This is a genomic window from Demequina oxidasica, assembly GCF_000975115.1.
Taxonomy (GTDB): Bacteria; Actinomycetota; Actinomycetes; order Actinomycetales; family Demequinaceae; genus Demequina; species Demequina oxidasica.
The window spans coordinates 284876-514173 of the sequence record NZ_BBRE01000001.1 but is presented as its reverse complement, the minus strand read 5'-3'; the positions used below and the strand labels follow the sequence as shown (position 1 = coordinate 514173).

Here is a 229298-nt window from a genome sequence, read left to right as displayed (position 1 = left end):
CAACGCGCGTACCGTCTGCACTCGATTCCGTTCCGAATGACAGTCCCCGGCCTATGTCGTATAAGGTCCGAGCGCCGTTCGACCAGTAGTACTGCCTGTCCGGAACGCCCCAATTGAAGAAGAACACCCCGGTGGGAACGACTGTAACGCGGCCCGCTGAGTTGAGATTCCCCATGGATATGGTGGTGATCTGGTCCCCGGATGAAAGGTCGATGAAGCCGTCATACTCGTCATCGGCGGTCGGAATCGTGTAGGCCAAGGCCCAATCGTCGCCACAAGTGTCATAACTAGCGATATCAATACCAGCGTGTTTTAGCAGCAATTGGGCCTTAGAAACGTCGCCGGCGTCGTCCAGAGTCGTACTCCACAGTTCAGAGTCAGCGTTGGGCTCTCCAGTGCTCATGGGATCGATAGCGTAAGTGAGGGTAGGCGACGATGCGCCATCGCACGAATCAACCTTCACGAGCCTGCTGCCGGCAATTGACTCTGTCTGCGGAGAGTGTCCGTCGAGGGGTGCTGAATAGATACTCGATGTCCATCGCATATTAGTGTCCGCACCCGGTTCGCCATCGACCCACCAAGCACGCCTTGAGGCAATAGTTAGGTAGTTACCGTCCCCCGGAGCCGAATACATCTGTTCACCTTCAGGCGCCGAGGGGTCATCCACCGTGGATTCACCAATCTTGACGGGCTCGCCACCTCGCTGCATCGCGAAGACATCGTAACTATCAAATCGTAGATCCATAGTTTCATGTCTTGACTGCCACACGAGCGACGTTCCGTCGAACGCGACTTCCCCGTACGTGCCGTTCTCGCCGTCATTCGCAGCACGGCCAACCCAAGGCGAAGCGCCAAAATCAACCGCTTCAGATCCGTCAAGAGGTTGCACTTCGATACGATGCGAAGCGTCAGCATGTTTGTCGACAATGTTTCCGAATGGGTCGAGCCAATAGAATCTACCCACTGGAATTGGTGTGAGGTCAACGTCCATGCCTACGTCCACAAGTTCACCGCCAGCGGTCCGGTCAACCACCGCGTCACTACTATCTATCGAAATGTTGTCCGTGCCCGCAGGGCTGGGTTTGGCGCTGGGGGTGGGCGAATCATCGTCAACCGCGACTGGGGGTCTGACTGGCGCCGGGTCAGGTGAGGGACCCGTGCAAGCTACAAGGCAGATGACGATCAGTGTGACCGTCAACCCTGACTTCACCATATGGAGTTTCGGCCTTCCGCATGCTTATAGAACGATGAACTGGTCTGTTGAAAACTCTGCGCTGATCCGCCATAGCCCCCTGACAGTCCTGACGCGGGATCCTTGAACTTTAGTGTTGCGCCATTGGAGCTATAGCCGTATCCGACAAGCCAGTGACCGATTGTACGATTCGGGTGTGAGTTGTAGTGGGCGCCACCTTCGTACTCAATCGCAGAGACTGCGACGGACTCGTTTGCGTAGAGGGAGTATATAAATAGCGTCTGTAGTCCGGAATTCGAGTTGATAGCCTTGTTGGTGTAGTAGCCCGTACTGCTACCTGATCTCCACTTATTGAGCCCCTCCACCATGTAAAAGTGCCCTCCCGTGCTCCAGGTAGAAGTTTGACCGTTGGCGTCCGTCTTCATGTAACTACTGGAGGCTAACTTGGATTGAGTTAGAGAATCGGTCGATTTCGCTCGAGACTTTGTAATGCCCTTGTACTTCAACATCATGTATCCAGTCGCGGGCCCGCAGTAGTACCCCGTTTGCTGGCGAACCCATGAAACGCCTAGCGACTTGCTCACTGGTGGTGGGGACGAAGGTACTCCCGCGCTGAGGGTAGCCACGCCCCCTCTGGCACTGACCTTTTCCGCCGGTGGCACCGGCGCCGAAACTCCGAACTGCTCCTCATATTGCCTCGCAAGAGTGTCATATTCGGTGGCAACAGATTTGGTCGTCGTTCCTAGGGCGTTGCTGGAGATCACGGACAAGCCGTTTTGCTGCATCCAAGCCTCAGCTAAGCGATCTTTTGCCGCCGCTTGCGCGTCGTAGACTTCGCCGTTCGGGTTTTGCGGACCTCCGCCACCGAGGTCAGAAGGTGGTCGAACATCACTAGCCCAGGCGTTCGCCGAGGTGAGGGAGAGTAGCGACGTTGCGACAATCACTGCGCAGGTTCGCCTCAAACCTATTGCCATAGGATGCTGCCTAAAATGTTGGTCGAAAATGTAGGCAGTCGCCGACACTCATGCTGACGCTAAAGGGTGTCTACAGTTCTTGTCAAGAGATTTCTCTGCTTCTCCCAATGCGTTGTGGCTCGGATGTCTTCGCAGGTCTGCGTCGCTGCTACAGATGAAAGTAGCCCGACACTTCAAGATGGGGAGCGGCCATGGGGAATTATCGATGCGCGGCGAGAGTTTTCCCGGCCGCGGGCATACGCCTCCTCCGTTCGAGTCTGCTGAATAGTTTTGTGGCAACTTGACCTTCCCCATCATTCGTTTACCAGTGGCCGAGTGTTGTTTTGGCTCGAGTACAAGAATTCTGAACATGCCTATGGCTTATCCTGCTAAGTTCCTTTTCCGAACTGTCGCGTGGGTGCGCACCTGAGATACTGGGGTTGTCGTCGCTGTATGCCTGAGCGTCTGCGAGGCTGCAGCGTGTGGACGGATTCGGCGGTGGTTCGGGCAGGGTGCAGGTGCATGGTGCAGGGACTAACTCTCAGGCGCTAGGTGCTTCGTAACTGTGCACGCAAGAGGTTATCCACAACTCAAGATGCGAGTCCTTGGTACTACCTCTAGTGTCAGGTGTCATGACCGCCGAAGCTGCCGTGACCATCGAGGCGCAGGTGCGCGACCAAATCCGCGAGCGCGGCGTTGACCCGTTGCGAGAAGCAGCGAGGGTTCGTGACCTAGTGGAAGAGGCACTCGAGGCCTGGGACGAGCGGGCCTTGATCGGTGCGGTCGCTCCGGTGCATGACCGCGAGTCCACCGCGAAGTCGGTCATGGACAACGTAGCCGGGCTGGGGCCGTTGCAGCGCTACCTCGATGATCCGGAGATCGAAGAAATCTGGATTAATGAGCCAGGCTCGGTTGACTAGAGGTCTCTTGTGATTGAGGCGAAATTGTTGGTGTTCCCTCGTTGTATCGCAGCAACTCTAGTGGCGAGGCTTCTCACAAGAGTGACCCAAGCGTTTAGGGTCTGGTGTCTCCGAGCGCATCCTGGCAACGATGGTCGCCCGCACGGGCAAAGCCAAACCGGGGGCACGTCAAACTGTCACCGAATCATTCAGCAGTCACTCGCGAGCGATACTGCCCCTGGGGGTCTCAAGCGACGGTGAAGCGTTGCGGGCCGAAGGTTCGCAGGCCTATGACTCGGCTGAGTGGCGCGCTAGCACCGCTGGTGCGCTCGAGGACCGAGGTGTTCCACCCACGGATGCGTGCCGGCTTCAGCAGCGCTGAGCCGGCGCAACAAGCAACCAGTACGGTAGGACGAACGTCGACACTTTCACACGCGAAGGGGGTTGGCATCAAGACTCGTCACGCACAAATCGATCGCTAAACCCTGCCCCTGTACCTGCGGGCCACGCCCATGCCGCGACCCGCAGGTACAGGGCGAGCGGACCGGCAGGCACTCGCCGAGCTACGCCGTCTCTTACGATTTCTGGCCCGTAATCGAGGACCGCAATAGCGGTTGGAGCCTAGGGCCGGTCGTTCATGGGCGGCCGAGTCCTATCGAGGTAGAAGAGTATCTCGGTCACGCCAATCAGGAAGGTCCCACAAATTGTCAATGTAACGCCAGCCGAATTGGTTCCCACGAGTAGAAGTAGCAATCCGGCCGAGAGCAACGGGTAACTGAGCCCTATTAGCAGGAGAGAGCGCCCTACACGGCCTGCCGGCTCACTCATCTCCGACCTGGATTGTGTACTTGGTGTTTTTGTAAACAATTTCTCCAACGACCACTTCTCTGGCGGACACGATGGCACCAGTGAATGATATGCCTCGGTCCACAGTATTGATACAGGTCTTCTTGGCGGGATTCTTTTTGGTCATTTTGGTCGTGGCGGTCTTCGTGGTTGTGCTGCCGCTGACTGTTGCACCGCTGCCGCTGACAGATGCCGATAGAGCGACTCCAGTCGCCGTGTACCGGCTTGTGACTGTCACTGAACTCGGGCTACTGGGGAGAGAAAAGCAGACCTGTGATTCGCCATCGAACTGAACGCGGGTAGGCAGAGACGTTCGATTCAGCGTTACCCCGGTAGAAAAAGACACCCGAGCGTAGTTGCTTGACGTGGTGGGCATCCGCTGACTCCGAGAGCCGCTCAAAACTGTTCCAATTGCGGCCCGCGAGGTCGCTGCGGCGAAAGTGGTTGGGCCCGTCTGCTCAAAAGTGAGCACGTGGTTCTGAGCGTTTGTTGGGTTGAGCAGATTTGACTGCGCGCCATCTTCTGGTGCAACGACCTGTGTCCCGAAGTCTTCAACTTCATCCAAGAAGCTGGAGTCGATATAGCCAGGTGTGGTTTCTGTGACGGCGGTGGAGGGCTCATCAACGTAGACGGGCTCCTTAGCTGATGCGCTAAGAGCGGTAACAACTATAAAAGGTACGGTCGTCATCGCCGCTAGAACGGCCGTTCGTTTTTGGTGACTCATAGAGACAATCCTTGCTTTCTGTCCGGTTGGGGGCTTGTAGAGTGGCGCCAATTTGAGGACTCCGTACAGGTGCGAGCCCTCCATGAACGTACAGCGCTCTAGGGCACTGCGCAACTGGAATCGTCCAACGCGGTCGGCTCGATTGGTTTTTCTTGCCGTGGCGTTTCGCTTAAGAGTTTTCTAAGCGCTACGACACCGAACGCGTGCTATTCAAACATGCAATCGGTGGGGGTCTGCTGAACGGTTTGGTGGCAACTTGATCTGTCCCATCGTTTGGTTACCATTGGCAGAGTGTTGTTTTGGCTCAAGTACGAGGAGCCTGAACATGCCAAAGGCCTATCCTGCCCAGTTCCGTTACCGAGCTGTCGCGTTGGTGTGTCCCTGCAATCCTGGGATTGTTGTCGCTGGACGCCGGAGCGTTTGTGAGGCTGCAGCGAGTAAACGGATTCGGCGGTGGTTCGATCTAGGTGCGTGTGCAAGTTCATGGGCGTCGCCAAACTCGCCAGGCACTAACCGCTCCGCGACGGTGCACGGATGGGGTTATCCACAATTCAAGATGCGCGTCTCTGTGAGTGCCCCTAAGGTCAAATGTCATGACCGTCGACGTCGCTGCCCACATTGAGTCGCAAGTGCGCGACCAGATTCGGGACCGCGGCGTGGATCCGCTTCGTGAGTTCGCGGTGGTGCGTGGGCTGGTTGATGAGGCGCTCGAGGCTTGGGAGCAACGCGCATTGATCGGCGCGGTCCTGCCTTTGATGGACCGCGAGGGGACTGCTAAGTCAGTGATCGACAACGTGGCCGGGCTGGGCCCGCTGCAGCAGTACCTCGATGACCCCGAGATAGAAGAATTATGGATCAACGAACCCTCGCAGGTCTACGTCGCACGCCACGGCCAGGCGGAGCTAACTACCACCATGCTGACCGCCACCCAGGTACGCGACCTCGTGGAGCAGATGCTCAAGGTTTCTGGCCGCCGCCTCGACTTGTCGAGCCCGTTCGTGGATGCGACGTTGCCAGGTGGCGAGCGCCTGCACGCCGTCATCCCTGACGTGACTCGCGCCCATTGGGCCGTGAACATCCGCAAGTACATTGCTCGTGCGCGTCACGTGCAGGATCTCGTGGACCTGGGATCGATGACGCAGCAGGCCGCGGACTTCCTGGCCGCATCAGTCGCCGCGGGGCTCAACATCGTGGTGTCGGGTGCGACGCAAGCGCGTGTCATCCAGCACGTTGCGCTGTACCCTGGTGCCGCTGGCAAGGGGCCAGCACGCGCCCAGGAGGGTCCCCATGCGTTGCGTCATCTACGCGCGGCTGTCCGTCAGCAACGAACAGTCCGTCAGCATCTCGCGTCAGATCGAGTCGTGTCAGAAGTACGCGGAGGCGCGCGGCTGGGAGGTCGTGGCGGAGCCCTTCGTAGACGACGGCGTGAGCGCTTCCAAGAACAAGCCCGCGGAGCGCGCCGGATGGAAGGCGCTGCTCGCCAGCGCTGAGCCCTACGACTTGGTCCTCGTCTGGAAGGTCGACCGCCTGGCCCGGCGCATCACGGACTTCTGGAAAGCGTACGAAGTACTCGACGCTCGAGGTCGCTCGCTGGCGTCGGTGGCGGACAACCTGGACATGAGTACGACCATCGGCCAGATCGTCGCGGGAGTGCTCGCAGGCTTCGCACAGATGGAGGCGGAGGCGATCAGCGCCCGCGTGGCGGCGGCCCGGACACACCTGCTCCTGAATGGGCGCTCCGTCGGGGGTGGCGTGCCCTTTGGCTGGCGCAACGTCCCCAACCCCGACGGGCCGGGCATGGTGATCGCCAAGGACCCTGAGCGCATCGGCTACGTCGAGGAGATGGTGGCCCGCACGTTGGCCGGTCGCAGCATCTACAGCACCGCGAGGTGGCTCTCAGACGCGTCGGTACCGACCCCCTCTGGTGCCGGGACGGCCTGGGGCCACGCGACCGTTGAGCGTCTGCTCCGGCATCCGCTCGTGGCTGGCATGGTGCCGTTCAACCCAGGCCGTGACTCCAAGCGCCGGGGTGACGGAGTGCTCCTAGGCGAGAACGACCTCCCCGTGGTCCGCGACGATCTGGCCGTCATGCCCGTGGCGCGCTGGCGGGCAATGCTGGCCGCGCTCGATGCGCCGCAGGAGGGCAAGAACCTCCCCAGGGCGCTCGCGGCCAAGTCCTCCGGCGTGCTGTCCGGGCTGGTGCTCTGCGGCGAGCACGAAGAGCCGGTGCGGATGTACCGGGGCGTCCGGAACGGGAACACGATGTACTCGTGCCCCGAGTGCCACCAAGCCATGATCAACTTCGAGCACATCGTGGTGGAGGACTTCCTCGCGCGGGCCAGCGGCCAGGCGCGCTGGCGTCCGATGGAGAAGGTCTTCGATGGGCCGGGCGCTATGCTCCCCGAGATCGAGGTGCGCCTGACCGAACTCGGGCGGCAGATCGCCAGCGCGAGCGACCGTGAGCGGCGGCTAGACCTGCTCGACCAAATCGACGCGCTGCAAGAGCTGAAGGCCACCGCGGAGGCCGCGCCCGGTCAGGTCCGGTACGAGTCGGAGCCGGTGGGCTTCTTCGAGGATGACTGGGCGGCGGCCACCGACGACGCCGAGCGCCGCGCAATCATCGGTGACGCCCTGGTGTCGGTGACGGTCCGCCGAGGCTCCCGGGGCCGCACGACCGACGACAAGCGCCGCGAGCGGCTGGAGTACGCCTGGGCACCGGGGCTGGTGCAGTACCCGCACGACCCCGCGAGCGCCGCCTGAGAAGACCCCTCGGAGCCGTACGGCGGTGGGCCGGTGCGGTTGGGCCTGCCGCGCGCCTCGGAGCCGCTCGTGGACGTTTACGAGTCCGCGAACAAGGCGGCCTCGTTGGGGAGGTCGTAATACCAGATCTCGCTCACGCCCTTCTCGGAGTAGAGGAGGTGCCCGAGGTAGCGACGATGCCGCTCGGCTGCGTCCAGGTCGCCCGACAGGTGGCCGCAGGCGTCGCAGCGGAAGCGTGGCGGAACCCCGGCTCCGTGCCCGCTGGCTTCCCGGTGAAGCGCCATGCCGTTGGGCGCGAAGACCACCCCGCAGACCTCGCACGCTTCCTTCTTGTGCGGGCGTCCGTGCGCTTTCCAGAGGTGCCAGGCGTGGCTCTTTGATGCCAGGTGTGCGTCCATCTGATGAATGGCGACCGTGATGGCACACGTCCGACACTCGAAGCAACCGGGCTTCATCGTCCGCGCACTCCGTAGGTCGCCGCCACCCTCATGTTCTGATGTGCCGTCGCGCGGTTGATCTGCCGGACGGTGCCGTTCTCGAAGCCTCGGACCATGTCGTCCACGCTCTTGTCGTAGCCGTTGACGATGCCCTCCACGATCACGCGCGCGAACTCCTTCAGGTCCTCCCGCGTGATGCCGCCGCCGAGGTCGTACTTGTCCAGCGGGATGACGGCCTCGCGCCCGCCAGGGTTGTCACCGATCATCGCCAGCGTCGGGCCGGACGTGATGCCGCCGTTCGCCAGGTACGGGATATTCGGTGTGTTGATCGTGAAGCCCTTGCCGCCGATCCCGATGGCGTTTGTGAGCGCGTTGCTCGGGACGGTGAGGCTGACGGAGAAGTTGTTCCACCAGCCGATGACCTTGTTGATCGTCCCCTTGAACGCGTCCCCAACCCCGTCCCACATGCCGCTCGCCGCGCTGGCGATCTTGCTCGGAGCCTTCTTGAACCAGTCGATGACGCTCTGGAACTTGTCCGTGACCCAGTCCTTGGCGGCGACCGCCTTGTCCTTGACAGCCGAGAACAGGTCACCGACCGCACGAGCGATCCGGCCGGGCAGGGACACGTACCACGTCACCAGCGCGAGGAACTTCTCCACGACCCAGTCCTTGGCCGCGACCGCCTTGTCCTTGATGGTGCCGAATAGGTCGCCAACGGCGGTCACGATCCGTCCGGGCAGCCCCTTCAGCCAGTCCACCGCTGCGGTGAACTTCGTGACGATCCAGTCCTTGACCTCGGTGGCCTTGTCACTGACCTTCTGGAAGGCGGTCGGGATGGTCTCGGTGAAGAACGTCTTGATCTTGTCCACCGCCGTGCCGAGGAAGTCGGTGAACGCCTGCCAAATCTTCTGACCAGCCTCCGTCTTCGTGAAGAACAGGACGAGGCCAGCGACGAGCGCCGCCACGGCCAGCACGATGAGCGCGATGGGGTTGGCGGCCATGACGGCGTTGAATGCCGCCTGGACGCCGGTCGCCACCTTCGTCGCGAGGGACTGAGCCTTCTGCACGATCTCGAAGTTCTTGAACGTCTCGACCACGCCGTTGACGAGGTCGCCGGAGTCGGCCAGGAACTGGATGCCAGCCCCCACGCCGACCATGCTGGCACCCATCGTCTTCAGCGCGGGGTTCGTGGAGTTGCTCAGCACGTCACCGATGCCGCTGAGCGCGCCGCCGATCTGCGAACCCTTGGAGGCGACCGTGTCGGCGTTCTCCGCGACGCTGTCGCCGATGCCGTCGATCTTCCTGGACGCCTTGTCGGCCTCAGTGCCCAGGTTCCCGAGGTCGCCCTTCGCGCCGCCGACCGCCTTGGAGAAGTCCTTGGCGTCGGCGGTGATCGCGAAGTTCAGTGTGCGCCCTGCCATCATCGCCTCCTACGTCGTGCGGCTACGTCCTGAATCTGCTCCCGCTCGAGGTAGGTCAGCGCCTCGAACTCGCTTGGCTGGAGTCCGTAGTACACGAGCCACTCCGCCTTCTGTCGCGCCCTCAGCTCGCGGGCGCGGCGGCTTTTCCCTGGTCCGTCACCGGCTCCTCGGGGAAGACCTCCGCCTCCACGTCAGCGAACCAGCCGTCCACCGCGCCGATGCCCAAGCCCATGACCTCGGTGTAGGCATCGGCGTCCTTCTTGCCGTCGCGTCGCAGGTCCACGAACACCAGCGCCCGGAGGAACCGGAACTGGTCGTTGCGGAGGTCCACGAACGACGCGCCGAACGCCTTCTGGATCGCGATCTCATCGAAGCCGGTGATGGACTTGAAGAAGTCCTCGGCGGTCATTTCCGTGTTGCTCATTTCAGTCTCCAGTCTCGAATCTCTTGATGAGCCCCTCGATGCCGTCGAGGAGCATGTCCTCCGCCTTCTCCTCCATCACGGCGTCGGTGCGAGCCGTGAAGTTGGCGGGGCGGATGTTGCGCTTGGGCCAGCCGTAGTTGATCGGTCCGGCGTAGGGGACCCTCGCCTTGCCGATGCGGACCACGGCCTTGTTCTTGGCCCGGTTGCCACGGATCGACGCGCGGAGCGCGCCGGACTTGCTCGGGGCGAGCCCCTCCATGACGCGCGCCGCCTCGGTGGCGATGCCGGAGAAGACGTCCTTCATGTCTTCCACGTCGACGCCGAGTTTCTCCATCTCGCGGAGGGCCTTGCGCATCCCCTCGACCTCAACAGGCATGGCTACTCCTCCCCGATCTGCGGGCGTCCCGTGAAGGGCCACTCCAGGTCGAACGTGAACCGACCCGAGGCGCTGGGGTTGGCGTCACCGCCGAAGGCGTCACCGACCACGGGCTTGATGAACACCTCGCCCTCGATGCGGACGCCGCTGTCGCCGTAGGGGTAGATGACGACGGCGGCACGTTCGCCGCCGCGCTCCCATGCCGCGCGCCAGAGGCTCGTCGGGTCGGCCACGTCCTGCACCGCCGTAGCGGCGAGGGCGTAGTCGCTCTCGTCGTAGGGGCCAGCCACGAGGGGCAGGTCGCCCGACTCCGCCGTCACGATGCGGAGGCCGGAGACCTCGCCCGCGTACTCGTACCCGCCCACAGTGAGTGTGAGCGACCGAGCGTTCAGCGGAGTCGTGCCCACGTCAGGCCCCTGTGATGAGGTCCGGCTTGGCCTTGAAGGTCCACTCGATGTCGAACGTGAACTTGGCCGTGGTCGAGGCGTTGGCCTCGCCGCCGAGCAGGTCGCCGTCCGGCTCCGAGATGACCACGGTGCCCTCGATGATCGGGTTGGTCGGGCTGGGCTCGCCGCCGCCGTAGGGGTCGAGCGTGACCTCGGCGTCCTCGCCAGCCTGAGTCCAGACCATGTTCCAGATGGAGTCCGGGTCGGCGGGGTCCTGCGTCGCGGTGCAGACGAGGCGGTACTCGCGGGCACCGCCCGCCGCCGCGTCCGCGAACGAGACGAAGTCGCTGTCGGACTCCTGCGAGGTGATGCGGACGTTGCTGACATCGGTGTTGAATTCGGTGTCGCCGATCTGCAACTTCAGCGACCGTGTACCGAGGGGAGAGGCGCTCATGGGGGTTCCTTCCTAGATGGCCACTGAGCAGGCGATGATCACGCCGCTGACGACCGCAGAGGCCGACAGAGCGAGTTCGGAGGGGGTAGCACTCGTCACGATTGCGACGGTGCTGGCGGCGTTGCAGAGCGAGGAGAGGTTGGCTTCGAGCCACCTCTCCGCGTCGGCTTCCGCCTGGGGCAAGGCGATCCAGGCCTCGTAGGTGTCGATCCACCCGAAGCCGTTGTCCGGGCGGTTCCTGACTGCCAGGCGCATGAAACCGTCTCCGGTCTTCAGGCTCTGGCGGTAGTAGTCGGTGACGTTCACGCCCTCGACGCTGCTGAGCGCGGCGGCGATGTCAGCGCGGGCCGTCATCGGACGACCCTCCGCTTCCGGTAGGGCGCTTCCAGCCGCTTGATCTCGGAGTCGTTGGCCGAGATGAAAGACGCGTCCCCCTCCACGCCGAACACGTACCCGAGCGGGTTGGCCTTCATGTTCAGGGCTCGCACGGTGCGTCGGCAGAGGGCGGTGGTGAGGTCATCCGGGTAGTCGGCGTCCGCAGGGACGTTGACGACGTGGGCCTGGGCGACCATCTCGGATGCCAGCGCGTTCTCGATCTCGTCGTCGGTCCAGGAGTGGTCTTCGCCCAGGTACGCCTTGACGTCGTCCAGGTTGGGTGCCGTGGGCATCGGTAGTCACTCCTTTCCGAGTGGTGCAGCGGGGGCCAGGGACTGGAAACCTGACCCCCGCTGGTTCAGGGGGCTCAGGCGTGCGCGATCCAGGTGATCTTCCGGATCTTGCTGGTGTCGAGCGCCGCCGTGGCCTGGTAGCCCCAGATGCCGAACCGCAGACCGAGCGCGACCGTCTCCGGCAGCGCGATGCGGGTCGCTCCGGAGTGCCAGATGCCGCCGAAGGCCGGGTCGAACACGTACGACTTCTTGGCCGTCGTGCCGAGCGAGCCAGCCGGGATGAGGTCGTAGCCTCCGACGTTGACGCGGCGGTACTTGTCGGCCGTGGTGCCGTTGGCGTTGGTCGGGGCGATCTGGGGGTACAGGCGGCGACCCGTCGAGTCCGTGACCGTGGTCAGGTCCCCGTAGAGGCCCGACGAGGCCAGCGCCCGCGTGAAGTACTCGCCGCCGTCGACGAAGACGAGCCCGGCGAGCGCCGCCTCGACCTTCGCGGCCACACCCGAGAGGGTGTCCCCGGCGACCACGGCGGTCCCGAGTTCCGTGAGCGTCAGGCCGTTGAGGAAGGCCGCAGCCTTCATCTCGATCGCGTTGGCGTAGGCACGGGTCATCTGCGTCCAGAGGAGCGCGGACACCTGCGGGTTGCCGCCCGCGTCCACGACCTCACGGGTGACCTCGGCAAGACCCGACACGGCAGTCGGGGTGACCGTCTGGCTCGTGGCGGTGAACGCCGCGCCGCTGGGCTCGGTGCCTTCGGTGTGGTCGGCGACCTCACCGGACGAGGACGAGAACTTTGGAACGACGAACGGGGTCGCGTCGGTGAGGCCGCCCATCGAGATGGCGTCGGTGACCGGGGTCGCCTTCACCGCCTGATCGACGTAGAGGTCGGGGCGGTAGCGGCTCGGGTTGAGGCCGGTGACGTCGCCCGAGTCCACGGCGGCGAAGTTGACGTCGTTGAGGAACTTCTGGAGGCGCTCGGCGGCCTCGCCATTCCGGTGGATCGTCGCGGCGAACAGGTCGGTCGAGAACTCGTGCTCGCCCGCCTGGCCGTCGAAGCGGTAGGGCAGGGGCTCGGTCACGGAGAACGTGTGACCAGCCGGGACCTCCTCCCGTGGCGGGAGAGTGATCTCCGCGAACTTGGTCGCGAGGTCATCGACCTTCGCGCCCAGCGCGGTGAAGTCGAGAGCATCCGGAGCCTCGACCTCAGTGGGGGTGTCGCCCATGTCGGGCTCCTTTCCTTCTGTGGCGGCGGACGCCGCCACACTTGTGACCCGCGCGTCGTCGAACGCCGGGATGGGGGTGAGGGCAGCGCCCTTGATGACCGCGCGCGTGCCGTACATGACGCCGTTGCGGTTGGTGAACTTGGAGTCGCCCGAGAGTTCGGCGGACAGGCCGTCGTAGACACCGTCCTCCGCGAGCGACAGCGCCCGGTCGCCCTCGGGACCACGGGCGACCTTGAACTTGGCCCGGAGGCCCTGGTCCGTCGCGGACAGTTCCAGCGCGTGCGCCACGTAGGTCGAGCCGTGGTCCAGATTCAACTTGAAGCGGCTCACGTCCTTGGGGAGCACGGCCTCGGTCTTCGCGTCGAACAGGAACTTCCCTTGGCCGTTCGCGCCAACGACGCCGAACGGGAGGAGTAGGCCCTCGATGGTCCGCTGCTCCACGTCCACGGAGAACAGGACGGATGCGGTCGTCAGGTAGTCGCTCACTTTGCCTCCTGGGCTGGAGTTGTGTTGCCTGCCGGGTCGGGCGTGCCGTCCGGGGCAGGGGCGGTCAGCGGCTCCAAGGAGGTCGCCGTCGGGTCGAAGTAGCGGCGGGCCTCGTCCGGGCTGAGGACCTTCGAGTACATGCCCTGCGACGCGACCGTCATGCGGGTCTGGTCGTCCGAGCGGAGCAGGTCCCCGAGGTTGAGGCGGACGCGGTAGCCGCGCGGCGTTACGTCGTTCATGGACAGCCGGTCCTCGAACGCCACGATGAACGCGCGGAGCGTGTTCTGGAGCCGGTGCTGCTTCCGGTCGAAGGCGTTGAAGTAGGTGTTCGTCGGCACCGGGATGCCGAGGTCCTCAGGGCCGAGGCCCATCGCGCGGGCGAGTTCCAGCGCGGCGTGTTGGCGGGCCTCCGCGAGCTGAAGTTGCTGGGGGTTCCAGCCCGCCGTTTTGTAGTCCACCCACGACGGGACGTAGCCCGTGGCGTGCTGCGACCGGGCAGCGTCCCAGTCGCCCATGAACTCGTCCAGGTCGTCCTGCTCCGGGTCGTACCCGTCCTTCGGTGTGAAGTAGTCGAGGGGCTGGTTCCCGTCCGCGTACTTCGATGCGGAGGAGTCCAGCCGCAGAGCCGTGCGGATCGCTCGCGCACCGGCCACCAGGACGCCGTCGTTTGGGCCGTCGAAGCGGATCAGGTCCGCGTCGGGGACCCAGTCCCAAGAGACGCCGGAGTTGCCCGCGCCCGTCGTGTAGACCTTGCCGTCCTGCTTGACCGTGACGGTCGTCGGGTCGAGCCGCTTCACGCGCGTCGGGTAGCCGTGCCAGCCGTACTCGGTGACCTGCCACCAGGCGACGCCCTCGAACCACATGTCCTCGAACGTGCGGATGAGCGTCACAGAGCGTGGGATGCCGGCCTCGGGCTGCTCCAGCAGAGTCGTCTGAACGACCTGGTTCTCCGCGTTCAGGAGATCGACGGGGAGTGTGCCCAGCACGCCAGGGACCATGTCGCGCCCGCGCTTTACGGCGGGGACCTGGATCGCGGAGCGGCGGCCCACCTTGCAGGCGGGGGCGACCGGGTCGTCGTAGGTCGCGAGCCCGAAGAAGGAGGGCGGAATGTCGTCGCCACTAATCGCGTCAAACTTGACGACGGGTTCGGGAGCCTTAGCGAAGAGCCAATCAGCGAACCTGCCCATACGTTCCATTTTACCGGAACTTGACTAGGTGATTAGAATACGTTGACTGCCGCGTGCTCGGGCGCTGTGCCCATTCACATCATCAGGGCGCGCGAGGCCGTCTCTGAGCGGTCGCAGGGCGGCGGGCCGGGGTAGTTGCCTGCCCCGGCCCGCTACGGCTCCTCAGGAGGTGCGCCGGAACCGGCTCGGCCCCACGTAGCGCGTGACCTTCACCGACGCCTCCTGCGCCGCCCACATCGCGGCCTTCACCGCGTCGAGCCGTCCGGTGCTGCGGATGCGCGGGCCGTCGACGCCCCGGCTGGTACGGATGGCGAGCACTTGCTCTGTCAGGAGTGGCGTGCGGTCGTGCCGGAGTGTGTCCGCCTGAAGTGCCCGCATGAGTTCCCCGACGCTGGTGCGGCTGGCCGTGCCTACGCCACTCACGCGGACCTTGGCCCGCTTCCATGCGGCGTTGTCGGCCAGCGTCTGCCCGACCAGGACGGGCTTCCGGTGGCCTAGCGTGGCGACGTAATCGGCGGCGGCTTCCAGGTCGGGGCTGTCGTGGACTGACACGACGACCTTCCCGTTGCCGAGGTTCCAGGCGCGGGCGACGGCGACGCCGTCGGAGAACCACGCCTCCACCGCGACCGAGTCGGCGGGCCGAGCCGGGGTATCGACCCCGAGCGCTGCCCACGGGTCCGCGTCGATGACCGGGTTCCCGATCAGGCGTGGCTCCGCGATGGACCAGACGTTGAGGTACTGCGCCTGGAAGCCGCGCATCGGGTCCGGGTCGTCAAACTCCGGGTCCTCCTCGCCGGCGAGCGCGGCCTCGTACTTCGCCGCGATCATCTGGCGGCGCTCCTCCGTCCAGTGAGGACTCGCGCGCCGCCAGATGTCAGGGTCGCCAGGGTCGTCGTCTTTCGACGCTCCCCAGAGGAGCAGGAGCGTGCGGGCGTCGTGCATCCCCAGCGCGGATGTCAGCTCGGCTCGCATCAGACTGGTCGCGCGGCGGTGCGCCGTGCTGGTGAGGATCATCTGCGGGTTCCGGCGCTCGAGCATCGAGGGCTCGAGACCTTCGTTGATCGTGTCGGGCTTGACGTTCCAGCACTCGTCACCGAGGCCCAGCGTGACGTCGTATCCGTAGACGGCTTCCTGCGACCGGACCAGCCAACGGTCGCCACCGGGCGTCTCGATCATCTCGGTGCCCATGCCCTTCGCCACGGTCCACCCCTGGCCGCCTGCCCACGGGCGGGCCGCCCGCTGGATCTCCCGGCAGATAGCCATGTCCGAGCCGGTGTGGATCACGGTCTGGACCTCACCGAACAGCGCCTCGCCGTGCTCCATCCTCCAGAGCGCGCACGTCCGCAGGCCGACCGACTTCCCGGCGCGACGCGGACCTGACTCGACCTTCTTGCGGAAGCAGAGGCTCCCGTCCGCGCGGTGCTCCAACTGACGCCGGAGGGACAGGTCCTGCCACCAGCGGAGCGCGACGTCCATGCGGTCGCGCGCCCACGGGGTCAGCGGGAGTCCGCCCGGAGGCATGTGCTCGCAGCCCTCCCAGCCGTAGGAGCAGACGGCGTCGTGCGGGACCGGCGTCATGTACCTCGGCGGGCTCGCGTTCTCGGGGACCACGGCCAGGTCCTGGAGCCAGGCGTAGGCCGACAGGTCGTGACTGTCCCAGAGGAGGGCGACGTTGGCTTCGTCTGGGGACGGCTCGTCGTATGTATGCAAAAGCAGGGGCGGCGCCTGCCGGGAGCCTTCTGACGAGGGAAATTCCTCACGCTCGGATGTCTTCGCGTGAGTAGCGCGTCCATTTGTCGTCGTCGTTGTCACTGTCGGACGAGACGACGGACGAGAGGACGTCTGCGCGTGAGCCTGCCGCGCTCCCGCGATCTTCGCCTTCTCGATCACAACCGACTGACCCGTCCGGTCGCTGCACTTGCGATGCTCGATCCGCCAGTTCGCCGCGTCCCACGTCAGTTGCGGGTGAGTCGCCCGCGCCTTGATGTGGCCGACGACCCAGTCTTGGTCCAGGGACACCCCCCGCCCACACTGGCCGCAGGGGGTAGGCCAGGAGGTGCCCCCCTTCATGTACGCCCTGGCCTTCGCCACGGCGGCCCCCCTCCACGCGATGGTGGAGCCCTTGGCGGGGAGCGATGCTGCTCTGCCCTTCGGCATCTGCTTCTCCTTACGAACGTGATGTTGGTGTGCCGAGTCCCCTGTCCCCAGTCCCCCTAAGGGGGCGGGGGACTGTGGGGACTGGGTGTGGGTGCTGGTGTGGGGACTGTGGGGAACTGTGGGGATACGTCATCTGACCTGGGCTTTTACCCTGATGAGTCCCCACACCCGAGTCCCCACACCTAGCCCAGCGGCCCGAAGTCGTACGACGGCCCGCCACGGTGAATGAACTTCGCGTTGCGGGCACCGGCCTGGACGGCCAGGAGTCCGCGCTGCTCGCCCAGCGCGAGGGCCTTCTTGAGCCCGCCCTTGGGCACTCGGAGGCCCGCCGTGTCGCGCACGGCCTGCTCCATGTCCCCGACCTTGACGGGCTCGTAGTCCTCCAGGTTGACCAGGTCCACCACGGCGGCGAGCAGGTCCTCGTCACCACCGCTCGGGGTGACCTGGCCGCCCAGCGAGAGGGTCCGGGTGTCGGTGTCGTAGATCAGCTCTGACGGCTCCATCTCGACGTCGCGCCCGTCAGCCGATACCTGCCGGACGTCGTTGCGCCCACGGGTGAGTGTGATGATCGAGTCCGGCCAGTCCTCCAGCGCCGACGCACCACGGGACCGGCCCGAGTCCTTCCAGCCCGCGTGGACAACCAGCACGAGGTCCAGCGCGCCGACCATCTCCCGAGCGAACCGGTCCAGTTCCTGTAGCCACCGCCCGACCTCGGAGTTGCTGTTCTGGTCGGTGCCCGCGAACGCCCGGCCGAACGGGTCCACGAGGAGCGTCTCCACCTCGTGCTTCCGCAGCGCAGCGGCCAGTGACTCCAGGTGGTCGGGATGGGTGAACGGGTTGGCCCGGCCTCGCAGGTTGGCGACGACCATGCGGTCGTGCTGCACGCCTACGTCACCAGCCCACTGACCGAACTGAGCGCCGCTGACCTCGAAGTTGAGGACGCCGACGTTGCCGTCGATCTTGCGGACGTCCCGGTCGAGGAACCGGTCGCCCGTGATGAGCGACCGCGCCAAGTTGAGCGTGAACGTCGTCTTTCCCGTCTTGCGTTGGGCGACGATGGACGTTCCCGCCTCCCACGGGATGAGACCGGCGATCCGGTCCTTCGGAGGCGCGGGGCGGGCGAGCAGGTCCTCCAGCGTGCCGAGGTCGAACGGCTCCATGGGCGGCTTGACGGCCTCCGCGTAGCGCCGCTTCGCCTCCTCACGGATCTGGATCTGGACCAGGGCCTCGCGGACCAAGTGGTCCGGGGCGGCGGTCGGGATCACCTCCGCGGCGAGTGCCGAGAGCCGCGCGTCGGAACTGGCCCGCGTCTCGTCCAGGAGCAGCCGGGCTTCGGCGATCACGCGCGCGCTGACGGTGCCGTTTTCGCGGGCCTCCCTGATTCGCTCCCACAAGGACGGTTCAGATGAGGTCATCGAGCGCCTCCTGCGTCTCCTTCGCGAGCGCGTACTCGATGTCCTCAGTGCGGTGCCAGACCTCGGCGTCGTACCAGGACGAGCAGTCGTCGCAAACGACGTTCGCCAGCACGAGGTCGAGCGCGTTCTCATTGCCCGAGACCCAGGGGAGCGCGGCCAGGTTCTCGACGTCGGTCGCGCTGATCACGACGAGCGCGTGGCAGCGGGCGCAGGTGTTGGTCGCGGCGGTGCTCATCGCGACACCGCCCAGGCGGACATCCAGAAGATCCAGGTGACGGTAGCGAGTACGAGGTCGGTGCTCATTCGGTCACCGCCGAGGCCAGGAGTGTCATGAGGGCGGGGAGGTCGGCGGCGGCGAGGCCACCCCTGTCGATCCGGTACAGGATCTCCTTGGTGAGTACCTGCGCGTTGATCTCGTGGCGGAGCGCGACGACGTGCTCCTCGGCAGCGGCGACGGCGGGGCCATCGCCATGCCTCTCGGCAGTAGCCAACTTCGCTGAGGCTTGGGCGAGGGCCAGGACCGTCGCGCGGGCCTTGTCGGCAGTGGCAGTCATCGGGTCACCGCCATGTCGATCAGCGACTTCAGCGCGATGGCAGCGGCGGCAGTGATGCCGCCCTTCTGCGTCCGGTCGGTGATGTGGCTCGCGATTACGGCGGCGTTCAGGTCGCAGCGGGCGCGGCGCACCTGTTCGGACGTGCTCTCCTTGCGCCGGGTGACGACGCCGAGCATCGACCTCGCGCTGAGGACGTCCGGGATGGGCTTGTTCACGTTGTGCTCCAGTCATGTGTAGCGACTGAGGCCCAGCCCTGGCGGGCTCCCTCTGCTCCCTTCGGGCGTCTGTGCCCCGGAGCGGTCAACGTGTTCTCGGCTCTTGCCCGACCGTGCCACTGGCCGAGCTGGTACCCAACCTAAACCCAAAGTGCTCGCTCCGAACAGTCGAATGAGTCAAGCGGCGGCAAGTGACGGACTACCAGACGGTTTGTGATGCGGATCACCATTCAGGCATGGTTTTGCCTACCCGCAGGGGTAAGGCACCCCCGCACTGAGGTCGAGGAGACCGCAATGAGCACCACCATCACCACCACCCCCGTGAAGTCCAAGAAGGTCGAGCGCGGCATGGCCGACGTGAAGAAGGTCGCCCGCCTGCTCGGCATCAAGACGGACGTGACCGAGTTCCCCGGCCTGGGCAAGGCCGTCAAGACGGACACCGGCGCGATCTACGTCAACGGCGGCTACGCCGACGTCCGTGGCTCCAAGGAGCAGGTGGCCGCATGGGTCAAGGCGGGCAACGGCGTCGAACGCTCCGCCACTTACGTGCGTGTCGCGCTGTGATCGACGAGCGCCTGTCACAGTTGTCTCACTGTCGGATTACGAAGGGGTAGCAATGTCAAAAGACGTCGCAAATCAACGGGACGCGCGCACCCCGATTGTGCGCCTGCGCGACCGGTACAAGTCCACGTTCCAGATCGGCATCGGGTCGTTCGTACTCGCGGTCATCGGGTTCTTGATCGACGCGAACTCGTCTTCGTACGTGATCGGCGACCCCGGCGGCAACGCGGCAGCATTCGGATTCGCTGTGTTCGCGGGGTGGGTCGCCGGTCTGCTCCTCCTCATCGGCGGGGCAGGTTGGATGGTCGCTTCGTTGCTGATCGCAGCCGCCGAGTCCCGCCGCATCGAGAAGGCGAGCGACTCCGAGAGGTAGCAGTCAGCAGGCTGGCGGGGCCAGCGAGCGGCTGAGCCGGGCACCCTGGGGATGGGGTGCCCGGCTCTTTCCATGCCGCACGTCGTGTCGGTGCTGGTTAGTAGTCTCTGAGTATGGCAACGAGCACAGACTGTGGATGGTGTGGGCGGCTCGTCCACTTGGAAGCGGTGTCGCCGCTCTTGACGGTTCCCTCTCCGGAGGGACCGAAGGTGACCCAGGCTGCGTACAAGTGCCCGAACTGCGAGCGCATGGTCGTCGTCTGGGAGTACGCCGGGCAGTACACAGGAGTAGCCGACAAGGACACGGCGCAGTCCCGGAACTGGGGCAACCCGACGTTCATCCCTGACCATCGGGACTCGGAGGCGTACCCCGACGTGCCGGAGCACATCGGGCTGGCCGCGACCGAGGCGACCCTCTGCTTCAGTGCTGGTGCCTACCGCGCGGTCGGCGCGCTCGCCCGCGCCGTCATCGAGGCAACAGCGAAGGATAAGGGCGCGGAGGGCAAGGACCTCTACAAGCGCATCGAGGCCCTGGCCGACGCGGAGCACATCCGGAAGCACACCAAGGATCAGGCGCACGAGGTCCGGCACTTCGGCAACGGCATGGCCCACGGCGACTTCACGAAGCCCGTGAGCAAGGAAGACGCCGAGGAAATCATCGCGCTCATGTCCGAGGTTCTGGACGAGGTCTACCAGTCGCCCGCTCGGCTGGAGCGCGTGAAGCAGGCTCGCGAAGCGAAAAAGACCGGGGTCACCAGCGCTCCGGACGGGTCCGAGGCGATGCCTCTTTAACGCTCTGGATGCCGCGCGGCTGGCCTAGTCACGACGGGCGCTCAATCCTGGCAAGATGTCGCTCGTGGCGATCAACGAGTGGTGGGTGGCGGACCCGGATCAGCGTTTCTGGATGGAGATCACCGACCGCGAAGATCTTGGTGCCGATCTCTTCGCTCCGACGACAGACGGCAGTAGACGTTCGTACTGGGGGTACGAGCTGGTCACTTACGTCCAGCCGGGCGATGTCGTATTCCACTGGCACAAGACGCTCGCTGGCGAGCCCGGCATCGTCGGGTGGTCCCGGGCGACAGGCGCGTACGAGGACACAGACATTTCTTGGCAGGCGCACGGCACGGTCGGCCGCGCTCGCGGAACACTTGCGCAACGTCCGGCGTGGCGGATGCCGCTGCTCAACTACACGCCGCTGGTGAACCCGGTGTTGATCACGCAGGTCCGGGCGCTTGAGGGACCGCTTCGCGCGGCTCAGGCGGAGCTGGAGGAGCTGTACCCCGACGGCAGGCTATATGCCCCCTTCCAGTTCAGCGACAAGCGGGAGCTTCGGGCTCAGCAGACGTACTTCGTCAAGTTCCCACGGGAGATGGTGGCCCTTCTCTCGCTCGACGAACCCGGCGGGGCGACCGGCCCGACGGCCGCGCCGCCCAAGGGCAAAGCCGCGAAGCGAGGCGGCAGCGGCTATATCGCCGACTCGGCAGTCCGGAGCGCGATCGAGTGGCGGGCAGTAAACCTCGCGGTCGAGGCGTACAAAGCCGAGGGGTACGAGGTTGAGTACACCGGCTCCTCGCAGCCGTACGACCTGGTCGCCACGAAACGGGGCGAGGAACGCCGGGTCGAGGTCAAGGGCTCGTCCGGTGCTGCCGTGCACGTGGAACTCACCATCGGGGAGGTCCGCAACTCCCGCAAGTGGAGCCCGACCGACCTCTACGTCGTGGACGGCATCCAGTGGTGGCGTGAGCCAGACGGTGCCGTGAAGGCGGGCGGCGGTGACGTGCGGTGGTGGAGGGACTGGGCGGCGGAGGAAGGCGGGCTCGACGCCATTCGCTACCGCTACACGCTTCCCCCATTGTGACGCGCGTGGGCCGTGCGCCTACGCAGTGAAGCAGGGAGGCAACCGGCGCAACGTACTGGTTTCCGTGCGGCTGTACTCAGGCTGGCAAGACCACGATGCTGAACGCGCTGGCGGGATGCATTCCACCTCGCGAACGGGTCGTCACGTGCGAGGAGGTTTTCGAACTCAAGATTGCGCAACGTGACGTGGTGGGCCTCCAGTGCCGCCAGCCGTCCCTCGAAGGAACAGGGGAGATTCCCTTGCGCCGGCTCGTCAAGGAGGCGCTGCGCATGCGCCCCAGCCGCATCATCATTGGCGAGGTCCGCGAGGCCGAATGTCTCGACATGCTTGTCGCGCTCAATGCCGGCATTCCAGGGATGGCAACCATCCACGCGAACTCGGCGCGAGACGCCGTCGTGAAACTCTGTACCCTCCCACTCTTGGCGGGAGAGAACGTGTCCGACCGCTTCGTGGTGCCCACCGTCGCATCGGCGATCGACCTAGTGATTCACCTTGACCTCGACCATCGCGGTAAGCGCCACGTGCGCGAGATCATTGGGCTATCAGGTCGCGTCGAGGACGGCGTGGTTGAGGTGGCGGACATCTTCAAGGCTGAGAACGGCGGCTTGGTTCGCGGCACCGGGTTCCCGCCGCATGAGGAAAGGTTTGCTCACCGCGGCCTCGACCTGATGCAACTGTTGGGCGGTGCTGCATCGTGACCACTGTGTGGGGGCTGTGCCTTGGTGCAGGACTATTCCTGGTCTGGCGGTCGATGTGGGCCGGCGAGCGGGCCGCGCATCCGCGTTTCTCGCGTTGGCGGGCCAACGTCGCCGACTCCCTTGTCCAGGCCGGGATGCCGAATGTCACGCCGGGCGCACTCGTCGCAGCCTCGGTCATTGCGGGTGGCCTCGTCGCGCTCACTGTGGGTGGCCTGGCTACATCTCTTCCGATCGGCCTGTGCTTCGGCATCCTTGCGGGCCGCGCACCGAGCGCCCTTGTGGCGATGCGTGCCCGTGGGCGACGCGAATCGATGCGTACGGTCTGGCCCGACGTGGTGGACAACCTCGCGTCGGGGATTCGGGCGGGGCTTCCGCTTGCTGAGGCCCTCTCCCGGGTAGGAGAGACTGGCCCCGAGCAAGTGCGTCCAGCCTTCGAGGAATTCGCCCAGGACTACCGTGCCACCGGCCGATTCGCGGACAGCCTGGATGCCCTTAAGGCCCGCGTCGCAGATCCAGTGGCCGACCGCATCGTTGAAGCGATCCGCATCACCCGCGACGTGGGTGGCTCCGACGTGGGGCATGTGTTGCGCACCCTCGCCGAGTTTCTTAGGGACGACGCTCGGGCGAGGGGAGAGATTGAAGCGCGCCAGAGCTGGACGGTCAACGCAGCACGGCTCGCAGTCGCGGCTCCGTGGGTGGTGCTCGCACTGCTCAGTAGCCAGCCAAGCAACACGGCCGCATTCAATAGCCCTGCGGGCCTCATGGTGCTCGCGGTAGGCGGAGCGGTGACAGTGGTGGCGTACCGGCTCATGGTGCGAATTGGCCGACTACCGGAGGAAGTGCGGGTGCTCCGATGACGCCTGCCGCGATTGTATGGGGATTGACGCTGGGGCTGGGCCTGGTATTGGTCGCGTCGTGGTTAGGCGCGCGCCGAGCGACCCTTGAGCAACGAGTGGCGCCTCAGTTGCGCGAACACGGTCCAGTCGCCCGCGGAGGCAGGGTGTCCAAGCGCTCGGTCGTCGAGCGGCTTCTCGCGCCGGCACTACGGGACGGGGTTGGCGTGGTCGCTAAATGGGGTGCGCCTACCAAGGAACTTGAAGTACGTCTGCGCAGGGCGGGGTCAAACCTGAGTGTCGACCAGTTCCGCGCGGAGCAGGTGGTGTGGGCCATCGCCGGTCTGGTGGCGGGTCTGGTGTTGTCGGGCATTCTGGCGTCCACTCGCGCCTCGTCGCCACTTGTGTTGCTGGTGCTGACGGTGGTACTGGGCGGGGTCGCATTCGCAGCCAGGGACTACATGCTGACCCGTGACGTCGCCCGCCGCGAATCCGCGATGGCCGCGGAGTTGCCGACCATCGCCGAGCTCCTCGCGCTCTCGGTAGGCGCGGGCGAGGGAGCCCTCGGGGCGCTGGAGCGGGTGGTCGCCACTACGTCGGGCGAGCTCGCGCGTGAGCTGTCGCAGACCCTCGCGGAGGTGCGCGGCGGTTCGCCGCTCAGTGAGGAAATACGTGGGCTGGCTCAGCGCACTGGCGCAAGCGGAGTGAGGCGTTTTGCCGATGCGACGGCCACCGCGATCGACCGCGGCACCCCACTCGCCGCAGTGTTGCGGGCGCAGGCCCAGGACGCGCGTTCGGCGGGTCGGCGCGACCTCATGGAACAGGGAGGCAAGAAGGAGATCGCGATGATGGTCCCGGTTGTGTTTCTCATCTTGCCCATCACCATCGTCTTCGCAGTCTTTCCAGGACTCATTGCCATCGACCTGGGCGGCTAGGCCCCGTGTCAACCAATCAGGAGGAGATCACATGACCACATTTCAGAGGTATCTGCGCCAACTGCGCGACGAGAGTGGCCCGTCAGACCGTGGAGACGTTCCTGGCTGGGTGCTCATCACGCTCATGACCGCCGGTCTGGTTGCCTTAATTTGGGGTATCGCCGGACCCCGACTCGCCGACGTGTTTACCTCGGCCATTGACTCCGTCACCGGGGGCTAGGCGAGTCCGCGACGTCGGCAGCGCGACGGTTGAATTTTTACTCGTCTCCGTCCTGGTGGTGGCAGTCGCGCTCGGGGTCATCCAGCTGGCGATAGCACTCCACGTGCGCAACATCCTGATCTCCAGCGCGCACGAGGGCGCCCAGTATGCGGCGCTCGCGGACAAATCTCTCGACGACGGCGAGGCCCGTGCCGAGGTCCTTCTGCACGGCTCCTTGGGTGGAGTCCCCGCAAACTTTGCCGCGCAGCAGACCGTCATTGACGGCATGCCGGCTGTTGAAATGACGGTGTCGGCTCGAGTCCCCCTCATCGGCATGTGGGGCGCCGGCGAGCAGCACATCACCGCCCACGCGCTCGCGGAGGTGCCTCGTGGGTAGGCTGCGCCCCGCACGTCTGCGCACGTTGAGCGACGAGGGCAGCGCGAGCCTCGAATTCATCGCGCTCACCCTGCTGCTGCTCGTGCCCTTGGTCTATCTAGTCATCGCGCTGGGTCAAGTCCAGGCGGGTACTTTCGCAGCCGAAGCGAGCGCGCGAGACGCGGCTCGAGGTGCCGTCGTCGCCGGAGTCGCCGCACTGGAGGATGGAAGGACGGAAGCGGATGCGCTCGCGATCGCCGACGGCTACGCCCACGCAGCAAGCGCCGTCGCGATCACGGACTTTGGCCTGGGTGAAGCTGCGACCCACTCGATCGAATTGGGCTGCACTGAGAATCCTTGCTTCACCCCTGGAAGCGAAGTCACTTCACGCGTGAGTGTGACAGTGCCACTTCCTGGCGTGCCAGCATTTCTGCGTAACGCAGTTCCGTTGGCAGTGACGGTGAGCGCGGACGCTGCCTCGCCGGTTGACGGCATTGGCGGGGAACAGTGGCTCGCGGTGGGCGCGCCATGACACGTCGGGCCATGAGAAGGCTCGCCAAACGGCTGGCAGCCGATGCATCGGGTCCGCGCAGTGACGAAGGCACCATAGGGCTGCTCACCTTGGGCATGACAGTGCTCGCCTTGGCCTTGATCCTGGTGGTCTCTGCGGCGACGACGGTGCATACCCAGCACCTGCGCCTCGCCGCCATCGCCGACGAGTTGGCCCTCGATGCTGCCGACGCCGCGGACCTCGACGCCTACTTCACGGGGGAAGCTGAGGAGATCTTGGCTGGTGAATACGGCGTAGTGCTGTCGAGTGAGGCGATGCAGCGCGCAGTTGCTGATCGCGTCGCCGCCTCCGGCCCTAGGCTGGCGGGCGTTCGGGTGATCTCAGTGGCGACACCGGACGGCCAGAGCGCCGTAGTAACGGTGGGTCTCACCGTGCACCCGATGCTCGGGGCTGAAGGCCTCTTGCCTTTTCTCAGCGGTGTGAACCTCACCGCGACTGGTACCGCAAGGGCGTCCTAGCCGCAATCCCTGAACCCCATGCGTTGCGACCCGCGATGAGGGCCCTTGGTCCCGGTTCATGGCGATTGGCCAGACGTAGCGTTGAACCATCGCGTTGGCCCAACCCGGACCCGGCGCACAGGGAGCTCGCCATCATCCTTACGGCGAGCAAGAGGAGCACACCACCATGAGCATCGACACCCCCGCCGCACCGGCCGCCGCAAACAACGACACCGCCGGCGCCAGCAACTCCACCGCCGCGAACGAGCAGCCCACCCAGTGGGCCACGTTCACCCCCGGCCCGTGGTGTGACGCGATCGACGTGCGCGACTTCATTCAGCGCAACTACACCCCGTACGAGGGCAACGCTGACTTCCTCGCCGGTGCCACCAAGCGCACCACTCACGTGTGGGAGGAGATCACCAAGCTCTTCCCTGAGGAGCGCGAGAAGGGCGTCTACGACGTCGACGCCACCACGCCATCGTCTATTGCCGCGCACAAGCCCGGCTACATCGACCGCAACGCGGAGGTCATCGTTGGCCTCCAGACCGATGCCCCGCTCAAGCGCGCCATCATGCCTTTCGGTGGCTGGCGCATGGTCGCCAAGGCGCTGGAGACCTATGGGTACGCGGTGGATCCCGAGCTCGAGAACATTTTCAGCAACTACCGCAAGACCCACAACGACGGCGTGTTCGACGCCTACCCGCCGGACGTGCGCGCTGCGCGCTCCAGCCACATCGTCACCGGGCTGCCCGACGCGTACGGCCGCGGCCGCATCATTGGTGACTATCGCCGCGTGGCGCTCTACGGGGTTGACGCGCTCATCGCAGCCAAGAAGCTTGAGCGAGTGGGCCTGGACATGGAGCGTTCCACCGAGGACATCATCCGCGACCGCGAGGAAAACTCCGAGCAGGTCAAGGCGCTCAAGGAACTGAAGACGATGGCTGCCAGCTACGGCTTCGACATCTCCAACCCCGCCAGCAACGCCAAGGAGGCCGTTCAGTGGCTGTACTTCGCGTACCTCGCGGCCGTCAAGGAGCAGAACGGCGCGGCGATGTCGCTGGGACGTACCTCCACCTTCCTGGACATCTTCATTCAGCGTGACCTCGACGGCGAAGTACTCACCGAGGGTGAGGCTCAGGAGATCATTGACGACTTCGTGATCAAGCTGCGCATCGTCCGCTTCCTGCGCACCCCCGAGTACGACAACCTCTTCTCAGGTGACCCGACGTGGGTGACCGAGTCCATTGGTGGCATCGGAAACGACGGCCGCCCGCTGGTCAGCAAGAACTCGTTCCGCTTCCTCCAGACGCTGTACAACTTGGGCCCCGCGCCCGAGCCGAACCTCACGGTGTTCTGGTCCGAAAAGCTCCCTCAGGGATTCAAGGACTTCTGCGCCCAGGTGTCGATCGACACGTCCGCGATTCAGTACGAGTCCGACGAGCTAATCCGCTCTCAGTGCGGCGACGACGCGGCCATCGCGTGCTGCGTGTCCGCCATGGAGGTGGGCAAGCAGATGCAGTTCTTCGGAGCTCGCGTCAACCTCGCCAAGGCCCTCCTGTACGCGATCAACGGCGGCCGCGACGAGGTCTCCGGCAAGCAGGTATCGCCGGTCTCCGCACCTCTCGCCGATGAGGTCCTGGACTACGACGAGGTCCTCGCGGCCTTCGACGCCCAGCTGGACTGGCTCGCCCAGACCTACGTGGACGCGCTCAACTGCATCCACTACATGCACGACAAGTACGCCTACGAGCGCATCGAGATGGCGCTTCACGATGGCAACGTCCTGCGCACTATGGCCTGCGGAATCGCCGGCCTGTCGGTGGCAGCTGACTCGCTGTCCGCCATCAAGTACGCGACCGTACGCCCCGTGCGTGACGAGACAGGCCTGGTCGTCGACTACAACGTCAACGGCGAGTACCCCACCTTCGGTAATGACGACGACCGCGTCGATGACATCGCGGTGGACCTGGTCCACCGCTTCATGGCCAAGATTCGCCAGCAGCCCACGTACCGCGATGCGAAGCACACGCAGTCCGTGCTGACCATCACGTCCAACGTGGTTTACGGCACGGCCACGGGCAACACCCCGGACGGCCGCCGCGCCGGCGAGCCCTTCGCCCCCGGCGCCAACCCCATGAACGGACGCGACAACCACGGAGTCATCGCGTCGGCTTTGTCAGTAGCCAAACTGCCATACGCCGATGCTCAGGATGGCATTTCTTTAACCACCACTGTGGTCCCCACGGGCCTTGGGCGCGACAAGGCCGAGCAGGTCAAGAACCTGGTCGGAATCCTGGACGCGTACAACATCTCGGACGGCTTCCACCTGAACATCAACGTTCTGAACCGAGCAACCCTCGAGGACGCAATGGAGCACCCTGAGAACTACCCGCAGCTCACCATCCGCGTCTCCGGATACGCCGTCAACTTTGTGCGCCTGACTCGCGAGCAGCAGCTCGACGTCCTCTCCCGCACCTTCCACGCAGGACTCTAGGAGCACATCATGAGCATCGCCGCGGATCTCATCAAGTCACCGTCAATCTCAGTCGCCGACGAGGACCTTCGTCACTCGCTCCGCAACCCTGGCGAGGCAGGCTCCATCCACTCGTGGGAGATAGTCACCTCGGTTGACGGTCCAGGTAGTCGACTGACTATCTTCCTGGCCGGCTGCCCGCTGCGCTGCCTGTACTGCCACAATCCCGACACTTGGCAGATGCGCCGCGGTGAGCGTCACACGCTCGACGATGTCATGGCCAAGGTACGCCGTTACGCGCCGGTCCTCAAGGCAACTGGCGGGGGAGTCACCCTGTCAGGTGGCGAGCCGCTGCTGCAGGCCCAGTTCGTGGAGAGCATCTTTGCGGAGTGCAAGAAGCTCGGCCTCCACACGGCCCTGGACACCTCGGGGTTCCTGGGCGGCCGTGCGTCCAATCGACTGCTCAACGACACCGACCTGGTGCTGCTGGACGTGAAGTCCGGTCTGCCGGACGTCTACCGCAAGGCCACAGGCCGCCCGCTTCAGCCGACGCTCGACTTCGGTCGCCGCCTGGCTGCGCAGAACAAGAAGATCTGGGCCCGCTTTGTACTGGTGCCCGGCTTGACCGATGGCGAAGACAACGTCGAGGCGGTTGCGGAGTACATCGCTAGCCTCGACACTGTCGAGCGCGTGGAGGTGCTGCCCTTCCACCAGATGGGTAAGGACAAGTGGGCCGAGCTCGACGAGGCCTACGCGCTGGCGGACACCGAGCCGCCATCGGACGAACTCCTAGCGCGCGTGCGCGCTCAGTTCTCTCGCCGCGGACTCACCGTTTTTTAGGACCTCAGACTTCTAGGCGAGTCGACTCGCTCACCTAGGAATACACAAAATCGACCGGCCCACGGGACATGGTGCCGGTCGATTTTGCTGTCCCCAGCATCGGCCGATGCTGGTGCCGGCTTTTCCAGGCGGCCGCCAAGACCGCCGACAAGTCGGGACCAAGGGCCCGAGGAAACCGCCAAGGGCGGGCATAGCGTGGAAGTAGTTCATCGACCCGAATCCCGAGCCGAGTTCCCTCTTGAGGAGAAGTCCGGAAATGACCACCACGAACCCCGACGTGACTACCACCAGTTCGAAGGAAGGCGCCGTCGTTGACGTTGCTGCCGCCATCGACACCCTCGTTGAAAAGGCGCAGACCGCACTCGTGGAATACGACGCCTTCGACCAGGAACAGATCAACCACATCGTCAAGAAGGCCTCGGTCGCTGCGCTCAATCACCACGGCGAGCTCGCAGTTCACGCGGTCAAGGAGACCGGTCGTGGCGTATTCGAGGACAAGGCCGTGAAGAACATCTTCGCCTGCGAACACGTGACTCACTCGATGGGCCCCATGAAGACAGTGGGCGTCATCAACGAGGACCCGATCCTGGGTATCACGGAGATCGCCGAGCCCGTGGGCGTCATATGTGGCGTCACCCCGGTGACCAATCCCACCTCGACCGCAATCTTCAAGTCGCTCATCGCGATCAAGACTCGCAACCCCATCGTGTTCGCGTTCCACCCGAACGCTCAGCAGTCCTCCGTGGCCGCAGCCCGCATCGTCCGCGATGCCGCCGTCGCCGCCGGCGCGCCTGAGAACTGCGTGCAGTGGGTCGAGACCCCCTCACTCGACGCGACCGGACTGCTCATGAACCACCCCGGCGTCGCGCTGATCCTCGCCACCGGCGGCAATGCCATGGTGAAGGCCGCGTATTCGTGCGGCAAGCCCGCGCTCGGAGTGGGCGCCGGCAACGTGCCCGCGTACATTCACACATCCGCCAAGGTGGGTCGCGCTGTCAACGACATCGTGATCTCTAAGGCCTTCGACAACGGCATGGTGTGCGCCTCGGAGCAGGCGGTGATCCTGGACGACGCGATCTACGACGAGGCGCTCGGCCTGTTCGACCGCCTCCACGCGTACCGTGTCACCCCCGCAGAGAAGACCAAGCTCGAAGAGTTCATCTTTGGAGTCGCGGCCGACGGCTCAAACTGCGCCGGCGCCAAGCTCAATCCCGCTGTGGTGGGCAAGTCGCCGCAGTGGATCGCCGAGCAGGCCGGATTCTCCGTGCCCGACGAGACGTCCATCATTCTGGCCGAGGTCGCCGAGGTAGGGGAGGGCGAGCCACTCACCCGTGAGAAGCTGTGTCCCGTTCTCGCCGTACTGCGCGCCACGAGCACCGAGCAGGGCCTGACCTACGCCGAGCAGATGGTGGAGTTCAACGGACTCGGCCACTCCGCTGCCATCCACGCGACGGACGATGCGCTGATTCAGGAATTCGGGCGTCGCGTCAAGGCGGTTCGCATCATCTGCAATTCGCCCTCAAGCCACGGAGGAATCGGCGACATCTACAACGCTTTCCTGCCCTCACTGACGCTGGGCTGCGGCTCTTACGGCCACAACTCAGTCTCCAATAACGTGACTGCAGTGAATCTCATCAACGTCAAGCGAATCGGACGCAGGAACAACAACATGCAGTGGTTCAAGGTGCCCAGCAAGGTCTACTTCGAACCGAACGCGATCCAGTACCTGCGCGACATGCCAGACGTCGACCGCGTGACCATCGTCACCGACGCCACCATGACCCGCATCGGGGTCGTGGACACCGTCATCGACGTCCTGCGCCGCCGCAACAACAACGTGGCGCTGCAGATCATCGACAACGTCGAGCCCGAGCCCTCGATCGCCACAGTCAAGGCCGGCGCCGAGACGCTCCGCGCCTTCAAGCCCGACACGATCATCGCCGTGGGCGGTGGCTCGCCGATGGACGCCTCCAAGGTGATGTGGCTGCTCTACGAACACCCCGAGGTCGACTTCTCCGACCTCAAGGAAAAGTTCTTCGACGTTCGCAAGCGAGCCTTCACTTTCCCCAAGCTGGGCGAACTAGCCAAGCTGGTCTGCATTCCCACGACGTCGGGCACCGGCGCGGAAGTAACTCCGTTCGCGGTCATCACGGACACGGAGACGGGCCGCAAGTACCCGCTCGCCGACTACGCGTTGACCCCCACGGTCGCGATCATCGACCCCGTGCTGACGGCCAACCTGCCGTCCCGCGTGGCCGCGGACTCCGGCTTCGACGCCCTGACTCACGCCACCGAGGCGTACGTCTCTGTCTACGCCAACGACTTCACCGATGGCATGGCCCTGCAGGCCATCCGCCTGGTCTTCGAGAACATCGAAGAGTCTGTCACCGTTGGTGGCACCGCGGTCAAGGCTCGCGAGAAGATGCATAACGCGGCGACCATTGCCGGGATGGCCTTCGGTAACGCGTTCCTTGGACTGGTTCACGCCATGTCGCACGTGACCGGCTCGATGTTCCACGTCGCCCACGGCCGCACCAACGCGATCTACCTCCCGCACGTGATCCGCTACAACGGCAAGGTGCCCACCAAGCCCACGTCGTGGCCTAAGCAGGAGACCTACGTCGCCCCTGAGCGCTTCCAGGAGATTGCCAAGATGCTGGGCCTGGCCCACGAGACACCGGAGATCGCTGTCGAGGCTTACGCCACGGCGGTAGAGGAGTTGCGGGTCAAGGTCGGCATCGAGGGCTCCTTCCAGGAGGTGGGAGTGGACGAGGTGGCGTTCATGTCTAGCCTCGACACCTTGGCCATGAACGCCTACGAGGACCAGTGCGCACCGGCGAACCCCCGCCTGCCCATGCTGGACGACATGAAGATCATGATGGAGTCCGCGTACTACGGGGCGCGGTATGAGGAGGTCCGCGGCCGCGTGGTCACCGAGTCGGCCCCCAGCGCAAAGAAGGGCGACCGCAAGGCTAAGGCCTGACAACCCCTAGATCTCCGTCGGAACGGGGACACTCCGGCGGACCACCACGCCCCGGCCTCTGCAAAGAGGTCGGGGCGTCTTGGTGCCACACCGCCTGGCGATTCGCCTCATGCGCGCTACGTCCGCACCCCTAGTCGCCCGCTCCGTGAAACGCTCGTGCACAAATGTGTGCCCTAGGCCCAGATTTAGGGTGCGGGCGTTATTAGTGCCCGCCTACCAGGGGAGACAGCGCCCGTGCGATCATTGATGGGCGGCGGGTGAGGTGCTCCTCAGCGTCGGCGACGCTCATTGCGGCCAGCCCCGCGTTGGCGCCGATCCAGCGCAGGGGCTCCATCTCCCAGCGCCGGGACTGGTGCCCCACCCAGGGCAAGCGAGTCAAGGCGGTATCCTCGCCCAGGATCAAGTCGCGCAAGGTGCGGCCCGCGAGGTTGGTCGTGGTCACGCCGTCCCCCACATAGCCGCCTGCCCAGCCGAGGCCCGTGTGGGAGTCAAGCCCCACAGAGGCGTGCCAGTCTCGAGCTATCCCGAGCGCACCGCCCCAGCGGTGGGTGATAGCAACGTTGGCGAGCGTGGGGAACATCTCCGCCAGGCTGGCGTGCAACTTGGTGAACACCTTGGCGTGGGTATCGAACTCGGGCCGGGTCGCAGATCCAAAGTGATACGGCGCACCCCGCCCGCCGAAGATCATTCGACCGTCCGCCGTGCGCTGCCCGTACACGATGAGGTGGCGATAGTCGCTGAATGTCTCGCGTTGAGCGAGGCCGATTTCCTGCCACTGGGCATCGCTCAGCGGCGCCGTTGCGATCATGAGTGAGTAGACCGGCGCGACGGCGCGCTTGTAGCCCGGCAGCCCGGCCGTGTAGCCCTCGGTGGCGCGGATGACGTGCGTGGCAGTGATTTCACCGCCGGGTGTAATCACCTTGTGCGGGCTGATGGCCGTCGCGGGCGTGCCCTCGTACAGATCCACGCCCAGGCCGGACACGGCCGCCGCCAGTGCCCGCACCAGACGTGCTGGTTGAATGACAGCACAGTCCGGGGTGAAGGTGCCGCCCAGTGTTCCGGTGGCATTGAGTCGTTTTGCAGCGGCGTCACGGTCTAGGAGTTGAAGGTGATCGCCGAGCCCGAACTCGTTCGCCTCGCGCACCTCCGCCCTCGCGCGCTCCCATTGAAGGGCGGTGCGCGCCACGACTACCGTGCCGCCCTTGGCGATGTGGGCGTCCGTGCCGATGTCGCGTGCTGCGGTGATGAGTTCGTCCACCGAGGCCCGCATCGCGGCATCGAACGCGAGGGCCGAGTCGCGGCCGTGCTCCCTCGCGAGGGTGGCGAGTGAAGTGGGTAGGAGGGCCGATGCCCACCCGCCATTGCGCCCCGAGGCGCCAAATCCCGCGAATTCCTTTTCGACGATGGCGATGCGCGCTTCGGGCCGCGCGCGCCTGAGGTAGTACGCGGTCCACAGTCCGGTGAAGCCGGCCCCCACGATCGCGACGTCAACGTCGATGTCGCGCGCGAGGGGGCGGGTGGGAGTAATGGGAGAGTCGAGTCCGTCCAGCCACAGTGAGGGTGGAGGTGCGGTCACTTCACCCCCCATGAATAGGTTTGTTTGCGCAGTTCGAGATAGACGAAGGTTTCCGTGGTGACCACGCCAGGAATGGACCTGATCTGCCTACTGATCAGCGAATACAGGTGTGCGTCGGACTCGCACACCACTTCGACAAGAAGATCGAAGGACCCAGCGGTGATGACAACGTAGTCCACCTCGTCAATCGATTCCAGCGCATCGGCGACGGGTTCTGGCGGCCCGGATACCTTGATGCCCACCATGGCTTGGCGCGCAAATCCCATCTCGACGGGGTTGGTGACAGCGATGATCTGCATCACGCCGGTGTCGATGAGTCGCTGGACCCGACTGCGCACGGCGGCCTCGGACAGCCCCACCACCTTGCTGATAGCCGCGTAGGACAGTCGACCGTCGTGCTGCAACTGCTCGATGATGACCTTATTCACGGGGTCGAGCGGGCTGGTGTTCTTTGCGGAATCGGCATTGTTCATGGTTAGCAGTGTGGTCGCACCCGAGGGTCCGGTCAACCCGCCAGGCGGTTCAGTCCTACGGTTTCATTACAATCTTGTAAATACTTACGCTGGATTCGTGGCGAAAGTCCCCTTTTTCCAAGTAAATGCTCGCCAGGAGGGAATTTTCGTGCCAGTATCAATTTCAGAATCCCGCTGACGCAGGATCCGTGCACACATCGGAGTGAGGCGGACCTCTAGGTTCGCCTTCGTTGGAATTGACCATCAGGAGGTTGACGTGTCTGAAGTCTCGCCGGAGGAAAGCAGCAAGAAAGGCGTCTCGCGAAGAGGTGTGCTGATCGGAGGCGCGGCGGGTGTGGCCGGTATCGCGGCCTTCGCGTTCCTGAGTAGTCGCGGCAGTGGTGGCGTCAGTACCACCGCAGACTGCATCACGACCGACATGTCGGCCTCGGAGCCCACGCTCGCAGTGTCGAACTGGCCTGAGTACATCGATGTCGATGACGGCGACTATGTGTCCACGTTGACCCAGTTCCAGGAGGACTCCGGACTTCAGGTGACGTACACCCCAGACGTAAACGACAACCTCGAGTTCTTCGCGAAGGTGCGCAACCAGCTGGGCGCCTGCCAGCCGACGGGTCGGGACCTGTTCGTACTGACGGATTGGATGGCCGCGCGTATGGTGCAGGCGGGCTGGATGCAGAAGCTCGACAAGGCCAACGTGCCGAACCTCGACAAGAATCTCATCTCCTCCCTGCGCGGGCCCACCTGGGATCCCAACCGCGACTACTCCGCACCGTGGCAGGCGGGCTTCACTGGTATCGCATACAACAGGGCGCTCGTGCCAGAGGTGCGCACCATGGACGAGCTGCTGACGCGTGCCGACCTCAAGGGCAAGGTCACCTTGCTGACGGAGATGGAAGACACGATGGGCCTGCTGATGCTCTCGGACGGAGCGGATCCGGAGAACTTCACTGACGCCCAGTATTCGGCGGCCCTCGATAAGTTGTCGAAGGCGCGTGCAGAAGGCCAGATTCGCGCCTTCACCGGTAACGAATACATCAACGACCTGGCCGCAGGCAACATCGCGGCGTGCGTGGCGTGGTCCGGCGACGTGGCCGCCGCCGACAACGAGGATCTAGTCTTCCTGCCGCCGGAGGAAGGCATGATGATCTGGTCCGACAACATGCTGGTGCCAGTTCAGGGCTTGCACAAGGCGAACGCGGAGAAGTGGATCAATAACTACTACGATCCCAAGGTCGCCGCCAAACTGGCCGCCTATGTCTGGTACGTCTGCCCGGTTGAGGGTGCCAGGGAGGAGATGGAGTCGATCGACCCATCGCTCGTGGACAACCCGTTGATCTTCCCCACGGCCGAGTACTTGTCAAAGACTCACGGCTTCAAGGCGATCACGGATGCGGAGCGGGCAGTACTCGAGAAGGAATACACGAGTGTCATCGGATAGCGAGCCACGGCGCGACCTGCGCCTGAGCGGTTTACACAAGCGCTACTCCAACGGCTTCACCGCGGTGAAGTCGCTGGATCTCGTGATCCCCCAGGGTTCGTTCTTTGCCCTGTTGGGTCCGTCCGGTTGCGGCAAGACCACCACGTTGCGCATGGTGGCGGGCCTCGAAGAGGTGACCGCGGGAACCATAAAAATTGGCGACCAGGACATCACAGGCGAGAAGCCGTTCCGAAGGCCCGTCAATACGGTTTTCCAGAACTACGCGCTGTTCCCACACCTCACGATCGCGGAGAACATCGAGTTCGGGCCCAAACGTCGCGGAGTTAAGGAGTCTGCGTCGCAGGTGAAAGAGATACTTGAACTGACCGAGTTGACCGAGCAGGCGGGTAAAAAGCCGGCGCAGTTGTCGGGAGGCCAGCAGCAGCGAGTGGCGCTCGCGCGGGCGCTGATCAACCGCCCCGAGGTGCTGCTACTCGACGAGCCCCTTGGTGCGCTGGACCTGAAGCTGCGTCGTTCGATGCAGGGCGAGCTCAAGCGTATCCAGGAAGAGGTGGGGCTGACGTTCGTCCACGTGACGCACGACCAGGAGGAGGCCATGACCATGGCAGACACCGTCGCGGTCATGAACCAGGGTGAGATCGAGCAGTTGGGTTCACCGTATGAGCTCTATACCAACCCGCAGACCACCTTCGTCGCGAACTTCTTGGGCCGCTCGAACCTCATTAAGGGCACCGTAGTCGGGCGCGAAGGCTCTGGCGCCGATGCCGTGGTCAAGGTCGACATGTACGGAACGGTGGTCTCGATCAAGCAGGGCCGGGTGCACACGGACTCCACGGAGGGATGGATCGGCATTCGCCCCGAGAAGCTGCTGATCCAGCCAGAGGGTACGTCGCTCGCCGACCCGGGTAACCACTTCTCGAGCGCCGTCGTCATCGGGGCAAGTTATCTTGGTGTCTCTACGGAGTACGTGCTCAAGATGCCGTGGGGACAAGAACTCATGTGCTTTGAGCAGAACCGTGGAGTCCGCGGTGGTCTTGTTGAGCTCGGCACCAAGGTTGACGTGTCCTGGCGTCAGGAATACGTCTTCCTCCTCGACTCTTCGCAAGACGCCCAGGCCGGGCGCGAGGAGGAGTAGCGTGACTTCGCTGCAGCGAGTGTTCGGCAAGAACGTTGGCTACTGGCTGATAGCCCCCGCTGCTCTGTGGCTCGGACTGTTCTTCCTAGTGCCGCTGCTGTCCCTGTTCACGACCTCACTGTCGGATCCGTCGGGCAATCCCATCGCGGGCTACCGCTTCGCCGGACGGTTCGCTAACTACGTCGACGTGATCGCGGATTACTGGCCCTACTTTGTGCGCTCGCTGGTGTACGCGGGTATAGCGACGGTGCTCTGTCTTGTGTTGGGGTATGTACTCGCCTACGCGATCGCATTCAAGGCAGGGCGATGGAAGACCGTCATGTTGGTGCTGGTAATTGCGCCCTTCTTCACATCCTTCCTGGTGCGCACGCTGTCATGGAAACTCATCCTCGCGGACAACGGCTTCGTGGTGGAGTCCTTGCAGTGGCTGCATGTGTTGGGCGAGGACGGCCGACTCCTCGCGACGCCCTTTGCGGTGATTGCGGGTCTGACCTACAACTTCCTGCCTTTCATGATCCTCCCTCTCTATGCGAGCCTGGAGAAGATTGACCCTCAACTGCTCGAGGCCTCTCAGGATCTCTACGCGAGTCCATGGAAGGGGTTCTGGAGCGTGACGTGGAAACTGTCGATCCCCGGCGTGGTGGGCGGCACGCTGCTGACCTTCATCCCCGCATCCGGGGACTACATCAATGCGTCCCTGCTCGGAAATCCGAACACTCAAATGGTGGGTAACAAGATTCAGGCCCTGTTCACGACGGCAGGCGACTACCCACACGCGTCTGCGCTATCGGTGATCCTGATGGTGCTGATCCTGGTGATGGTCCTGGTTTATGTTCGCCGCGCCGGAACGGAGGAACTACTGTGATGCACCGCGCTGGCAACTGGATCGGCAAGCACCTGATGATCACGCTCGGCATCCTGGTGCTGATCTACATGTACATCCCCAACTTTGTCGTGGCATTGATGTCGTTCAATGACTCGTCAGGCTCCAGGAATCTCTACCAGTTCCAGGCCTTTACCTGGGACAATTGGCTTAATCCATGTGAGCCGAACGGCATGTGTGAGTCGCTTAGGGTCAGTGTGGAGATTGCACTGGTAGCCACGATCGTCGCGACGATCCTGGGCACTCTCGCGTCGTTCGCGCTGGTTCGCCACCGCTTTGAGGGGCGCTCCACGATGAACCTCCTCATTTTCCTGCCGATGGCAACCCCTGAGATCGTGATGGGTTCCTCGCTCTTGGCCCTCTTTGTCGCCGCGGGCATGGGGGGCAGCCTGGGGTTCGTGACCATCCTGATCGCTCACATTCTGTTCTGCCTGTCATTCGTGGTGGTCACCGTCAGGACGCGCCTCGCTGGTCTCGACTCGAACCTCGAGAAGGCCGCGATGGATCTCTATGCGAATGAATGGCAGACGTTCTGGCGCATCACATTCCCGCTCGTGTTCCCCGGAATCCTCGCGGCCGCCCTCTTAGCGTTTTCGCTGTCGTTCGACGACTTCATCATCACCAACCTCAACTCTGGCACGACCGTCACATTCCCCATGTTCGTGTGGGGCTCCGCTCAGCGTGGGATCCCGATGCAGGTGAACGTGATCGGCACCGCGATGTTCCTCATCTCTCTCGTCATCGTTGCGGCCGGTGAGATCGGCGCTCGTCGCCGGGCGAAGATGCTCGCCCAGCGGTAGCAACTAGTCACAAACGAGTGAGACCCCAGCCGCACCGTGCGGCTGGGGTCTCACTCGTTCCGCAAGTACTACAGACGCGCGTACGCCTCGGTGAGTACTTCCCTCAGAATGCTGCCAATCTCGTCGAATTCGGCCTGGCCGATGATGAGTGGCGGGGACAGCTGGATGACGGGGTCGCCGCGGTCGTCGGCGCGGCAGTAGAGCCCGGCCTCGTACAGCGCGCCCGAGAGGTAGCCGTGGAGGATGCGCTCGCACTCGTCGTCGCTGAACGTCTCCCGGGTGTCCTTATCTTTGACCAACTCGATGCCGTAAAAGTAGCCGTCGCCGCGCACGTCGCCAACGATGGGCAGATCGCGCAATGACTCGAGCACCGCGCGGAACGCATTCTTGTTGTCGTTGACATGCTCAAAAATTTGTTCGTCGGCGAAGATGTCCAGGTTTTTCAGCGCCACAGCCGTCGAGACCGGGTGTCCTCCAAACGTGTAGCCGTGGGCGAAGGCGACCCTCTGCTCGAGGAAGGGCTCCATGAGCCTGTCCGCAATCATGACCGCGCCCAGAGGCGAATACCCCGAGGTAAGGCCCTTGGCGGTGGTGATCATGTCGGGAACGTAGTCGAATCGCTGCGCGCCAAACATGGTGCCTAGGCGTCCGTACGCGCAAATAACCTCGTCGGAGACCAGGAGGACGTCGTACTTGTCGCAGATCTCGCGCACCCGCTGGAAGTATCCGGGAGGCGGAGGGAAGCAGCCCCCCGCATTCTGCACGGGCTCGAGGAAGACAGCCGCCACGGTGTCGGGGCCCTCGTTCTCGATGGCGATCGCGATCTGGTCCGCGGCCCACCGGCCAAAGGCCTCAGGGTCCGAGCCGTCGAGAAGCCCGCCGGTGACCTCACCCGCACGGTAGATGTTCGTGTTCGGCACGCGGAACGTGGCCGGCACGAGGGGCTCGAACTGTTGCTTGAGCTCGGGGATGCCCGTGATGGACAGCGCACCCTGCGTGGTGCCGTGGTAAGCAACGGCGCGCGAGATGACCTTGGTCTTCATTGGCTTGCCGGTGAGCTTGAAGAAGTTCTTGGCGAGCTTCCACGCCGTCTCGACGGCCTCACCCCCACCTGTGGTGAAGAAGACGCGGTTGAGTTCACCGGGAGCGGCCTCGGCGAGTCGCTGCGCTAGCTCGATCGCGCCCGGGTGCGCGTACGACCACAGTGGGTGGAATGCGAGCTGCTTCGCCTGATCGGCGGCAGCCTGGGCGAGTTCCTCGCGACCGTGACCCAACTGATTGACAAAGAGTCCGGCCAGGCCGTCGAGATAGCGCTTGCCGTTGACGTCCCAGATGTAAGCGCCCTCGCCTCGAACGATGATGGGTACGTCAGCATCGGCGTAGCGGTGGTGCTGGGTGAAATGCATCCACAGGTTGTCCTTGGCGGCAGTCTGCATCTGGTTGTAGTCCATTTCGCTAGTATCGCGCCTCGGCGTCGCAAAAGCAACAGATTCTTCGCTAGTATTGGCCTACAACAAAGAAATACGCGGTTCAGAAGATACTTGACTGCGGATTTCGCATGTTCCGAGCAACACGGCCGAAGGGGGCGAACGGGTGGTTTTGACCGTTTTTGAGCGAAGCGTTCCTGACTCTTCCGTCGTGTCCGCTGCATTGGAGGGCAGCAAACTCGGATCCTTCTGGATCGACTCGGTGGCGCGGCCCCGCTACACACCGCTTGCAGCCGATGCTCAGGCCGACTTGGCGATCGTGGGCGGCGGATATAGCGGACTCTGGACTGCGATTCTCGCCAAGGAGCGCGACCCCAAGAGGGATGTGGTGGTGCTCGAGGGTGGACGCGTCGGAGGGGCAGCCTCAGGGCGTAATGGCGGATTCTGTGAGCCCAGCCTGACCCATGGCCGCGCTAACGGCGAGAGTCGCTGGCCCCACGAGATTGACCAACTTGACGCGCTTGGCTCACAGAACCTTGACGAGATTGAGGCAACGGTCGCCCGTTACGACATGGATGCCGAATTCGAGCGCACCGGCGGCCTCACCGTGGCAGTAGAGCCGCACCAGCTCGAATGGCTGGAAGAGGGCGCGCTGGACGGTGCCGGTGTGCGATCGCTCGTCAACTCACCTACCTACCTAGGAGGGGAGTTCGACGGTGAGGGTGCGCTGGTTCACCCGTACAAGCTCGCGACTGAGCTCGCGCGCGTGGCCACCGAACTTGGAGTGCGCATCCACGAACGCACCCCGGTGCAAACGATGAACGGCACCAACCTCGTGACCAAGGTCGGCACGGTGCGCGCACGTCAGGTGGCCCTTGGCACCAACGCCTTCCGGCCGCTGCTCAAGCGCAACAGGCTTATGACAGTGGCAGTTTACGACTACGTCCTGGTCACCGAGCCGCTCAGCGACGCACAAATGGCGAGCATCGGCTGGGAAGGCCGACAGGGCATCGGCGACATGGGAAACCAGTTCCACTACTACCGCCTGACGGCGGACAATCGCATCCTGTTTGGCGGCTACGACGCCATCTATCACTCCGGTGGACGCGTGCGTCGCGAGTACGAGGACCGGCGTAAAACCTACGAGATGCTGGCAAGTCACTTCCTGACCACCTTCCCGCAACTGAGCGGCGTGAAGTTCACACACCGGTGGGCCGGCGCCATCGACACGTGCAGCAGGTTCAGCCCGTTCTTCGGGACCGCCCGCGGCGGTCAGGTGGCGTACTCGCTCGGTTTCACCGGACTTGGTGTCGGTGCAACCCGCTTTGGCGCCAACGTCATGCTCGACCTGCTGGACGGGAAGCCCACGGAGCGTACCGAAACCGACATGGTGCGCAGCCGCCCCCGACCGTTCCCACCGGAACCCATCGCATCGGTCGGAATCAACCTGACCCGCCGCTCACTGAATAAGGCCGATCACCGCGAGGGTAGGCGCGACGCCCTCCTGCGCACGTTGGATGCCATCGGAATGGGGTTCGACTCATGACGGATGTGCTCGTCAGCGGGGCAGTCGTGTCGGCTTCCGCCGTCGTGATCCCGCTCGAATCCGTTTCCGCAGACGCGCCTGAGCCGCACGCGGGACTTGTGTCCCTCGCGACGCTCGGGGGCAGCGAGGTAGGGGTGTGGGAGCACAGTGTCGGCACCAGCATGGACGTCGAGGAGGACGAGATTTTTGTGGTGGTCTCCGGCAGCGCCACCCTCGAGTTCGACGACGGTGAACAACTTCAGGTCACCGCGGGTGACGTGGTGCGACTGTCCGCAGGAACGCGCACCACCTGGATCGTTCACGAAACGCTTCGCAAGATCTATGTGTGCCAAGCCGCGGACCTCGCGGCGCCGAGTGCTTGAGGAAGGAACCCAATGAATAACATTCAACATCACGTGGGCGGTGTCCCTTACGGTGAAATAGCCCGGTCTGGGGCGGTCTTCAACCCCGCAACAGGTGAGCAAACCGCGACGGTAGCGTTCGCATCGGCCGCTGACGTCGCCCACGTGGTGAAGGTTGCCGCGGCGGCGCAGGGCGCGTGGCAGAAGATGGGACTCGTCAAGCGCGCGGGCGTGTTCTTCCGAATGCGTCAACTACTGATCGAGCACACCGACCAGATCGCGGCCGCCATCACGGCCGAGCACGGCAAGGTGCTCTCGGACGCCGCAGGTGAGATCTCGCGTGGCATTGAGAACGTCGAGTTCGCCGCCGGACTTGTCAACCTCCTCAAGGGCGAGTACTCCACGGGAGTTGCCACGGGTGTCGACGTGCACACCCTCAAGCAGCCCATCGGCGTGGTCGCGTGCATCACGCCCTTCAACTTCCCCGCGATGGTGCCGCTGTGGATGAGTGCCTCCGCGCTCGCGACCGGCAACGCCGTCATCCTCAAGCCCAGCGAGAAGGACCCGACCACGGCGATGATCCTCGCGCGGCTGTGGGAGGAGGCGGGAGTGCCTCCCGGAGTCTTCAACGTGGTGCATGGCGACAAGGAGGCCGTAGACGCGCTGCTCGACTCGCCCGGCATCGGTGCAGTGAGCTTTGTGGGCTCCACCCCTATTGCGCGTGGCATCTATTCGCGTGCCGCTGCCAACGGAAAGCGGGTGCAGGCTCTTGGTGGCGCCAAGAACCACATGATCGTGATGCCCGACGCTGATCTGGACTCCGCGGCGGACGCGGCCGTCAACGCCGCCTACGGCTCCGCCGGCGAGCGCTGCATGGCTATTTCCGTCTTGGTGGCGGTGGGAGACGCGACGGCCGATGCCGTGGTGGCCAAAATTCGCGAGCGCGCCGAGTCCCTCACCATCGGCGCCGGCACGGATCCGGACTCGCAGATGGGGCCGCTCATCACTCGTGAGCACCGCGACAAGGTGGCGTCCTACATCGCCAACGCCCCCTCGCAGGGCGCGGAGGTCGTGCTCGACGGCCGGTCCGCGGAGTTCGACTCTGACGGCTTCTTCCTGGGCGTCAGCCTAGTGGACCGCGTGACGCCGCAAATGAGCGTCTACACCGACGAGATTTTTGGCCCCGTGCTCGCGGTCGTCCGGGTCGACGACTACGACCAGGCGGTCGACCTGATCAATGCGAACTCGTTCGCCAATGGCACCGCGATCTTCACCCGCGACGGAGCCACTGCGCGCCGCTTCACGGAGGACATCGAGGTGGGAATGGTCGGCATCAACGTGCCGCTGCCCGTCCCGATTGGTGCGTACTCGTTCGGCGGATGGAAGGACTCACTCTTTGGTGACTCCCACATTTATGGACCCGAGTCCATCCACTTCTACACGCGTTCCAAGGTGGTGACCACGCGCTGGCCCGACCCCAGCGAGTCGCAGCTCGACCTGGGCTTTCCGAGCAACCACTGATCCGGCATTGACGAGGAGAATCATGACCGCACACGAAGCCACCTCCGACGCCGAGGCCCGAGTCAGGGCGGACGACCGCGCCCACGTGTTCCACTCGTGGAGTGCCCAGGCCCACATTGACCCACTGCCCGTCGCAGGTGGGCTGGGCGCTGAGTTCTGGGACTACCAGGGCAACCGGTACCTCGACTTCTCCTCTCAACTGGTTAACCTCAACCTAGGCCATCAGCAACCCGACCTCGTGGCAGCGATTCAGGAGCAGGCGGGCAAGCTCGCCACGATCCAGCCTTCCGTGGCGAACGACGTGCGCGGCGAGCTCGCTCGGCTCATTGTGGGTGTCGCTGGGGAGCCGTTCACCAAGGTGTTCTTCACCAACGGTGGGGCCGACGCGAATGAGAATGCGGTGCGGATGGCGCGTCTTGCGACCGGCAAGCGCAAGGTTCTTGCGGCGTACCGGAGCTACCACGGCAACACGACCACTGCGATGTCGATGACGGGTGACCCGCGCCGCTGGGCGAACGAGCCCGGGGACCCCTCGGTCGTGCACTTCTTTGGGCCCTACGCGTATCGATCTGCGTTCCACGCAAGTGATGAGGCAGAGGAGGGCGCTCGCGCGCTGGAGCACCTCGAGCAGACCATCATCCTGGAGGGTGCGTCCACCATTGGCGCGATCGTGCTGGAGACGATAGTGGGCACCAATGGCGTGCTCATCCCGCCGCCCGGCTACCTCGCCGGCGTCCGCGCGCTGTGCGACAAATACAACATTGTCTTCATCGCGGACGAGGTCATGGTGGGCTTTGGTCGCGTGGGCGAGTGGTTCGCGTTCCAGGCACACGAGGTAGTGCCGGACTTGATTACGTTCGCCAAGGGCATCAACTCCGGGTACGTCCCGCTGGGTGGGGTGGTCATCAGCGACCGGATCGCGAGTACCTTCGACGACCGCGCCTTCCCCGGTGGATTGACCTATTCGGGTCACCCGTTGGCCTGTGCGGCGGGCGTGGCGACCTTCGAGGTCTTCGAGCGCGACGGCATCCTGGCTCACGTGAGGGACCTGGGGGAGCGGGTCGTGCGGCCGGTACTCGAGGGGTGGCTCGAGACCCACCCGTCCGTGGGCGAGATCCGAGGCACGGGGCTGTTCTGGGCTGTGGAGCTGGTGCGTGATCGCACCACCCGCGAGCCGCTGGTTCCGTACAACGCCTCGGGCGCCGATGCGGCACCCATGACTGCTTTAGCTGCGGCAGCAAAGAGGGGCGGAGTCTGGCCGTTTATCCACTTCAACAGGATGCACGTGGCGCCGCCGCTGGTGATCACCGAGGACGAGCTTCGCGGGGGCCTGGACGCGCTGGACACGGCGCTCGAGGTCGCAGACCATGCGGCGCTCGCGAACCCTGGTCTAAGGTCGAAATCATGACCGACACAATGACGTCTGATCAGGTCCTAGGTGGACCAGGGCTCCCGCAGGAGCGGAGGATGGTGACCGCCATTCCGGGTCCCAAGTCCTTAGCACTTCTGGCACGCAAGGCCGAGGCGGTGGCCTCGGGCGTCGCGCACACCGTGCCGATCGCCGCCGTGGCCGCCGGGGGAGGCGTCATTGTCGACGCCGACGGAAACTCACTCATTGACCTGGGCTCCGGCATCGCCGTGACGGGCGTCGGCAACTCCCACCCGCGCGTCGTCGAGGCCGTGACGCGGCAGGTCGCCGCGTTCACCCACACGTGCTTCATGATCTCGCCGTACGAGGGCTACGTCGCTGTCGCGGAGGCGCTCAACAGGCTCACTCCCGGGGACCACGCCAAGAAGTCGGCGCTGTTCAATTCGGGCGCGGAGGCAGTAGAGAACGCGGTCAAGATCGCCCGCAAGTTCACCGGTCGCCAGGCGGTCGTCGCCTTCGACCACGCTTATCACGGCCGCACAAATTTGACGATGGCGCTGACCGCCAAGTCCATGCCCTACAAGAGCGGCTTCGGGCCGTTTGCCGGCGAGGTGTACCGGGCGCCCGTGAGCTATCCGTTTCACGACGGGCTGGGCGGCGCGGAGGCTGCGGCTCGGTCGATCTCCGTCATCGAGAAGCAAGTGGGCGCTGGCAACCTCGCCGCGGTCATCATCGAGCCGATCCTGGGCGAGGGCGGTTTCATCGTCCCGGCCGATGGCTTCCTTGAAGCGATCAGCGAGTGGTGCACCGCAAACGGGGTGGTTTTCATTGCCGACGAGGTGCAGACGGGATTCGCCCGCACCGGAGCGATGTTTGCGTCCGAACTGTTTGGCGTGGTGCCGGATCTCATCGCCACTGCCAAGGGGATCGCGGGTGGGCTGCCCCTCGCAGCAGTCACTGGTCGTGCCGAGATCATGGACGCACCCCACGTGGGTGGCCTGGGTGGCACGTACGGCGGCAACCCCATCGCGTGCGCAGCCGCGCTCGCGTCCATCGAGGCCTTCGAGCACGACGGGTTGGTGGAGCGCGCGAGCGAGATCGGCGTCAGGCTCGTAGACAGGCTCCTACAGATCCAAGCAGCCGATGCTCGCATCGGCGACGTGCGCGGGCGCGGCGCGATGGTGGCGGCCGAGTTCGTCAAGCCCGGCACCACGGAGCCCGATGCTGCCCTCGCCATTGGCGTGGCCAAGGCGGCCATCGCGCAGGGCGTGGTGCTGCTGACCTGTGGAACGTATGGCAACGTGGTCCGCTTCTTGCCGCCGCTGTCGATCAGCGACGAACTACTCGACGAGGGCCTCGACGTGGTCGCCGCGGCCTTGAAGGGGATCTCATGATTTCTGAAGCGGACCTGTTGGCATCAGTCCCGAACCAGCTGTTCATTGGCGGACAGTGGAGGGACGGCGAAAGCGGCGAGACACTCGATGTGAGCGACCCCGCGACTGGCAAGACTCTCCGGACCATCGCATCGGCGAGGGTAGGGGACGGACTGCGAGCCCTCGACGCCGCAGCATCGGCCGCCGACGAGTGGGCCGCGGCGGCGCCGCGCGTGCGTGCGGAACTGTTGCGTTCCGCCTTTGAGTTGGTACGCGAACGTACGGACGAATTCGCTCTCCTCATGACGCTAGAGATGGGCAAGCCCCTCGCGGAGGCGCGCGGCGAGGTGGCCTACGGCAACGAGTTTCTGCGCTGGTTCTCCGAGGAGGCCGTGCGGGTGACCGGCCGCTATGGGCTCAACCCCGAAGGCACCGGCCGCATGGTGGTCTCACAACGGCCCGTGGGGCCGTGCTTCCTCATCACGCCGTGGAACTTCCCGCTCGCGATGGCGACCCGCAAGATTGCCCCCGCGCTGGCCGCCGGATGCACCGTGGTGGTCAAGCCGGCGGAACTGACCCCCTTGACGACACTCTACTTCGCCAAGGTGCTGCAGGAGGTGGGGGTTCCTGACGGCGTCGTCAACGTCATCACCACCCACCATTCGCGCGAGGTTTCCGGCCCCATCATTGCGGACCCGCGGCTGCGCAAGCTGAGCTTCACCGGGTCCACCGAGGTGGGCCGCACGCTCATCTCGCAGGCGTCGGAGCGCGTGCTGCGCGTGTCGATGGAGCTCGGCGGTAACGCGCCGTTCGTGGTGTTCGAAGACGCGGACCTCGATGCCGCTGTCGAAGGCGCCATGGCCGCGAAGTTCCGCAACATCGGTCAGGCTTGTACGGCAGCCAACCGCTTCATCGTTCACGAGTCCGTCGCGGAGGAATTCACCAAGCGTGTCACTGAGCGCGTCACCGCCATGAAGGTGGGACGGGGCACCGAGGACGGCGTGAACATCGGGCCGCTGATCAATGACTCAGCCGTAGAGACCTCAGCCAACCTGGTGGCGGACGCGGTGGCCAAGGGCGCGCAGATCATGACCGGCGGCGAGGCCATCGACGGGCCGGGCACCTTCTATGAGCCCACCGTGGTGGCGAACGTGCAACCCGGTAGCGATATCCTCACCGCCGAGATCTTTGGTCCAGTGCTGGCTATCGCGACCTTCTCTGACGAGGCGGAGGCCGTCGCGCTCGCGAACGACACCGAGTACGGTCTCGTTTCTTACGTCTATACCAGGGACCTTGCTCGCGGGCACCGCATGATCGATCTCATGGAGACGGGCATGATGGGGCTCAACGTGGGCGTGGTCTCGAACGCCGCTGCGCCGTTCGGCGGCGTCAAGTTGTCAGGACTTGGCCGCGAGGGCGGCCTCGAAGGAATTCACGAGTATCTGTCCACCAAGTACACGCTGATCCCCGCCGACTAGCGCGGAATAGAGGAGAGTCATGAGCAGCTACGCAGTCACTAACCCGTCGACGGGCGAGGTCCATGCCGAATACCCCGTGGCGACCGATGCTGAGATCGCCGCCGCCATCGCCGCAGCTGATTCCGCACACCGCACGTGGGCGCGTCAGACCACCCCCGAGGAGCGGGCCGCGATGGTGCGCAAGGTGGCCGAGCTGCACCGCGAACGCATGGACGACCTCGCGGCGATCATCGTGCGTGAGATGGGCAAGCCGCTGTCACACGCGACCGGCGAGGTGGAGTTCGCCGCAGACATCACCGAGTTCTACGCCGACAACTGGGACAAGTTCACGGGCGCCACTCCGCTGGAGATTCTGGGAGCGGGCTCCGCGGTCATCCAGCGCTCTTCGATCGGCCCTCTGCTGGGGATCATGCCCTGGAACTTCCCGTACTACCAGGTGGCACGCTTCGCCGCCCCCAACGTAGTGTTGGGCAACACCATCATCCTCAAGCACGCTCCGCAGTGCCCGGAGTCCTCCGCGGCCATCGCGCAGATGTACGCGGATGCCGGCTTCCCCGAAGGTGTCTACGTCAACGTGTACGCCAGCAATGACCAGGCGGCCACCATCATCGCCGACCCTCGTGTCCAGGGAGTGTCGGTGACGGGCTCCGAGCGTGCCGGCTCCGCCGTCGCGGCCCTCGCCGGGGCAAACCTCAAGAAGGTCGCGCTCGAGTTGGGCGGCTCCGATCCGTTTATCGTGTTGTCGACCGAGGACCTAGGCTCGGTGGTTGACCAGGCCGTTGAGGCGCGTCTGGATAACTCCGGCCAGTCGTGCAATGCGCCCAAGCGGTTCATCGTCCTCGAGGACCTGTACGACGAGTTTGTGGAGAAGTTCACGACCGCGATGAGCGACGCCACCATGGGCGACGGCTTTGACGACTGCACCATTGGCCCGCTCTCGTCATTGCTCGCGGCGGAACGGCTTGAGGAGCAGGTGAACAACGCCGTGGCGCAGGGGGCGACGTTAGCGCTAGGAGGTACCCGCGAGGGGGCCTTCTATGCGCCCACAGTGCTGACCGATGTCACTCCTGAAATGGACGTCTACCGGCAGGAGCTGTTCGGTCCTGCCTCGACCATCTACAAGGTGACGAGCGAACAGGAGGCCGTGGATCTCGCCAACGCGACGGACTACGGGCTGGGCAGCTACGTCTACACCACGGACCCCGAGCAGGCCTCGCGGATCGCAGAGTCCATCGACGCGGGCATGGTCTACATCAACTGCGTGCTCGCCGACAGCCCCGAGCTCCCCTTTGGTGGCGTGAAGCGGTCCGGCACCTCACGGGAGATGGGCCTGCTGGCCGCGGACGAGTTCGTGAACAAGAAGCTCATCCGCACCGCCGCGTAGCGCGCGGAGTCTGGCCGGCGGTGGCGGCTAAAGGAGCGGGTCGGCCTTCTCGGCCTCCAGCTCCTCTGGCTCGTGAACGATCATCTCCGGGGCGGATGTGACCAGTAGCCACACTGGCAAGACGACGATGCACAGCACGGACATGATGGACACGTCGCCGGCGAGGGCGGTCGCGAGGAACAGGGCGAGCCACCCGTCGCGCCCGACCGCGAGCACCATGCCTAGGACGCCGCACGCCAATGCCAAGGCGAGCGGGATGTCGGGGAATAGCGAGTTGGCAGTGAGGCCAATCGCGACGCCAATGAATAGCGAGGGGAAGATGCGGCCGCCTCGGAATCCCGCGGCGGCGGCGACCACGAGCGCGGCGACCTTGATGACCGCCACCGCAATGAGCGCCCATGCGCTCATTGAGTCGGCCCGACCTATCAGCTCCGCGGTCTGGTCACTGCCCTTGAACAGCGTGATGGGCCCGCCAATCGCTCCCAGTATTCCCAGGACGGCGCCGCCCGCGGTCACGTACAACAGCGGATTCTTTAAGCTACGGAACAGGTGCCACAGGCGAGGCATCGCCCACGCGGCGGCAATGCCGACGAGTGCCGCGACCAGTGCGATGGGGATGGCGACCAGCACGTGCCACAGTTCCGGGCCGCCGTAGTCGGGGATCAGCCCCTGGCCCGCCATGGAGATGCCGAGCGCATCAGCGACGAGGGCAGCCGTGCCGGCGGCGGCGACGGGGCCAAACAACCGGTCCCACAGCAGGCCGCCCTTCTTGGCGGCGGCAACGGTCTCGGTGAGCAGCAGGGCGGCCGCCACGGGGGTGCCGAACATCGCGCCCAGCATTCCGGCGGCGGCCATCATGAGGACATAGGCAGGGGGAACGCGCGGCGCGAACTTGCGGCATAACGACACTGCCAGGGCGACCGCGATGGCGATGATGGGGCTCTCGGGGCCCAGGCTGACGCCGCCAGCGAGGCCCAGGATTAGCGCAGCGGCAACGCCCGGAAGCGCGCTTAACTTCAGAACCGGGGCAATGAGTTCGGTAGTGGCGGAGTCGTGCCCGCCGTGGCCGGGCGCGTACTTGATGATGGCACCGACCGCGACTCCCGTCACGGTGAGAACTCCGATGATCCACCATGCCGCGTCGGGAGCGGCGCCCAGTGCGGCGGGCAGCGAGCCCCAGATTGCGTGCTCAATAACCTCGGCGACGCTGTCGATTGCCCACAGGAGTCCCGCGGACAGGACGCCTATCACGACGGCCGGGATGGCCAGCCGCATGAGCTGACGGTGCATACGCTTCTCGGCCACTTCGCTGCTCATGCGTCGAGCATACGGGCACTACTGCGCGCGCCGACTAGACTGGCTCGTTGTGGCTGCCATCGACTTTCCTGCTGAAATCTCCGCGCTGCGCTCGACCTTCGCGCAGATCGAGGCCGTCTCCAACCCTGATGCCTTGCGCGAGAAGGTCGCCGACCTCTCGCAGCAGGCCACCGCGCCGGACCTGTGGGACGACCAGGACAACGCCCAGGCCGTGACCAGCGCCCTCAGTAACGCGCAGGGAGAGCTGGACCGGCTCGCATCCTTTACGCAGCGTATCGACGACCTTGAGGTGCTGGTGGAGATGGGTACCGAGGGCGACGACGCTGCCACCCTCACCGAGGCGGAGGGCGAGCTCGCCACGCTCAAGAAGGACCTGACCGCGATGGAGGTGCGCACCCTGATGACGGGGGAGTGGGACGAGCGCAACGCGGTCGTCACCATTCGCTCGGGCGCCGGTGGCGTGGACGCCGCCGACTTTGCCGCGATGCTGCTGCGCATGTACCTGCGCTGGGCAGAGCGCCACGAGTTCCCCACCAAGGTCATGGACACGTCCTACGCGGAAGAGGCCGGCCTCAAGTCCGCCACCTTCGAGGTGAGCGCCCCCTACGCCTTTGGCAACCTGTCCGTCGAGGCCGGCACGCACCGCCTGGTCCGGATTAGCCCGTTCGACAATCAGGGCCGCCGCCAGACCTCCTTTGCCGCCGTCGAGGTCATCCCGCTGATTGAGGGCACCGACCACATCGAGATTCCCGATGCGGACATCAAGGTGGACGTTTTCCGCTCCTCGGGTCCCGGTGGCCAGTCCGTCAACACCACGGACTCCGCCGTGCGTATCACCCACCTGCCCACCGGCACCGTGGTATCCATGCAGGACGAGAAGAGCCAGATCCAGAACCGCGCCGCCGCCATGCGTGTGCTGCAGTCCCGCCTGCTGCTGCTGAAGAAGCAGGAGGAGGCCGCGCAGAAGAAGGAGCTCGCAGGCGACATCAAGGCGTCCTGGGGTGACCAGATGCGCTCCTACGTCCTGCACCCGTACCAAATGGTCAAGGACCTGCGCACGGAGCACGAGTCGGGTAACACCACGGGAGTGTTCGACGGCGATATCGACGCGTTCATCGATGCTGGCATCCGCTGGCGCCGCGGCCAGGACTCCTAACTTCTAGCTTCTCGCCCTCTTGGCGGAGTGGTACGTCAGCGCTGCGCGCACGTGCTCGCGCAATTCCGCCTCGGGTAGAGGTGCGTCACTGGCGAAGACGATGGCGCGTTTTCCGTCGTAACGGAACCGGTCTCCATGCTCGGCGCGAAAGTCGTCGACCAGCGGCGTTTGACAGTGAGTGAACACGGCCACGTCATCGGAGCCTTTCGCACGGTCAATGCGCACGGTGGTCCCGCTACCGGTCTGGCGGGTGAGGAAGCTGGGCTGGCCCCACTTCAATTCCTCGGAAAGCTCGCCCACTCCACTGGTCGCCGATGCCACCTCCAGTACGAGTATTCGCAGGGCCAATATCTGGTTCCTTACGGCGTCCGGGTAGTCGGCGAGCACGGCGGCAAACTCTTGCGGTAGCGATTCGGCATCGTCCATGCCTTTAACGGTACCCAGAAGCCACCGGCACCGCTCCTGCCAGGATCAACGGGCGACGTCTGCCTGAATGCGTGACTGAACGGGAGGCGAGCGTGTGACGACCCCCACACGACACGCATCGGCGCGCCTTCCCGAGTGCCCCAAGCGGCTTGCTTACGATGCCGGTGGCACGAGTCCTTCCCCTCGCGCCCGGAAACATGATTCGACTAGATAACGTAAGCAAGGTTTACACCCGTGGTGCACGTCCTGCCCTCGATGGCGTGGACGTCGAAATCGAGCGCGGAGACTTTGTATTCCTGGTGGGTTCGTCCGGCTCCGGCAAGTCGACCTTCCTCAAGTTGGTGCTGCGCGAAGAGCGCCCTACGTCCGGCAACGTGTACGTCGCGGGACGCCACCTGAACAAGTTGTCGAGCTGGCGCGTGCCTCACCTGCGCCGCGAAATTGGCGCCGTGTTCCAGGACTTCCGCCTGCTGCCCAACAAGACCGTGTTTCAAAACGTGGCGTTCGCGCTACAGGTGATCGGCAAGAACCGCGCCACCATCAACTCCTCTGTCCCGGAGATGCTCGAACTGGTGGGCCTGGCCGGCAAGGAGAAGCGCCTGCCCCACGAGCTCTCCGGTGGTGAACAGCAGCGCGTCGCGATCGCGCGCGCGTTCGTCAACCACCCGCCCATCCTGTTGTGCGACGAGCCCACGGGAAACCTGGACCCCGGCACGTCAGTGGGCATCATGCGCCTGCTGGACCGCATCAACCGCACCGGTACCACCGTCCTGATGGCGACCCACGATGACGAGATCGTGGACCAGATGCGCAAGCGCGTGATCGAGCTCAAGGGCGGACACGTGGTACGTGACCAGGACCGCGGTGTGTACGGATTGGAGCGCGCGTGAGGCTCCGATTTATCTTTGGTGAGGTCTGGAATGGACTGCGCCGCAACTCCACGATGGCGCTGTCCGTCATCCTGGTCACCTTTGTGTCGCTCACCTTTGTGGGCTCCGCCGCGCTCATCCAGGTGCAGCTGGGCCAGCTGCAGGACGACTGGTACGGCAAGGTCGAGGTGTCGATCTTCCTGTGTCCGGAGAACGCGCGCACCGAGCAGTGCGCCGCCGGTCCCGTCACCACCGTGCAGGAGGACTCCATCAAGGAAGTGCTCGACAACGGCGCCGTGGGCGACCTGGTGCAGAGCGTCTACTACGAGTCGCGCGAAGAGGCCTACGAGAAGTTCATTGCGCAAGACTCCGACGGCGTCTTCTCCTCGCTCACCGCGGACCAGATGCAGCCCATTTTCCGCGTCAAGCTCGCGGACCCCGAACAGTTCCAGGTAGTAGCCGATGCCACGGCCGGGTTGCCAGGCGTGGAGACCGTGCAGGACCAACGGGAAATCTTCTCCGATCTTTTCCGCTTCATGGACGCCGCGACGCTCGTGACGGCCGGGCTCGCCATCGTGATGCTGGTGGCCGCCATTCTGCTGATCACGACCACCGTCAGGCTGAGCGCGTTGAGCCGGCGCAAGGAGACCAACATCATGCGGATGGTAGGTTCCTCGCGCTCGCTCATCCAGTTGCCGTTCATGCTCGAGGGCGCGGTGGCCGCGACTGCCGGTGCCGTGCTCGCCGTCGTCACCCTTTGGTTTGGCGTGCGGTATCTGGTCGAGGACTGGCTCAAGCAGTCGGTTGACTGGGTCCAATACGTGGGCGGCGATGACGTCCTGAACGTCGCGCCATGGTTGCTGGTAATCGCCATCGGCCTTGCGGCCGTCGCCTCCTTCATCACGCTCGGAAAGTACACGCGCGCATGATCATCTCCCGCAGAATTCTTGCCCTGGCCGCAGCCATCGTGCTGGTATTACTGGTGTCCGGCTACGCGTTCTCCACCGCAATAGCGTCACCCAACGACGTCCGAACGGAGACCGATTGGGACAAGGAGATTGAGAAGAAGAACGACGAGGCTGCGGCTGCTAAGGAGCGCCAAGAAGAACTCGCCTCAGAGTTGGAAGGCACTGATGCCAGCATCATCGAGGCGAACGAGAAGCTAAACGATCTCAACGACCAGTTGCCCCCGCTGCAGAAGGACCTCAAGGACGCGCAAGACCGGCTGGACTCGGCAATCGTCCAGCAGGGCATCGTCGCGGACAAGCTTGATGCTGCCAAGGCCCAGGACGAGGCACTGACCAAGGAGATCGACAGCGACAACGAAAAGGTCTCCGCGCTCCAGGACACCGTCGCCGCGCTCGCCCGCGAGTCTTACAAAGGCGCGGGACAGGAAGACAGCCTGTCGGTGGTGTTCGGCGCCAAGACATCCTCAGAGTTCGTGAATGACTTCACGGTGCAGCACTCGCTGTCGCGAGTCGAGTCCAATGCTCTGGGCGAAGTCGAGGAGATTGCGGCAGTGAACCGCAACCGCGGCACGCGCCAGGTGGCCGTGCGCGACTACATCAGTGACCTCAAGATTCAGGCCGACGAGCTCGTCGTGATCGCCGACGCCGCTCGCGATGAAGCCAAGCGCAAAAAGGAGGCGGTCGACGAGCTGCTCGCCAAGGTGAAGGAGCAGAAGGAGGTCCTCGAGGCGCAACGCCAGAAGTACCTCAACGACCAGCGAGAGCAGGAGGCCCTCGAGGCTGCACTCCTCGCGGATGTGAAGGATCTATCCGCCAAGAAGGTCGCAGCGGAGAAGAAGGCCCGGGAGGAAGCCGCTCGCAAGGCCGCCCTCGCCGCCCAGAAGAGCAAGGAAGAGGCGGAGGCTGCTGCGGAGGAAGCCGGAAAGCAGGGAGCTGTGGGCTCCGGGTGGATGAACTACCCCACCAAGGTGCCTTACATCACGTCCGAATACGGGATGCGTTTCCACCCGATCTTCCACTACAACAGACTGCACGCTGGAACTGACTTCCGCGCCTATTGCGGCACCCCTATATATGCGGCTGCCAGTGGCACGGTGGCATGGGCCACCTACCGAGCGGGATTCGGAAACCAGGTCTTAGTTGACCACGGCATCATCAACGGCAATGCGGTGATGTCGAGCTACAACCACTTCTCACAGTTTGCTGTGTCAGCGGGGCAACACGTGGCGAAGGGGCAGCTAGTGGGTTACTCGGGCAATACCGGTAGTTCCACCGCGTGCCACTTGCACTTTGAGGTCTACGTCAACGGCGCAACCGTAAATCCCATGTCGATCCTGAATTAGAGGCGGACTGTCAGGCCGCCGATTCCGCCCCCGTCATCCTGAGGGCATACACTCGTAGGTCGCACCGCAAGCCATGCGTCGTCACGAGTCGAGGAGGTGAGTCATGGCCGAGGAAAAGATCAACGTCGTCGCGACTAACCGCGTCGCGCGACACGATTACTTCATTGACCAGACCTTCGAGGCCGGGCTGATGTTGACGGGCACCGAGGTGAAGTCGCTGCGCGCGGGCCGCGCCACCATCGGCGATGGCTATGTCGCGATCGACAATGGCGAGGCATGGCTCGAGAATGTCTATATTTCTGAGTACGCGCAGGGCACGTGGACTAATCACGCCGCCAAGCGCCGCCGCAAATTGCTGTTGCACGGCTCGCAGATTCACGAACTGACGATCAAGACCCGCGAGAAGGGTTTTTCCATCGTCCCGTTGAAGCTCTACTTTGTGAAGGGCCGCGCAAAAATTGAAATCGGCATCGGTCGCGGTAAGAAGCTGCACGACAAGCGCCAGACACTGCGCGAGCAACAGGACAACCGTGAGGCCCAGCGGGCGATGAGCCTGCGCAAGCAAGGCCAGTAGGCACGGCATGATGGGGCCATGCGTATTCTTGGCTCCCTTGTACTCGCCGCGGTAGCGGCGCTGGTTCCCGTCGTGGCGCACGCCGCCGTGACAGATGCTCCCGATGACTTTCCCGGTCGCCAGGTGACTCGTTGGGATGCCACGTACGACCTGACCGCTGACGGTCCGATTCACGTGACGACCGAGATCGACTTCAACTTTGGCGACGACCCGGGCCACGGAGTCATCTGGACCTTTCCCACTCGGGTGGCGTACGACGACGACCACGACCGCATCTATTCGATCGACGATGTGGCGGTCACATCCCCATCGGGGGCGCCCGACGACCTCAGCGTGAGCTATGGCGAGAATTGGGCGGAAGTGCGCGTGGGCTCCGAGTACGTGGACGACGTCTCAGGTACTCAGACGTACCAGCTGACCTACACGGTGGACGGCATTCTGAACACGTCCAGCCTTGGCGACGAGTTCTATCTCAACGTGGTGGGAGACTCGTGGGGGACTCCCATCTCGAACATGACAGTCACCGTGAACTCCCCGGTGGAAGCGACTGCCGCGCAGTGCTTCACGGGTGCCGTGGGCGGCGACAGTCCCTGCGACGCTGTCACCGAGAACGGTACGACGACGGTTTTTCGCCAGGCGACGGTCAACGCCTACACGCCCTTCACCATTGACACGCTCTACCCGGTGGGCACGTTTGACACGACACCCATCCTCCAGGAGCACGAGGATTTCGCTGACTACGTCGCGATCACGCCGCTAACAGTGGGAGGCAGCCTGGCTATCCTCGTCGGTGGGTTGTTGCTTCTGATCCCGTCGCTACGGCGCAAGGCGACCGACGACCAGTTCGCGGACCTTACGCCTGGGCTGCGCCCCGGACTGGGGGACGATGCGGTGGTCACTCGGCGCGACAAGAAGGCTCCCGTGGCGGTCGAGTTTCAGCCGCCGCCCGGCCTACACCCCGGACAGCTGGGGACGCTGATCGATGAGAAGGCGGATCCTCGTGACGTCACCGCGACCATCGTTGACCTGGCAGTTCGAGGCTTCCTGCGCATCGATCCTGTGACGGACCCCTCGCACCCCGAGGCCGAGCCGTCCGACTACACGCTCGTCAAGCTGCTTCCCACTGACGGGCGCATGGTCGCGTATGAGCGCAGCCTGTTTGATGCGATCTTCGAGGGTCGCGAGAGCGTGACGCTCTCGGCGCTGAAGACCACCTTTGCGGCGGACATGGGTGTGGTGCAGTCCCAGCTGTACGCCAATGTGACAGATCTGGGATGGTTCCGCGGTAATCCCGCGAGTGCGCGCATGGCGTGGGGCGTGAAGGGCACGTTCATGCTGCTCTTTGGCCTGGGAGCCGTCTTTGTCCTGTTCGCCGCAACCACGTACGCACTGCTTGCTGTTCCCTTCGTCATCTTTGGCATCGTCATTTTGGCCACCATCAAGGCTGCGCCGGCGCGCACCGCCGAAGGCACCCGGGTTCTCTCGCAAACGCGAGGCTTCGAGCTGTACCTCGAGACGGCCGATGCTGAGCAGTTGCGTTTTGAAGAGGGCAAGGACATCTTCAGCCGCTACCTGCCGTATGCGATCGCCTTCGGAATCGCGGACAAGTGGTCCAAGAAGTTTGAGGCGCTCGCCGCTCAGGGGTACTCGATGCCCGAGCCGGCTTGGTACGGCGGCTATGCGATTGGCGGATTCTGGCTCGCCTCCCAGGGCTTTGGACGCCAGATGGACAGCTTCGCGACGCAGGTCGACTCCGCTATCAGCGCACCCACCCCCAGCACCAGTGGAAGTTCCGGCTTCAGCGGTGGTGGCGGGTTCTCGGGTGGCGGCTCCTTTGGCGGCGGTGGCGGCGGCTGGTAGACCGCACGCTATTACTGCAAGGCTTCAAGGGCAGGTAGGGCAGTCCCGTCGACTCCGGCAGCCGTGTCGCAACTGCAAGGCGGCGCTCGAGGTGGCCGCGAGGAACAACAGGGCGAGACCGCAGAGGGGGTCGGCGGATCCCCTCAGACAAACGTCCTCTCTGACATGGGGGACGTCGGTCGGAGAGAGGTAAGTACTGCGGTGAGAGCCGGCCAAAAGCACTCAGAATCCCCGGCGCCATCGGATCCCGCGCCAAGATATGATTCCCAACATACAAAAGATGGTTGGGAGATTACTAAAGATTACGAAGTCGATACGCAAGTACCGAACTTTCGCCGAGTCACCGTTATCTATCGTTATCAAAGTCGCCAGTTCTTGAGTGCACTCATACTCAAAAGTCGGCGCTTCTATGTTGAAATGCCCACAAAACTTGATCTTATGATCCTTTGTCGAAGAAAGTACATAAGTGGTCGTTTCTGAGGCAAAAGTTGTGTAGCGTGGCGAAGTGATGTGCTGAACAAAGTGGCAATGATGCCTCATTCTTCAGTTTCCCTACGACAAGGAGCAACGATGCCCCTCTTACATCGAGCGCCAGACCGGCGCACCAACTACCACGGTGTGAAGCCCCGATCGATCGGTGTGGGCGCGCTGTGCGCGAGCCTGCTCGTCGCTGGGTTGAGCACTCCCGCCGCGGCGGACGCCGAGCACGAACCTGGCGCAACTATGCGCACGTATCACATGCCGCCCGGCATGACCGAGCTATGCACGCTGAAGTCAGGCCAAACACCTAACGTTGACCGGCTCATCTCCGAGATCGATCTCGAGGCCGACGAGGACTTTGGCGGCACGGATCACTTTGTCACCCACGTCTCGGCGACCCTCACGGTCCCCACGGATGGCTCTTACGACTTCCGCCTCACCAGCGACGACGGCTCGGCGCTGCACATAGACGGCGAGCAGATCATCAGCAATGACGGCCTCCACGGTGCCGTAACGGTCGATGGCAGCGTCTCGCTGACAGCAGGAGCGCACGACATGTTCGTCGAACACTTTGAGGACCGGTACGGCCAGGTTCTCACCCTCGAATGGAGCCCGCCCGGCGCGAGCGAGTACGAAGTGGTGCCCGATAGCGTGCTCAGTACCGAGGCTGGCGTGGTTCGCGTGACCGCACCGGGGTTCAAGTACTGCGAGGGCGCTCAGGACACCGCGGGCGACGGGCTCCGTCTCGACACCGTGAACCCCAACTACGACTTGGTGGACATCCGTCCCGACGGCTTCGAGCCTAAGGTGACCGGCATGGCATTCAACGACGACGGCGAGTTGCTCGTCAGCACCTCCGGCTCGGTGAGCTCGGGTGGATGGGTGCCCAACGCAGAGCCCGGCGAGGTCTTCCTTGTCGAGGGCGCGGGCGAGGCAAGCGGCCCAGAGGATGTCACCGCAACCAAGGTCGCCACCGACCTACTCAACCCGATGGGCGTCGATGTGATCGGAGACTCGATATTCGTCTCGGAGCGCCACCAACTCACCGAGCTGACCGACCCCGACGGCGATGGCTTCTACGACGTGCACACCACGCTCGCGGAATGGCCTGACGGCGGTAACTTCCACGAGTTCGCGTTCGGCTTGATCCACGACGAGGACAGCTTCTACGTCAACCTGTCAGTCGCGATCAACAACGGTGGCGCAACCACCAACCCGCAGCCTGCGGAGAATCGCGGCACCACGATCGCGATCGATCGTGAGACTGGAGAGCTGTCGTATGTCGCGGGTGGACTGCGCACGCCCAACGGCATCGGCTTTGGACCGGACGGCGAGATCTTCGCCATGGACAACCAGGGCGGGTGGCTACCGAGTTCGAAACTCGTGCACGTCGAGCAGGACCGGTTCTTCAACCACTACACAAACCCGGCGGGACCGTTCGACTCCAATCCGGTGACGCCGCCTGTGGTGTGGCTGCCCCAGAATGAGATCGGCAACTCGCCAAGCACCCCCGTGCTCGTGGAGGAGGGTGACTTCTCCGGTCAAATGCTGTTCGGCGACGTGACCTACGGAGGCGTGCAGCGCGCGTTTATCGAAGAGGTCGACGGCGAGTACCAGGGTGCGGCTTTCCGCCACACCGCAGGCCTCGAGGTCGGCGTTAACCGCGTCATCTATGGTCCCGACGGTTCGCTGTACATCGGCGGCACGGGTGAGGGCGGCAACTGGGGAGAGTCAGGCAAGCTGCGCTTCGGCCTGCAGAAACTCTCTCCCGTCAGCGAGGACTCCTTCGATATGAAGGAGATGCGCGTCGTCGAGGGTGGCTTCGAGATTGAGTACACGGAGCCTATCTCAGAGGAGACGGCCTCGAACATCGCGGATTCCTACTCCGTAAAGCAGTGGAGCTACACGCCTACGGCTCAGTACGGCGGCCCCAAGATTGGCGAGGAGACGCTGTTCGTCACCGACGCCACCGTGTCTGAGGACCGAGCCACGGTTACCTTGGCCGTCGACGGCCTCCAGCCTGGACATGTGGTTTACCTGCGGTCTCCGCGACCGTTTGAATCCGCGACCGAGAAGGAGCTGTGGAGCACCGAGGCTTGGTACACCCTCAACTCGCTACCAGGGTACGAGGCGCCGGCCGACACTGGTTGGTACGAGGCTGAGGAGTCGGCTCTAGTCGGCACCGCACAGGTGGATAGCGAGCACAACGGCTACTCGGGCACCGGGTTCGTCGACAATATCCGGGACGTCGGCGCTGGCGTATCGTTCCCCGTGACCGTGGATGAGGCGGGTACTCACCCGATTCACCTGCGCTACGCAAGCGGCCCTAACCCGGCTCCGGGCGACAAAGACCTCTCCCTGTACGTCAATGGAGAGAAGGTTGGACCGTGGACACTGCCAGGCCTGCCTGACTGGAAGACCTGGACGACGGTCTCTCGGGACGTCGAGCTCAACGCGGGCGTCAACACCGTCGCCCTTCGATACGACCAGGATGACGACGGCAACGTCAACATCGACGCCCTGTCGGTGGGAGACACGCTCGACATCTGCACCCCGGTGGACCCCGAAGAGGGCTACACGTCGCTGTTCGACGGCACATTGGCGAGCTTCGAGGAGTGGAGGCACGCAGGAAATGGCTCCTTCGGACGTCAGTCGGACTGCACCCTCTTGACCTCGGGCGGCTTGGGCCTCCTGTGGTACCAGGATCAGGAGTTCGAGTCCTACAGCCTCAAGCTCGACTGGAAGCTCGTGGCCGACCACAACGCCGGCGTGTTCGTCGGTTTCCCGAACCCCGGGACTGACACGGGCGTTGCAATCAACCAGGGATACGAGATTCAGATCGACGCGACGGACGCCGCAGATCGCACCACCGGTGCCATCTACACGTTCCAGGGCGCCGATGCGGACGCCGTCGAGGCATCGCTGAACCCCGTGGGTCAGTGGAACGCGTACGACATCGAGGTGACCGGGCAAAAAATCAAGGTCTACCTCAATGGGACGCTCGTGAACGACTTCACGAGCACCGATCCTGCCCGTGATCTCACCCAAGGATTCGTGGGCATCCAGAACCACGGTGCCAACGAGACGGTGTCGTTCCGCGACATCCAGATCAAGGAGATCGAGGTCCCCGACTTCGTCGTGGAGTCGATCGAGGTGACTCAGCTCCCGAACGCCACGGAGTACGTGGTGGGTGACGAGCTCAACCTCGGCGGTCTGCAGGTCACGGCGAACGGACCCGATTCGGCCAGCGAGGTGCTGACTGATGAAGAGTTCACGGTGGCTGGCTTCGATTCATCGGCGGCGGGGGACGTGACGCTCACGGTGACGTACGTCGCGGACGAGTCGATCACCACGACGTTCGACGTCTCGGTTTACGAAGAGGGCGACTGGTACGAGGCGGAGGAGGGCACGCTGGCATCTGGCGCGTTCATCGACACCGAGCACAGTGGCTACTCGGGAGCCGGCTATGTGGGCGGCACCTGGAACGAGGGCTCGTCCGCCACGATCACGGTCAATGTCGACGAGGCGGGCACCTATCCGGTGAACGTCCGCTACGCGAACGGGCCCAACCCGTTCGATGGCGACAAGACAGTGAGTCTGTTCGTCAATGGCGAGGACACCGGGGACTGGGTGTTCCCGCGGACCGGGGCTTGGAACAAGTGGGCGACCGTCACCCGTGACGTGGAACTCGACGCTGGTGCCAATGCCGTCAAGCTGAGCTTCGAGTCGGGCGATGACGGCAACGTCAACTTCGACGTGCTGTCGCTCGGCGAGCGCCAGGACATCGAGGAGCCTGCCACGGTGGAGTCGATCGAGGTGACACAGTTGCCGACCAAGACCGGTTACACGGTGGGTGATGAGCTGGACCTCGATGGCTTGGAGGTGACGTCTACGTGGAGCGACTCGGCCACCGACGTTCTGACCGACGGCGAGTTCACCGTGACCGGCTTCGATTCGTCGACTGCTGGTGACGTGACGCTCACGGTGACCTACGACCAGGACACGTCCATCAAGACGTCGTTCAATGTGACGGTCTCCAAAAAGTCGACTCCTGATCCGGAACCCACTCCTGTGAAGTTCCTCGATGTCACTGCATCGACCAAGTTCTTCAAGGAGATTTCATGGTTGAGTGCCGAGGGTATTTCCACTGGTTGGTCGACTCCGAAGGGTAAGGAGTTCCGTCCATTCGGCACGATCGACCGCAATGCGATGGCGGCGTTCTTGTACCGTCAGGCCGGTTCACCCGCGGTGGAGCTGCCTGCCCGGTCGCCGTTTGCTGACATCACTCCTCAGACTAAGTTCTATAAGGAGATGGTGTGGTTGAACCAGGAGGATATTTCCACTGGTTGGTCGACACCGAAGGGTAAGGAGTTCCGTCCGTACGAGCCGATTACTCGTGAAGCGATCGCTGCATTCTTGTATCGTTCCACGGGAAGTCCCTCGTGGACCGCTCCCAAGAATTCGCCGTTCAAGGATCTCAAGGTTGGCGGCAACTTCTACAAGGAGATCACGTGGCTTGCTGACACGGGCATCACTACAGGTTGGCAGGTGGGTAGCTCTAAGGAGTTCCGTCCCACCGCGCTCACCACACGTGACGCCATGGCTGCGTTCCTCTACAGGTACGACCAGCACGTTAACTAGCATCACAAGTGGCAGGGCCCCGGCATCGCTTCGATGCCGGGGCCCTCGCTCTTCTAGTGAGTGGAGCGGAGAGGTTTGGTTTCATGCTTGAGAGACTCGGCAAGTCAGTGGCGCGTCGCCCATATGTCGTTATCGGGGCGTGGGCGGTCATAGCCCTCGTTGGTGGAATTTTCGGTGGTGCCGTCTTTGACAAGACGGTCGATATTGACGCGGCGCCTCCGGGTGTTGAGTCAATGCAGGTCGACGCGCACTTGGATGAGCTCAATCCCGAGGGCCCGGCGGTTCTAGGAGTGATCTCTGGCGAGGACTTCTATTCGCCAGCTTTGGTCGCGGCGGCGCCCGTTGTCATGGAACGTATCCGTGAAATGCCGGGCGTCGTTGAAGTGATCGATGCTTACACTGCCGGTGGCCTCATCGGCGACGACGGTCGAAGCTCGCTGGTGAGCGTCGAACTCGCTGGTGACTTGGAAAATGAGGAAGCGCTCGAGGTTGCAGATCAGGTAGCGGAAATCCTCCGAACCATGCCCGCCCCGCTGGTCCAAGTAGGTGGAGAGCTACTTGGCGAACAGGAGTTCGTCGACCGAGCTGTGCGTGAGGCGTCGATCGGTGAGGCGGGCGCAATCTTAGTTTTAATTATTTTGCTGACTGTCGTGCTCGGGCGTTTCCGAGTGGGAGGGGTGCCGATTCTTGCGGCGCTTGTAGCGATTGCGAGTGCTTTGCTCTTGATGCGAGTGGCTGTCACTGTGGTTTCGGTCAGCGAATTTGCCATCAACATCATGACGATCCTGGGCCTGGGCTTGGCTGTCGATTACAGTCTCCTGGTGATAGCCCGCTTTCAGGAAGAACGCGAGCTTGACCCGCAAGCAAACCCAGTTTCGCTTCTGGGTCGTACGATGGCGCAAGCAGGCAGGGCGGTGCTGGTCTCTGGCATCGCCGTCTGCATTGCCCTCGGCGGGATGCTGGTTTTGGGCGATCCGATGCTCAGCGGTATGGCCATTGGCGGCTCGGTGGCCGTGATCGGTGCGACCGCTGTGGGGCTGACTTTCGTTCCCGCGATGATCGCCGTGATTCACGCTCGAATTCCAGCAAAAGGGGAGCGACGGTGGGGTCGCCGACGTGACCTGGCAACGCAGCGCGGGCGGGGTCTATTGGGGCGGCTCACCTCCTTTGCTCAACGGCGCCCCATCTACGTTTCCGCCATTGTCACCGGCGCCCTGCTGATCATGGCTGCACCCTTGGCTGTTCTCACCCTGGGCAGTTCCGACATTCACTCACTTCCGGCAAAGACTGAGGAGAGAGGGGCATACGAGTCGATCACCAATGGATTCCAGGATCTTGGAGTTGAACCTGTGATCGTGGTCGTCGAGGCCTCCGTCTCGGAACCCGAGGTCCGCGCTCTTCTCGATGAGGCTGCGTCATTCGGGACAGTTGATGAGGCGCGGCAGGTTCCCGATCTTCCAAGCTCGGTGACGGTAGTGGAGTTCACTCCTCTGGGGACGTCAACGGGCGTTGACGCTCAGACGCTGGTGCGCGACATTCGCCAGATCGACTCTCCATTGTCCTTTGCAGTAGGCGGGCCTGCCGCCGAGGTTGTGGACTCGATTGACCATCTCACGCAGCGGTTACCGCTCGCGCTGCTCTTTATTGTTGTGTCGACGTTCGCCTTGCTATTTGTTCTGACCAAATCGGTCGTCGTTCCCCTCAAGGCACTGTTGCTCAATGCACTGACGATCACGGCTACGTTGGGCGTTCTCGTCGCGGTATTTCAATGGGGCTGGGCGAGCGACTTGCTGGGCTTTGACCCCTGGGGAGCGTTGGACGTCACGACGCCGCTATTCATTGGAATGCTCGCCTTTGGGTTGTCGATGGACTATCAGGTGTTCCTGCTCGCACGCATCAACGAGGAGTGGAGGAGGAGGGATCGGACCTTGGCTCCGCGTGAAGCCAATCGGATCGCTGTCCTGGATGGAATCTCAAAGACTGGTCCCGTCGTGACGCTCGCCGCTGTCGCGATGGGGATCGTATTCCTCGCCTTCGCGCTGGGCTCGCTGACCGCGATGAAGGAGGTCGGCATCGGGATGGTGGTCGCAATCTTGATTGATGTGACCTTGATTCGTGGCTTGCTGTTGCCTGCGACCATGACTTTGTTAGGTCAGTGGAATTGGTGGCGCCCGGGCAAGGCGTCGGCTCTGCGTCCAGGACAACCCAAAATGGAAGCGACGAGGTGAGTTCGCGTCATATCACCCTTGAGCTGCCGAGCCTCGGCCGTTGCTTGAGGTCCACTTAGATGAGTAGGGGTGTTGCGTGTCGGGCGTCCCAGTTAGACTGGAGTCATAACTGCACAGGGGATGATCGGTTTCGACGTGTGTTTACTTCCCAGGGGAAGCGGGCCGAGGATGTTGGGTTATCTCGTTAACGCTCCCAGCAAACTAATAGGTGCCGATTCCAAGCGCACCGACTTCGCCCTCGCTGCTTAAGCGAGCGCAATGAAGTCCGTCAGCCCAGGGTAGTTCCCGACCTGGTTCCTGGCGTCATCTAGGGAACTTGCTGGATCTCTCCGTCATCGGGAGGTTCGGGACTTTTAGATGACTGGGCCCATCTCATCGGCTTGCCTGATGTTGGTGAGGGGCCGAGAAATATTCTTCAGGCTGCGCCCGGAGAAGACCTGGCTATGAACATGCGGACCCGGGTTCGATTCCCGGCATCTCCACGATAGAGCCCCTGGTGCCTTCGGGTACCAGGGGCTTTCCCCTGTTACCAGCACATTCACTTGTTGGTGCAAGTCGCACTAGTACGCACAGTACCGCATGTCAGTGCAATTGACTAGACTTGCGTTAGACCGGCGAGTTGGGGAGATTGTCATGGCGAAGCCCGCGAGCATGCCTCGAGGCATAAACGTGTCCGCAGAGGGCATGTTCCGAGTGCGCTTGTACTGGCGTGGTAAGCAGCACTCGATTGGCAACTATTACACGCTGGGCGACGCTAAGGCGGCGATGGCGATCGCACGGTCAGAAATGGCGCGAGGGATATTCATCCCCCCGTCAGCGATGCGCCAAAATCGTGCGTCCCAAGACGTTCTGGAGCTTGTGGAGGCGACCACGGTCGCACAGTGGGGCTATGACTGGATCGAACGCCTTGAGGGTGCAGGGCGTACCCCCGCTACCATTCGCTCCTATCGCTCGACCTTGAAAGCGCACATCGTCCCCTCCATCGGCCACATGCGGCTCATGGACGTTGCAAGCGCCGACATTGACACAATGCTCGGCAAGCTCAAGGCAACGCCCGGCGCGTGGACAAACGTCGCGCGCGTGACCCGCTCCATGTTCCTCGCCGCCATATCCGCGGGCGCTGGCGGCATCACCGCGTCACCATTCGCCGCGCATATCGAATCCACCCGAAAGCGACGCGACCGAGGGCTAGCCCGTTCCGACCTCGCGACCCCCGCAGAGGTTGAGGCGCTGGCGACCGCCGTGCCGGAATCGTTGCGCGTATCCGTGATGCTTGGAGCATGGTGCGCGATGCGCCAGGGCGAGGTGCTCGGCTTGCAGCGCCGCGACTTCCGTCACCTCGAGGACGCTCCGCGGGCGACGGTGAACATTGCGCGACAGTGGAACGCGAAGGCCACGCCGCCGACTTATACGACGCCCAAGGCCGGATCTGCGCGCGAGTTATCCATCCCCAATGAGCTGGTTCCGATGATTCGCGACCACCTCGAGCGCTTCACGCCCGCGCCGGATGACGCACCCGTGCTCCCACGCAAAGGCAAACCCACGGTGCCGGTTTCGCAGTCCTCATTTGACCTCGCATGGCGTACCGCCCGCGAGGCCGTGCGCCCCGGCTTTCGATTCCATTCGCTAAGGCATACCGGTCTCACCGAGTACGCGCGCACAGGCGCAACGCTTGCCGAGCTCATGTATCGCGGCGGTCACACAAGTGCAGAGGTCGCGATGCGCTACCAGCACGCAAGTCTCGACCGGGATCGCAGCAACACATCGCGCATGAGCGTATTTGGATTAGGGGAGCAGTCATGAGTGCCTCAAACGAACCGAACTTCATAAGGCAACTCGCCGAGGCGGCGCAGGCTGAGCAAATGAACGCCGATTCGCTCTACATCGCATTGCGCGACGGGGGATACCTCAACAAAGCAACCCTGCAGCGCTATCGGTGCAAGCGTGGATGCGCACTCGCAGTTATCTACAGCGTGGCCGACACGGTTTATTGTGCGACCGAGGACTACAAGTATTCGCCGGGACTCAACGCGGCACGATCCGTAGAGACTGCGCGCGTTAAGAACACTCTGGATGGGAATCGGCACTGGCCCGGCCATGTGTTTGAAGTAGCTAGTCTGGCCGAATGGGGTAGCGAGGCGGGAATGGACGTCGCATGCCGCCACGTTTTCTCGACGCTCAACGCCCAAACCGTTCTCGACGAAGTTGCCGGAATCACTCCTGGGCACCCCAAAGCGCCCGTGCTCATGTAATTTCACATCTAATCGGCTACACTGAAAATAGTTGCTCGCCTGTGGAGGCAGCCGGAATCGTGCAGAGCGCCGGAACCGCGAGGTTTCGCCATGTCCACAGAGCTCCCAGAGCAAGACACATTCTCAATTAATAAGGCATCGCACTTCCTGGAATGCCACCCCGACACCATTCGGCGCATGATCGCCGACGGTGACTTGCGTGCCTATCGCATCGGGAAGCGTCTAATACGCATCCGCAAACGCGACCTCGAGCGAGCAATGCGCCCAGTAACTCGCATTGACCTCGTTTCAGCGGGTGATCGCGCGTGAGCATCGGCACCCCCACTTACTGCACAGTTCACAACTACGGGCGCATGTTTTGCGGTTGTCCGTACTCACCAGAGGTGCCGCCGCCCAGTACGGCGACATTCACCGCGTGTATCGATACATCGCGTACGGATGTTGCCATGCAACTACGGGCGGCCGAGGAGCTGCCTCCGTCCATCCCCATCCAAGTAATTGCGCTCAATTCGAGGCCGTCCAAAGTAATCGCGGTGGATCGCGACGCATGGGTGCGATTGATCGCTACACGATCAGTCGAGATTAAGGCCACACCGCGGCGTATGCGTGACTGGTGGATCAAGATCGGCGAACTTGGCGGCGTCGCATGAGCAAACTCAGCGCAACCGAAAACGACCTGCTCGCGAATATTCGTACCGGCGACCAATTGGATGCCATGCGGTTCGATCCGCTCGTGTGGGCCGTCCACGGCATCCTTCCAGAGGGCTTCGGGATCTTCACCGGAGCACCCAAAACCGGCAAGTCCTGGGCCGCCTACGGAATCGCTCTCGCGGTCGCCGGAGGACTCCCAGCGCTCGGCAAGGTTGCCACCGGGCACCCCCGCCCGGTGCTTATGCTCGCGCTCGAGGATGGCGAGAAGCGGCTGCAGTCCCGCGCCCGTCACCTCCTTGGCGAGGGCGAGTCAATACCCGCGAATCTGCATTACCTGACTATCGCTAAGCCAGGAATGGTCACACCGACAATCGCTGCATGGCTCGAGGTTTACGGCACCGAGAACCCGCTCGTGGTGCTCGACACCTTGGGCAAGGTCATGCCGCCCGCCTTGCCGGGCGAGGGCGCATACAACCGTGACTATCGGATCGGCTCGCAACTGAAAGAACTCGCGGACAATGCGCCGGGCACTTGCCTGATTGTCGTCCACCACACCAACAAGCGGGCTGCCGGTGAGGACTGGATGGATTCGACCAGTGGCACCAATGGCCTCAACGGTGCGGCAGACTTCACGGTCACCCTGGCGCGCACTCGAGGCGGCAATGCGGGCACGCTCAAAGTCACTGGACGCGACGTGCCAGAGTCTGAATATGCCGTCACTACTGATGATGGCAGATGGACGCTCGACGGCAACAGCCTGGCCGATGCGGCACGTATGGCGCAGCAACTCAAGCCGATCGAGGGTCTAGGAGATAGATCCACGGAAATAGTCGAGTACGTGACGGCACGGGCCGAGCCAGTTACTCCTAAGCAAGTCGAGGAAGCGCTCAAGGTCCCCGACGCTCGCCGCTACCTCGCGCGGCTTGCAGAGGCGGGGCGCATCACAAAGTCCGGACGGGGCCTGTATGCATGTGTCCCCACTGTCCCAAGTGTCCCAATGGATTCACTACTAGATCCCGAATGGGACAACGGGACAGATGGGACACACATAGAGGGGTCGCGAGATGGGAGTGCGGAATGGTAGACCGCATCACTTGCCCAGATTGTGGGGCATCCGCTCCGATTCCTAAGGTCCGGCCCGGCTATTTCGTGGTAACCATCGCCCACGAATCGACGTGCCCCTATTACAGGGGTGACTCGTGACCTACATGCCCAAACCAATGCCCCCGGCACTCGTGGCCGATTGGCGCAGTCTGAACGCCCTCATTGAGTCCACACATGAACGTCAGCCGGTGCCGTGCCGTAGTGGCGATGTCTTGCCTCCATCGTTCTGGACATCGGACGATCCAGCCGAGGCCACACTCGCCGCCGAAGAGTGTGCGCGGTGCCCGGTCAAGGAGCCGTGCCAACGGTACGGAATTGCCCACCCGAAAGAGGTCGGAATCTACGGAGGCCTCAATGAGGCACAGCGTCGGCAAGTCTCGCGTGAGACGAGCACGGAGGCGATCGCATCATGACTCACCCAACGTCGCAGTTCACCATGTTAGGCGGCTGCGATCACTGCAAAGCAACGCAGCTAATCATGGCGACGGCCAAGGGTGGCACGAGAGTCATTGTGAAACACGAATCGTCGTGCCCTGCGAATCAGGGTGCGAAGGCGAGCAGGCCATGACCGGCGAACGATTTACACAACCATCCACAACACACCAGGAGAAGAATCACATGAGCATCACTTCCAGCAACTCTTACGCAGTAAACGCGAACATCACCGTGGTCGAGAGCTACGTGAGCCGCGTCGGACTCAAGATGTCCAGCGCCTACCTCGAGGCGACCGAGCGGGCCGACAAGCTCACCGCCATGGCGACACCGCCAACCCGTGCGGAGGTAGCCCGAGCAGTCTCCGACGCGATGGCAGCAGGCAAGGACCCCGCGAAATCCGCAACGGTAAAAGATCTACTGACGCGCATCGACCTCGCACAGCCCGACATCGCCACGCACCTCGCAACCGAGGCAGTCGGCATCCGGCTCGAGGCGCTCACCAACAGCGCCGATGAGATCGTGGCAAGCATGGCGACAATCGTGGATGAATGCGACGCGCGGATCCAGGAGGCAAGCGCGCTGGGCATCAAGGACTTCGCCAACGACCACTCCACTCGACTGGGAGACATTCAGGCCCAGACGGAAGCAAGGGAAGCTCTCGTCACGCTGGGGGACGTCGTGACGGCCTGGAAGCACCTAGCCCTCGCGACCGGTCTCGCGCGGCTAAGCCCAGAATATGACGCATTGATCCTCGCCGGCCCGCACGAGGACGAGGCACACCCCGGCAAGTGGGACGCGCTGATCCCCGCCCAGCACGCGCGACCCTTGTCCCTCGCGACGTTCACCGAGTACGCCGAGCGACGCAAGGAACGCCAGGAGCTGCGGGTCACGCTCACCAACCGCCACGCCGCGGAACAAGAGCGCGTCAACCGACAGGCCTATGCCTCCGCACCAGGACTACTGAGCCAAGGCTAGTCAGTGTGGGCGTGTTGGTGTTGAGCAGGCACCGGCACGCCCACCACGGTCGCTTATGACCCCCTGGGCACCCTCCCCGCACGCTCTCTGCCACGCGCTCACCCCTGGCACTGAGACTTTCACACACGGAGATGTCAGATTGAAATGAGCATTCGTCTCACACCAGGGGGTAGGTACCCCACCCAGGGGGCACGCGCTCACCCCTAGGCACTAAGCAATCTCTCTCCACCAAGAAAAAAACAGCAACGCAGTGCCCGACGATGCCGTAACCACTACGTTCCCCCATGAGGGCACGGCGTTCGGTAAGCCCCCACCGCAATGGGTGCAGTCCGCGAGAGCCCGTTCTAGGGGGTCGAAGAAGTTAGCTCGCAGACTGCGACCTCGCGCGCGACAACCTCGCGGCACGAATCGCCCTGATTCAATCTGAAGGATGAAATGCAACTACCCGCAGAGGCCTTGGCCTTGAAAGTGAGAAAGATGGTTGCTCCGGCGCGTCATCAAGGCTGTAGATCGGGGCCCCAATGTCAGTGCACTGTGATTCGGTGAGCATGCATCAAGTTGGCAGGTGCTATGTTGACATTGTTCTAGGAGGTGGACGTATGGCGAGACTCATTAAGGAAGTTGCGAGAGAAGCAGCTGACCTGGTGTTGGACGACTTCTGGGACGGCGAGTTTCCCGTGGACCCCATGCGAATTGCTGAGGCGCTTCAGATCGAGGTGTGGACTGCGAACCTCGGGCCGGATGTCTCGGGCAAGATTGTCAAAGAAGCGAACGCGAATGCCCGTATTTACTTGAATCGCGATGAGATCGAGACTAGACAAAATTTCACTTGCGCTCATGAACTCGGGCACTGGTGGGAACGTAGGGAGCGCGGCGACACTGAGTTCTCCTTCGTCGAGCACCGCGGCCAACTCCGCAACGCGCACGAATGGTACGCAGAGCACTTCGCGGCAAATCTCCTCATGCCCGCAACAGAATTTACAGCTGAGTGTGAAGATGGAGCGCGAGTGCGGGACCTTATGCGTATCTTCGGCGTCAGTCGCGCCGCAGCGCTCCAGCGTTGCAGGTCACTGGGCTTAGAAATTGGTTAGTGCGGGTGGCGACGAGTACTCAGTTGACGATCTTAGCGGGGACATAGAACTCGACGAGTCCCTGGTGGGTCAAGCCACGGATAAAACCAGGGTCGAAAAGACTCCCGCCGAAAAGATCAAGGAGGAGCGTGCGAAGCAGGAGAAGCAGAACACGCTCTGGCGCCGCATCGTTTTCTGGAGCACCATTCCTGTTGTTGTAGCCACGATCGTTGCTAGTTTCATTGTTTTGAGCAATTACTTAGGGACGATGGGCGCTAACGCAAGTCCGACGGTGATTAGTGCATGGTTTGCGGCCAGCGTTGTTCAAGTGATTGGCATCCTCGTGATCATCACCCGACATCTCTTTCCCGATACTCGTGACGATTAGAGGATCACACCTTAGACCCGCCCCCTGTGAACTACTGGATGCACAACGCCCCGCCCGTAGCCGTTGAGGCCACGAGCGGGGCGTTTTTGCGTGTCAGGACGAGAATCGCGCGGGGAGCATTTCGCTCGGGTCTACGCCGAATATGTGACAGATGATCGCGACTTCTGTGACATTGAGTTCCTTTGACATGTCGAGCCATGCCTCGACGCGCTCCGCGTTGATCTCCATTCTGTCCGCGAGGCCGGCGACGTCCACGCCGCGCTGGTCCATTAATCGTGCGAGGTTGCCTGCCATTTCGCGGCGCATCTCGGCGTTGCGAATCTTGTCCCACTCGTCTGCTGCGTTGAGCAAGTGCGCGGCGAGCTTGCGAAGTTCGCTGGGGTCGGCCCACGACTCGCCCGTGGGGCCATCGACTACGAACGGCCTACCGTTCTCGAGAACCAATTGCGCGCTACCCCCGACGGCTCCATCTATCGTCGTCATGTCAACGTGCCTTGTCAGGTCGCGCACGAACCAACCCGCGCTGTCGTCGTCGTTCATTTCGTAACGTGTAGCCCATTCCGGGGCACCCTTCATCTGCTCTGCTGAAATACTCATGATTCCTCCATGTGTTGTTGACGCCGAGGCCACCCCGACGTGGTTCTTCTGGTCTATTGCTGAGGACTGACAAAAGGCTCGGAGTGCTTGCGCACCTGAATCTCCCGGAGAGTCCCCTTCCCCAAAGATTGCCCCGGCATCCATTCGCATAGCCGATCTGCCCCACGACAATTAGCGCCTTCACTGAGTGAACGCGTTTTTAGTGGAACCCGGGCGACGTCCTGCAGGAACGATCACAACGCCGAGGCGGGAGGCCGGTCACGCTCCATTTACCGGGCGTCTCGTTTGGCGGCTGAGACGTAGAGAAAGCGCCGAGGACTAGAAGCCCTGCACCGCCACCTGACAGAGCGCCAGGGAGCGATACAGAGTCGCTAGGCGGCGAGGCGGTAGGGCGTGGCGACCGCGTTCGCAATCCACGCCATGCCCTGGTGGTGTTCGGCGTCGCGGTCGTAGTCAAGGCCCTCGCAGTAGCGGCCCAGGTCTAGCAAAGTGGCCGCAGTGTCGCGGGCGTCCATCGCAGCGGCGACGTGGCCGTCAATCAACCATGCGGCGACTTCATCGGCGCGGCTGGTCGTGGGGGCGGAGGTCGAGGTAGATTTGTTCACGGCGGGCTCCTATTAGCTCGTCAGCCCGTCCGATGCGCAAACATCGAGGCGGGCGCTTTAGTCCGTGAGTGGACTGGCGAACCCGAAAAAACTAAAAGCCCCTGGTAAAACTGTGTTCGCGGGAGATTCCCGGCATCTCCACCACTCTGTCGTTTTATAGCGACAGGTCATCCCTGTTGTTACGCGAAAGTGGCCGCCACCCCGGTTGGGGTGGCGGCCACTTTCGCGTGGGGGACGAGCGGCTACTACGCCAGTCCCGGTCCACTACTGCGTCCGGCGAAGCCGGGCTTACGTGAGCGTCCAAGGAACACCAGGTAGAGACCGAGCGCGATCGACATCGCCGCGGCATTACCGAGCATCATTGCCTCGCTTGGGCCGGTCTGGGCGAGCTCAGGTGCCGCGGCCGTAGTGACCGCGGCCGGAACGGCCGCTACAGTCACGGGGAACTGCACTTCCTCGCCGGCTACCGAGAACACCAGCGTGTGTTGCCCGGGTGGGAAGTCCGCAGGAAGCGTGAACGTGAAGGTGGCCTTGCCGGTCGCGTCTAACGTCGAACTTGCGAGGTACATGGGTTCAGACCGAATGGAGACGCATACGCCTCGGTAGGCCCAGTAGGCGCCAAGGTGGGCTATGGGTTCGCAATCCTGATAAGTGTCAGTCATGGGACCGGCGACCACAGTTGCCTCGTCGATGGCGTCGAGGCAACCTTGAGGGAGTTGGCTGAGATCGACTGCCTCACCTTCCTTAGGAGGGACAAACTCCCGAGGCAGCTGAGCGCAACCACCTACTTCAAGAGGCTGCCGACTTCTCCCAAATAGCCACACGTTCGACACCTTCCCCCCGTTAGTCTGCGCGGGTTCGATGTCGCCGCCAAGGTCGAGTGTGCCCTTGTCGCTGAAATCGAACGGCACATCGATTGTCAACGTGGTCTGGACCATGGGGATGAGGTCCTGCGATTCCTGACTTATTAGATTCACATCAGGAATGGTGATGGTCTTAGGGGCGACGATGAATGGTGGCACAGGTTTAGTGGCTACCGGCGGCTTCCAATGAGCGGTCAACGTGGTGTCCGCTGTGATCGCAGAGGTGAAATCCCACAGGTCGCCAGCGCCACTGAACCAGCCCAGGAAAGTCGACTCGCCGTTGTCTCCAGACGCGGGCGCTGCCAGCTCATCCACGGGCTTGCCATTTTTGACTGTTGTCCAGGACGTGCCTGCGCCGTTCGCGGGATCAAACGTGACGATCCATTCTTGGTCGGCCGTTGGTGGGGCAGTGGAGCCATCGCCGTATTGCGCGGTGAGGGTGATGTCACTCGTGACGGGAGTGGTGGGATCCCAGTCGGCTCCGGCAGCGGTCTTCCAACCGGTAAGCGGGTGGTCCGGGTCCATCGCTACGTCGAACAGTATGTCGAACTTCTTCCCGGTGAGGAGGGGGCCGGTGACTTCGGTGCCGTCTAGACGCGTGTTCTCAGGGACGCGGTAGCTGTTGGTGGGATTTCCGTCCGCGTAGTCGAGGGTGACCAGGTAGTTCGGGGTGTAGACCGCCGTGAACGTGTCGCCCGCCTGGTACGACTGCGGAATGTCCGGCAAGAGTCCACCCGCGCTGTCGAGCCAACCGGTCACTTCACCGTTGGAATTCTGCTGGTCGGCAAAGGCGCCCGCGTAGACGGTCAGATTGGTGGTGCGGGCAAGGAAGGTGACGCTCGTGAGTTCGTTCAATGCGAAGGCTTCGCCACCGATGAACGTCACGCTTGCGGGGATTGCTACTGAGTTCAGTTCGATCTGCTTGAGGGCGTTCTGGTCGATGGACACGACGTCACACGTCGCCGCCGCAGCAGTCTCGAGCGTGTTTGGGATGGTGATGTCCAGGTCTGTGCCGACGTAGCCAGTGATATTGGCGTCGCCCGACGAGTCGCAGGTGAACTCGAACCCTCCGTCCGTCTCGACGGGCGCGGCGCTAACTGGCGCCGTGACAACGGCCCCGGTGATGGCAGCAAGGCAGGCGGCCACGGTAAGTCTCTTGAGCATCGGCATTGGTCCCCCAGGTGAGTGTGCTTCAAACACTAGTGGACTTTTTAGTCCGGTGCAATGATATCGACCATTTGGTCCTTTTTTAGGGTGGGTCGCGTGCCTGGAGGCCGACGCGGTTGAGGTAGTCGAGGACGATGCCGTAGGACTGGAATAGCCCGGTCTCGGTCTACTCCGCGTCGTGCGTCTCGCAGTGAATTATTGTCAGCTCGTGGGGCATCACCAGGTGCGGGCGCGGCGCGTGGTGGAACAAGTGGTGCTCGATCTGGAAGTCCAGGCCGTGCACTGGTAGGTCACGGCCAGCGCCCTCCCGACCGCGAACACGAAAACGGCCGCCAGCGTGAGCTGGCGGCCGTTCTTGGTGCAGCGCAGATGCGCGCGAAAAACTAGCTACGCCACTTGTTGACCATGGGGCAGTCGAACGGGTCGCGTGCCTGGAGGCCGACGCGGTTGAGGTAGTCGATGACGATGCCGTAGGACTGGAATAGCCCGGTCTCGGTGTACTTCACGTCGTGCGTCTCGCAGTGAATCATTGTCAGCTCGCGGGTCTTGGCCAGGTGCGGGCGTGCCATGTTCGGGAACAGGTGGTGCTCGATCTGGTAGTTCAGGCCGCCCATGAGGATGGTCATGAACCAGCCGCCTCGAATGTTGCGCGACGTCAAAACCTGCTTGGAGAAGAAGTCAACCTTGGCATCGGCCGGAATGATCGCCATGCCCTTGTGGTTCGGCGCGAACGAAGCGCCCATGTAGACGCCGAATACGGCCATCTGAACAGCCACGAATGCGAACGCCATGCCCAGCGGCAGGAACAGGAAGACGGGCACCAGGTAGATCACGAAGTGCGCGACGATCAGCGACAACTCGGTCCACTTCTGCTTAGTAGTTCCGTTCGCGAACAGCGACGCGACGGAACGGTAGTGAAGGTTGTAACCCTCGAAGGTGAGTAGCGGGAAAAACAGGTAACCCTGCTTGCGCGTGATCGCGGCGAGCAGACCGGTGGCCTTCTGAGCATCCTCATCAACGAACGAGATGGTGTCCATCTCGATGTCGGGGTCCTTGCCCTTGGTATTGGGGCTCTGGTGGTGACGCGAGTGCTTGTTCATCCACCACTGGTAACTGATGCCCACGGCCAGCGTCGAGATCCAGCGGCCCAGGCGGTCATTCTTTGGGCCCGAGTCGAGGATGACGCGGTGCGAGGCCTCGTGGCCGAGGAATGCGGCCTGCGTGAGCCAGAGGCCCAGCGCGCCGGCCATCAAGAGCTGGAACCACGAGTCGCCTAACAGGATGAAACCGGTGATGATCCCGCCTAGCGCTAGCGTGAGCACGGCCGCGGAGCCAATGTAGAACGCATAGTGACGGCGGAGGAGTCCGAGGTCGCGGACGGTGCTGGCGAGTTCGGTGAACGTCGACGTGATCGAGTTCACGGGGAACGGCCACGACGTCACGGTCGCGGTCGGAGCAAACCCTGCTTCGGGTGCGGCTTGATTCGGCATGTCTCTCCTGAGATATCGGACAACGACTTCTCAGTCGAGGACTGGGTGGAACACCCTTGGTTCAGTTCCCCTAATCCTACGGTGCCGTAGGTTAGATGGCTAGTGCGGAACGCCTGGTTTGGAAAAGTCACGCAATTACGTGGGCAAAAGCGACACGAACTAACTCAAACCACGACACTCCGACGGCCGATGCCTGGTGTCGTTACGCTTCTGCCATGACCTTTGCAATTCTCGCCACCATCGGCGGCCTGGCCATTCTCGCCTGGAGCGCCGACAAGTTCGTACTCGGCGCCGCAAGTGTGGCTCGCTACCTTGGTATGGCCCCGCTGCTCATCGGAATGCTGGTGATCGGGTTTGGCACCTCCGCCCCGGAGATGGTCGTCTCCACGTTTGCGGCCGTTGACGGCAATCCCGAGCTAGCCATTGGTAACGCCCTGGGGTCAAACATCGCGAACATCGGACTGATCCTGGGTGTCACTGCGATTGTCCTGCCGATCATGGTTCACCGGGGAATTCTGCGTAAGGAACTGCCCGTCCTCATTGCCGCCACCGCCGTCGCATGGCTGTTGATGCTGGACGGCACGATCTCGACCGCCGACGCATCGATCCTGCTAGTGCTGCTGCTGGTGCTTATCACCTGGTCTGTAATGTCCGCGCGAGCGCACCGCAGTGACAACTTGGCTAAAGAGGCTGAAGTCGAGACCCACCCGACCAAACTCAGCAAGAAGGCAGCGTGGACCTGGCTGGTAGTCGGACTGGTACTGCTAGTTGCCGGCTCGCGGCTCCTGGTGTGGGGGTCCGTTGAGATTGCCCGCTCGCTCGGCTGGTCGGACCTCGTCATCGGTCTGACCGTTGTCGCGATCGGAACCTCTGCTCCGGAGTTGGCCGCATCGCTGGCGGCCGCGCGCAAGGGCGAGAACGACCTCGCGCTGGGAAACATCATCGGCTCCAACCTATTCAACACCCTCGGTGTGATCGGAATCGCCGGTGTGATCACGCCCATCGCCGTCGACAGCGAGGTGCTGACGCGCGACCTGCCCATGGTCGGAATCATGACCATCCTGTTGGTGGTGTTCGCTTGGGGGCGGATGGGGCGCGGCCGTATCAACCGCATTGAGGGATCAGTACTGCTCGTGGTTTGGATTGCCTACACAACGTTGCTGCTTGTGACGGCTGGCTAACGGTGCCGTATAACCTGACGTCATGAGTCAAGAGAGCGCTGGAGCGCCCCTGCTTCCGGGCGCCAACCCCGAGGTGGCCGTGCCCGCGATTGCGCTGCGCAAGCTCACCAAGCGATTCGGTGCCACGCTCGCTGTAGACGCGATTGACCTCGACATCCCCGCGGGCTCCTTCTACGGCGTGGTGGGGCCTAACGGTGCGGGCAAGACCACGAGTTTGTCGATGGCGACGGGACTGATGACCCCGGACTCTGGGACGGCGTATATCCATGGAGTTAATCTCTGGACCGCTCCCGACGAGGCGAAGCGGATGCTGGGGGTCCTCCCCGACGGGCTGCACAGCTTTGACCGCCTGACTGGCGCTGAACTCATTTCCTATGCCGGGCTACTGCGGGGCATGGACCGCGGCACCGTACTCGAGAGGCGCGATGACCTGCTCGCAGCGCTCGACCTCGATAGTGCTGGGCGCACATTGGTCACCGACTACTCGGCGGGCATGACCAAAAAGATCTCGCTCGCGTGCGCTCTAGTGCATGCCCCACGAGTCTTAGTGCTTGACGAGCCGTTCGAAGCCGTCGACCCCGTCTCCGCGGGGGCGATTCGCCGCATCCTCACGGCCTTCGTTCAGTCGGGAGGCACAGTGGTGATGTCCTCCCATGTGATGGCGCTGGTCGAACGGCTCTGTGATCGGGTCGCAGTCATTGGTGGCGGGCAGATTCTGGCCGAGGGCACACTCGACGAGGTGCGCGGCGGGCGCGAGTTGGAGGACCGGTTCGTGGACCTCATCGGCGACGTGGCAGATAAGCGAGACCTGACGTGGTTGCGTCAGTCCTAGCGGTTAAGTTCCGCACACAGCGTCACGTGCTGGAGCGAGAGCGCTGGCGAATCCTGATTGTCATCGGCGGCGCACTCTGGATGCTTGTGCTGTTGCCGTGGACGTTCTGGGGCGCGAGTGCGCTCACAGGGGAAAGCTCGGAGTTTCGGCAGGATGTGCTGGTGGGGGTCGTTCTGCTGTTGACGCTCGGCTGGGTGAGCGTGCCGATTCTGATCACCGGACTCGATGACACGCTCGACCCGGGGCGCTTCGCATCCTTTGGGGTGAGTGCTCGCAGGATCATGGCCGGCCTTACCGTTGCGGCGTTGCTCACCATTCCTGTCGCGTTCTTCGTCGTGTTCTTCCTCATCCTGACCTCGGTGTGGCGCGACGGCGGGGCCGGAGCCGTCACCGTTGCGATAGCGGGGGCATTGCTCACCGTGCTGTCGCTGGTGTTCGTTGCCCGCGTTGCAGCGATGTGGAGCACTCGGGTGCTCGCATCCCGCCTCGCACGGGGCGCGGCCATTGCCATGATCGCCGTGGGACTCGCGCTCGTGGCACCGCTGGCCTGGGTGCTTTTCAGCGACGGCTTGGATGCGGTGCTGGAGAACTATCTTGTCGTGTTCCTCGACCAAGCCGCCGTGACACCGCTCGGGGCAGGGATGTCTGCCCCCAATGCCGCTGCTGCGGGTGACTGGTGGGGCGTGGCGTGGCGGCTCGGTGAGCAGGTGCTGTGGGTCCTAGTTTTGTGGGGCGCGTGGCGGGCAAACGTGACGCACGCGTTGGTTCATCCAAAGTTTCGAGGAGCAGGAACGCGTCGCAGGGAGGACACGATCATTGCCTCGGCCCAGCGGTCGCGAATCCGTGGGGTGCTTCCGCCCATGTCGGTCGCGGCCACTGCCGTCCGGTCGCGCCTGCTGCGCTATTGGTTCTCGGATCCCCGCTACCTCGCGAACATGATGGGAGTGTTCGTATTTCCAGTGGTGTTCATAGCGCTGGTGATGCCGGTGACGGGACTGGATGTCCGCTGGTCTTTCGCGGCACCGGTGCTACTCGCCGCGTCCATAGGGTGGGGCCGCCACAACGACGTGGCCTACGACTCGAGCGCACTTTGGCTGGATGTGGTTTCAGGCCGCATCGGAACCGACGTGCTTCGCGGCAGGATGTCCGCCATCGTCGCCTGGGCGCTGCCCGCGACCCTCGTGGCCTGCGCCGCGATCGTCATGTGGAGCGGACTGTGGCACATTGCTCCAGCGCTGGTGGGAGCGTGCGTCGGGGTGCTCGGGCTCACGCTGGGGGTAGCTGCGGTGTCCTCGGTGTTGTTTCCGTACAGGGCGCCGGCACCCGGTGAGAACCCGCTCGGAGCGGAGGTGGGTTCCGTAGGTGCTGGCCTAGTGGCCCAGTTGGTGTCCTCCACTGCCACAGTGGTGTTGTTGCCACTGGTGATCGTGCCCCTGGTGCTGGCGCTGGCGGTGGATCCTCGCTGGGCGTGGTTGGCATGCGCTGCGGGGTTTGCCATGGGGCCCATCGCATACATTGCCGGGGTGCGTGTCGCCGGCCGCGCCTACGACTCCCGAGCGGGCAGACTGCTTGCGGCGGTCACGTAGGCGAGCGCGCATGATGGCGGCGCACGTCGTACCATGGTGCGCATGAGCGAGCCTATGACCCCCGCACCCGAGACCGGCCTCCCGCAGGGCGGCACCGCCACGATAGAGCGCACCACGGTACGTGAGCTAGCAGAGCCCGGCGACGCGGAACGCTTCTCCCACTACGTGCGCAAAGAGAAGATCATGGAGTCCGCGATGAGCGGCGAGCCCGTGATTGCTCTGTGCGGCAAGGTGTGGACCCCTGGTCGCGACCCGCAGAAGTTCCCGGTGTGTCCGCAATGCAAAGAGATCATCGACGGCCGCTTTGGCCCGCAGGACGGCGACGAGTAGTCACAACCGACCCGGCTTACCCACTCAGGTAACGACGCATCGGCTCAATGCGGGGTGGTGAGGCCGCCGCGCCGTAGGCTAAGAGCGTGGATTCCCAGGAACAGCTCGAGCCCGAGGGCAACGTCGCAACTCGCCTGGACGATGCCTGGGTCACCATCGTGTGGAATGACCCGGTCAACCTGATGAGTTACGTCACCCACGTCTTCCAGAGTTACTTTGGCTTCACCCGCCAGGCGGCCGAGGCGCGCATGCAGGAAGTACACGAGAACGGCAAGTCCGTGGTGTCTTCTGGTGGCCGCGAAAAAATGGAGGTCGACGTGCAGGCGATGCACGGGTACGGCCTGTGGGCCACTATGCAGCGGAGCGGTCAGTGAGGGGATTCACCGAGCGCGACGGCGTGGCCGTCGCCGAACTGGACGAGGACGAGCGGGCCGTGGTGGCGCGCATCGTGGCCGACGTGGGCCTGCTGTTGGGCGGCGAGGCCTTCGGAATGCACTCCGAGCCCGTGCGCCCAGAGCGAGACGAGGCGGACGAGATCTTCGCGCACCTGGCTGGGCTAGAGGACTCGCTCACCGAGCCGGACGACCCCGCTATTTTGCGCCTGCTGCCTAATGCCGCGCCCACCGACCGGGAGGTGGCGAGTGAGTTCCGCCGCCTCACTGAAGGCGAGCTGCGTGATACCAAGGTCACCAGGCTACGCAAGATGTGGGAGCAACTCAGCGAGGACGGACCTGAGTGGGAGGTGGAGCGGCAGGACGCGATGGCGACCGCGGCGGCGCTCACCGATATTAGGCTGGTGCTCGCCTCGCGACTTTCCCTCGATTCCGACGAGGACGCGGACCGGCTTCACACGGAGATTCAGCTCGCCGAACACGCACTCGACACGGATGCCGAGGACGACCTGATGGTGGACCCCGAGCGGGTGTGGCTCGGCATGCTCTACCAGGCGCTCACGTGGCTACAGGAGTCTCTCGTGACGTTCGTCGTCAGTAGCGAGGAAGGGGAACGCAATGAATGACTCGCCGATCGGTGTTTTTGACTCCGGGGTAGGCGGCCTTACGGTTGCGCGCGCCATCATGGACATGATGCCAGCAGAGTCAATCCACTACGTGGGCGACACCGCGAACGGTCCCTACGGCCCGTTGCCCATCTCCGCCGTACGCACGCACGCGCTCGACATCATGGATCAACTCGTGGAAGACGGTGTGAAGCTATTGGTCATCGCCTGCAACACAGCGTCGGCCGCCGTGCTGAGGGACGCTCGCGAGCGCTTCAGCCGCGAACGCGGCGTGCCCGTTGTCGAGGTCATCGTTCCCGCCGTTCGGCGCGCAGCCGCACAAACAAAGTCGGGGCGCATCGGCGTTATTGGAACCACCGCCACCATCACCTCCGGCGCATACGACGATGCGCTAGCAGCGGCCCCCGACGTCACCCTCTTCTCTCAAGCTTGCCCTAGTTTCGTGCCATTGGTGGAGAGCGGCATTACGACTGGCCCGCAGGTTGTCGAGGTGGCGCGTGAATACCTTGCACCGCTGCAGGACGCGGACATCGATACATTGATTTTGGGCTGCACTCACTACCCGATGCTGCAGGGAGCGATTGGCTACGTCATGGGGGAACGGGTGACGTTGGTGGACAGCGCCACGGAGACGGCAATCGACGTGTTCCGAGCGCTGGCCGCGAATGGCCTCGAACGTACGGCCTCGGCCCCGCCGGCCCACCGCTTCTTTGCGACGGGGGAGCGCGCCGACTTCGAGGCCCACGCTCAGCGCTTCCTAGGGCCCGTCGTCAGCCAAGTGGAATCGTTGGGCTCATGAGGCTGACGGTGGTGGGCTGCTCGGGCGCGGTGCCAGGACCCGCTTCGCCCGCGTCCTGCTATCTCATCGAGGCGGACGACGCCGAGGGCCGGACATGGCGTGTGGTGCTAGATCTTGGCTCTGGTGCGTTCGGTGCGCTGCAGCGCTATTGTGACCCACTTGAGGTCGACGCGGTCGCGGTCTCACATTTGCACCATGACCACTGCGCTGACCTTGCCGCGTTGCATACGTACCTCTCGTATCATCCAGACGGCCCGGGTGAGACGCTCGTGTACGGCCCCTTCGGCACCGCCAGTCGTATCGACGAGCTGCGCGGCGAGGGCAACCGCACGCGCGCGCTGACTATGTTCGCGTGGCAGGCGGGGACCCCGGTGCGGGTGGGCCCCATGACAATCCACGTGGAGTCCGTGATTCACCCCATCCCCGCCTACGCGATGCGCATCGAGGGTCCAAGTGAGTTGGAGTCGCGTGCCCAGGCGGTGATCGCGTACTCCGGGGACACGGACCTGTGTGCCGGGCTGAAGAAGGTGGCCTCTAACGCCGATGTGTTCCTGTGCGAGGCCAGCTTCCTCGACAGCGACGATGCGCCCGAAGGGATGCACATCACGGCGCTGAACGCGGGGAGGGTCGCGCAGCAGGCCGCGTGCGACCGGCTGATTGTCACGCACCTGCCGCCGTGGGGCGACCCGAACGCCACGCGACTTGAGGCGGGGACGCACTACCGCGGGACCCTCGATATCGCGCGCCCCGGCATGCATATCGTCGTCTAGCCTCGCATCGCCTAGGCTCGTGGCATGACTACTCCCCGCGCCGATGGCCGTTCCCTTGACCAACTCCGCCCCGTGAGCTTTGAGCGCGGCTGGCAGTCCTCCGCAGAGGGCTCGTGCCTGGTGACCTTTGGTGGCACCCGAGTGCTGTGCTCCGCGTCGTTCACCGAGGGAGTGCCGCGCTGGAAGAAGGGCTCCGGCGAGGGCTGGGTCACCGCCGAGTACGCCATGCTTCCGCGCGCCACTGATACGCGTAACGGTCGTGAGTCCGTGCGCGGAAAGATTGGCGGCCGCACCATGGAGATCAGCCGCCTGATTGGGCGCTCGCTGCGCGCGATTGTCGACGTCAAGGCGCTGGGTGAGAACACCATCGTGCTCGACTGCGACGTGCTACAGGCCGACGGTGGCACCCGCACGGCATCCATCACCGGCGCCTACGTGGCGCTCGCGGACGCGATCGCCTGGGGCAAGGCCAACGGCGCCATCAAGGCGGACGCCAACCCGCTGACTGACTCGATCTCCGCGATTTCCGTGGGGATCATCGACGGCCTGCCCATGCTGGACCTGCCCTATGAAGAGGACTCGCGGGCGGAGACGGACATGAACGTGGTGATGACCGGCTCCGGCGGATTTGTCGAGGTGCAGGGCACCGCTGAGGGCAAGACCTTCTCCAAGGCCGAGCTCGACGAGCTGCTTGAGCTAGCAACGACCGGCAACCTGGAACTGACGCTTATGCAGCAGGCGGCGCTCGCGGTCGACTTGGGCAAGTAGCCATGACGGCCGAAGCATCGGGCGGCGCCGGCGCTGGTGTGCGCCTCGCGATCGCGACACACAATGCCCACAAGGTGGGGGAGATCTGGTCCATTCTCGAACCTCTCGTCCCGGGCTTGACCCGCGAGGAAGTAGCCGATGCCGGATCGCTTGGCGCCCCGGCTCCCGTCGAGGACGGGGTTACGTTTGAGGCGAACGCGCTGATCAAGGCGCGGGTGCTGTGCGAGGCGACGGGGGTGGCCGCCATTGCGGACGACTCCGGCATCTCCGTGGGCGTCCTGGGAGGGGCACCCGGAGTGTTCTCCGCGCGCTGGGCAGGCTCACACGGGGACGATGCTGCGAACCTGCGGCTACTCCTCGACCAGCTGGGCGACGTGCCCGACGAGCACCGGGATGCGCAGTTTGTCTGCGCCGCGGCGCTCGTGACGCCGGACGGCCACGAATACGTCGAGGTGGGTCGCATGCTGGGTCACGTGACGCGCGAGCCTGCTGGAGGCGGTGGATTCGGCTACGACCCCATCTTTGTGGCCGAGGGCTTCGACGTGACTACTGCGGAGATCACTGGCGAGCAGAAGAATGAAATCTCGCACCGCGGGGCCGCGTTCCGCGCGTTGGCCCCCCACGTCGCAGCGCACCTCTAGGCCTCGTAGGGTTCCAGGTTGCGCGCGTCCGGACGGTGAAGTGGCCGAGCTGACCGTCTGAACGCACACTCGGTGCGTTCAGACGGAGAACTTAACCGCCTATCCGTGTGAACGCACACTGGAGGGGCGGGCGGAAGCTGGCCCAAGCATCGTCCGTACGTAGGCGTGGACCGAACGCAGCGAGGCTACGGAAGGACGCCGCAGTGGGCGAGCGCCTGACGTAGCAGTACGTCCTGGCCACCGGTCATCTCGCGAGCGACCTCTTCGCTGGCGGCCTCCTCGGGGCTGAGCCACACGATGTCGAGGGAGTTCTGGCTGGGCTCACAGTCACCATCGACGGGAACCACAAACGCCAATGCGACGGCGTGCTGGCGAGTGTCGGTGAACGGCCCAAAGCCAGGGGTAGGGAAGTACTCCGCGACAGCGAACGGCTGGGGATTCGTGGGAATGCGGGGCAACGCGACGCTACCCAGGTCTTTCTCGAGGTTGCGCATCAGTGCCTCGCGGATGCGCTCGTGGTGCAGGACACGCCCGGCAACGATGGCGCGAGACATCACACCGTCGTCCACACGCAGCAGGAGGCCCACCTCGGTGAGTTCGCCCATGGGGTTGATCCGCACGGGAATCGCGTTGATATAGAGCAGCGGAAGCTCGCCGCGAATCTGCTCGAGTTCGTTCTCGCTGAGCCACCCTGAGGGTTCGGACGGGAGTTCGGCCATGTCGGTCATACCCTCTGTTCTACAGGGTCTCCGCGTGGCCCACACGATGCGCGCCGAGGCATGCCAACCTGGGGTGGGAATGAAGCGCTGCGAAGTCGCGTTACAGCGACCAGAGGGACAGCCCCCACAAGAGAGGAACAGATGGCAACCGTAGATTTGACCACCGAAACGTTTGACGAAATTGTGAGCAAGGACGGCATTGTCCTCGTTGACTTCTGGGCCGAGTGGTGTGGCCCCTGCAAGCGCTTCGCTCCCATCTTCGAGCAGTCCTCGGAGGACAAGACCGAGATCGTGCACGCCAAGGTTGACACCGAGGCTCACCAGGAGCTTGGCGCCAAGTTCGGCGTCACCGCGATCCCCACGCTGATGGCGTTCCGCGACGGCGTCATGGTCTTCAACCAGGCCGGCGCGCTTCCCGGCCCCGCGCTTCAGCAGCTCGTTGAGGCAGTCGAGACGCTCGACATGGACGAGGTCCGCGCCAAGATCGACGAGCACGACGCGGCCGAGCACTAAAAACTAAGGTCGCCGTCACGCCGAGAGGCGCGCGGACGACGCAACGAAGAAGGCCCCCACCCGGTAACCCGGTGGGGGCCTTCTTCGTCTCTGAGCGTCGCGGGTCAGAAACACCGCAAGGTGGTGCGCGAGGCGGGACTTGAACCCGCACGTCCGAAGACACTGGTTCCTAAGACCAGCGCGTCTGCCAATTCCGCCACTCGCGCGTGCGCGGCTCTACCGAAGCAGGCCGCGCGTAAAGAATACGCGATGGCAGGGTCATGCCTCAACGTTCGTCACGAGACAGGAGTGGCTGCTGCGCATCCTTTATCGTGACGAGGAGTCAATCCCCAGGTCACGACGCAACTTGGCCACGTGGCCGGTCGCCTTGACGTTGTACTGCGCCAGCGCGATGCGACCGTCTTTGTCCACCACGAAGGTGGAGCGGATTGAGCCGGTGACAATCTTGCCGTACGAATTCTTCTCGCCCCACGCGCCGTAGGCGTCCTGCACGGTCTTCTCCGGGTCCGACACCAGCGGGAACGTCAGCCCCTCCTCAGTACGGAACGTCGCGAGCTTCTCTGGGGTGTCCTTGGAGATTCCCACCACCTCGTAGCCTGCGGCGGCAAGTGCGCTCAGCGAGTCGCGGAAGTCGCAGGCCTGAGTGGTGCAGCCAGGAGTCATTGCTGCGGGGTAGAAGTACAGGATCACGTTCTTGCCGCGGTGCTCGGTCAGCGTGAACGTGCCGTCGTCGGTGGGTGCGGTGAAGTCGGGGGCTTCATCGCCGATGCTCAGTTTATTTTTGCTCATACGTTCCACGATATCGCCCGGGGGCGGCTTGCAAAACAGCGCCAACACACGTGGATTTCACACCTCGCCCATGTGCCTGCTAAAGTTGTCAGTCGCACCGGTTGACGGTGTGAATGCGCCATTAGCTCAATTGGCAGAGCAGCTGACTCTTAATCAGCGGGTTCGGGGTTCGAGTCCCTGATGGCGCACAGTTAGACAGAAGGGCCCGGTCCACATGGACTGGGCCCTTCTGCGTGTGGCTAGGTGATGCGATAGGCGGTGCGATCGCAAAGGGGCAGCCAGCCGTCCTCAGGACGCCACTCCCACGAGATGCGCTGAGTGTTCCCGTCGCCACTAAACACAATCGTCGCGCGGCTCGCGAGCGAAGGCAGGCAACGCAAAGAGGGCCCGGTCCACATGGACCGGGCCCTCTTTGCGTTGGGGGAACGACTAGCCGAGCGAGCCGTCAGACGAGAACACGAGTCCCAGGGCAACCTGTCCCTGCTGGATCGCGGTCTTGGTCAGCGGGCCACCGGCGTCCAGCGACTGGAAGTCATTGAACTCCAGACCGTAGGTGTCCTGGAGGCCCAGCTGGCACTGCACTCGCTCGGGGCACTCGGGAGGTCCACCAAGCGAGATAGGTCCGCAGGTGGAGGCGAGTTCGCTGAGCGAGGTGACGCCGTACTGCTCGGCAAACGCCGTGGTGACGGCGAAGGCATTCTGATCCTGAGCGGCGGACGCTTCCGCGTACTTAAGCCCCGCGTCGCCACCGAGTTCGGTGAGTGCCGCGACAGTCGCGGTGATGTCGCCGGAAGCAACCGGTTCGGCACCGTCGCCATTTGCGGCGATGTTGAAGTACTCAGCGGCGGTGGCTGCGTACTCGGGCACAATGTTGACCTCACCGGAGATGAGCGCAGGCATATAGGTCTCGCGGTTACCCACGTCTCGGACCTCAACGTCATAACCAGCGTCGCGCAGAATGACTGCATAGATTTCCGCCACGGTGATGTTCTCGGTGAAGTTCGCCGCACCAATGATCACGTCCCCGGAGCCGGTGGTGGGCGCCTTGAGTGCGTTGTCATCCACCCACTGCTTCGCGACGTCCTTGGACGTCTGACGGTCGATGTCGACGGCCTTGTTCAGTGCGATCAGCTGGTCGGTGTCCAGTGCTGCGGAGACCACATTGAGCGCCTCAGCCACGGCGGGCTGAGCGTCGTAGAACTCTGCGCCGATCTCAGGGATCAGGTTGTCTGAGTTTTGCAACTGCTGGTCGTCGGCAAGCACCACGAGGTTGTCGCCGGGTACGGGCAAGCATTCCTGGGCCATGGCCGAGTCGCTCGTTGCCGGGGTAGAGGTGTGTGACGTAGACGGTGCCGCGGATGCGTCGTCGTCGGAGCTAGAAGAACAGCCGGCAAGCGCAAGAACTGCTACTGCCGAAGCGGCCATAAGGCCTTGTCGGATGTGCATGGGGACTCCTCGTTATTAGGGACGGACACCTTGAGAACCACGCTGCGGTGGCAATTGTTCCCCGCAACGCACATTGCCAGGGTATTTGACGTTCGCAGCCTGCGGCGCTCCGGATGGGTCGAACGTGACCACATCGTGACTGACTGTTCTAGGCGCTGGCCTTAGCGGCCGCGGCGGCGGCACGCAACTGCGGGGGAGTGACGCGTCGTTGCAGGCGTCCCAGCACGGCGTCGGTAGTCAGCGCGACCAGGGCAACGATGATTCCGCCAGCAAGCACCTGTCCGTAGCGCTGTGTGGCGATTCCCGTGTTAATGATGACTCCGAGCCCACCTCCGGCCACGAGGGCGGCTAGCGGCACCGTGGCGACCGTTTGGACTGAGGATGTGCGCAGGCCCGCGGCGATCAGTGGCACCGCGAGAGGTAACTCGACTCGCGTGGCAATTTGGAAGCGCGTCATCCCGATTCCCCGGGCGGCGTCGCGCACGTCTGGGTCCACGTCCGCCATCCCTGTAAAGGAGTTGGTCAGGATGGGTGGGAACGCAAAGATGGCCGCCGCGATGATGACGGCCTTGTTGCCAAAGCCAATGGCCGATGCGGCGAAGAGGGTGAGTAGCGCCAGCGTAGGCATAGCTCGGGAGACATTCGAGACGATGACGGTGGCGGTCCCACCCTTACGCACGTGGCCCAGGTAGACCCCCAGCGGTAGCGCCAAAATTGCGGCAATCGTGACAGCGGCGATGGACATCAACATGTGCTCGATGCCGAGCGCGATGATCGAGTCATTCGCCCACGTCCAACCGCCATCGAACGTGGGGGTAGTAATGCCGTTTGCGCCTGTCCAGTTCTGGGCGGTGGTGAGGTAGCTCCACGCGTCTTCGATGGTGCTCATGAGGCACTCTCCAGCTGTGCGCGTGCCGACTTACGCGCGGCCCGCGATCCCCGCTTGCCTTGCTGACGGTTCCACGGCATGGCGAGGCGGCCGGCGGCGAGAAGCACCACGTCCAGGATCAACGCTAGCGCTAGGCACAGCAGGGCGCTGGTGGCGATTTGGGCCCGGTAGTCGGACTGAAGGCCACGGAACATCAGTTGTCCCAGGCCGCCGTATCCCACCACTACTCCGACGGTGACAAGCGCGACGGTAGAGACGGTCGCGAGGCGGAGCCCGGCAATCATGCTGGGCAGGGCGTTAGGCAGTTCGACCGAGAACAACAGCTTGGTGGGGGAGTACCCAAGCCCCTTCGCGGCATCGACCACGTCTGGGTCCACGCCTTCAAGGCCGACCACGATGTTGCGCACCAGGATCAGCAGGGCGTACATCACGAGTCCGATCAGGACGGTGGTGCGGCCGATGCCGGTGTAGGGGGCGAGGAGCGCGAACAGGGCAAAAGAAGGGATCGTATATAGCACCCCTGTGAAGCCCATAATGGGTCCTGAGAGCCGGGGGATACGTCGAGCAAGGATTGCTAGCGGCAGCGAAATGGCGACCGCAATTGTCACTGCGAGCAGCGTAAGTTCGATGTGGATAACGAGCGCATCGACCACCTCGCCCCAGTTTCTTTCCAGGTATTGCCATGAGAACCACGGGTTCGGAGGCGCATCCATATGCCCGACGTTACCGCGCGACACACCGAATCCGCATATTCACCGCCGGTCGCGACGCGATAGCGTGTCGGCATGGAGCATTCCGGAATCACGTTCACAGACGTTCGCAAGGAGTACCCGGACGGGACCGTCGCGGTGGGCTCGCTCGACCTCACGGTCAAGCCGGGTGAGGTGCTGACGCTCGTTGGGCCGTCGGGCTGCGGCAAGTCAACGACGCTGCGGATGGTGAACCGGCTTGTCGAGCCCACCTCCGGAAGCATCACCGTTGACGGCACCGACATCCTGAGTCAGGACCCCGTGGAACTGCGCCGCAGCATCGGCTACGTCATCCAGCACGTTGGGCTTTTCCCGCACCGCACGGTCGCACAGAACGTGGCCACCGTGCCAGGACTGCTGGGCTGGTCCAAGGAGGACACCTCAGCCCGTGTTGACGAGCTCCTGAGCCTTGTGGGGCTGCCGGTGGACACCTATGGCCCCCGCTATCCGCACGAATTGTCCGGTGGCGAGCGTCAGCGAGTGGGAGTGGCCCGAGCGCTCGCTGTGAGCCCGCCAGTGCTGTTGATGGACGAGCCGTTTGGCGCGGTGGACCCACAGGGGCGCCGTCGACTTCAGAGTGAGTTCCGCGAACTGCAGCGATCGTTAGGAACCACCGTCATGATGGTCACCCATGACATCCGCGAGGCCGTCCTGTTAGCCGACCGCATCGCTGTGTTCTCACGCGGGGGAGTTCTCGAACAGTTAGGTACCCCCGAGGACGTGACCGAGCGCCCAGCAAACGACTTTGTCGAGGACTTCCTTGCCGACTTCGATGCGGCGCCCAAGAAGTAGTCCTGGGGTGCCGACGCCGGACTAGTTGTCGCGCTCGGCACGAAGGTCGGTGCTCTCTGGGGCGTCGACCACGCCAGCGCTGTGTGAACCGGCCGCCGCGTCATCGGCTGCGGAGTGAACCGAGGGGTCCGCACCGGCGGCACGACGCTCGCGCCGCGACCCTCCAGCAAGTTTGGCGGTACGCGACTTACTTAGCGTGGACTTGCTGACGCCCGCCTTTGCCGCCCGGGTTTTAGCCGCCAGCGTGGACGAACTGAGCGAGTCGCGCAGTTTGGACGACTTGGAGGTGCTGCGGTCACGGGGGGCGCGGGGCTCCTTGTCGCGGCCCTCACGCCAGCGACGGCGCCACCAGGATCCACGCCCGGAGGCTAGCGCCTCGGCCTCGCGTTCCGCGCGGCCCTCGGCCTCAAGCTCGAGTCGGCGGCGGCGGCGGCGCCGCCCGGTGGTAATGATGCGGTAGAAGGCGAATCCCATACCGATGAAGATGAAGAAGACCAGGATGGGGACAAAGATCGCGATGAGGCTCAGCGCCACGGCAGTGGCATCCTCGGCGAACGACGCGAGCGGCGCGCCGGTGCCGCCAGTCGCGGCGTTCACGGCTGGTCGGGAGGCGGCCTTGCCCGTGTGCACCGCCGCTGCGATGAGGGCACCCACGACACCTGCGATGAGCGGGTTCTCTTTCCAGAAGTTTGAGTCGTCGACCACCGTCGAAGCCGCTGCGGCCGCGAAGATGATTCCTCCGACTACAGGCCGCACAATTGACTGCAGAAGATCATTGACGTGGTCGACGCCGGGGATCTTGTCGAGTACCAACTCCAGCGCGAGCAGCGCCAGCGAGATGATGATTGCGGGCCATGACTCCAGCCACGCGAGCTGCGAGGGTAGATCAATGAAAGACGTGAAGCGCGCAAAAAGGCCCACAATGACAAGCGGGATGAAGGCGTTGAGCCCTGCCGCGGCTGCTAGGCCCGCGCCCGTAAGTGCTGCAATCATGCGTTGTCCTCCTGCCGCCCCATCTGGTGGCGTCCGCTCAACGATAGCCTGCCTGAGCGCTCACGACCACGTCGAGTGGGTTCGCGCCATGGGCAGTAAAACGACGAAGACCTCGGGACCGTGAGGTTCCGAGGTCTTCGTACTTGTGGGTGGCTAACGGGACTTGAACCCGCGACCCCCTCGACCACAACGAGGTGCTCTACCACCTGAGCTATAGCCACCATCGGCCGCATAAGCGAGCCAGCGAAAAGTGTACCTTGATTACGCCGGTGTCGACGACGCCGGGTCGTCGCTCACTGCGGCGGCACCCGCCTTCGCGGCATCGGAATCCGGCCCGGGTTGCGGCACAAAGACCACTTCGCGGTAGTAGCGCAGTTCGCGAATGGAGTCCTGGATGTCGCCTAGGGCGCGGTGATTACCCGTCTTATCAGGGGCGTTGAAGAATACCCGCGGGTACCAACGGCGCACGAGCTCCTTGATGGAGCTGACGTCCACGACGCGGTAGTGCAGGTGGTCCATGAGTTCTGGCATGTCGCGATCCAGGAACATCTTGTCCATGCCTACTGTGTTGCCGGCGAGCGGGGCCTTGCCATGCGGGACGTGGGCGCGCACGTACTCGAGCACCTGGCGTTGCGCGTCCTCCATGGTCGTGCCGCCGGCGAGTTCGGGAAGTAGGCCCGACTCAACGTGCATGTTGGTGACAAAGTCGCCCATCTGCGCCAGTGCCGCTGGTGATGGCTTGATGATGACCGAGACTCCCTCGCCAAGCACATTGAGCTCAGCGTCGGTGACGAGGCAGGCGACCTCAACCAGGGCATCGGCTTCGATGTCCAGGCCGGTCATTTCACAGTCGATCCATACGAGGGGTACGTCAGGCATACCTGCACTCTAACGAACCCCACCCATAGTCAGGTCCCGTTCATGACCTACGGCTGCGCCTGCCAATTATTGACAGGGAGGCGATGCCATGGTTAGTTGGTCTAGTAACTAACCAACCGACAGGGGCGAGCATGGACGACGGGCGGCCGATCTTTCAACAGATCGCGGAAAGCCTTGAGGCGCAGATCCTCGACGGTTCGATGCCGGAAGAGTCCCGGGTGCCGTCGATCAATGAACTCGCGGCATTTCACCGCATTAACCCGGCGACTGCACTCAAGGGAGTGAACATGTTGGTAGACGACGGACTGATCATCAAGCGCCGGGGCATTGGAATGTTCGTGGCCGACGGAGCACGAGCCGCGCTGCTGGCACAGCGCCGCGCAGAGTTCCAGAGCGCATACGTCGCGCCGCTCGCGGCCAAGGCACGAGCTCTCGGCATCACAAACGCTGAACTACAGAAAATGACCAGCAAGGAGATGGACGGATGACCAACATCATCGAGGTCGACAACCTCACCAAGCGTTACGGAAAGGTGTCCGCCGTAGACGGCGCCAGCTTTGCGCTCGAGGAGGGGGGGATCCACGGTTTGTTGGGTCGCAACGGCGCCGGCAAGACCACCGTGATGCAACTGCTGACCGGACAGGACTTCGCGACCAGCGGCACTATACGACTCTTTGGTCAGTCGCCAGTGGAGAACGCCGACGTGCTGAGCCGCGTGTGCTTCATCAAGGAATCCCAGGCCTACCCTGACGGTTTTAAGGGCAAGCACGTCCTGAAGTCAGCGCCGTGGTTCTTTCGCAACTGGGACAGCGACTTTGCGCACGCGCTGGCCGCTGACTTTGGGGCGCCGCTTGACCGGCCAATGAAGAAGATGTCCAGAGGCCAGCGCAGCACCATCGGCGTGATCGTAGGTCTCGCCTCTCGCGCCGACCTCACCTTCTTTGACGAGCCCTACGCAGGGCTCGACGCCGTAGCCCGCCACCGGTTCTACGACCACTTACTGACGGACTACGCGGAGCACCCGCGCACGGTCGTGATGTCGACCCACCTGATCGACGAAGCGGCGAACCTGCTGCAGCGAGTCCTCGTCATTGACAACGGCAAACTTGTGATTGACGCCGATGCCGACGAACTGCGCTCCTCGGCCACTACCCTCGCCGGCAGGGCCGCGGATATCGATGCCTTTGTCGCGGGGCGCGAGGTACTCGACAGGTCTCGCTTGGGCGGGCTCGCCACGGTGACCGTCGCGGGACTGAGCGAGGCCGACCGCCGGGCCGCAGCATCGGCCGGCCTGGAGGCCAGCACGGTCTCGCTGCAGGAACTCATCGTGAGCCGCACGGGCGGCGCCCACATTCCAGAGGAGAACGTCGCATGACCGCCATAGCCAATACCGCCGCTGCGCCGACTGCACCCGCAGCACTGCAACGCATCGGGAACGTTGTTCGTCTGCACGTCGCCAACCCACTTCCCACGCTCGTGGTGCCGTGGGTGATCACGTTTATCATCTTCGGCCTGAATATCGCGATCGAACTGATCGTCGTCAAGGCAGCTGGGGGATTGCAGAACCTCGATCCGGACGCCTTTCAATACAACGGGGGAATCAGCTGGATCGCCATATTTATGATGATCACCGCGGTGCAGGCCATGAACCTCACGTTCCGCTTTGCATTGGGCTTTTCCGTGACGCGGCGAGACTTCTACCTGGGCAGTTCGCTGTACTTCGTCTGCCTGTCGCTGCTCTACGGCACAGGGATCACCGTCATGGCGGGCATCGAAAGAATGACTGACGGCTGGGGGATGAACGCGGCGTTCTTTGCGCCGTGGGGACTGGTTGATCAGCCGCTCATGTCCGTGTGGGGCATCTTTGTGATGACCCTGTTGCTGTTCTTCTTCCTTGGGGCAGCTGTCGCGACGGTATGGGTCCGTTGGAAGGCATACGGGATGTATGCGTTTTTCCTGGGACTCGCGGTGCTGCTGGTGGGCGCGGCGTGGCTAATTACCACGTCCAACTCGTGGGGAATTGTCTGGGGCTACCTCACTGACCACTCGCCCGTGCAGGTCGCCGCAGCCACGCTGCCCGTGACGCTCTTGTGCGCGGGGGCCGGTTTCCTGTTCCTGCGGCGCGCTACGCCGCGCGCCTAACGCCAAGCCGGCCGATGCATCGGCCGGCTTGGTCTCGTTTTCTTCTAGTCAGAGGAGACGAAGCACGTGCTAGACGGCTGGCCGCCCTCGGGGAACGCGTTGGCTAGAGCATCGGCGATCCGTTTGCCGCGCTCGGTGTATCCCGTGCTGGTGAAGTGGATGCCATCGTTGATGAACCACTTGTCCTTGACCTCGGAGCGCCAGTCATAAACTCGCAAATTGGGGTAGCGCTCACACGCGGCCTTGAGCTCGTCGGACAATTCAGTCATGCCGGAGTCGTCCCATGGGCCCTTGGTTTTCAGAGTCTTGACGGTGGGCCACAGCACGGGCGCACCGCCTACCTCGTCCATGATCAGGTCAATACGCTTGGCAAGTGGGTAAGAACCACCCACAGCCTGGTTAGCGACCTCGTTGGTGCCCATCGCGATCACCCAACAACCGGTGTAGCCCGAGTCGATCTTTGCCTTGACTGCTTCCTGCGCGTTGGGCTCATCGTGCCAGCGCTCCACAATGGAGCGTGCGCCCTTAACGTCCGTCGAGGCGTCGTCGACGCCCACGCGCTCGTACTGTGCGATGACTTGGTTGGATTCGCTGAGGCCGCCGCCGGGGATTAGTCCAAGCGACGTGGAGTCGCCCACGTGCACTACTTCCTTGCATGACGTCATGGTTGCTGACGTTGGAGGATCGGCGATTGCCGACACCTTGTCATCAGGTGTGGACTTAGGAGTGGCACTGGTGTCGGCAACGACAGGGGGGACATGCTCGGAGGGCAAAGAACTCCGGGTCGGCGTGCTCTGCCCGGGTGTGGGGCTCGTGGACTCCGACACCTCTGCGGCAGGGGCCTGGCTCGATGCCAGCTGCGCCTCAGAGGAGTTTGAAACTACTGCGCTACACGACACGAGGGATGCGCCCATGGCGACAACCATGACGCTCCCGACCAACGCGTGAACACGCGGGGGCCTGACACCGAGGCGCAGGGCATCCGCCTCTCCATCAGCGTAGGTGCTGTGGACGTGCTGGGCGCCCACGCCGGGAGTCACCTTCACCGGCGACAGGGGCGATCGGAATGAGCGCTGCAGGGATGCACGCAGACCGTAGATGCGAATCGGGTTTTCCACCAGGGCCCAACTCGCGGTTGCGAGGGCGAGGGTGAGCGCGAGTGCGAGGCTGCTACGCAGCCACGGCTGATCAGCTAGGAACGCGGCAGGCATGAGCGCGATGATGGGCATGTGCCACAGGTAGATGCCGTAGGACCGCTCGCCTACCCACCTCAGGGGAGCGACTGACAGCCACTTCGCCACCCTTGAGCCTGGGTGCGCGGCCGCGGCGATGACGGCTACGGTGGCGATTGACAGCACCAGGATGCCGTACGTGTACAAGCTAGTCGAGTACTCGTCGGTTGTGACGGCTAGGTACGCGATGACGGCCAGGCCGGCTACGCCAACAACGTCCAACCACTGCGGTGCCGGTCGCTCGTCCCACGCGGGAACTCCGAGCCGCGCCGATTGAGTGCGGGAGGCGTGAAGGAAGATGGCCAGCGCCGCGCCGACGAGCACCCCGCCCGCGCGGGTGTCGGTGCCCTCGTAGACACGTGTGTGGTCGAAGCCAGGCTCGGTGAGCCAATACATGAGTACGAACGAGAGGGCTGCCAGGCCGCTCGTCAAGATGCCGACGCGAACGTATTGGCCGCGGCGGAGGTGGAGTAGCGCAAGAAGTATCAAAGGCCAGATCAGGTAGAACTGTTCTTCGACGGCGAGCGACCACAGATGGTCAAAGGGGGAGGGGCCAGCGGTCTGTTCGAAGTACGAGTTGCCACTAAAAATGTCAGCCCAGTTGGTGACGTAGAACGCGGCGGCGAAAGAGTCGCGAAGCCTGGCCCCGAGTTGTGAAGGGGCCACGATCAGGGTAGCGACGACGACCGACGCCAGCACGAGCACGAGCGCGGGAAAGAGGCGCCGCGCGCGTCGCAACCAGAAGTCGCCAAGGTTGAGGTTCCCGCGCCGCTCCCACGTGGACATGAGGATCGATGTGATCAGGAACCCGCTGAGTGTGAAAAACACGCCCACGCCGAGTAAGCCGCCAGGCAACCAGGTAGCGTCGAAGTGATAAGCAAGGACCCCAGCAACCGCGAAAGCACGAATGCCATCTAGACCGGGCCTATAACGGCCGGCTGATGTTACTGGCCGTGGCATGGAGTCCTCGTGCTGCTAATGCCTCCCCTCCACGGGGAAACTGGTCACTCCATTATCAACCGGAACGCCATGCTGTGAGTGCGCCTCGCCGCACGGATACTTTGGCGGGGCCCCGCCAAAGGCAACGGCTTGTGGAGACTGTCGTACGGTAAACGACGGTGCGCCTCGGTTTGTCGCGTGCTAACTCAGCGGTGACACATTGATGAGCAGGACGGCCGCATTTCCGTCGAGGTCGTCGTTCATGACGTTCATGAGCCAATCCGCGGACTTCGCGGTGTACATGACTCCGTCCACTGGCTGAGTGGCGCTCTCCTCAACGGTGAAGCCCGAGGAGGCCAGCTTGTCCAAGTAGGCCTCCTGAGCCGCGGCGTCTGCCACATAGAACGTCGCGTTACCCAAGGAGGACCCACCGAGCTCAGTCCACGTGGCAATGAGAATGTCATCGCTGGGAGTGAGCACCTCGGCCGGCCACTCTGCAGGCAAGGAGCCGGCCGTGACCTTGTCGCCCGAGTCTCCGGAGTCGCCAGAATCGCTGTCCTCGGCAAGCTTCTCGAGAATGGCGTCGGCCTTTGCTTGCAGGTCGTCGTCCGCCGCTTCCCCATCGGACTCGGGCGCGTCGGTCGATTCCACCGGAGCGGTGTCGTCAACGGCCGCATCGTCGGTGCTGCTGTCGCTCCCGCCGCATCCAGCAAGCATGCTCGCCGCGAGGCCCGCGATGGTGATGGACGAGATTTTGGCCGTAATTGTCATGGTCTTCTCCTTGGAAGTTCTAGGCGCTCGGGGCAAAGTCTTCAGTGAAGACGTAGTAGGAAATCGTGACGTCTGGTGGCGCATTGACGAAGTCAACCTTGACCAGGTATTCGCTGCCGTTCGACATCTCCGTGGTGGTCCCGACGATCCCGTCGGTTTCAGACGTCACCGTGTAGCCGGCGCTCTCCAGATCCGCCATGAGGTCCGCGTAAACGGCCTCGTCGACACCGTCGTAGTACTCGCGGATCCAGAAGTTCGGCGGGAACGACTGCGTATGATCCGCCTGAATGCTGGGAACGGGCAGGCCCTCCGGCAGTTCGTCGTCAGAGCCGGTCGGGGCATCGTCTGCTGTTGTCGCACCGTTAGCCACGGTGGGGTCGGAGTCGGGCTGGTCGACATTCTCCACTCCGTCGCCATCTCCCGCGGCGTCGTCAGGATTGCCTTCGGCAGATGACGTGACCTCAACGTTGGCGGCATCGTCCGCGGACTCGGCGTCAGATCCACTCGAGCACCCAGCAACCAGGGTGAGGGTCGCCAAGAGCGCGGCTGCGCGGGTAATGGTAGTGGGGCGGGTCATTAACTCTCCTCGAGATCGTTGCAGTAGCGTGCTATTCCTCGATGCGCGTGACAGTCATGTTCAGGCCGTGCTCGTCACCTGATTCCGTGTAGCCGATGCTCACGGCGAGGTCATCGTTCTGCATAATTCTCACGACCAGATCGCCAAAGGCCGATGATCCGCCGTCCGTAAAGCCGGCGTCCTCTAGATTTGACACCATCTGGTCAAGGGCTTCCGGCCCAGCGACAACCATCTGGACAACGTGGGATCCTTCAGCGGAGAACGCGGCCACGATCTTGCCGTCGGGAATGACGACCTCTGAGGGCCAGTCATCGGGAAGAGACGCCCCAGATCCGTCGAGGTCGAGGTCGACGTCGACGCCGGTGAGGCCCTCAGCGACCTTCTCTGCACCTGCCTCGGCGATGTTATCGCCAAGGTCGTCAAGCGGATTGCTGCACGCTGTCAGTAACGTCGCAGTGGCAAAAGCAATAGCGATGGGTGTTGCGAATCGGATCTTCATGATGCCCCCAGCATCGGCGTCCCCATGACCCTGCCGTTCGCGGGTAACGCATACGGTCGAGCCTGGCACGCTCGCCGTGCGTCCACAACCGGACGGACTGTGCCGTTACTTAAATGTCACCTTGGCACACGATTACTGCCCCCTACACGGGTGGCACGGAAGCCCTACCGGGGCCCGTAAAGATGTGGCGTCGCGGCTAGCGGTGCCACTTTCCACGGGCGTAAGGCGTAGGCCATTCGACCTCGACGTCCAGCTCGTGAGCCGCACGCAGTGCGAAATGGGGGTCGCGCAGGAACTCTCGCCCAGACATGACAGCGTCCGCCTGTCCGCTCGCCACGATCTCTTCTGCCTGTGCCGCATCGGTGATGAGCCCCACCGCACTCACAGGAATGCCAGCCTCGCGAACCTGCTTGGCAAAGGGAACCTGGTAGCCCGGGCCAGCGGTGATCTTCGCGTCCGCCGTCAAGCCGCCACTGGAGATGTCGGCGAGGTCGGCGCCCGCCTGCTTGGCCCACGCCGCGACGGTGGCCGTTTCCTCGACGGTCCACCCACCCTCGACCCAGTCCGTCGCCGAGAAGCGCACAAACACGGGGACACCTTCGCCCGCCACCCGGCGCACCTCGCGGATGGAATCGAGCACAATACGGGCGCGGTTCTCGAGCGATCCCCCGTACTCGTCGGTGCGCTTATTTGACAGGGGGGAGAGGAACTCGTGCAGCAGATAGCCGTGCGCGGCGTGCACCTCAAGGACGTCGAACCCCGCGTCTAGCGAGCGCTGAGCAGCCACGCCGAACGACGCGACGATCTGGCCGATTTCCTCGACAGACAGTTCGCGTGGAATGTCGTACCCGTCAAAGGCGACCGCGGACGGCGCGACAGCCTGCCAGCCGCCCTCTGACTCCGGCATCGTGCCGGTACCGGCTCCCTCTCGGTACGTCGACGCCTTGCGGCCGGCATGCGCGAGCTGCATGCCGGCTTGCGCGCCCTGAGAGTGAATGAACTCAACGATGCCGGCCCACGCGTCTCGCTGCTGATCGTTCCAAATGCCGGTGTCCCATGCGGAGATGCGGCCCTCGGGGACTACCGCCGTGGCCTCGCAGAAGACCAACCCGGCTCCGCCACGTGCCTGTGAACCTAGGTGAACCAGGTGCCACGAGGTGGGCGTCCCGTCCCTCTCCTCCACGGCGTATTGGCACATCGGCGCAACCCAGAGCCGGTTGCGGAACGTCTTCGAGCGCAGGGTCATGGGGGAGAACAGGGCTGACGTGGGCATGAAGGCCTTTCAGTGGTGAAGGGGAACTGATTCGAGCAACCTCGGATAGGCGATGTCTATTCCGCGTCACAGGCGTACTGGCAGTACTCACGGTGCCCCCGGCAGGATTCGAACCTGCAACCTACGGATTAGAAGGCCGTTGCTCTATCCCTTGAGCTACGGGGGCGTGCGTCCTGGCCACTCGGGCCGAGTCACCGCACTAGATTATCGGGACGACGGCGCAAACGTGAACGAGGCCCGCCGCGCGCGATCTGTGTGTTCGGTGGTGAACTGTACGTAAAGCCAGGCGCGATAACCTTGTGCTGGCTTTGTAAGGAGGCGCGCGGCACGCATGAGTATTCGGCCCATCAAGACGTGGGCGTACCCCGGTGCGCTTCTTGACGCCTTGGTAGACACGCGACGCGTGGTCTCTGAGGTCGAACTGCCGTTGCCAACCGAGAACGAGCAGGAGATCTCCGAGCTCGTCGCGAAGATGCTTGACCAGCTCGACCACCACCTGATTCCGCGCGTGCGCGAGGAGGCATCGCCCGCCATCGTGGTGGTCGCGGGTTCCACCGGCGCCGGCAAGTCAACCGTGGTGAACGCGTTGCTGGGCGAGCAGCTCACGGCATCGGGCGTGCTGCGCCCCACCACGATGGTGCCTCACGTGTTCCATCATCCGCTCGACGGCGCCGTCCTCAGCGAGGTAGCCAAGCGCGCCGATGTGATCGCGACAGAAGCGGTGCCGCGCGGACTAGCGATTGTCGACTCTCCCGACCTCGACTCGGTGCGCGGGGAGAACCGTGAAGTGGCGCAGATGTTGCTCGAGGCCGCGGACCTTTGGGTGTTTGTCACGACGGCGGCTCGCTACGGCGACGCCGTGCCATGGGATGCCATCCGTCAGGGGGCCGACCGCGGCGCATCGATCGCCATCGTTCTCAACCGCGTCAGTATGGACGTGGCTGCCCAGGTGCGCCGGGAGCTCGTGGACCGGCTCAGGGGTGAGGGGCTCGAGACTCTTCCGCTCTTTGTCATCCCCGAGGACGCGGACTCGCGCGGCACGGTACCGCAGGACGTGGTGGGTGGACTTGGCCGCTGGCTCGACTCCGTGGCCGCCGCATCGGCCGCCACCATTGTGGAGCGGACACTTCACGGCGCCACCGAGTCAGTCAAGGAGTGGTTGGAAACGCTGGCCGAGGCCATGGACGACCAAGCCTCCGTCGCCAAGGACGTGCGTTCTGAGGTGCGCCGATGCGCGGCCCAGGCCGAGGCCGAGGGCGGCACGGATTGGTATCGCGAGATTCCGACAGGAGCGGTGAGTTCACGCTGGGAGCAGTCGACCGCGGAAGGCGGCGCGCTCTTTCGCCTGCGCAACTCGCTGTGGACCAAGCGTCGCACCGCTCGGGAGGCGCGAGAGAAGGCACTGCACGAGATCGAACGGGACGTCATCGAGGCTGTCGAGGCATCGCTGACCTTCTCCGCGGCATCGGCGTCCGATGCCATGGTGGCGGCGCTCGCAGGCGACGATGGCGGGGCCGGCCAGTGGCTTGCGTCCCAGCGAGACCCCCGCGACGCCCGCACCTCGCGTGAAAGGGCAGCGGCCGATGCCACTCGGGCTTGGATGGCTAAGTGCGACGAGATCGTCACAAACCTGCCGGGCGCCGAGCACGGCATCGCCGTGGTCGGTGAGCCTGGACTGAAGACCACCATGGCATCGGCGGCACTCGGGGTTGAAGCCGCCCGCACCGCGCTGTCCCTGCTGGTGGCGCCGTCGATGTCGGAGGCGCTAGAACGAGCCCGCGAGGAGCTCGCTGCCGCCCGCCGCTACGCAATTAACCGCGAGGCGTTGGACATGATGAAGCCCACCGACGTAGCCTCGCTGATGCCGGACGCGTCGGCGCGCGTGCGCCTGCGCCGCGCTGAACTTCGGGGTCTGCTGTGAGCCCCACGTTCCAGCACGTCGCCCCGCGCGACGAGACGTCCACCCTGCAGGACCGCGTCGACAGGCTGCGGTCCTCGATGGAGTGGGCCAAGGAAGCCATCCCCGTCGATGTTCGCGGCAAGGTCAATGCCACCATTCAGCGCTGCGACGAGCGCCTCGCCTTGGGTGTCGACCACACGGTGGTCGCGCTCGCGGGCGGCACAGGCTCCGGCAAGTCAACCTTGTTCAATGCGCTGGCCGGTGAGGACTTTGCCATCCCCGGCGTCGCGCGCCCCACGACCTCGCACACGAGCTCGGTGACCTTTGGGGCGCCTGCCGAAGCGCTGCTCGACTGGCTCGAGGTCGCCCCAGCACGACGGCTCGCGGTCGAGGTGTTTGTGGCACCTGCTGTCGAGGAAGTCGATATACCCTCGTCGCCGACGCCGGACGCGTATCCCCAAACTGTCTCCCACCACGGTGGCACCGGCAATGCTGCCCAAAATGGCTCCCTTGGTGGGCTGATCCTGCTGGACCTACCCGACCACGACTCAGTGGAGTCGGCCAACCGCGCGGTGGTGGACCGCATCGTGCCGATGTCGGACCTGCTGCTGTGGGTGGTGGACCCGCAGAAGTACGCGGACAACGCGTTGCACGAGGCGTACTTACGCGTGGCGAGTGACCACGGTCAGCCCTCGCTCGTGGTGCTGAACCAGGTTGACAGGCTGTCCACCGCAGATGCGTGGGAGGTCGCGAAGGACCTCCAGAAGTTGCTCGAGGAGGATGGGCTCACGCACGTGCCGGTGATTCCGGTGAGCGCTAAGACCGGCCAGGGCATGGACGTGCTGCGAGCCGAGCTCGCCGGCGCGGCCGCGCAGCGCACCGTAGCGGCGGAGGCCGTACGGGCAGACCTCGTCTCCGCAGGCCGTGACCTGGCGCGCGCCCTGTCGCGCGACGCCGAGCCGAGCGTTCCCGACATCGAAGAGTTTGTGGGCGCGCTCGCCCGGGCGGCGGGAGTAGACGCGCGCGCGGAGGCCGCAGCAGCAGTTGCTGCGGGCCGTGCAAAGACCGTTCCGCCGCTGCGCCCTGTTCCGCTGGCCGCGGTTGAGCGCGAGCGCTTGGACTGGGTGGATGAGGCGACGACCGGCCTGCCTGTGTCGTGGCGAATCGTGGTGGGCGAGGCCGTCGTGGGCGCGCTTAAACTCACGGACGAACTGAACGCGACCATGAGCTCGCTCGAGTGGCCCGAGGTGACCCACGTAGGCGGCGTTCGCGGATGGCTGTCGCGGGCGACCAACGGCTCCTCCGCATCCAAAGAGGTGCTGAAGATGGGACGTAACGCCGTGCGACAGGTAGTGACGCCCCTGGTCATCGAGCCAACCGAGATGATCCACCAGGCCTACCGCGTGCTGGACGAGCTGACTGAGCTCGAGTAGGCGACGCGGCGGGACTCAATTACGAAGGCGGTGCACGATGGCTCAACCAGCTACCCAAGGACCAGCGGCTTTCCTCGGTGCAGGAAACATGGCGGGAGCCATTGCGCAAGGAATCGCGAGTCAGGCCGACTCGCCGCAGATTCGGCTGACGACTGGCTCCTCGCGACCCGCGTGGATTGAGGGGGTGGGTCATGTCTCGCACGAGTCGCTGGCCGATGCCCCCGATGCGAACATGTGCGCGGTCGACGGAGCCGCCGCGGTCATCCTTGGCGTCAAGCCATACGCGATTGTGGAACTTGCCGAGGCAATCTCGCCCGCGCTCACCGAGGGCACCCTGGTCATCAGTGTTGCCGGCGGTATTACGTTGGAGACCCTCACGGCGGCGCTTCCCTCTCACGTCCACGTCGTGCGAGCGATGCCGAACACCCCCGTGGCCGTGAACCGCGGCGTGACCGCCATCGCCGCTGTGCCTGGAACGGCACCAGACGTGCTTGAGCGCGCTGCTGCACTCCTCGCGCCCACGGGATCCGTAGAGGTGCTCGACGAAGACCTGATTGACGCCTTCTCGGCCGTCGTCGGGTCAGGCCCCGCTCACGTTTACTACTTTGTCGAGGCGCTGCGCGCTGCGGCGGCTGAACAGGGGCTGTCCGCCGAGCTCGCTGCACGCGTGGTGCCCGCCATGATCGGCGGGGCCATCGAATACCTCGAGTCCACGGGCCGCGAACCGGCGGACCTGCGGCGCGAGGTGACCAGCCCTGGCGGCTCCACCGCAGAGGCGATCGCCGTGTTCGACGAGCGTGAATTGAAGGCGATCATTGGCGCCGGAATTGCCGCCGCGACGGCCAAGGCCAAGTCGATGGGCAAGCCGGCCTAGCCTATTGGCCCGCAAGGTCGCGCCGCATGGCCAATTCTCGCTCGGAACTGTTGTCCCCAGGCCCAACGCGTAGGTGCGGACTCCTCCGCTTTTGGAGGTGTTCCGCGAGGTGGGCGCATCGCGAGCCAGCCTTGACTCAGTCGCAGATAGCGACAGCGTCAAAGGAGGGCGCCATGAATGACCTCACCATGACAGTTTCAGGATGGGCAGCAACCGACCCCAAGCTCGTGCTCAGTGCATCGGGCGTCAATATGTGCACTTTCCGACTCGCGTCGACGTCACGGTACTTCGATCGCGACAAGAACGATTGGGTGGATGGACGCACCGAATGGTTCTCGGTGCGCGTGTTTCGAGCGGCGGCCACGATGGTGTCGAAATCGATCGCGAAGGGTCAGCCGGTCAGTGTGACCGGACGATTCAAGACCAATGAGTGGGAGGCGCAGGACGGCCCAAGAACTGACCTGGTGCTCGATGCCATCACCGTGGGTCACGACCTGACCCGAGGAGTGGCTGACTTCACGCGGGCAACCGCCGAGGACGCCGATGCCGAGCCAAAGCCGTCGCCCGATGCCACGGATAGCTCTGGCGATGACGCCGCTGAGTTGAGCGAGGAGCTGGCGGCGGCCGAGGAGGACAGCGCCGAGTTGGAAGGGGCCGCGGCCTAGGACCTTCACCGAAGGGGCGGCCCCGCGCGGGACGGCGGCGAGTAGCTGCCGGCCCGCGCTGGGGTGTGGGGGCTCAACCGCGTAGGCTGTACAGGTATCCCACTCGGGCGCGCGAGCGCCAACCCCAGACCTTACGGAGTATCAGTGGCTGAGTTCATTTACACCATGCATCAGGCGCGCAAGGCGCACGGCGACAAGGTCATTCTTGACGACGTGACCATGTCGTTCCTGCCGGGCGCCAAGATTGGCGTCGTCGGACCCAACGGCGCAGGTAAGTCCACGATCCTAAAGATCATGGCAGGCATCGAGCAGCCGTCCAACGGCGAGGCTCGGCTGTCCGACGGCTTCAGCGTCGGCATCCTGATGCAGGAGCCCACCCTCAACGAGGAGAAGACCGTCCTGGGCAACGTCCAGGAGGGCGCCGGCGAGACCATGGAGAAGCTTCAGCGCTTCAATGAGATCTCCGAAGAGATGGCCAGCCCGGACGCGGACTACGACAAACTGCTCGCGGAGATGGGCGAGCTGCAGGAGTTCCTCGACCACGCAGATGCCTGGGACCTGGACTCGCAGCTCGAGCAAGCAATGGACGCGCTGCGTTGCCCGCCGCCGGACTCGCCCGTGACGCACCTGTCCGGGGGTGAGCGTCGTCGCGTCGCGCTGTGCAAGCTTCTCCTCGAGAAGCCCGACCTGCTACTCCTTGACGAGCCCACTAACCACCTCGACGCAGAATCAGTGCTGTGGCTCGAGCAGCACCTGGCCAAGTACTCGGGTGCCGTGCTGGCCGTGACTCACGACCGGTACTTCCTCGATCACGTCGCGGAGTGGATCTGTGAGGTCGACCGCGGTCGCCTGTACCCGTATGAGGGCAACTACTCGACGTACCTCGAAAAGAAGCAGGAGCGACTGGCGATTCAGGGCAAGAAGGATGCCAAGCTGAGCCGACGCCTCAAGGAGGAGCTCGAGTGGGTGCGCTCGAACGCCAAGGGCAAGCGCGTCAAGTCCAAGGCTCGCCTGGGGCGCTACGAGGAGATGGCCGCTGAGGCCGAGCGTGGAAAGAAGCTCGACTTTGAAGAGATCCAGATCCCCGCTGGACCGCGTCTTGGAGACGTCGTCATCGAGGCTAAGGACATCAACAAGGGCTTCGACGGCCGCACGCTGATCGATGGCCTGAGCTTTACGCTGCCCCGCAACGGCATCGTTGGCGTCATCGGCGCGAACGGCGTGGGTAAGACCACGCTATTCAAGACCATCGTGGGCCTGGAGCCGCTGGACGGCGGCGAGCTCAAGATCGGCGCCACCGTCAAGCTCAGCTACGTCGACCAGAGCCGCGGCGGCATCGACCCCGACAAGAATGTGTGGGAGGTCGTATCCGATGGCCTCGACTTCATCAAGGTCGGCAATGTCGAGCTCCCGTCACGCGCCTACATCGGTACCTTCGGTTTCAAGGGGCACGACCAGCAGAAGAAGGCCGGAGTACTTTCCGGTGGAGAGCGCAACCGACTCAACCTGGCGCTGACCCTCAAGCAGGGCGGAAACCTGCTGCTGCTTGACGAGCCCACTAACGACCTTGACGTCGAAACTCTTGGCTCGCTGGAGAATGCGCTGCTCGACTACGCGGGCTGTGCCGTGGTGATCTCTCACGACCGGTGGTTCCTGGACAAGGTGTGCACGCACATCCTGGCCTACGAGGGCACCGAGGAGGATCCGTCCAACTGGTACTGGTTCGAGGGCAACTTCGAGTCGTACGAGGAGAACAAGGTCGAGCGCCTTGGTGCCGACGCCGCCCGTCCTCACCGCGTCACGTACCGCAAGCTCACGCGCGGCTAGATCGCACTACACGTCGTGCACGTCGGGCCCTCACAGATCATTCTGTGAGGGCCCGACCTGTGTGCGGGATATCGTGTGGGAATGACTCGCATTCACGTCCCCGTCACCCTGCGGTGGTCCGACATCGACGCCTACGGGCACGTCAACAACGCCGAGATGCTCCGCCTGCTCGAGGAGGCTCGCATCCGGGCCTTCTGGGCAGACGAGACCGCGCCGGCCGATGACTCGCACGCGACGGCGCTGATCGCGGGTGGGCCAGGAGCCCAGACCATCACGCTGATAGCGGGCCAGCAAATCGAGTATCTCGCGCCCGCGCCCTACGGACGCCGCCCCCTCGACGTGCAGTTGTGGCTTGGCCGCCTGGGTGGCGCGAGTATCGAGATTTGCTACGAGGTGCGCTCGCCCATCGGCGACGCAGAGCAGGTGGTTTACGCCCGAGCCTCGACCACGCTGGTGCTGGTCGACGCGGCGACCGAGCGCCCGCGCCGGCTCACGGATGCCGAGCGCGACGCTTGGGGCGAGTACGTCGACGCGCCTGTGCAGTTCCGGCAGCGCTGACGCCTCCGTCCATCCTCGGACGCGAAAAGCGCCGGCCACCCCTTGCAGGGTGACCGGCGCTCTTGTTGCGTCTAGTTCAACGCGGTGTGGTGATGCGGACCTTAAGCGGTCAGCGAGTCAACCCACTCCTGGTTTGCCGCGATCCAGTCGGACACAATGCCGGCCTGATCTGCTTCCTCGGAGCCGTTCAGCTCGTTCTCGAGGTCGTAGAGGTGGTCGGCGTCCATCTTGAAGTTGGTCATCCACTCGGCAACCTGCGGCTGGTCGTCAGCGAAGCCGGTACGTGAGTACGTGACGATGTTCTCGGCATCGCCAAGAATGCCCTCGGGGTCCTCAAGGTTCTTGAGGTCGTAGGCACCGTACGCCCAGTGCGGCTCCCACAGCGTGACGACGATGTTCTCGCCGTCCTTCTGTGCGCTGTCCAGCTCCGCGAGCATCGCGGGGGTGGACGACGTGATGAAGTCCATGTCCTCGAGACCATATGCGGGAATGGCCTCTTCCACTGCAGCCGTCAGGCCGGCTCCGGGCTCGATGCCCACGATGCGGTTGTCGAACTCGTCGGCAGCGTCGGCAAGCTCAGCGAGCGAGTCGATGGGGGCATCGGCGTTGACGGCGACGGTGAGTGCCGCCTTGTCGAACCATGCGCCGAGCTCGACGATGTCATCGCCAAAGGTCTCGACATACTCAGCGTGAGTGCGAGGCAACCACACGTCGGTGACCAGGTCGTATTCGCCATCGGCTACACCCTGGAAGGCGGGTGCGGCGTCCGCGTAGGCGAGCTCCACGTTGTAGCCCTTGTCGTTCAGGACTGACTGCCAGAGCAGCGAGGTGGCGAGTGACTCGTCCCAGCCGTTGAACACGGCCATGGTGATGTCGCCACCCTCGGCCATTGCCGAGGAGTCGGTGGTGCTGGAAGCCGAGTTGGAGGGCTCGGTGGTGGCATCGTCGCTCGAGGAGCAACCGGCGAGTACCAGTCCTGCAGCTGCAGTTGCCGCGACAATCGCGGTAGTGCGCTTGAACATATGTTTCCTTTCCTGCAAACAGAATCTCCGCTTGCTGTGCTGCACCCGATGCCGTGAGGCATGGTGCGCGCGGCCGCGCAGTAGGCGGTCGCGAAGTTTGTGTGGAGCGTCGGCCGTGTTGCTCAGGCCGAGCTCCCGATGCTGTGGGACGTTAGTTGGCCATACCTACCGGGTAGCGCACGCCCTTGTCGATGATTTCCTGTGCGTCGAGGCGTGCCTGCTCATCGGCGGCCTTGGCTTGCGCTCGCCTATTGGCAAGCGTGGAGTACAAGCCCATGCCCTTTCCAAAGGCGCCGGTAAAGCGGTCCAGGATGATGGCGATGGCCACCACGGACAGACCGGCCTCGAATCCGAGCCCAACATCAAGCTTCCCGAGGGCCTTTGCCACCTCACCACCCAGTCCACCTGCGCCGACGAGCCCGGCGATGACGACCATGGACAGCGACAGCATGATGATCTGGTTGATACCTGCCATGATGGACGGCATCGCGAGCGGCAGCTGAATCTGGCGCAGGATGCGCCGCGGCGAGGCGCCGAACGCCTGGCCGGCCTCGACTACCTCGGAGTCGACGCCCCGGATGCCGAGCTCGGTGAGCCGCACTCCGGGGGCCATCGCGAAGATGATTGTGGAGATGATTCCGGGTGCCACTCCAACGCTAAAGAACGCCAGGGCGGGGACCAGGTAGACGAACGCTGGCAGGGTTTGAAGGAAATCCAGGATGGGCTTCAACACCTTGGAGACAGTGTCGTTCTTGGCTGCCCATATCCCTAACGGAATTGCTAGCAGGACCGCGAGGAACGCAGCTACTAGAACCAACGAGATGGTCTCCATCGCGTGATCCCACTGGTTGACGCTCATGATGAATGTAAGCCCAATGACCACGCCGACGGCGAACTTCCAGCCACGGGCAAACAGCGCCGCGATGGCGACCACGATCACCACGATGAAGCCGGAGGGGGTTGAGAACAGCCAGAAAACCGCGTCGTACAGTGTCACAAAGAATGACTTCAGTGCATCAAAGAACCAGGCGACATTGTCGTCAAGCCAGTTAAAGAATGACGCGATCCAGCTACCTATGTTGAGTCGGATATCCATCAGTTAGCCACCTTTGCGGTAGTGGTGACGCCTTCGTCTGACGCGTCTAGGGCCTTGGTCACCACGGCGGTAGGTAGTGGGTCAGGGCTCGAGAGCGCCGATGCGGCGGCATCTGGTTCGCCGCCGAGCGTCGCAAGCAGCGTGACGCGCGGGATGACACCGACGAGTTTGTTGCGCTCGTCGTGCACCGCGAGAGGCAGTGCAGCCTCGAGGGAGGGAATGAACAGTTCTGCGAGTGAGGTGTCGTGAGACACGGCGCCGTGATTCGACTGAATGGCCGAGGACAGATCGCGATCGCCCTTGCGCACCAGGTCGAGCACGTCGCGGTCGCGCACCCAGCCCACCAGCGTGCGATCACGCTTGACGACATACGCCGCGGAGAGTTGCTCATCGCGCATCACGGTGAGTGCGGCGTGCGGGCCGCTGCCCTCGTGAATGATGGCGCGCGGCTTGCGCATCACGGACTCAGCCGTGAGAACACGAGAGCGGTCAACGTCCTGCACGAACTGCTCGACATACTCATTCGCGGGATTGGTAAGGATGTCTTCGGGGGCACCGATCTGTACGATGCGCCCGTCACGCATGACGGCAATGCGATCACCGATGTACATGGCCTCGTTGAGGTCGTGGGTGATGAAAATAATCGTCTTGCCGAGTTCGGACTGCAACTCGAGGAGCTGGTCCTGCATCTCGCGGCGGATAAGGGGGTCGAGCGCGGAAAACGCCTCGTCCATCAACAGTACGTCGGTGTCGGTGGCGAGGGCGCGTGCTAGTCCTACACGCTGCTGCATGCCTCCGGAGAGCTCGCTGGGGTACTTTTCTTCCCAGCCGGCGAGGCCGACGATCTTTGTGATCTTGAGGGCGCGAGCCTGACGCTCGGCTTTGTTGATTCCCTGGATCTCGAGCCCGTAGGCGACGTTGTCGATCACCGTGCGGTGGGGGAGTAGCGCGAAGTGCTGGAACACCATCGACACCTTGTGGCGGCGAATGGAGCGCAACTCGGCCGCCGTGGCGTCGCTGACATTCTCGCCGTCAATCTCGACGGTGCCGGCGGTCTGCGGGTGCAGACCGTTGAGCATGCGAATCAGCGTGGACTTGCCGGATCCGGACAGCCCCATGACGACAAAGATCTCGCCCTGCTTGACGTCGAAGGAGGCGTCGATGACCGCGGCCGTGGCGCCGCCCAAGTCGTCGCGGCTCGCGCCGTCGCGCAACTTGGCCACGGCATCGTCCGCGTGGCGGCCGAACACTTTATAAAGTCCCTGCGCACGCAGGGCTACAGTCTCATTCACGTCGCTTACCTCAGCTCCCAAGAATTGCTTCTCGGAGGTGCTCGCGGCCTCGGCATAGCGACGGACTCGCAGCCGTCGTACGGCAATCACGGACCCCTGGGCGCCACCATTGGGGAGGCTGCCTCGCTAGCCATGCGCGCACATCAAACTAGTGGTGCAGCGCGAGGCCTGGGCTTTTCGTTGGCATCTCGATCGCGACTGACGCGGACCTCGAGACGGCTCCATCACCGTAACAAGACTGCTTGATCAATAGCAAATCGTTGGTCAAGAAATTGCCGCAAATGAGTAACGAACGCTACCGGGCGAACCTAGTATTACCAGCAGTAATACGAGTAATCCGGTTACTGGTCCGAGGGCAGGCGGAACATTCCTTCCTGCGAAGCCGACGCCACGAGGCGCCCGTCCTCGGAGAAGATCCACGTCCCACCAAGGCCTCGCCCGCCTTGCGCGGTGGGGGCGTCCTGGACAAAGAGCATCCACTCGTCCGCGCGTGCCGGACGGTGCCACCACATGGCGTGGTCGAGGCTTGCAAAACTCAATCCCTTGGTTCTCCACGACGCGCTGTGGCGGCGAAGCAAGGGTTCGAGCATGACCTGGTCGCACCCAAAGGCGAGTAGCGCACGGTGAAGGATGTCTGGCGCTTCGATGGTCTTGCGTAGACGCACCCACGTGGTCTGGTACTGCTTGGGACGGGGGTCGGGCGTGAAGAGTAGTGAGCCCTCGACATGACGCATATCGAATGGAGTGCGTTCGAGCCAATAATCGGCAGTTGCATCCCCCGCAAAGGGCGACAGAATGTCGACGCCAGACTTCACTGTTTCTGGCCCCGGCACTTCCGGCATGCTCACCGAGTGCTCCGGACCCTCTTGGGGAAGCTGAAACGACGAGATCATCGACAAGATGGGCTTGCCGCCCTGGAACGCGTGGGTGCGTCGCGCTGAGAAGGAACGACCATCGCGAAGGTTCTCCACCTCAAAGGTAATGGGCCGGGTGGCGTCACCCGGGCGCAGGAAATACCCATGCATCGAGTGCAGGTGGCGGTCCTCCTCCACGGTATGGCCAGCAGCGAGGAGTCCCTGCGCGAGTACCTGACCGCCATAGACCCGTCCGCCGGGCATAGGGAGCGAGTCTCCCTCGAACTCGGTCTCACTGAGCTTGCGCAGATCCAGCGCGGCCAACCCGGAGTTAACGGCCTGGTCGGCCCAAGTGTCCTCGACGTGATCCATGTCAGTGTCCTTCCGGAAGGGGGGTTTCTTCAAACGTATTGACGAGTGAGTGAGCGGAACGCTCCAGGTAATCCATGAGTGTGACGGCATGAATGGGCGCAAGGTTTACCGCAGCGACTGCGTCGCGCATGTGGCGTATCCAGTGGTCGCGCGCCTCGGGGTTGATGTGAAACGGCTGATGACGCATGCGCAGGCGGGGGTGGCCACGCTCGTCGGAATAGGTGGTGGGCCCGCCCCAGAATTGTTCCAGGAACATCACCAGTCGGTGCCTGGCGCCGGTCAGGTCCTGCTCGGGATACATGGGGCGCAAGAGGGTGTCCTCGGCGACTCCCGCGTAGAACGTGTCGACTATGCGCACAAAGGTGTCGTGGCCGCCGATGGCGTCGTAAAAACTCTGCTCAGCCTCGCTTGGAGGGCCGTCGCCAATGTTCATTCGTCGCCACCTTCGTCGCCGGCGGGCATATTGCGGCCACTCGCGCCAGGCCGGTCTCCCTGCGGCTTAGGGAGGGCCGGTGTATCGGAAACTGTCGGGTCGGTTGCGCTCCTCGCCACCTTCTCCGCGGCAGCGGCCTCAGCATCGTCTATTGCTGCGTATTCGTCCGCGAGGACGTCCTGGCCAATCGCAGCCTTGGAGTCGTTGTCGAAGATCATTGCCTGGTCCGGAACTGCAAGGCGCAGGCCGCGACGGGCAAAGATGGCGCGCATTTGGCGGCGGATGGCACGTTGCACGTCCCACTGTGTCGCCGGATTCACCTGGACCATGAGGCGCAGCATGAAGGCGTTGAATTCAAAGGACTCGATGCCGGGAACCTCAGGCTCGGAGAGGATTGCCTGGTCAATCTCCTCGTCAGAACGGGCGGACGCCACGGCATCCAGCATCGCCTCGCGAGCGGCGTCGATGTCGGTGTCGTAGCTGAATCGAACCTCAATCATCACGCGCGACCAGAGTCGAGTCATGTTACCCACGCGCCGGATCTCCCCGTTGGGTACGTACCAGACCGTGCCGTCGATGGAACGAAGTCGCGTGGATCGCAGGCCCACCTCTTCTACGGTGCCGATCGCCTCGCCCACGTCCACGATGTCACCCACGCCGTACTGATCTTCGAGCAGCATGAATACGCCAGATAACACGTCCTTGACCAGGGACTGTGCGCCAAAGCCAAGGGCCACACCCGCGATGCCGGCTGAGGCGACGAGTGGCCCCACTGGAATGCCTAGAACAGACAGCAAAGACACGGCGACTACGACGACTGCGAGAATCGTGATGGTGGAGTTGAGGACTGCGCGGATGGTGCCAGCGCGTTGTCGTCGTCTCTCCGCCTCGAGCCGAGCATCGGTCGAGTCGATGTCTGGAATCTTGATCCGCGCTTTCGCAAGTGCCTTGCGGGCCTTGCGGTTGTTCAGCGGTGTGCCCTCCTCAATCGACCTCGTCACACCCTTGACGACTCGGCGAGCAATGAGCCACAAAATGAAGACGACGACGACAGTCGCCGCGAAGTTGACCGTAGCGTTGGCGGCTTCGTGAAGGAAGGTTTGGATTGCGTTCAGTTGGTCATCGCCTGGCGTCGATTCGGCGCTCGAAGTGGCGCTGGGTGTTGCGTCGAAGATAAGCACTCGTCCAATGTAACCGGGTTGTGGTTGCGGCCGAAAGTCCCGCACGGGCATCGGGGCTATTGCTTTAGGCCTCAGACCTGGCAGGATTGTCTCGTGACCACCACCGAAACCGCTGCCGAGACGCCATCTGCTGCGCTTGCGCGGCTCGCTCGTGAGTGCGGTGTTTCGGTCGAGTACTTCAGCTGGAATGGCGTGAACAAGCAGTGCACGGCGTCCGCAATTCGGGACGCGCTCGCCGCAATGGGAATCGACGCCTCAAGTGACGAGGCCTGCGAAGCGTCCCTAGCCGACCTCGCGGACTTGCCGTGGCGTCGGCTGGTGCCACCGGTGAGCGTGCTGCGAGAGGGCGACTCTTGCGAGATTCCCATTCACGTAAGTCACGGTGACCCAGCTGCAGCGACGTTGCACCTAGAGAACGGCGAGTTGCGCGAACTCGAGCAACTCGACCGCGTGGTCGAGCCGCATATGATCGGCGCGAACGCGGTGGGCCGTGCAACCTTCGAGGTTCCCGCGGATTTGCCGCTGGGCTGGCACCGGGTAGAAGCCTCGACGACAGGCAGGCGCGGGCGGGGATATGTGGTGGTCACGCCTCGTCGCCTCGAGCCGCCCGTCTCCGTCCGCAAGGAGCGCCCGTGGGGGCTGTTCACGCAGCTCTATTCGGTGCGTTCCGAGCAGTCGTGGGGACTCGGCGACTTCGCGGACCTCGCTGACTTGTGTGCTCTTGGCAAGATGCGAGGAGGCGCCGACTTCATGTTGGTTAACCCGCTGCACGCCGGCGAGCCGGTGACGCCGATCGAGCCGTCGCCGTACTTGCCAACCTCGCGACGGTTCATCTCACCGCTGTACATCCGCGTTGAGGACATCGCCGAGGTCGCCTACCTGCCGTCACAGCGTCGCGCGCTGATCGAGTGGGAGGCCGAGCGTCCTCGCAGGGTGAACAACACCGACGAACCGCTCGACCGCGACGGGGTGTGGCGCGCCAAGTCTGCCGCCCTGGAGCAGGTGTACGCGGAACCAAGGTCAGCCGGCCGCGAGGCTCAGTTCGAGGCGTTCTGCCTGCGTGAGGGCCGCGCCCTGGAGGACTTCGCCACGTGGTGTGCCATCGCCGAGCAGCACAAGGGCCTACCCTGGCCGGCCGAGTTGGCTAACCCGGCATCCCCGGCAGTCTCCGCCTGGCGTGACGAGAATGTGTCTCGTGTGCTCTACTACGCGTGGCTGCAGTGGGTGGCGGACGAGCAACTCGCGCGCGCTCACGACGCTGCGCTGGCATCCGGAATGAGCATTGGCCTGATGGCCGACCTCGCCGTGGGGGTTCATCCAGAGGGAGCAGACGCCTGGGCCCTTCAGCGTGTACTCGCGCAGGGAATCGGTGTGGGCGCGCCCCCGGACATGTACAACCAGCTGGGCCAGAACTGGTCGCAGCCACCGTGGCAGCCGCGTGCGCTTGAGGCCGCCGCGTACATCCCGTTTCGTGATCTGCTCCGCGCCGCGATGCGCAATGTCGGAGCCCTTCGCATCGACCACGTACTTGGCCTGTTCCGCCAATGGTGGGTGCCCGCGGGGCATGGTGCAGCAGACGGCGTCTATGTACGGTTTGATCACGACGCGCTCGTGGGGATATTGGCGCTCGAGGCTCACCGTGCTGGCGTGATGGTGATTGGTGAAGACTTGGGCACTGTAGAGCCGTACGTGCGTGAGGTGCTGGCCGACCGAGGGATTCTCGGTACCGCGATCGTGTGGTTCGAGCAGGAACCTGACGGCGCCCCACGTGCACCAGAGAACTATCGGCACGACGTGCTCGCCTCGGTGACTACCCATGACCTGCCTCCCACGGTTGCCTACTTGAACGGTGAACACGTGGAACTCCGCGAGGAATTGGGGTTGCTCGAGGGCGATCCTGAAGTGGCGCGTGCCGAGGCCCGCGAAGAACGCGACCGCATGATCGCGCTACTTCGTGAACGCGACTGGGTCATCGAGGACTACAACGACGAGGACCTGGTCGCTGGGTTGAACATCTTGGCGCTCAGAACCCCCGCGCTGCTCACCGGTGTGGCGCTTACTGACCTAGTAGGGGAGCGTCGCACCCAGAATCAGCCCGGGACTCACCGCGAGTACCCCAACTGGCAGATTCCGCTGTGCGACGCGAACGGCGTGCCGGTGTTGCTCGACAACCTCTTTGACTTGCCTAGGGCCCAAAGGTTGTTGAAGGCAATCGCCAACGCTAGGCGGTAGGCCCCGCCCGGATCGCCGCTCAACCCAGCCGCTTTCCCCAGTAGCCCGGACTCCGTGTCGGTCCGATTTCGCACGTTTTCGCAGACCCGTGCATCCTGTTGGTCCGTGATGACACGGCACCTGTAGAGGGTGCCCAAGCGCCTTAAGCGGGGATGAGTGCCAAATCGGACCCACAGGAGGCGGTCTGGGTTACTAGGGCGAGAGTCGGTTAGGTCTGCTGGGCGATCTCCGCGCGGATGGCCTCGTACCGACCCTCGGCCACGATCTTGATCAACACAGATGCGGCATCTGAGTTCTCCGCGAGCCAGGCATCCAACATCTGTACGAATTCAGGCACTCGGCCAGCAGCCCAGTGGGGGAACGCGTACGTTGCTACACGCATGGCCATGAAGGAATCGAGCGACTCGTAGGTGGAGCGTAGCGACCCTAGGATCTCAGTGGTCAGTGGCGCGAGCATTGCGGGGTCGTTGACTCGTGAAAGGCCCAGGGCCACCTCATAAGCCTGTGAATTGGGCAACGGGGCACCCACCGGGGATGACAGCCGCGCCCACGCGCGCCGCTTCGCGTCCAAAGTCCCAATGCTGGCTCGCGCGCCGGCACCTCGTCGCGCATCGGCGGCGGAGTTGTCCACGGCCAGGCGAGCATCGATCTCGTCGTCGCCTTCGCGGCCAGCCCGAGCCAGCCCAGAGACGAGCGACCACGCGAGGTCCGAGTCGATGGGCAATCCGGCGAGTTCAGTGGTGCCGTTGAGTAGTGACTGAAGGGAGTCGGCCTGCGTGGCGGAAGCCGCGATAGCAGCAAAGAGCTCGAGTGCCTGGAGCTGCAGGTCCGAGCCACCTTCGGCGTCCTGCAAGACGGTCCAGACCCGAGCTGCGGTGGACTGTGCCAGCGTGACGGTCGTCGCCGGCGGAGCGTACAGCCGCAGTGCCACAATTAAGTTTGCGCAGTGTGAGGCCCGTACCTGCGAGTGTTCTATGACAGGAAGTGCTGTCACGACCGCGTCGATGTACCTTGCGGCCGGCAGTGCGCCGTCGCGGCACATGTGCCAAAGCGAATCGAGAACCACTGACTGGAGCATGGGGTCGTCGATGTCGCCCACCTGGTCGCCTACGGTTGCGAGCGATGCCTCGTCCAGGTGCATCTTGGCGTAGGTGAGGTCGCGGTCGTTGACCACCACCAGGTCGGGTCGGGGCTGGCCCACCACCTCGGGCACGTCGGTCACGGCGCCGCTGGTCTCGACCTGAATGCGGAACACCGGCATGAATTCGATGCCGCGCCAGGAATAGCCGCCCACCTCGAGCTGGTGTGGCCGCTGCGACGGGTACTCGGCCGGGGCCTCCTCGCGCACGGCCAGGCGCGTGATGATCTCGGTGCCAGCTTCGTCCAAGGTGTCGCTCGTCACGATCTCCGCGGACAGTGTCGTGACTCCAGGCGTCTCGAGCCACGCGATGGCCCAAGGACCGAGGTCACGGCCCGATGCCGCCTCGAGCTCCGTAAATAAGTCGCCCAGGGTGGCGTTGCCGAACGCATTCGCACGGATGTAGGCAGCGACGCCGGCGAAGAAGGTGGGATAACCAAGGGTGAGCGCGAGTTGTTTGAGCGCGGAGGCACCCTTCGCATAGGTGATCATGTCGAATGTTCCCGCGACGGCCTCGACCGTCGCCACATTGCCGAGCACTGGGTGCGTGGTGGGGCGCTGATCCTGCACGTACGCAACTGACTTGCGCGAGGAGCCAAAGCCCACCCAGGCATCGATCCACTCGGTGGTCTCGACGCAGGCGTAAGTCGAGACAAACTCGGCGAAGGACTCGTTGAGCCACAGGTCGTCCCACCAGCGCATCGTGACGAGGTTGCCGAACCACATGTGAGCGAGTTCGTGCAGCACCACGTTGCTTCTTGCCTCGTGGTCTGCGTCAGAGACGCGGGTGCGGAAGAGGTACTTGTCCTCGGATATTGTCACGCAGCCCACGTTCTCCATGGCGCCCCAGTTGTACTCGGGAACGTAGATCTGGTCATAGCTGTCGTACGGATACTCGGTCTCGAAGATGTCCTCGTACAGTGCAAATCCGCGCTGCGTGTCCGCGAAGACATCCTCCGCGGCGAAGTGCTCGCGCAACTGCGGACGCCCGTACAGGCGTGCGGGGATGGGGCCCTTCTTGGACTGCAGGGTGGTTTCCTCGAAGACGTACGGGCCCGCGTGGACTCCAGCGACGTAGCAGGGGATCGGCACGGAGGTGGCAAACTCCCACCGTTGCGTAGAGTGGTGCTGGCCGGCAATCTCCGCAGACCCCTGGGCGCCTACCGGCGTTGGCGCCACCGAGTTGGACAGCACCTGCCAGTGGTCGGGTGCCAGGACCGAAGTGGTGAACGTGCCCTTGATGTCGGGCTGGTCGAAGGCGGCAAAGGCGCGACGTGCGTCGTCAATGGCGAACTGCGAATACAGGTAGACCTGGCCGTCCTCGGGATCCACGAATCGATGGATTCCCTGGCCCGAGGTGCTGTAGCGGCACTCGGCGTCGACCTCGAGCACGTTGTGCTCGTGGAGGTCGGTCAGCGAGATGCGGCCGTCGCGGTGGACCGACAGAATGTCGAGAGAGTTGCCATTGAGGACGATGCTGTGGACGTGTGGTGAGACCAGCTCCACGAACGTTTCGGCGCCTTCGGCAGCATCGAAGCGCAGTGTGGTGCGCGAGCGGAAGGTGGGGCTGCCGCCCGCTCCGGTGAAATCGAAGTCCAGCGCATAAGTGACGCCGGAAACGGTGTGGGCCCTGGTCTGAGCCTCGTCTTTGGTAAGGGTGGTGGCCATGCGTCCAGTCTGGCATGCACGGCCGCACCAGGGGGCGCGAACATCGGGGGACCGCAAACGCAACTAGCGGCCCGCGAAATGCACATTCGCGGACCGCTAGGAGGTTGGTGCTGTGTGGAGCTCTACGCGTCCTTGGCCTGTGCCTCGAGCGCACGCCGCACGCCGTCGCGGCCCTCGATGATCAGGCGCTTGAGGGCATCGTGCGCATCGTCGTTGTCGGATAGCCACGAGTCGGCCTTAGCCTGCAGGTTGTCGACGCGCCCGGCGAGCTGGATGGGGTAGAGGCCCTCGATCAGGTTGGCCGCCATCTCGTTGGTCTTCTCGTTGTAGATGCGGCGCACAGACGCGAAGTACTCGTCCACGTACGGCTCGAGCAGAGCCGTGTCGTTGACGTGGTTGAAGCCCAGCGTCGCAGCAGACTGCAGTGCGTTTGGGAGGTCCTTCTCGGCGTTGATGAGCAGGTCCCACGCGGCACGCTTGCCTTCGACGGTCGCGATGGCGGCACGGGCGTGAGCGGCACGGCGTTCACCCGATGCGGTGGCGTCCTTGGTCAGTTGCACCTCGATGGCGATCTCGGAGCAGCGCTCCCCGGCTACCAGCGCGGTCAGTAGATCCCAAGCAAGGTCGGCGTCGATGTCAAGGTCGTCCAGCCTGACCTTCTGGTCTAGCAGTCCCTGGATGGTGTCGAGCTGGCCCTCGGTGGAGGCAAGTGCCGCGAATGCCTTGACGAACTGCAACTGGTTGTCGCTGCCGGCTTCTGCATTGATGGCAAGGCTCCACAGCGTGTCGGCTGCGTCGTGAGTTGCGGCTTCCGAAGCATCGGGCGACACGAATAGGCCGAGGGTGGACTGGAGTTGGCGCAGGAGCATCATGACCACGGTGGATTGGTCCTCCGCGCCGATGTTTTTGAGTACCAACTCGATGAACTGGCGCGCGGGCATCTCGCCGTCACGCGTCATGTCCCACGCCGCGGCGAGGACCATGGAGCGCGGCAGAGGATCTTCAAAACCGCTGAGGTGCTCCACGGCCGTTGCGAGCGAGTCCTCGTCGAGGCGCACCTTGGCGTAGGCGAGGTCTCCGTCATTGACGAGGACCAACGCTGGGCGGTGAACTCCGATCAGCTCGGTGACGTCGGTAGATGCTCCATCGATGTCGATCTCTACAAACATGGTGCGCTCGAGCACCGTCTCGCCGTTGGACTCCACCTTGACGTCGTACCCGCCAATGCCGATGCGGTGCGGACGCTGCGTGGGCCACTCGGCGGGGACCTCCTGCTTAATGGAGAAAGCCGCGATGTCGTCGTGGGTGTCCACCTCGATGACGGGGCGCAGCGTGGTCACGCCGGCCTTCTGAAGCCACACGTCGCTCCACGCGTCCAGGTCGCGTCCCGAGGCCTTCTCGAGCTCCACGAGCAGGTCGCTGAGCGTGGTGTTGGAGTGGTGGTGCTTACGGAAGTACTCCGCAACGCCCTCGAAGAACTTGTCCTGCCCCACCCACGCGACCATTTGGCGGAGCACCGATGCACCCTTGGCGTAGGTGATGCCGTCGAAGTTGACCTCGACGTCCTCGAGGTCGCGGATGTTTGCCATGATCGGGTGCGTAGACGGCAACTGGTCCTGGCGGTAGGCCCAGGACTTCTCCAGCGAGTTGAAAGTCACCCAGGAGTTCGAGTACTTGGTCTCCGCCGCGCACAGCGTGGAGACGAACTCCGCGAAGGACTCGTTGAGCCACAGGTCGTTCCACCACTTCATGGTGACCAAGTCGCCAAACCACATGTGCGCGAGTTCGTGCAGGATCGTGACGGTGCGGCGCTCGACGCGCGCCTGAGCGGTCTTGGAGCGGAAGACGTAGTCCTCGAGGAACGTGACGCAGCCGGCGTTCTCCATGGCTCCCGCGTTGAACTCGGGCACGAACAGCTGGTCGTACTTTTCGAAGGGATAGTCCATCTGGAAGGTCTTCTCGTAGAAGTCGAAGCCCAGCTGGGTGTCGCCCAGGATCACGTCAGAATCTAGGTACTGCGCGAGCGCTTTGCGGCAGTACACGTCGGCACTGAGTGTGCCCTTGCGTGACTCCACGGTGCCTTCAACGCGGTGGTACGGACCCGCAACTACGGCAGTCACGTAGCAGGGGATGCGCGTCGTGGGAGTGAATTCCCAGCGCGCGACGTCGTGGGACGTGCCTGCGATGGTGACCGAACCATCGGCCGCCGTCTTGGTGCCGGGGTTGTTCGAGATGACGTGCCAGTGTGCGGCTGCGGTGACCGTGAACTGGAACGAGGCCTTGAGGTCGGGCTGCTCGAAGACGGCGTAGACGCGGCGGGTGTCAGCGACCTCGAACTGCGAGTACAGGTAGACCTCGCCGTCCTCGGGGTCGGTGAACTTGTGAAGTCCCTCGCCCGTGTTCATGTAGGCGCAGTCGGCGACCACGGTCAGTTCGTTGTCGGCCTGTAAGTCGCTAAGCGCAATGCGGCTGTCCGCAAAGGCGGTCAGCGGCAACTCCGCCCCATTGAGGACGATGCTGTGGACCTGTGGTGCGATCAGGTCAATAAAGGTGGCCTCGCCGGGGGTGGCGGAAAAGCGCACGGTCGATGTCGAGCGGAAGGTGTCCTCGGAGGTGGTGAGGTCCAGCTCAACTTGATAGCTGTCGGTGGTGATGACGGCGGCGCGGGCTTCCGCCTCTACGCGCGTGAGGTTAGTTCCTGGCATGTGCCTATCTTGGCACCCCCGCCTGACGTTGGCACGCGGTTGTTCGCGTCAGGCGCAATAGAGGTGAAACGGTGTGGGTGTAGGCGGGCCCATGCCAGGTGATACCCGACTATTGTCGGGCCCGACTTCTGCAGGGGAGCGACAACGGGTTTAGTGGACCCAGTGCTGAGCGCCACAGTGGCGGTGGTTATTCTGGCTCCTTCCGGCAGTGCAGGCGGACAGAGCGAGGCCACGCCGGAGATGGTGCATGCGTGGCGCGAGCAGGCCGTGCCCACTGCGAGGGGCGTGACGATCGATGCGGCGATGGTCAACTACCCCCGCAAACGTGCAACGCCGTCAACATCGATGTTTCATTCGCGTTCGCATGCGCTTGAAGCTGGTCGCGGGGGCCTGCGCCTTGGAAGTAGTCCTGGCGCTCACGGAAACCTCGAAGTCATGGTTCATGGCGGAGGCACTATCCACCATCGTGCGCATCCCCGACTGAAGTGGTCGGTACTAGTCGTCGCGTGCGTCCAGACGTTGCCACGCGCTCGCGACCACGGTCACAGCGCCCTCGGCGACCGTGACGCTCGGTTGGATCGAGCTGACGCCAGGAAGGTGATGAGTATCCGCGCAGGTGGTCACCGGCGCTCCTGCGGTGAGCGCCACGCTGGCCATGAGCTCGCTCGGAAGCATCAGCATCGTGCCCGCACCTTGGGTAGTGACGCAGAACTGGTAGACCGCGCCGTCGCTCACATCTGCGGGTTGTCCCAGGGGAACCCAGGTGCCAGGAGCGAGGGCGTGATGGGTGGACGCGGCCTGAACTGTGCTCCACGACCAGCCGGGCGCCTCGGCATCGGTCTGGCTTCCCATGAACGCCAGCGCCCCTGCGAAGGCGGCAATGATGACGGCGGCTTCGAGTCGATCGCGGCTCACTCGGCGACGGCGGCGGCCACTGGTGGGCCGGGCTTCCGCTGTACGTGACGGTCGTACATCGGCGAATACTGTGGTCATGCGTTTCCCCAAACGCTCGAACTTCGCTTCGTTGTGAACGGTCCCAGACTGCGCGCGTCACACAACAAAGTCAAACGCAGCGCACGCGATTATTGTCTAGTGCACACAAGTTCATGTCGACATGGTCACACCTGCCACGGGAATGTTGGGGCCCGAAACGTTTCTTTTTGCCGGTGTGGGATTTTCCACATTCTGCCGCCAACCGGGGCTCCGGAAGGAGTGGTGGCGCCGCCTATGATTCTGGGGTGCCAGAAACGACGTCCGATGCCGCCCGTGAGCCCGTTCGCGAGCCCCGCCAGCGGCGTTTGGTTGATCTGGCGCCTTTGAGGGCAAGCCCCGCGTTTGCCCGGCTCTGGTTTGGAGGGGCGATTGCCGGGATCGGCGCTCAGATGTCGATTGTTGCGGTCGGCCTGCAGATCTACGACATCACCGAGTCGACATTCATGGTGGGACTGGTCGGGGGAGCGGCGCTGCTACCCATGATTGCAGCGGGGCTGTGGGGTGGCATGCTCGCCGACGTGTTCGACCGTCGCAAGATTCTGATCGTGTCGTCTCTGGTGGGCTGGCTTTCCACACTTGGCCTCGTGGCCCTATCCACGTGGGATGCCGTGCTGATCTCAAACGGTGAGCGGGTGGAGGCCTGGCCGTTCCTCGTCATCACGACGGTGAACGCGGTGGCGGCGACCATCTCCAGTGCGACCCGTTCGGCGCTGATCGGCCGCATCCTGCCCCACGACATGATCTCCCGTGCCGCGGCACTCAACGGGATCGCGTTCGGTCTCACCCTCACGATCGGCCCCGCCTTGGCGGGCATCCTTGCCGCGACGGTTGGTCTGCCGTGGACGTTCGCCGTCGACGCGGTGCTGTTCGCGGCAGGATTTCTGGGCGTGTGGATGCTGCCAGCCCTGCCGCGCATTGGTGAACCCGTCCGAGCTGGCTGGGCGGTGATGCGCGAGGGGTTCTCGTTCCTCAAACGCGCCCCCAATATTCGCATGAGCTTCATCGTCGACATTGTCGCCATGACCTTCGGCCGTCCGTACGTGCTGTTCCCCGCGTTGGGCGCGACTGTGATTGGCGGAGGGGCGCTTACCGTCGGCGCGCTGACTGCCGCGGGAGCGATCGGCACCATCCTCACCAGCCTGTTCTCGGGGCCGGTCGCACGAGTTCACCGTCACGGCATCGCCATCGCACGTTCCATCACGATGTTCGGGCTCTTTGGCCTGGCCTTCGGAGTCATCGTCGCCGCAGTGGGAGTGAGTGACTTCACGGCAGCCCCTGGTTGGAGTGGTATCCACTGGGCGGCGCTCATCGCACTAGGCCTGACGCTTGCCGGCATGGGGGCCTCGGACGAGGTCAGCGCAATCTTCCGGCAGACGATGCTGATTCAGGCCGTGCCCGACCAGATGCGGGGGCGGCTACAAGGGGTATTCATTGTCGTCGTCACGGGTGGCCCACGGATCGGGGATATGTACGCTGGCGTCCTCGCGACGGCGGTTGCGCTGTGGTTCCCGCCGCTGCTGGGAGGGATCGCCATCGTCGCGCTCATCGCGATCCTGACGCGCGTCCACCGTGCGCGCTCGGGCCAGACCTTCCGCGACTACGACGCGCTCAATCCCGTTCCGTAATGCCTGCGGCTGTTTCCATTATTCGTCGAGTGGCGTGACAAGCGCTTGGTCAAACTGTCGGTGCTCGGACGTCTGATAGGTGTCAAAGTCGCCGGGTGTGAGGACGAACTGCTCGGTGCTGGTGAGCGTGAAAAAGTAGTCGTACCTCATCTGTTCATCGTCGATGAACTGCAAACTGGCTTCCGAGCTTCCGTCCGCGCTGACGCCGTTTACGGTGATGTTCGCCACCGTGGCTCCAGTTCCGTCGGATGTTGAGGAGGTGACCTCCTCGTACCCGGCGTTGACGAAGGCCGCCTCCATGTCTTCTTGCGTTGGCGGCGGGCCCATCAATCTCGCGCCCACTTTCGCCGTGACGGTGACGTTGGTGCCTTCCATTCCGCCCCGTTGTTCGATTCCTCGGTCTGCTTGCACAATCGTCGCGTTGAGGTCATCGGCAATCTGGGGCAGAGCCAACTCCCCCGCGTCAAGAAGCGGATCGGTTGCCGCCTCGACGTCGGTTGCGTCTCCAGTGGCGCCCGCGGTGCACGCTGACAATAACGCGATGCATGCGGCGCCGGTCGCCAGCCAGTAGGTGGTTGCTCGTTTCATTCGCGTCGTATCCGAATCTCATCGTCTGTTGACAAAGTGGGGGTGGGCGTGCGGGATGCTTCGGGGTCCTGCGGCGGGCCCCACCAAGGATCATGCACATACTCCGCCTGGGTCACCTCGTCGTAGTCGCCCACCATGATCTGCCCCATGTTGAAAATGGCTTCGGTGCCACGGTCGTAGTACTTGACGTGGTCATCTATATTTCGGTACCAGGATGCCCTGGATTCGTCTTCGGCCTGAAACCGCGTTGCGCCAAAGTCGTCCTCAGCGACATCGTTGCCGAGGCCCGCGCCTCCCAGGGTGTGACCTCCCACCCAGCCATTGTCGGCAAGGGCAGCCACGACGTCGCGGCTGGAATTGCCGGCCCACACCTGCGGCACGTGGAGGTCAGACGCCTGGTCAACACCCCCACCGGCACCTGGGCTGCCAATGAGTACCAGGTTGTCGACGTCGAGGCCCGCGTCGGATGCGGCGTGAGCTGAAGTCGTCGACCCATATGAGTGCCCGATCACGGTCATCAGGGGCGGATTTGAACTGCGAACCGATTGGATCCCACTCACGTACTTCGACAGCCGCTCGCCGCCGTCGATGGCGGCCGACTCCGTCACCGTGTGGCCCAGATCAAGGTCACTCGGGTTGTTGTAGCCGATCCAGGCGATGGTGGCGCTGGTGCTATACGGGTCGGAAAGTCGTGCGGACTCGTACAGGTTTCGCGCATCCGCCGCGTAGTCAGGAATGCTCGAGCCGTCTGTCATGATTCCCGGAACGCTCACGGAAACGTTGTCTGCCGTATCGGGGTCGCCGATCGCGATAGCGACGGCGCCATCGTTTCCAAAGGCCGCTGGCTGATAGAGCATCAGCGAGACGGGAATGGGTTCACCCGTGATGGGATCAATGGTGGTGGCGTCGTCGCCACTGCGGCCCTCTGACTCGTCCAACGCCCGTTGTGCCGCGCGAATGTTGTCCCCATGAACCCTCTGCTCGGGGGTGAGTTTCCCGCGGCCTTCGGCGAGGTCGAGTTGCGCGACGTCATTCTCGAGCATGAGCCTGTTGGCCTGATCGCGAACCTCCGCGCTAAGACCATCCGCAGCGCCAATCACCTCCGGGTACGCGGCAATCACGGCGAATTGCTGGTCCTCAGTGAGCGAGTTCCACCAGTCGTTGACCTGCTGCGGGCTTGAGCCCCCACCTGGCGCGCCGGGGAGCTTCATCGCGGCATCTGCGCCGTCACCCTTGGCCGCTATCTTGCGCGCCTCAGCAACTGTGTCGACTGCTGCCAGCGCCGCGCGAAGTGTCGAGTTATTCGCGTCGATCGAGGCCTCAAACTCATTGACAGAGGAGACGTAGTTGCGCCGTGACAGGCGAAGATCCTGCGCCCAACCCTGTAGGGCGGAGGCGTCGTCGTCGGTGGCGATCCTTACCTCCGCCGCCAGCGACCGAATGCTTGAGTTGAGCGAAGTGTGCCAGTCCACCAGGGTCTCGCGCGTGGATTCGAGGCGTTCCATCGAGTCGCCGTAGTCCCACATGGCCTTGGCCGCGCGGCGGATCGCGAGCGAGGCGGCATCGGCGTCCTTGGCGCTTGCCTTTACTCGGTCGCCGTAGGCCGTCGCACCTGCGCCCACCCAGCCATCAAGAATGTTATTGGCCGCGCACGCGGTATCGAGGTCATCCAATGCCGACGATGCTCGCAGGAGTTCGGCAGCGCACTCGTTGACTGCAGCCGAGTTGCCGTGGAGCGGAGGCACCGAGTCGACGAGTTCAGGGACCGAGACATGGGTCATGACACGTAGCCGAACAGCCGGTTGAACTCTTCCTGAGCCGCGTAGTCATTGTCGATGTACGCCGTCCACGCGGCGTTGAGTGCATCCGAGGTGTCCTCCGCGCGCTCGGCGATCCCCTTAGTCGCATCGGACCACGTGGAAAGGAATGCCGTCACGGCCGCGACAACAGCAGGGTCGAATCCTGACGAGTCTGCGTTGGCGACGGCGCTGGACGCGGATGTCACAGCCTGTGACTGGTCGAGCCACAGAAGGGCCGCGTTGGAGAGGACGGGGATATCGACGAACTGTTCAGGCATCGTCGCGTCCCGTCAGCGCGGCGGCGGATTCGGCTCCCACACGCATCTCCTCACCGCTAGCGCGAACCGAGACCATGCCGTCGAAGATCGTGATACGCACGAACATCCGTTCAGCTGTCGCGTCCACCCACACGACCTCGGATTCATCGCGCGCCTCGGGCTTCCACCCCAGCTGCTGAAGGCGGAAGGAAAGCATCTCGCGGTCCGTGGGGGTGTCGTCGGAGGCGGGTGTGCGCACTGACGACTGCGGTTCGACGGCGTCGTCACCGATCCCGCGCCAAGCGCCGTGCGGCGTCTCGTTCAGGTGCAACATCTCGGCGATCAGCGCGATGCGTCGCTGAAGGGTGTCGAACGCACCCTGAGCGTCGTCGACTGTTGTGGTCGCCGGTGCTGAGGCTGGACCGCTCTCGTCGGGCGCCTGGGAGGCATCTTGCGGGAGTAGTACCAGTGTGACGTCAGGGTGGTCACGCCGGAACGTCGCCCACATCGGATCGCTAGGTAAGGGCTGGTCCATGGGTTGAATCTAACAGGTCAAGAGCGTCCATGTTTGTGTATTTCCGCACACACGCTAGTCCCGTTTGCTGGCGACGTAGATGGTCGCCGTCGCGTCCCTGCCCTGCAACGGATTGGGGAAGGTGATGACCTCAGCCGTGACATTCGTGAAGACCGCCTCGAGTATGGACAGGTACTCGTCCTCGGGTGGGTCGTTGGACCACATCGCGTACACGCCGCCCGGTCGCAACTGGTTTGCCACGGCGGTCATGCCGTTGAGTCCGTAGAAGCCCTCACTGCCGTCCGCCAGCAGGTGTGTGGGAGAGTGGTCGATGTCCAGCAGCACCGCGTCGAACAGCCTGCCAGGCTCCGAGGCGTCGTAGCCCTCGCCGTAGGACATGGCAAAGAAGTCGCCCTGCTGGAACCTGCACCGGTCATCGCCGGTCAGCGCGGCGCTCGCGGGCACCAGGTTGTCGTTGTGCCAATCGATTAACGGCTGAACGAGCTCGACGACGACTAGGCTGCCCACCTCCTGGTGCTCCAGTGCGGCTGCGGCCGTGTAGCCAAGCCCCAAACCGCCCACGGCGACGTCGAAGCGGCGCCCCGCCGCGGCATCGTCCGACTGCGAAGTGTTGGCCACCAGTCTCGCGACGCCTAGATGTGAGAGTTCGATCTCGGCGGCGGTGAACTGGCTGGACATGAGCCATTCGTCGTTGAGTTTGACCTCAAAAACGTCCTGCTGGGTGACGAGGTCGTAGCGCCGGCGGAGGGTCACCTCGCCGATGGGGGTATCCGCGTAGCCGAGTTCTTCCATGCGTGAGCTCATGCGGGACTCCCCGCGGCGAATCCCGACTGCCGCCAGGCCTCGTAGACCACCAAGGACGCCGCGTTGGTGAGGTTGAGTGACCGGCGACCGGGCAGCATCGGGATGCGAACTCGATCCGTGACCCGGGGGTGTGCGAGCGCCTCCTCCGGCAAGCCGGTGGGCTCGGGGCCGAACAGCAGAATGTCGTCCGGGCGGTACTCGATGTCCGAGTACACGGTGTCGGCCTTGGCCGTGTACGCGAAGACGCGCGCGTCGGGCAGGGCCTCCAGGAAGGCATCGAACGAGGGGTGCACCGTCACCGTCGCGAGGTCGTGATAGTCCAGCCCCGCGCGCTTGAGCTTGGGCTCCGAGAGGTCGAATCCCAGTGGCTCGATCAGGTGCAGATGCGCGCCGGTCACCGCGGAGAGGCGAATCGCGGCGCCCGTATTCTCCGGGATGCGCGGCTCGTAGTACGCGAGCGACGGAGCGGCGCTCAGCGCCTGAGCACTCGTGTCGGCGGCAGCAGCCATGCCTGCCTTAAGTCGCGATCGTGAATGAGATCGAGATGTTGACCACGAGCGCCACGGCGATCAGCATGAGGCCCAGGCCGAGCATTCCGAGCTTGGCGTCGGAGGCCTGCTTGGAGCCGAGTGCGATGGTCGCGTGACGGAGCAGACGATCCTTGGTGGACTCCTCGACGGCGGCCTGTGCCGCGGCTTCCGCCTCGGCCTCTGCCTGCGCTGCCTCGGCGGCTTCAGCCTCTGCCTTTGCCGCGGCAGCCTTCGCAGCCGTGGTCTTGGCGGTGGTCGTTTTGGCACCGGCGGTTTTGGCGGCAGATGCTCGTGCCGGCTTTGCGGCAGCGACGGGCGGCGCAGCTGGCGCCTCGGGTGCCGCCGGTGTGGGGCGCGAGTTCAGATAGGTGATGGCGATTTGCGCGGTGATGCAGAGCAGGCCCGCAAGTACGAGGACGATGATGACGAAGGTTTGCATGGTGAGTTCCTCGCGTGAATGGGTAATTACTGTAGGACTAGTGTGACGGCAACACGCTGGCTCGGCAAGATGCGCGCGCGAGCGGTTCCCCGCGCTACTCGACGACTATCCCCAGGTGGTCCGCGAATTGCGGCGCCAGCAGAGTCACCTGGGTATCGCTCATGGTTGCGCCCTTGAGCCCGTCCATGCCGGAGACGGCGCCAACGCTCGCGCCGCGCAGGTCCAGGTCCGTGACCTGCATGCGGTGTGCGGTCAGCACGCCAATGGTGCAGTCGGCGAACGCGACTCGCGCTCCCTTGACGTCCATCAGGTCAAGTTCGTCGAACGTGCAGCCCGTGAACAGCACGTCGGTGAGCGTCGCCCCGCGCAGGTTCGCGTAGGTGACTTTGCACTCCGTGATCTCGGTGGCGCGCAGAGTGGCGCCGTACCCCTCCCACGCGCCGATTCGCGAGGCGGCGATCTCCGAGCCAACCCAGGAAGCGTCAGGTGCCTTCAGGACCGGAATGTTGAGCCGGGTCAGGCGCGACTCGCCAAACCGGGCTGCCGTCAGGTCCGCGTCGCTCATTGCGACGTTGACGAATTCGCAGCCCACGAACGCGACGCCGCGCAAGGCGCGATCCCCGAAAGAAGCATCGGCCCATCGCAGCCCTTCGAGCGTGGTGTCCTCGTCGATGTCGTAGGCGTCTGCCTCAGTGAGATGACCGAGGTCGACGCCGCGCACCTTTGGCCGCTTGGGGCCCTGAGATCCGGTCGCGCGTACTACCAAGGCATGGGCGACTCGGTGTCGCGCTTGGCGTCTGTGGGAATCTTGTCGAGTTCGCCGCCGCCGGCGCGGATGCACATCCATTTGAGGGTGGTGGGGCTCTCCGGAGTGCAGCGCCACGTACGGCGCACGCCCTGACCAACACGGACCGCACTGCCGGCAGTCACCGGGACGATCTCATCGTCCAGTGCCATCTCGCCCTCTCCGTCAAGGAAGACGTAGAGCTCCTCAATCTCGGAGTGGGCGTGCCAGTAGCCCGCCTGCTCGCCGGGGGTGAGGGCGTTGGCAGTGACGCCGATGTACTGCATGTCGAGGGCGTGGTCGACGACGCGGCGGCCCTCGCGCTGAGTCTGGTCGGTGAACCCGCCAAAGTGCGAGCGCCACTCGTTCAGCGCGCCAATGTTGGTCACTTCAAAGTCGCTCATGAGTCGCCTTTCCCATTGGGTATCTACAGGTGAGCGTAATGCTACGGCGGCCGATGCGGCACATCCCAGGCCGTGACGGTTTCCCTCCGGATCACGTCGCCGGGGCGGTCACGGCACGTAGTACCGCGTCTTGCTGTAACCAGCCCACCACATTGCCGTCCTCGTCGAGCACGGGCAGGCCGTCCCCGGCTTCCTCCTCGAGCATCGCGTCCAGGCATAGGTCGAGCGTGGCGTCCGGCGCCAGATAGGTGCGCCACTCGATCAGTTGAGCGACGGTGACTGTAGGGGCGTCGTCGTCCTCTGCGAGCGCGGAGACGGCCGCTCCTGCTCGGACGACCCCCACGAACTCACCCTCGGCGCTGACGACCGGCAAGCATCGGCGGCGTGTGCTGAGTAGCACCTTGGATGCCTCGTCCAGGCTCATCTCGGTGCTGAGCGAGCGCGGGGGAGCGTCCATCGCCTTACGCACCGTGGTTGTGCTCAGCACTGAGGTTTGCTTGCGCGCGTTAATGTCGATTCCGCGGCGTAGTAGCTTCTTGGTGTAAATGGTGTCCTTGCTGAGGGCGGCCGAGGCGCCGGTCGCGACCACCACCGCGAGCATCAGCGGCAGGATGATCGAGTACTCACCCGTGAGCTCGAACAGGATGATCACCGCGGTGATCGGTGCGCGGGCGGCGCCGGAGAAGACCGCCGCCATCGCGACCAGCGCGTAGGCCCCCGGGTTGATGCCTAGGCCCGGGAACAGATAGTTCATGGTCTGGCCAAACGCCGCGCCCAGCATCGCGCCTAGGAACAAGGATGGCGCAAAGACGCCGCCCGAGCCGCCGATGCCGATGGTCAAGGAGGTGGCGAAAATCTTGGCTACCAGCAGGATCAGAAGGAAGCCGATGACGTACTTGCCGTCCACGGCGTTTTCCAGCACGGGGTAGCCCACTCCGTACATCTGCGGGAGCACCAGCAGGACGAGGCCGAGCAGCAGGCCGCCCACGCCGGGGCGCAGCCACTCGGGGCCCTTCCAGATCCTGTCGGAGAGATCCTCGATGCCGTAGAGCACCTTGACGAACAGCAAGGCGACGCCTGCCGCGAGCAATCCGAGCACGACGTACAGCAGGTACTCCGTGTGGCTGTTGACGGTGAACTCGGGGAGCACCAGGAACGGATCGTCACCCAAGAACGCACGCCCGATGACCGAGGCAACCACGGAGGACAACACCACTGCTCCGAATGAACTGACGGCGAAGGACCCCAGCAGCAACTCGAGGGCGAAGAAGACGCCCGCGATGGGAGCGTTGAAGGTCGCCGCGATGCCGCCGGCGGCACCGCACGCCACCAGCAAGCGCACGCGCGACTCGGGCAGCCGGGCCAGGCGGGCGAGCGATGAGCCCATCGCCGAGCCGATCTGAACGATGGGGCCCTCGCGCCCCACGGAGCCGCCGGATCCGATGGTGATGGCGGAGGCCAGTCCCTTGACGACCGCAACCTTGGCGGGGATGCGTCCGCCGCGCTTGTGGATCGCGTACATGACCTCAGGGACGCCGTGACCGCGGGCCTCCCGCGCGAACGCGTGCACGAGAGGGCCGTAGATGAGGCCGCCGACTGCTGGGGCAAGAACCACGAAGAACGCGCCGAGCCACGGGACCCAGTGATTGGGCGGGTGGCCGATGGTGGCGGAGTAGTCCTCCGATCCGGAAAAGATGAGCGTGGCCCTCTCGATCAGCCAACGGAAGGCAATGGCGCCAAAGCCAGCGCCGACGCCGACCACGAGCGACAGTCCGATGATGGTTGCGTGCTCGGAGCGCTGGGCGTTCGGGGTCGGGCGCCATGCGAGCACGTCACGAAGGTGCATTCCGATGGAGGCGAACACTGATTCTCCAGACATTTGTATTTATGCAACTGTTGTAGGTTAGCAGTCGAACGCCCGTAGGATGGCCGGATGACCTCCTCGCGCGACGCGGCATCGGCCGCCATTACTGCCACAGTGACGTCCTCGCGTGCACTGCTTGGAATCGTGGCGCAGTCGATGTCCGGTGCGCTCGAGGAGCTGTCGCTGGTGCAGTTCCGGCTGCTAGTGGTGCTGGACTCGAGTGGGCCGCAGCGCATGGGCGACCTAGCCACGGCCCTCGGGGTGCACGCGTCCACGTTGAGTCGCACCGTGGATCGACTCGAATCCGGAGAATGGATCACGCGCGAGGTGAGTCCGGAGAGCCGTCGAGAAGTCATTGTCGCGGTGTCGAACAAGGGGCACGGCATGGTCGCGGAGGTGACGCGCACGCGTCGGCGCGCTATTGCTGCGGTGCTCCAGGGCCTTGATCCGGCGGACCGTGAGGCGGTGCGGCTTGGTATGACACTGTTCGCCGAGGCGGCGGGGGAGCCCTCGGCGCCCGACATGCTCACCTTGGGCCTTTAGGGCCGCGTCCAGATGGGGTTGACATGTCTGCGCCTCGGTGCCAACATGTTAGTTGGCTAACGAATTAAAGAGACCTCGCCTTTGAGCGCAGCGTCCGTTGGCCGGCTGATCTAGAGCAAGGAGAAACATCATGAAAGATCGCCACCAACAAGACTTAGAACCAAAGGGCGCGGGCCGCGACAATATTGTTCATGCCTTGGGCAGCACCGCGCATGCCATGCGCCGTCATCTCGATCACTCGATGCACGAGATCCCCGGTCGCACCAGCGCTTGGGGTGTCATGCGTCACCTGTCCCATCACGGCCCCACCACGCAGGCGGATCTCGCTCGTGCGGTCGGCGTGGCCGGATCCACGTTGACCCGGCGCCTTGAGCAGATGGAGGATGACGGGCTAATCGAGCGCACTGACGACCCCGATGACGGCAGGCGCATCATCGTGGCGCTGAGCGAGCGGGGTGAGAACCTGCGTGCCGAGCAGCGAGAGCGCAACAACGCGGAGATCGCACGCCTCACCGAAGGCGCCGAACCAGCCGACATTGAGGCGCTCTGGCGCGTCATCGGCGTCATTCGTAGCAACCTGGTCGAGCTTCACCCTGAAGGCGAGGGCCCGGGCGGTCCAGGCCGCCGAGGGGGACGCGGCGGCCGGGGTGGCCCAGGAAGGCGCGGACGCGAACGTGGCGTCCCTGGAGGGCCCGGAAGCCGTGGCGGCCGAAGGCGCGACCGGGGCTTGGAAGGGGCGGCCGAATGAGTACACCCGCCCCTGCGGGTTCGCGCCGCGCGGCGATCGGCACTCCGCCTGGCGGAGGTGGTGGTCACGGTGGGCGCCGTATGGATGAGGCGACCCAGCGACGCCTGAACGCCGAGGCCCCGGTGATCCCGCACTTGTGGCACCGCGTGGGCAGGCTCTTCTCGCCGTACAAGCGCTCGCTGGTGATGACGGCGGTGTTAGTCATGTTCACCGCCGGCGCGGCGGTGATTCCGCCACTGATCGTGGAGCGCATCTTCGACAACGCGCTCTTCCCTACCGATGGATCGGGCGTGAACCTGCCGCTGCTGGGCGAGCTGGTGCTCATCATGGTGCTGATCTACATCGCGGTCGCAGGCCTGAGCGTCTGGCAGACGCTGCTCACCTCCACGGTAGGCAACCGTGTGACCGGGGACCTACGGGTGCAACTCTTCACGCGCCTGCAGTCCATGGACCTCGCGTTCTTCACGCGCACTAAGACCGGAGTGATTCAGTCCCGCCTGCAGAACGACGTGGGTGGCGTCGCGGGAGTGTTGACCACCTTCGTCAGCTCGATCGTGGGCAACGTTGTCACGGTCATCGCTTCGCTGATCGCCATGATCCTGCTGGACTGGCGCCTCACGCTGATCGCCGTGGTGCTCATGCCCGCGCTCGTGGTGGTGCAGCGCCGTGTGGGCCAGATCCGCGCGCGCATAGCGGCGCAGACGCAAGAGTCGTTGTCCGAGATGACGGCCATCACCCAGGAGACGCTCAGTGTCTCCGGCATCCTGCTGAGTAAGGTCTACAACCGGCAGCGCGCGGAGACAGAGCGCTACTCCGCAGAGAACCGCAACCAGATTCGGCTACAGGTGCGCCAGGCCATGAGCGGACAGTGGTTCTTTGGCCTCGTCACCGTCATCATGTCCTCCGTGCCAGCGGTGATCTACCTGTTCGCGGGAATCCTGATTGCGCGGTCCACGGACGCGGGTACCGCGCCGGCCATCACAGCCGGAACCGTGGTCGCCTTCACGGCCATCCAGTCGCGCCTGCTGTTCCCCCTCATGGCGCTCATGCGCGTCGCCCTCGAGGTGCAGACTTCCAAGGCGCTCTTCGCACGCATCTTCGAGTACCTGGACCTGGTCCCCGCCATCGAGGATGCTCCGGATGCCCGCGATGTCTCTGAGGCCCCAGGGCCAGAGGGACGTGTCGAATTTCGCAATGTCACCTTCCGCTACCCGGACGCTCCGGAAGACTCGCGGGCCACGCTAGACGGAGTGTCGTTCACCGTGGAGCCCGGCAGCACCCACGCCTTTGTTGGGCCCAGTGGGGCCGGCAAGACCACCATCGTTTACCTGGCCGCCCGCCTGCACGAAGCATCGGGCGGAGGGGTGATTTTTGCTGGTCAGGACGTGCGCGAACTCACCCACGAATCCGTCGTAGAGCGCGTGGGCGTGGTGAGTCAGGAAACGTACCTGTTCCACGCGACCATCGCGGAGAACCTCAGGTACGCGAAGCCAGACGCTACTTATGAGGAGCTCGAGGAGGCCTGTCGCAAGGCGAACATCCACGACGCAATCTCCAGCTTTGAACACGGTTACGACACGCTGGTGGGGGAGCGCGGCTACCGGCTCTCTGGTGGCGAGAAGCAGCGCATCGCCATCGCGCGCGTGCTACTCAAGGATCCACCCGTGCTGCTGCTGGACGAGGCGACCTCTGCGCTCGACACAGTCTCCGAGCGGGTGGTGCAGGCAGCCCTGGACCGTGCGGCCGAGGGGCGCACCACGCTCACCGTTGCGCACCGGCTGTCCACCGTGGCCGATGCCGACGTGATTCACGTCGTGGACGCAGGAAGAATCGTCGAGACCGGTACTCACGGCGAACTCATCGCGTTGGGCGGGCTGTATGCGCGGCTGGCGGAACAGCAGCGGGATTAGGCGGCGGACCCGACCAATCTGGTCATAAAAAAACGGCGGGACCGGGCTTTCGCCCCGTCCCGCCGCCCTTCTAGAAGTGCGTGTCGACTAGCTGCAGCCGCATGAACCGCCGCAGCATCCGCCGGTGTTGTCCTCGGCGGCAGGCTTCTCTGCCTTGATGTCGATCAGGTCGATGTTCTTGATGTCAGCCATATGCGTCTCCTTCGCTCGAGGTCAGGCCCCGATTATGGACCTGTTCACACTGTAACCCCGCGAGCTACAAATTCCTTACCACGCGGGCCGGACTCCCTACCGCGAGCACGTTCGCGGGGAGGTCCTTGGCGACGACCGAGCCGGCTCCGACCACGGTGTTCTCCCCGATAGTGACGCCTGGGCACACGATTACTCCGCCGCCCAGCCACACGTTGTCGCCGATCGCGATGGGCTCCGCGGACTCCCACTTGTCGCGTCGCAACTCAGCGTCGACGGGGTGCGTGGGTGTCAACAGCTGAACGTTGGGCCCCATCTGCACATCGCGGCCGATAGTGATAGCCGCTACGTCGAGCGCCATCAGGCCAAAGTTCGCGAACGTCCCCGAGCCGATGCTGATATTGCTTCCGTAATCCACGTGCAGCGGGGGCCGAAGGTCCACATCGTCGCCCACGTGGCCTAGTAGCTCGTGCAGCAGGACCGTAGCCTCATGGCGATCTGTGTCATAAAGCTCGCCATAGCGGGCGGCTCGCTCGCGCGCGCCTCGCATCGCGGCGCTCAGTTCTTCGTCGGCGCCGCGATACAGGTCGCCAGCCTCCATGCGCTCGCGCATGGTGCGGCCGTCGGTGAGGTCCGGGGTGTCGGTCATCGTGCTACCAGATTGTCACACGCTGCTCGGGGGCGAGGTAGAGGGCGTCGTCCGCGCCCACCTCGAAGGCCTCGTACCAGGCCTCCATATTGCGGACAATGCCGTTAACGCGGAACTCGCTGGGGGAGTGGGGGTCCGTCGCGAGGCGCGTTTTGAGTGCCTCGTCCCGCACCTTGATCTGCTCGCACAACGCGTAGCCAAGGAAATAGCGCTGCAGCCCGGTGAAGCCGTCGATCACGGGAGCATCGGCGATGTCTCCTCCGCACGCGATCTCGTAGGCGCGCAGGGCGATCATGACGCCGGCCAGGTCGCCGATGTTCTCGCCGATGGTCAGCGCACCGTTGACGGTGTGATCGCCATCCTCGCCTTCGAGCTGCTTGGGCGTGTAGCCGTTGAACTGCTCGATGAGCACCCCGGCGCGCTGCATGAATGCCTCGCGGTCTTCTTCGGTCCACCAATCGGTGAGCTTTCCGGTGCCGTCGAATTTGCTGCCCTGGTCGTCGAATCCGTGGCCAATCTCGTGGCCAATCACGGAGCCGATCGCGCCGTAGTTCACCGCGTCGTCGGCATCGGCGTCAAAGAAGGGCGGCTGCAAAATGGCCGCCGGAAACACGATTTCGTTCGCTGTGGGCAGGTAGTACGCATTCACCGTTTGCGGAGTCATCAGCCACTCGGTCCGGTCCACGGGCTTCCCAATCTTGGACCAGTCCCAGTCCTCGTCGAATGCCGCGCTCGCGCGAATATTGCCGACCAGGTCGGTCGCGCTAAGCGTGAGAGCGGAGTAGTCGCGCCACTTCTCGGGGTAGCCAATCTTGGGGGTGAATTGGCCGATCTTGATGAGGGCCTTGGCCTTAGTCGCGTCGGTCATCCATTCGAGGCCGTCGATGGAAGTGCGGTACGCGGCCACGAGGTTCTCTACCAGCGTGTCCATCCGCTCCTTGTGAGACGGCGGAAAATGCTTCTCCACATACAGCTGGCCCACTTCCTCGCCCACCACGCCCTCGACAAGGCTCACGCCGCGCTTCCAGCGCTCGCGCTGCTCGGGGGCGCCGGACAGGACGGTGCCGTAGAACTCAAAGTTTGCCTTGGAGATCTCGTCGGTCAGGTACGCGGAGCGGCCCAACGCCACGCGCCAGCGCAACCATGCCTTCCAGTCCTCGATCGACACGGTGGCCCACAGTTCACCCAGCGCCTCGAGGAAGCTCGGCTCAGATGCGATGAGTAGGTCCTCGGCTGCTTGAGGCAGGTGGATCGCGTCTGCCCACTCGCGCCAAGGGAAACCCCCGGCGGTTTCGATGAGTGTCGCCAGGGTCGTGGGGTTGTGCGTGAGGTCGGCTTCGCGCGTTTTAACGTTGTCCCAGTGGTGGCTGGCGATGGTCTTCTCTAGCTCGAAGACGCCGGCGCCGGTGAAGTTCAGGCCCGTCAGGCCGGCCATGCGGTCGATGTGCGCGACGTACTTGTTGCGGGTCTCTTCGTGGCTGTCCTCGCGGTAGTACGCCTCGTCAGGCAGGCCGATTCCGCCCTGCATGATGTAGACCACGTTCTCGTCGGGCGAGTTGGCGTCTGCGTGGACGTAATAACCCACGGCCCCACCGATGCCGAGCCTTTGCAGGTCTCCCATTGCACGCGCCAAGTCAACGTGGGACGTGGCGGCGTCGATGATGGCCAGATCGGGCGCGAGTGGTTCCACGCCCATCTCATTGATGTGGTGCTCGTCCATGAACGACGCGTACAGCGCGCCGATGCGGCTGCCTGTGGGGGCCACGTCAACCAGTTCGCGCACGTGCGCTTCCGCCTCGTCGCGGAGCTTGTAGAACGAGCCATCCGCACTGCGGTCCGACGGGATCTGGTGGGACTCCTCCCAGGGGCCCGTCACGTGCCGGAAGAAGTCGTCGCCGGGACGGATGGTGGGAGAGAAGGTGGACGCGTCGATTCCTGATTTCAGTGCCATGTCCTTACCCTATGGCGAGCGGCCGATGCTGTGGCCCAAGTTTCGCCCCCGGCTAAGCGCCGCACCGTGCCGATGAGCCTGGCACAATGTCCGTATGCGCCTACACATTGGATCAGACCACGCCGGGTTCGAACTCAAGCAGCACTTGATTGCTCACCTCACGACTGAGGGTCACGACGTCGTGGACCACGGCGCGTTTGAGTACGACGCCCAGGATGATTACCCCTCATTCTGCATCGCAGCCGCTGAGGGCGTCATTGCTGAGCCGGGCTCGCTGGGCATCGTGATTGGCGGCTCGGGCAATGGCGAGCAGCTCGCGGCCAACCGGGTCCCCGGGATTCGTGCCGCGCTCGCGTGGAGCGTTGAGATTGCGCAGTTAGCACGCGAGCACAATGACGCCAACGTGGTTGGCGTGGGCGGCCGCTTCCACACGCAGGACGAGGCGACAGCGATTGTGGACGCCTTCATCGCGACTCCCTTCAGCGAGGGCGAGCGTCACCAGCGCCGCATCGACGAGATGATGGCGTACACGCCAAACAAGTGACTTCCTGACGCGATCACGCGCGACGCAGAAAGCCCCCGCCAGTACCTTCTGGCGGGGGCTTTCTCGCGTTCACAGGGGGGCTAGAAGTCCCAGTTGGTCAGCGGAGCGACCGGAGACAGCATCGCGATCGCGAGTTCGCGTGCCTGCCCGGGGGTGTTCTCTTTGACTAGGCCCGCTGAGCTTAGCGCCTCGAGTGAGGTGCCCCCCAAGTAGACCGTGCCCAGGTGACGGATATCCATCTGGAGGTCAGCATCGTCCGGTGTGCCCTCAGCCCGGGTGACCGTGGCGTTGCCGTCCTTGACGACGATTCGCCACGTGCCGGCGTTCTCCACAATGTGCCTATCGCTGAGGTGGAACGTGACGTCGCAGTCGTGGAAGTATTCGCGGGCCACCAGCGCCTCGGGCACATTGAGCAGGCGGACCCAGATGTTGTCGATGACCTTGGTGCGTGCGCCGCGCGCATCCTTGAGCTGGAACAACAGGGGGTCGTCCGTGGCAAGGTTCTCGGTGTTGGTGGTACCCACGAGGTCGAAGTCGGTAAGGACCTGCCAAAGCTTCTGCGAGGCGGCCGGTGTGAGCGAGCCGTGCTCGCGCACCTGTGCGACGCCGTCGTGGATACCCAGCTCGGAGTCGGGCTTGCGGCGGAAGAAGGCATAGGCCACGGGCTCGCCAGCGTCCTCGATGATGCAGATGCGCCACCTCTCCATTCCGTGGCGGTTGCCCACAGGGTCAGTGAAGCGCGCGTTACGGCCGGAGCCCACGGGGTTAAGGATGGTGCCGGGGCGCTCAAGTTTGGCCTGGAGATCCGCCACCAACTGGTCGTGCTGGTCGAAGTCTGCGCGCTCCAAGCGCACGGTGAGCTCCTCGGTGCCGTCGACGTGCCACATCCGCGGCCCGCGCGGGATAGAAGCCTTGACTGTCTGCGCGCCCATGCCGTAGCCAAAGCGTGCGTAGATCTCGGACTCCATCGCATACAGCACACTGACGTGTTCGTGGCGTGCGATGCTGCGGGAGAAGTGGTCGTGAATCATGGTGGTCATGAGACCGCGACGCCGATGCGCGGGGTGGACTCCCAGCCAGGATAGGCCGGCGGTCGCGACCCTGCGGCCTCCGGGAGTGATCATGTCGGTGCCAAAACTGGCGTGGACCCCGGCGAGTTCGCCCACGTTGCCGCGACGCTCGTCCGTGACCTCGACCGCGCGCGATCGCTCAACTGGAATCGCGTCGATGTAGTCCTGGCGATCTTCCTTGAGCCATTCACCCACGAAGGCCCACTGGACCACCTGGAACAGCTCGTCGATACGCGATTCATCGATGCTGACTGACTGATAACCCTCTGATTTCTTCACGGTTCCATCGTTTCAGGTTTACCTGCCTTTGGGAAACTCGGGGGAGAAAGACTTAGAACTGGAACGAAGACATAGGGGCCTGGGCTGACTGCATTGCGGCAGAGAGCAGGCGTGAGGCACCTGGGGTGTGCTCTTCGATGAGGCCGGCTTCGGTTAGTGACTCAATGGTGACACCACCCAGATATGCCCCGCTTAATTCCTGAATCCCCAGCCGGATGTCCACCCGAATCGGTTCCCGGTCGCTGTCGGCCACCTTACTGACACGGGCTACGAACGCCCCATCGTGACGTGCGGCAGCGCCCGTGGTGAACGAGTTGCTGGGAGGTTCCATTTCCGTAGCTTTCCAGGGCTCGGTGGCGATCCGCCATAGCCCTTGATTGGCAGGCAACTGAGCGTCTGATACCCCCACCACAAGGTCAATCGGCCTGGCGTAGGTGCGCGCCTCGAGCGCCCTACGCACGTCCAAGATGCGCAGCCATAGGTCGTCTTCGATGACAGGTTTTGGTGAGCGCTGGTCAAGTGCGAGCATCATGAGCCGGTCATCGAGTGGCAAACACGTGACGAGGACCCTGCTCGAGAGGTCGAGATCAAGGAGCACACCCCAGAGGCGTCGGGAGGCTGCTCCCGTGGTTGTCACAAACTCGTTCACGGTGACTGTGCCATCGGCACTGTAACCTTCCCACTTCACCCTTCGCCTAAACAATGCGTATGCCACTGGCTCGCCTGCTGGGTTCGAGACGATCGCAATTTTGAGGCGCTCTTCGCTGGGACGATCATTGACTTCTGAGGCAGTCATCTCGCGCGCAAGGGGTTCGCTGTCGCGGACCATCGCGCCAGGCCGCGTGACCTGTCGCTGCACGGTGGACATCAACTCTGAGTGGGCTTCGTGTGAGAGTCGTTCGAGTCGCACGGTGAGGTCGGTAGTTCCAGGGACCTCCCTTAGTTCGGCCCCGCGGCCAAAGGTGGCGCGGACGTGCCAGGCGGCTCGGCCATATCCAAAACGTTGGTAGATCTGAGGCTCGGCAGCAAACAAGGAGCTGACGTATTCGCCGCGTTCGATCGACCGGGCAAAATGGTCGTGCATCATGGATCGCAAAATGCCCCGCCGCCGGTGGCCGGGGTGCACTCCCACCCAGCTCAAGGCGGAAGTCGCGATCCTTTCGCCTCCCGGCACGACCATGTGGAGCCCGAAACTCCCACGAATCCCCACCAAAGTCCCGGGCTTGCCAAGGCGCGGATCGGCGATAGTCATGCCGCGCCCTCGCCCCCACGGAAACGCTTCGCGAAGGGCGACACGTTGCTCGGATTGCAGGGGCTCGGTGAACGCCCATTCGTCGAGAGTGACCATGTCGTCCCAACGTTCTGGGGTTAAATCGAGCGGCTCATATCCTTCAGGCGCCACCCTGTGCGGCTCTGCGGCATGAAACTTACTCATACTGCGATTGTGGCACCGACCTTAGCTATCGCGCTCGGCGCGGACCAGATCAATCTGCTCGGCAAGGCGTGCCCACTCAATCTTGATGCAGCGGTTCTGCACACCTACCAGGCCAGCCTCGCGTGCGCGCTCGATGGCGGCATCGTTGACCACGCCCAGCTGAAGCCACAGCAAGTGAGCATCGGCCGCCACAGCGTCGTCCGCAATCGGGTCGACGTACTCGGCCCGACGGAACACGTCGACGATGTCCGGAGGCGTGGGTAGGTCTGCGATGGAGTCGTAGAAGGCGTGGCCCAGGATCTCAGCCTCGCCGCCCGCGGGGTTGACCAGAAACACCTCGAGGGGCGTGTTCTCGATCAGCCACACCGCAATCTGGTGGCTCGTGCGCTCCTCGTGAGGGGAGGCGCCCACGACCGCGATGGTCTTCGCTGCGGCCAATGCCTCGACGAGCAACCCGTCGCCAGGGGCCTGAGCCGAGGTGGGCATCGGGCAGGACTCGGCGGAGGAATCGGACGGGACCTTGATGCCGGCGCCAGGAAGGATGGTTTCGCTCATACCGAATCAAACCACGCGACGGCGCGTGTCATTCCCTCAAGGGCGCAGTGGCGTGAGGAAACTTTGCGCGCGCGAACCCATGCCGGAATACGGTGCCCGATGCACCGGTTTACTCATGCGTACCTGGCGTCGCCATCGGCGCCTCTGTCGAGTGGAAAGGACACTGTGAGCAATGACTGAGAACAAGCCAAACATCGGTATTGAAGCGGCGGATCGCACGGAGATCGCGGACGGGTTGTCGAACCTCCTCGCGGACACCTACACGCTGTATGTCCAGACGCAGGGATATCACTGGAACGTGACGGGGGCGACGTTCCCAGCGCTGCACCAGATGCTCGAGGACCAGTACATCGAACTACAGGAGGCGGCGGACTTAGTTGCCGAGCGAGTGCGGGCGATCGGGGAGAAGTCGCCTGGTAGCTTCGCCGAATTCCTCGAGCGCGCAAGCGTCAAGGACAACAAGGGCGCCACGACTGCGGCGCAGATGGTCAAGGACCTCATTGAAGGGCACGAGACCATCATTCGCGTGGCCCGGCCGCTTACCGAGATCGCGGAGAAGGCCGGTGACGTCGCGTCGGCCGACCTCGTCACGGAGCGCATCCGTGCGCACGAGAAGACCGCGTGGATGCTGCGAGCGACTGACGCGTAGCATCGCGATACTCAGCGCCGATCTGGCTGATAGAGACCATTAACACAATGAAAGCCCCCGGCCATGTGGCCAGGGGCTTTCATTGTCGGGTGTGGCTGAGGGGGCACACCCGATTTTGGGGAGCCATGCCCCCCGAATGGGGGGCAGTGGTTCGGGTTCAGACTAGGCGCTAGCGGCCGTCCCGGTGACCCGTAGAGGCAAATTCGTGATTCTCACCAAAAACCGCGGCCTCGAGGGCGCAGTTAGATGTAGTACATCGCAGGTTCGCGCACCTCAGGAGGCTCGTCGAGATCGTGGTGTGCATGTGAGTCGCCGGAGTCGACCGCGGAGGCGGCGGTGGAGGCCTCCTTTTCGGCGGGATGATTGCGGATCTTGGCGGGTATTCCCACTGCGGTCGCGCCGTCTGGCACGTCCTTCACCACCACGGCATTGGAGCCGATGCGGGCGTCGCAGCCCACGTGAACGGCGCCAAGGACCTTTGCCCCAGCGCCGATGACCACACGATCGCCCACGGTGGGGTGGCGCTTGCCGGGGCTCATGGTGGTGCCGCCGAGCGTGACGCCGTGGAACAGCAGCACGTCGTTGCCGACTACCGCAGTCTCGCCGATGACGACGCCCATGCCATGGTCGATGAAGACGCGACGGCCCAGCGTCGCACCGGGGTGAATCTCGATCCCGGTGCGACGACGGGCTGCCTGCGACCACAAACGCCCGTAGGTCTTCATTCCGTGGTTCCAGAGCCAGTGTGCGGCACGGTGATGCCACACGGCGTGAAGGCCCTGGTAAGACGCGACAATGACTAGCGTGGAGCGGGCCGCGGGGTCGCGGTCGTGCACCGTGCGAATGTCTTCGACGGCGAGCTTCAGAAAGCCGATGCGTTTACTCATGAAGTGAGACCTGGGGTGTCCTTGAGGTAGTGAATTAGTCCATCAGGTCGGCGTAGAGCACCGAGCTGAGGTAGCGCTCACCGAACGACGGGATGATCGTGACGATCGTCTTGCCCTTGTTCTCGGGACGCTTGCCGATCTCGATCGCCGCGTGGATAGCTGCACCGGAGGAGATTCCCACCAGCAAGCCTTCCTTGCGTGCAGCCGCGCGTGCGGTGGCGATGGCGGTCTCAGAGTCGACGTCGAATACCTCGTCGTAGATCTCTTGGTTCAGGATCTCCGGAATGAAGTTAGCGCCGAGGCCCTGGATCTTGTGGGGGCCGGGCTCGCCACCGTTGAGGATGGCGGACTCCTTGGGCTCCACGGCGATGACCTGGATTTCCGGGTTCTTGGCCTTGAGGACCTCGCCCACGCCGGTGATGGTGCCGCCGGTGCCGATGCCCGCAACAAAGATGTCGACCTTGCCGTCTGTGTCGGCCCAGATCTCTTCCGCGGTGGTCTTGCGGTGGATCTCAGGGTTGGCGGCGTTCGCGAACTGCTTGGCGAGGATCGAGCCGGGACGCTCTGAAGCGATCTTCTCGGCAGCGGCGACCGCGCCCGACATGCCCTCGGGGCCTGGGGTCAGAACTAGCTCTGCGCCAAAGGCGCGGAGCAGGCCTCGACGCTCGCGCGACATCGTCTCGGGCATAGCGAGGACCACGTTGTACCCGCGGGCGGCGCCGACCATTGCGAGTGCAATACCCGTGTTACCCGACGTTGCCTCGACGATGGTGCCGCCGGCCTTGAGTTCGCCCGATGCCTCTGCGGCGTCGACGATCGCAACACCCAGGCGGTCCTTGACGGAGTTGGCGGGGTTGTAGAACTCGAGCTTGCCCAGGATCGTTGCGTCGACGCCGTCGGCGAGTGCATTGATCTTGACCAGCGGAGTATTGCCGATCAGGTCGGTGACATTTTCGTAGATTTTTGCCATGAGGATTTCCTTAAGGGAGTAGTGCCATGTGGGAACTGTGATGAACAACGCTGATGTATCGCGATTCGATACCGGGGCGAGCGCTAACGTGCCTGGCGGGGCCGTGGGGGCCGCGGGGCGTGAGGTGTCAGCGCTCTACTGACAGCTGCAGCCCTCGGTACACATGCAGACGCACATGCAGGAGAGCTGGGCACAGGACAGGACGGCAGGAGCAGACGTCATGACGACGTGGCTCCGGTTGCTCATCTCACTGACCTCTCGTGTGCGGTAATTGTCAGAGTAGCGGCGCACGGCCGTTGCGGCAAGCGGCATCACGCCACCATGGCGACGGCCGTGCGGGGCTAGTGGGAACGGGGCTACGCTGGGCTTGTCGACGAGGGAGTCGAGCAGGGGGAGTGCCATGACTGGTCACAGAGTCGAAGTTGCGAGGGAGATCCTGGCCGCGCCCGAGCAGGTGTGGGCAGTGCTCACGGATATCGATGCGGCGCCCAAGGTGCTCTCGAGCGTCGTTTCGGTGGAGCGGGTTGGTGGCCCTGATTACGGCGTCGGAACCCGCTGGCGCGAAACCCGGCGCATGTTCGGCAAGGTTGAGATCGAGGAAATGTGGGTCACGGATGCGGTAGAGCCGCGATGCACCACCATCGCCGCAGATTCCGGCGGCACCCGATATACCACCGTATTTACGTGTGTCCCTAGTGAACTGGGGGTAGTGCTGAGCGTAGAATTCTCGGCATCCACGCCCCATCCCAAGTTGGGCCAGCGTGTGGGGTGGGCAGTATTCGGCAAGGTCGGGATGAAGGCCACCGAGAACGCGTTGAAGCAAGATCTCGAAGACATCGCCAAGGCCGCGGAAAGCGACAGAAGGTAAGGGCATGGACTGGTTTTCATTCGGCGACGTCAACTGGCTAGCGGTGATTGTCGCGACGGTTGCTCAGTTCGTTGTGGGCGCCGTGTGGTATCACCCCAAGGTGGTGGGGCGCGGCTGGATGAAGCAGGTGGGCCTCAGCGAGCAGGACATCGCGTCAGCCGACGGTGGCCCCGGTCGGTATGTTGCGACGGGTGTGGTGGCGTTCGTCACTGCCGTGGTCATGAACGTTCTGATGTGGGAGCTCGGCGTGGGCTCGGTCATCGGCGGAATTGTGTTCGGCCTGTTCGTGGGCGCCGTCTTCCGCCTCGGTGCCCACGTCATCCATAACGGCTTCGCGCTGCGCGGCCAGAGCCTGTCCGTCATTGACGGCCTGCACGACATGGTGGCGCTCGCGGTAGTGGGCGCAGTGATCGGTGCGTTTATTTAGGTTTCTCATCGAGGTGTGTGGAGAAAGACGAGGAGCCGGGCCCTAGGGACCCGGCTCCTGCTGTCTCAATCACGTGCGTCGTGCCGGATGAGAAGTCCGGCCGCGCTGCTCGTGGAGCGGGTGACGAGAATCGAACTCGCATCATTAGTTTGGAAGACTAAGGCTTTACCACTAAGCTACACCCGCATTTGACGGGGACCTTCGTTAGGAAGAATCACCGGCGCGTACTAGAGTAGCGGAGCCTGGCCGATGTTGGGTAACCGGATCGAAGTTTGAGCCGGACGGGGTGTAGCGCAGCTTGGTAGCGCATCTGTTTTGGGAACAGAGGGTCGCAGGTTCAAATCCTGTCACCCCGACTAGATGACTAAGGACCGCCCGATGGGCGGTCCTTAGTCATTTTTGGCCTACGGGTGTTCCTCCGAGTTGCTCGCTAGTGCACTCTTGCGCCCTTTCACGTGCAAAGAATCTTCCGTTCGCGAGGAATGCCGACGCGTGCCGCGAGGTTTATGCATACTGACCAGTGGAGCCGGGACCATACGGCATGATCTGTGTTTCGTTCTGTGGCACAAGGGCTCAAGGGAGGAATGCAGCGATGACACCTGACGGGACAATGCAGGCGATGAGCATGCCGAGCGTCGCTATTCACGGGGGCTACCTCCCGTCTCCGGTGACCCAACTCGACAAGCTATTCCCGGGAGGCGGAGCGCGTCTCCACGCCAAGCTCGATCAGCTCCAGATCTCGGGAAGCACCAAGGAGCGCACTGCCCAGTTTCTTCTAGATGCCCTTGAGCGCAGCGGCGCGTTAGTTCCGGGCGCGACGGTAGTCGAGTCGACGTCAGGGAACCTCGGCATGGCGCTCGCACGCCAGTGCACACAACGCGGCTACACCTTTGTCGCGGTGGTTGACGAGCGGGCCAACGTTGCCGCGGTCAAGACCATGGCCGCCTTTGGTGCACGGGTGGACATGGTGGCAACTCCCGCTGATGGCAACCGATTACGTGCCCGGGTGCAACGCGTTGAGCAATTGCTCACGGACGTACCAGGCGCGGTCACCACCAACCAGTACGGCAATACCGCCAACCCGTCTGCCCACGCACACACCACCATGCCGGAACTTGTCGCATCGCTAGGCGGCCCACCCGACCATCTGTACGTCGCGATGAGCACCACTGGCACGCTGCTCGGTTGTCAGCAGGCCATCGAGCGTGCCGGCTGGGCGACGCGGCTCGTCGGAGTTGACGCGGAGGGCTCTGCGCTCTTTGGTGGAGCGTTGAGGGAACGCAAACTGCCTGGTTTGGGCGCAGGGTTTGCGACGAATCTCTCCCAACAAGCGCGTCCCGACGCGATTCACCGCATCAGTGAGGCCGACATGGTCCGCGGGTGCCGACTTCTGGCGCGTCGGGAGGGGTTACTCGCAGGTGCCTCCACGGGAGCAATTGTCGCGGCAATCGGCTACGACCTCCCCTCGCTCGTCCCGGGAACATCCGTCGCGATGCTCGTGCACGACGGTGGTGGCGCCTACTTGCCGACGGTGTACGACGACGAGTGGGTGCGCGCTGAGATCGCTGACGCCGAGGAGGCAATCGGCGTAACTGACGCTCCAAACCCCTTCAGCTGCAGGGCATGAATCGCGAACTGGTGGACGACGTGGCGGACCTCGTCGTAGTGGGAGGGGGCCCAAAAGCGCTGTACGCACTCGCGGACCTCGACGATGAACTGGCGCGTCGACACTCTGCGCCAGGCAGTCGACCACTGCGCGTGACGGTGCTTGAAGCAGCCACCCCTGGGGCAGGCGCCGTGTGGGACCCAAACCAGCCCGCGCATCTCCTCATGAATGTCGACTCGCGGATCGTCGACGCCTCGTGTGCGGCCATTCCGCTAACTTTCAGCCAATGGCAAGAGGGTGACGCGAGACCCTTCCCACCGCGCGCGGACGTAGGCCGCTACCTTGCGTGGAGTTTTGAGAGAATCTGCGAATCGCCACGGCTAGAAGTCACACACCGTCGAGTTCGCGCAGTGACCATCCGACCTGAGGTGGATGGGTGGGTTTGCCAGGCGGTTGACGTCACAGGGAGTCGTGCCGCATCTGAACGCGCCCGCAGAGTACTTCTCGCCACGGGGCACGCGGGAGGCGTCGGCATCGATCATGCTGATGTCGTCGACAGTTCACGTGGGCCTCGTCCCGGGGAGCCGGTCGTGGTCCGGGGAGCGTCGCTCACGGCGTTCGACGTCGTCATGGACCTCACCTCAGGAAGGGGTGGTCAGTGGGTAGTCGACTCAGCCGTGGTTTCCGGGCTTCGTTACCTGCCTTCGGGAGGGGAGCCCTCCTCAATCACTCTCATGTCCCGTTCCGGAGAGCCGATGCTGCCCAAGCCAGTGTCTATCCCCGCCGCGGTCGTAGACGCCGTCACAGCGGTAACCTCCACATGGACGGAAGGCTGCACGCCCGACGACGCATGGTGGGAGGCGATGGCTGATGCTGCGATGGCTGCAGCAGCTGCCTCCGGTGCGAGCGTGACTCGCGAAGTGCTCTGGGCACGCCTCGACACGAGCGTCACGGGCGCCCCTGATGCGCGCTGGGCCGGGGATGTGGACCGAGCGCTGGGAGAAGTCGACGGCGATCCTGCCTGGTGGTGGGGTCGCGCGTGGTCCGCTGGCTACGCGGATGTGGTGCGGTCGATGGAGCGCGCTCCTCGTGACGTCGAATTGTGGTCCCGCTGGCGCGCGCGCGCCGCGACGCTCGAGCGATGGGCCTTTGGGCCGCCGCTTGTGACGCACCTGCGTCTACTGGCTTTACGGGACGCGGGCTATCTGCGCGTGGCGCGAGGTGAGGACGTTCAGGAGCACTCAGTGGTGATCGACGCCTTCACCCAGGGGCCGGGCATCTCCGACACCGCGCGACCATGGGATGGCGTCATGTGGGAGCCAGGCAGAGATCGCGCGCCGTGGGATCAGCTCCTCACCGATGGTCTCGTCACGGTGAGGCCCGGAGAACGAGGAGTTCTCACGACTCCCGATGCCGCGTGCGTAGGTGCTGATGGCGAGCCGAGCGAGGGGCTCGCGGCGCTGGGCAGACCCACGGAGGATCCCGTCATTGGGCACGACTCGCTCCAGCGGCGCCTCCATGGTGACTCTAGGCGGTGGGCCCACCGCCTCGTGACGGATTGGCGTTCGAGTCAAGGAGTGAATTCGGCACACGAAACAGAGGTGGGAACACATGGCTGATCCAACGCAGGTGGCATGCGAGGGCGTGCTCCCGTTGACGGCACGTACCGAGCGATGGATGGAGGACCTACTGGGCGATTCTCAGCAGTGCGCTTCACTCCTCAGCGAGCATGGCTCACCGGTAAACATCCTCGACTTCTCGCCACTGGCACGTAACGCCGCAGAGTTGATCGACGCGGCGCGGGAGCAGGGCGTCAATCTGGGGGTCTACGTCGCGCGTAAGGCCAACAAGGCGCTCGGCTTGGTCCGAGCAGCGACAGCGGCTGGTTTGGGCTTAGACGTGGCGTCGCTCGCGGAATTGCGTCAGTGCTTGGACCTGGGCGTGGCCGGCGACAACATCATCGTGACCGCGGCAGTGAAGTCACGCGCGCTCATCAACTTGGCCATCGAAGCCGGCGCGGTGATCAGCCTCGACAACTCTGACGAGCTCTATGACGTGGCCCTCGCAGCATCGGGCCGCGAGACCAGCGCGCGCGTGGCGCTTCGGCTTGCATCGTCAGATCCGGCCATCCCTCCCACCCGGTTTGGCCTTGGCGCGGAAGGATGGAACCGCGCGCTCGCGGAGGTCGACCTCGACGGTCTGAGAGTCGAAGGCATCCACTTTCACCTCAATGGCTACAGCGCCGACGAGCGTGTTGTCGTGTTGCGAGAGGCACTCCGATGGACGGATCGCCTCCGCGCGGGAGGTCACCCCCTCAGATTCGTTGACATGGGTGGTGGGATTCCGATGAGTTACCTTGAGCAACCGGCGCAATGGAGTACCTTCTGGCAGGGTCTTGCCGAAGACGCTTCAGAGAATCTCACATGGCGCGGAGATCGCCTGGGGCTGACCGACCCGGACGCATCGCGCCCGTCAAGCTCGCTTTACCCGTATTGGCAGCGACCTGTCCGTGGGCAATGGTTGCTTGACGTGTTGCGGGCGCCAGGCGTCGACCAGGGGTCCATCGCGGACGACCTCGCCGCACGCGACCTCGAGTTGCGCTGTGAGCCCGGCCGCTCGGTTCTGGACGGGTGCGGCATGACCTTGGCGCACGTCGCGTTTAGGAAGACAACGAGTGACAGTATTCCCTTGGTCGGCTTGCACATGAATCGCACACAGGTCCGATCCACGTCGGTGGACTTCCTTCTCGATCCTCGCTGGGTGCGGCCCGCCGATGCGGGGGTGCCCAGTGCCCCGTTTGACGGTTTCCTGGTGGGCGCGTACTGCGTGGAGGACGAACTGATCCTTCGTCGACGCCTGCGGTTCGGCGACGGGGTGGCTCGCGGCGACATCGCGGCGTTTGTGAACACAGGTGGCTACCTGATGCACATCCTGGAGAGCGCCTCCCATCAGTTGCCTCTGGCTGTGAATGTGGTGCGCGGTGACGGGGGATGGGTGCGCGACGAGATTGATATGACGTTGTGAGGTAGCCACCACAAAGCACGATAGGGGTCCACCGCGAGCTTTCCGCCGCGGGAACGACGAAGGCGAGCCGCAGTCCAATCTCCTCGGTGTCCGCGAAGTTGGCGCGTACCCGCTGGTCGTCGCACATCGTGGGCAGGTAGGCCCCGCCACAGTCGCGCACGAGCGTCGTGACAGTTGCCCCTGGGATAAGCGAGGGCAGGTCGTACCCGATCGCCGCAACGAGTGCCCCCCGCCGAGGCACCCGTGAGTAAACTCTCTCGACGCGCTAGGAACCTGTATCCACGGGCCATGGCGGCCTCACCCAAACGGTGTCTCACGTCAGGGCGCGGGAGCGCCATACCGAGGTTCCCAGGCGGACAATACCGCCCGAGGTGTGGTCCCTGGCATTTCTTGCCTCGTGGTGAGCCAGAGCCGGGTGTTCGCGTCCCGTTCATCTGTTTGTGGTCTTGTGCCAACCAGTTGTTTGCTTTGCCGCCGTAGGTTCTCCGACGTCACCTTCGGAGGAGTTCTGGTTTTGTCTTACTCAGCGCACGCACGCAAGTTCATGGTCATGTTCGCAACAGCGATTGCAGCTATATCGGTTGTAGCGCTCGGGCCCAATGCCCCTGAATCTGCGGCGACCGCCGACGACCGTGCCACCTACTTGGGTCAGCAGCTCTACTTTGGCGAGTTCCACTCCCACACGGGAGTAAGCGACGGAGTGGATCTACCTCCCGACGCATTCGCTCATGTTCGTGACGAGCACGCAGCTGATTTCTTTGCTGTGACGGAGCATGACGTGATGTTCGACCTACGCAACACGGACAGTTTTGCGGAGGACTGGGCTGACGCGGAGTCCGACGAGTGGCGATACCTCCACGAGCGTGCGAGTGAATTCAATGCAGCGCAGGAGGATGTTGTCGCGGTACCTGCCTACGAGGCCACCTGGTACGACGGCACTGGTCATATCAATACCTTTAATACGGAATGGAAAGCTACTGCCCGCGCCCAGTCGGAGGGGTCCATTGATGGCTTCGTCAACAGGTTCGGAACTGGGGACCTGAAGTACGACATGTACACGTACTTCGCGCGCCTCAAGTTGGATCCCGAAGCGATCGGCCAATTCAATCACCCCTCTACGACCAGCAAGGGCAACTTCTTCGACTTCAACGGTCTGGACCCCGTGGTGGATGCCCGAATGAACCTCATTGAGGTCAAGATCGACCGTCAGCTTGAGCAGTATCAACTTGCGTTAGACAAGGGCTGGCACCTGTCGCCTACGTACAACGGCGACGAGCACGGGGATAACTGGGTGACGGGGGCGGACGCGATCACTGGGATTTGGGCCGAGGAGCAGACGTTGGACGGGCTCTATTCGGCCATGAGGGCGCGTAGCACCTACTCGACTCTCGATGAAAACATCGAACTCACGTTCGGCGCCAACGGTCGGATGATGGGCACGGTTCTGCCATCCACCACTAGGACATTTGCCGCCGAGATTGCGCTACACGATGCGGACTCCACGGACGAATTTACTTCCGTGCAGATCCTGACCAATAACGGCAAGGTGGCGCATGATTTTGGGGCGGTGTCGGGCAACTCCCTGACTCTCGACCACTCGTTCGCAGTGGAGGACGGTGACTACTACTTCGTGAAGGCCGTCCAGGCGGATGGAGACTTCGTCGTTTCCGCCCCGTTGTGGGTCGGAGAGACCACACGAGGTGCCGAATATGCGCCCGTGATTTCGGTTTCGGCAGGGGTGCCGGCACGCGCGAACTACAACGATTCTGTTGAGTTACCCAACGCCACCGCCGTCGATCGCTCAGGAAATCCAGTCGCTGTCACCTTCGAGGTTTACGACTCCGCCGGCGAGGTACCCGTCGGTGACGGCGAGTTTCAGGTGCGCAGTTACGACGACCATTTCATCGTGGTGAAAGCGGAGGATTCTACGGGGAACATCAACGCAGAGCTCCTCCGCATTTCGGTCAACACTGACGACTTGGACCCGGCGGGTGTCTTCCAGTACTTCGGTTCCACCGCGGTCGTCGCGGCGGAGGCTGGCGGAACTGGAATCTCAATCTCGACGGATGTCACCATCCCGCAGGTGTTCGCTCAGGTGCGGCCCGTCGGCGGTTCGGCTTGGGTGGACACTCCCGTACTCAGGGAGGACTCTGGTGACGTCTATGAAGTCTCCACCATCGGCCGCGACGCGGACGAGTACAAGGATCAGATCACGGGTCAGCCGTTGCGCAGCCACGAGTTCCGGGTAGACGGTCTCGATGAGGGCAAGCGCTACGAATATCGATTTGGAGTCTCCGCGGATCGCGCCGATGCGGGTGCCTGGAGCGACGTGGGCGGTGAGTTCGTCGCGGGTGGCGCGGAGAACGAACCCGTTTACGTGGTGGGCGATTTGCAAGTCACCGACCACTCCACCGAGGGCTTAGGGCTCTTGCGCGACACCCTGGACACGGTGCGCGCTGCGCAACCAGGGGGAGAGACCTTGGTCCAGCTAGGCGATCTGGTCGACAACGGCGGGCGCGGGGAATATTGGCAAGAGGTGTGGGACAACGTATTTAGCGGCCTTGACGTGCAGTATGCGCCGGTGGCGGGGAATCATGAAACCTATGGGGACTTGGATTACAACTCGCTAACAACGGACCGAACAGCGATCTTCTCCAATATGTTTGCCACTCCTGACAACGGGGTGGTTGGCGAATCGAACTACTCGTTCGACCGCGGGGATGTGCATTACTCCGTCCTCAATTCCAACTTTGACCTCGACGAGCAACTCGAATGGCTCGTCCAGGACGTGCGTGAGTCCAATGCGCCCTGGCACGTGGTGATGGGCCACTTCTCCTACTACGGCGGCTCTCACGGTAATGACGCAGGGATGGCGAGCGACCGAGCGAAGGTGTCAAAGGTGCTAGCCAACTTAGGCGTGAACATGTACCTCGGAGCGCACGACCACGTCTACAAGCGCTCGGTGATCTACGACGGAAGGTTGGCGCAGACTCCAGAGGAAGTGGCCTCTGGCGTCACTTATGTGACGATGGGGTCCTCGGGCCCAAAGTTCTACGACAACGTGGTTCATCCCTGGGATGACGTGGTGTTCGACGAAGACACTCAACTAGGCGCTGCCATTCAAGTGGAGGACGATGGGCTGAAGTTCACCTCGTACACCATCGACGGCGACGTCGTCGACGAATTCACCGTACAAAAGCCGACCGGAACTTGGCGCGTCTCGTCGACCGACCTAGTCGATAAGGCCCTGCCGGGCGTGGGTCTGCTGAGCTACGAAGGTTCACGCGACAACGTCACGGTCACCGCGGCAACTTACGATGCGAGCCAGGCTCGTCTTATCCACGTCCGCACGGTGGACGTCGCGCTTGACGGCCGCGGCGTGGAACAGTTCGTGGAGTTCGCAAGCCCGCTTCCTGTGGGGCCAAGCGATACGGTCAAGGTTTTTCTGTGGGATTCGCTAGTGGGTGGACCCTCAGCGCTTCCCGCGATGACCCTGCGCGAGGGTCTCGAAGGTACAGGAACCGCTGACGATCCGTACCTCATCCGCACCGGGACAGACATTTCAAAGATCGGGTATGACCCCGAGGGGTATTACGCTCTCGCAAATGACCTCGACCTCAGCGGGGTTGACGTGGATCAAATCGGGATCAGCCAGACCTTCACCGGAGTGTTCGATGGTGCTGGGTATGCGGTCACGGGTTACGTCGCACCGAACGACACGGGGATGGGACTCTTCGCGGTTAATCACGGCACTATTCGCAACGTTCATGTTGACAGCGATCTCACGTCCACTGCATCGACCGTGGGGATGATAGTCGACCTAAACTACGGAACTGTTGAAAACAGTTGGACCTCCGGCTCGATCACTGGGCTAGACCTCGTTGGCGGTATCGCAGGCGAATCGCATGGTGCAGTGCTTAACAGTTACTCCACGGCCGACGTCACGGCCACTGGCTCATACGCAGGCGGGATCGTCGCGCTGCAACGCGGCGAGGCCGCTCTGACGGAATCCGTATACTCCACTGGGCTGGTGCAGGCAGCAGTGCGCAATGCGGGAGGGCTCGTGAGCTACGCGCGTGACGAGCCAACGATTCGCACGAGCGTCGCACTCAACTCGGCCGTGCGGGCGCCCAGTTGGTCGCACGCCATCCTGGGGCGCGCTTACGGGAGCCAGGAAGCGGCACTGGAAGACAACTCGGTGTCTGAATTGACATACGTGGCGGTCCAGAGCCAGCCGGTCACGGGGGTCGGAACCCTCATGGGTACCGTCGTGACTGCTGCGGCGACGCAGAGTTCCGATCTCTTCGTGGGGCTCGGCTGGGACTTTGCGGCGACGTGGGAATGGAACGATGCAGCGGGTAGGCCAACGTTGACCGGAAATCCAGAGGCAGTAACCTCGGTTGGTCCGAACTTGCCGCGGGACGCGAGCGGTGCCTATCGAATCGGAACGGTCGAGGATCTCAGCGCGCTCTCCGATTTCCCGAGTGAACGCTTCATCCTCACTACGGACCTGGACCTCACGGGAAGTGACTTCGAACCACTCAACGCAACGGTTCCGTTCGCGGGTGATTTGAACGGCGACGGGCACGTCATTCGCGGACTCACCTCTAGCCGCGGAGGACTATTCGCCATATTGGCGGGATCGGTTCACGACCTGGGGCTTGTTGGCGCCGACGTCAACGTCGACGGAGATCGAGTCGGCATTGTTGCCGGGGAGTCTTCCGGCCTTATTGAGCGTGTGTACGTCACGGGAAGTGTGACAGGCACCAATCGAGTAGGCGGCCTCGTAGGAGAGGGAAGCGGAACGGTGCGAGACAGCTATACCCTTGCCGATGTCCGGGCGACGTATCGCTACGCAGGCGGAGTCGTGGGCATCGCCTCAAGTGGGGCACACGTCGAAGATGTGTATGCCTTGGGCGCAGTCGTCGCTGACGACCGGAACGCTGGTGGCGTGGTGAGTTACGGGTACACAGGAACCATTGTGAAGACGTCAGTTTCGCTGAATTCTCAAGTGACGTCGCCTGACTGGAGCCACGCAATTGTGGGTCGCGTGGCAGCCGGACAGGTGGCTTCACTTGAGGGCAACGAAGTGGGCAGTGCTGTTCCTGTGGCGGGTGAGCGCCCCGTAACTGAGGTTCCAGGTCCTGGACACGACACTCTTCGCGGGGAGATCGTCGATACGCGGCAATTGCGAAGTGCAAACCACTTCACGGCGACTCTCGAGTGGGATTTGGCTGACGTGTGGGAGTGGAGTTCTGAGGCGAACAGGCCGATGCTTCGTGCAGTACCCGAGCCTTATGTCGAGGTGACACCTGAACTTCCTCTCGCCAGTGACGGGTTCTATGAGGTTGATTCGGTCGAGGACCTCGCGCAGGTTGATCTGTTCCCCAGTGCAAACTTCAGGCTTGTGGCTGATATTGATCTCAGTGGGGTGAGCGATTTTGTACCGTTGAACGGGCTCGCGCCGTTCGGCGGGGTTCTCGACGGCAATGGCCATGTAATCCAGGCGCTGTCGTCCACTAAGGGAGGTCTCTTCAGCTCCATGGCCGGCACGGTCACTGACCTAGGCATTGTCGGAGCGAAGATCGACGCCGACGCGACATACGTAGGAATCTTGGCGGATCGTTCGAGCGGCACGGTAGAGAGAGTGTTCACTACAGGCGTCGTCAATGGCTCTGAACGTGTGGGTGGGGTAATTGGGCAGCTCGACACGGATGGTGTGCTGAGTGACGCCTATTCCACCGCGACGGTTAGGGCTGACGGTAGTTACTCAGGTGGAGTCGTGGGAATTACGTCGGCAGGCACGTTGACTGAACGGGTCTATTCGAGTGGGGCAGTGAGCGCAGGGCACACGGGCGCTGGGGGCATCTCCAGCTACGCGTATACCGACACCACCGTCGCGGACGCTGTGGCAATTAACCAGGGGGTCGCCGCCGGCGGCAACGGCGCGAACGCGATTGTAGGAAAGGTCAAGGGTTCTCCGACTCTCCGCGCAAATGTGCATTCCGACGCTGTGTCGGTGTCCGCGCTCGACGCTCAAATACCCGCCTTGATGGGGACCAGCGTGCCCGACGCTATCGCCAAGTCGGCTTCGCTCTATCAGGGTGACCTGGGTTGGGATTTCGACTCGGTGTGGCAGTGGGATTCCGGCGCGCTTCGCCCGCTGCTCCAGTCAACGCCGGAGCCATTGAGTTCCGCCGAGGTGCCGGGTGTGGATGTCGCGATACAGATCTCGTCTGTCGCGGAGCTCCAGGCAGTTGCCGATCATCCGGACTACTGGTTCGTGCTGAGCGGGGACATTGACCTTTCGGGCGTGGATGACTTTGTGCCCTTAGGATCGACGGTCCCTTTTACCGGCACCTTCGACGGCGCCAGCTACAAAATATTGGGCCTGACGTCGACGTCCGGGGGTCTCTTTGACGAAGTGGGTGTGGGCGGCAGAGTACTTGACTTGTCAGTAATGGGCGCGGGCGTCGAGGTAGACACTTCGCACGTGGGAATCCTCGCGAACCGTTTTGCGGGCGACGCAGACCGTATCTACACGAGCGGATCAGTGACTGGCACTCAACGCATCGGCGGCATCGTAGGGAACCTGACCGGGAACTTACGGGACAGCTATTCGGAAGCAGAGGTGCGTTCCTCCAGCAGTTACGCCGGTGGCGTGGTGGGTATTGCGGACCACGGTTCGACAGTGCAGCGGGTTTACGCCACGGGTGCAGTCGAATCGAGCAATACCGCTGGTGGAATTGCGGGTTATGTCTATACGGATACCCGACTCGAACAGAGCTTCGCATTGAACCCCACTGTCAGCGGCTCACGCAATACGCACCGAGTTGTGGGCAGAGTGGGCGGTGACGCGACTCCGCCCATTGTCGATAACCGTGCTGGTGACGTGGTGGAAGCGAGCGTCCAACGTGTCACCGACGTGGGGGCGGCAACACTTAACGGCGAAACGGTCACGAGTGAGAATTCTGCTGTGCAATCAACGTGGGAAGACGGCCTTGGCTGGAACTTCACCGCCGTGTGGCAATGGAACGACGAACTGCAGCGCCCCGTGCTGCGAGGAGAGTGAAGTGACTGTGAAGCAATCCAATAGGCGCGTGAATGCAAAGAGTCGGATCGCAGCCATACTCGCGATGGGATTAAGCCTCGCAGTCGCTGCGGGTGGCGCCGCCTCCGCGGTGCCGGTCCTTGACCACGATGCGCAGTTAGACGGCTCTACGGCGACTGTGCAGGTGGCGGCAGGCTCGGACGGCGCGGGGAGGGCAGTGTCAATCCTCGTCTTCGGCGTAGACGCTGACCGGACCTCGCCCCGTGAGACCAGCATCGTCTTTGTAGACGAGGCAACCCTTAATGCGGCTGGAGCCCTGGAGTTCGTGATGGAGCTCCCCCAGGCAGATTTGGAGGGCTATGTTCTGTCGCTCGCGGTGAGCGGTGCCGAGCCGTACCTGAAGCTCCTGAACCCGGACGGAGTGCTGCCGCCCGTAGGCGAGACCGACGGCAATGCTGGAACGCCTGGCGACGGAAATGGCGAGCCAGGAAGCAGTGATGGTTCCGACCCTGACCCCGACGTGGGCACTGGCAGCGCCGGTTCCAACGGAGGCGTCAGCGAGGCTGGGCAAACCGGCCCGGCCACCACCCAAGGTGGGGGACCAGTGAGCGGTGAGCTCAGTTCAACCGGCGGCACGGTGGCCTTCTGGCTGGTGGTGGTGGCAGCTCTCGCTCTCACTATTGGATTGATATTGCGCATGGTCGCTCGGCACCGGACTCAGGTCAATTGAGCCGTACTGCGATGAATGCCACCCCCCGATTGGGGACGCACGCTTATAACCGGTAGAATTGCCGGGTTGCTCTGCCGCGGGAAACCCTCGTGTATGGCTGAGCCTTCTTCCAGCACCCAGGAGTACGTCAGTGACCAGCGCCTTCGAGACCATCGACGCCACGACCGTCAAAGTAACGGTTAACCTCACCGAGGAGGACCTCGCGCCCGCCCTCAAGCACGCCTATGAGCACATTGGCGAGCAGGTGCAGATTCCCGGCTTCCGTAAGGGCAAGGTGCCCGCAAAGATTCTTGAGCAGCGCGTAGGCAAGGGTGCCGTCATTGAGCACGCCGTCAACGACGGTCTGCCCGGCTGGTACTCCGAGGCCGTCCAAGAGCTTGAGCTGCGCCCCTTCGGCCAGCCCGAGGTCGACGTCACCAAGATCCCCGGCTCCGTTGAGGGAGACGAGGGACTGGAGTTCACCGCCATCGTGGAGATCCGCCCCGAGGTCAAGCTTCCCGCCGCTGACACGCTAACCCTTGAGGTCGAGCCCATCGAGGTCAGCGACGCTGACGTCGACGAGCGCGTTGACGCACTGCGCGAGCGCTTCGGTTCGCTCGTCACGGTTGACCGCCCTGCGGCCAACGACGACTTCGTCACCATCGACCTGTCCGCCAAGGTTGACGGCGCGGATGTCGACGCCGTTCAGGGCACGTCCTACCAGGTCGGTTCGGGCAACATGCTCGAGGGCCTGGACGACGCGCTGCTCGGACTCAGCGCAGACGAGGAGACCACGTACGAGGGTCCCCTCGCCGCAGGCGACCAGGCCGGCCAGGACGCCGTCATCACCGTCAAGGTGACCGCCGTCAAGACTCGCGAGCTCCCCGAGGTGGACGACGACTTCGCCCAGCTCGCGTCCGAGTTCGACACGGTTGCAGAGCTCCGTGAGGACCTCAAGGAGCAGGCCGCCAAGATCAAGACCAACAACCAGGCCGTCGAGGCACGCGAGAAGCTGCTTGAAGCACTCATCGCCGCCACCGACTTCGAGCTCCCCAAGAAGGTCATCGAGGCAGAGGTGCACAGCCACCTCGAGAACGAGAACCGCCTTGAGGACGATGAGCACCGCGCCGAGGTCACCGAGGAAGCTCACAAGGCACTGCGCGCGCAGATTTTGCTCGACCAGCTCGCCGAGGACCTCGAGATCGAGGTTCAGCAGAACGAGCTCCTCGACTACCTGCTGAACGCTTCGCGTCAGTACAACATGGACCCCAACGAGTTCATCCAGCAGGTCGAGCAGGGTGGCCAGATTCCGGCCATCGTGTCCGAGGTCTCGCGCTCGAAGGCCACCGCGTACGCCCTGCGTCGCGCATCCATCAAGGACACCGCCGGCGCCGAGGTCGACCTCAGTGGCGTCATCGGCTCCATCGAGGACGAGACCGCTGAAGCCGATGCTGCGGCAGAGGTCTCACCCGTCGCTTAAGTTCGCTGCGGCTTACGCCTGGTAACAGACAGGTCGCACACGCAAAGAAGGGCGGCACCCCACTGGGGTGCCGCCCTTCTTTGCGTTGCTACAGGTGGTGTCGCGCTACGAAGCGCTGGGGTTCGTGATGATGATCCAAGCTGCGAAGACCGCCGTGGCGACACCGAACGCGAGGCCGATGGTCGCTGGGATGCGGCCCACGGGGATCTCGCCGCTCTTGAACATCGCGACCGAGCGACGAAGGCCGATGAACGACACCACGATGGCGACGAGGGACATGACGCCGTAAGGGTTGATGATCAGCGAGCCGACACCGGCGAGCATGCCGATCTGAGCCATCGCGTTACGTGGGGGTGCAGCGGGGGCGTCGTCGAGGTCCACGTCCTCCGGCTCCGCGGGAGGCAGGATGGTCTGCTCAACGCTGGAATCAGCATCGGGAAAGTGGTTGCTGCGCTCGTTGTACTCTGCGGCGCGCACCTCGGCACTCGGGGCACCGTCGACGACCTTGCCGTCGATGATCATCGGCTCGGAGGTGGGGGTGAGGTTCTCGGAATCCGAGCTGTCGGGTGTGGTGTTGTTGGGCGTAGCCATGGGTGCCTTTCCCGAGGCCGGGGCCTCACGGGGGTCGATTGGTTGCTGAGTTAAGCCTACGTTGTCGTCTCCTGCGCTGACGAATAGGCTACCCAGCGCCAGGGTGGGGCCTATTTGCGTGCCCACCCCAGCATCGGCGCAAAAACGTTCACCCCGTAGCGAAACCAGGCCCAAATGGGCATCGGACGGGGGGTGGGTCGCGTTACTGTCTCACAAGACGCTCTATAGGAGGACACACGTGAACGACAACACGTCACAAGAGATCACCGCGAGGGGTGACGGGGCCGGGATGGCTCTGAACGACTCGATCTTCAACCGGTTGCTGCGCGAGCGCATCATCTGGCTCGGGGACGAGGTTCGCGACGACAACGCGAACGCCATCTGCGCGCAGCTCATGCTGCTGGCCGCGGAGGACCCCGACAAGGACATCTACCTTTACATCAACAGCCCCGGCGGCTCGATCACCGCGGGTATGGCGATCTACGACACGATGCAGTACATCAAGCCCGACGTCGCCACTGTGGCGATGGGTATGGCGGCATCGATGGGGCAGTTCCTGCTCGCATCCGGTGCCAAGGGCAAGCGCTTCGCGACGCCCCACGCCCGCGTGCTGATGCACCAGCCGTCCGGAGGCATCTACGGCACGACGACCGACGTCCGCATTGGCGCCGAGCTCATCATGCACATGAAGAAGACGCTGTCGGCACTGACCGCAGAGCAGACCGGCAAGACCGTCGAGCAAATCACCAAGGACGCGGACCACGACCGCTGGTTCACGGCCCAGGAAGCACTCGAATACGGATTCATCGACGGCGTCATCACGCACGCAGCAGATGCTGGCGACTCGTCGCAGGGAGGCAAGAAGTGACCAACGAATACCAGGCCATTCAGGCTGCGGGTCGCACCGCTGGCGACTTTGGTGGAGCGGCTCCTGCCGGCCCCTCGTCGCGCTACATCCTGCCTACGTTCGAGGAGCGCACCGCCTACGGGTTCAAGCGCCAGGACCCCTACGCGAAGCTGTTCGAGGACCGGATTATCTTCCTCGGCGTGCAGATTGACGACGCGTCCGCGGACGACGTCATGGCGCAGCTGCTGGTGCTCGAGTCCCAGGACCCCGAGCGCGACATCACGCTGTACATCAACAGCCCTGGTGGCTCGCAGACCGCACTGACGGCGATCTACGACACGATGCAGTACATCAAGCCGCAGATCCAGACCGTCTGCCTCGGTCAGGCCGCTTCGGCAGCCGCCGTGCTGCTTGCCGCCGGACACCCGGGCAAGCGTCTCGCGCTTCCCAATGCCTCCGTGATGATTCACCAGCCTCGCATCGAGGGTGGCTCGCGCGCGCAGGCCTCGGACATTCAAATCTACGCCGAGCAGATGATCCGCATGCGCGAATGGCTCGAGGACACTCTGGCGTTCCACACCGGCCAGGAGTCGTCGCGTATCCGTGAGGACATCGAGCGTGACCGCTTCCTGACCGCCGCCGAGGCCAAGGAGTACGGCCTCGTTGATCAGGTTCTGGAGAGCCGCAAGGTCAAGCCAGTCGATGGCATTGAGTCTTAAGACTTATTGAGTAGAGCAGGGCGGTTCGGGCTTCGGCCCGGACCGCCCTTTCTCTTTTCCGGCCGATGCCGTGGTGGGGCTTTGCGCTAGGGCGACCGTGGCATCGGCCGCCTGGGGGGGTTACTGCTTGACGTACGCGGCCAGGTGCTGGCCGGTGAGGGTCGAGGCGTCCTTGACGAGGTCCGCGGGCGTGCCCTCGAAGACCACTTTGCCGCCGTCGTGGCCGGCACCCGGCCCCAGGTCGATGATCCAGTCGGCATGCGCCATGACGGCCTGGTGATGCTCGATGACGATCACGGACTTACCGGAGTCCACTAGGTGATCCAGCAGGCCGAGCAGCTGGTCGACGTCCGCCAGGTGCAGGCCGGTGGTGGGCTCGTCGAGGATGTAGACGCCGCCCTTGTCAGACATGTGGGTGGCGAGCTTGAGGCGCTGGCGCTCGCCACCGGACAGCGTCGTGAGGGGCTGGCCCAGCTTGATGTAGCCAAGGCCGACGTCGTGCAGGCGCTTGAGAATGGTGTGCGCGGCAGGGGTCTTGGAGTCGCCTGCGCCAAAGAATTCTTCGGCCTGAGCGACGGACATGCCGAGCACCTCGGAGATGTTCTTGCCGCCGAACGTGTACTCGAGCACCGCTGCCTGGAACCGCTTGCCTTCGCACTCCTCGCAGCGGGTCTCCATGGTAGCCATCACCCCCAGGTCGGTGTAGATCACGCCTGCGCCGTTGCAGACCGGGCACGCGCCCTCGGAGTTGGAGCTGAACAGGGCGGGCTTGACGCCGTTGGCCTTGGCGAAGGCCTTGCGAATGGGGTCGAGCAGGCCGGTGTAGGTCGCGGGGTTGGAGCGGCGGGAGCCCTTGATGGCACCTTGGTCGATGGCCACGACATCGTCGCGTCTGGCGATGGAGCCGTGGATCAATGAACTCTTGCCGGAGCCGGCCACACCGGTGATGACGGTGAGGACGCCCAAGGGGACGTCGACGTCTACGTCCTGGAGGTTGTTCGAGTTGGCGCCTCGGATCTCGATCGCCCCGGTGGGCTTGCGGACCGTCGCCTTGGTGGTCGCCGCGTCGTCCAGATGGCGGCCGGTGATGGTGTCCGAGGCGCGCAGACCGTCCACGGTGCCCTCGAAGCAGATCTCACCGCCATCCGTCCCGGCGCCGGGGCCGATGTCTACGACGTGGTCGCCAATCGCGATGGTCTCAGGCTTGTGTTCCACGACCAGCACGGTGTTGCCCTTGTCCCGCAGGCGCAGTAGCAGGGCGTTCATGCGCTCGATGTCGTGCGGGTGCAGCCCGGCGGTGGGCTCGTCGAACACGTACGTGACATCCGTGAGTGACGACCCCAGATGGCGGATCATCTTGGTGCGCTGCGCCTCGCCCCCAGAAAGCGTGCTCGCCGGACGGTTTAGGGAGAGGTAACCGAGCCCAATCTCCACAAAGGAATCCAAAAGCTCCTGGAGTGTGACGAGCAGGGGAGCCACGGCATCGTCTGCAATGGTGCGTACCCAATCGGCGAGGTCGGTGATTTGCATGGCACAAGCATCGGCGATGTTGGTGCCGTTGATCTTTGACGATCGCGCGCCCTCGTTGAGGCGGCTGCCGTCGCATTCGGGGCAGGTCTGGAAGGTCACAGCGCGGTCCACGAAGGTGCGAATGTGGGGCTGCATCGCGTCGCGGTCCTTGGACAGCATTGACTTCTGGATCTTGGGGATCAGTCCCTCGTAGGTGAGGTTGATGCCGCCGACCTTGATCTTGGTGGGCTCCTTGTGCAGGAAATCGTTGAGTTGCTTCTTGGTGAAGCTGGCGATCGGCTTGTCGGCGGGGAAGAAGCCCGACTCGGAGTAGAGGCGTACGGCCCAACCGTCAGCGGTGTAGCCCGGAATGGTGATCGCGCCGTCTGCTAGGGCCTTCTCATTGTCATAGAGCTCCGCGAGGTCGATGTCTGTGACCGAGCCCATACCGTCGCAGCGCGGGCACATGCCTCCCGTGACGGAGAAGCTGGAGCGTTCTTTGACCGTCCTGCCGGACTTCTCCGTGGTGAACGCGCCGCCGCCGGACATCGATGCGACGTTGAAGGAGAAGGCCTGCGCGGAGCCGATGTGCGGCGTGCCCAGGCGGGAGAAGAGGATGCGCAGCATGGCGTTGGCGTCCGTCGCGGTGCCGACTGTGGAGCGGGAGTTGACGCCCATGCGCTCCTGATCCACGATGATCGCGGTGGTGAGGCCCTCGAGGGAGTCCACGTCCGGGCGCGCGAGCGCGGGCATGAACCCCTGCAGGAAGGCGCTGTAGGTCTCATTGATGAGGCGCTGCGAGTCTGCGGCGACGGTCTTGAAGACCAGTGAACTCTTGCCGGAGCCAGACACGCCAGTAAAGACGGTGAGGCGGCGCTTGGGGATCTCTAGATCTACATTCTTGAGATTGTTCTCGCGGGCGCCGCGGACAACGATGAGATCGTGAGTGTCAGCGATGTGTGGTGAGATTTCATTGGCGGTCATGAGGTCTCCGTCTAAGTGCGTTGCCCGTGCTCTGTTGCCTACTCGAAACCTACCCGAACGGGGAGGTAGATGGGGAGGTGGGTGCGGCATCGGCCGTCGCGCGGCCCATCCGAAGGGGCATGGGTTCCGAATCTCTAGTGTTACTCGCCGATAACGCAGCGGCGCGTCGGCAGGCGCGTGTCAGGAGGCGTCTGTAGCCTGGTAAAGATGGCGCTGCGGTTGAGGGCGCGAAAGGAGCTTTTCCGATGACTCGTCCCACCGACACAGGTGACCTTCTGAAGTGCACGTTCTGCGGCAAGACTCAGAAGCAGGTCAAAAAGCTCATCGCGGGCCCCAATGTGTATATCTGCGACGAATGCATCGAGTTGTGCAACGAGATCCTCGAGGAGGAGCTTGCCGAGGCGGTCGAGGCGGAGTTCACTGACCTGCCCAAGCCACGCGAGATTTTCGACTTCCTCGGCCAGTACATCATCGGCCAGGACCAGGCCAAGCGCGCGCTGTCCGTCGCCGTCTACAACCACTACAAGCGCGTGCGTGCGGGCGAGGCCAAGGCGACCGAGGACGGCGTCGACATCGCCAAGTCCAACGTGTTGTTCATCGGCCCCACCGGAACCGGTAAAACTTACCTCGCGCAGACTCTGGCCCGCATGCTCAATGTGCCGTTCGCCATTGCCGACGCCACCGCGCTGACCGAGGCCGGCTATGTGGGCGAGGACGTCGAGAACATCCTGCTCAAGCTGCTTCAGGCCGCCGACTACGACGTCGAGAAGGCGCAGCGCGGCATCATCTACATCGACGAGATCGACAAGGTCGCGCGCAAGGCGGAGAACCCTTCCATCACGCGTGACGTGTCCGGCGAGGGTGTGCAGCAGGCGCTTCTTAAGATTCTTGAAGGCGCGACGGCCTCGGTGCCGCCGCAGGGCGGGCGCAAGCACCCCCACCAGGAGTTCATTCAGATTGACACCACCAACGTGCTGTTCATCCTGGGAGGCGCGTTCGCCGGCCTCGAGGAGATCATCTCGTCCCGCGTGGGGCGCAAGGGGATTGGGTTCGGTGCCTCGCTGAAGGAGGCCGACAACTCCGACCTGTTCTCCCACGTGACGCCGGCAGACTTGCATAAGTTCGGCCTCATCCCCGAGTTCATCGGCCGCATGCCTGTGATCGCGACAGTCTCGCCGCTCGACGTGGATGCGATGGTCGGCATTCTCACTGAGCCCAAGAACGCCCTGGTCAAGCAGTACCAGCGCATGTTCGAGCTGGACGACGTCGAACTGGAATTTGACGAGGGTGCCGTGGCGGCGATTGCCGAGCAGGCGCTCGAGCGCGGCACCGGAGCGCGTGGATTGCGCGCCATCCTCGAAGAGGTCCTGCAAGACACCATGTTTGAGGTCCCCGGCGGGGACATCGGCAGTGTGCTGGTCACGCGTGACGTGGTGTTGAACCGCGTGGCGCCGGCCTTCGTTGCCCGCTCGGTGGAGCAGATCGAGGAATCAGGCGCCGCCTAGGTTTACCGGCCCCTCCACGGCTTCCACGGTCTCACCTCGGCTATGCCGCGCCCCTATCTCGACCCCACCTCGTAGCGGTCCCTCAATGTACGTTTGGCGCACTCGGATTTTGCTAGCGGTCTGAAAGTGCGCGATCTCGCGGCGACAAGCATGCCGGTCACCGTCGTGAGCCGAAACCTAACGCTAGTCACGAACTGATGTCCACAACCGCGGTTGTCGCGGATTAATCCACAGGTAGTCCCTCCCGGCCGGCAATCCACCTTGGCGAGTATTTCGCTGGGCACATGACAACAATGCGACCCATCTCATTGCCCACTGAGGGTCAGAGCCTGGCGGGGTGGGTGCGATCAACGTGGCACGCGCATCCGTCAGCAGAACTGATTTCGCTGTTCAGCCGGCGCCAGTTTGAGTCAGCCCTACGTCACGGTGACCTGATCTGTGTCGCGCCCAACGCGTACGTTGGTGCGTGTCACGCGACATCCCTTCACAGCCGTGTAGATGCCGCTCTCCTGTGGGCCGGGCCGCCGGTAGCGATAGGGGGCCGCGCGGCAATGTGCCTGTACGGAGAACTGGAGGAACCACCGGAATCAATCGACATCGTGATTCCGCGACAACGGCACCTGAAGGCTGCGCCGCGACATATTCGCACCCGCAGGACTGACTTCGAGTTCGCGCCCGTTCACATTGGTGGTTGGCCATTGGTCCCACTCGCGATGGCAATCTGCCAGGCATTCGGCGATTTGGGGCCGTCTGGCGTGGGTGGTGTAGTGCGTCCGTTGGCGAGTGGAGCGGTTGGCGTCGAGGAGTTACAGCGAACTCTTGACGCGATGCCTCGTGTGAGATCACGGCGACAATTGGCATCGGTGATCGCACATTTCGCAGCGGGGTCTGAGAGCTATTTGGAGTATGTTGCAGCAACCAACGCATTTGCGGGCTTGGAGTTCGCCCAGCTGCTAAGGCAACACTCCCTATCAGTTCACGGCCGTCAGTACCGCGTCGACCTGTTCGATGCCGCGACCATGACGGCGATCGAAACAGATGGTGCTGCGTTTCACAGTGGTGCAGATTCCTGGCAGCGCGACTTGAACCGCGACGCGGACCTGGCGTCGCTCGGAGTTCTCACGCTCCGGTTTTCCTACCGAGACCTAGTCGATCATCCTGAGCGGTGTCGCCAACGCCTCCGTGCGGTTCTACGGTCGCGCAGCAGAACTGTGACCCAAAAGCCACGGTCAATCGCCAAGCGGACATTCATGGACCGCTAGAAAAATATGACTGTCGAAAACGTGTACTGAGGGACCGCTACGGGGTTGGTGGCGGGGGAGGCTCGGCGGCGGAGTTGGTTGATGCTAGTCCTGGACCAGTTCCGCATTCTCGGTGCGCATCACCGTGGTGTCTGCGATTTCATCCGGGCTGCCGTCCTCGGGGTGCATGCCGTCAACGCCCGGCTCCAACGCAGTGACCGCGTCGATGACCTGCATTGCGCGTACTCGGCCCGCGGCCATGAGGTCAGGTTTGGCGGCATTGACTGCGGCAACCTGCGCCTCGGGAACGAGCAAGTCCACCGAAGCAATCTCGGTGCGCTGCGAGACCTTGGCCTCCGACTTGATCTTGCGCAGAGTCGCCAGGGCGGCTCCAGCGATCGAGATCAGCTTGGGGTCGGGTGCTCCAGCGGAGTGAGTGGCCCCAGCGGCGTCGCGGAGGGGGGCAGCGACTGGCCATGGAGCACGGTGCACCGAGCCCTCGCGCCACCACGACCACACCTCGTCGGTGGCGAAGGGAAGCACGGGCGCGAACAGGCGCAGGAACGTCTCGAGCGCAATGGTCAGCGCCGCGCGTGCCGAGGCCGCTTCGCTCGAGCAGTCCGCGTAGGGGTCAATCGCTTCGCCAGGCGCCGCACCATCGTAGGCGCGCGCCTTGACGAGTTCCAGGTAGTCGTCGCAGAACGTCCAGAAGTACGTTTCAGCGACTTCGAGTGCCTTGGTGTGGTCGTAGGCGGTGAGTGCCTTGGTGGCGGCGTCGACGACGTCTGCCAGGCCGGCGAGCATCGCGCGGTCCAGGGGCTCGGTGACGATTCCAGGGACGGCTTCAGCAGCCGCGTCGCCGGAGCCTCGAAGCGCGCCACCGGTCACGTGAGCGGCAGCCTCGACGCCGGCCTCAAGAGAGGAGTCGGCGGCGGTGGAAATTCCGGTCGCACCCAATACGAACTTGGAGGCGTTGAGTACCTTCATGGCGAGCCGACGGCCGATCTTCATCATGCCGGTGTCGAACGCCGCGTCTGTGCCCAGGCGAGCCGAGGCCGCCCAGTAGCGGACCGCATCGGAGCCGTGCTCCTCGAGAAGCCCCATGGGGGTGACGACGTTGCCCTTGGACTTGGACATCTTCTTGCGGTCTGGGTCCAGGATCCAGCCCGAGATGGCGGCGTGCTTCCATGGCAACTCACCGTGCTCAAGGTGCGAGCGAACCACGGTGGAGAAGAGCCACGTGCGGATGATGTCCTGGCCCTGAGGGCGCAGGTCCATCGGGAACGTCTTCGCGAACAACTCCGGGTTGTCGCGCCAGCCGCACACAATTTGAGGGGTGAGCGACGACGTCGCCCACGTGTCCATGATGTCCTTCTCCCCGGTAAAGCCGTTGGGCTGGTCGCGCTGCGACTCGTCGAAGCCCGCGGGCACGTCGGCCTGCGGGTCGACGGGGAGGATGTCCTCGGCGGGCGCAAGGGGAGAGTTGAAGTCGGGGTTGCCGTCGCCGTCGACGCGGTACCAGACCGGGATCGGCACGCCAAAGAAGCGCTGGCGCGAGATTAGCCAGTCGCCGGTCAGACCCTTGACCCAGTTCTCGTACCGCACGCGCATGAAGTCGGGAACGAAGTCGACGTTCTTTCCGGCCGCGACCAGCTCGGCGTTGAGGTCTGCATCGCGGCCGCCGTTGCGGATATACCACTGGCGGGTGGTGACGATCTCGAGCGGCTTGTCGCCCTTCTCGAAGAACTTCACCGGGTGGCTGATCTTGCGCGGCTCGCCTTCAATCAGGTCCGCCTCGGCCAGCATCTCGATGATGCGAGCCTTCGCGGAGAACACCGTCTTGCCAGCGAGTTCCGCGTAGGCGGCCGTGGCTGCGGGCGTCTCAAGCCCCTGAGGAGGCTCGGACACGAAGCGCCCGTCCCAGCCCATTACGGGACGGGTGGGTAGCTGAAGTTCGCGCCACCAGGTCACGTCAGTGATGTCGCCGAAAGTACAGATCATCGCGATGCCGGAGCCCTTGTCGGGCGAGGCCAGGTGGTGCGCCAGCACGGGCACTTCAACATCGAACAGCGGGGTGCGAACGTGCTTGCCGAACAGCGGCTTGTAGCGCTCGTCGTCGGGGTGCGCGACGAGGGCCACGCACGCGGGGAGTAGCTCGGGGCGAGTCGTCTCGATGTAAACCGAATCAAACGAGCCGGTGGCCTCTTCAGCATCGGCCGCCTTCTCGAAAGCGAGGCGGTGGTACGCACCAGGCTGCTCGCGGTCCTCGAGCTCGGCCTGCGCCACGGCGGTGCGGAACGTCACGTCCCACAGCGTGGGGGCCTCGGCCTGGTAGGCCTCGCCGCGGGCGAGCGAGCGCAAGAATGCCTGCTGCGCGACGGCCTGCGAGGACGGTGAGATGGTTTGGTAGGTCAGCGACCAGTCCACGGACACACCCAGGTGGCGCCATAGTGCCTCGAACTGCTTCTCGTCCTCCTCGGTCAGCCGCTCGCACAACTCAACAAAGTTGCGGCGCGAGATGGGCTGCTGGTCCGCGGCACGCACGGACTTGCCGTCACCGCCGTCGTGCGGGGGCACAAAGCCCTCCTGATACGCGAGGGTCGGGTCGCATCGGACGCCGTAGTAGTTCTGGACGCGACGCTCGGTGGGAAGGCCGTTGTCGTCCCAGCCCATGGGGTAGAACACCTCTTTGCCTTGCATGCGCTGAAAACGCGCGATCACGTCAGTGTGCGTGTAGCTGAACACGTGGCCCACGTGGAGCGAGCCCGAGACGGTGGGCGGTGGCGTGTCGATCGAGTACACCTGCTCGCGCGTCACGTCCCCGTTGAAGCGGTACGTGCCCTGGGATTCCCAGGCCGCGTTCCAGCGGTCCTCGAGTCCGTCGACGGTGGCCTTGTCCGGAATACGCGAAGTCATGAAGACATTCTTTCAGACGGCGGCCGATGCGCGAACCGGGTGGATTTTTTAGCGCCATTGTTGGCGCCTAGTTTCAGAGGTCGTCGCAGGCCCCGCACGGTAGCGCCCCGCCCAAGCCACCTGCCATGGACTTACAGCGATGGCGGGCACCGGTCGTACGCGGTGCCCGCCATCATGACAACCTTGATTCTTGTGACGATTTTCAGGACGTGAACGCGAAGCTATTGATCGACGCCTTCGACGTAGTCGTGATGAATACGTCGTGGGTGCCAGTGGGCCTCGGCCAGCAGGTATTGGATTTCAGGTGATACGCACCGTTGCCATCGGGGTAAACCGTGCACGCGGGTGACGCGCTCACATCGCCAAGGCGAATCTGGACGTTGACACCGGGCGTCGCGTTGCCAACACGAAGTTCCACCCGGTTGGCGCCGGAGGTGTCAAAGTTCACATCGTCGAACTTGATGTAGCTTCCCGGTCCGGAGAAAGTGACCACTGTGCCTCCATCTGCAGTTGCCGTAGACACCCCCGAGCCGGACGCGTAAGACTCCGCCTCGGTTGTGGAGAACGGATTGCCGCTTGGCGGCGTCGGCGCGGGCGTGGGCGTCGGCGTGGGCGTGGGCGTGGGCGTAGACGTGGGCGTCGGCGTCGGCGTAGCCCCGCCTGGCGAGTAAATCTGGAAGTTGCCACTCGCGTGAAGCAACGCCATGAAATTCAGCAAGCCATCGTAGTACCGGTACTGCCCAGTTGACGGCTCTAGCTCCCATAGTGCCTCGACAAAGGGCCACGCCTGCTGGTCAGTTGCTGCCAGTGCTGCCGCGCCGTTCGATGCGATGAGGCCTGGTGACCGGTCGGATGACAGTGCGCTGCCCGACAACGAGTACTGATTCGCGTACGCGTTGACACCCTTGCTATCGAAGAAGCCATGCAGACGGTTCGTCAACGTAATCGCGTTGGCGTCCTCAGCCCACCAGGCGTAGTCGACTGCCCAGTTCACGGATGTGCGCCAGGCGTCGAACCGGAAATCGCCGTGACCGCCAGTGTTATTCGGTGTGCCAGTGAACTCAGCGTAATCGGGGACTAGGCCTGTGGTCGGATGTGCGACCTGGTCAAAGTACTGCCGGCTGCGTGTAGCGGCGTCCGCCCAGAACTGTCGGTCAGCGCCCTGTTGGCCGTCATACCCGTCGGCCCAACGCGCCCACAACTCGTAAAAGGCGGGCAGGTGATAGGAGGGATCGGAGAACGTGGCGGCGTTCGCGAACGGCGTGAACACGACCATCTGTTCGGACTTATTGAACATGTTCGTGGTCGATTCAACGACTCCGCCGTTCATGTCCTCTTTATGCAGCATCGTGTCAAGAACGTCATTCGCCTCGGACGTGTAGTCATAGATGCCGCTACCGTCTCCCCACCGGTGCCCAGCAAAAAATAGGGCCGTAGCGAAGTACTCTTCGCCATCGGATGCGGAGTTGTTATCTACGCACGACCCGCTGAAGTTTGCCTGCCAGCAGAAGTAGCCTTCACGCGCTCCAGTCTTGTGCTGCATGTGGGTCTTCGCCCAGTTCCACAGCGCATCGAACTCGGACTTCTTATTCATCTGGACAGCGATCATCATGCCGTAGCTCATGCCCTCAGAGCGGACATCGTTGTTGCCTGTGTCCTTGATGTAGGCCATGTCGCCGTTGGCGTTCGAGCCACTCTTGTAATAGAGCCGCTTGGTGTCGTCGGTTCCAGTGAAGAAACTCGTCCAGTAAGAGTTCAACTTTGTGGTCACCTCAGAGTCGGTGATTGAGGAGTCCCACTCCTGGAAGAGGTTGCGATAGTCACCGCTGAAGTAAGCGCCCGTGGTGGGCGGGTTCGGTGCCGGCGGCAGGGGAGGAGTCGGGCCGTCGTAGGAGAGGGTGTACTGATCGACGAGCGTGTCGTTTTGTCCGTTGTCTGTCTCAAGCTGGATGCGGACTTCTTTGACTCCCGCGGAGGTATCGAACGTCGCTGACTTCTCCGTGAAGGCCGTGCCGTCGAACTTAAGCGATGCGACTTTAGAGTTTCCTATCAGGACGGATATTCCTGCTGCGTTCGAGGCCGACGACGCTCCTGTCACTGCGATCGTGTACCGACCGGTTTGCGAGAACTCGAACGAGGATGACGTGGCGTCGCCATTGCAGTAGTAGGTCGCATGCGTGGTGCTGAACGAGGTACAACCGGTCTTGGCGGTGGACTCAACTTGCACGGTCGTGAGCAGTGTTGCGGCTGAAGCCGGCGGGGTGTTTACGGCGGTTAGCACAGGGGAGACTGCGAGCGCCGTGATTCCCAGTAAGAGCCCAATGCGGCGCCCATAGGAGGCTCCAGCGCTTGTAAATCGTTTTCCATAAGTCATGCGGCGCTCCTTTGCGCGAATGAGTGATGTACCGGATGACGCCAGGGCGTCGCGTGTCGGCGTCGTTGCCGGACTCCGGGTAAGAGCCATGCTGACACGGAGGGCTTAGCACGACGTAGTGCGGCGAGGAATTCTCACGAAACTTTTCGTGGTTCACTCGCCTATTTTGCGACGCGTCAGAGCGCAGATAGAGGATCGCTCCTCCTGTTGATTACCAGGAAGAACAACACGATCTTAAGGCCGTCAATGCACCGGCCATGGCCATCGAAGGGAGAGGAGTTGGGGGAGCTAAATCTCCGCTGCCGCGATTGGGTCCGTGGTGGGCTGCAACGAGCCACCATCGGGCTCCACGGACACTGCGATCGCGGTCACGCTCGTCATGTCGGCCAGCACGGCAGTCTCAAAGTCCCCGGCCTCGAATGTGGGTCCCGCGGAGATGGTGCCATCCGTGTTCACCATCCAGAGCTGGTACTCCTCGCCCGTGGGCAGGTCGGGCGCTGTGCCGGTGGCCGCGAAGCCGCCAGCTTCGTCGGAGACGGTGATCTGCGCGTCGCCAACGCCGAGATCGATCACACGAGCGTCGGGCGCGGTGAGCACGGCGTCGATCGCCGCGATGTTGGAGTCGGGTGAGCCGTTGGAGACCAGGAAGCCAATCCCTACGGCAGCCACCGCAACGGTGGCCGCCGCGGTGGCGAGCATCATGGTCAGGCGCGAGCGCCGACCGACGGGGTCCGCGTGGGTGCGGTCCCCGGAAGTCTTGGGGCTGTCGGCCGAGACCGCGCGGTCAAAGGACACCACGTTCGCGCTCTGCGCAGGGGCGTCGTTGATCTCGGCTTCGACGCGTGGAAGGTCGGCGGTGTTGCCGTCGCTGACGGGAGCGCCGCCTAATGTGGCGCCGTCGAGGTCATTGCCGGTGTCTGCCGACGACGTGGGCGGGGAGGAAACCTGAGGGGTGAGCGCTATCTGGGCGCCGATGCGGTCGGCTAGGCCGGCCGGGGCCTGGATCTGGTCTTCGGCATCGTCTGCAAGTGCGTCGAGCACATCGCCAAAGCTGGCGAGCTCCACGCGGCACTGGGCGCACTCGTCGAGGTGGGCCTCGAACGTGACGCGCTCGGCGTCGTCGATGGCGTTGAGCGCGTAGGCGCCAACGAGGTTGTGGATGGACTCCTGTGAATCGTTCATGGCTCTACACCTCCTCCAATGCGTCGCGCAGTTTGGTTAATGCGTCTCTGATGCGGGTCTTTGCTGTGCCCAGCGGTATGCCGAGCTGATCTGATACTTCTACGTGCGTTTGCCCCTGGTAAAAGGCGAGTTCTACGGCCTCGCGTTGCTTGTCGCTGAGTGTGGCTACTGCGGTCCGAACACGTGCGTTCTGGAACTCGGCGAAGTCACGTTCAACGACTGCGTCCTGCTCGGCGGGTGTGGCCTCGCGCTCTGCGACCGCGGCCTCGGCCTCCATCTGCTGGCGCTGACGCTGCTCCCGGCGGACGCGATCTACTGCGCGCCGGTGGGCGATGGTCAGCACCCATGACTTTGCGGTGCCGCGGCCCGGTTCAAAGGTGGGAGCCTTTCGCCAAGCCTCGACGAGTGCCTCTTGGGCGATGTCCTCGGCCATGCCTGGGTCTCGCACCACGCGCAGTGCCAGGCGATACACCTGGTTGAGCATGGCCGTGTACACGCCCTCGAACGCCTGGGCGGAGCCGCGACCCGAGGCGACCAGAAGGTCGTCAAGTCGCTGCACCGATGCTGGATCGGGTGCGTGTCGTGAAACCGTGGGCGGACTGTCGGGAACAGCGCGCAGGTGCTGGCTGGGTTCCATGCCCACCTTTCGGTACTCGAGTACGGCGACACTCATCGCGTGTCACCTATCCAAGCACCCCGGGGGCCTAGATCCAACCTTTCAGACATGGCGGCGATTCGTGTTGCTCGTGCCAGGGGTCCGTCGTCCCCGCGATTCAGGGGCCTGGTGACATGAGGATTGCTCATGATCGGGCTCCTTTCACGCGGCCGATGCGGTCGCGGGCTTCCGCGGCCGGGTGCCCCCGCCCCACACTCGGGGGCATTGAGTGTGGGGCGAGGTACGTGAATGATTCGTGCGCCGAGGGCGGGCGGATTGGTTGACTAGTCAGTAGTTCTTGTTAGCCTCAACCAGTGAGCGAAGCAACAATGCGGCCCCAGTTCCTTAAAGCCATGGAAAGCCTCGACGCGCGCATCGGTAGCGGCATCGAACCGCGGGTACGCGAGATGGTGCGACTGCGATGTTCCTACATCAATGGCTGCGCGTATTGCATCCGCTTACACTCGGAGCAGCTCGCGGCGCTAGGTGCGAGCACGCACCTCATTAGTGCACTCGCACGCCCGGTGAAGCTCATGCGAGACGACCTGGTGAGTCCGGCTGAGGCCGCGGCGCTTCGCTTTGCCGAAGTGCTGACCGACTACCCGCGCGGACTAGAGATTGAAACACGCGACGAGGCCGGCAAGTACTTCGACGCAGATTCCCTGGGTTCCCTCGTGGAGATCATCGCCGTGGTGAACGCCTGGAATCGCGTGACGCGCGGCAGCGAGTAGCGCGACACGACATCACCAAACCCATTTCAACCTGCGAGGATGCCCGCGCAGGAGTAGTGTCCGAGTCGTGATCCGACTACTGATTCGCGCACTCATATTCCTCGCTTCGGCCGCCCTAGCGATCTGGGTGACGTCGTTATTACTCGACGGCTTCCACATGAGCTTCCAGGGCCTCATCGTCGCCTCGGTGATCTTCGCCGTGGTGCAGGCCATTTTGTCGCCCTTCATCTTCAAGATGGCGCGCCAGTATGCCAACGCCTTCATCGGAGGAGTGGGCCTAGTTTCTACCTTTGTGTCGCTTCTCATCACCGCGCTGATCGTCAGCGGATTTAACATCGACGGAGTCGGCACCTGGATCGCTGCGACAGTACTGGTCTGGCTGATCACGGCGCTCGCCTCCTGGTTGCTGCCTATGTGGCTGCTGAAGGAAGGCGTCCAGAGGAAGCGCGAGAACAACGCTTGACGCTCGCCATGGGGCTGTTCATGGTTGCCGTCTAGGACTTTGCGCGGGCCCGGAAGGCGTGCACAAAGCCCAGCGTGACGCCGATGAACCAGAATAGAGCCATAGCGATTGCGGCCCAATCCTCCATTTGGGCGGGCGGCAAGTTGTCGCTCGGCCAGCCCACCTGGTCAAAGAATGCGTCGTTGAGCAGTGAGTGGTCCATCAGCATCCAGGCCAGTAGGCCGTAGATGCCGGTCAGCAGCGCGAGGTTGCCGAAGGCCGCGCGCATGGCCCAGTAGCCACGCACGTGACGTCCAATGGCGACCAGCGCGTTGACGCCCAGCAGCACCACGAGGGCGCCCCATACGAGCGGCCAGTGGTCGGGGTTGAGGAACGTCACCGGCTCGCCCTGATCCGTGAAAAGTGAGGGGTCGAGCTGCTGCAAGACGATGGCGGTCGCGACCACCAGCGACAGCACCACGGCGAAGGCCGTCTGCGAGGTGGAGATCACGGTGCGTGCGGGCGTGGGCAACCGGTCAATGGTCCAGTCCGCGCTGGAGACCTCCGAACGATGGCGGGCCACCCGTTCCGCGATCGCGAAGCCCAGGGTGACCCACGTTGCGGCATAGACCGCGGCGGTAAGTGCGACGCTTAGGCCGTGCTCGATCATCGGCCGTAGTTCGCCGTTCTCGTGCGCAATGGAGACCATCGCTAACGCTGCGGCGACCGGAATGACCATCGCGAGTGCCCACAGCAGAATGCGCTTGTAGTCGACGTAAAAACGGGCGCCCACTAGCACCTTGGGGCGGTGGGTCATGGCTGCAGCGACCTGCTCGGGGTCGCCCATCTCTTCAAGGACGTCGACCTCGATATCCGCCTTGCTGACGATCTCGTCGCCCAGGAGGCGATCGTGACGATGGTCGATCTCGTCTTCAATGGCCGCGCGAAGGGCGGGCTCGGCGATCTCCCGCTGAGCCACAGGCACCAGGCCGAGTGTGACCGCGACATACCGCTCCGTCAGGGGGGTCGAGGCGGGGACGGGTTTGACTTCCGGTTCCGGTGCGGGGTCGCTCGCCACTTCCGGGGTAGCGACGGTCGCGGCAGAAGCGGCGCCACGAGCCGGCATGGGCGTGGGCGCGGCGGCCACGGCAGGCGCGGGGGCGTGCGCGGTGGATGGCTCCTCGACGGTGGGGACCGCCTGCGTGGTGGGCCGGTACTCGAAGTCGTTCTCGGGAACGTTGAACTGAGGCGCTACGGGCGCGCTGGGCTCGCGTGGCGTCCCCGGAGTGCTGACCTGGTCGGAGGTGCTGGGTTCCCGGGTGATGCCACTGTCCTTGAGGAAACTGTTGTCCTCGGGAGGTCCTGCGGGCGACGACGGGTCAGTCATGTGTGATGCCTTTCACTACGTGCACCCCGCGGGTGGGGCGCCGGATCTGCTCAAATGCGGCCAGGGTTCGACGTCGAATCTACGCCTCTTTTGTGGCCACTCCTGCTCCTACTTTGACTGATTCGGAGGGTGTGCGCGAACGCTACTGGGCTGGATCCATCGGCTCGCCCGCCTGCTGGACAATCAAGTCGGCGACCTCGTGAACGCCTACAAGCACCTGCGAGGCGCCCAGTTCGGTGAGGTAGGCGATGTCGACGTCGCGGTGGCCGCGGGCCAGGATGACGGCCTCGGGTCGCAGCGCTCGCGCCTTGGACACGACGGCGCCGGCGTTGAGGGGATCGGGAATGGCCACGACCACCATCCGTGCCTCGTCGATGCCGGCCGCGTGCAACACCTTGGAGCGCACGCCGTTGCCGAGGATTGCCTCGCGCCCCTCGTCGCGCATGACCTTGACGCGGTTCTCGTTGTCATCGACCACGACGACGGGGATGTCGCGCTCCCACAGCCCGGCGGCCACCCGAGATCCCACGCGCCCAAACCCGACCACGATGACGTGCCCGCGTCCCTCGTACTCTCTGGGGGCAGCATCGTCCGCCTCGGAGGCTCGATAGGCACGCGACGCCCACGCGAACAGGAAGGGGTTGATGACGATCGAGACGATGGCGCCCGCGAGCACCAGGTCGCCGGCGTCGCCCGGCAGGATCTCGTACTCGGTGCCGAGGGTGACCAGGATGAAGGAGAACTCGCCGATTTGGGCCAGGGATGCGGCGACCACGAGTGACATTCGCCGCGAGTACTTGAGGACGCGCACCACGAGGTACGCGATGGCGAACTTTCCTCCCACGATGACCAGCACCGTGGCGAGTAGCGCGAGCGGCTGCTCGACAAAGACGGCGGGGTCCACCAGCATGCCGACGGAGACAAAGAACAGCACGGCGAACGCGTCGCGTAAGGGCAGCGAGTCCTCGGCGGCACGCTGGGAGAGTTCGGACTCCCGCAGGATCATTCCGGCGAAGAACGCGCCCAGCGCGAAGGAGACATCGAACATCCAGGCCGCGCCCACCGCGACGCCGATGCCCAGAGCCAGCACGGCGAGCGTAAATAGTTCGCGCGAGCCGGTGTCTGCAACCTTGGCCAGCAGCCAGGGGATAACGCGGCGCCCCACCACGACCATCAGGGCGACGAAGGCGCCCACCTTCAGGCCAGTGATGGCCAGCTCCTTGGTGAGTTCGAGCGGGCCCACGGCGTCCGCGGCGACCACGGGAATGATGACGAGCGCGATGACCATGGCGAGGTCCTCGACGATTAGCCATCCGATCGCGATGTGGCCCGCGCGGGTGTCGAGGAGTTGGCGGTCCTCGAGCGCGCGCAGCATGACGACGGTCGATGCGACGGACAGGGCGAGGCCGAACAGCAGGGCGGCGCCGAGGCTCCAGCCTAGGAACAGACCCAGACCGGTTCCGGCGGCGGACGCGACGAGCATCTGGATGAGAGCGCCGGGGAGGGCGACCTTGCGCACTGCGAGGAGTTCCTTGAAGGAGAAGTGCAGGCCCACGCCGAACATCAGCAGGATGACGCCAATTTCGGACAGTTGCATCGCGATCTCGGGGTCACCCACGAAGCCGGGAGTGAAGGGGCCGATGGCCATTCCTGCGGCGAGGTATCCGACGATGGGGGACAGGCGCAGTTTCTGCGCGATCAGGCCAAGAATGAAAGCGGCGCCAAGTCCCGCCGCGATGGTGGTCAGCAGGGGCGCATGGTGCAACATTTGCTGATTCTAGCGGACGCAGATTTCCTGGGCGTTGCCGATCTCGACACGGTGATACCAAGGGATTTGGCCAGGATTTCGGCTCATGAATTTAGGGAACTGTTGTCTTACGTAATTAAGGTAAGGTAACCCTTATGACGACCACTGAAGCCGCCGTGCAAGCCTCCGCTCCCGGCATTGCCGAGCGTGTCCGCAACGCCACTGCGATGGAGCACAAGGACACCGAGTCGCGCTCGTTCATCACGCAGTTGATGAGTGGTGAACTGTCGCTTGACCACTATGTGACCTATCTCGCTCAGTACGCCTATGTGTACCGAGCCCTCGAGTCACGGGCGGCCCAGCCCGGCGACCCCGACTTCGTGAACGACCCCGCGCTCAACCGTGCGGCGAGCATCGAGTCCGACCTCGTCGCGTTGGGTGCCCCAGACTGGGAGAGCGCGCACCCAGCACTTCCGGCCACGGCCGCTTACGTTGCGCGCTTGCATCAGATTGGCGCCGACGACCTGCCGTGCTACGTCGCGCACCACTACACCCGGTACCTGGGCGACATGTCCGGCGGCCAGGCAATCTCCAAGCTCGTGGCACGTCACTACGGCGCCACGGCGGATCAGCTCGCGTTCTACGACTTTGCCGACGTCCCCAGCACCGTTCAGTACAAGCGGGACTACCGCGACCAGCTTGATGCGCTGCCCTTCAATGAGGATCAGATCGATGCGATGATCGCCGAGGCGAAGAGTGCGTTCGTCTACAACGGCGACATCTTTAACGCCCTGGGCGCCTCCGCGTAGTCCTGTAGCCGCTTCGTGTCTCCGAACGTTTCTCGACTCTCGCGCCACACGGCGGGGATCGTTGCTGCGGCTGTCGCGCTGGCCCTCGCCGGCTGCGCTCAGGCCGCGCCGGACGTGACCGTCGACCGAGCATCGGGCGCCGTCACACAGGCGTTACAGCGCCTCGACCAGGTCCAGGCGCTCGCGGACCCAGCCGCATACGAGGGTCCGACCACGGCATCGATACCCGACGCGGACATCGATCCCATCGACCTGACCTCAACTCAGGTCCTGCCCGCGACGGTCACATCGCGAGAACGCAACGGGGATATTGAGGTCACAGTCGAGGACACGTCCCGGGTCATCGCGATGGACATCTCCGGGTCGATCGCGGGCACCGTGTATGGCCTTGGCTTTGGCGACACTCTCGTGGCGCGAGACGTGTCGACCGAGTTCCCCAGTGCCGTGAATCTGCCCATCGCGACGGCGGCCAGCCACACCATCAACCCCGAGGCAGTGCTCGAGTTCAACCCTACGGTTGTGATTACCGACGGCAGCATCGGCCCGTCCGACTCCTTCCAGCAGCTGCGCGACGCGGGCATCACTGTCGTGTACGTCGACAACGATCCGTCATTTGCAGGTGCGCAGGAGATGGCGCGTCAGGTGGGCGCCGTCTTTGGGGCGGACGATGCGGGGGAGGCGTTGGCCCAGCGCATCGGTGCCGAAGTGGCGGAGGTTCAGGCGCAGATTGATGAGATCGCGCCAGCCGACGCGGACAGGCTCAGGATTGCGTTCCTCTACCTCCGCGGTGGCTCGGGGGTGTACTACCTCTTTGGCGACGAGTCCGGTGCCGACCAGCTCATCGACGCTCTTGGCGGTGTCGACGCGGGTGGGGACGCGGGAATCGAGGGCATGATGCCACTCACCGATGAAGCCATGTTGGCGGCGGATCCCGACGTGATCATGGTGATGTCGCACGGTCTCGAATCCGTGGGCGGCGTGGATGGTCTCTTGGCCGCCAAGCCCGCGATCGCGCTCACGAGCGCCGGCCAGCATCGCCGCTTCGTCGAGATGGCAGACGGCGACATTCTGTCCTTTGGGCCGCGATCGGCTCAGATCGTTGGCGCGCTGGCGCGTGCGATCTACGCGCCGGATAGCGAGTGAGCCGGTTGCATAGGCGGCACGTCGCCGTCGTCGTCATTCTTGTCGCCGTGCTGATCGGCGGTGTCCTGTTGAGTGCGGTCGTGGGTCAGCTCACGATGTCGCCGACCGACGTGGTGGGGACTGTCCTGCAGAGCATGGGCATCCATACGTCGTGGGCACCCGCCGACGATGTGACCGTGCAAGCGCTCTGGCAGATTCGCTTCCCTCGGATTGCGATGTCGCTGCTGGTGGGGGCAGCGCTCGCGGTCGCCGGAGCCGTCATGCAGGCCATCTTTGGCAATCCCCTTGCCGAGCCAGGTGTGGTGGGAGTGTCCTCGGGTGCAGCCCTGGGCGCGGCGGTCGCCATCGTCACCGGCTTTACCCTGGGTGGTGCCACCGGGATCGCGCTGCTCGCCTTTGTGGGGGGCCTGGGCGCCACGCTGCTCGTGTACTTCATGGCGCGGTCCAATGGGCGTACTGAGGTGGTGACCCTCCTGCTCACAGGCATCGCTATCAACGCCTTCGCGGGTGCCGGGCTGGCAATGCTGCTGTTTGTGGGCGACACCGCCTCGCGCGAGCAGATTGTGTTTTGGCAACTGGGCACCATGAATGGGTCGCGCTGGAACGAAGTTGCTGTGGTGGCTGTCGTCACGGTGCTGGGCACGGCGGCGGCGTTGTACCTCGCTAAGCAATACGACCTGCTGTCGCTGGGCGAGCGCACCGCGGGACACCTGGGAGTGCGCGTCGAGCGTCTGCGCATCGTGTCGATCGTGGTGGTCGCGGTGCTCACCGCCGGCGCCGTCGCGTTCGTTGGAATCATCGCGTTCGTGGGTCTAGTGATTCCGCACCTGATGCGCATGCTGCTGGGGCCCGCCCACCGCGGGCTGATTCTGACATCGTGTCTGGGCGGTGCCGCCCTGCTGGTCTACTCGGACGTGCTGGCACGCACACTTGTAACGGGAGCCGACCTGCCCATCGGCTTGCTTACCTCTCTCATCGGTGGGCCGTTCTTCTTCTATCTCCTGCGCTCCGCGCGGACCAAGGCCGGGGGGTGGGCATGAGTTCTGCCCGTCGCATGGACACTTCGGTGCCTGCGCTTCGCGCCGCAGACGTCAGCGTCGAACTGGGCCACAAGGCCATTCTGAGCGGCGTCACGGTTGAGGTGCAGCACGGTGAAGTTCTCGCGCTCGTGGGCCCCAACGGCGCGGGCAAGTCCACGCTGCTTAGCGTGCTCACCGGCGACCGGGCCGCGGGGCAGGGGCGCGTCCAGGTCGACGGCGAGGATCTTGCGCACTGGCACCACGGTGATCTAGCGCGCCGCCGCGCGGTGCTGACGCAGGAGAATCAAGTGTCGTTCCCGTTCACGGTGCGCGACGTCGTCGCGATGGGCCGCGCGCCCTGGCAAGGCAGGCCTGAGGCCGATGGCGACGACGTGGCGGTGGAAGCCGCATTGGCGGCGACGGATGTCGCCCACCTGTCCGAGAGGTCCTTCCCCTCGCTGTCTGGGGGCGAGAAGGCGCGCGTCTCGCTCGCTCGAGTCCTCGCGCAGCAGACGGACATCGTGTTGCTCGACGAACCCACCGCTGCGCTTGACCTGCGTCACCAAGAGGACGTCATGGGTATTGCGCGCGAACGGGCGTCGGCCGGGTGCGCCGTCGTGGTGGTGCTGCACGACCTGAGCATCGCCGCAGCGTACGCGGACAGCATCGCGATCCTCGACCGGGGAGTGCTGGCGGCGTTCGGTGATCCCTCCGACGTCATGACCGCGGAGCTGCTCGAGCGCGTCTATGGCATCGCGGTTCGGGTTCTCGACGACCCCGATGGCGGCTCGCCCGTCATCGTGCCCGTGCGGCGCTGAACGACTTCTCCGACGGGTCCGCGCGTCGGCCTCCACCCCGTCCTGCGCACAAGCGCGCAGATGCGGACTCGATCAGAGGTTGCGCCCCGCAGACAAAGAAACGGGGCCGCCTATCGGCGACCCCGTTCCTCTGATGCGTCCCTTGTGGAGCGTGTGTCCCAAGCCCGCGAGGACGCAGGTCCTACTCCCTGCCGCGGCGGACGAGGAAGATCCCGCCAGCGGCAATGATCAGCGCCAGCGCGCCAGCCCCAATCCATAGCCAGGTGCTGCTGCCGCCCTCCTCGTCAGCAACCTCGACACTCGTCACCTCGGCCGCTGCGGGCTCCTCGGTGGGCGAAGCCTCGACTGCGGGCTCCTCGACCACGACGCCGGCCAGGGTGGCGAGGCAGCCGTCGGCGCCGGTAGCGACCAGGGTGAGCGCGTCGAGCGCTTCACCCTCAGGGTAGGTGCCGAAGGCGCTGGCGCCGTCTGCGGTGAGGGTGACCGGGGCATCGGCGATGGTGACGGTGTCCCCGTCAGCGCTGATGGTGGCGGAGTCCAGGTCGATGGTGCCGAAGCGCACCGTCTGGAGGTTGATCGGCTCGCCCTGTTGGGTTTCGCCGTTGACGTCGAGTAACAGGTAAGCGCCGTCGGAGGAGAATTCGATCACGGGGTTCGAGACCGTGGTGTCGAGAGCGCCCTCGTGGCCGGTGAACTCAATGCCGGCCTCGAAGCCAATGGTGCCGGTAGCCGCTTCGGTGAGCGAACCCGAGCCGTCGGTGAACTGGTAGCCGCCGGTGACCTCGGCGACGTTGCCCGACAATGTCCATTCGCCATGGGCGATTCCCTCGACGTAGGCACGGAAGCCTTCCTTGAAGCCCCAATCGAGCGTGGCATCGGTCGCAAGGCACATGCCCACGGTGGAGGTGGGGATGTCGAGCACAATGCCCTTGTCCACGGACCCCTGGAACGTCAACGTGTGCTCACCGGTCAGTGAGGCAGGGAGCGAACCCGTCCAGGTGACGACTCCGCTCGCGTCCGCGTTGAGATCCGCCGCTAGGATGGTGGGGGTGGAGTAGATGACGACCATGATGCCCTGTTCGTTGGGCTCGAAGCCGGGCACCGAGATGGTGACCTGTTCGCCGGCGATCAGCGCCGCGAGGGTCGCGTCGTCGAGCTCGATTCCGGTGGACGACGGAGGTGTGTCGGGGATTGCCTGCGCGGCGGGCGCGCGGGTGATGGCTGCGGCGACGACTCGTGCTCCGCTGCTCGAGGTTGCCACTGTGGCGGCACCGAAGGTGACGGATATCGAGTCCAGGCGAGTTCCGGCGCTGTAGTAACCCTGGAAGGCCGTCGCTCCGGCAGCGGTCAGTGTCACGGGAGCCCCGGTGAATCGGGTCGCACCGCTCTTGGTGGTCTGCGATGCCGCACCCAGATCGATGGTGGCGAAGTCGACGCGAGAGCCATCCACTGCGAGGGAGAGCATTGCGCTGTCTGGACCAGTGAGTCGGATGTGCGGGTCAGAGAACCTCAGATTGAGGTCACCATGGTGACCCGAGAATGTCACCGCGCCGCCGTACGAAGCGGTGCCCGTTCCCTTGGCGGGGTCGGCCTCGCCGCCGTTTTGGATGAACGTGAAGGTCAGGCCGTTGAAGCTGGCGCCGGAGACGGAGATGGCGCCGCTTGCGATGGGGCCCGTGACATAGTTGCGGAACGCGCTCGAGATTCCCCAGGTGAGGGAGCCGACCGCGGTAGTGGAGGGCGTGCTCGTGCTGGTCGAGGTGCCTCCGCCGATAGTGGTTGATCCGCCGGTGGAACCGCCACTACCCGTGTTTCCGTTATCAGGGGTGGTGGGCGTAGTCGGCTTTTCGGGAGTGGTCGGCACCGTGGTGTCCGATGCGCCGATGGTGAACGTGAGGTCATCCAGCCGGGTGCCGGCTGGATAGAAGTTCTGGAACGCCGATGCTCCGGCGGACGTGAGCGTTGCCTTCGCGCCTGAGTAGGTGGTCGCGCCGTCCCTAACTTTCTTGGTGGCAGCGGCCAGGTTGATCGTCGCGAAGGTTGCCCGGGTGCCATCGACCAGCAGCGAGACCGTTGCCGTCGTCGTGCTGGTGAGTACCACGTGGGGATCGGCAAGGGCGAGGTTCAGGGCGCCGTGGTGACCGGTGAAGGTCACCGTGCCAGCGTAGGTGGCGGTGCCCGTTCCAGCGGGCGCGTTGGCGTTGCCGCCCGACTGGGTGAAGCCGAACACGTCACCCGTGCGGGTGGCACCCACAGTGGTGACGGTGCCGGCTGCGCCGGGGCCCTCGACGTAGTCGGTGAACGGCCCGTAGATGCCCCAGGTCAGGTCGCCCACAGGGGTCTCCGGCTCGGGATCTGGCCCTGGAGTCACGGGTGTCGAGGCGAACGAGACCGGTGTGTACGTCTCGTATGGGGCGTAGACAGCCCCACCTCCGGGATAGGTGTATATGCCGTAGTTGCCATCGGCGTTTGGTGCGAGGTCGGAGACCTTGATGGTGGCTGTGAAGGCGCCGTCAGCGTCGATGGGTATCCCGCTTGCGGCGACTGTTGCCTGGAAGCGGGGGTCGACGGGGTTGGTGGGATCGCCGACGTTGAGGAAGCTGGGGTCGAGTGCCCATTGTTGCTGTCCGTCGAGGACGGTGCGGTCGGTGGCCGGGGCACCAGTCGAGGGCTGCCAAGCGTCTGCGAACTTGCCGAACACGACGTACGCGCCGCCAAACAGCCCTGACAGTGGCGGACGTGCCGATGAGTTGGTGGCGGGGGCCTGGGGGGAGAATCCGGTGCCTGTGACCGTCACGGTTTCACCGTCTCCATCAAGGCCGGTGGTCTTTGACACGGTCACGGTGGGGGTGGGCGCCGTGAAAGTGATGGGGGTGAAGGTCTCGAAAGGTGCGTAGGTCGAGCCCCCCGCGGCGTAGGTGTAAATGCCGTAGTTGCCGCTTCCGGTGTTGGCCGCGAAGTCGTCGGTGACGGACAGGGTGGCATCGAAGCTGCCGTCGGCATTGAGGGTAATCGCGCCCGCCGCCGCGCCGCCAACGGTGGCGACATCCTCTGCGAGGAGCGCCCACCTGTTGTCGCCGTTGCGACGCGAGTCTCGCGGCGCCGCCTCGCTGGGCTTCCAGACGTCGTCATAGCGTCCGAATGCGACGTAGGTACCGGTGAACTTGCCGAGCAGTGGGGGACGTGTACCCGACGTGGCGGGGTCGGACGGCAAGAAGTTCTCGCCATGGACCGTCACTGTCTCGCCGTCAGCGTCGAGCCCCTGAGTCTTCGAGACTGTGACCGTGGGGGTGGGTGCCGCGAATGTCACGGGCACCAACTGGTCGTGGATATAAGGGTTGGCGCTGTTGCTCGCGGTGAACGTGTGAGGCAGCCGGACGAAAACTCCGCACTCGTCCCCGTCCTGGGACGCGGTGGTGCAGACCTTGTCTCCAAAAGCGTCGGTGACATTGAGGGTGGTGCTGAACGTCCAGATGCCGTCGGCAACCGTGCCGGTAGTGGGCTGTCCGTAGACGGAGGTGTGCATGAGCCACTGCTGTGAACCGTCGCAGTCGGCGCCGCCGAGGCGTCCTGCGGCGGTGCCGATCTCGTCCTCGCCCTTGGCGCAGAACAAAACGTAGACCGAGGTGTTGAGGCCGTCGGTGAGGGCCGGCAGGGTGCCGTGGAGAGTGACGCTGTCGCCATCGGCGAGTCCCGTTGCCGGGGCAACGGTCGCCCCGAATTGCTTGTCCGTCACGGGCGCCTCGTCGTCGCCTTCGCCAGCACCGTCGCCGGTGTCCTGGCCATCGCCGGGAGCCGAGTCGTCGCCACCAGCGGGGTTGCCGTTCTCGCCATCGCCGGCGTCATCTCCGGTCTCATCGTCGGCGTCGGTCTCGTCGCCGTCACCGGTGGCGTCGTCGCCTGTGCCCACTTCGTCCTCGATAGGCGAGGCGAAGGAGAACGTCAGGTCGTCCATCGCCGTGCCTTCGCTGTACTGCTGGAAGATCGGTACACCAGCAGCCGTGATTGCGGTGGACGCGCCACTCACCCTGGTGATGCCGTCGACGTCGGCGATGGTGGCCGTGGTGAGATCGACCTCAACCAGCGCCACGGTGGCGTCGTCGTAGGTGACGTCGAGTACTGCCGTGTCAGAGCCGGTCATGCGCACGACCGGATATCCCAACGTGATGTCGACGCCGTGGCTCGCAACGGTGAAGTTGACGGTCCCGTAGTACGAGGCGGAGCCGGTTCCGGCGTCGAGGTCGATAGTGCTGTCCACGGCACCAAAGCTGGTGGCGGTGCCATTGTCCGTGGCTCCCTGGCCTGCGGTGACGCTCCCGCCCGAGCCCACGACGTAGCCACGGAAGGATGACTTGGTGCCCCACGTAAGCGAACCGGCGGCGGCATCGGCTGCCTGTGCGGGAAATCCGACGAACAGGGAAGATACCAGCGTAAATATGGTTGCTAGGGTTACCAAGACAGCGGCACGAGGGCGCGCTGAAGTAGAGACGTGAGGCACGGGAGGGCTCCAGGGAGTGGGTAGTGATAGGAACGGAAAGCGCGTTGCTTGACCCACTTAGGTGAGCCTTACCTGGAGACTAGCGGCAAGTCATTAATAAACGCAACTCCGTGGTTGCTTAAATAAGGAATTGCTGCGGAGAGCGCCAACGATGCGCCTCCAAACCTCGGCGATACTACGCCTCGCGTACCAGCGGTTGGGTCATGCAGTGCGCCCCGCCGCGACCACGCCCCAGCTCAGCCCCGGTGATCTCGAGGACCTCCACGCCCGCCGCGCGCAGACGGTCGTTGGTGGACGTGTTGCGGTCGTACGCCACCACCACGCCGGGCTCCAGCGCGAGCACGTTGTTGCCGCTGTCCCACTGCTGGCGCTCGGAGGCGTAGCGGTCGCCGCCCGTCTCGATCACGTTGAGCGAGCCCAGTCCCAACGCCTTCGCGACCACGTGAGTCAGGGACTCGGACTCGCGGCGCACGTCGAGGACGACCGGTGCACTCTCGGGCCGGATGGAGTAGGTCTCGATGCCGTCCACGATGCCGGGGAAAACAGTGGCCACGTCGCGGTCGGCGAGCGTGAATACGGTGTCCAAGTGCATGGCTGCCCGAAGGCGCGGCATCTTGGCGACGATGACCCGGTCCGCAGCATCGGCGATGAAGAGCTCGGCCGCGAGCTGTGTGATGGCCTGGCGCGAGCTGCGCTCGGACATACCGACCAAGACGGTGCGGTTGCCGATGGGCATCACGTCGCCGCCCTCCAGCGACGCCATGCCGGTGTCCACCTCCGGGTCTCCCCACCAGACCTTTACCCCGGCCGACTCTCGCGAATCCGGCTGGGCTACGGCATCGGCGCCGCCGGCACCTGCAAAGTCCGGGTGGAACGAGTAGATGGCCTTCATGATGAGCGTCTCGGCATGGCGGGCGGGCCAGAACAGCGGGTTGAGTGTGACGCCGCCGTAGACCCAGGAGGTGGTGTCGCGGGTGAACAGCGTGTTGGGTAGCGGCGGCAGCAGGTAGTCCCGCATCCCCGACTCCTCGCGCACCAACTGCACCGTGGGCGGCGCGAAGTCGCGGGGCAGGTCCTGGGTGGACAGGCCACCGACCAGGTACTTCGCGAGCTCCATCGAGTCCAGCTCGTTGAGGTACTGCCTCACGTCCGCGACCAGGCCGAGGCCCAGCTCGTTAGGCGTCACCTTGCGGTCGAGCAGCCACTCGCGGGCCGCGGGGAAGGCCATTGTCTCGGCGAGCAGTGTGTGCAGCTCCAGCACCTCGATGTTGCGCTCGCGCATCAGGTCCACGAACTGGGCGTGGTCGCGGCGAGCGTTCTCCACCCACATCACGTCGTCGAACAGCAGGTCGTGGCAGTTGGAGGGGGTCAGGCGATTGTGCGCGAGCCCGGGGGAGCAGACCAGCACCTTGTGCAGCTTGCCCACCTCGGAGTGGACACCAAAACGCTCCCGCAGACCCGGGTCGGCCGGAGCGTCAAATGAGTACGACATGGGGTGTCCCTTCGAGCGGGTGACGGGGTCTGGTCCTCCTTGGACTCTAGTCAACCAAACTCGTGAACGTGGCGGCCACGCCCGGACGCGCTACAGCTGCTTCATCGCCCACGCCGCCCGGTCCGACTTCAGCCAGTGGTGTGCCGGCGCCAGCATTCCGGCACCGTACTTGTCGTAGTCGAAGTCCACGTCCCGCACGGCCGCGTTGTACAGGCCCCAAAGCCCCCACTTCACAGCGGCGCCAATCCCGGAAAGATGGATGCGGGCCAGCTCGCCGGGATTCGGTTCAGTGCCCAGATACGCGCTGATCAGCCCGTGCTCGACGCTCTGCGGGTAGCCGAACAGGGTCAGGATGCCGCCGATCTCGTAGTACCGATCCGTATTCGCTGCATAGTCGTAGTCGATCAACTTGAGGTCCCCGTCTGGACCGAACATGTAATTGGGTGGGTTGAAGTCGTTGTGGCCGGGAACCAGGTCGAGACCGGCGTCCACGTATGCGGCCTGGACTGTGTCCCAACGGTCGAGAACCTCACGCTGATACGGCTCCAACGTCACGCTGGCTCCCTCAAGCTGCCCTCGGTGCTCGTCGATCATGTCGAATACTGTCTTGGTCGTGGACAACAGCGGGCCTGCATGCAGGCGTCGGTAGAGATCGAAGATCTCGGAGACGCGATCGAGATCTGCGAAGTCGGCCGCTCCCGCACTTCGGTACCCGTCGAGGAAGCGCGTAGCCTGCACCCCCGAGGTGGCGTCGTAGTACAGCAGTTCCGGTCCCACTCCCTGTTCGGCGGCGCAGCGGGTCGCCTCGGTGGAGACATCCCAGTTGATGAAGGCGCGTGTTCCCGGTCCGGGAACTTTGAGGAAGACGACTCCGTCAGCGGTGTGCGCAAAATAGTTGACGTTGGTGATGCCGTCGTCGACCCGATCGAGGCGGATTGGCCCGAAGGGCCAGCCGGGTAGATTCGCAAGTTCGCTTGCTAGCGCCTGAGGTTCCAGCGCGGACATGTCGGTGATGTCGAAAGTTGCGGGTGTCATTTCCATCCCTTTTGGGCCGTCGTGAGCAGTGTGTCGAGGTCGTCCGCGCCCACGCTAAAGGTGAGCTTCCAGCCGCGTCTCAGCGCGTACATCGAGTAGCCCGCATCCGGATCCGACCCGTGGGCGACAATCGAGACCAGCGCGGCACGCAGGTCTGCAACGATGCTCCACAGGACCGCGCGCGCGAAGGCGCCAGGGTGGTCGTCGTCCCATAGGGCTCCGAACGCGTCCTCGGCGGTAGCGCAATAGGGGGCGAGACCCGCGAGTGCAGCGCCCACGTCTGCGAGAGGATCGGCGATTCCCGCCGCGGTGCCACCGGTTAGCAGTACCGCGCCGTCGGGACCGAGTTGAATGTCTGAGATTTCGCTCGACATCCAGCACGGCGACGGAGCGGGACCATCGGCGAGTGCCGCAGAGAGGCGAGGCAGCAGCGCGAAAGCCTCGGCGACCCCGCCGCTGGGAAGGCCGTCGCCTGGCACCGTGCCTCCCGTCGCATCGGCAACAAGGGCGCCGAGGAGGCTGACTTCAGCGAGCATGTCGCGAACCGGAAGCGTCGCCTCGGAGGTTCGAAAACGCATGCGGGCCCGGCCGAATGAGGCGAGGACCTCAGGATTCTTGAGTCGCAGGCTGGTGGCCACCCGCCATCGGTCGCCGAGGTGCTCCTCGATGGTGGATCCCGACGAAGCGTCGTACACCAGGACTCGCGGGCCCACGCCAACCTCCGCGGCCGCGACGCGTGCTGATCCAGCGTCGCAGGACAGGACTGGCACGAGGTCCCGGGGCGCCTTGCGTAGTGCGCGCTCACCGGAATCTAGCGTGGCCTCGCTGATGTGGTGATCGGATCCTTGCCAGCTGAGAGGGGCGACGCCGGGGATGTCGGTCCAGGTCGCAGTGTCCCAGGCTACGGACAAGGTGGGAGTGGTTGTCATTGCTGGTTCTCCTGGGTGGCTAGGGCGAAGGGGTACTGGAGATCGAAACCGCGTGTCGACTCCAACGCGGCCATCACGGAGAGCACTCCGGCGTCGTTGAAACGGTGGCCGCCTACCTGGACGCTGATGGGCATACCCGATGCGGACATCGCCACGGGAACGGTGCCAGCGGGCAGGTGGGTGAGGTTGAAAGCCGCGGTGAACGCCATGTGGTTGACGGCGTGGCCGTCCACGACGGGCTGCTCGAGCTCGGCAGCGTAGGACACGACGGGGGACGCCGGCGATAAGACGTAGTCGAATGCCTGCAGCCGCCCCGCGATCCCAGCGCGGGAGGCCTCGAGCTTCTTCTCGTTGGTGATGTGCTCCATCGCCGTCGTGTCGCGGTTCCCGAGGAGGCTCTCTCGCAACCCCGCCGGGATGCTCTTCCACTGGTCCTCGGGAACTCGCAGGAGTTCGGGCAGACCCCGAGTCATGAGCACCTCGGACATGATCGCCCAATCGTCCACCCCGGAAATGGGCTCGGCCACGCGCGTCACGGTGGCGCCGAGAGACTCGAGAATCGCGGCCTGCTGGTCCACCACCGCCAGAATCTCAGGGTCGACCGGCACGGGACCGGGCATGGTCGTAAATACGCCGACGCTGACGCCCGCAAGCGAAGTGACCGGCGCCCCATCCCCGCTGAATCCGCCCGGTAGGCACAGGTGATCGCTAAGGTCGGGCTGGCCCACCACCCTGAGCAATGCCGCGGTGTCCGCGACCGTGCGGGCCATGGGCCCCGCGACGCCGATGAGCTTGGGAGGGTCGTAGGCCACCAGGCCCTGCGTGGGTTTGAGTCCCACCACTCCGCACATCGCCGCCGGCATGCGCACCGATCCGCCGGTGTCGGTGCCGATGGCGAGGGGTCCTGCACCAATGGCGAGCAAGGCGCCCGCTCCTGAACTGGAGCCAGCCGGGTTGCAGGTCGGGTCCCACGGGTTACGTATGATCCCGAATTGAGAGCTGATCCCGGAGCCGATCAACCCAAAATCCGGCATGGTGGTCTTGACGAACGGCACCGCGCCAGCTTCTAGGAGTCGGCGCACGGGAGCTCCGTTGTGGACCGACGGTGGGAGGCTATCGGCGAGAGAACTGCCGTGCCAGCGTTTGTGTCCCACTAGGGGGAAAGAATCCTTGACCGACACGGGGACTCCGTCGAGGTCGCTGAGCGGAGCGTTGGCGGCCCACCGGGCGGCGCTCGCGGCGGCGAACTCTAGCGCCTCTTCCTGCTTTATCGACGCGACCGCGTTGTAGGCCGATTGGCCCAATTCTGCTGCCGCGAGCGCCGCGTACGTCGCGTCCACCGGAGTGAAGTCGCCGGTCGTGTAACCCGTGCGAAGCTGGGCGGCGGTCAGGCGGGTGAGATCTAGTGGATTCATACTGTCTCCTCGTGCTGATAGTACGAATGATGCGAGTGGATGGACGCGAGGTCGGTGTAGGTGATCGCGTCGAGGTCGGGGCGGACCGCGTCGGCCAGCTTCGAGGTGGGTCCGCGTAGCGGCACCGCGACCACGGTCGCGCCAGCCGCGGCCCCGGAGGCAGCCCCTGGCAATGAGTCTTCGAGCACCACGCAGTCGCGGGGTTCAACGCCGAGTCTCTTCGCTGCCAGCAGGTACACGTCGGGGGAGGGCTTTCCCTCAGCGACCTCGTCGCCGGCGATGGTGACGGCGAACTCGAAGCCGTTGAGCTCATCGGCGATTGCCGTGAGCACCGGCGTCACAAGCTGCCGGTACGACATTGTGGCGAGGGCCTGGGGCACTCCTCTCGACGCGAGGTCGGCCATCAGCTCGAGGGCGCCGGCGCGGAACGGAACGTGCTCGTTCAGCTGTGCGCCCACGCGGTCGCTGAGTTCCGAGACAATTCTTGCGTCGCTGTAGGGCACGCCGAGGCTACGCATTGCGTCCGCCGTGTGACCCATATTCGCGCCGATCAACGAAGTGGCGACTTCGGGATCCAGGGACGCTCCGTGAACCGCCAACATACTGACCACCGCCTCGCCCCAAGCGGGCTCGCTGTCGATGATTGTCCCGTCCATATCCCACAGTACGGCGGCAATGTTTCGCGAAATCATGCGTTTCCCGCGGCGGCAATAGTGTCCGCAAAGTGATCGGAGAAGAGCGCGACCTCGCGAGTGCCGAAAACCAGCGGCGGGCGTATCTTGAGAACGTTGTTGCCGGCGCCGGCCACGGAGATTAGCACTCCGCGGTCGCGTAGATCGTTCACGATCGCCAGCGCGCGGCCGCCGTCGGGAGACTTCGAGTCGCGGTCCTTGACGATCTCGACCCCGATGTACAGTCCGCTCCCGCGCACGTCCCCCACGAACGCGGCGTCGGCCGTGATCGTGGAAATCGCGTCACGGAGGCTGGCGCCCACGGTCGCGACCTGCGACTGAAGGCCGGTGTCATGGATGAAGGACAGGACCGCGTTGGCGGCCGCGATTGAGACGGAGTTGCCGCCGAACGTGTTGAAGTACGGCACCTCGGTTCCGAACCTATCCAAGATTTCGGTGCGGCCCACGAGTGCGGCGACCGGAATGCCGTTGCCCATGGGTTTGCCCATGGACACCAGGTCCGCCTCGACGCCGTGACGTTCGAAGCCCCAAAAGGTGTCGCCGGTACGACCAAACCCGGGCTGGACCTCGTCGGCGATGAAGAGCGCACCGAACTCGTGGCACACCTCGATCGCCTGCCGCAGGTAGCCGACTGGATTGGGGAAGATCCCGTCAGACGAGAAGATCGAGTCCGCCAGGAAGGCCGCGGGCTTGATTCCGTGTGCGAGGAGGTCCTCGAAGGACTCCCGCACCTGGGTGGCGAACCAAGCGCCCATGTCGTCCGTGTCGACGCGGTAGGTATCGGGTGCGGCGATGACCCGTACCGACGGGTCCTCGGGGAAGCCGCCGGAGATGGCGGGCGAGACTCGACTGAGCAACTCGGTGGTGCCGTGGTAGGCCTCCGCGGTCACCACGAGTCCTTCGCCTCCCGTCCATAGCCGGGCCACCCGGATCGCCAGATCGTTCGCCTCCGAACCCGAGTTGGTGTACATCACGCTGTTCAGGTACTCGGGGAAGGTGGCGAGGAGCTGTTCCGAGTGCTCGACGATGCCGTCTTGGAGGTAGCGGGTGTGGGTATTGAGTTTGCCCATCTGTAGCCTGACGGCGTCGATCACTCGCTGATTGGCGTGGCCCACACTTGCCACGTTGTTGTAGGCGTCAAGGTAGCGGGTGCCATCCGGAGTAAAGAGATAGCATCCCTCGGCGCGGTCTGCGTGCACCGGCGTGCGGTAGAAGAGTCGGTAACTCGTCCCGAGGGTGGCCATCCGGCGCCGGATGAGCGCCTGTTCGTTGTTGGGCAGCAGTCCCAGGTTCGTGGCCTGGAAGCTGTTGCCGTCCATGATTGACGACAACGAGCGCGTGGGTGTGGTGTTCATCGGCAGGGGTTCTCCTGGGAGTTGAGTGAGAGTGGGTCGGCTAGGCGCTGGTGCGCTCGGTCGCGGTCGCGGTCGCGTTGCCGGGTGGCGGTGTCGTGGACGGATCGTCTTCCTGCTTCGCGACGTTGACCCAGGCAGACTTAAGGACCCTCTGGATCGACTTGTCGAAGGAGACTGCCGCGATCAGGGTCAGGCCGACCATGATGGTTTGCACAAACTGGCTGACGCCCAGGATGACGAGCCCGTTGCGCAGGGCGCCGACGAACAGCACACCGGCGAGGACCCCGGACAGGCGTCCCTGGCCGCCCTCGAAGGCGATACCGCCAAGTAGCACGACCGTCAGTACGGAAAATTCGAGGCCGTTGCCCAGGCTTGGAGAGGCCGCCTGGAGCTTCCAGGACATCAGTGTTCCGGCTACAGATGCTGCAATTCCGGTGAAGACGAAGAGGCGGATACGCACCCACTTGACGTTGATTCCCATGAGAAATGCTGCGCGGGCATTGCCTCCCGTCGCGAGCACCGCTCGGCCGAAGGGCTTGCGGTTGAGGATCCACCAGCCCACCGAGAAGACTGCGATGAGGACCAGCATTGGCGTCGAAATGACGCCGAACAGTTGGAACGACGAGATGGTCTTGGTGGCCGACGGAAGGTCGGTGATGCTGCGGCCCTCGGCGATGAGTAGCGCGAGGCCTCCCCACACGCTGAGCGTGCCGAGGGTGACGACGAGAGGATTGAGTCCCGCCATCTCGACGAGCATCCCATTGATGACGCCGGCGATGACGCCGACGGCGAGCGCCACCAGCGTGCCCAGCAACAGGTTGCCCGTGGTGCTAGAGACGATGCCTCCCGATACCGCGGCGAGCGACGCGATTGAACCCACTGAAAGGTCCACGGACCCGGACATGACCAGGAAGGTCATGGGGATCGCGATGATTCCGATCTCAGCCATGGACAGCACCACGGTCTCGAGGTTGCTGGGTTGCAGAAAACGTGGGCTGAGGAACGTCAGGGTGGTGACGAGGACGAGCAGCACCACGACGGTGCCGTTGCTTGCTAGCAGGATCTTGAACTTGTCGGAGGTCATGCCGCCAACTCCTTCTTCTTAGGGATGAGGTCCAGCAGGCACTGGAGCAGATCGGAATCAAAGTGAGGCGAGCGAGCCACCTCCTGGCACTGACCGCTGGAGAGCACGTAACTGCGGTCGCACATGGTGGCGATCTCGTCGCTCTCCGCGCTCGCGACGATCACGCACGTGCCCGCCTCGGTGGCAGCGCGAATAGCGCGACGAATGTCTGCCTTGGCCCCGACGTCGACGCCCTGGGTTGGCTGGGCGAGGAGCAGCACCTTGGGGGCGACGGGCCGCATCCACGCGGCAATCAGGTGCTTCTGGCGGTTGCCGCCGGAGAACGCCGCGATGGGGGAGGAGCCTCCCGGGCCGTGAATATTGAGCTCGCTGCGGACTTGATCGTAGAGGCGGGCCCTGCCGCGGCGATTCTCCGCGACCAGGCGACCGCCGATGCGTCTGCCGCGCCATGGTCCGTACATGTTGTCGATGGCGCTCATGGTCGGGACCAGGCCGTCCTTGTCGCGGTCCGCTGCGACGGGATGAACCCCCGCCTTGATGGCCGCGGAGGGAGAGGCCGGGGCGTAGTCGCGACCATCGACCTGGCAGTCCACGCTGCCCCCGCGGCCGGTCAACGCCTCGAGCAACGCGAACTGGTCTCCGGAGGCGACTCCGAAGAGGCCTACCACTTCGCCGCAGTAGAACTGCATGCGATGCGGCTTGACGATGTTGACCATGATCTCGCCGCGGCTCGAGGGGACGAACTCCTCGTCCTCGAGTCCCGGCGCCAGGGCTCTGGCGAGCTCCCTGGTAGAAAGGCCAGCGACGGGCATCTCGGCGGCAATCGCGCCGTTGGACAGGATGACCACGCGCTCGCAGACGTCCACGATGTCGGGAAGTCGATGAGACACGTAGACGACCGTGGTGCCCTTGGCGGAGACCGACCGAATCAGGGCGTGTAGTGCGTCGGTCTCCGACTGGCCCAGGGCCGCGGTTGGTTCGTCCAGAAGGAGAACCTTCATGTTTCCGATGAGCAGTCCGCGCGAGATGTCGATGATCTGGCGCTGGCCTAGCGACAACACCCCCACGATGGTGTCGAGGTCTAAGTGGCTTCCGCCCACCTCATCGAGCGCCTGACGCGCGGCCTTACGCTCGGCCACGGAACGCCCGGTGGTCGCGCGGCCGATGTACAGGTTGTCGATCACGCTGAGGTTGTCCGCGAGGGCGGGGGATTGGTGCACCACGGTGATGCCGTGAGCGTGGGCGTCAGCGGGAGCGGAAAGATCCACTGCTTGTCCGTCGATGAATATTTTGCCGGCGGTGGCGTGCACGGCGCCGGTGGCGACGTTGAGCATCGTGGACTTACCGGCGCCGTTGTGGCCGAGCAGACCGACTATCTCGCCGGGGGCGAAGTGTGACGTGACGTGATTGAGTGCGCGAGTGGTGCCGAAGTCGACGGTGACGGAGTCAAAGGTGAGCCGTGCAGCAGTCATGGTGGTGCCTTTCCGTTCCGAGCGGGTGGGGTCCGGGGACCCCACCCGCGATGGATTATTCGGCGACGTAGAACTCGTCGGCGTTTTCGGCGGTGACGAACACGCTGGGTACCGAGACGTCCGCGACGGCCACGCCTTCGGCGGCGTCGATCAGCAGCTTGGCGTTGGCCTCGGCGAGCGCCTGGGCGGGCACGACGATCGACGTGCGGTAGATCGAGTTGGGGATCTTGATGAGGTCGAGGACCTCATTGGTCGCGTCGCGAGAGGCGACGTAGTAGTCGGGGTCGTCGACCGCGACGCCCGTGTCAAGAAGTGCCTGGTAAACGCCGAGCATGGAATCGTTCGAGGCGCCAAGCCAGACGCGAGTGTCGGGGTCCGCGGTGAGCTGGCTATTTGTAAGGTTGTAGCCCTCCTCGCGAGTGGTCGCCGCGAGTTCCGTGATCTCGGCGTTCGGCATGACCGAGACGAATCCCTCGGCGAGTCCGTCCATTGCGAGCGCGCCGAACTCTTCGTCTCGCGTACCGAAGGTCGCCACGGTGACTGTCGCGTCAGCGCCGGCGGACTCGGCTGTTTCCTCCGCCGCGCTGACGCCAAGGTCATAACCGCCCTGATAGGAGTCGACGATCGTGGCCGCAGCGACGCCGTCCCACGTGAGGAGGTACCCCAGGACGGGGACCCCAGCCTCGGTCGCTACCTCGGTGACGGGAACCATGGAGTCGGTGGACACGGGGTAACCCATGATCGCCTTGACGTCGCCACGGTTGACCCATGCCTGCCACGATGCAACCTGACGGTTGATGTCGAACTGGGGGTCATCGGTTAGGAACTCATACCCGGCGTCCTCGATGATCGGTCGCATGATCTCGAGCTGGTCGTTCCAGATTTGGATCTCGGAAGTGGCGAAACCCATGGCGAGGGCACCCATGGGCTCGTCGTTGGAAGCGCTGGAGGCGCTCGGATCGGAGGACTCGGAGGAACTACTGCATGCCGCGAGGGCGAGTGCCGCGACTGCGGCGGTGAGGCCCGTCGCGAGGCGTTGGGTGTGCTTTTTCATTGCGTCTCCATCTGTTTGGCCCGTTTGGGGGACACGGGCGAGACCCAGGAAGTCTCTGCAGTGAAGACTCGCACCCAACCATTTCTGGTTTGGCTGGTCGCGCGTAACAAGGATGTAAATCTCCCGCGGGAGCCGGGCGAGGGCCGCGGAGATTGTCCCCGAGCTAGGGGATGCGTGTGGTGCTGACGCTGAGGCGAGTGCGGTCGGCTCTGAAGAGGTCGACAGACACTTCCACAGGTGCGCCGTCCGAATCGCGTCCGATGCGCCGTAGCGCGAGCAACGGCGACCACGGCTTGACTTTCAGCAGGGCGGCTACCTGGCGCGGCGCGTGTGTAACCTCGATCGACTCTTCGGTGGTCAGGATGGAGATGCCGTACTCGTCACTCAGCAGTGAGTACAGCGCCAGCACCGGGCTGTGGTCGAGGAGATCGGGGAACCGCTCGCGATTCAGGTACATGCGCTCCAGCGACAGCGGTTCCGAATCGGCTAGTCGCAGACGTAGCAGTGAGATCGCGGGCGCGCCAGTGGGGATTCCCAGTGGCTCCGCGATATTCTCAGGTGCGGGTTCAGTGGTCTCCGACACGATGCGGGTCTCGGAGGCAAAGCCTTGCTCAGCAAGCATCTGCGGCACGCCCTTGACGGACGTGAGGTCGCGAGTGACTTTGCGCGAGTGGCTATCGAAAAGTAAGGGCGGGACCGGCGCAGATTGGACCGTCTCGGTGATGAAAGCGCCGCCGGCGCGTCCCTGAACCCTGATGATTCGGCTCTGCTTTTCGAGCCGCGCGAGCGCGGTACGGACCTGGTTTCGCGACACCTTGAAGCGCGCCGCCAGCTCGCGTTCTGGAGGGAGTTTCTCGATCCCCTGAGACGTCAGATCCGTGACTAGAACGTTGATGCGCGCGATGAAATTGTCGAAGTCGTAGGGCCGATTCGTCATGTCCGCCTTCTGGCTGGGTGCTGGACGTGACTATATCCCTCGCGTGTTGCGGCGTGGTTTCGACCTCCTGGCAGCCGGTAAGCGCAACGCAAAGAGGGACCCGGCTCACCCCGTGCCGGGTCCCTCTTTCTCTATCTACTGTGCGCTAGCTCGTGCAGCTCACTGCACCCGCTGCCGGGGCAGTGCCTGATCCAACGAAGCCGTACTCCATGGACTGGCCCGCACTGAGCGAGCCGTTCCAGGAGGCGTTCGTCACCGTGTAGGGCGACGAGGTCCCCGACACGTTGCCCGACCACAGTTGTCCAATTGAGGAGCCTGCGGGCAGGGTGAGCGTCGTCGACCATGTGTTGATGCTCGCGGAGCCAGCGGTCACCTTGACGGAGGCCTGGAAGCCGCCCGGCCATGAGTTGCCAACGCTGATGACCGCCGTGCACGCGCCACCCGGTTCAGGGGTGACAGAGGGCTCGGGGTCCGGCGTGACCGAGGGGTCCGGGTCGGGAGTGACCGAGGGGTCGGGATCAGGAGTCACTGACGGGTCGGGATCCGGAGTGGGGGACGGGTCGGGCCCGGTTCCCTCATCGCCAATCGCGGGGTACGCGTTCTGGACCAACTCAATGAACTGTGCCTCGAACCACTTGCCGGACAGTGGGGCGTTAGCCTTTGCGCCAGTAAGCAGGCCACTCAACTTGGGGGAGTTGAACGTCGGGTCGCACATGCGGTCCAGCGCCTTGCCCTCGTCGTTGGGGATCTCAACCGAGGAGCCATCGGACTCGCCCGGAGGCTTGATCCACACGAACGCGTCGAGGTGCGAGTCCGGGAAGCCGGGGGGTGAGGCCTGTGGGCGCTCACCGATTCCTGCTCCTTCGGGGTTGCACCATGCGCCGCGGTGGTTGCGCTGGTCGACACGCGATTCGTTGACGAACGTGTTGAGGTCCGTGCTAGTTGACGCTGCGGTGGGTCGGTTCTCTCCGCCCCAGCCGTTGCGGCTGGTGTCGATCAGCATGCCTACCGTCGTGGGGAATCCCTCGGCGACGAGTTTGCCGTAGAGGTCCTCGGTCCAGTCGATCTCGTCGAAGTCGAAGTTCCACTCGTAGAAGTCGGCGGATCGCACCTGGTACTGGTCACCGGGGAGCGTGGTGGTCGCATCGGGAAGATACGGCTCCACCAGCGGCGTGGTGTTGGCAGTATTGGTGACGAACCCATCGATCGAGTCGAATCCGTCGATGGTGTCCTTCGCGATGTCAGCAAACAACTTCGCGGTGGGACCCGAGTTGCTGTCCCAGCCCAACCAACCGCTGTGCGCTGCGTCCACGTAGGTGTACACCCCGGGGATCGCGTGCAACTTGTCGAGCGCGTACGTCACGCCTTCCTTGTAGTACGGCGCGGACTGCTGGCATGCGGGATGCGATGCGTTCGTCACCAGGTTAGGAAGCGAGTCCGGCTCGACGGTTGCGGAGACGCGCAGAGACTCGTACTGAGGCTCTGCGAGCATGTCCGTAATCACGTCGATGTAGTCCTCCTTGTAGCGGGTCATGCCGGCCGGGGTGGCGGGCAATTCACCGTTGGAGGCGAGCGCGTAGCAGTCACGACCGGGAAGGTCGTAGATGACGAGGTTGAAGACGATCGGCACCCCCGCCAGCTTCTGCTCGAGGGCGGCGTCCAGGTGATAGCGCAGGCCGGGGCCATCTGCGTTGCCCTCGATCGCGCCGATCCTGTCCATCCACACCGCCGTCGGCTGTTCCGACACGGCGAGCATGGCGTCGGCGAGATCGCCTGATTGCCGTGACGCAGCATCGACCACGGTGGCCGACCAGTTGGGGTTGACGTATTGCGTAGCGCCGGCATACGGGTTGTCGACGTGTGGAGCGGGTGCGGCGCTCGCGGCCGGGATGGCCACGACGGCCCCCGCGGTGACGATCGCGCCAGCCGCTATCAGGCTGGTGATTCCTCTGGTTCTTGCTGTATTTTTCACAGATGCCTCCCGGGCATATGTGGCGCGTCTTTGCGCCACTCAGAACCTGGTCGGGGGCGCAAACCAGAGTGGTTGGCGTCGACCAGATTATTGCTGATTTTCTGTGACTGCCAACGCCCTCCTCAATGAGGCTCGCGGTCGATGCCGACGCTATCAAAACGTTTCGAGCGCCGCAACAAATAGCGCCCGATGGGTGTTTTAGCAGGGGCGACGAATCTTGGGAGGGGTGCTAAGGGGCTCCCGCAATCGTAACGATTCGAAGAGAAGGGGCCCGCCCGCTCATTGCGGTGCGGGCCCTGGTCGAGCGACTCGAGGCGGGTGCTATCCGATGCCCACGGCGCGCTGAGCGTTCACTTCGCGTAGCTGACCGGGGATGGTGAAAAGGTCGATGATCCACATGATGCCGAACACTCCGCCGGTCAGCAGGTAGAGGATTCCGCGGCCAATCTTGCCCATGTAGAACTGATGGATGCCGAGCAGTCCAAAGAAGAACCACAGCACGTAGGTGACGCCCATCGACTTGGGCGGAAGGACGGCCTGCACGTAGGTCATCGCCATTCCCTAAGCGTCAACGCGTTCGCACGCGCAACGGTCCTGCTCGGCGACACCCTCGAGCGCCTCTTCGATGTGGAGGCCGCAGCCCTTCCAGGTGGTCTTGCCGCAGGTGTCGCAGTTGGCGGGGGAACACATAGGTGGATCCTTCACTCGTGGGGGCTGTTGTATACGTGGCCCCAGTCTAAACGGGACTACTTGGTGCGCTCGTCGTGGATGATGTCGAGCTTGGCACCCAGGATCTCCTGATTGTGCCCCACGCGTCGCAGCGCCTCGAAGCCCATGACGATGGGCAGGAACATGATTCCACTCAGCGCGAAGCCTCCAAGCGACCACATCCATGAGAACACGAGAGAGCCGTCGTCTCGCGTGTCGCCCAGGACTAGTCCTGCGACCAGGCCAAAGATAACAGCGGCGATGAGCGCCCAGAAGATGGCGGCGGTGAAGAAAGTGCCAACGGGGCGCAGCGGGGCGGTGGGGGATGGGCGTGTCATGAGGCAACTCTGGCACAGTCGATGCTCGTTGAGGGTTAGCGTGGGCACATGGGATTGTTCTCTTCATCGAAGAAGCGTGTTGAGCCTCACGGGTTATTCAAGGACGACGCCGAGCAGTTGGCGCGCCTCGAGTTCCGCGGGGTGGACATCACGGCGCCACGCGAGAGCGAGTTTGCCGTCTGCTTCAAGACACAAGCGACGGCCGATGCTGCGGCGGATTCCCTGCGCACGGATCGCGTGCGCCACGAGGTGGTTCTGCCCAGTCACGACGTCCCCGAGTGGACCATCATGCTGAACTCCAGAAATCAGCCGCTGGTGCCCGACTTCCTGCGCGAGCGCGTGGACCTGTGCATCGCTCTCGCCGATGCTCACAAGGGAGAGTACGAGGGTTGGGTTGCCCTGCTGACCGACGACGAGAAGGACGCCATCTAGCCCATGATCATCAACGAGGTCCTCATCGTCGTCGTCGTGGCTGTCGCCTCGTGGTGGCTGGTGCGCTCCATCGCTCACCTGCGCGACCCGGACATCGGCCGCAACGGTCGGCTGGATGTGGAGGCCTCGGCCCTGTTGCTGGTGCTCGGGATTTCGGGCGTGGCGCTGAGTTTCAACCTGGCGGTGCAGATCCTGGGAGGGGTTGCGCTCCTGGTGGGGTTGGGCGCGGGGTATGCGTTGGTGCGGCGTCGCTCGAGTTAGGTGGCGTCTGAGCCCTCGGGCGCGGTGGGGTTCCTGATTCCTAGCCACGACACCACGCCTCCCAGCGCGAGCAACACCGCCGTCACGACCATCGCGTGATGGAAGCCGGCGAGGTCCAGCTGCCCGCCTACGATGGTCCCGATCAACGCGATCGCCACGAGCCCCGCGATGCGGCTCACGGCGTTGTTCACGGCCGACGCGATGCCCGAGCGCTCGGTGTCGATCGCCCCCAGGATGGCGGAGGTCAGCGGGGACACGGTGGCGGTCAGGCCCAATCCGAATACGACGATTCCCGGCAGCACCTGCCACCAGTAATTGAAGTCGGTGTCCACCGCGAGCATCAACAGGGCACCCGCCGCCATCGCGATGGGTCCCGCGGTCATGAAGATGCGCGGTCCTAGTCGCCCGGCCAGGCCCCCCACGCGCGAGCTCAGCGCGATCATAATCACGGTGATGGGAAGGCTCGCCAAGCCCGCAGCCGTAGCCGAGAGCCCGGCCTGTTCCTGCAGGTAAACCGCCAGAACGAAGCCGTTGAGCGAAAGCGCGCCGTAGACCAGGAACGTAGAAAGGTTCCCCCACGCAAAGTTGCGCGCCTTGAATAAATCCAGCGGCATCATCGGCCGCTTGACGACTGCCTGACGCCAGATGAAGGCGACGAACGCCGCGACGCCGATGGCCGCCGGCAGCCATATCTGCGCCGATCCCCAGCCGTAGAGGGGCTCCTCGATCAGGGCGTAGACCATGCCACCCAGACCCACCGCGCACAGGATGGCGCTGATGGCGTCGATGTGCGCGCCGGTCACGCGGACATCCTTTTGGGTGAGGCGGGTGAGTAGCCACAGCGTGGCGGCGATGGGCAGCACGTTGATGAGGAATGCGAAGCGCCACGACGCGAAGTCCACGAACAGCCCGCCGATGACGGGGCCAATGATCATCGCGCCGGCGGTCATGCCGGTCCAGGTGCCGATCGCGCGGGACTGTGCGGCACCGCGAAAGTTGGTCATGATGAGCGCGAGGCTTGAGGGGACAAGCAATGCTCCCGCCGCGCCTTGGAGGAGGCGGGCGACGATGAGCACCTCGGCGCTAGGGGCGAGGGCGACCGCCAGGGACGTGATGCCGAACCCCGCGAGCCCAATCTTGATCACGCGCAGGCGGCCGTAGGTGTCGGACACCGAGCCCGCGACCAGGATCAGGCTGCCGAGCGTGAGCAGGTAGGCGTCCACTACCCACTGTTGCGTGGATATACCGCCGCCGAATTCCTCGAGAATTGCGGGCAACGCGACGTTGACGATGGTGCCGTCAAGGAATGACACAAAGGACGCGATGATCGCGATCCACAGGACTATCTTCTGTTCGCGGGTGGCCTTGTCCGGGGCGGCCGATGCTGGGGTGGGCACGTTCTCAGGGTACGGCCGATGCCTCAGGCGCGTTGATGCTCGGATACTCCTCGAACGCGGTGAACTCTATTGCCGCTACGCGGGCTGACGCTCGGTGGGCCATTCGACCTCGAGGACGCGGGCGCGAACACGCGAGTTGCGGCGCTCGCGGTAGGAGGTGCCTTGGGCGTCGAGTGCGGCAAGAGCCTTGAGGACGGCGGCCTCGACGGCGAGTTCTTCCGAGTGGCCGGTGCGCGCGGCGAGCGCGCGGATGAGCTCGATGGTCTCTGGGTCCCGAATCTCGATGGTCATGCTCTCAGTTTACGCCTGGCCAGGGGATAGCGATACGGAGGAATCACGCGCGGTGCGAAACGCAAAAACCGGCTGGCGGGCGTGAGCCCACCAGCCGGTCAATGCCTTTGATCTGGGGTTAGCGGAACCAGTTGCCGCCGTTGATGTCCATGACAATGCCGGTGACGAACGACCCGCCTGGTGAGACGAGGTAGGCCACGGCGTTGGCGATGTCATCGGGCTGACCGGCTCGTCCTAACGGGGTGCCGGCGACCGCGGCCTGCTGTCCCGCCTCAGGGGTGAAGGTGGCGTGGAATGGCGTGCCGCCAATGAATCCGGGTGCGATGACATTCACGTTGATGTTGCGCGGTCCGAGTTCCTTGGCGAGGCCGCGAGTGAAGCCTTCGAGTGCCGACTTTGATGCCGCGTACGCGACGGCACCGGGGCCGCCACCGTTTTCCGCGGCCTGCGAGCCGATGGTGACGATGCTGCCACCGTCGGGCATCTGCTGAAGCACCGCACGAGTCACGCGAAAGGTGCTCGTCAGGTTCACGTCGACCACGGCAAACCAATGCTCGTCGGTCATCTCTGCGAGCTTCTGGCGCCCCACAAGGCCGCCGGCGTTGTTGACCAGCAGGTCAATGGGGCCGCCAAGGGCCTCGGTGGCTGCGGCAAGGACGCTGTCGACCTCGCCCTGGTCGATGGCGTTGAGCGCGAGAGCCACAGACTTGCGTCCCATGGCCTGGATCTCTTCTGCGACCGGCGTGCCGTCGTTCGAGCGGTAGGTGAGGGCAACATCGGCGCCCGCCTGGGCAAGAGCGATGGCGGTGGCGCGGCCAATGCCGGTGCCACCTCCGGTGACGAGGGCGCGTCGGCCCGTCAGGTCGTTCGTCATACGTACCTCCATAGTGGTGTGGTTGGTTGTGGTTGAGTTAGCGGTCAACGCGGGCTCCGCCGCCGCCGGCCAGCTTGAGAACGTCTGCGGTGGTGACCATGGTGGTGTCGCCCGGAGTGGTCATGGCCAGGGCCCCGTGTGCCGCGCCGTATTCCAGGGCGGTCGCCAGCGGCTGGCCGTCGAGTAGACCGTAGATGAGGCCGGACGCGAACGAGTCGCCACCGCCTACGCGGTCCATGATCTCCAGGCGCTCGCGGTGAGTGGACTGCACCAGGCCGGTCTCCTTGGACCACGCGAGTGCGCCCCAATCGTTGATGGTGGCGGTGTGCACGGTGCGCATGGTGGTGGCGATGACCTGGAAGTTGGGGAACGTTTCCGCAGCAGAGTCGATCATCTTGGCAAAGCCGTCGACGGCCAGCTCGGAGAGATCCTCGTCCACGCCCTCCACAGCAAACCCGAGGCTGGCGGTGAAGTCCTCCTCGTTGCCAATCATGACGTCCACGTAGGGCGCGATGGCCCGGTTGACCTCTTGGGCCTTGGCCTGGCCGCCGATGGACTTCCACAGCGACGGGCGGTAGTTGAGGTCGTAGGACACGACGGTGCCGTGCTTGCGAGCTGCCTTGACGGCTGCGAGCACAGTCTCAGCGGATGTCTCTGAAAGAGCGGCGAAGATGCCACCTGTGTGGAGCCAGCGCACGCCGAGATCACCAAAAAGATGATCCCAGTCCACGTCGTCAGCCTTGAGCTGAGACGCGGCAGTGATTCCGCGGTCGGACACGCCCACGGCGCCACGCACGCCAAAGCCGCGCTCGGTGAAGTTGAGGCCGTTGCGTACCTCGCGTCCAATGCCGTCGTAGGGAACCCACTTGATGAAGTCGGTGTCTACGCCACCCTGAATGATGAGGTCCTCGACCAGGCGGCCGATCTCGTTGTCCGCCAAGGACGTCACCACGGCACCCCGGAGGCCAAAGGCGCGACGCAGTCCACGAGTGACGTTGTACTCACCGCCGCCCTCCCAGGCACGGAACGAGCGGGCGGTACGGATGCGACCCTCGCCGGGATCGAGGCGAAGCATAACCTCGCCCAGGGAGACCGCGTCATAGCGGCATTCAGAGGCGGGGCGAATGGTGAGGCTCATGGTTACTCCTGGTGGGCTGTGGTCGTGAGGTGTGGGTGTCAGGCGTTGAGAAGGGAGACGGCATCGGCCGTCAGGCGAGTGATCTCTGCGAAGTTGCCGTCGCGCACCGTTGCGCGAGGGACCATCCACGAACCGCCCACGGCAACCACCTCGGGAATCGCAAGGTACTCGTGAAGGTTCGTGGGACCGATTCCGCCGGTAGGCACAAACGTCACACCGTGAAACGGGGCGGCGAGAGCGGCGATGGCGGGTGCACCTCCGGAGGTGCCCGCGGGGAAGAACTTCACTGTGGTGAGTCCCATTTCCAAGGCTGCCTGCACCTCCGTGGCTGACACGGCGCCGGGTAGCGCGAGCACACCGAGTTCCTGGCAACGTTCCACGACAGGGCGGCTCAGGCCGGGTGAGACGATGTAGCTGGCGCCGGCCGAGACGGCGAAGTCCACCTGGGCGGCGGTCAGCACGGTGCCTGCCCCCACCAGCATGTCTCCACGTGCACTCATGGCACGGATGGACTCCTCGGCGGCATCGGTACGGAAGGTCACTTCCGCGACGGGGAGGCCTCCGGCGACCAGGGCGGCGGCAAGGGGGTCTGCATCGGCGGCATCGTCCAGAACAACTACGGGGACGAGCCGTGCGGCGCTGAGTCGGGCGAGGGTGTTCATGGTGTGGCTCCTACGTGAGGGAAAAGAGTGAGGGGTGGGGTGAAGGGAAGTGGGGCGGCTAGCGGGCGAGCCATCCACCGTCGACGGCAAGAACCTGGCCATGGATATAGGCCGATGCGGGGGAGGCCAGGAACACGACGACGTTGCCAATGTCCTCGGGCTCGCCCCAGCGGCCGGCGGGGATGCGGACGGACAGTTGCTCCAAGCGGACGGGGTCAGCGAGAAGTGCGGTGTTCATCTCGGTCGCCATGTAGCCCGGCGCGACCGCGTTGACGTTGACGCCCTTGCCGGACCACTCGTTGCACAGGGCCTTGGTGAGCTGAGCCACCGCGCCCTTGCTGGCGGCGTAGGCCGGGACTGTCAGCCCGCCCTGGAAGGACAACAGTGAGGCAAGGTTAACGATGCTTCCATGGCCGCGTTTCAGCATCGGTGCACCAAAGATCTGGCACAGCTGGAAGACGGAACGGAGGTTGACGTCCATGACGCGGTCAAACGATTCGAGCGGAAATTCCACGGCGGGGTGGCGCTCCTGGGTCCCCGCGTTGTTCACCAAGATGTCCACTTGGTGCTCGGCGAGCACCGTGGCAGAGACTGACGCGAGCGCATCGCTGTCGCCGATGTCCACGGAGTAGAAGTCCAGGCGCCTTGAGCGCTCGGATGCGTAGTCCACCAGGTCCTGAGGGAGGTCGCGACGGCCGTAAACGATGACGTCCGCGCCCGCGTCGAGCATGGCCCTGGTGATGCCGGCGCCTAGGCCGCGCCCGCCACCCGTGATGAGGGCGGTACGTCCGGTCAAGTCGAATGCGGTGCTCATGCCGTGGCCTCTCCGGGAAGGGGGGAAACCAGAACCTTGAGGCAGTCCTGGCCCGATGTTGCTGCGTCGAAAGCTGCGCTGATCTGGTCCAAACTGAATGTCTTGGTGGGGAACTTCTCAAGCCCCAGTGCTCCCGAGGAGATGAGTTCGATCGCGCGAGTCACGTTTTCGGTGGTGTACACCCGCACGCCGGCCATGGTCTGCTCCTTGAAGCACACGGCCTGGAGATCAATGGGGGCGGGGGACTTGTAAACACCCACGACGACGATGCGTCCCAGGACTCGGGTGACCTCGGTCAGTTGGGCGGCGACGCTGGGGTGGGCGGCCGTGTCGAACGTGGTGTCGGCACCTTCGCCGTCCGTCAGCGGCGCGAGAGTCTCCGCCATGGTGGATCCCTCTGGGACCACGGTGAAGCCCATGGCCTCGGCTACCGAGCGGCGCCAGGGGCTGGGTTCGGTGATGACGACCTGGCCGGCGCCCTCGTGGCGTGCGACAAGGGCGGTGAGGACTCCGATGGGGCCAGCCCCGTACACGGCGACGGTGTCGCCCTGCTCCATGCCGGACAGCGCTACGGCGTGAACGGCGACGGCGAGTGGCTCGGCGAGTGAGGCGGTGCGGGGGTCGACTCCTGCGGGGACCTCGTGCAAGACCTCGGGGGGCAAAGCCACGTACTCGGCCATGCCGCCAGGAGTGTCGATGCCGTACAGGCCGAGCCTGCGGCACACGTGAGCGTTGCCGTCACGGCAGGACTTGCAGTCGCCGCAGGACAGCAGCGGCTCAACCACGACGAGGGCACCGGCGGCGGGACCGGAGGCCCCAGCCTGCTCGACCCAGCCGGACATCTCGTGTCCCATGACCAGCGGGGCCTGGGCGCGGGGATGCTTGCCGTGGAAGATGGACAGGTCGGTGCCGCAGATGCCATTGAAGGCCATGCGAACCAGTGCCCAACCCTCGGGAATCGCAGGCAGGGGAACCCGCTGTGTCTCCACCGCATCGGCGCCCTTCCAGATGGCCGCAGTCATGTCGTTCTGGGGGGTCATGTCAGGCTCCTGTCTGGGTGGCGTTCACGAGAAACTCTGCGTTGCGTCCGGGGGCCCCGAGTACCTCCGGATTGACGATGTTGCGAGGAGTGCGGCCGGCGCACACCTCCACGACGTTCTCTGCCGTGCGGTGCTTGAGCTCCGCGTACGATTCCTCGGAATACCAGGCAAGGTGCGGCGTGAGGACCACAGAGTCAAACTCGGTCAGCGGGTGGCCGATGGGTACCGGCTCTTCCTCGTGGACGTCAATAGCCGCACCCTGAATCTGGCCATCGCGAAGGGCCTCGACGAGCGCCTCCGTGTCCGCTACACCGCCGCGACTGGTATTCACCAGGATCGCGTCCGAGCGCATCTTGGCGAATTGCTCGGTGCTGATCATGCTGCGGGTCTGATCCGTCAGGGGGGTGTGTAGTGACACCACCTGGGACCGCTCAAGGAGCTCGTCGAGGCTTACTGACCGCACGCCGTGGAACGTGTCCGCCGCCGGGTCAGCGCGAACGTCGTAACCGATGACCTCGTAGCCAAGCCCCGCGGCCTTGCGGGCGGTGGCGGCTCCGATGAGGCCCAGCCCGATCACGCCAAAGACGCGGTCGCGGGTCTGGTAGAGCGGTCGGACGGCGACCAGATCAAAGTTGCCGGCACGGACGCCACGGTCAAGACGGGGGATGCCACGCGCGGCGGCCAGCGCCATTGCGATCGCGTGGTCAGAGACGGCCTCGGTGCCGTAGTCGGGCACATTGCACACGGCGATGCCGCGCGCGGTCGCCGCGGGGACGTCGACGGAGTCAATGCCCACGCCATAGCGGCCGATGACTTTGAGGTCGGGTAGTCCGTCCATCACCTCGGCGGTGATCTGCGCGTACTGCACCAGGATTCCCTGGGCGCCCGCTGCGTTGGCGATAACCTCAGCGGTGTTCTGGGACTGGGTGATGACGAGCTTGGCCTGAGCGGCGTCGGTCACGGAGAGTTCGAGGTCGAACGCGTCGTGGTCGCACTCGGTGATGACAATCTTCATGGAAGTCCTTTCTGATTCGTTGAAGGCAGCGGGCCGCAGAACAGCATTGCCCCGCACCCGGGAAGTGGCGGTGCTAGCGAGCGAGCCAGCCGCCATCGACGGGCAACGTGGCCCCGTGGATATAGGAGGCGGCTGGGGAGCACAGGAAGAGCACGGCGCCCGCGATGTCGGTGGCGTCCGCCCAGCGACCCGCGGGGATGCGGTCCAAGATTGACTGGCTGCGCACGGGGTCCTCCCGCAGGGCAAGCGTGTTGGCAGTCGCGACGTACCCGGGGGCGACCGCGTTGACGTTCACGCCGCCCGCGGCCCACTCGTTTGCCAGGGCCTTGGTGAGGCCGGCAATGGCTGACTTGGAAGAGGTGTAGCCGGGGACGTTGATTCCGCCCTGGAAGCTCAGCATGGAGGCGGTGTTGACGATCTTGCCAGCGCCGCGCTCCAGCATGGCTCGACCTACCTCGCAGGAGAGTACAAAAGCGGTGCGGAGGTTCACGTCCATGACGTGATCAAAGTCTTCGTCGCTGTGGTCAGCGGCGGGGGAGCGGCGGATAGTGCCGCCATTGTTTACCAGGATATCTACCTCGCGATCGGCGAGGTCTGCGGCGAGTGCGGCGACCTGCTCGCGCGACGAGAAGTCGCAGCGCAGCGGGGTGAAGACGCGGCACTGCTCCTCGACGGCAGTGCGCGCGTCGCTGTCGCCTTCGGGCATGCTGTGGCTGACTGCAATCACGTCGGCGCCGGCAGAGGCGAGAGCTTGCGCGATCGCGAGGCCGATGCCCTGGCTTGCGCCGGTGACGACCGCGGTGGAGCCCTCAAGCCCCAGTAGCCGGTGGGTGTAGTCGGCTGGCGTCGTGACTGCAGTCATTGTGGTGTTCCTTACAGATGGATGTGGAGGCGGAGCCCCCGCGCTCTTAGGGTTTCCAACCCAATGCGCGGGAGATTTGGTCAGCTGTTTCGATGGCATCGCGCGACATTGCGTCAATCTGATCTGCCGTGTGGTCGAGCATGATGGTGGAGATGCTCAGGCCGTAGTTGACGTTGCCGGTGTGGTCGCGGACGGGTGCCGCTACACAGCCGATGCCGGGCTCGTTCTCCTCGCGGTCCCGGGCGTAGCCCAGGTCGCGCACGGTTTGAACCTCGGCACGCAGGCCGTCCAAAGTAGTGATGGTGTTCTCGGTCATGCGGGGTAGCCCGGCCCGTGCCACGAACAGGGCAAGCGCATCGTCGGAGTAGGTCGCCAGGACGCACTTGCCGATTCCCGTGGTGTGCATAGGGATCGAGTTTCCGACGCGAGACATCATGCGGTAAGGCTTGTCGGAGTCCGAGCGGATCAGGTAGAGCACCTCGTCACCGTTCGCGACGCCCAGGTGCACGGTGCAGTGCACGCGAGCCACCAATGCCTCGACGAAGGGCTGCGCGATGGCAGAGATATCGATGCGCTGCAACGCACGCCCCGCGAGGGAGAGCACCTTGGGTCCCGGAAGGTAGCTACCCGTCTGCGACACCGTGACGAACCCGCGGTCGACCAGGGTCATCAGAATGCGATGCACCGTGCCCTTGGCTAGACCAGTGGCCTCCACGACGTCCGTGAAACGGTCGTGCATCAGCACTGCTTCGAGGACTAGGAGGGTCTTCTCGCTCGCATTCGCGGGCGCCGTGGGGGCGGTGTTATTGGACGGGATTGCCGGTGGCGTAGAGGTAGTCATGTCAGTCATTGTTCCGCGTCAGCGCATTTCGGCAATGGCGAAGCCGTCCATGTCGTCGAACGACTTGTTCTCTCCCGCCATCGCAAAGACAAAGCTGTAGCTTGCCGAGCCCACTCCGGAGTGCACCGACCAGCTAGGGGCGATGGTGGCTTCTTCGTTGGCGACGACCAGGTGACGCGTCTCGCTGGGCACACCCATGAGGTGAATAATGCGGGCGTCCTCCGGCAGGTCGAAATACAGGTAAGCCTCAGTGCGGCGGTCGTGCGTGTGGGCCGGCATGGTGTTCCACATGCTGCCGGGGTGCAGCGTCGTGACGCCCATCACCACCTGGCAGCTCTGGACGCCACCCTCGTGGATGTATCGGTTGAGGGTGCGGCGGTTGGAGGTGAGTGCGTCGCCCAGCTCGCGAATATCGCCGGTTCCCGCCTCGACCAGCGTGGTCGGGTACGACGTGTGTGCCGGCGCCGAGACGCCGTAGAAGCGGGCGGGGCCGCCCTCTGCCTCAGCATCGGCCGAGGTGAAGGACACCTCCACCGCGCCGCTACCTATATAGAGGCACGAGCCGTGCGACAGGTCGTACACGGTGCCGTCCACGGAGACGCTACCCGCGCCGCCGACGTTGACGATGCCGGCCTCGCGGTGTTCAAAGAAGTACTCGCTGCGGATCTCCGGGAACGTGGGCAGCGCCACCGAGGTGGTCACGGGCTTGGCCCCGAACAAGACGATGCGGTCGTGGTGCGTGTAGACCGCGTTGGCCTGGTCGGTGACAAACAGGTCTTGGACCAGGTATCGACGGCGCAGTTCGTCCGTATCCATTCCGGGGACGTGCTCCGGGCTGGTGGCGTATCGCTGTTCCATGAGATGAGTCCTTTCTCTGAGAATGCAGTGCGTTGGTACGGGTAAGTGGGGCGCGGGCTACCGCGTTAGGGAACCACGACGAGCCCCAGCAGGGTGGGCAACCACATCGACAGGAGGGGGGTGAAGATCACCATGACCAGCAGCGCGATGAGGGCTGCGAAGAACGGCATGAGCCGCCGGACGACGTCCTCGATTCCCAGGTTTGCCACCTTGGCTCCCACAAAGAGGATGGGGCCGACAGGTGGAGTGATGGTGCCGACCGATAGGGCGAACACCATCATGATTCCGAAGTGCACGGGGTGAATCCCGAACGCCATGACGATGGGCAGGAAGATCGGCGTGAAGATCAGCACTGCGGGGGTGGGGTCCATGAACAGTCCCACGATCAGCAGGACCAGGGCGATCAGAATCAACAGGACTGCGGGGTTGTCGCTGATGCCGAACATGACGTCTGCGATCATCGCCGGAACCTTGGCGAAGGACATCACGAAGCCCATGATGGACGAGACGCCGATCAGGAACATGACGACTGCCGTGGTGCGGGCTGCGTCCATGAGGATGCGAGGCATGTCCTTGATGGAGATTGCCTTGTAGATGGCGGAAAGGATGAGGGAATAGATGACCGCGATGTTGGAGGCCTCGGTGGCGGTGAAGATGCCACCCAGGATGCCGCCGATCACGATGACAATGAGGAACATGGCGGGCAGCGCGGCCACGATGATGCGGGTGCGCTCCTGGAGCGTCAGCTTGGCGGTGATCTTGAGCTCGGGGCGCTTACGTGCGTACAAGTAGACGATGATCATGCACGCCAGGGCCCATAGGACTCCGGGGATGTAGCCGGCGACGAACAGAGCGGCGACCGATGCGCTGGAGACCAAGGAGTAGACGATCATCAGGTTGCTGGGCGGAATCAGCATGCCCGCAGGGGCCGAGGCGATGTTGGTGGCGGCGGCGAAGGACTTGTTGTAGCCCTCCTTGGCCTGCAGGGGGCCCATCGTGGTTCCGATGGCGGCAGCGGCGGCTACCCCGGAGCCGCTGACGGCTCCGAACATGGCGTTGGCTACGACGTTTGTCTGGGCGAGCGAGCCGGGGGCCCGGCCCACCATGACCTTGGCGGCGTTAATGAGCCGTAAGGCAATGCCGCCGTTGTTCATAATGACGCCGGCAAGCACAAAGAAGGGTATGGCAAGTAAAGGGAACGAATTGATCCCGCGGAAGACCTGTTGAGCTGAGGTCAGGATGCCATTGTGGAAGCCAAGGGCGACGATGAGGGCGGTCATTGAAGACAGGCCGACGGCGATGGAGATCGGGGTTCCGATCACCAAGAAGACTGCGATGCCGATGATCAGAATCAGTGCGGCGACGAGTGCGGTATCCATGTGTCAGACCCCCTTACAAGACGTCCTGAGGGGCGTCGACAAGTGGCTTTTCTTTGCCAGTGAAGATGCGCAACAGGTGGTAGATGGTGTAAAACGCGATCAGGATTCCCGAGATGGGAAGGGCGAGGTAGAGCGGGCCAACGTTCGCCGGCAGCCCTGTCAGGTTCTGGTTCCAGGACAGTTCAACGACGAGCAGGCCGCCCCAGATCAGGACGAGTGTGGTGAAGGTGAGGATCGCCAGCTGCACCACGACCGCAAGAACGGTCTGCGCCCGCTGAGGAAGCTTCTTCACGGCGACGTCCACTGCGATGTGGCCGCGCTCGCCAAAGACGAGTGCCGACCCGAAGAGGCCGAGCCAGATGAACAAGTATTTTGCGAGTTCCTCAGACCAGCCGCTGGGCTGGTTGAGGACTTGCCGGGTGAAGACCTGCCATGCGACGTCTACGACGAGTAGTGCGAATAGTGTCACCACCGCCCACGTCAGCACGCGGTCGAGCATGCTTTTTACTTTGTTCATTGGTTCACGCCTCTTCGGGTCGGTAATTGACTACTCGGCTGCTGCGCGGACCTGGTCATAAAGCGACTTGGCGGTGTCGCTCGTCAGGCGCGATGCGGTCAGCGGCGCGATTGCCTCAGCGAATGCTTCGCTGTCGACCTCGTTGAAGGTGGCTCCTGCAGCCTCGGCGTTGGTCTTGGCCTCGCCTACCTGCTCGAGCCATAGCTCTGCTTCGTGGACACGTGCCTCGGCAAGTAGCTCCTGGAAGATGTCCTGAACCTCAGGCGTCATGGCGTCGTACACGGCAGGGCTGATGATCAGGTAGTCGGGGAACATCAGGTGGCGCGTGTAGCTGTAGAACGGTGCGACCTCGTCGTGCTTGAGTCCGTTGTAGATCAGTTCGTTGTTCTCTCCACCGTCGATGACGCCGGACTGGATGGCGGTGTAAACCTCACCCTGGCCCATCGGAGTACCAGTGCCACCCATGAGGCTCATCATTTCGATGTTGGTGTCTGACTCGATAACGCGGATCTTCATGCCCTCGAGGTCTTCGGGGGTGTTGATCGGCTTCTCGGAGTTGTATACCGAGCGCACGCCGCCGTGGAAGGCGGAGATGACCTTGATGCCCTGGTCGGTGAGCGAGTCGTACAGGTCGCCCACGATCGCGGGGTCGTTGGTGGTCTCGCTCTGGTGCTCGGGGGAGTCGAAGACGAACGGCAGGTTGAATGCCACGAAGTCGGGGTTGAAGTTCTCCAGGAGCGGTCCGGCAACATATGCCATCTCTAGGGTGCCCGCCTGAACGAGCTCGATCGTCTCGCGCTGGGCGCCAAGGGTCTCGTTGGGGAACACCTCGACGTCGTATGCGCCGTCAGTTGCCTCGTACAGCTTGTCGCCAAGCTCGTCCATGACGATGTACTGGGGGTGCGTCTCGGGCTGGTTGAACGCCACCTTCATGACCAGCGTGTCCGCGTTGGCGGGCTTCTCGCTGGTCTCGGCGGTTCCCTCCGAAGCGCCAGAAGTGGCGGCTGCGTCGGGGGTGGTGGTGCCGGCGGAGCACGCGCTGAGCGCGAAAGCCGATGCACCGAGAGCTGCCGCGAAGAATGCGACCTTGTGTTGCCTCATTAAGGACTCCTTTGTCGGTGTTGCGAGGTGTTGCATATCGTGTAAGGACCCAGGGGACTGGACCTTCCCTGTTGCCAGGGTTCGTACTTGCGGGACATCTTTGTCGTGGCCGTTCTGCATGCTGGGGATTTTCCAATATGCTAAATGGAACAAAGGTCCGGCACACGGAACAAACTAACCCGGTTTCCACAGTTTGACAACCAGGGCGGGCCTAAATCTTCGAATGAGACACAAATGAGACATTCGGACCGCAACCCCAGGAGCGACAATGTTGTCACCCGCGACACAGGTAAAACCCCCGCTATTTGGCGCATATGCGATGGAGCCCTGCGACCCCAAAGAGGCGCTCAACTTCTACCGCGAGCTCGCCCATCAGAGAATCGGCGGGCTGGAGATTCCGGCACCGGCTGGGGCCGTTGATGCCTCCCTGGTGGCCACGATCATCGGCCGACTACAGCCTGGGTGGCGTGTAATGCTCACCGCCATCCCCATGGTGATGGGGCGAATTGCGGCCGATGCGGGGTACGGGTTGGCATCTGACAGTGAGGATTCCAGAGCGCAGGCACTGGCGGATGTGGCCCACTCCGTGGACCTCGCCGCCCGGTTGGCCGACGTCACCGGGGAGGGCACGGTCATTGCCATCGAGGTGCACAGCGCACCCGGCCCCAAGCGAGGCAGCGTCGACTCGCTAGCCCGCTCCTTGGAGACCATTGCCGGGTGGGATCTGGCCGCAGCGGGCATTGTCTTGGAGCACTGTGACGCACGTGTCCACGGGCAGGACGCAGTCAAAGGATTCTTCGAATTGGGCGACGAGGTCGCGGCTATTCGCGCCGCAGGTTCTCCTCCCACCGTGGGCATCGGCATCAACTGGGGCCGCTCCGCTATCGAGGGTCGCTCAGTGGATACCCCCGCCGAGCACGTGGAGATTGCCGCGAGCGAGGGCCTGCTGAGTGCGGTGGTGCTGTCTGGCGCGAGCGCCAGCACGACGCCTTGGGGGCGAGCCTGGGGTGACGCCCACATCCCCTCGCGCGGCGACGACCCGGCCTTGGCTGCCTCGGCTGCTTCCCTCCTTGACGGCGCTGCCATAGAGGCCACGCTGTCTGCGACACCCGCTGGGACGCTCTTGGCGGTCAAGGTGTCGGTCCGACCGCGCGAGGCGACCGTCTCGCAGCGCATCAGTGTCACTCGTGCTGTACTCGATCAGATGGAGGAATACCGTGGCTAACCACACGACGAATACCGAATCAACACCGGCTCCCGCCGCTTCACCCACTCTTGCCGCAATGTTGCGCGTCGGCGTGATTGGCCTGGGCAACATGGGGGGCCCCATGGCCGGTCACATGGTGGCAGCGGGTCTAGACGTCCACGTCAACGCGCGCAGACCTGAGGCGATGTCCGCACTCGTCGATCAGGGTGCTACCGCTCACCCGACGCCTGCTGATGTGGCCCGGAACGCCGACGTCGTGGTGTTTGTGGTACCCGATCTCCCCGATGTTGAGGCGATTCTGGAGGGCCCCGACGGACTGCTTGCGGGAGTAACAGGCCCCCTTGTCATTGTGGTCAGTTCCACGGTGTCGCCCGAGGGAGTGAGGCTGCTGGGGGACCGGCTCGCCGCCCATACGAGCGGCCTGGTCCACGTGGTCGATGCGCCGGTGAGTGGGGGAGCGCGCGGCGCCATCGCCGGCACGCTCGCCATCATGGTGGGAGGGAGCGACGCTGATGTCTCCCGCGCTTGGCCGGCTCTTGAGGCCTGCGGAAACCCTTCGCACTTGGGGGCACTCGGCGCCGGTCAGGTAGCGAAGGCCTGCAACCAGATGATCGTCGCCTCCACCGTGGTGGCGCTCAGCGAGGCGAGCATCGTCGCGCGCCGCGCCGGCCTGGACGTCCAGGCACTGTTCGACCTGCTAGGTACCGGCCTCGCTGGAAGCCAGGTCATGGAGCAGAAGAAGGACTCCTTGATTGCGCGTGAGCATCCCTCGTCAGGGCCGGCACGCTTTATGGTCAAGGATCTCAACTTTGCGACGGCGGAGGCCCGTCGAGGTGGCACGGCGACCCCGCAGCTCGACGTACTCAGCGAGCTTTTCACCGGTCTGACCGAAGCCGGGCTGGGAGACCAGGATGTCTCCGTCGCGCAGACCTACATTGAGAATATGCACCGGCCGTGACCATTCCTGGGCGGCTCACCGCTGGTGGGCGCCGCACAGCGAGCGCGACAAGGCGGCGATCCTGTTCGTGTGATTGTCGGCGGCGGCCATTGGCGCGCTACTGCTCACCGGGCGAAGTCGAGTCCACGTGCACGTCTATCACCTGAGGGAGCGGGGCCGTCTCGGTGCGGCTTGATAAGTGAAGGAGGGCCTAGACCACGAGCCGGTCCACGCCGTCAACTGTCTCGACAATCCCGCGCTCGCGCAGGCTGGCGATGTACTTCTTGAGCCCACGCTCGCCCTTGCCGCGGAAGAGCGGCATGAGGCGGGGGAGTTGGTTCGGCACCAGCAGGGCGATGCGCACCAGCCACGATTCGCTGGGCCTGGGATAGACCTCAAGTCGCGGCCTGTCCAGCAGCTTGATCATGGTCGCCGCCACGTGCTCGGGGCTCTGCGGCGGGTCCTGGAACTGCATCTCGTTGCCACCCTCGAGCGCCTCGTAGCGCAGCATGCGGGTGTCCGTCGCGCTGGGCAGCACCGAGCCCGCGGTGATGCCCTTATCTCGCAGGTCCAACGAGATCGCCAGCATCGCGCCGCGCAGTCCGAACTTCGAGGCCGTGTAGATGGGAGTCTCGCCCAGCGGAAAGATTCCGCCGAGCGACACCGTGGTCACCACGCGTGGGTCGGTGCCGGCGCGCAGTAGCGGAATCGCCAGGCGAGTCAGCATCAGCGGCGCATACAAGTTGACGTTCAATTCCAGCTCGATTGACTCCGCGGAGCGCTCGTCGAACCGCTCGGCCGAGGTCATGCCGGCGTTGTTGACCAGCACGTCGATGTGGCCTTCGTTCGCCTCGATGTCAGCGAGGATGCGCTCGACGTCGGTGCGCTGGGTAAGGTCTCCCACCAGCACCCGGTGACCGGGCTTTTTCTCAACCGCGGCCCCGGGGGAGTCGGCCAGGGAGGCGACCACGGCATCGGCCGCCTGGGGTCGGATGTCTACCAGGATCACCGTGGCGCCGCGGTCGGCGATCTGGCGGGCGAACGCGCCGCCGATGCCGCCGCCGCCTCCCGTGACGACCACGACCTTGCCGGTGGCGTTGAAGCGCCGGCGCGTCATCGAGCCGCGCCGGGGACAGGAGGTGCGGGCATGAGTCTCAGCATATTGGCAACACCGTTACCAGGCATAGAGGTAAAGGGGACTCTTCTTTCGCGGCTACGGTGGGACCAGGTTGCCACTGAGAGTTGCCGTGCATTCGCAGCCGTCCATGTCGCCACGGTTGCCCAACGAGGAGTAACCGACATGAATATTGAGCGCTCATTCGCGCGCCGAGGCGCAGCCGCAGTAGCGGGACTTGGCGTGCTGGCCATGGTCTCCATCGGTGTGACGGCGCCGGCCCAAGCCGCGTCTGACAACGACATCGACGTCACGTGGTCCGGCGCGACTTTGGACAATGACGTGAACGGCAACGAGAAGCCCGATGCGGGCGACACCGTGAAACTTGTATATTCGCTAAATTCCCTCAGTGCGCGCGTCGCCGATGGAGTCACCCACCAGCGGTCCAGCTATGGCGGCTTTGTCCTAGACAGAAGCCTGAGGTTAGTCTTCCCGATGGGATTAGTAACCATTTACGAGGTCCGCGCTCAGGACTTGGACCCGTTGGGTGGAGGCCCGCACCTGACCGACGGCGTGCTCGAGTACTTAATTGACGGCGGCCCCACCGCGACGTTGGCGCTGGACCCGGCCCTTCTCGCATACACCGCCCCCGCGCCGTTGACGGTGACCGCCGCGGCCGAGCTCGACGAGCAAGGACCGACGACGGACGGCAACCTCGTCGAGGGCGACCGAGTTCGTTACTCCGCGACCATCGAGAACGTGTCCGCCGTGGACATCGTCGTTCCGAGCGTGTCAGGATTCGAGGCGGGTTCGTTGCCCATGACCCTTGCAGCGGGCGCGACCGCGACCCTTGACAGCCCGTGGCACGAGGTCACGCTGGTAGACATGCAGGCCGGCGCCGTCTCCTTGGCCGGAGCCGCGGTGCAATGGTCGGCATCGGCTAGCGGGCTTGCTACGGCGACCGGTTCCGTACCCGTCGCCACCCCGAGCGTGCCAACCGAGGCGATTGATACGTCGTTTACCTCCGACGTCAAGGTGGTGGTGCACGATTCAACGCGCACCGTTGAACGTGTCCCGGGAGACGTGGTCGAGGGCGACCTGGTGGACTACACGTTCCAGCTGGCCAACGACGGCAATGTGGCCTTCCGCGACCTGAGGTTCATTGAACACATAGGCGCGACTCATACCCTCTCCGTTAATGCTGTCTTGCCTGCGGGGGAGGCAATCCCTACTGCAGAGCTCCTATTAAGTTACATCTCAACCGACTCGCCTGCTGCGATCTTCTCCCCTCACACCGTCACGGCCGCCGATCTGACGCGAGGGTACGTGGACCTGAATTTCTCGGTGATCGCAGGTCCGTCGAGTTCCTGGATTTCCCAGCACACCTCGACGTCGCAACGCAGCATCAGCAAGCGTGTACTGCTGCGCGAGTTCGTCGCGGACCTGGACTTGAGCGTCGACGCCGTCCTGCAGGACTCCAACGGTGATGGCGTGGGGCAGGCGGGCGAGGACGTGGAACTCACGTGGACCGCGACGCTCCCCGCGGATGCCGACCAGCCCGTCACCATCTCCGGCGTGACCGAGGGCGGACAGGTTGCCTCCTTGGGAGCAGTGTTCGATGGAGTGAACCTCGTGCCTGGCGGTTCGTCGACGCACGTGGATACCGTGACGCTCGACGCCGCCTGGATCCCCAGCGGGGCGCTGGATTACACCGCAACGCTGAGCTATGTGGGCGATGTCGATTCGGCCGCCAATAGCGTGGTGGCGTCCGCAACTGCGATCGCGTTGGGCGACTACGTGGCACCGGCGGTGTCCATCGACGTCGCACAGAGGTTGAGTGACCTCAACGACGACGGTCAGGCCTCCATTGGCGAGACCGTGACGTTCGACGTCACCGTCACCAACGACGGCGGCTACCCGCTGACTGGCGTCGTCTTAGGCGACGCCGGGGGAGCGGTCCTCGACCCCGCGGTGGTGGCCGTCGATTCCATCGCTCCTGGCGCATCGGCCGCTTGGCAAGAGACGCACCAGGTGACCGCGGCGGACTTCACCGCCGGATCCTTCTCCTACGCCCCCACGGTGGACGCGGACGGCATGTCCACGCTCACGGAGACGTCAACCGTCGCGCCGGTGACGTTTGCGGCCTACGAGACTGACCTTGCCGGCACGCCCGCCGGCGGCGTCACGGTCTGCTCGACGGCGGGTGACCCCGTCACGCACGCGGTCCAGGGCGATTCCGTCGACGTGACCGTGGGTGACTGCGATTCGGGTCCGCTCGAGGCGGGTTCTCGCGTGGTGGCGTTCTCCACGCCGCTGGTGCTGGGGGTCGACACGGGCTCCGTGACGGTTCCCGCGACTCTCGCCGTGGGCGCGCACCGCATCGCGGTCTACGGTCCCAACGGCGCGATGGTGGGCTGGACGGCGCTCGCCGTCACTGCTCCAACCGTTCCGGAGGAAGAGCCCGGCGCGGATCCCGTCGTGGACTCGGACGTTGACCCTGCTGCGGTGCAGACTGACCCTCAGTCCGGAGGACTGTCCGCGACAGGCGCCGACGGCGTGAAGCCGATGCTGTGGGCAGCCGGGTTGCTGATGCTCCTTGGCGCCGGCGCGGTCGTTGCCTCCCGCCGACGCTTCCTGGGGTAGACGGCTAGGCCCGCGGCTTCGCAGCCGCGGGCGGCTGGTCGCCGATCTCCGGTAAGTCCCAACGCATGCGGCGTGAGAGCTTGCGCATGTACTTGGTGATCGCGACGCCGTCCACGTAGCCCGTGTGACGCGGTGAGTCGACAAACTTGATGCCGCGCTGGAGGTCGGGCTCGTCGGTGGCGATGATCTGCTCGAACGCACGCCAGCGCTTGGGCAGCTCAGTGCGATCCTCGATGTGCTGGGCGACCATGGCCGCGAGCTGCGACATGATCACGTAGGCCGCGCCGTTGGTCTCGATGAAGCTGAGCGCATAGAAGCCGGGGTGCTCCGAGAAGGCCGTCAGATACATGTCCGGCTGCTGCTCGTCGCCCGCGAGTTGTTGCGCGAAGGGAACCGAGTGCTTGTACCCGGTGGCGAGCAGGATGAGGTCGAAGTCGGCCTCGGTCTTCTCGCCGGTCGTGACGTCAGCGAAGGTGACGGTGGTGCCCTTGGTATCCGCGATGGCGCCGCGCGCGAGGATGTCGCCGTGCTGCAGGTGGTGCAACAGCTGGGTGTTGAGCAGCGGGTGGGTCTCGAAGAGTTTGTGGTCGGGCTTGGGCAGGCCGAGCCGCGTGACGTCGCCGTTGATGAGGCGCAGCACACGGCCAAACGCGGCCTGCTCGAGCCGCATCGGTATGTCTGGCCCGCCGTTCGCGAACACGTCCACGGGCATGCCGAAGATGTGTTTGGGGATGAACCAGTAGCCGCGGCGCACACTGATGGAGGCCTCTTTGGCGGAGCGGGCCGCGTCGCACGCGATGTCCGCGCCGGAGTTGCCAGCGCCGACGATGAGGACGCGCTTGCCCTTGAACTCGGACGGGTCGCGGTAGGTGGAGCTGTGGCGGATCTCGCCGGTGAAGTTGCCCGGAAGCGTGGGGATGTTGGGCGTCCACTGGGTGCCGGTGGCGATGATGACCTGGGCATACGTGGTGGTCTTGGCCTTAGCGCGCCCCTTCTTGGTCGTGACCAGGTAGACCCCAGCATCGTCCCTCTGCACGTCTGTGACGGTAGTGCCGAACTCGATGCGCTCGGTGAGACCCCGAGCATCGGCGAAGCTGCGCAAGTAGGCCAGGATCTGGCGGTGGCTGGGGTAGTCCGGGTAGTCGTCGGGCATGGGGAAGTCGGGGAACGCGGACAGGGTCTTGGAGGAGATGAAGTGTGCGGATTCGTACATGGGCGAGCCGGGGTTGTCGATGTCCCAGATGCCGCCCACGGCGCTGTGGCGCTCGACGTGCGTGTAGGGCAGGCCACGTGCGGCGAGGGCGTTCGCGGCGGCGAGGCCGGCGGGGCCCGCGCCGATGATCAGGGTTTCTTGAGTTGTCGCAGTGTCCCGTGTTGTCGCCATTGGTGGTGCTCCCTCGACTTTGTGTACTGAGGGCCATCGTATGGCGCGGTTTTGGGTGCGAAAGGTACGCGCGGCCGATGCCGTGGCGGCCATGTGGCCAAGGTCACCTTGGCTGGGCGGTACCGGTGTCGATCTTTAGTGTGTCGATTCGAGGACGCGCATCTGCTCGTGGATCTCGGCCGAGGTGAGAGTGCGGTGCCGTGCTCTGCCGCTGAGCGCCGCCCACACGGCTAGCGACAGGCCGCCGAACACGAGGAAGGGACTGACAAAGAACATGCCCCAGTCGAAGTTCGACAGCATTCCGCTGCCGCTGACGGAGGTCTCGGTTCCGGACAGCGTCCAGAATCGGGCGAAGAGAAAGACGCCTATCGCGACCAGCGCGATGCCTACGACAAGCCACTTTTGATTGCGCACCATGGGTCAGCCTCCGCGCCCTTGCGTCGTCACGCCTCGGGGTATGAGGCGGTGAGGACAGAATAGGCCTATTGTAAATCGGACAAAAGCCCCCCATTGTGGGGGCGGCATCCGCCCGTGTGATGTAGCACGGTTGATTGGTTGCTACGAACCGAGCCCGGCCTGATCCTTGGAGATGAACTCGGCGAGCGATGCGTTCCTCTGGTGGTCCCACGTTTGGTCGCCGGTAAGGCCCGCCCACGCGACGGCGAACTGCTCGGTGGAGTAGCGGTGGCCGTGCCCAGTGGGGACGCCATCCGCCGCCGCGAGGTCGATGGCCACCTGCAGCATCGTCACGACGGGAGCCCAGCCCATGTCCGGCGAGACGTCCGCGGGGCGATCGCCGTTGTCGAGCCACGCCGGTCGCTGCCACGCGAGTTCCGGGGAGAAGAACACCACGGGGTCGGAGCTGTTCTGCAGGTAGACGATGCGGGACGGCCCCCACGGCCCGGTGCCACGGGTCAGGTTGTCGCCGCCCGCGGTGAAGCGGACGGTGCGGCCGCCGTCGAAGATGGGCAGGGTGGGGGAGGTGCCCCAGTCGCGCTCTTCGGTGAGCTCGGCGTGCATGGGGTTGAGGAACGTGGGCCCGGCCATGAGGGCGCCCGCGATGGGCTCGTTGATGATGCTGGGGGAGCGCAGGATCGCCTCGACCCCGTACGAGCCGAGCGAGAGCCCGAACAGGTAGATGTCCGGCCGCGAGTCGGGGTCCAGCGTCGACCAGTAGTCCTGGATGGCGCGGAACGTGGCGACGGACTCCTCGCGCACCACGTCCTGGTCGGCGAGCGTGGAGATCCAGCTGGGCAGGTACGAGTACTGGTAGCCGGCGATGGCCGTGTCGCCGTTGTACATGTACTCGATGGTGCTCATCGCGTTGGCGTCCAGCCAGCCTGTGCCGGTGGTGACGGCCAGGACCAGGGCCTCGCGCTCAAACCCGCCGCTGCGGATGAGCTCGTCCAGGAGCAGCTGGGTGCGCTCTTCTGCGGACTCTGCCGAGCGTAAGCCCACGTAGACGCGCACGGGGGTCTTAGCATCGTCCGTCTTGTTGAAGGTGTCGAGATCCTGGGCGGAGGGGCCGCCGGCCACGAAGTTGCGGCCCTGGCGTCCCAGCGAGTCCCACGAGGCGTAGGAGTAGGGGCTGCCGGAGCGCCAGTGATTCTGGGGTTGCTCGACGCCTGGCGCGGTGGCGAGGTCAACGGGGGAGAAGGTCCAGTTGGCACCGGTGAAGAACGCGTTGGTGAGCACGCCGGTGACTAGCAGCCATACCCCTACCGAGGACACCGCGATGCCCAGGGCGTGGGCGAGGCGGTGCGGGAGGAAACGGGACAACAGGTGGGCGATGGCGCGCACGATGACGCGCGTGGTGCGCGCGATGAGCAACAGGACGGTGCCGCTGAGGGCCGCCACCACGGTGATGGTGACCCACACGCCCATGCTCAGAGTGGTCATGCCGAATAGCTCGCGCACCCCGTTCTGCCAGTCCAGGTAGCGCCACAGGCGGTCCACCAGCAGCGCCAGTAGGGCGACCAGGGTGATGAGCGCGAGAGTTCGGCGTGCCCGGGTGGGGATGATGGGCAGCTCAAAGAACCGCCACAGCGCGCGCAGGCCCACGCCGATGCCGTAGCCCAGCATCATCGCCACGCCAGTGACCAGACCCTGGGTGACTGGGGTGCGGGGCAGCAGCGAGGGGACCAGGGACAGCGAGGCGAACAGCAACGCCGTCAGTAGGCCGATGCGATTGAACCACGGGGAGAAGATGGTGCGCCGCGCGCGCAGGCGTTTTTTGGGAGCTGCTGTGGAGTCGACGGGCACGTCAGAATGGTACGGCGGTTGTGTGTGCTCAGAACGCAACAGAGAGTTGAGTGGCGGCCGGGGGCGACTGAACAGTGCCACTATGAAGACATGGCAGATTCAACGCATGAGGCCCGGCTCGCAGTTCTGATCGACGCAGACAACGCGAGCGCTCAGCACATTGAGCGACTGTTGGTCGAGATCGCGAAGTACGGCACGGCGACGGTGCGGCGGGCCTACGGCGACTGGACGGGGCCGCAACTGGCCAAGTGGAAGTCGGAGCTGCTCGCGCACTCGGTGCAGCCCATCCAGCAGTTCGCGTATACGACTGGCAAGAATTCCACCGACAGCGCGCTGATCATCGACGCGATGGACCTGCTGCACGGCGGCACCGTGGACGGCTTCTGCCTGGTGTCCAGCGACAGCGACTTCACGCGGCTCGCCGCGCGCATCCGCGAGCAAGGTCTGATGGCCTACGGCTTCGGCCAGATGAAGACGCCCAAGCCGTTCGTGGCCGCGTGCACCAAGTTTATCTACGTGGAGAACCTCGGCGGCAAGGAGGTTGCGACCAAGCAGAAGGCGACCCCTGAGGCGGCGGAGACAGCGCCGGCTAGTAAGGCGAAGGCGAAGCCCTCGCTCAAGGGCGACTCGAAGCTCGCCACGCTCTTGTCCGAGGCGGTCGAGACTGCGGCCGACGACGACGGCTGGGCGCAACTGGGTGTGGTCGGCTCCAACCTGTCGCGCCTGGCGTCCGACTTCGACACCCGCACGTGGGGCTACTCCAAGCTCACTGACCTCCTCAAGGCGCACCCCGGCTACGACGTGGAGTCGCGCTCGCCGGGAGACGGCAAGCAGAAGGTGTGGGCGGTGCGGAGCAAGCCGAGTAAGTAACGGTCGGTAGTGGCGTGATGCTTGCCGCATCCCTGCCAGGATGGGTGCTGTCACCCACCAATAGAGCGGGTCGGGGAGGACGTGAGACATGAGCAGCGAAGCGGCCGAGAGTCTCGACATTCTCAATGACACTGACCGGAACGCGTACGAGTCGCTACGCAGGCGTTCGAGTCCCCGCGCCGAGCGATACGCGGTGGGTCGCTCACTCCGGAAGAAGGTTCCACGGTCCTCGTTGGGCGATTGGCGCATCGGCCGTGACGACCGGGACCCCATCGCGCTCGTGGAGGAGAACCACGAAGGCCGTATCTCGGATTTGATCCCTGTGCGGGTGGCCCGGATGGCGGACTCACCGTACGGCTTTCTTCGCGGCTCCGCAGTGGTCATGGCCAGTGACGTGGCGGGTCTTCCCGCGACCGGCATCATGCCGGTGGTGTGCGGCGACGCCCACCTCGGCAACGTGGGGTTTTACGCTTCTCCCGAGCGAGACCTGGTGCTGGACCTCAACGACTTCGACGAGGCGCACACGGGCTCGTGGGAGTGGGACCTGCGCCGGCTGGTCGCGAGCACATGGGTAGCCGGCCGCCATAACGGCTCCACGGAGGAGCAGTGCGAGGAAGCAGTGCTCACGTGCGCTCGGTCGTATCGCGAGGAGATGCGCCACCTCGCCAACCAGCCGCTCTTCACTCGCTCGTTCGAGCGGATCGACATCACCCGGATGGCCGAGCACGCTCCGGACAGCCCGCTGACGGTCGAGCTCGAGCGGGCGGCCAAGCGGGCGCGCGAGCGCACCTCGGACCGAGCCCTGCCGCGCTTCACCACCGAGCACCAAGGAGAGCGCCAGATAGTCGAGGAACCGCCGCTCATCACCCGGCTGTCGTCTGCGGAGGCCGGGATGCTCGCCGACGGGCTCGATGAGTATCTGAACACCCTCGACGCGCACTGGCGGCGCGTGCTGGGGGGCTACACGCTCGTGGACGTGGCTCACAAGGTCGTGGGCGTTGGGTCCGTGGGCCTGCGCGCGTATGTTGCGCTGCTGGAGGGATCGAGCGAGGACGACGTGATCTTCCTCCAGCTCAAGCAGGCGCGCAGGTCGGTACTCGCGAAGTATGTGCACGGCGACAACGCATGGCACCGCCACCAGGGCGAGCGAGTGGTGGAGTACCAGCGGGCCCTGCAGACGGTGAGTGACCCGCTGCTCGGTTGGACCACCGTGGATGACAGACAGTTCTACGTGCGCCAGTTCCGAAACATGAAGGGCTCGGTCTCGCTCGACGAAATCTCCGCGCGGTCGCTCGCGGAGTACGCGGGCATCGCCGGTCACTTGCTCGCCAAGGGCCACGCACGCACCAGCGGTGCGTCAATAATTGCCGGCTACGTGGGAAGCGGCACCGTGCTGGACACGGCGATGGCGCGATTTGCGCAGGCATATGCCGACCAGACGGAAGCCGATCGCGAGGCACTGCTGGCCGCGGTCAAGAGCGGCCGGTTGCCGATCGCGGACGGGGTCTAGAGGACGCGGCGATGCGGCCGTACTCGCACGTGGGGCCACTCCAAGCTCACGCACCTCCTCAAGGCGCACCCTGACTACGATGCCGAGTCTCGTTCGCCGGGAGAAGGCCAGCAGAAGATGTGGGCAGTGCGGAGCAAGGCGAGCATGTAGGGGTTGGAATCCGCTGAGCTTGGTAGACGTGTAGCGATGGTTCGCCTGACTATTGCTCTTGTTTAATGTCTCCCGAGGCTTTATCTGCCTTCCTGCGTAAGAGACCAACGAAGAAGATGACAGCGATACCGGCGGTGAGCATCCAAAACTCGACAGCTACTATCCACCAAAATCCGCCCGTATGTCCCGCCATCAAGGATCCAAAGATGGCGAGCACTAGAGAAAAGAAGAAAAATCCAACTGCCCGAGCGATCTCGTTAAGGCGACGGTCCTGGAGCTCGACCTTGATCATCTTGTCGATCTCCGCGGCGAGGGGATCCCGCTGTGCCGACTCTTTAGGCAGATCGTTAAGCAAGTCCACGTAGCGGCGAATACCTACGGCCCTTCGGCCGGGTTGGCTCAACCAACCAGCGAGAAAAACAGCGCCCGCTCCAACCAGGGCCACCACAAACACAGACATAATTTCCCTCAAAATGGTCGGCTACGAAGATAACAGTACTTCTACAAGGGCCTCGCGAGGCTCTTCTCATGAAGCGGAGACCAAATTCAGATTGCGAGCCCAATGACGAGCTCATGCCTGCCGTGGTCGAGTTCCGCAGACTACGCCGCATCGCATTTCTCCCGCATCTCTGACACGCTACGAACATGCAAGCAGGCGCCACGACACTCGGTAAGCTCTTCGTCGACGGACAGACTTATGACATCCCCGTCTTTCAACGGCCCTATGTGTGGTCTCAGGACGAGCAGTGGGAACCACTGTGGGCTGACGTTGAGACGCTTTGTCATCGTGCGCTTGAGGTTGCTCGGACGGGCCGAAACGCACCCGCCATCGGCACGCATTACCTCGGCGCTGTCGTCACGAAGAGCTTGGCTGCAGTGCCAGGTGGCGGAGTCCGGTACTCCGTGATCGACGGTCAGCAACGCATTGCGACGTTGCAGTTGTTTATGCACGCGGCGGCAACGGAACTTAGGGATCGGGGACGACCCTCCGAGTACGAGCGATTGGCGGCGGCGGTCGCCGATGGGAGCAAGTTCGATTCGCTCGACGCGCTCAAGCTCTGTCCATCGCGAGTCGATCGCGCGGGCTTCGAAGCCGCCATGACGAGCAATTCCGCTCCAGGGATAGAGAGCCAAGTCCTGAGGGCACACGAGTACTTCCGAGCCCAGGCGCGCTCGTGGCTCTTGGCAGATGGCGACCCGGATACCGACGTCCATGAGGGCCTCGACGACAGGGCGATCGTACTCGCAGACTCCTTGCTTGAGCGTCTCGTCCTTGTTGCAATCGCGCTGGACCATACCGACGATGACCAGTTGATCTTTGAAACGCTGAACGACCGCGGTACCCCGTTGCTTGCCGCTGACCTCATCAAGAACCAGGTGTTTCAATGGGGTGAAGAGATCGGCGCGAATACGGAGCGCTGGGCGACCTCATTGTGGCTTGAGTTTGACGACGCTTGGTGGCGCGATGAGATCAAACAAGGCCGACTATTCCGGTCACGGATCGACATCTTCTTGCAGTACTGGCTCATAATGCGCACTCGCCAGGAGGTCCAGTCAGATCAGGTTTTCCGCGAGTTTCGACTCCACGCCGCCGAGTCGTTCAAGGCATTTGGAGCCGCGCAGGACTTCTTGCAGGAGTTGCTTCGCGACGCTGACACGTTCCGCAAATTGGCAGAGATGGACAAAGCCAGCGCTGCCGGCACGTTCTACCACCGCGTTATTGAGTCGCTCGAGTTGGCAGCGACCACGCCGCTTCTCTTGTGGCTGCGGTCTGCGAACCACCAGGTGCCCGAGCGCCAGGTCGAGATTGGTCTCGCGGCGGTCGAAAGTTGGGTGGTCCGGCGCACCATGCTGAAGATGACCATGAGGAACGTGAATCAGGTCATGGTGAGCATGCTTGCCGCGCTCGACGGCGTACCGGTCGATCAGGCCGGCGGCGTCATTCGAGAGTTCCTCGCGGCGCAAGTGGCAGACTCACGGGTTTGGCCCGATGACGAAGCTATGGTCTCGGCGTTGCCAACGGTGAATCGATACGGAAACGTCCGCCAGAGCCGACTGCGCGTAGTACTTGAAGGAATTGAGCACTCGATCAGGACCTCGATGCACGACTCCACCGGCATCCCATCGGGGCTGGACCTAGAACACATCATGCCTCGATCGTGGGCACAGTTCTGGAACACGGATCCGCCGCTCGACCCAATTGCCGCTGCAGCTAGGGACCGACGGGTGAACTACCTGGGCAATCTCACATTGTTGAACCGCCGTCTCAACGCCTCCTTATCTAACCGTCCATGGAGAGACGACGAGGTTGTGGACGCGGTGTCGCGCCAGGGCGATCACTCTGGCCTTGGCAAGAAGTCCCTCTTGGCGAAGTGCTCTGGCCTAATCATCACCCGCGAGGTGCTTGATCAGCACCCCGATGACTGGACGGACGACGCAATCATCGAACGAGGCGAGCGCCTCGCGCGCCAACTGTGTGTGGTCTGGCCGCGCTAACTCGGAACCACGAAGCACGCGAGCGCAATTCTGAGGGAGGACGCTAGCCGCGCACAACATCTTTGATCGCGTCGGCCATTTCGTCGATGGTCATCAGCGATGAGTTGAGCGCGAGGATGCCAGCTACTAACGGTGACTGAGCAAGGACCTCGTCCTTCGTGGTCCGATGCCAGATCGGGAGAATGAGGTTTACGTCAGTGGCCATCTTCTTGCTGAACAAAGCATCGAGCTCAGCCTGAGTCCACTGCTTCGCGAAAAAGTCCGGCGAAAGGATTACAACCCCGAATCGGGCCTGGTCGATGCCTCTTTCGATTTCTTGTCGGATGCTTTGGCCAAGTTTGATTTTGATCTCGTCAAACCAAACCGAGAGTCCTCTGGCCTCAAGCGCATCCTTAGGCGGCCTCGCGATTCCGTCTTTATCCTCGCTCGCGTGAGACAAGAACACGTCGTAGTTCGGATCTGCCGGGAGGCGATCGCCGTTGGCAGTTTCGCCGAGTTCGCGGTCCTGAACGCCACGGCCCAATGCGGCTTCGCCCGAGTGCACAGACGGTCGAAACTGACTTGCCGCGGCGGCGCTTTGGCGACGGATTGCATCTAGCGCCTTCTCTTGACTGGTTCGCTGGTCCTTTTCGTACCGGCTCAGCGCGGTCGCGAGCTTCTTCTCAATATCGGCGAGTTTCTTCTCTAGGTCTGCCCGCGTCTTCTCCGCACTATTGGCGTCGCGCTCGGCAGACTCGGCCTCGCGCAACTTGGATCGCCGCGTTGCCTCGGACTTCGTCTTCCCCGCTGCAATGCTCGCCGTGGCCGCCTTCTTGCGTTTGTCTGCGACGGTCGTGGAGGCCCGCCCAATCTTCACGCGCGTCTTACCGGCCTCACCGCGATACCGACGGAGGTCCGACTCGGCACTCACAGTTGCTCCATCGCCCTAGCCAAATGCGCAGCCAACTGCTTGGTCCGTCGCTTGCGGCCAAAGGTCTG

At 64.0% G+C, this 229298-nt stretch carries 206 protein-coding genes, 6 tRNA genes, 1 other RNA gene and 2 pseudogenes (2 of these 215 running past the window's edge); 102 read left to right on the top strand and 113 right to left on the bottom strand.

Features of this window, described 5'->3' with window-relative positions; genetic code table 11:
- Both AOP77_RS02350 and AOP77_RS12605 read right to left on the bottom strand, forming a co-directional pair.
- Nucleotides 1–745 carry the 5' portion of a hypothetical protein gene (locus AOP77_RS02350; RefSeq protein ID WP_152649738.1) on the bottom strand. 74 nt of this gene lie to the left of the window's left edge, so the window shows 745 of its 819 coding nt (coding positions 1–745); its start codon is at nt 743–745; its stop codon lies off the left edge, out of view.
- 461 nt (nt 746–1206) lie between these two features.
- A complete protein-coding gene (locus AOP77_RS12605) occupies nt 1207–1977 on the bottom strand; it encodes a C39 family peptidase (RefSeq protein ID WP_369345401.1) in 771 nt (256 codons plus the stop codon).
- A gap of 800 nt (nt 1978–2777) precedes the next feature.
- Between AOP77_RS12605 and AOP77_RS02345 the strand changes: the two genes are divergently transcribed.
- A complete protein-coding gene (locus AOP77_RS02345; RefSeq protein WP_062208863.1) occupies nt 2778–3065 on the top strand; it encodes a hypothetical protein in 288 nt (95 codons plus the stop codon).
- A 799-nt stretch (nt 3066–3864) separates the two neighbouring features.
- Here AOP77_RS02345 and AOP77_RS12185 read toward each other — a convergent pair.
- Nucleotides 3865–4614: a hypothetical protein gene (locus tag AOP77_RS12185; protein ID WP_152649737.1), complete on the bottom strand. Its 750-nt coding sequence runs from the start codon at nt 4612–4614 to the stop codon at nt 3865–3867.
- A 593-nt stretch (nt 4615–5207) separates the two neighbouring features.
- On the opposite strand from AOP77_RS12185, the pseudogene AOP77_RS02335 reads away from it, so the two are divergent.
- Both AOP77_RS02335 and AOP77_RS02330 read left to right on the top strand, forming a co-directional pair.
- Nucleotides 5208–5810, top strand: a pseudogene (locus tag AOP77_RS02335) (CpaF family protein); the annotation flags it as partial.
- Nucleotides 5811–5901: 91 nt separating this feature from the next.
- Nucleotides 5902–7374, top strand: a complete 1473-nt coding sequence (locus tag AOP77_RS02330; RefSeq protein WP_084622181.1) for a recombinase family protein — start codon at nt 5902–5904, stop codon at nt 7372–7374.
- A 77-nt stretch (nt 7375–7451) separates the two neighbouring features.
- On the opposite strand, the gene AOP77_RS02325 is transcribed toward AOP77_RS02330, so the two are convergent.
- From AOP77_RS02325 to AOP77_RS02255, 15 genes are all read right to left on the bottom strand, one after another.
- Nucleotides 7452–7772 carry a hypothetical protein gene (locus AOP77_RS02325; protein ID WP_152649736.1) on the bottom strand — a complete coding sequence of 107 codons (321 nt, stop codon included), beginning with the start codon at nt 7770–7772 and terminating at the stop codon, nt 7452–7454.
- 53 nt (nt 7773–7825) lie between these two features.
- Complete coding sequence (locus AOP77_RS02320) at nt 7826–9232, bottom strand: phage tail family protein (RefSeq protein WP_062208849.1); 1407 nt, start codon at nt 9230–9232, stop codon at nt 7826–7828.
- Between the two features lie 121 nt (nt 9233–9353).
- A complete protein-coding gene (locus tag AOP77_RS02315; RefSeq protein ID WP_062208846.1) occupies nt 9354–9656 on the bottom strand; it encodes a hypothetical protein in 303 nt (100 codons plus the stop codon).
- A 1-nt stretch (nt 9657) separates the two neighbouring features.
- Nucleotides 9658–10032, bottom strand: coding sequence for a hypothetical protein (locus AOP77_RS02310; protein WP_062208843.1), 375 nt, complete (start codon nt 10030–10032; stop codon nt 9658–9660).
- A gap of 2 nt (nt 10033–10034) precedes the next feature.
- The gene (locus tag AOP77_RS02305) at nt 10035–10439 is read right to left on the bottom strand and encodes a hypothetical protein (RefSeq protein ID WP_062208840.1); all 405 of its coding nucleotides are present in this window, start codon (nt 10437–10439) and stop codon (nt 10035–10037) included.
- Between the two features lies 1 nt (nt 10440).
- Nucleotides 10441–10872 carry a hypothetical protein gene (locus tag AOP77_RS02300; protein ID WP_062208837.1) on the bottom strand — a complete coding sequence of 144 codons (432 nt, stop codon included), beginning with the start codon at nt 10870–10872 and terminating at the stop codon, nt 10441–10443.
- 12 nt (nt 10873–10884) lie between these two features.
- Nucleotides 10885–11226: a hypothetical protein gene (locus AOP77_RS02295; protein ID WP_062208835.1), complete on the bottom strand. Its 342-nt coding sequence runs from the start codon at nt 11224–11226 to the stop codon at nt 10885–10887.
- Nucleotides 11223–11540, bottom strand: a complete 318-nt coding sequence (locus tag AOP77_RS02290) for a head-tail connector protein (protein ID WP_062208832.1) — start codon at nt 11538–11540, stop codon at nt 11223–11225. The genes AOP77_RS02295 and AOP77_RS02290 overlap by 4 nt, the downstream gene beginning before the upstream one ends.
- 74 nt (nt 11541–11614) lie before the next feature.
- The gene (locus AOP77_RS02285; protein ID WP_062208829.1) at nt 11615–13246 is read right to left on the bottom strand and encodes an HK97 family phage prohead protease; all 1632 of its coding nucleotides are present in this window, start codon (nt 13244–13246) and stop codon (nt 11615–11617) included.
- A complete protein-coding gene (locus AOP77_RS02280; protein ID WP_062208826.1) occupies nt 13243–14433 on the bottom strand; it encodes a phage portal protein in 1191 nt (396 codons plus the stop codon). The genes AOP77_RS02285 and AOP77_RS02280 overlap by 4 nt, the downstream gene beginning before the upstream one ends.
- A gap of 162 nt (nt 14434–14595) precedes the next feature.
- Nucleotides 14596–16590 (bottom strand): terminase large subunit domain-containing protein, encoded by a 1995-nt coding sequence (locus tag AOP77_RS02275; RefSeq protein WP_062208823.1) that lies wholly within the window; start codon nt 16588–16590, stop codon nt 14596–14598.
- Nucleotides 16591–16772: 182 nt separating this feature from the next.
- Entirely contained in the window at nt 16773–18005 is a 1233-nt protein-coding gene (locus tag AOP77_RS02270; protein WP_062208819.1) for an AAA family ATPase, read from the bottom strand.
- Nucleotides 17992–18240: a hypothetical protein gene (locus AOP77_RS12315; RefSeq protein ID WP_062208816.1), complete on the bottom strand. Its 249-nt coding sequence runs from the start codon at nt 18238–18240 to the stop codon at nt 17992–17994. The genes AOP77_RS02270 and AOP77_RS12315 overlap by 14 nt, the downstream gene beginning before the upstream one ends.
- 64 nt (nt 18241–18304) lie before the next feature.
- Nucleotides 18305–18559, bottom strand: coding sequence for a hypothetical protein (locus AOP77_RS02260; protein WP_062208813.1), 255 nt, complete (start codon nt 18557–18559; stop codon nt 18305–18307).
- A complete protein-coding gene (locus tag AOP77_RS02255; protein WP_062208810.1) occupies nt 18556–18774 on the bottom strand; it encodes a hypothetical protein in 219 nt (72 codons plus the stop codon). Before AOP77_RS02255 ends, AOP77_RS02260 begins: the two co-directional genes overlap by 4 nt.
- A gap of 294 nt (nt 18775–19068) precedes the next feature.
- Between AOP77_RS02255 and AOP77_RS02250 the strand changes: the two genes are divergently transcribed.
- From AOP77_RS02250 to adhE, 14 genes and pseudogenes are all read left to right on the top strand, one after another.
- Nucleotides 19069–19338: a hypothetical protein gene (locus AOP77_RS02250; RefSeq protein ID WP_062208807.1), complete on the top strand. Its 270-nt coding sequence runs from the start codon at nt 19069–19071 to the stop codon at nt 19336–19338.
- Between the two features lie 52 nt (nt 19339–19390).
- Nucleotides 19391–19708 (top strand): hypothetical protein, encoded by a 318-nt coding sequence (locus tag AOP77_RS02245; RefSeq protein ID WP_062208804.1) that lies wholly within the window; start codon nt 19391–19393, stop codon nt 19706–19708.
- Nucleotides 19709–19821: 113 nt separating this feature from the next.
- Nucleotides 19822–20499, top strand: coding sequence for a DUF4145 domain-containing protein (locus AOP77_RS02240; protein ID WP_201774082.1), 678 nt, complete (start codon nt 19822–19824; stop codon nt 20497–20499).
- A gap of 55 nt (nt 20500–20554) precedes the next feature.
- Nucleotides 20555–21568 carry a protein NO VEIN domain-containing protein gene (locus AOP77_RS02235; protein WP_062208800.1) on the top strand — a complete coding sequence of 338 codons (1014 nt, stop codon included), beginning with the start codon at nt 20555–20557 and terminating at the stop codon, nt 21566–21568.
- A 68-nt stretch (nt 21569–21636) separates the two neighbouring features.
- Nucleotides 21637–22266 (top strand): annotated as a pseudogene (locus AOP77_RS02230) (TadA family conjugal transfer-associated ATPase); the annotation flags it as partial.
- A complete protein-coding gene (locus AOP77_RS02225) occupies nt 22263–23123 on the top strand; it encodes a type II secretion system F family protein (RefSeq protein ID WP_152649735.1) in 861 nt (286 codons plus the stop codon). The pseudogene AOP77_RS02230 and the gene AOP77_RS02225, both read left to right, overlap by 4 nt.
- A complete protein-coding gene (locus AOP77_RS02220) occupies nt 23120–24034 on the top strand; it encodes a type II secretion system F family protein (RefSeq protein WP_062208794.1) in 915 nt (304 codons plus the stop codon). The genes AOP77_RS02225 and AOP77_RS02220 overlap by 4 nt, the downstream gene beginning before the upstream one ends.
- A gap of 31 nt (nt 24035–24065) precedes the next feature.
- Complete coding sequence (locus tag AOP77_RS02215; protein ID WP_062208791.1) at nt 24066–24254, top strand: hypothetical protein; 189 nt, start codon at nt 24066–24068, stop codon at nt 24252–24254.
- Nucleotides 24232–24630: a TadE/TadG family type IV pilus assembly protein gene (locus tag AOP77_RS02210; protein WP_062208788.1), complete on the top strand. Its 399-nt coding sequence runs from the start codon at nt 24232–24234 to the stop codon at nt 24628–24630. Before AOP77_RS02215 ends, AOP77_RS02210 begins: the two co-directional genes overlap by 23 nt.
- Entirely contained in the window at nt 24623–25141 is a 519-nt protein-coding gene (locus AOP77_RS02205; RefSeq protein ID WP_062208786.1) for a hypothetical protein, read from the top strand. The genes AOP77_RS02210 and AOP77_RS02205 overlap by 8 nt, the downstream gene beginning before the upstream one ends.
- On the top strand, nt 25138–25638 hold the full coding sequence (locus tag AOP77_RS02200) for a hypothetical protein (protein ID WP_152649734.1): 501 nt from the start codon (nt 25138–25140) through the stop codon (nt 25636–25638). Before AOP77_RS02205 ends, AOP77_RS02200 begins: the two co-directional genes overlap by 4 nt.
- Nucleotides 25639–25804: 166 nt before the next feature.
- A complete protein-coding gene (gene pflB / locus AOP77_RS02195; protein WP_084622173.1) occupies nt 25805–28114 on the top strand; it encodes a formate C-acetyltransferase in 2310 nt (769 codons plus the stop codon).
- 9 nt (nt 28115–28123) lie between these two features.
- Nucleotides 28124–28933, top strand: a complete 810-nt coding sequence (pflA, locus tag AOP77_RS02190; protein WP_062208780.1) for a pyruvate formate-lyase-activating protein — start codon at nt 28124–28126, stop codon at nt 28931–28933.
- 256 nt (nt 28934–29189) lie between these two features.
- A complete protein-coding gene (adhE, locus tag AOP77_RS02185; protein ID WP_062208776.1) occupies nt 29190–31916 on the top strand; it encodes a bifunctional acetaldehyde-CoA/alcohol dehydrogenase in 2727 nt (908 codons plus the stop codon).
- A 202-nt stretch (nt 31917–32118) separates the two neighbouring features.
- Here the strand turns inward: adhE and AOP77_RS02180 are convergent, their stop codons facing one another.
- Together AOP77_RS02180 and AOP77_RS02175 are read right to left on the bottom strand one after the other, a co-directional pair.
- A complete protein-coding gene (locus tag AOP77_RS02180) occupies nt 32119–33492 on the bottom strand; it encodes an NAD(P)/FAD-dependent oxidoreductase (protein ID WP_201774081.1) in 1374 nt (457 codons plus the stop codon).
- Nucleotides 33489–33965: an Lrp/AsnC family transcriptional regulator gene (locus AOP77_RS02175; RefSeq protein WP_062211338.1), complete on the bottom strand. Its 477-nt coding sequence runs from the start codon at nt 33963–33965 to the stop codon at nt 33489–33491. Before AOP77_RS02175 ends, AOP77_RS02180 begins: the two co-directional genes overlap by 4 nt.
- 256 nt (nt 33966–34221) lie before the next feature.
- Here AOP77_RS02175 and AOP77_RS02170 point away from each other — a divergent pair, with 256 nt between their 5' ends.
- The 4 genes from AOP77_RS02170 to AOP77_RS02155 are packed head-to-tail and all read left to right on the top strand — an operon-like array spanning nt 34222 to nt 38224.
- Nucleotides 34222–35406, top strand: coding sequence for an ABC transporter substrate-binding protein (locus AOP77_RS02170; protein WP_062208770.1), 1185 nt, complete (start codon nt 34222–34224; stop codon nt 35404–35406).
- Nucleotides 35393–36541, top strand: a complete 1149-nt coding sequence (locus tag AOP77_RS02165) for an ABC transporter ATP-binding protein (protein WP_236685730.1) — start codon at nt 35393–35395, stop codon at nt 36539–36541. Before AOP77_RS02170 ends, AOP77_RS02165 begins: the two co-directional genes overlap by 14 nt.
- Before the next feature lies 1 nt (nt 36542).
- Nucleotides 36543–37406, top strand: coding sequence for an ABC transporter permease (locus AOP77_RS02160; protein WP_201774080.1), 864 nt, complete (start codon nt 36543–36545; stop codon nt 37404–37406).
- Nucleotides 37406–38224 (top strand): ABC transporter permease, encoded by an 819-nt coding sequence (locus AOP77_RS02155; RefSeq protein ID WP_062208761.1) that lies wholly within the window; start codon nt 37406–37408, stop codon nt 38222–38224. The genes AOP77_RS02160 and AOP77_RS02155 overlap by 1 nt, the downstream gene beginning before the upstream one ends.
- A gap of 68 nt (nt 38225–38292) precedes the next feature.
- On the opposite strand, the gene AOP77_RS02150 is transcribed toward AOP77_RS02155, so the two are convergent.
- Entirely contained in the window at nt 38293–39675 is a 1383-nt protein-coding gene (locus AOP77_RS02150; protein ID WP_062208759.1) for an aspartate aminotransferase family protein, read from the bottom strand.
- A gap of 142 nt (nt 39676–39817) precedes the next feature.
- On the opposite strand from AOP77_RS02150, the gene AOP77_RS02145 reads away from it, so the two are divergent.
- The 7 genes from AOP77_RS02145 to AOP77_RS02115 are packed head-to-tail and all read left to right on the top strand — an operon-like array spanning nt 39818 to nt 48663.
- Nucleotides 39818–41197 (top strand): NAD(P)/FAD-dependent oxidoreductase, encoded by a 1380-nt coding sequence (locus tag AOP77_RS02145; RefSeq protein WP_062208756.1) that lies wholly within the window; start codon nt 39818–39820, stop codon nt 41195–41197.
- Nucleotides 41194–41559: a cupin domain-containing protein gene (locus AOP77_RS02140; protein ID WP_062208752.1), complete on the top strand. Its 366-nt coding sequence runs from the start codon at nt 41194–41196 to the stop codon at nt 41557–41559. The genes AOP77_RS02145 and AOP77_RS02140 overlap by 4 nt, the downstream gene beginning before the upstream one ends.
- 12 nt (nt 41560–41571) lie before the next feature.
- The gene (locus AOP77_RS02135; protein WP_062208748.1) at nt 41572–43059 is read left to right on the top strand and encodes a CoA-acylating methylmalonate-semialdehyde dehydrogenase; all 1488 of its coding nucleotides are present in this window, start codon (nt 41572–41574) and stop codon (nt 43057–43059) included.
- 22 nt (nt 43060–43081) lie between these two features.
- A complete protein-coding gene (locus tag AOP77_RS02130) occupies nt 43082–44467 on the top strand; it encodes an aspartate aminotransferase family protein (RefSeq protein WP_062208745.1) in 1386 nt (461 codons plus the stop codon).
- Nucleotides 44464–45822 (top strand): 4-aminobutyrate--2-oxoglutarate transaminase, encoded by a 1359-nt coding sequence (gene gabT / locus AOP77_RS02125; RefSeq protein WP_062208742.1) that lies wholly within the window; start codon nt 44464–44466, stop codon nt 45820–45822. Before AOP77_RS02130 ends, gabT begins: the two co-directional genes overlap by 4 nt.
- Nucleotides 45819–47279, top strand: a complete 1461-nt coding sequence (locus tag AOP77_RS02120; RefSeq protein WP_062208739.1) for an NAD-dependent succinate-semialdehyde dehydrogenase — start codon at nt 45819–45821, stop codon at nt 47277–47279. Before gabT ends, AOP77_RS02120 begins: the two co-directional genes overlap by 4 nt.
- Nucleotides 47280–47298: 19 nt before the next feature.
- Nucleotides 47299–48663, top strand: coding sequence for an NAD-dependent succinate-semialdehyde dehydrogenase (locus tag AOP77_RS02115; RefSeq protein WP_062208736.1), 1365 nt, complete (start codon nt 47299–47301; stop codon nt 48661–48663).
- Between the two features lie 27 nt (nt 48664–48690).
- Here the strand turns inward: AOP77_RS02115 and AOP77_RS02110 are convergent, their stop codons facing one another.
- The gene (locus tag AOP77_RS02110) at nt 48691–49980 is read right to left on the bottom strand and encodes an ion channel protein (protein ID WP_062208733.1); all 1290 of its coding nucleotides are present in this window, start codon (nt 49978–49980) and stop codon (nt 48691–48693) included.
- Nucleotides 49981–50029: 49 nt separating this feature from the next.
- Here AOP77_RS02110 and prfB point away from each other — a divergent pair, with 49 nt between their 5' ends.
- A complete protein-coding gene (gene prfB, locus AOP77_RS02105; protein ID WP_201774079.1) occupies nt 50030–51136 on the top strand; it encodes a peptide chain release factor 2 in 1107 nt (368 codons plus the stop codon).
- A gap of 3 nt (nt 51137–51139) precedes the next feature.
- Here prfB and AOP77_RS02100 read toward each other — a convergent pair whose 3' ends face one another.
- A complete protein-coding gene (locus tag AOP77_RS02100) occupies nt 51140–51562 on the bottom strand; it encodes a DUF1801 domain-containing protein (RefSeq protein ID WP_062208727.1) in 423 nt (140 codons plus the stop codon).
- 197 nt (nt 51563–51759) lie between these two features.
- Between AOP77_RS02100 and ftsE the strand changes: the two genes are divergently transcribed.
- The 17 genes from ftsE (at nt 51760) to AOP77_RS02025 (ending at nt 71400) form a co-directional block, all read left to right on the top strand.
- Nucleotides 51760–52452, top strand: a complete 693-nt coding sequence (ftsE, locus tag AOP77_RS02095; RefSeq protein ID WP_061964044.1) for a cell division ATP-binding protein FtsE — start codon at nt 51760–51762, stop codon at nt 52450–52452.
- A complete protein-coding gene (ftsX, locus tag AOP77_RS02090; RefSeq protein WP_061964046.1) occupies nt 52449–53360 on the top strand; it encodes a permease-like cell division protein FtsX in 912 nt (303 codons plus the stop codon). Before ftsE ends, ftsX begins: the two co-directional genes overlap by 4 nt.
- Nucleotides 53357–54742: a M23 family metallopeptidase gene (locus AOP77_RS02085; RefSeq protein ID WP_062208723.1), complete on the top strand. Its 1386-nt coding sequence runs from the start codon at nt 53357–53359 to the stop codon at nt 54740–54742. Before ftsX ends, AOP77_RS02085 begins: the two co-directional genes overlap by 4 nt.
- Nucleotides 54743–54845: 103 nt before the next feature.
- A complete protein-coding gene (gene smpB, locus AOP77_RS02080) occupies nt 54846–55316 on the top strand; it encodes an SsrA-binding protein SmpB (protein ID WP_062208720.1) in 471 nt (156 codons plus the stop codon).
- 18 nt (nt 55317–55334) lie between these two features.
- On the top strand, nt 55335–57176 hold the full coding sequence (locus AOP77_RS02075) for a DUF2207 domain-containing protein (RefSeq protein ID WP_062208717.1): 1842 nt from the start codon (nt 55335–55337) through the stop codon (nt 57174–57176).
- Between the two features lie 570 nt (nt 57177–57746).
- Nucleotides 57747–62297: a 3-keto-alpha-glucoside-1,2-lyase-like domain-containing protein gene (locus tag AOP77_RS12045; RefSeq protein WP_201774078.1), complete on the top strand. Its 4551-nt coding sequence runs from the start codon at nt 57747–57749 to the stop codon at nt 62295–62297.
- A gap of 83 nt (nt 62298–62380) precedes the next feature.
- The gene (locus tag AOP77_RS02065) at nt 62381–64525 is read left to right on the top strand and encodes an MMPL family transporter (protein WP_062208714.1); all 2145 of its coding nucleotides are present in this window, start codon (nt 62381–62383) and stop codon (nt 64523–64525) included.
- 116 nt (nt 64526–64641) lie between these two features.
- Nucleotides 64642–65010: a transfer-messenger RNA gene (gene ssrA / locus AOP77_RS02060) on the top strand.
- A 148-nt stretch (nt 65011–65158) separates the two neighbouring features.
- Entirely contained in the window at nt 65159–66328 is a 1170-nt protein-coding gene (locus AOP77_RS02055) for a tyrosine-type recombinase/integrase (RefSeq protein ID WP_062208711.1), read from the top strand.
- Nucleotides 66325–66777 (top strand): hypothetical protein, encoded by a 453-nt coding sequence (locus tag AOP77_RS02050; RefSeq protein ID WP_062208710.1) that lies wholly within the window; start codon nt 66325–66327, stop codon nt 66775–66777. Before AOP77_RS02055 ends, AOP77_RS02050 begins: the two co-directional genes overlap by 4 nt.
- Before the next feature lie 90 nt (nt 66778–66867).
- Entirely contained in the window at nt 66868–67086 is a 219-nt protein-coding gene (locus AOP77_RS12600; protein WP_084622165.1) for a helix-turn-helix domain-containing protein, read from the top strand.
- A 137-nt stretch (nt 67087–67223) separates the two neighbouring features.
- The gene (locus tag AOP77_RS02045) at nt 67224–67427 is read left to right on the top strand and encodes a hypothetical protein (protein ID WP_062208706.1); all 204 of its coding nucleotides are present in this window, start codon (nt 67224–67226) and stop codon (nt 67425–67427) included.
- Nucleotides 67424–68512 carry an AAA family ATPase gene (locus tag AOP77_RS02040; RefSeq protein WP_062208703.1) on the top strand — a complete coding sequence of 363 codons (1089 nt, stop codon included), beginning with the start codon at nt 67424–67426 and terminating at the stop codon, nt 68510–68512. The genes AOP77_RS02045 and AOP77_RS02040 overlap by 4 nt, the downstream gene beginning before the upstream one ends.
- Before the next feature lie 124 nt (nt 68513–68636).
- Nucleotides 68637–68945, top strand: coding sequence for a WhiB family transcriptional regulator (locus AOP77_RS12595; protein WP_369345400.1), 309 nt, complete (start codon nt 68637–68639; stop codon nt 68943–68945).
- A 205-nt stretch (nt 68946–69150) separates the two neighbouring features.
- Complete coding sequence (locus AOP77_RS02035; protein ID WP_062208700.1) at nt 69151–69942, top strand: hypothetical protein; 792 nt, start codon at nt 69151–69153, stop codon at nt 69940–69942.
- Nucleotides 69943–70541: 599 nt separating this feature from the next.
- Nucleotides 70542–71033 carry an ImmA/IrrE family metallo-endopeptidase gene (locus tag AOP77_RS02030; RefSeq protein ID WP_062208698.1) on the top strand — a complete coding sequence of 164 codons (492 nt, stop codon included), beginning with the start codon at nt 70542–70544 and terminating at the stop codon, nt 71031–71033.
- A 64-nt stretch (nt 71034–71097) separates the two neighbouring features.
- Nucleotides 71098–71400 carry a hypothetical protein gene (locus tag AOP77_RS02025; RefSeq protein ID WP_152649733.1) on the top strand — a complete coding sequence of 101 codons (303 nt, stop codon included), beginning with the start codon at nt 71098–71100 and terminating at the stop codon, nt 71398–71400.
- Between the two features lie 93 nt (nt 71401–71493).
- On the opposite strand, the gene AOP77_RS02020 is transcribed toward AOP77_RS02025, so the two are convergent.
- The 4 genes from AOP77_RS02020 to AOP77_RS02005 form a co-directional block, all read right to left on the bottom strand.
- The gene (locus AOP77_RS02020; RefSeq protein WP_062208692.1) at nt 71494–71997 is read right to left on the bottom strand and encodes a helix-turn-helix domain-containing protein; all 504 of its coding nucleotides are present in this window, start codon (nt 71995–71997) and stop codon (nt 71494–71496) included.
- Between the two features lie 371 nt (nt 71998–72368).
- Nucleotides 72369–72602, bottom strand: coding sequence for a hypothetical protein (locus AOP77_RS02015; RefSeq protein WP_062208689.1), 234 nt, complete (start codon nt 72600–72602; stop codon nt 72369–72371).
- Nucleotides 72603–72847: 245 nt separating this feature from the next.
- On the bottom strand, nt 72848–74629 hold the full coding sequence (locus AOP77_RS02010) for a leucine-rich repeat domain-containing protein (RefSeq protein ID WP_160300026.1): 1782 nt from the start codon (nt 74627–74629) through the stop codon (nt 72848–72850).
- A gap of 386 nt (nt 74630–75015) precedes the next feature.
- The gene (locus tag AOP77_RS02005) at nt 75016–76122 is read right to left on the bottom strand and encodes a fatty acid desaturase family protein (protein WP_084622159.1); all 1107 of its coding nucleotides are present in this window, start codon (nt 76120–76122) and stop codon (nt 75016–75018) included.
- 215 nt (nt 76123–76337) lie between these two features.
- Here AOP77_RS02005 and AOP77_RS02000 point away from each other — a divergent pair, with 215 nt between their 5' ends.
- The 10 genes from AOP77_RS02000 (at nt 76338) to rdgB (ending at nt 84047) form a co-directional block, all read left to right on the top strand.
- Nucleotides 76338–77303 (top strand): calcium/sodium antiporter, encoded by a 966-nt coding sequence (locus AOP77_RS02000; RefSeq protein ID WP_062208683.1) that lies wholly within the window; start codon nt 76338–76340, stop codon nt 77301–77303.
- A gap of 22 nt (nt 77304–77325) precedes the next feature.
- Nucleotides 77326–78135: an ABC transporter ATP-binding protein gene (locus tag AOP77_RS01995; RefSeq protein WP_062208680.1), complete on the top strand. Its 810-nt coding sequence runs from the start codon at nt 77326–77328 to the stop codon at nt 78133–78135.
- Nucleotides 78117–79721 carry a hypothetical protein gene (locus AOP77_RS01990; protein WP_062208677.1) on the top strand — a complete coding sequence of 535 codons (1605 nt, stop codon included), beginning with the start codon at nt 78117–78119 and terminating at the stop codon, nt 79719–79721. Before AOP77_RS01995 ends, AOP77_RS01990 begins: the two co-directional genes overlap by 19 nt.
- A gap of 42 nt (nt 79722–79763) precedes the next feature.
- Entirely contained in the window at nt 79764–80051 is a 288-nt protein-coding gene (locus AOP77_RS01985) for a DUF3039 domain-containing protein (RefSeq protein WP_062211332.1), read from the top strand.
- An 86-nt stretch (nt 80052–80137) separates the two neighbouring features.
- Nucleotides 80138–80425 carry an ATP-dependent Clp protease adapter ClpS gene (clpS, locus tag AOP77_RS01980; RefSeq protein WP_062208674.1) on the top strand — a complete coding sequence of 96 codons (288 nt, stop codon included), beginning with the start codon at nt 80138–80140 and terminating at the stop codon, nt 80423–80425.
- The gene (locus AOP77_RS01975; protein WP_062208671.1) at nt 80422–81069 is read left to right on the top strand and encodes a DUF2017 family protein; all 648 of its coding nucleotides are present in this window, start codon (nt 80422–80424) and stop codon (nt 81067–81069) included. Before clpS ends, AOP77_RS01975 begins: the two co-directional genes overlap by 4 nt.
- The gene (murI, locus tag AOP77_RS01970; protein WP_062208668.1) at nt 81062–81868 is read left to right on the top strand and encodes a glutamate racemase; all 807 of its coding nucleotides are present in this window, start codon (nt 81062–81064) and stop codon (nt 81866–81868) included. Before AOP77_RS01975 ends, murI begins: the two co-directional genes overlap by 8 nt.
- Nucleotides 81865–82638: an MBL fold metallo-hydrolase gene (locus AOP77_RS01965; protein ID WP_062208665.1), complete on the top strand. Its 774-nt coding sequence runs from the start codon at nt 81865–81867 to the stop codon at nt 82636–82638. Before murI ends, AOP77_RS01965 begins: the two co-directional genes overlap by 4 nt.
- 24 nt (nt 82639–82662) lie before the next feature.
- Nucleotides 82663–83406 carry a ribonuclease PH gene (gene rph / locus AOP77_RS01960; protein WP_062208662.1) on the top strand — a complete coding sequence of 248 codons (744 nt, stop codon included), beginning with the start codon at nt 82663–82665 and terminating at the stop codon, nt 83404–83406.
- Nucleotides 83407–83408: 2 nt separating this feature from the next.
- Nucleotides 83409–84047, top strand: a complete 639-nt coding sequence (gene rdgB / locus AOP77_RS01955) for an RdgB/HAM1 family non-canonical purine NTP pyrophosphatase (protein ID WP_062208659.1) — start codon at nt 83409–83411, stop codon at nt 84045–84047.
- A gap of 185 nt (nt 84048–84232) precedes the next feature.
- Here rdgB and AOP77_RS01950 read toward each other — a convergent pair whose 3' ends face one another.
- On the bottom strand, nt 84233–84775 hold the full coding sequence (locus tag AOP77_RS01950; RefSeq protein WP_152649731.1) for a DUF4916 domain-containing protein: 543 nt from the start codon (nt 84773–84775) through the stop codon (nt 84233–84235).
- A 132-nt stretch (nt 84776–84907) separates the two neighbouring features.
- Between AOP77_RS01950 and trxA the strand changes: the two genes are divergently transcribed.
- Entirely contained in the window at nt 84908–85279 is a 372-nt protein-coding gene (gene trxA, locus AOP77_RS01945) for a thioredoxin (RefSeq protein WP_062208635.1), read from the top strand.
- A gap of 121 nt (nt 85280–85400) precedes the next feature.
- On the opposite strand, the gene AOP77_RS01940 is transcribed toward trxA, so the two are convergent.
- Together AOP77_RS01940 and bcp are read right to left on the bottom strand one after the other, a co-directional pair.
- Nucleotides 85401–85485 (bottom strand) — tRNA-Leu (locus AOP77_RS01940).
- Nucleotides 85486–85585: 100 nt separating this feature from the next.
- The gene (gene bcp / locus AOP77_RS01935; protein WP_062208632.1) at nt 85586–86068 is read right to left on the bottom strand and encodes a thioredoxin-dependent thiol peroxidase; all 483 of its coding nucleotides are present in this window, start codon (nt 86066–86068) and stop codon (nt 85586–85588) included.
- Nucleotides 86069–86183: 115 nt separating this feature from the next.
- On the opposite strand from bcp, the gene AOP77_RS01930 reads away from it, so the two are divergent.
- Nucleotides 86184–86256, top strand: a tRNA-Lys gene (locus tag AOP77_RS01930).
- 241 nt (nt 86257–86497) lie between these two features.
- Here AOP77_RS01930 and AOP77_RS01925 read toward each other — a convergent pair.
- The 3 genes from AOP77_RS01925 to AOP77_RS01915 form a co-directional block, all read right to left on the bottom strand.
- Nucleotides 86498–87514: a glycine betaine ABC transporter substrate-binding protein gene (locus AOP77_RS01925; RefSeq protein ID WP_201774077.1), complete on the bottom strand. Its 1017-nt coding sequence runs from the start codon at nt 87512–87514 to the stop codon at nt 86498–86500.
- Between the two features lie 148 nt (nt 87515–87662).
- Nucleotides 87663–88403, bottom strand: coding sequence for an ABC transporter permease (locus AOP77_RS01920; protein WP_062208624.1), 741 nt, complete (start codon nt 88401–88403; stop codon nt 87663–87665).
- Nucleotides 88400–89116, bottom strand: coding sequence for an ABC transporter permease (locus AOP77_RS01915; protein ID WP_062208622.1), 717 nt, complete (start codon nt 89114–89116; stop codon nt 88400–88402). The genes AOP77_RS01920 and AOP77_RS01915 overlap by 4 nt, the downstream gene beginning before the upstream one ends.
- Nucleotides 89117–89188: 72 nt before the next feature.
- On the opposite strand from AOP77_RS01915, the gene AOP77_RS01910 reads away from it, so the two are divergent.
- Nucleotides 89189–89944: an ABC transporter ATP-binding protein gene (locus AOP77_RS01910; RefSeq protein WP_084622155.1), complete on the top strand. Its 756-nt coding sequence runs from the start codon at nt 89189–89191 to the stop codon at nt 89942–89944.
- Nucleotides 89945–89965: 21 nt separating this feature from the next.
- On the opposite strand, the gene AOP77_RS12030 is transcribed toward AOP77_RS01910, so the two are convergent.
- The 3 genes from AOP77_RS12030 to orn all read right to left on the bottom strand — a co-directional run bounded on the left by AOP77_RS12030 (nt 89966) and on the right by orn (nt 91816).
- On the bottom strand, nt 89966–90937 hold the full coding sequence (locus AOP77_RS12030; RefSeq protein WP_084622153.1) for a DUF4126 domain-containing protein: 972 nt from the start codon (nt 90935–90937) through the stop codon (nt 89966–89968).
- Nucleotides 90938–91085: 148 nt separating this feature from the next.
- Nucleotides 91086–91158, bottom strand: a tRNA-His gene (locus AOP77_RS01900).
- Nucleotides 91159–91198: 40 nt separating this feature from the next.
- Nucleotides 91199–91816, bottom strand: a complete 618-nt coding sequence (gene orn / locus AOP77_RS01895; protein ID WP_062208619.1) for an oligoribonuclease — start codon at nt 91814–91816, stop codon at nt 91199–91201.
- A 131-nt stretch (nt 91817–91947) separates the two neighbouring features.
- Here orn and AOP77_RS01890 point away from each other — a divergent pair, with 131 nt between their 5' ends.
- From AOP77_RS01890 to AOP77_RS01880, 3 genes are read left to right on the top strand one after another with little or no spacing between them, the layout of a single operon-like run.
- Nucleotides 91948–92304: a GntR family transcriptional regulator gene (locus AOP77_RS01890; protein WP_062208616.1), complete on the top strand. Its 357-nt coding sequence runs from the start codon at nt 91948–91950 to the stop codon at nt 92302–92304.
- A complete protein-coding gene (locus AOP77_RS01885; protein ID WP_062208613.1) occupies nt 92301–93191 on the top strand; it encodes an ABC transporter ATP-binding protein in 891 nt (296 codons plus the stop codon). The genes AOP77_RS01890 and AOP77_RS01885 overlap by 4 nt, the downstream gene beginning before the upstream one ends.
- The gene (locus AOP77_RS01880; RefSeq protein WP_062208610.1) at nt 93188–93958 is read left to right on the top strand and encodes a hypothetical protein; all 771 of its coding nucleotides are present in this window, start codon (nt 93188–93190) and stop codon (nt 93956–93958) included. Before AOP77_RS01885 ends, AOP77_RS01880 begins: the two co-directional genes overlap by 4 nt.
- A gap of 44 nt (nt 93959–94002) precedes the next feature.
- Here AOP77_RS01880 and AOP77_RS01875 read toward each other — a convergent pair whose 3' ends face one another.
- From AOP77_RS01875 to AOP77_RS01850, 6 genes are all read right to left on the bottom strand, one after another.
- On the bottom strand, nt 94003–96150 hold the full coding sequence (locus tag AOP77_RS01875) for an acyltransferase family protein (RefSeq protein WP_084622151.1): 2148 nt from the start codon (nt 96148–96150) through the stop codon (nt 94003–94005).
- A gap of 180 nt (nt 96151–96330) precedes the next feature.
- Entirely contained in the window at nt 96331–96900 is a 570-nt protein-coding gene (locus AOP77_RS01870) for a hypothetical protein (RefSeq protein WP_062208605.1), read from the bottom strand.
- A 19-nt stretch (nt 96901–96919) separates the two neighbouring features.
- Nucleotides 96920–97477: a hypothetical protein gene (locus tag AOP77_RS01865; RefSeq protein WP_062208602.1), complete on the bottom strand. Its 558-nt coding sequence runs from the start codon at nt 97475–97477 to the stop codon at nt 96920–96922.
- Nucleotides 97478–97508: 31 nt separating this feature from the next.
- The gene (locus AOP77_RS01860) at nt 97509–97976 is read right to left on the bottom strand and encodes a hypothetical protein (RefSeq protein WP_062208600.1); all 468 of its coding nucleotides are present in this window, start codon (nt 97974–97976) and stop codon (nt 97509–97511) included.
- A 196-nt stretch (nt 97977–98172) separates the two neighbouring features.
- The gene (locus tag AOP77_RS01855; protein ID WP_062208597.1) at nt 98173–99249 is read right to left on the bottom strand and encodes an NADH:flavin oxidoreductase/NADH oxidase; all 1077 of its coding nucleotides are present in this window, start codon (nt 99247–99249) and stop codon (nt 98173–98175) included.
- A 93-nt stretch (nt 99250–99342) separates the two neighbouring features.
- Nucleotides 99343–99415: transfer RNA gene (locus tag AOP77_RS01850), tRNA-Arg, on the bottom strand.
- Nucleotides 99416–99580: 165 nt separating this feature from the next.
- Here AOP77_RS01850 and AOP77_RS01845 point away from each other — a divergent pair.
- The 6 genes from AOP77_RS01845 to AOP77_RS01820 all read left to right on the top strand — a co-directional run bounded on the left by AOP77_RS01845 (nt 99581) and on the right by AOP77_RS01820 (nt 106506).
- A complete protein-coding gene (locus AOP77_RS01845) occupies nt 99581–101170 on the top strand; it encodes a GTPase domain-containing protein (RefSeq protein WP_062208594.1) in 1590 nt (529 codons plus the stop codon).
- Entirely contained in the window at nt 101167–102582 is a 1416-nt protein-coding gene (locus tag AOP77_RS01840) for a GTPase family protein (protein ID WP_062208591.1), read from the top strand. Before AOP77_RS01845 ends, AOP77_RS01840 begins: the two co-directional genes overlap by 4 nt.
- 37 nt (nt 102583–102619) lie before the next feature.
- Nucleotides 102620–103456 carry a pyrroline-5-carboxylate reductase gene (gene proC / locus AOP77_RS01835; RefSeq protein WP_084622150.1) on the top strand — a complete coding sequence of 279 codons (837 nt, stop codon included), beginning with the start codon at nt 102620–102622 and terminating at the stop codon, nt 103454–103456.
- A 173-nt stretch (nt 103457–103629) separates the two neighbouring features.
- Nucleotides 103630–104121 (top strand): single-stranded DNA-binding protein, encoded by a 492-nt coding sequence (locus AOP77_RS01830; protein WP_062208586.1) that lies wholly within the window; start codon nt 103630–103632, stop codon nt 104119–104121.
- A gap of 144 nt (nt 104122–104265) precedes the next feature.
- Nucleotides 104266–105948: an energy-dependent translational throttle protein EttA gene (gene ettA / locus AOP77_RS01825; RefSeq protein ID WP_062208583.1), complete on the top strand. Its 1683-nt coding sequence runs from the start codon at nt 104266–104268 to the stop codon at nt 105946–105948.
- 81 nt (nt 105949–106029) lie between these two features.
- Entirely contained in the window at nt 106030–106506 is a 477-nt protein-coding gene (locus tag AOP77_RS01820) for an acyl-CoA thioesterase (protein ID WP_062208578.1), read from the top strand.
- Nucleotides 106507–106607: 101 nt separating this feature from the next.
- Here AOP77_RS01820 and AOP77_RS01815 read toward each other — a convergent pair whose 3' ends face one another.
- From AOP77_RS01815 to AOP77_RS01790, 6 genes are all read right to left on the bottom strand, one after another.
- Nucleotides 106608–107528 (bottom strand): glycine betaine ABC transporter substrate-binding protein, encoded by a 921-nt coding sequence (locus AOP77_RS01815; RefSeq protein WP_062208575.1) that lies wholly within the window; start codon nt 107526–107528, stop codon nt 106608–106610.
- Nucleotides 107529–107679: 151 nt separating this feature from the next.
- A complete protein-coding gene (locus AOP77_RS01810) occupies nt 107680–108624 on the bottom strand; it encodes an ABC transporter permease (protein ID WP_084622146.1) in 945 nt (314 codons plus the stop codon).
- A complete protein-coding gene (locus AOP77_RS01805) occupies nt 108624–109916 on the bottom strand; it encodes a quaternary amine ABC transporter ATP-binding protein (protein ID WP_062211326.1) in 1293 nt (430 codons plus the stop codon). The genes AOP77_RS01810 and AOP77_RS01805 overlap by 1 nt, the downstream gene beginning before the upstream one ends.
- Before the next feature lie 341 nt (nt 109917–110257).
- The gene (locus AOP77_RS01800; RefSeq protein ID WP_062208572.1) at nt 110258–111142 is read right to left on the bottom strand and encodes an acyl-CoA thioesterase; all 885 of its coding nucleotides are present in this window, start codon (nt 111140–111142) and stop codon (nt 110258–110260) included.
- Nucleotide 111143: 1 nt separating this feature from the next.
- On the bottom strand, nt 111144–111575 hold the full coding sequence (locus AOP77_RS01795; protein WP_062208568.1) for a globin: 432 nt from the start codon (nt 111573–111575) through the stop codon (nt 111144–111146).
- Complete coding sequence (locus AOP77_RS01790; protein ID WP_062208565.1) at nt 111572–112756, bottom strand: mechanosensitive ion channel family protein; 1185 nt, start codon at nt 112754–112756, stop codon at nt 111572–111574. Before AOP77_RS01790 ends, AOP77_RS01795 begins: the two co-directional genes overlap by 4 nt.
- Nucleotides 112757–112849: 93 nt before the next feature.
- Here AOP77_RS01790 and malQ point away from each other — a divergent pair, with 93 nt between their 5' ends.
- Nucleotides 112850–114988 (top strand): 4-alpha-glucanotransferase, encoded by a 2139-nt coding sequence (gene malQ / locus AOP77_RS01785; protein WP_062208558.1) that lies wholly within the window; start codon nt 112850–112852, stop codon nt 114986–114988.
- Nucleotides 114989–115196: 208 nt separating this feature from the next.
- On the opposite strand, the gene pepN (AOP77_RS01780) is transcribed toward malQ, so the two are convergent.
- From pepN (AOP77_RS01780) to AOP77_RS01770, 3 genes are all read right to left on the bottom strand, one after another.
- A complete protein-coding gene (pepN, locus tag AOP77_RS01780) occupies nt 115197–117794 on the bottom strand; it encodes an aminopeptidase N (protein ID WP_062208555.1) in 2598 nt (865 codons plus the stop codon).
- Nucleotides 117795–117916: 122 nt separating this feature from the next.
- Nucleotides 117917–120499, bottom strand: a complete 2583-nt coding sequence (gene pepN, locus AOP77_RS01775; protein ID WP_062208550.1) for an aminopeptidase N — start codon at nt 120497–120499, stop codon at nt 117917–117919.
- A gap of 495 nt (nt 120500–120994) precedes the next feature.
- A complete protein-coding gene (locus tag AOP77_RS01770; RefSeq protein ID WP_152649730.1) occupies nt 120995–121492 on the bottom strand; it encodes a hypothetical protein in 498 nt (165 codons plus the stop codon).
- A 245-nt stretch (nt 121493–121737) separates the two neighbouring features.
- On the opposite strand from AOP77_RS01770, the gene AOP77_RS01765 reads away from it, so the two are divergent.
- Nucleotides 121738–123117, top strand: a complete 1380-nt coding sequence (locus AOP77_RS01765; protein WP_236685729.1) for an MFS transporter — start codon at nt 121738–121740, stop codon at nt 123115–123117.
- Between the two features lie 18 nt (nt 123118–123135).
- Here AOP77_RS01765 and AOP77_RS01760 read toward each other — a convergent pair whose 3' ends face one another.
- The 10 genes from AOP77_RS01760 to AOP77_RS01715 form a co-directional block, all read right to left on the bottom strand.
- Nucleotides 123136–123705 carry a hypothetical protein gene (locus AOP77_RS01760; protein ID WP_062208538.1) on the bottom strand — a complete coding sequence of 190 codons (570 nt, stop codon included), beginning with the start codon at nt 123703–123705 and terminating at the stop codon, nt 123136–123138.
- On the bottom strand, nt 123702–125486 hold the full coding sequence (locus AOP77_RS01755; protein WP_062208535.1) for an alpha/beta hydrolase: 1785 nt from the start codon (nt 125484–125486) through the stop codon (nt 123702–123704). The genes AOP77_RS01760 and AOP77_RS01755 overlap by 4 nt, the downstream gene beginning before the upstream one ends.
- Nucleotides 125483–125782 (bottom strand): hypothetical protein, encoded by a 300-nt coding sequence (locus AOP77_RS01750; protein ID WP_062208532.1) that lies wholly within the window; start codon nt 125780–125782, stop codon nt 125483–125485. The genes AOP77_RS01755 and AOP77_RS01750 overlap by 4 nt, the downstream gene beginning before the upstream one ends.
- The gene (locus AOP77_RS01745; protein WP_152649729.1) at nt 125775–126296 is read right to left on the bottom strand and encodes a hypothetical protein; all 522 of its coding nucleotides are present in this window, start codon (nt 126294–126296) and stop codon (nt 125775–125777) included. Before AOP77_RS01745 ends, AOP77_RS01750 begins: the two co-directional genes overlap by 8 nt.
- Before the next feature lie 54 nt (nt 126297–126350).
- Nucleotides 126351–127100: a polyamine aminopropyltransferase gene (locus tag AOP77_RS01740; RefSeq protein ID WP_062208528.1), complete on the bottom strand. Its 750-nt coding sequence runs from the start codon at nt 127098–127100 to the stop codon at nt 126351–126353.
- Entirely contained in the window at nt 127097–127609 is a 513-nt protein-coding gene (locus tag AOP77_RS01735) for a tRNA (cytidine(34)-2'-O)-methyltransferase (protein WP_062208526.1), read from the bottom strand. Before AOP77_RS01735 ends, AOP77_RS01740 begins: the two co-directional genes overlap by 4 nt.
- A 7-nt stretch (nt 127610–127616) precedes the next feature.
- Nucleotides 127617–128069 (bottom strand): hypothetical protein, encoded by a 453-nt coding sequence (locus AOP77_RS01730; protein ID WP_062208524.1) that lies wholly within the window; start codon nt 128067–128069, stop codon nt 127617–127619.
- Between the two features lie 94 nt (nt 128070–128163).
- Nucleotides 128164–128790 carry a pentapeptide repeat-containing protein gene (locus AOP77_RS01725; protein ID WP_062208522.1) on the bottom strand — a complete coding sequence of 209 codons (627 nt, stop codon included), beginning with the start codon at nt 128788–128790 and terminating at the stop codon, nt 128164–128166.
- 38 nt (nt 128791–128828) lie between these two features.
- Nucleotides 128829–129257, bottom strand: a complete 429-nt coding sequence (locus AOP77_RS01720) for a cupin domain-containing protein (RefSeq protein WP_062208520.1) — start codon at nt 129255–129257, stop codon at nt 128829–128831.
- Nucleotides 129258–129348: 91 nt separating this feature from the next.
- Nucleotides 129349–131136, bottom strand: a complete 1788-nt coding sequence (locus AOP77_RS01715) for a chloride channel protein (protein ID WP_201774076.1) — start codon at nt 131134–131136, stop codon at nt 129349–129351.
- 54 nt (nt 131137–131190) lie between these two features.
- Here AOP77_RS01715 and AOP77_RS01710 point away from each other — a divergent pair, with 54 nt between their 5' ends.
- The 3 genes from AOP77_RS01710 (at nt 131191) to AOP77_RS01700 (ending at nt 134322) form a co-directional block, all read left to right on the top strand.
- Nucleotides 131191–131664, top strand: a complete 474-nt coding sequence (locus AOP77_RS01710; protein ID WP_062208518.1) for a MarR family winged helix-turn-helix transcriptional regulator — start codon at nt 131191–131193, stop codon at nt 131662–131664.
- A gap of 130 nt (nt 131665–131794) precedes the next feature.
- A complete protein-coding gene (locus tag AOP77_RS01705; protein ID WP_062208513.1) occupies nt 131795–132412 on the top strand; it encodes a MarR family winged helix-turn-helix transcriptional regulator in 618 nt (205 codons plus the stop codon).
- The gene (locus AOP77_RS01700) at nt 132409–134322 is read left to right on the top strand and encodes an ABC transporter ATP-binding protein (RefSeq protein ID WP_062208511.1); all 1914 of its coding nucleotides are present in this window, start codon (nt 132409–132411) and stop codon (nt 134320–134322) included. The genes AOP77_RS01705 and AOP77_RS01700 overlap by 4 nt, the downstream gene beginning before the upstream one ends.
- A 256-nt stretch (nt 134323–134578) precedes the next feature.
- Here the strand turns inward: AOP77_RS01700 and AOP77_RS01695 are convergent, their stop codons facing one another.
- Together AOP77_RS01695 and AOP77_RS01690 are read right to left on the bottom strand one after the other, a co-directional pair.
- Nucleotides 134579–135160 (bottom strand): sugar O-acetyltransferase, encoded by a 582-nt coding sequence (locus AOP77_RS01695; RefSeq protein WP_062208508.1) that lies wholly within the window; start codon nt 135158–135160, stop codon nt 134579–134581.
- Between the two features lie 4 nt (nt 135161–135164).
- Nucleotides 135165–137111 carry a M13 family metallopeptidase gene (locus AOP77_RS01690; RefSeq protein ID WP_062208505.1) on the bottom strand — a complete coding sequence of 649 codons (1947 nt, stop codon included), beginning with the start codon at nt 137109–137111 and terminating at the stop codon, nt 135165–135167.
- Nucleotides 137112–137205: 94 nt separating this feature from the next.
- Here AOP77_RS01690 and AOP77_RS01685 point away from each other — a divergent pair, with 94 nt between their 5' ends.
- Nucleotides 137206–137655: a ribose-5-phosphate isomerase gene (locus AOP77_RS01685; RefSeq protein ID WP_062208502.1), complete on the top strand. Its 450-nt coding sequence runs from the start codon at nt 137206–137208 to the stop codon at nt 137653–137655.
- 80 nt (nt 137656–137735) lie between these two features.
- Here AOP77_RS01685 and AOP77_RS01680 read toward each other — a convergent pair whose 3' ends face one another.
- Genes AOP77_RS01680 through AOP77_RS01670 form a run of 3 tightly spaced genes read right to left on the bottom strand, consistent with a single transcriptional unit; the run spans nt 137736 to nt 140994 of the window.
- Nucleotides 137736–139004 carry a GNAT family N-acetyltransferase gene (locus AOP77_RS01680; protein ID WP_062208499.1) on the bottom strand — a complete coding sequence of 423 codons (1269 nt, stop codon included), beginning with the start codon at nt 139002–139004 and terminating at the stop codon, nt 137736–137738.
- 52 nt (nt 139005–139056) lie between these two features.
- Nucleotides 139057–140439 carry a GNAT family N-acetyltransferase gene (locus tag AOP77_RS01675; protein ID WP_084622138.1) on the bottom strand — a complete coding sequence of 461 codons (1383 nt, stop codon included), beginning with the start codon at nt 140437–140439 and terminating at the stop codon, nt 139057–139059.
- A gap of 21 nt (nt 140440–140460) precedes the next feature.
- A complete protein-coding gene (locus AOP77_RS01670) occupies nt 140461–140994 on the bottom strand; it encodes a CoA-binding protein (RefSeq protein ID WP_084622136.1) in 534 nt (177 codons plus the stop codon).
- Between the two features lie 172 nt (nt 140995–141166).
- Between AOP77_RS01670 and AOP77_RS01665 the strand changes: the two genes are divergently transcribed.
- Nucleotides 141167–141643 carry a Dps family protein gene (locus tag AOP77_RS01665; protein WP_062208493.1) on the top strand — a complete coding sequence of 159 codons (477 nt, stop codon included), beginning with the start codon at nt 141167–141169 and terminating at the stop codon, nt 141641–141643.
- A 242-nt stretch (nt 141644–141885) separates the two neighbouring features.
- Here the strand turns inward: AOP77_RS01665 and cysE are convergent, their stop codons facing one another.
- Together cysE and cysK are read right to left on the bottom strand one after the other, a co-directional pair.
- On the bottom strand, nt 141886–142530 hold the full coding sequence (cysE, locus tag AOP77_RS01660; protein WP_084622134.1) for a serine O-acetyltransferase: 645 nt from the start codon (nt 142528–142530) through the stop codon (nt 141886–141888).
- Between the two features lie 34 nt (nt 142531–142564).
- Nucleotides 142565–143500, bottom strand: a complete 936-nt coding sequence (gene cysK / locus AOP77_RS01655; RefSeq protein WP_062208490.1) for a cysteine synthase A — start codon at nt 143498–143500, stop codon at nt 142565–142567.
- Between the two features lie 400 nt (nt 143501–143900).
- Here cysK and AOP77_RS01650 point away from each other — a divergent pair, with 400 nt between their 5' ends.
- Nucleotides 143901–144368, top strand: coding sequence for an SRPBCC family protein (locus AOP77_RS01650; protein ID WP_062208487.1), 468 nt, complete (start codon nt 143901–143903; stop codon nt 144366–144368).
- Nucleotides 144369–144372: 4 nt separating this feature from the next.
- Nucleotides 144373–144795 (top strand): DUF1761 domain-containing protein, encoded by a 423-nt coding sequence (locus tag AOP77_RS01645; RefSeq protein ID WP_062208484.1) that lies wholly within the window; start codon nt 144373–144375, stop codon nt 144793–144795.
- Between the two features lie 112 nt (nt 144796–144907).
- Here AOP77_RS01645 and AOP77_RS01640 read toward each other — a convergent pair.
- Nucleotides 144908–144981, bottom strand: a tRNA-Gly gene (locus AOP77_RS01640).
- A 96-nt stretch (nt 144982–145077) separates the two neighbouring features.
- Here AOP77_RS01640 and AOP77_RS01635 point away from each other — a divergent pair.
- The 7 genes from AOP77_RS01635 to tig all read left to right on the top strand — a co-directional run bounded on the left by AOP77_RS01635 (nt 145078) and on the right by tig (nt 158665).
- Nucleotides 145078–145151: transfer RNA gene (locus AOP77_RS01635), tRNA-Pro, on the top strand.
- 263 nt (nt 145152–145414) lie between these two features.
- Nucleotides 145415–146422, top strand: coding sequence for a pyridoxal-phosphate dependent enzyme (locus AOP77_RS01630; protein WP_201774075.1), 1008 nt, complete (start codon nt 145415–145417; stop codon nt 146420–146422).
- Entirely contained in the window at nt 146419–148020 is a 1602-nt protein-coding gene (locus tag AOP77_RS01625; RefSeq protein WP_062208481.1) for an FAD/NAD(P)-binding protein, read from the top strand. The genes AOP77_RS01630 and AOP77_RS01625 overlap by 4 nt, the downstream gene beginning before the upstream one ends.
- On the top strand, nt 148013–149425 hold the full coding sequence (locus AOP77_RS01620; RefSeq protein WP_152649728.1) for an alanine racemase: 1413 nt from the start codon (nt 148013–148015) through the stop codon (nt 149423–149425). The genes AOP77_RS01625 and AOP77_RS01620 overlap by 8 nt, the downstream gene beginning before the upstream one ends.
- A 514-nt stretch (nt 149426–149939) precedes the next feature.
- Nucleotides 149940–156497: a metallophosphoesterase gene (locus tag AOP77_RS01615; RefSeq protein ID WP_062208478.1), complete on the top strand. Its 6558-nt coding sequence runs from the start codon at nt 149940–149942 to the stop codon at nt 156495–156497.
- 1 nt (nt 156498) lies between these two features.
- Nucleotides 156499–157206: a hypothetical protein gene (locus AOP77_RS01610; RefSeq protein ID WP_062208474.1), complete on the top strand. Its 708-nt coding sequence runs from the start codon at nt 156499–156501 to the stop codon at nt 157204–157206.
- Nucleotides 157207–157336: 130 nt separating this feature from the next.
- Entirely contained in the window at nt 157337–158665 is a 1329-nt protein-coding gene (gene tig / locus AOP77_RS01605; protein ID WP_062208471.1) for a trigger factor, read from the top strand.
- 105 nt (nt 158666–158770) lie between these two features.
- Here tig and AOP77_RS01600 read toward each other — a convergent pair whose 3' ends face one another.
- Nucleotides 158771–159256: a hypothetical protein gene (locus AOP77_RS01600; RefSeq protein ID WP_062208469.1), complete on the bottom strand. Its 486-nt coding sequence runs from the start codon at nt 159254–159256 to the stop codon at nt 158771–158773.
- A gap of 289 nt (nt 159257–159545) precedes the next feature.
- On the opposite strand from AOP77_RS01600, the gene AOP77_RS01595 reads away from it, so the two are divergent.
- Together AOP77_RS01595 and AOP77_RS01590 are read left to right on the top strand one after the other, a co-directional pair.
- Nucleotides 159546–160124 (top strand): ATP-dependent Clp protease proteolytic subunit, encoded by a 579-nt coding sequence (locus tag AOP77_RS01595; RefSeq protein ID WP_061964930.1) that lies wholly within the window; start codon nt 159546–159548, stop codon nt 160122–160124.
- A gap of 17 nt (nt 160125–160141) precedes the next feature.
- Nucleotides 160142–160822 carry an ATP-dependent Clp protease proteolytic subunit gene (locus tag AOP77_RS01590; protein WP_062211311.1) on the top strand — a complete coding sequence of 227 codons (681 nt, stop codon included), beginning with the start codon at nt 160142–160144 and terminating at the stop codon, nt 160820–160822.
- A gap of 120 nt (nt 160823–160942) precedes the next feature.
- Here the strand turns inward: AOP77_RS01590 and AOP77_RS01585 are convergent, their stop codons facing one another.
- Complete coding sequence (locus AOP77_RS01585) at nt 160943–163315, bottom strand: ATP-binding cassette domain-containing protein (protein ID WP_062208466.1); 2373 nt, start codon at nt 163313–163315, stop codon at nt 160943–160945.
- A gap of 245 nt (nt 163316–163560) precedes the next feature.
- Here AOP77_RS01585 and clpX point away from each other — a divergent pair, with 245 nt between their 5' ends.
- Together clpX and AOP77_RS12590 are read left to right on the top strand one after the other, a co-directional pair.
- On the top strand, nt 163561–164820 hold the full coding sequence (gene clpX / locus AOP77_RS01580) for an ATP-dependent Clp protease ATP-binding subunit ClpX (protein WP_062208463.1): 1260 nt from the start codon (nt 163561–163563) through the stop codon (nt 164818–164820).
- A gap of 284 nt (nt 164821–165104) precedes the next feature.
- Nucleotides 165105–166082: an endonuclease domain-containing protein gene (locus AOP77_RS12590; protein ID WP_152649727.1), complete on the top strand. Its 978-nt coding sequence runs from the start codon at nt 165105–165107 to the stop codon at nt 166080–166082.
- A gap of 84 nt (nt 166083–166166) precedes the next feature.
- Here the strand turns inward: AOP77_RS12590 and valS are convergent, their stop codons facing one another.
- The 4 genes from valS to AOP77_RS01555 form a co-directional block, all read right to left on the bottom strand.
- Nucleotides 166167–168977 carry a valine--tRNA ligase gene (valS, locus tag AOP77_RS01570; RefSeq protein ID WP_084622130.1) on the bottom strand — a complete coding sequence of 937 codons (2811 nt, stop codon included), beginning with the start codon at nt 168975–168977 and terminating at the stop codon, nt 166167–166169.
- Between the two features lie 202 nt (nt 168978–169179).
- On the bottom strand, nt 169180–171351 hold the full coding sequence (locus AOP77_RS01565) for a glycosyl hydrolase family 8 (RefSeq protein ID WP_062208457.1): 2172 nt from the start codon (nt 171349–171351) through the stop codon (nt 169180–169182).
- 288 nt (nt 171352–171639) lie between these two features.
- On the bottom strand, nt 171640–172533 hold the full coding sequence (locus AOP77_RS01560) for an anti-sigma factor domain-containing protein (RefSeq protein ID WP_062208454.1): 894 nt from the start codon (nt 172531–172533) through the stop codon (nt 171640–171642).
- A gap of 4 nt (nt 172534–172537) precedes the next feature.
- Nucleotides 172538–173206 (bottom strand): sigma-70 family RNA polymerase sigma factor, encoded by a 669-nt coding sequence (locus tag AOP77_RS01555; RefSeq protein ID WP_201774074.1) that lies wholly within the window; start codon nt 173204–173206, stop codon nt 172538–172540.
- Between the two features lie 296 nt (nt 173207–173502).
- Here AOP77_RS01555 and AOP77_RS01550 point away from each other — a divergent pair, with 296 nt between their 5' ends.
- On the top strand, nt 173503–173919 hold the full coding sequence (locus AOP77_RS01550) for a carboxymuconolactone decarboxylase family protein (RefSeq protein ID WP_152649726.1): 417 nt from the start codon (nt 173503–173505) through the stop codon (nt 173917–173919).
- Nucleotides 173920–173986: 67 nt separating this feature from the next.
- Complete coding sequence (locus tag AOP77_RS01545) at nt 173987–174382, top strand: phage holin family protein (protein WP_062208448.1); 396 nt, start codon at nt 173987–173989, stop codon at nt 174380–174382.
- 31 nt (nt 174383–174413) lie between these two features.
- On the opposite strand, the gene AOP77_RS01540 is transcribed toward AOP77_RS01545, so the two are convergent.
- Together AOP77_RS01540 and AOP77_RS01535 are read right to left on the bottom strand one after the other, a co-directional pair.
- A complete protein-coding gene (locus AOP77_RS01540; protein WP_062208445.1) occupies nt 174414–175748 on the bottom strand; it encodes a hypothetical protein in 1335 nt (444 codons plus the stop codon).
- 142 nt (nt 175749–175890) lie between these two features.
- Nucleotides 175891–177516, bottom strand: a complete 1626-nt coding sequence (locus tag AOP77_RS01535; RefSeq protein WP_062208442.1) for a cation:proton antiporter domain-containing protein — start codon at nt 177514–177516, stop codon at nt 175891–175893.
- Nucleotides 177517–177650: 134 nt separating this feature from the next.
- Here AOP77_RS01535 and AOP77_RS01530 point away from each other — a divergent pair, with 134 nt between their 5' ends.
- Genes AOP77_RS01530 through AOP77_RS01515 form a run of 4 tightly spaced genes read left to right on the top strand, consistent with a single transcriptional unit; the run spans nt 177651 to nt 181284 of the window.
- Nucleotides 177651–178304: a biliverdin-producing heme oxygenase gene (locus tag AOP77_RS01530; RefSeq protein WP_062208439.1), complete on the top strand. Its 654-nt coding sequence runs from the start codon at nt 177651–177653 to the stop codon at nt 178302–178304.
- Nucleotides 178305–178319: 15 nt separating this feature from the next.
- Nucleotides 178320–179447, top strand: a complete 1128-nt coding sequence (locus AOP77_RS01525) for a heme/hemin ABC transporter substrate-binding protein (protein ID WP_062208436.1) — start codon at nt 178320–178322, stop codon at nt 179445–179447.
- Nucleotides 179444–180487: a FecCD family ABC transporter permease gene (locus AOP77_RS01520; RefSeq protein ID WP_061964198.1), complete on the top strand. Its 1044-nt coding sequence runs from the start codon at nt 179444–179446 to the stop codon at nt 180485–180487. The genes AOP77_RS01525 and AOP77_RS01520 overlap by 4 nt, the downstream gene beginning before the upstream one ends.
- A complete protein-coding gene (locus AOP77_RS01515) occupies nt 180484–181284 on the top strand; it encodes a heme ABC transporter ATP-binding protein (protein WP_084622400.1) in 801 nt (266 codons plus the stop codon). Before AOP77_RS01520 ends, AOP77_RS01515 begins: the two co-directional genes overlap by 4 nt.
- Nucleotides 181285–181465: 181 nt before the next feature.
- Here the strand turns inward: AOP77_RS01515 and AOP77_RS01510 are convergent, their stop codons facing one another.
- The 15 genes from AOP77_RS01510 to AOP77_RS01445 form a co-directional block, all read right to left on the bottom strand.
- Nucleotides 181466–185782, bottom strand: coding sequence for an HtaA domain-containing protein (locus tag AOP77_RS01510; RefSeq protein WP_062208429.1), 4317 nt, complete (start codon nt 185780–185782; stop codon nt 181466–181468).
- Nucleotides 185783–185957: 175 nt separating this feature from the next.
- Entirely contained in the window at nt 185958–187274 is a 1317-nt protein-coding gene (locus AOP77_RS01505) for an arginine deiminase (protein ID WP_062208426.1), read from the bottom strand.
- A gap of 90 nt (nt 187275–187364) precedes the next feature.
- A complete protein-coding gene (locus AOP77_RS01500; protein WP_062208423.1) occupies nt 187365–188309 on the bottom strand; it encodes a choline kinase family protein in 945 nt (314 codons plus the stop codon).
- Entirely contained in the window at nt 188306–189238 is a 933-nt protein-coding gene (locus tag AOP77_RS01495) for a hypothetical protein (protein ID WP_062208420.1), read from the bottom strand. Before AOP77_RS01495 ends, AOP77_RS01500 begins: the two co-directional genes overlap by 4 nt.
- A complete protein-coding gene (locus AOP77_RS01490) occupies nt 189235–190653 on the bottom strand; it encodes an amidase (RefSeq protein WP_062208417.1) in 1419 nt (472 codons plus the stop codon). The genes AOP77_RS01495 and AOP77_RS01490 overlap by 4 nt, the downstream gene beginning before the upstream one ends.
- Entirely contained in the window at nt 190650–191345 is a 696-nt protein-coding gene (locus tag AOP77_RS01485; RefSeq protein ID WP_062208414.1) for an HAD family hydrolase, read from the bottom strand. Before AOP77_RS01485 ends, AOP77_RS01490 begins: the two co-directional genes overlap by 4 nt.
- Nucleotides 191342–192700: an aspartate aminotransferase family protein gene (locus AOP77_RS01480; RefSeq protein ID WP_062208411.1), complete on the bottom strand. Its 1359-nt coding sequence runs from the start codon at nt 192698–192700 to the stop codon at nt 191342–191344. The genes AOP77_RS01485 and AOP77_RS01480 overlap by 4 nt, the downstream gene beginning before the upstream one ends.
- Nucleotides 192701–192740: 40 nt before the next feature.
- A complete protein-coding gene (locus AOP77_RS01475) occupies nt 192741–193784 on the bottom strand; it encodes an ABC transporter permease (protein WP_084622119.1) in 1044 nt (347 codons plus the stop codon).
- A complete protein-coding gene (locus tag AOP77_RS01470; RefSeq protein WP_062208408.1) occupies nt 193781–195256 on the bottom strand; it encodes an ATP-binding cassette domain-containing protein in 1476 nt (491 codons plus the stop codon). Before AOP77_RS01470 ends, AOP77_RS01475 begins: the two co-directional genes overlap by 4 nt.
- Nucleotides 195257–195311: 55 nt before the next feature.
- A complete protein-coding gene (locus AOP77_RS01465; RefSeq protein ID WP_062208406.1) occupies nt 195312–196310 on the bottom strand; it encodes a sugar ABC transporter substrate-binding protein in 999 nt (332 codons plus the stop codon).
- A gap of 163 nt (nt 196311–196473) precedes the next feature.
- Entirely contained in the window at nt 196474–197247 is a 774-nt protein-coding gene (locus AOP77_RS01460) for a GntR family transcriptional regulator (RefSeq protein WP_062208403.1), read from the bottom strand.
- A gap of 145 nt (nt 197248–197392) precedes the next feature.
- Nucleotides 197393–199219 carry a glycoside hydrolase family 6 protein gene (locus AOP77_RS01455; RefSeq protein ID WP_084622116.1) on the bottom strand — a complete coding sequence of 609 codons (1827 nt, stop codon included), beginning with the start codon at nt 199217–199219 and terminating at the stop codon, nt 197393–197395.
- A 321-nt stretch (nt 199220–199540) separates the two neighbouring features.
- Nucleotides 199541–199771, bottom strand: coding sequence for a TM2 domain-containing protein (locus AOP77_RS01450; protein WP_062208400.1), 231 nt, complete (start codon nt 199769–199771; stop codon nt 199541–199543).
- A gap of 9 nt (nt 199772–199780) precedes the next feature.
- Complete coding sequence (locus AOP77_RS12565) at nt 199781–199909, bottom strand: DUF8730 family Cys-rich protein (protein WP_269078413.1); 129 nt, start codon at nt 199907–199909, stop codon at nt 199781–199783.
- Between the two features lie 56 nt (nt 199910–199965).
- Nucleotides 199966–200265, bottom strand: coding sequence for a hypothetical protein (locus tag AOP77_RS01445; protein ID WP_062208397.1), 300 nt, complete (start codon nt 200263–200265; stop codon nt 199966–199968).
- 48 nt (nt 200266–200313) lie between these two features.
- On the opposite strand from AOP77_RS01445, the gene AOP77_RS01440 reads away from it, so the two are divergent.
- The gene (locus tag AOP77_RS01440; protein WP_062208394.1) at nt 200314–200697 is read left to right on the top strand and encodes a ribonuclease E inhibitor RraB; all 384 of its coding nucleotides are present in this window, start codon (nt 200314–200316) and stop codon (nt 200695–200697) included.
- Between the two features lie 3 nt (nt 200698–200700).
- Complete coding sequence (locus tag AOP77_RS01435) at nt 200701–200958, top strand: hypothetical protein (RefSeq protein WP_062208391.1); 258 nt, start codon at nt 200701–200703, stop codon at nt 200956–200958.
- Here AOP77_RS01435 and AOP77_RS01430 read toward each other — a convergent pair.
- From AOP77_RS01430 to AOP77_RS01365, 14 genes are all read right to left on the bottom strand, one after another.
- Entirely contained in the window at nt 200955–202355 is a 1401-nt protein-coding gene (locus AOP77_RS01430; RefSeq protein WP_062208388.1) for an MFS transporter, read from the bottom strand. The genes AOP77_RS01435 and AOP77_RS01430 overlap by 4 nt on opposite strands.
- Before the next feature lie 75 nt (nt 202356–202430).
- A complete protein-coding gene (locus tag AOP77_RS01425; protein WP_062208385.1) occupies nt 202431–202646 on the bottom strand; it encodes a type II toxin-antitoxin system VapB family antitoxin in 216 nt (71 codons plus the stop codon).
- A 118-nt stretch (nt 202647–202764) separates the two neighbouring features.
- Nucleotides 202765–203520: an SDR family NAD(P)-dependent oxidoreductase gene (locus AOP77_RS01420; protein WP_062208382.1), complete on the bottom strand. Its 756-nt coding sequence runs from the start codon at nt 203518–203520 to the stop codon at nt 202765–202767.
- Nucleotides 203521–203557: 37 nt separating this feature from the next.
- On the bottom strand, nt 203558–204658 hold the full coding sequence (locus AOP77_RS01415; RefSeq protein ID WP_062208379.1) for a sugar kinase: 1101 nt from the start codon (nt 204656–204658) through the stop codon (nt 203558–203560).
- Between the two features lie 38 nt (nt 204659–204696).
- Nucleotides 204697–205320: a bifunctional 4-hydroxy-2-oxoglutarate aldolase/2-dehydro-3-deoxy-phosphogluconate aldolase gene (gene eda / locus AOP77_RS01410; RefSeq protein WP_062208376.1), complete on the bottom strand. Its 624-nt coding sequence runs from the start codon at nt 205318–205320 to the stop codon at nt 204697–204699.
- 58 nt (nt 205321–205378) lie between these two features.
- Nucleotides 205379–206134, bottom strand: coding sequence for an SDR family oxidoreductase (locus tag AOP77_RS01405; protein WP_062208373.1), 756 nt, complete (start codon nt 206132–206134; stop codon nt 205379–205381).
- Nucleotides 206131–207174, bottom strand: a complete 1044-nt coding sequence (locus AOP77_RS01400) for a zinc-dependent alcohol dehydrogenase (protein WP_062208370.1) — start codon at nt 207172–207174, stop codon at nt 206131–206133. The genes AOP77_RS01405 and AOP77_RS01400 overlap by 4 nt, the downstream gene beginning before the upstream one ends.
- Before the next feature lies 1 nt (nt 207175).
- Nucleotides 207176–208189, bottom strand: a complete 1014-nt coding sequence (locus AOP77_RS01395; protein ID WP_062208367.1) for a C-terminal binding protein — start codon at nt 208187–208189, stop codon at nt 207176–207178.
- A 73-nt stretch (nt 208190–208262) separates the two neighbouring features.
- The gene (locus AOP77_RS01390; protein WP_062208364.1) at nt 208263–209051 is read right to left on the bottom strand and encodes an SDR family oxidoreductase; all 789 of its coding nucleotides are present in this window, start codon (nt 209049–209051) and stop codon (nt 208263–208265) included.
- 46 nt (nt 209052–209097) lie between these two features.
- Nucleotides 209098–209892: an IclR family transcriptional regulator gene (locus tag AOP77_RS01385; RefSeq protein ID WP_062211301.1), complete on the bottom strand. Its 795-nt coding sequence runs from the start codon at nt 209890–209892 to the stop codon at nt 209098–209100.
- Nucleotides 209893–209910: 18 nt separating this feature from the next.
- The gene (gene kduI / locus AOP77_RS01380; RefSeq protein ID WP_062208361.1) at nt 209911–210750 is read right to left on the bottom strand and encodes a 5-dehydro-4-deoxy-D-glucuronate isomerase; all 840 of its coding nucleotides are present in this window, start codon (nt 210748–210750) and stop codon (nt 209911–209913) included.
- Nucleotides 210751–210815: 65 nt separating this feature from the next.
- Nucleotides 210816–212129, bottom strand: a complete 1314-nt coding sequence (locus AOP77_RS01375) for a TRAP transporter large permease (RefSeq protein ID WP_062208358.1) — start codon at nt 212127–212129, stop codon at nt 210816–210818.
- Nucleotides 212130–212142: 13 nt separating this feature from the next.
- Entirely contained in the window at nt 212143–212646 is a 504-nt protein-coding gene (locus AOP77_RS01370) for a TRAP transporter small permease (protein WP_062208355.1), read from the bottom strand.
- Nucleotides 212647–212676: 30 nt separating this feature from the next.
- Complete coding sequence (locus AOP77_RS01365) at nt 212677–213747, bottom strand: TRAP transporter substrate-binding protein (protein ID WP_062208351.1); 1071 nt, start codon at nt 213745–213747, stop codon at nt 212677–212679.
- Nucleotides 213748–214015: 268 nt separating this feature from the next.
- On the opposite strand from AOP77_RS01365, the gene AOP77_RS01360 reads away from it, so the two are divergent.
- Nucleotides 214016–214972: a DUF4862 family protein gene (locus tag AOP77_RS01360; protein WP_084622114.1), complete on the top strand. Its 957-nt coding sequence runs from the start codon at nt 214016–214018 to the stop codon at nt 214970–214972.
- Nucleotides 214965–215912: an NAD(P)-dependent oxidoreductase gene (locus tag AOP77_RS01355; RefSeq protein ID WP_201774072.1), complete on the top strand. Its 948-nt coding sequence runs from the start codon at nt 214965–214967 to the stop codon at nt 215910–215912. The genes AOP77_RS01360 and AOP77_RS01355 overlap by 8 nt, the downstream gene beginning before the upstream one ends.
- A 190-nt stretch (nt 215913–216102) precedes the next feature.
- Here AOP77_RS01355 and AOP77_RS01350 read toward each other — a convergent pair whose 3' ends face one another.
- Nucleotides 216103–217008, bottom strand: coding sequence for an SDR family NAD(P)-dependent oxidoreductase (locus tag AOP77_RS01350; RefSeq protein ID WP_062208345.1), 906 nt, complete (start codon nt 217006–217008; stop codon nt 216103–216105).
- A gap of 183 nt (nt 217009–217191) precedes the next feature.
- Here AOP77_RS01350 and AOP77_RS01345 point away from each other — a divergent pair, with 183 nt between their 5' ends.
- Complete coding sequence (locus AOP77_RS01345) at nt 217192–219648, top strand: CLIPPER-2 domain-containing protein (protein ID WP_062208342.1); 2457 nt, start codon at nt 217192–217194, stop codon at nt 219646–219648.
- Nucleotides 219649–219652: 4 nt separating this feature from the next.
- On the opposite strand, the gene AOP77_RS01340 is transcribed toward AOP77_RS01345, so the two are convergent.
- The 3 genes from AOP77_RS01340 to AOP77_RS01330 all read right to left on the bottom strand — a co-directional run bounded on the left by AOP77_RS01340 (nt 219653) and on the right by AOP77_RS01330 (nt 223294).
- Nucleotides 219653–221032: a flavin-containing monooxygenase gene (locus AOP77_RS01340; protein WP_174435912.1), complete on the bottom strand. Its 1380-nt coding sequence runs from the start codon at nt 221030–221032 to the stop codon at nt 219653–219655.
- Nucleotides 221033–221167: 135 nt separating this feature from the next.
- Nucleotides 221168–221449, bottom strand: coding sequence for a hypothetical protein (locus tag AOP77_RS01335; protein WP_062208339.1), 282 nt, complete (start codon nt 221447–221449; stop codon nt 221168–221170).
- A 141-nt stretch (nt 221450–221590) separates the two neighbouring features.
- Nucleotides 221591–223294 carry an alpha/beta hydrolase gene (locus AOP77_RS01330; protein WP_062208336.1) on the bottom strand — a complete coding sequence of 568 codons (1704 nt, stop codon included), beginning with the start codon at nt 223292–223294 and terminating at the stop codon, nt 221591–221593.
- Between the two features lie 90 nt (nt 223295–223384).
- Between AOP77_RS01330 and AOP77_RS01325 the strand changes: the two genes are divergently transcribed.
- Nucleotides 223385–224164, top strand: coding sequence for an NYN domain-containing protein (locus AOP77_RS01325; RefSeq protein ID WP_062208333.1), 780 nt, complete (start codon nt 223385–223387; stop codon nt 224162–224164).
- Between the two features lie 88 nt (nt 224165–224252).
- Entirely contained in the window at nt 224253–225674 is a 1422-nt protein-coding gene (locus AOP77_RS01320) for a DUF2252 domain-containing protein (RefSeq protein ID WP_062208330.1), read from the top strand.
- Nucleotides 225675–225873: 199 nt separating this feature from the next.
- Here the strand turns inward: AOP77_RS01320 and AOP77_RS01315 are convergent, their stop codons facing one another.
- Nucleotides 225874–226284: a hypothetical protein gene (locus AOP77_RS01315; protein WP_062208327.1), complete on the bottom strand. Its 411-nt coding sequence runs from the start codon at nt 226282–226284 to the stop codon at nt 225874–225876.
- A gap of 185 nt (nt 226285–226469) precedes the next feature.
- Here AOP77_RS01315 and AOP77_RS01310 point away from each other — a divergent pair, with 185 nt between their 5' ends.
- Nucleotides 226470–228320, top strand: coding sequence for a DUF262 domain-containing protein (locus AOP77_RS01310; RefSeq protein WP_062208324.1), 1851 nt, complete (start codon nt 226470–226472; stop codon nt 228318–228320).
- 43 nt (nt 228321–228363) lie between these two features.
- On the opposite strand, the gene AOP77_RS01305 is transcribed toward AOP77_RS01310, so the two are convergent.
- Complete coding sequence (locus tag AOP77_RS01305) at nt 228364–229230, bottom strand: toll/interleukin-1 receptor domain-containing protein (RefSeq protein ID WP_062208320.1); 867 nt, start codon at nt 229228–229230, stop codon at nt 228364–228366.
- On the bottom strand, nt 229227–229298 hold the 3' end of the coding sequence (locus tag AOP77_RS01300; RefSeq protein WP_062208317.1) for a DUF3320 domain-containing protein. It continues 1041 nt past the right edge of the window; 72 of the gene's 1113 nt are visible here — the last part of the coding sequence; its start codon lies off the right edge, out of view; the stop codon is at nt 229227–229229. Before AOP77_RS01300 ends, AOP77_RS01305 begins: the two co-directional genes overlap by 4 nt.

Coding starts and splice junctions, on each gene's coding strand:
- cysE (WP_084622134.1), bottom strand. CDS start 142,530: ATGAGTAAACGCATCGGCTTTCTGAAGCTCGCCGTCGAAGACATTCGC.
- AOP77_RS01470 (WP_062208408.1), bottom strand. CDS start 195,256: ATGACTGCTGCACGGCTCACCTTTGACTCCGTCACCGTCGACTTCGGC.
- AOP77_RS01750 (WP_062208532.1), bottom strand. CDS start 125,782: ATGCCTGAACAGTTCGTCGATATCCCCGTCCTCTCCAACGCGGCCCTT.
- AOP77_RS02290 (WP_062208832.1), bottom strand. CDS start 11,540: ATGCCCACGGCACCCAACCTGGACGACGTCAAGGCGTACCTGGGCGAA.
- pflA (WP_062208780.1), top strand. CDS start 28,124: ATGAGCATCGCCGCGGATCTCATCAAGTCACCGTCAATCTCAGTCGCC.
- AOP77_RS01370 (WP_062208355.1), bottom strand. CDS start 212,646: ATGAACAAAGTAAAAAGCATGCTCGACCGCGTGCTGACGTGGGCGGTG.
- AOP77_RS01515 (WP_084622400.1), top strand. CDS start 180,484: ATGAGTTCTGCCCGTCGCATGGACACTTCGGTGCCTGCGCTTCGCGCC.
- AOP77_RS01535 (WP_062208442.1), bottom strand. CDS start 177,516: ATGTTGCACCATGCGCCCCTGCTGACCACCATCGCGGCGGGACTTGGC.
- AOP77_RS01695 (WP_062208508.1), bottom strand. CDS start 135,160: ATGACCGACACCCCGGACCTCACCGACGGCCGCACCATGCGCGAGCGC.
- smpB (WP_062208720.1), top strand. CDS start 54,846: ATGGCCGAGGAAAAGATCAACGTCGTCGCGACTAACCGCGTCGCGCGA.
- AOP77_RS02295 (WP_062208835.1), bottom strand. CDS start 11,226: ATGACGGCCCGCGCTGACATCGCCGCCGCGCTCAGCAGCGTCGAGGGC.
- AOP77_RS01875 (WP_084622151.1), bottom strand. CDS start 96,150: ATGCCACGGCCAGTAACATCAGCCGGCCGTTATAGGCCCGGTCTAGAT.
- AOP77_RS01315 (WP_062208327.1), bottom strand. CDS start 226,284: ATGTCTGTGTTTGTGGTGGCCCTGGTTGGAGCGGGCGCTGTTTTTCTC.
- AOP77_RS02155 (WP_062208761.1), top strand. CDS start 37,406: ATGCACCGCGCTGGCAACTGGATCGGCAAGCACCTGATGATCACGCTC.
- AOP77_RS01320 (WP_062208330.1), top strand. CDS start 224,253: ATGAGCAGCGAAGCGGCCGAGAGTCTCGACATTCTCAATGACACTGAC.
- AOP77_RS01690 (WP_062208505.1), bottom strand. CDS start 137,111: ATGGCACTGAAATCAGGAATCGACGCGTCCACCTTCTCTCCCACCATC.
- AOP77_RS02050 (WP_062208710.1), top strand. CDS start 66,325: ATGAGTGCCTCAAACGAACCGAACTTCATAAGGCAACTCGCCGAGGCG.
- AOP77_RS01700 (WP_062208511.1), top strand. CDS start 132,409: ATGAGTACACCCGCCCCTGCGGGTTCGCGCCGCGCGGCGATCGGCACT.
- AOP77_RS01360 (WP_084622114.1), top strand. CDS start 214,016: ATGTTGTCACCCGCGACACAGGTAAAACCCCCGCTATTTGGCGCATAT.
- AOP77_RS01395 (WP_062208367.1), bottom strand. CDS start 208,189: ATGAAGATTGTCATCACCGAGTGCGACCACGACGCGTTCGACCTCGAA.
- AOP77_RS01490 (WP_062208417.1), bottom strand. CDS start 190,653: ATGAATCCACTAGATCTCACCCGCCTGACCGCCGCCCAGCTTCGCACG.
- AOP77_RS01685 (WP_062208502.1), top strand. CDS start 137,206: ATGCGCCTACACATTGGATCAGACCACGCCGGGTTCGAACTCAAGCAG.
- AOP77_RS01880 (WP_062208610.1), top strand. CDS start 93,188: ATGACCGCCATAGCCAATACCGCCGCTGCGCCGACTGCACCCGCAGCA.
- AOP77_RS01375 (WP_062208358.1), bottom strand. CDS start 212,129: ATGGATACCGCACTCGTCGCCGCACTGATTCTGATCATCGGCATCGCA.
- AOP77_RS01485 (WP_062208414.1), bottom strand. CDS start 191,345: ATGATTTCGCGAAACATTGCCGCCGTACTGTGGGATATGGACGGGACA.
- trxA (WP_062208635.1), top strand. CDS start 84,908: ATGGCAACCGTAGATTTGACCACCGAAACGTTTGACGAAATTGTGAGC.
- AOP77_RS01435 (WP_062208391.1), top strand. CDS start 200,701: ATGATCATCAACGAGGTCCTCATCGTCGTCGTCGTGGCTGTCGCCTCG.
- cysK (WP_062208490.1), bottom strand. CDS start 143,500: ATGGCAAAAATCTACGAAAATGTCACCGACCTGATCGGCAATACTCCG.
- AOP77_RS02000 (WP_062208683.1), top strand. CDS start 76,338: ATGACCTTTGCAATTCTCGCCACCATCGGCGGCCTGGCCATTCTCGCC.
- AOP77_RS02140 (WP_062208752.1), top strand. CDS start 41,194: ATGACGGATGTGCTCGTCAGCGGGGCAGTCGTGTCGGCTTCCGCCGTC.
- valS (WP_084622130.1), bottom strand. CDS start 168,977: ATGACTTCGCGTATTCCGGACAAGGCCACCGTCGACGGACTCGAGGAC.
- AOP77_RS12590 (WP_152649727.1), top strand. CDS start 165,105: ATGACAACAATGCGACCCATCTCATTGCCCACTGAGGGTCAGAGCCTG.
- AOP77_RS01910 (WP_084622155.1), top strand. CDS start 89,189: ATGGAGCATTCCGGAATCACGTTCACAGACGTTCGCAAGGAGTACCCG.
- AOP77_RS02130 (WP_062208745.1), top strand. CDS start 43,082: ATGACCGCACACGAAGCCACCTCCGACGCCGAGGCCCGAGTCAGGGCG.
- AOP77_RS02045 (WP_062208706.1), top strand. CDS start 67,224: ATGCAACTACGGGCGGCCGAGGAGCTGCCTCCGTCCATCCCCATCCAA.
- AOP77_RS01530 (WP_062208439.1), top strand. CDS start 177,651: ATGACGACCACTGAAGCCGCCGTGCAAGCCTCCGCTCCCGGCATTGCC.
- AOP77_RS01915 (WP_062208622.1), bottom strand. CDS start 89,116: ATGGATGCGCCTCCGAACCCGTGGTTCTCATGGCAATACCTGGAAAGA.
- AOP77_RS01950 (WP_152649731.1), bottom strand. CDS start 84,775: ATGACCGACATGGCCGAACTCCCGTCCGAACCCTCAGGGTGGCTCAGC.
- AOP77_RS01670 (WP_084622136.1), bottom strand. CDS start 140,994: ATGAGCGAAACCATCCTTCCTGGCGCCGGCATCAAGGTCCCGTCCGAT.
- AOP77_RS01620 (WP_152649728.1), top strand. CDS start 148,013: ATGGCTGATCCAACGCAGGTGGCATGCGAGGGCGTGCTCCCGTTGACG.
- AOP77_RS01450 (WP_062208400.1), bottom strand. CDS start 199,771: ATGACCTACGTGCAGGCCGTCCTTCCGCCCAAGTCGATGGGCGTCACC.
- AOP77_RS01340 (WP_174435912.1), bottom strand. CDS start 221,032: ATGGCGACAACACGGGACACTGCGACAACTCAAGAAACCCTGATCATC.
- AOP77_RS01440 (WP_062208394.1), top strand. CDS start 200,314: ATGGGATTGTTCTCTTCATCGAAGAAGCGTGTTGAGCCTCACGGGTTA.
- rdgB (WP_062208659.1), top strand. CDS start 83,409: ATGACGGCCGAAGCATCGGGCGGCGCCGGCGCTGGTGTGCGCCTCGCG.
- AOP77_RS01540 (WP_062208445.1), bottom strand. CDS start 175,748: ATGACTGACCCGTCGTCGCCCGCAGGACCTCCCGAGGACAACAGTTTC.
- AOP77_RS01400 (WP_062208370.1), bottom strand. CDS start 207,174: ATGACCCCCCAGAACGACATGACTGCGGCCATCTGGAAGGGCGCCGAT.
- AOP77_RS01810 (WP_084622146.1), bottom strand. CDS start 108,624: ATGGATATCCGACTCAACATAGGTAGCTGGATCGCGTCATTCTTTAAC.
- AOP77_RS02275 (WP_062208823.1), bottom strand. CDS start 16,590: ATGCCGAAGGGCAGAGCAGCATCGCTCCCCGCCAAGGGCTCCACCATC.
- AOP77_RS02310 (WP_062208843.1), bottom strand. CDS start 10,032: ATGCCTGTTGAGGTCGAGGGGATGCGCAAGGCCCTCCGCGAGATGGAG.
- AOP77_RS02005 (WP_084622159.1), bottom strand. CDS start 76,122: ATGCCGAATCAAGCCGCACCCGAAGCAGGGTTTGCTCCGACCGCGACC.
- eda (WP_062208376.1), bottom strand. CDS start 205,320: ATGAACACCCTCGCCCGACTCAGCGCCGCACGGCTCGTCCCCGTAGTT.
- AOP77_RS01720 (WP_062208520.1), bottom strand. CDS start 129,257: ATGAGCGACTTTGAAGTGACCAACATTGGCGCGCTGAACGAGTGGCGC.
- AOP77_RS01630 (WP_201774075.1), top strand. CDS start 145,415: ATGAGCATGCCGAGCGTCGCTATTCACGGGGGCTACCTCCCGTCTCCG.
- AOP77_RS12605 (WP_369345401.1), bottom strand. CDS start 1,977: ATGCAGCAAAACGGCTTGTCCGTGATCTCCAGCAACGCCCTAGGAACG.
- AOP77_RS02245 (WP_062208804.1), top strand. CDS start 19,391: ATGTCAAAAGACGTCGCAAATCAACGGGACGCGCGCACCCCGATTGTG.
- AOP77_RS02035 (WP_062208700.1), top strand. CDS start 69,151: ATGAGCATCACTTCCAGCAACTCTTACGCAGTAAACGCGAACATCACC.
- AOP77_RS01730 (WP_062208524.1), bottom strand. CDS start 128,069: ATGCAAACCTTCGTCATCATCGTCCTCGTACTTGCGGGCCTGCTCTGC.
- AOP77_RS01865 (WP_062208602.1), bottom strand. CDS start 97,477: ATGACCCGCCCCACTACCATTACCCGCGCAGCCGCGCTCTTGGCGACC.
- AOP77_RS02270 (WP_062208819.1), bottom strand. CDS start 18,005: ATGACCTCATCTGAACCGTCCTTGTGGGAGCGAATCAGGGAGGCCCGC.
- AOP77_RS02330 (WP_084622181.1), top strand. CDS start 5,902: ATGCGTTGCGTCATCTACGCGCGGCTGTCCGTCAGCAACGAACAGTCC.
- ftsE (WP_061964044.1), top strand. CDS start 51,760: ATGATTCGACTAGATAACGTAAGCAAGGTTTACACCCGTGGTGCACGT.
- AOP77_RS02065 (WP_062208714.1), top strand. CDS start 62,381: ATGCTTGAGAGACTCGGCAAGTCAGTGGCGCGTCGCCCATATGTCGTT.
- AOP77_RS02235 (WP_062208800.1), top strand. CDS start 20,555: ATGTCGCTCGTGGCGATCAACGAGTGGTGGGTGGCGGACCCGGATCAG.
- kduI (WP_062208361.1), bottom strand. CDS start 210,750: ATGGAACAGCGATACGCCACCAGCCCGGAGCACGTCCCCGGAATGGAT.
- AOP77_RS12185 (WP_152649737.1), bottom strand. CDS start 4,614: ATGAGTCACCAAAAACGAACGGCCGTTCTAGCGGCGATGACGACCGTA.
- pepN (WP_062208555.1), bottom strand. CDS start 117,794: ATGGCCACCACCCTTACCAAAGACGAGGCTCAGACCAGGGCCCACACC.
- AOP77_RS01650 (WP_062208487.1), top strand. CDS start 143,901: ATGACTGGTCACAGAGTCGAAGTTGCGAGGGAGATCCTGGCCGCGCCC.
- AOP77_RS01385 (WP_062211301.1), bottom strand. CDS start 209,892: ATGACTACCTCTACGCCACCGGCAATCCCGTCCAATAACACCGCCCCC.
- proC (WP_084622150.1), top strand. CDS start 102,620: ATGGCTCAACCAGCTACCCAAGGACCAGCGGCTTTCCTCGGTGCAGGA.
- AOP77_RS01335 (WP_062208339.1), bottom strand. CDS start 221,449: ATGGTGCGCAATCAAAAGTGGCTTGTCGTAGGCATCGCGCTGGTCGCG.
- AOP77_RS02030 (WP_062208698.1), top strand. CDS start 70,542: ATGGCGAGACTCATTAAGGAAGTTGCGAGAGAAGCAGCTGACCTGGTG.
- AOP77_RS01425 (WP_062208385.1), bottom strand. CDS start 202,646: ATGACCATCGAGATTCGGGACCCAGAGACCATCGAGCTCATCCGCGCG.
- AOP77_RS02010 (WP_160300026.1), bottom strand. CDS start 74,629: ATGCTCAAGAGACTTACCGTGGCCGCCTGCCTTGCTGCCATCACCGGG.
- AOP77_RS01985 (WP_062211332.1), top strand. CDS start 79,764: ATGAGCGAGCCTATGACCCCCGCACCCGAGACCGGCCTCCCGCAGGGC.
- AOP77_RS01420 (WP_062208382.1), bottom strand. CDS start 203,520: ATGACGAACGACCTGACGGGCCGACGCGCCCTCGTCACCGGAGGTGGC.
- AOP77_RS02315 (WP_062208846.1), bottom strand. CDS start 9,656: ATGAGCAACACGGAAATGACCGCCGAGGACTTCTTCAAGTCCATCACC.
- AOP77_RS01925 (WP_201774077.1), bottom strand. CDS start 87,514: ATGCACATCCGACAAGGCCTTATGGCCGCTTCGGCAGTAGCAGTTCTT.
- AOP77_RS12315 (WP_062208816.1), bottom strand. CDS start 18,240: ATGAGCACCGCCGCGACCAACACCTGCGCCCGCTGCCACGCGCTCGTC.
- AOP77_RS12600 (WP_084622165.1), top strand. CDS start 66,868: ATGTCCACAGAGCTCCCAGAGCAAGACACATTCTCAATTAATAAGGCA.
- AOP77_RS01585 (WP_062208466.1), bottom strand. CDS start 163,315: ATGACCGCCAATGAAATCTCACCACACATCGCTGACACTCACGATCTC.
- AOP77_RS02020 (WP_062208692.1), bottom strand. CDS start 71,997: ATGAGTATTTCAGCAGAGCAGATGAAGGGTGCCCCGGAATGGGCTACA.
- AOP77_RS01855 (WP_062208597.1), bottom strand. CDS start 99,249: ATGCCCACGTCAGCCCTGTTCTCCCCCATGACCCTGCGCTCGAAGACG.
- AOP77_RS01505 (WP_062208426.1), bottom strand. CDS start 187,274: ATGTCGTACTCATTTGACGCTCCGGCCGACCCGGGTCTGCGGGAGCGT.
- AOP77_RS01365 (WP_062208351.1), bottom strand. CDS start 213,747: ATGAGGCAACACAAGGTCGCATTCTTCGCGGCAGCTCTCGGTGCATCG.
- AOP77_RS01480 (WP_062208411.1), bottom strand. CDS start 192,700: ATGAACACCACACCCACGCGCTCGTTGTCGTCAATCATGGACGGCAAC.
- AOP77_RS02055 (WP_062208711.1), top strand. CDS start 65,159: ATGGCGAAGCCCGCGAGCATGCCTCGAGGCATAAACGTGTCCGCAGAG.
- AOP77_RS12030 (WP_084622153.1), bottom strand. CDS start 90,937: ATGATTGCAGCACTTACGGGCGCGGGCCTAGCAGCCGCGGCAGGGCTC.
- AOP77_RS01870 (WP_062208605.1), bottom strand. CDS start 96,900: ATGACAATTACGGCCAAAATCTCGTCCATCACCATCGCGGGCCTCGCG.
- AOP77_RS02320 (WP_062208849.1), bottom strand. CDS start 9,232: ATGGCAGGGCGCACACTGAACTTCGCGATCACCGCCGACGCCAAGGAC.
- AOP77_RS01665 (WP_062208493.1), top strand. CDS start 141,167: ATGACTGAGAACAAGCCAAACATCGGTATTGAAGCGGCGGATCGCACG.
- AOP77_RS01500 (WP_062208423.1), bottom strand. CDS start 188,309: ATGACACCCGCAACTTTCGACATCACCGACATGTCCGCGCTGGAACCT.
- AOP77_RS01345 (WP_062208342.1), top strand. CDS start 217,192: ATGAATATTGAGCGCTCATTCGCGCGCCGAGGCGCAGCCGCAGTAGCG.
- AOP77_RS02300 (WP_062208837.1), bottom strand. CDS start 10,872: ATGAGCGCCTCTCCCCTCGGTACACGGTCGCTGAAGTTGCAGATCGGC.
- AOP77_RS01310 (WP_062208324.1), top strand. CDS start 226,470: ATGCAAGCAGGCGCCACGACACTCGGTAAGCTCTTCGTCGACGGACAG.
- clpX (WP_062208463.1), top strand. CDS start 163,561: ATGACTCGTCCCACCGACACAGGTGACCTTCTGAAGTGCACGTTCTGC.
- AOP77_RS02120 (WP_062208739.1), top strand. CDS start 45,819: ATGATTTCTGAAGCGGACCTGTTGGCATCAGTCCCGAACCAGCTGTTC.
- AOP77_RS02150 (WP_062208759.1), bottom strand. CDS start 39,675: ATGGACTACAACCAGATGCAGACTGCCGCCAAGGACAACCTGTGGATG.
- AOP77_RS01845 (WP_062208594.1), top strand. CDS start 99,581: ATGAGTATTCGGCCCATCAAGACGTGGGCGTACCCCGGTGCGCTTCTT.
- AOP77_RS01565 (WP_062208457.1), bottom strand. CDS start 171,351: ATGACTTATGGAAAACGATTTACAAGCGCTGGAGCCTCCTATGGGCGC.
- AOP77_RS01445 (WP_062208397.1), bottom strand. CDS start 200,265: ATGACACGCCCATCCCCCACCGCCCCGCTGCGCCCCGTTGGCACTTTC.
- AOP77_RS02215 (WP_062208791.1), top strand. CDS start 24,066: ATGACCACATTTCAGAGGTATCTGCGCCAACTGCGCGACGAGAGTGGC.
- AOP77_RS02175 (WP_062211338.1), bottom strand. CDS start 33,965: ATGAACAATGCCGATTCCGCAAAGAACACCAGCCCGCTCGACCCCGTG.
- AOP77_RS02240 (WP_201774082.1), top strand. CDS start 19,822: ATGGCAACGAGCACAGACTGTGGATGGTGTGGGCGGCTCGTCCACTTG.
- AOP77_RS02115 (WP_062208736.1), top strand. CDS start 47,299: ATGAGCAGCTACGCAGTCACTAACCCGTCGACGGGCGAGGTCCATGCC.
- AOP77_RS02085 (WP_062208723.1), top strand. CDS start 53,357: ATGATCATCTCCCGCAGAATTCTTGCCCTGGCCGCAGCCATCGTGCTG.
- AOP77_RS01995 (WP_062208680.1), top strand. CDS start 77,326: ATGAGTCAAGAGAGCGCTGGAGCGCCCCTGCTTCCGGGCGCCAACCCC.
- AOP77_RS01890 (WP_062208616.1), top strand. CDS start 91,948: ATGGACGACGGGCGGCCGATCTTTCAACAGATCGCGGAAAGCCTTGAG.
- AOP77_RS02200 (WP_152649734.1), top strand. CDS start 25,138: ATGACACGTCGGGCCATGAGAAGGCTCGCCAAACGGCTGGCAGCCGAT.
- AOP77_RS02345 (WP_062208863.1), top strand. CDS start 2,778: ATGACCGCCGAAGCTGCCGTGACCATCGAGGCGCAGGTGCGCGACCAA.
- AOP77_RS02100 (WP_062208727.1), bottom strand. CDS start 51,562: ATGGACGATGCCGAATCGCTACCGCAAGAGTTTGCCGCCGTGCTCGCC.
- AOP77_RS01415 (WP_062208379.1), bottom strand. CDS start 204,658: ATGAGCCTCACCATTCGCCCCGCCTCTGAATGCCGCTATGACGCGGTC.
- murI (WP_062208668.1), top strand. CDS start 81,062: ATGAATGACTCGCCGATCGGTGTTTTTGACTCCGGGGTAGGCGGCCTT.
- AOP77_RS02040 (WP_062208703.1), top strand. CDS start 67,424: ATGAGCAAACTCAGCGCAACCGAAAACGACCTGCTCGCGAATATTCGT.
- orn (WP_062208619.1), bottom strand. CDS start 91,816: ATGCCTGACGTACCCCTCGTATGGATCGACTGTGAAATGACCGGCCTG.
- AOP77_RS01350 (WP_062208345.1), bottom strand. CDS start 217,008: ATGACGCGCCGGCGCTTCAACGCCACCGGCAAGGTCGTGGTCGTCACG.
- AOP77_RS01560 (WP_062208454.1), bottom strand. CDS start 172,533: ATGAACGATTCACAGGAGTCCATCCACAACCTCGTTGGCGCCTACGCG.
- AOP77_RS01800 (WP_062208572.1), bottom strand. CDS start 111,142: ATGGATCACGTCGAGGACACTTGGGCCGACCAGGCCGTTAACTCCGGG.
- bcp (WP_062208632.1), bottom strand. CDS start 86,068: ATGAGCAAAAATAAACTGAGCATCGGCGATGAAGCCCCCGACTTCACC.
- AOP77_RS01770 (WP_152649730.1), bottom strand. CDS start 121,492: ATGACCACAGTATTCGCCGATGTACGACCGTCACGTACAGCGGAAGCC.
- rph (WP_062208662.1), top strand. CDS start 82,663: ATGACTACTCCCCGCGCCGATGGCCGTTCCCTTGACCAACTCCGCCCC.
- AOP77_RS12045 (WP_201774078.1), top strand. CDS start 57,747: ATGCCCCTCTTACATCGAGCGCCAGACCGGCGCACCAACTACCACGGT.
- AOP77_RS01405 (WP_062208373.1), bottom strand. CDS start 206,134: ATGAGCACCGCATTCGACTTGACCGGACGTACCGCCCTCATCACGGGT.
- AOP77_RS01740 (WP_062208528.1), bottom strand. CDS start 127,100: ATGAGCTCACGCATGGAAGAACTCGGCTACGCGGATACCCCCATCGGC.
- AOP77_RS01795 (WP_062208568.1), bottom strand. CDS start 111,575: ATGAACATTGGCGACGGCCCTCCAAGCGAGGCTGAGCAGAGTTTTTAC.
- AOP77_RS01675 (WP_084622138.1), bottom strand. CDS start 140,439: ATGAGTAAGTTTCATGCCGCAGAGCCGCACAGGGTGGCGCCTGAAGGA.
- AOP77_RS01710 (WP_062208518.1), top strand. CDS start 131,191: ATGACCTCCTCGCGCGACGCGGCATCGGCCGCCATTACTGCCACAGTG.
- pepN (WP_062208550.1), bottom strand. CDS start 120,499: ATGCCAGGAACTAACCTCACGCGCGTAGAGGCGGAAGCCCGCGCCGCC.
- AOP77_RS01830 (WP_062208586.1), top strand. CDS start 103,630: ATGAATGACCTCACCATGACAGTTTCAGGATGGGCAGCAACCGACCCC.
- AOP77_RS01860 (WP_062208600.1), bottom strand. CDS start 97,976: ATGAAGATCCGATTCGCAACACCCATCGCTATTGCTTTTGCCACTGCG.
- AOP77_RS01465 (WP_062208406.1), bottom strand. CDS start 196,310: ATGAAAAAGCACACCCAACGCCTCGCGACGGGCCTCACCGCCGCAGTC.
- AOP77_RS01920 (WP_062208624.1), bottom strand. CDS start 88,403: ATGAGCACCATCGAAGACGCGTGGAGCTACCTCACCACCGCCCAGAAC.
- AOP77_RS02135 (WP_062208748.1), top strand. CDS start 41,572: ATGAATAACATTCAACATCACGTGGGCGGTGTCCCTTACGGTGAAATA.
- AOP77_RS01815 (WP_062208575.1), bottom strand. CDS start 107,528: ATGTTCAAGCGCACTACCGCGATTGTCGCGGCAACTGCAGCTGCAGGA.
- AOP77_RS01735 (WP_062208526.1), bottom strand. CDS start 127,609: ATGGCTGCTGCCGCCGACACGAGTGCTCAGGCGCTGAGCGCCGCTCCG.
- AOP77_RS01555 (WP_201774074.1), bottom strand. CDS start 173,206: ATGAGTGTCGCCGTACTCGAGTACCGAAAGGTGGGCATGGAACCCAGC.
- AOP77_RS02075 (WP_062208717.1), top strand. CDS start 55,335: ATGCGTATTCTTGGCTCCCTTGTACTCGCCGCGGTAGCGGCGCTGGTT.
- AOP77_RS01705 (WP_062208513.1), top strand. CDS start 131,795: ATGAAAGATCGCCACCAACAAGACTTAGAACCAAAGGGCGCGGGCCGC.
- AOP77_RS01965 (WP_062208665.1), top strand. CDS start 81,865: ATGAGGCTGACGGTGGTGGGCTGCTCGGGCGCGGTGCCAGGACCCGCT.
- AOP77_RS01625 (WP_062208481.1), top strand. CDS start 146,419: ATGAATCGCGAACTGGTGGACGACGTGGCGGACCTCGTCGTAGTGGGA.
- AOP77_RS01600 (WP_062208469.1), bottom strand. CDS start 159,256: ATGGCTACGCCCAACAACACCACACCCGACAGCTCGGATTCCGAGAAC.
- AOP77_RS01325 (WP_062208333.1), top strand. CDS start 223,385: ATGGCAGATTCAACGCATGAGGCCCGGCTCGCAGTTCTGATCGACGCA.
- AOP77_RS01820 (WP_062208578.1), top strand. CDS start 106,030: ATGACTCGCATTCACGTCCCCGTCACCCTGCGGTGGTCCGACATCGAC.
- AOP77_RS02280 (WP_062208826.1), bottom strand. CDS start 14,433: ATGGGCAGGTTCGCTGATTGGCTCTTCGCTAAGGCTCCCGAACCCGTC.
- AOP77_RS01595 (WP_061964930.1), top strand. CDS start 159,546: ATGGCTCTGAACGACTCGATCTTCAACCGGTTGCTGCGCGAGCGCATC.
- AOP77_RS02110 (WP_062208733.1), bottom strand. CDS start 49,980: ATGAGCAGCGAAGTGGCCGAGAAGCGTATGCACCGTCAGCTCATGCGG.
- AOP77_RS02325 (WP_152649736.1), bottom strand. CDS start 7,772: ATGGACGCACACCTGGCATCAAAGAGCCACGCCTGGCACCTCTGGAAA.
- gabT (WP_062208742.1), top strand. CDS start 44,464: ATGACCGACACAATGACGTCTGATCAGGTCCTAGGTGGACCAGGGCTC.
- AOP77_RS02260 (WP_062208813.1), bottom strand. CDS start 18,559: ATGACTGCCACTGCCGACAAGGCCCGCGCGACGGTCCTGGCCCTCGCC.
- AOP77_RS12595 (WP_369345400.1), top strand. CDS start 68,637: ATGCCCAAACCAATGCCCCCGGCACTCGTGGCCGATTGGCGCAGTCTG.
- AOP77_RS02250 (WP_062208807.1), top strand. CDS start 19,069: ATGAGCACCACCATCACCACCACCCCCGTGAAGTCCAAGAAGGTCGAG.
- AOP77_RS01460 (WP_062208403.1), bottom strand. CDS start 197,247: ATGACGAATCGGCCCTACGACTTCGACAATTTCATCGCGCGCATCAAC.
- adhE (WP_062208776.1), top strand. CDS start 29,190: ATGACCACCACGAACCCCGACGTGACTACCACCAGTTCGAAGGAAGGC.
- AOP77_RS01390 (WP_062208364.1), bottom strand. CDS start 209,051: ATGACTGCAGTCACGACGCCAGCCGACTACACCCACCGGCTACTGGGG.
- AOP77_RS12565 (WP_269078413.1), bottom strand. CDS start 199,909: ATGTGTTCCCCCGCCAACTGCGACACCTGCGGCAAGACCACCTGGAAG.
- AOP77_RS01885 (WP_062208613.1), top strand. CDS start 92,301: ATGACCAACATCATCGAGGTCGACAACCTCACCAAGCGTTACGGAAAG.
- AOP77_RS01495 (WP_062208420.1), bottom strand. CDS start 189,238: ATGACAACCACTCCCACCTTGTCCGTAGCCTGGGACACTGCGACCTGG.
- AOP77_RS01645 (WP_062208484.1), top strand. CDS start 144,373: ATGGACTGGTTTTCATTCGGCGACGTCAACTGGCTAGCGGTGATTGTC.
- AOP77_RS01755 (WP_062208535.1), bottom strand. CDS start 125,486: ATGACCCATGTCTCGGTCCCTGAACTCGTCGACTCGGTGCCTCCGCTC.
- AOP77_RS01745 (WP_152649729.1), bottom strand. CDS start 126,296: ATGGACCAGCCCTTACCTAGCGATCCGATGTGGGCGACGTTCCGGCGT.
- AOP77_RS01715 (WP_201774076.1), bottom strand. CDS start 131,136: ATGTCTGGAGAATCAGTGTTCGCCTCCATCGGAATGCACCTTCGTGAC.
- AOP77_RS01475 (WP_084622119.1), bottom strand. CDS start 193,784: ATGACCTCCGACAAGTTCAAGATCCTGCTAGCAAGCAACGGCACCGTC.
- AOP77_RS01760 (WP_062208538.1), bottom strand. CDS start 123,705: ATGAAACGAGCAACCACCTACTGGCTGGCGACCGGCGCCGCATGCATC.
- pflB (WP_084622173.1), top strand. CDS start 25,805: ATGAGCATCGACACCCCCGCCGCACCGGCCGCCGCAAACAACGACACC.
- AOP77_RS02220 (WP_062208794.1), top strand. CDS start 23,120: ATGACGCCTGCCGCGATTGTATGGGGATTGACGCTGGGGCTGGGCCTG.